The sequence below is a fragment of the Pseudomonas sp. CH61 genome (assembly GCF_059429415.1).
Map to the genome: position 1 here is coordinate 6,127,457 of NZ_CM182098.1, position 230,686 is coordinate 6,358,142.

A 230,686-nucleotide genomic window follows, 5' to 3' on the forward strand; every position below is an offset into this window, starting at 1 on the left:
GACAGTCAGCAATGACCTGCCGGAAAAAGCTGACGGAGCCTAACATCAAAATAATGGCCAGCAAAAGCACTGGAAGAGGAGGTGAGGTGCGGCTTATCAAATCGCAGGCATAAAAAAACCCTGAATCTTGCGATTCAGGGTTTTCGGTATTTGGTGCCCAGAGACGGAATCGAACCGCCGACACGGGGATTTTCAATCCCCTGCTCTACCGACTGAGCTATCTGGGCAACGGGGCGCATTAAAAGGGTTTTTCGGATTTACGTCAACGACTTTTTTAAAATTTCTTAAATTAATTCCGTCGCTTACGATCCGACCCCCGATTTCGCGGGGTTTACTCTGCAGGCGGAACGTAGCCTTCGGCCTTGGCGTATTCCTCGCCGGAGAAGTACTTGTCCATTTCGCCCTGAAGATATTTGCGGTCTTCGGCGTTCATCATGTTCAGACGTTTTTCGTTGATCAGCAGGGTCTGGTGTTTTTGCCAGTCCGCCCAGGCCTTGGCCGAGACGTGGTCAAAAATATCCTGACCTTTGGCGCCCGGGAAAGGGGCGCGTTCCAGCGCGGGCAGTTGTTCTTTGTACTTACGGCACATTACGGTGCGGGTCATGGCGACACTCCTGCATTCAAGACGGCGGCCGCGCGTTCGAGCAAGGTTTTGACCGGGGCGGCGAGGCCCAGGCGCGGCGGGGTGGCGAGGTTATACCAGAGCCAGTCGGCCTCGGCCACGTGATGGGCGGCCTCCTGCACCTGAACCAGCCAGGGTTCGATGGACAGCTGGAAATGGCTGAAGGTGTGGACAAGGCTCGGCAGCGCCTGCTGCTCGCCCATGGTCAGCGAGTGCTGATCGGCGAGATGTTGCAGGTCGTCGAGGTCGTCGAGTTCCGGCAGGCTCCACAGACCGCCCCACAAACCTGTTGAGGGTCGGCGGTAAAGCAGAATCGCGCCGTCGCCGTTGGCGAGCATCGGCATCAGCGTGCGTTTCTGCGGGATGGCTTTGCGCGGCTTGGGAATCGGGTAGCGGGTTTCGAGGCCGAGCATGTGCGCCTCGCAGCCACGTTCCAGCGGACACAGCAGACAACTCGGCTTGCTGCGCGTACACAGCGTGGCGCCGAGATCCATCATCGCCTGGGTGTAGGCGTTGACCCGATCGTGCGGCGTAAAGCGCTCGGCGTTGGCCCACAGCTGTTTGGCGACCTTCGGCTCGCCGGGGTAGCCCTCTTGCGCAGTAAAGCGTGCCAGCACGCGTTTGACGTTGCCGTCGAGAATCGGCGCGCGCAGGCCCATGCTGATGCTGGCGATGGCGCCAGCGGTGGACAGGCCAATGCCCGGCAGATCGGTGAGCTTTTCAACGTCATGCGGAAACTCGCCGCCGTACTGGCTGACGACGATCTTCGCGGTCTTCTGCAAATTGCGTGCGCGGGTGTAGTAACCGAGCCCGGTCCACAGATGCAACACTTCGTCTTCGGGGGCTTCGGCCAGCGCTTCGACCGTCGGCAGCGCGGCCATGAAACGGTCGAAATAGTTGAGCACGGTGCTGACCTGGGTCTGCTGCAACATGATCTCCGACACCCATACCCGATACGGGTTGATGTCCTGCTGCCAAGGCAGATCGTGGCGGCCGTGGCGGTCGAACCAATCCAGCACCGCCGTGGAAAATTGCTCCGCTCTCATCGCTTGAACAGCCCCTTCAATGCGTTTTTCAATTCCGGGCTGACCTTGTCACCGAGTTTCTCGTCGATCTTCTCGCTGAGCTTGTCGCCGGCCAGCTTGGTTGCGACCTGACCGAGGCGATCGTTGTCGACGCGGCAGGCCTTGGCGCCCAATTCGAGCGGGCCACGGCAGCGCAGCGGCCATTCGACACCGACGAATTTTTCGCCAACCTGGCACGCCGGATCCGGCATGGCGCTGGTGTCGCCCTCGACGATGATGCCGACGCGGTAGTCCATGCCGAGCACGCGCAGGTCGATGTCGCCGTCACCGTTGACGGTCATGCCGGGGATGCGCACTTTCAGGTCAGGGTTGCTGGCAATGCCGTTGCGGAAGGTCAGGTTGCCTTTCAGCTCCTGGAACGGTGTGTCCTTGCCGCGTGGCTCGCCGCTGAGGGTTTTGCGGTTAAGCGTGGCGATGCCTTTGCACAGTTGCTGCTCAAGGTTGGCGTTGAGCAGCACGCCGTTGTTGATCACGAAACTGGCGTTGCCGTTAAGCGTATCGATCAGTGCCTGCTGGCTGTTACCGCTGCCGGTGACGTTGCTGGTGAGGGTTACCAGACCTTTTACCGGCGGGTTCTTGCCTTGGCTTTCGAGGATTTTTTCTACGGGGACGCGGTTGAGTCTGGTTTGCAGGTTCAGTACCGGTGCACTTGGGCGCACATCGAGGGTGCCGTTGGCTGCAAAACCACCGTTGTACAACTCGCCGCTCAGATTGGTCAGGGTCAACAGACCGCCTTGGCCTGTGGCTTTGAGGGCTGCGTTCTGGATCGGCAACTTGTCGAGGGTCAACTGGCCGAACGTCAGGTCGGCATCGATGTCGAGTTTGGCGAGCCGTTCAACCGGCAACAGGCGTTCAGTGCTCCAGGCGGTTTTGCTTGGTTTGTCCGGCAGAGGCGTGGAGCCCGCACCGGCCATGGCATCAGCTTCAGTGCTGGCAACTTCGGCCTGGCGCGTTTGTGTGGCGTTGGCGGCTTTTTCCGATTTTGGTGGCAGGTAACGGTCAGCGTTGAACGTATCGGCCTTGAGGATCGCCCGCAACGATTGCTTGGCGAAGTCTTCGACGGCGATGCGGCCGCTGAAGCTGCTGTCGTCGAGTTTCAGGTTGATGTTGTCGAAGGCGATGCTGGTTGGCGTGGCCGCTACGCGGCTGACCAGTTCGACCTTGCTCAGACTGCCTTCGGCCATGGCCGGGAGCTTCTGGCCAACGCTGTCGACGAACTTCGCCAGATCGAACTGGGCGATGGAGATGCCGCCGGTGATCTGCGGGGTCTTGTCGAGGTCGTTGGCTTTCAGCTCGCCCAAGGCGCGCAACTGATTGGCAGAGATCTTGATGCCAGTCCATTCGGCGACGTTCGCAGCTTTATCGAGCAACAACTGCCCTTGAGCGGCGAAGGTCATGGTCTTGCCTTGCAGCGGATCGCCAGCCAGTTCGCCGGACAGCTTCAGGTCTTCAAACTTGTAGCGTTGCAGGGCGCGTTCGATACGCAGCTCGCCGGTGAGTTCGGTACGCACGCGCAGAACCGGCTGATTGGTACCGAGGAAGGCAGTGGCTTTCACCGGGATATTCGTCGAATCGTGTACCGGGCCGGTGCTCAGCTGGATACTTTCGGCACTGAATTGCTTGCCGGTCTTCTCGTCGTTGTACTCAACACGGGCGTTGTTGACGGTCAGGCTGTCGATGTCGAGGCGGATCGGCTGTGGTGGCTTTTCCACCGCAACAGGGGCTTCGCCGGCCGGTTGGCCTGGAGTAGCAGCTGGCGGCGTCGCACCTGCGGGGGCGGGCACCTTGCCGATGTCTTCCCAGTTGCCGTGGCCGTCCTTGTCGCGGTTCAGACGCAGGTTCAGGCCTTCGACGCGCACGTCGCTCATCTGCACTTCGCGGCGCAGCAACGGCAGCACGCGCACGGACAGACCGAGCATCTGCAAATCGGCAAACGGTTCGGCAGGTTTGACCAGGGTGGCGACGCTGGCCTCGTGCAATTCCAGGCCAAGCCATGGGAACAGGCTCCAGCCGATATCGCCATTGAGCGTCAGCTCGATGTGGGCCTTGTCGCGGGCTATCTGGCGGATCTCGTCTTTGTAGTCGTTGGGATCGAAGAGGTGGGTCAGGGCAAAGCCTGCCGCCACAATGATCAGCAACAGCCCGAGAAGTACCAGACCCAGGATTTTGCCGAACGCTTTCATGGGCGAGTCCTTGTAGTTAGTCGAATTCGTAATTTAGCCGGGGAGTATAGCGCTGCAACCACCCGGTTCGCTGTGACGTCATGTTGCCAGGACCTCCAGCGGCACCTGCAATTTGGCGGCGAGTGCCTGAGCCTCAACATGTCCATCAGGCGCCAGCAGACGCAGTTCAGCCCCCGCTTGCGACGCCATTTTCTGCGCTTGGTTCACCAGCCGTTCGGCAACGCCACGGCGACGGGTAACTTTTCGTACGCATAAATGGGACAAGTACCAGACGCCTTGATGCCTTTGCAGGCGACCGACACCGAGCAAGCGATCGTTGAAGCGTCCGGCAATCAAAGTCCCGTCTGCGAGGGCGCTTTCGATCAGTTCAGCCTCCCCGGAAAACGGCGCGAGCAGCCATTCCGGGGCATCGCGATAAATCTTCTGCAAATCCTGCTGATCCTGATAACTGGCGTCTTTCAGGGCTTGGACAATGATCGGCATGGCGCTTTCCTGAGTGATACGAGAACAGATGACAGAAAAAAGGTGATATCAGTTTGGTTTTTCTGTCACGTGCAAATGGTAACCTTCGCCCGTTCGTCCGTCCTTCTGCGACTTAACGTCGCGCCTTCAAGGAGCTTCACCCAAAAAAACGGTCATGCCTGCGTGCATAAAGGCCGGGGGTGAACAGTGGCTGGCGAACCATACTAATAATTGGGGGATACACAATGAGCACGAGCATCACGGCGGACGGCATCAAAGCCGATCAGCCCGCGTTCCTGTCCAAGGAGCGCATCATCGCCAAGCCCGGTTTCAACCGTTGGCTGGTTCCACCGGCCGCTCTGGCCATCCACCTGTGCATCGGCATGGCCTACGGCTTCTCGGTGTTCTGGTTGCCGCTGTCCAAGGCGCTGGGCGTTACTGCTCCGGTGGCTTGCGCACCGGACATGAGCTTCATCGCACAAGTGTTCTCGTCGCAATGCGACTGGCCGATCTCCATGCTCGGCTGGATCTACACGCTGTTCTTCATCTTCCTCGGCTGCTCGGCAGCGATCTGGGGCGGCTGGCTGGAACACGCAGGGCCACGCAAGGCCGGTGTGGTATCGGCACTGTGCTGGTGCGGCGGTCTGCTGATTTCGGCGCTGGGTATTTATACCCACCAGATCTGGCTGATGTGGATCGGCTCCGGCGTGATCGGTGGTATCGGTCTGGGTCTGGGCTATATCTCGCCGGTCTCCACCCTGATCAAGTGGTTCCCGGACAAGCGTGGCATGGCCACCGGCATGGCAATCATGGGTTTCGGTGGCGGCGCGATGGTCGGTGCACCGCTGGCAACCGCACTGATGAGCCACTTCGGCTCGGCGCAAGGTGTCGGCGTCTGGCAGAGCTTCGTGGCCATGGCGGCGATTTACTTTGTGTTCATGATCGGCGGCGCTCTGGCATACCGCGTTCCGCCAACTGGCTGGAAACCTGAAGGCTGGACCGCTCCGGCGAAAAAGGCTTCCAATTCGATGATCACTCATCGCCACGTGCACGTGAATGTGGCGTGGAAAACCCCGCAGTTCCGTCTGGTCTGGCTGGTGCTGTGCCTGAACGTCTCCGCCGGTATCGGCATCCTCGGCATGGCTTCGCCACTGCTGCAGGAGGTGTTTGGCGGCAAGCTGCTGGGTGTTGATGTGCCGTTTGGCCAGCTCGATGCCGGGCAACTGGCCTCGATCGCCGCGATCGCTGCCGGCTTCACCGGTCTGCTGAGCCTGTTCAACATCGGTGGTCGTTTCTTCTGGGCCTCGTTCTCGGACTACCTGGGCCGCAAAAACACCTACTTCGTATTCTTCGCCCTGGGTTTTGCTCTGTACGCGCTGATTCCGAACATGGGCCATTTGGGCAACGTTGCACTGTTCGTGGCGGCGTTCTGCATCATTCTGTCGATGTACGGCGGCGGTTTTGCCACTGTTCCGGCGTATCTGGCCGACCTGTTCGGTACGCAGATGGTTGGTGCGATCCACGGTCGTCTACTGACGGCTTGGGCTGCGGCTGGCGTGCTGGGTCCGGTATTGGTGAACTACCTGCGTGAATATCAGCTGAGCATCGGCGTTGAACGCGCTGCGGCTTACGACATCACCTTGTACATCCTCGCCGGCCTGCTGGTGCTGGGCTTCCTGTGCAACCTGATGGTGCGTCCGGTGGCTGACAAGTACTTCATGACCGACGCTGAACTGGCGGCCGAACAGGCGCTGGGCCACGATAAAGGTGCTGATGCCAGCACGGTTCTGGAGTGGAAAGCCGCACCGGGCAGCAAGCCGCTGGCAATCGCTGCCTGGCTGGTTGTAGGTATTCCGTTGGCGTGGGGTGTGTGGGTAACCCTGCAGAAGACGGCGGTACTGTTTCACTAAGGTGTTAGCTGAATAAACACCGAACCTGTGGGAGCGAGCCTGCTCGCGAAGACGGAGTGTCAGTCAACTTAATTGTTGGCTGACCCACCGCGTTCGCGAGCAGGCTCGCTCCCACATTTGTTTTTGCGCTGCCTGTAATGGCTTGTATGGACATGTCTACCCGCGACAGCCGGGCGTTCTATCCGTCAGCCATCTCACCTCTCGTGTTTCTGTTTCGGCCCCGCGTGCCTATAATGGCTGCCTTTTTCGCCCAATGATTTTGCGGAGCTGGTGATGGCCGAACGTAAGGCTTCTGTCGAGCGCGACACTCTGGAAACCCAGATCAAAGCCTCGATCAACCTTGATGGCACCGGAAAGGCCCGATTCGATATCGGTGTTCCTTTTCTTGAGCACATGCTGGATCAGATCGCCCGTCACGGGTTGATCGACCTGGATATTGAATGCAAGGGCGATCTGCATATCGACGACCACCATACGGTGGAAGACGTCGGTATCACCCTCGGCCAGGCGTTTGCCAAAGCCATTGGCGACAAAAAAGGCATCCGTCGCTACGGTCATGCCTACGTGCCGCTCGATGAAGCGCTGTCGCGTGTGGTGATCGATTTCTCCGGTCGTCCAGGCCTGCAGATGCACGTGCCGTACACCCGCGCCACCGTGGGCGGCTTCGACGTTGACCTGTTCCAGGAATTCTTCCAGGGCTTCGTCAATCACGCGCTGGTCAGCCTGCACATCGACAACCTGCGCGGCACCAACACTCACCACCAGATCGAAACCGTGTTCAAGGCTTTCGGCCGCGCGCTGCGCATGGCTGTCGAGCTGGATGAGCGCATGGCCGGGCAAATGCCATCGACCAAAGGCGTTCTGTAATGCAGACGGTTGCAGTTATCGATTACGGCATGGGTAACCTGCACTCGGTGGCCAAGGCCCTCGAGCACGTCGGCGCCGGTAAAGTGCTGATCACCAGCGATGCTGCGGTGATTCGCGAAGCTGACCGCGTGGTGTTCCCCGGTGTTGGCGCGATTCGCGACTGCATGGCGGAGATCCGTCGTCTCGGTTTCGACTCACTGGTGCGTGAAGTCAGTCAGGATCGTCCGTTCCTCGGTATCTGTGTCGGCATGCAAGCGTTGCTCGACACCAGCGAAGAGAACGACGGCGTCGATTGCATCGGCCTGTTTCCGGGCGCGGTGAAGTTCTTCGGCAAAGACCTGCATGAAGACGGCGAACACCTGAAAGTCCCGCACATGGGCTGGAACGAGGTGAAGCAGAAGGTCAGCCACCCGCTGTGGCATGACATTCCGGACATGGCGCGTTTTTACTTCGTGCACAGCTACTACATCGCTGCCGCCAATGCGCGGCAAGTGGTTGGCGGCGGTCACTACGGCGTCGACTTCGCTGCAGCGCTGGCCGATGGCTCGCGTTTCGCCGTGCAGTTCCACCCGGAGAAAAGCCATACCCATGGCCTGCAATTGCTGCAGAACTTCGCCGCGTGGGACGGTCGCTGGTAAATGGCTGCCAAGAAGTCCAAACCGCCGATCCTGACCCTCACTGCCGAGCAGGAGAACGAGGCCAATCGCAAGATTCAGCGGTTCATGGAAGACCGTTTCGAACTCGATCTGGGTTCGTTCGAAGCGGGGGAAATTCTTGAGCTGTTTACCCGCGAAATTGCTCCGCACTATTACAACAGGGCGATTTTCGATGTGCAGACCCACCTCAAAGAGCGGTTTGAAAGCATCGAAAGCGACCTGTGGGCGCTCGAGAAAAACTGATTTCCGAGCCAAGCTGAACATTCAAATTTGAAGGTTTGCCAGATGCTGATTATTCCCGCTATCGATCTTAAAGACGGTGCCTGCGTACGTCTGCGCCAGGGCCGCATGGAAGATTCCACAGTGTTCTCCGATGACCCGGTGAGCATGGCTGCCAAGTGGGTGGAGGGCGGTTGCCGCCGTCTGCATCTGGTCGATCTGAATGGCGCGTTCGAAGGCCAGCCAGTCAATGGCGAAGTGGTCACCGCAATCGCCAAACGCTACCCGACCCTGCCGATCCAGATCGGTGGCGGCATCCGTTCGCTGGAAACCATCGAGCACTACGTCAAGGCAGGCGTGAGCTACGTGATCATCGGCACCAAAGCGGTGAAAGATCCGGCGTTCGTCGCTGAAGCCTGCCGCGCGTTCCCGGGCAAGATCATCGTCGGTCTGGATGCCAAAGACGGTTTCGTCGCCACCGATGGCTGGGCTGAAATCAGCACCGTGCAGGTCATCGATCTGGCCAAGCAGTTTGAAGCCGACGGCGTGTCCTCGATCGTTTATACCGACATCGCCAAAGACGGCATGATGCAGGGCTGCAACGTACCGTTCACCGCTGCGCTGGCCGCTGCCACGAAGATCCCGGTGATCGCTTCCGGCGGTATCCACAATCTGGGTGACATCAAGTCGCTGCTCGACGCCAAGGCGCCGGGCATCATCGGCGCCATCACGGGCCGGGCGATCTACGAAGGCACCCTCGACGTCGCCGAAGCGCAAGCTTTCTGCGATTCGTACAAAGGCTGAGGACTGACCATGGCGCTGGCCAAACGCATCATCCCTTGCCTGGACGTGGACAACGGCCGGGTCGTCAAAGGTGTGAAGTTCGAAAACATCCGCGACGCCGGTGACCCGGTGGAAATCGCCCGTCGCTACGACGAGCAGGGTGCCGACGAGATTACCTTTCTCGACATCACCGCCAGCGTCGATGGCCGTGACACCACGCTACACACCGTCGAGCGCATGGCCAGTCAGGTGTTCATTCCGCTGACCGTCGGCGGTGGTGTGCGTACCGTGCAGGACATTCGCAATCTGCTGAATGCCGGCGCGGACAAGGTATCGATCAACACCGCTGCCGTGTTCAACCCGGAATTCGTTGGTGAAGCCGCGCAGCATTTCGGCTCGCAGTGCATTGTCGTCGCCATCGACGCGAAGAAGGTTTCCGGCCCGGGCGAAACCCCGCGTTGGGAAATCTTCACCCACGGCGGGCGCAAGCCAACCGGCCTCGACGCGGTCGAGTGGGCGAAAAAAATGGAAGGCCTCGGTGCCGGCGAGATCCTGCTGACCAGCATGGATCAGGACGGCATGAAAAACGGTTTCGACCTCGGCGTCACCCGCGCGATCAGCGATGCGCTGGGCATTCCGGTGATTGCTTCCGGCGGTGTCGGCAACCTGCAGCATCTGGCTGACGGCATCCTCGAGGGCCATGCCAGTGCGGTGCTGGCGGCGAGTATTTTCCACTTCGGCGAATACACCGTGCAGGAAGCCAAGGCTTACATGGCCAAACGCGGCATCGTCATGCGCTGATCAGGCTGAGTTTGCGTACTACCGGGCGGAACTCCATGAGGGTTATTCACCGCCCGGCTTGTTGACGCGCGACGGCTCAAGGTTTTTGCAGTGTATCTGTACGCACAGTTGACGTATTGAAATCGCGATCCATGGTGTAGCTGCACAGCGTCAGTGGCAGGGCATCGTTGGGTACCAGAAAACTGTCGTCTATCTTGCTGTAACTTCTGGAATCGATGGCGGCACAGTCCGTTGAGTTCACAGCCCCAACGTATATCTGAGTCCAGATATTGCGATCTGTGGTTTCACGGTATTCGATCAACAGATCTTCACTACCAGATTTGATGTGCGGGGTTGGTTCAGGCAGTCGAATTCCGCCCGGATTGACCAGTCGTGCCGGCAGAATTTGTGCATTGCGCAGTTTTCCCTCGATAATTTCTTGATCGACTGAGTCGACACCCATCAGGCACAGATAATATAAACCCGCTTCGCTGCCGATCGTTTTATTAATAAGGCCGGCACTGATATTAATCGGGTCGCTGTAGTGTTCTGGTGAGTAACAGGCCTGTGCATCGCGCACAGTTTTAAAACGAAAGAAGTCGGTGTTCATTGAAAACCTGACGTCCCAGGTTGGCCCATTTTCATGGCCTTTGTCCGGGGTTTTATAAAGAGTAACGTCTGCGTTGTTTCTGGCTCTGAAGTTAAAGTCGGGCTTTAGCGTACAGGCAGTTGCGTCCCTGTTGAAGCGACCCGCCGAGAAGCAGGACATCAGGTAATCGATGGGAAAACTTTGACTGGCCTGGTCAGGCAATATGGATTGACGGGGAGGGTTTGCACAGAGTCCATGCCAGAAGCACAAATCGTCTGCTGTGATGCCGTAGGTGGTTCCCGACATCACACCGGTGACTTCCCGTGTTGCGATGTCCATGACCGGGGAGCCGGACGAGCCCGGTTCGATGCCTTTGCAATCCTGCTTCTGATAATCGGTATGGACGGTCAGGTACTTGATCAACGTGGTGTTTGCCGGCTCTTGTGTACAGGACGAAAGCCTGAGGCCCGGGGCGCTCAAGGGGGCGCCGATGACATTGACCGGCCCGGGTTTTTCAGGCGCGTTGCGTCCCAGCTTGAGTGGATTGATGCCGTCGTCGATCACCGCTTGCAGCGAAGTGTTCAATTCCATGACCGCGACATCGGTGCCGGCGAGGCTTGCCCAATTGACCTGTTGAATGTCGTAAAGCCTGGCATCGAGCAGAGTGTCCTGAAAATAGTTGAATTGCATTTGGCCCTGATAGGCCATATCAGCGGCTGTTCCAATCCAGATTGAGGCGCAATGTCCGTTGGTCAGGATATACGCCGGGCCGTTCGAGTTATTGTCAGAGTCGCGGGTGTCGATAAGAAAAGCGGTGCAATAGCGACGGTCTCCTTTGATGATCTGCCCAATGCCATTTAAATGATTGTTCTGGCCGTCAGCATTATTCAAAATAACAGGCTCCGCGGCTTCCGGAAAACTGTATGCGCAAGACGTCAGTGTGAATGTAATTGTTAGCAGTGCGAGAGTTGTTGTCAGTTTTGATTTGTAATTCATGACCGATCCTTGGTCTAGACTGAAAGTTATGTTGGTTGTTATTGAAACTTTAATTTAATTCGTTTTTTTGGTGTTGTTGGCGCTGTAGCAAAATGTGAGTTGCAGGCTCTTCAAAACTGGCTTTATTGGTTGAAAAACAACTGAAAAAATCGTCCTGCTGACGCTTGTCACTCGACCGCAGTGCATTGACTCCGTACAGGCCAGTGGACAGCATGGCGCACCCAAGGCACTCTTGGGCACGCCATGGATTCCGGTAGCCCGACATGATCAAACGCCTGCTTCTTGTTTTCGCCAGTGCATCGATGTTGCTCATCAACACGGCCCGCGCCGAAACCAGTCCCGACACCGATCTGGTGCTCCTCACCGAAAACTTTCCGCCGTACAACATGGCGAAAGATGGCAAGAACTTCGCAAAAGGCGAGAACATCAATGGCATCGCCGCCGATATCGTGCGCGAAATGTTCAAGCGTGCCGGCGTCACTTATAGCCTGACCCTGCGTTTTCCATGGGAGCGAGTCTATAAACTCGCGCTGGAAAATCCCGGTTATGGCGCCTTTGTGATGGCGCGCTTGCCGGACCGAGAAAAACTCTTCAAATGGGTTGGTCCTATCGGTCCTGATGACTGGATCATGCTGGCCAAGGCTGACAGCAAGATCACCCTCGAGACTCTCAACGACGCGCGCAAGTACAAGGTTGGCGCCTACAAGGGCGATGCGATTGCCGAGACGTTGGCCAAACAAGGCCTGAAGCCGATTGTGGTGCTGCGCGATCAGGACAACGCGAAGAAACTGGTCAATGGTCAGATTGATCTGTGGGCCACCGGTGATCCTGCCGGGCGCTATCTGGCGCGGCAGGATGGGGTCACCGGCCTGAAGACCGTGCTGCGCTTCAACAGTGCCGAGTTGTACCTGGCGCTGAACAAGGACGTCTCCGATGAAGTCGTCGCCAGGCTTCAGGCTGCGCTGGATCAGTTGCGCAAGGAAGGGGTGGTCGACGAAATCATGGCGCGCTATCTATAGCAACCTCCAGGTCCGGTTGTGGTTGCGCGCTAACGTTGGCGCCATCGATGTCCGGTTCTGCCGGGGTGTCTGTCTTCAGTGGCGGGCATGCGCTGACGACCTCGACGGACTCCGGCGGATATTGCGTCAGCAGCACGCTTGAGTCATCAGTGTAACCAAAGTCGACTGCCACTTGAGTGCCGTCTTCCCGTACCAACTCGTAATGGCTTTGCAGCTGATAAACCGCGACGGCTGTTTGCTTCGGCGCCATGCCAATCACCACTTGAGGTCGTAGCTCGTTCCAGCCGCTGGAAGACGTCTCGGTGCGGGTCAAACTCTTCGGCAGGCAGGCTGAGAATTTTGTCAGGCGGATATCGCTGAGAGGCATGGTCGGCCAGGCTTTGACGATTTCCATGGCGGTAAAACCATAGAACATGCGCATCGTCACCGCGTCTTGCGCACGCGGCGCCGTCCATTTAACGACCCGATACTTGTCCGATTCATTGTGCTCGTGACCAATGAGCAAGTATTCGTCAGTTCTTTTCAGTTCGTAGTAGGGCGAATTGCGAAATTGTTCGCCGGGATGAGCATGGTCTCGCACTACAAACCAAGGCAGGCGGGCAATCTGGGTGACGGTGGCAGGTTCGTTTACTGCGGGCTTCGCGTACCCGGTCAGAATCGGAATTGGCGGCGGTGCGCTGACTTGTAGCGGGATTTGCATGCGCAGGCTGTACGCCGTCGAGGGAGCTACAGGCTTGCTATAACCCTGGATGCCCACGAAGGTGCAGGGCGCAAAATGGATGTCGCCTGCGGCGGCAGTCGGCGGTTCGATGCCAAAGGCGCTGAAACTGAGTTTGGCGCCGCTGCCCTTGTCATTCCAGATCAACTCGCCGACGTTCGCTGCGATCACCAGGTCGAGCCTGACGCAGCGCACCGAGTTCAACGAAGGTTTGCAGTGATCGTTGGAGCACACGAGCCCCAGAGCAACGTAGCCGACAGGGGCCAAAGGTCGCCAGATCGACATGGGCGTGACACTGGGCGCCCCGGTTTCTTTCCAGACCAGGTCAAAATCGACAGGGCGGGCCAGTGCCTTTCCCTTAGTGCTTCGGGCCCCTTCCATATCTTTCTCGCAGACCACCGCTGCGACCATTTCGCCATTGATATTGGTGTCACCGGGAATGAGCACGTCGCCCAGCGGAAAGTAGCCCGGCAATGCATCCGGAGCAGGGGTGGGGCGCCAGAACGTGGCGGGTTTTGCTTTGGAGCCGTTGGTGCTCCAGACCCGGTGAAACTCCGTGGTGAAGTTGATCAGCAGATTGTCCTGTGTGATCGGTTCCATCTGCTTGGGATGGGCTGCGGTGTTGTCTTCGATAGTCATGATGATTCCTGATAGTTGAAAGCGACGCGAGGGCGTCACGACCTGTTGCAGGTCGCACTATCGGGAACGGGGATGGTTATCGGGTGGTAACTATGTATGTGTCAGCGTCACAAAGTGCTACCGATACACGCCGTCCTTGCCATGGCCAGCCATGGCGCGATTGCTGCGTACGCTGATCATCTGTTTGATATCGATCCACTCGATGCCCTGAGCTTTCAACTTCGGCAATTCGCGCTCCAGCACCGCCAGCGTTTGCGGATACGGATGGCCGATCATCACCGCCGAACCCTGTTTGCGCGCCAGGTTGATCGCAGTCTGCAGTTGCGTGTAGATCGCGGTTTCAGTGCGCTCGTCATCGAGGAACACATCCCGCGACACGCTGGCCAGATCGATCTTCTGCGCCTGTTGCGCGGCGACGGTCTGGGCGCTGGTGCGGCTGTCGACGAAGAACTTGTGCCGGCGCTGCAATTCGCCCATCAACCATGCCATCGCCACTGGCTGTGCGGTCATGCGGCTGCCCATGTGGTTATTGATGCCGGCGGTGAACGGGACCATTTTGAACGCGGCGTTCAGGCGTTTTTCCAGTTCTTCGATGGGCAGTTCGGGGTGCCAGGCGAACGGCCCGGTGGCCGGATCCATTGGCATATGCAGAATGACAATCTTGCCGGCGCGATGGGCTTCGCGGGCAAATTCGGTGGCGTGCGGGGTATCAGGCATGATCGCCGTGGTCACCGGGCCGGGCAGGGCCAGCACGCGGCGATCCCGGGGCAGGTTCTGCCCCAGGTCATCGATGATCAGTGTCAGGTAGGCTTTGTGCGGCGTTGAGCTGGCGGGCTCCGCATGAGCAGCACCCGCCAGACAGCACAACAGAACGAAGACGAAACGCAGAGACATCCTCAACGGCCGGACGTAATGCTCAGCCCTTTGAGCAGGCTCAGGGCCTGGGCCAATTGGTAATCGTCATCCTGCGGCATGGCTTTGGGCTTGGCGCCGGAGCCGGTCGGTTTGTCCGCGCCGCCGTTGCCGTTGCCCAAGTGACCTTGCAAGTCGGCTTCCTTGAAGTAATCGCCATCGGCCTCGTTGGTAATCTTGGCCTTGCGTACTTCGATATCCGGAACGATGCCCTGTGCCTGAATCGAGCGGCCGTTCGGTGTGAAGTACAGCGCTGTGGTGATCTTCAGTGCGCGGTCGTTGTTCAGCGGCAGGACGGTTTGCACCGAGCCTTTGCCGAAACTGGTGGTGCCCATGACCACCGCTCGTTTCTGATCCTGCAGGGCGCCGGCAACGATTTCCGAAGCCGAGGCGCTGCCACCGTTGATCAACACCACCATTGGCACCGCTTCGCTTTCGTCTTTGCCGGTGGCAGAGAAGCGCAGTTCGGAGTTGGCGATCCGGCCTTTGGTGTAGACGATCAGACCTTTGGTGATGAAGTGGTCGACCACTTCCACCGCCGCCTGCAACACGCCGCCCGGGTTGTTGCGCAGGTCGAGAATGATGCCGTTGAGCTTCTTGCCGTTGTCCTTGCGCAGCTTGGCCAGGGCCTTGGAGACCTCTTCGCCGGTCTTGACCTGGAACTGGGTGATGCGGATGTACGCGTAGCCGGTTTCCAGCAGCTGCGCCTTGACGCTCTTCACCTGAATCACCGCACGGGCCAGAGTCACGTCGAATGGCGTGCCGCCGTCGCGTACCAGGGTCAGGGTGATTTTCTGGCCGATCTTGCCGCGCATCTTGTCCACGGCTTCGGTCATGGTCTGGCCGCGCGTCGGTGCGCCGTTGATTTTGACGATGAAGTCACCGGCCTGAATACCGGCCTTCGACGCTGGAGTGTCATCGATAGGCGAGACGACCTTGATGAAGCCGTCTTCGGCGCCGACTTCAATGCCCAGACCGCCGAACTCACCGCTGGTGCTTTCCTGCAGCTCGGTGAAGTCTTCAGGGCCAAGGTAGGCCGAGTGCGGATCAAGGTTGCTGAGCATGCCCTTGATCGCGTTTTCCAGCAGGGTCTTGTCGTCCACCGGCTCGACGTAAGCGGCTTTGATCCGGTCCATGACCTCGGCAAAGGTGCGCAACTCTTCCAGCGGCAACGGCGCCTTGGAGGTCGCGGCTGTGCCTGCCGGAGCGACGGCCGGGGCCGGTTGCGCGGCGAACGCCAGAGGCGCGCCGATCACCAGAGCGATCGTCAGGGCCAGCGAGGTAAGGCGGGACAAATGCAGCATGTCGAACGAACTCCTGAATTAGGCGGTGCGCTTATCCTTGCGCACGACACCATTGCGCCGGATCACTCGGGTGACCCTGCTGACGAATTGCGAAATACAGCGCTGATGTGTCCTGACCGCCACTGTTACCGACAGTGGAGATGGACTCACCGGCTTTAACCACATCACCGGCCGACTTGAGCAGCGTCTGGTTGTGACCGTAAAGACTCAGAAAACCGTTACCGTGATCGAGGATCACCAGCAGACCGGCGCCACGCAGCCAGTCGGCGAACACCACGCGACCACCGTGTACGGCATGCACCTGGCTGCCAGCGGAGGCGCTGATCATCACGCCGTCCCACTTGGTCCGGGCATCGTCGCCACGGCTTTCGCCGAAGCGTGCCAGCAGTCGACCATCAACCGGCCAAGGAAGTTTTCCCCGGGTTGCAGCAAAAGGGCCACCGAAGGTCTCGCCGCTGCTGGAGACCAGCGCGCCTGGAGTGGATCTGGCGGGTTTTCGTGGGGCGTCGCTGTTTTCAGCCTGCGCCTCACGCAAACGCTTTTTTTCCGCTTCCTGCTGGGCGATCAGCGCTTTCTGCCGCGCTTCTTCTGCCTCACGTGCCTGGCGGGCCAGGGTTTCTTCAATGGTTTTAAGGACTTTAGACAGGTCTGCCTGATCCTGCTCGCGGGCGGCCAGTTTCTGGTCGCGGGCTTTCACGTCATCGTTGAGCTTGGCGAGGACCTGCTGACGTTCCTTGCGGACATTTTCCAGTTCATCGCGCTGGGTATCGAGGCTGCTTTTCTGCACCAGCAATTGCGCCTGCTGGGCGGCAATGTCTTTTTCGACGTTGGCCAGCTGGCGCAGGGTTTCGTTGAAGTTCTTCAACTGCTCCAGGCGCGCCTGGCTCAGGTAATCGTAATAGGTGAGGGTGCGGGCGAATTTCTCGGGGTTCTGCTGGTTGAGCAGCAGCTTGAGGTATTCCTGGCGACCGTTCTGATAAGCCGCACGGGCCTGAATGGCGATCAGTCGCTGCTGTTCAGTGCGCGCGCTCTGGAGTTTTTTTTTCTCTGCATCGAGACGCTGCAGCTCGGATTCGCTTTTCTGCAGTTCTTTCTGCAGTGCGTCGACCTGCTTCTGCAGTTTACCCAGCTCGGTTTCAGTGCCCTTGAGCTCTTTCTGAACGCCGGACTTTTCTTCCTGGACTTTGCCCAGCAGCTTTTTCAGCTCGGCAATGTCCTGACGCGTGGCGTCCAACTGCTGTTGGGTTTGCGCGCGCTCGTCAGCGAAGGCCGGTTGGAGCAGGCATGTCAGAGCAAGGGCGATCAGGACGCGAAGCATAGGGGCGGGCGGCACCAGGGTAATGGACGGCCTAGTATGCCCGCCCGAGGCTGCAAAAAAAACGCCCAATTGGGGCTGTGTGATAACTGGCCTGAAAAACACCACAAACCAATGTAGGAGTGAGCCTGCTCGCGATGGCGTACTCACATTCAACAGAGTAGTCGACTGTCAGATGGCTATCGCGAGCAGGCTCACTCCTACAGGGTTTTGCGGTGTTTTTCTGGACTCGGGTCAGACCAGAATCGAGGTGCCGGTCATTTCCGCCGGTTTTTCCAGGCCCAACAGCTTGAGCATGGTCGGGGCCACATCCGCCAGCACGCCGCCTTCACGCACTTTCAGGTCACGCTTGCCGACATAAATGAACGGCACCGGCTCAGTGGTGTGCGCGGTGTGCGCCTGGCCGGTAGATTCATCGGCCATTTGTTCGACGTTGCCATGGTCAGCGGTGATCAGCGCTTCGCCGCCAACCTTCTCCAGTGCATCAACGATGCGACCGACGCAGGTGTCGAGGCATTCAACCGCCTTCACGGCTGCGTCGAACACGCCGCTGTGGCCAACCATGTCGCCGTTGGCGTAGTTGACCACGATCACGTCGTAACGCTGGTTTTCGATGGCTTCGACGATACGGTCGGTGACTTCCGGTGCGCTCATTTCCGGCTGCAAGTCGTAAGTGGCGACTTTTGGCGACGGGATCAGGATGCGTTCTTCGCCCGGGAACGGTTCTTCACGACCGCCGGAGAAGAAGAAGGTCACGTGCGCGTATTTCTCGGTTTCAGCGATGCGCAGTTGGGTTTTGCCGTTCTTCGCCAGATAGTCGCCCAGCACGTTTTCCAGGCTGCCGGGAGCGAATGCCGACGGTGCCGGAATGCTGGCCGCGTATTGGGTCAGCATGACAAAACCGGCCAGTTTCGGCTGGCGTGCGCGTTCGAAGTCCTTGAAGTCATCTTCGACGAACACGCGAGTCAGCTCGCGGGCACGGTCGGCGCGGAAGTTCATGAACACCACGGCGTCGCCATCTTCAACTTTCACTGGCTCGCCGATGGAGGTGGCTTTAACGAATTCGTCGCTTTCGCCACGCGCGTAAGCAGCGTCCAGACCTTCCTGCGCGGTGGCCGCGTTGAACTCGCTGTTGCCGTCGACGATCAGGTTGTACGCCTGAGCGACACGATCCCAACGGTTATCACGGTCCATGGCGAAGTAGCGGCCGATGATGCTGGCGATGCGGCCCTTGCCGAGTGCCTGGAAGGTCGCGTCGAGCAGTTCGATCGACGATGCAGCGCTTTTCGGCGGGGTGTCGCGGCCGTCCAGGAAAGCGTGCAGGTAGATTTTTTCGGCGCCACGCTTGAAGGCCAGTTCGGCCATGGCAATCAGGTGATCCTGATGGCTGTGCACGCCGCCATCGGACAGCAGGCCCATGAAGTGCACGGCTTTGCCGGCAGCCACGGCTTTATCCACAGCGGCGCAGATGGTTGGGTTCTCGAAGAACTCACCGTCGCGGATCGACTTGGTCACGCGGGTGAAGTCCTGATACACCACGCGGCCAGCGCCGAGGTTCATGTGGCCGACTTCGGAGTTGCCCATCTGGCCGTCCGGCAGGCCGACGTCCATGCCGCTGCCCGAGATCAAGCCGTTCGGCACGGTGGCCCAGAGGCGATCGAGAACAGGCTTCTTCGCCGCAAAAACGGCGTTGGATTCGGGGCTGTCGCTGTGACCGAAGCCGTCGAGAATCATCAGGACCAAAGGTTTAGGCGTGGTAGTCATGGAATCCACTCGTGGCTAATAAAGAAGAGGGCGATGGAAAAGGGAGTTGGAGTTTAAAGCTAAGTTCCGACCGCGTCACCGCCGGACGGGGTTTGGCCGACCATAGTGGCTGTGTATACTGGCCGACATTTTAACGCCCTGGAACCTCCTTCGATGGTTGCTCACCTGATTGAATTTGCCACTAACCACTACATTCTTGTCGGTATCTTCGTCGTACTGCTGGCTCTGCTGCTGGCGCACACGATGCAGGGCGGCGGTAAAAGCCTGAGCACCGGCGAACTGACTGCGCTGGTCAATAAAGACGCAGGCGTGGTGGTGGACATCCGTCCGGCCAAGGATTTCGCTGCCGGCCACATCGTTGGCGCGATCAACATTCCCCAGGACAAACTGGCTGCGCGCGTCGCCGAGCTGGAAAAACACAAGGCCAAGACCATCATTCTGGTCGACGCTCTGGGCCAGACCGCCGGCACCCACGCCCGCGAACTGATGAAATCCGGCTTCACCGCCGCCAAGCTGTCCGGCGGGATTTCCAGCTGGAAAGGCGACAACCTGCCGCTGGTGAAGTGATATGAGCAACGTCATCGTCTACTCCAGCGATTACTGCCCTTATTGCTCGCGAGCCAAGTACCTGCTCGAGAACAAAGGCGTGGCCTTCAAAGAGATCAAGGTCGATGGCAAGCCGCAGGTGCGCGCCGAAATGGCCCAGAAAGCCGGGCGCACGTCCGTGCCGCAGATCTGGATCGGCGCCACCCACGTCGGCGGTTGTGACGATTTATTCGCCCTGGAGCGCGCCGGCAAGCTCGACGCGCTGCTCAAGGCCTGAACGGCTGCACCCACGTACAGCACTCCCTAAAAGACCCAAGATCGATAAGGATCTGAGATGACTGACCAACAGAACACTGCAGCCAGCGAAGAAGAAACCGCACCGCAATTCTCCTTGCAGCGCATCTACGTACGCGACCTGTCCTTCGAAGCCCCGAAAAGCCCGGCGATCTTCCGCCAGCAGTGGGATCCGGCGGTCGCTCTGGATCTGAACACTCGGCAGAAAGCGCTGGAAGGCGATTTCTACGAAGTCGTGCTGACCCTCTCCGTTACCGTAAAAAACGGTGAAGAAGTCGCCTTCATCGCTGAAGTGCAACAGGCCGGTATCTTCCTGATCAAGAACCTCGATGCGGCTTCGATGAGCCACACCCTGGGTGCGTTCTGCCCGAACATCCTGTTCCCGTACGCGCGCGAAACCTTGGACAGCCTGGTAACCCGCGGTTCGTTCCCGGCGCTGATGCTGGCTCCGGTGAACTTCGACGCTCTGTACGCGCAAGAATTGCAGCGCATGCAGGAAAGCGGCGAGACGCCAACCGTTCAGTAAGACGGTTTAGCAACACCCATGTGGGAGCGAGCCTGCTCGCGAAAGCGGTCTGTCAGACACATCAATGTTGCCTGACACTCCGTAATCGCGAGCAGGCTCGCTCCCACATTTGTTTTATGGCGTTACTTGAAGTCGTTCTGGCGCCAGGCTTCGTATACAGCGACCGCCACGGTGTTGGACAGGTTCAGGCTGCGGCAGCCTTCGCGCATCGGCAGGCGCAGGCGCTGTTCCGGCGGCAGCGCGTCGAGCACTTCCGGCGGCAGACCACGGCTTTCCGGGCCGAAGATAAACGCATCGCCAGGAACAAACGCGGCATCATGAAACGGCCTCGATCCTTTGGTGGTGAACGCGAACAGCCGTGGGTTGCCCAGCCTTTCCAGGCAACTGGCCAGGTCCGCGTGACGCTGCAGCGTGGCATATTCGTGGTAGTCGAGACCGGCGCGGCGCAGGCGCTTGTCGTCCATCTCGAAGCCCAGCGGTTCGATCAAATGCAGGTGGCAGCCGCTGTTGGCGCACAGCCTGATAACGTTGCCGGTATTCGGCGGAATTTCTGGTTGAAAAAGGATGACGTGAAACATGCACGGCTCCGAAGGTAAAGATGAGCGGCATTCTACGCCGCCTGTGGACAACCGTTCGAAACTATTGCCGCGAGTTATCGGTTCGCTGGCGATTGTCGGCGTGATGATTGGCTTGATGATCGGTCGCCTGACCACGCCGGATCCGACGGTGTTGCAGCAGGTTGAAGTGACCGATGGTGGTTTGCTGGTGTGGTTCAACAATGAGCCGAAGCTGCACGGTGAGATCATCGATGGCACTGTGGCGCTGCTGTTTCAGGCCGAAGGCTCAGCACAGAAAGGCCAGCTCAAGCTCAACGGCAAAGATGTGAACTGGCGTACGCGCAAGAGTGACGGTGGCTTGCTGCTGACGGTGCTGGCGGCGCGGCCGCTGCAGGGTGAGTGGGCCGGCAGCGAGGTCGGCGACCGCTGGCGGCTGGAGATTCGCCTGCAAACGGACTGATTGCAAAATTACCGTCCTTCTCGTGCTCTCCTACATTTCCTGGCGTTGTTTCCCACTGCGCCAGTCTGCCTTTCCTATCTTCTTCAACATCTGCGCACGCTATCGTGCGCTGCTCTTTTAAACCGGCAGGATGCCGATCCCTTCGTCCCTTGGGCGAATGCCAAGGGCGACTTTTTCAAGGATGAAAAAACATGCCAGTAAAACCACCTACCGGTGGCAGTTCCCACGTGAAAGTGGACGCTTCCACCAGTCCGACCCGACCGGCAGACATGGACATTACGCTTCCCGGCCCCTCAAGTCGCAGCGGTGTCGACTCAGGTATTACCCTCGACAATCCGCAGTCGCGAGCCGGGGGAACCGGCACTACAGACATTGATGTCGTCCATCCGGCTCCGGTCGTCGTTCACGCGGTCGCTGTCGAAACTCGTCTGCTTGCGCCTCAACCGACGCTGGACCATTACGTAATCAATGCCCGGGCGTTACTTCCAGAAGCCAACGGCGAAGGCTTAAGGGTTTTTAACAATCGTACTTACGCTGAGGTGGCCGATGGCGTTTTTGTCCTTGTCACCGTGGATCCGAGCACTGGATTGCATCATGCCCGACGGCCAAGCGAGCTGCTCCCAGGTCCGGTGATGCTGCGTAATGTCGATAGCGGTCTGTGGTATCAGCGTACGCTCGTTAAGCCAACTACTCGAGCGCAGGTCCGAAGATACCTTCCGGAATTGGCCGACCTGGACGCTGATGCCTTCATCGCCCGGTTTGGCGACAAGGATGTGGCAGAGGTGGAGCTGAAGCGGATCGAGCGTGAGTTCTCTGGGCTGGAGCGCATGCACTCTAATGTCAGCGAGGAAGTGGCGAGCAAGCTACGCAGACTTTACAAGTGGCGGGGCGAAACCAGTGAGCGCGTCTATCACGAAGGCCGATTAGTGGGTTTCAAGATGGATATCGATCTTGGTGCTCAGCAATTCGGTTTTCCTGTCTCAACAACATTCAACGCTGTTGTCGCCCTAACCCTGAGAGCGGGTGGAGATTTACACTCGTATCGTTTATCTGCGCAATTTCCCAACATTGAAAGTCTGACGGTGGTTGGCTGGCCATCCATTCTCCCTGGCGGTAACTCTGCATCGAGGCTCAGGATTGAGCGAGGTTTCGTTCAAGAATTGGCAAAGCTTCCCCATTTACGCGAGCTGAACCTGCAAAACTGCAATTTGCCAGCCGAGTTCTCGCTGACAGGCCTGACCGAACTGCGAGTTCTGGCACTTGGCAACATTCAGGGGGTGGCGGATCTGAATGCCGTAGTGAATGGCCTGCCAGGGCGGTTGAGCTTGCAGGTCCTCGATCTGAACCAGAATGCGTCCTTGAAAGTGGCACCTGACGTGACGGGGATGACCGAGTTGCGTGTATTGGATCTGACGCAGACCGGTATAGAACAGCTCCCACTCGGACTTGATGCTGACAACGGGCCGTTACGACTGGAGGTATTGAAGCTCGGCGACAATCCGCTTTCTGTTATGCCTTCACTAAACGTCAGGACTGCACTGCAGGAGCTGGACCTTTCCAACACCGGTCTGGACAGGTTTCCGGAGGGCATCACGTCTGAAATTCCCGGGAAAGTGCTGAATCTTTCGAACAACCGTATTACGTCGATTCCTGAGTCCGTTGGAATCAGAGCGGGCTTCAATCTCATGGGTAATCCCATAACGGATCTGGCGACGCTCCGGCGGCTGATGGACGCGCGTACAAAAACAGGCACCGACATTTGGCTGGGAAAAACAAGTACTGATCGCTCGCCAAATGCCTGGCTACGACATTCGCCGCTAGAGGAACTATCTGAAAATTTGAAGCTTTGGGACAGTGTTGACGTTGACGCCTATTGGTTCGTGGCGAGGAAAATCGTCTGGGACCTGGCGCGTACGCCCGAATTTCAGGTTGAACGCCCGCTTTTGCAGCAGCGGGTCTGGCAGTTTTTCGAGCACTACCGTAAGGCTGAGCCTGGCGTGCAGGCGAGGCTGAAGGACATTTTGGAGAATGAACCCAGCCCTTTGAAAAAGCTGGAAAGGCTGGAGGCAGAAACAGGACTGTCAGGTGAATCACTGCTGGCGGGCTCGGCACTACGCAGTGATACCGGCAGCGACGTTGGGCAATTGCTCAATACCGCTGAGTCAACTTCCCGAGCGCAGGTCCGAAAATACTTCCCGGAAGCGACCGATCAACAAGCAGATCATTTTCGCCTGCACTTCGGTGACAAGGACGCGGCGGAGGTGGAGCTCAAACGGCTCCAGGCTGGACTTGTTCAACTGGACCAGAAACTCAGCCGCTGGACGAATTCCTCTTGGCTCTACGGAAAGGAGTTGGGTCCCACGTTGCGCCGTCTGTACACGTGGCAAGGGGAACCCGACGAGCTGGTCTTTCACGATAAGCGGCCGGTGGGTTTCAAGCTGTCTTCGAGTCTTTCGGGATGGCCAGATCATTCGCCACTCCCAACACCATTCAACTCCATCGTTTCCCTTGAACTGACGGGGGTAAGCATGCCTTTTCCGGAAAGTTTTCTTTCAACTTTCCCCAATCTTGAAAGTCTGAGGGTGGTTTTCGGATATGGAATGACTTCTGATAATCCCGGCCTGAGGTTCACCGTGGAGCCGGGCAATGTTGAAGGCTTGGCAAGGCTTGCGCGGTTACGAGAGTTGAAGCTGCAAAGGGCTAACTTGTCGCCTGATTTTTCAGTGGCCGGCATGACCGGGTTGCGTGTATTGGATCTGGAGCAGAACGGACTACACCATATTCCAGGACTCAATGCCGACAACGGGCCATTGCAATTGGAAGTACTGAAGCTCAGCCATAACCCGCTGTCTGTTGCTCCTGTAGTCAAAGGAATGACCGCGCTGCAGGAGCTGGATCTTTCCAATGCAGGATTAGACAGATTTCCGGAGGGCATCACCAACGAGATTCCCGGGAAGGTGTTGGATCTGACGAACAATCGAATTACTTCGATTCCCGAATCCATTGAAATCAGAGCCGGCTTCAAGCTCAGTGGCAATCCTATTACCGATCCGGTTTCCCTTCGACGGCTGATACATGCACGTATCAGTACCGGCACCGATATCTGGCTGGGAGAGCAGAGTAATGACCGGTCGGCAAACCTTTGGCTGCGAAATGTGTCGCAGGGAAGGGAGTTAGCCGAAAAACTGAAGCTCTGGGACAGCTTCGGTTCTCACTCGGATCTGATGCGTTCGATCTGGCAACTCAGTCGAACACCAGAATTTCATGTCGAGTATCCGCTTTTGCAGCGGCGGGTCTGGTGGTTCCTCAAGATCTACAGCGAGCGTGGACCTAGCGAGCAGGTACGGCTCAACGACATTGCACTCACAGAGCCGAGCCCCGGAAAAATGCTGGACAGGCTGGAAGCCGAGATTCGGGAATATGACTCGGGGCAGCAAAATCAGCCTCTGCATCATTTACCCAAGCGGCCTAAGCTCGATTGACACCGGGCTGAACGCCTCGGCGCGCGCTGTAAAAGCGGGAATCCCTGACCTGCCTGTATCAGGGTTCCCAAAACGGGGTGGACTTCGCTAGCAGCGTCGGTCCGGTGTAAAGAGGGAACCCCCGGCCTGCCTGTACCAAGGATCCCAAAACGGTGGGCGCATCGCGTTGCGGTGTGCGCCCGGTATAAAGAGGGGAATCCCCGGCCTGCCTGTACCAAGGTCCCCGAAACGGGTGGTGAAACGAATCACCTGCAAGAGGTATTGCAGGGGGCGTGCCAGGTTTTAAAATGTTGAAACAAAAAAGCTGATCAGGAACGCGAAAGCCCCGTAATTCGGGGCTTTCGTATTTTCGAATAAAGGGTTCTTCAGTGTTTTTAGGAGTGGTTGTGGCGATACGGCTGTGCGCGATCACGGGTCATTGTGCATTGATGCGGTGCACGGTGGCCCTCTCCCAGAGGGAGAGGGGGTTGACCGAGTTGCCTGGTCAAATTACGCCGACCTGAGATGCTGAGCCGGACTCAGGCCTTTAACATCACACAAACCGGCTCCCAGGGCTGGGGTGAGGGGGATGGATCCTGAGTACACAACCACTCTCAAGCGAACAAGGTTTAACCCTCATCCCCCTCGTCATCATCCCCACCATCCACCTTCATTCCCAGTTCCTTGATCTTGCGCGTCAGGGTATTACGCCCCCAACCCAGCAAAACGGCAGCATCACGGCGACGCCCGGCGGTGTGTTTCAGCGCCGTCTCGATCATGATCCGCTCAAATGCTGGCACCGCACTGTCGAGCAAACTCGACTGGCCACGCGCCAAGGCCTGATCGGCCCACTGACGCAACGCTTGCTCCCAGTTGGTCACCGGTGCCGAATCCTGCGGCAGGTTCAACAGCTCCGGTGGCAGGTCGCTGATGTGCACTTCGCGCCCGGACGCCATCACGGTGATCCAGCGGCAGGTGTTCTCCAACTGACGCACGTTGCCGCCCCACGGCAGGTTCTTCAGGTATTCCTCGGTCTCGCTTTTCAGCAGCTTCGGCTCCACCGCCAGTTCCTGCGCGGCGCGGCTGAGGAAGTGCTTGGCCAGGGTCGGGATGTCTTCACGACGATCCGACAGGCGCGGGATGTGGATGCGGATTACGTTGAGGCGATGGAACAAGTCCTCACGGAATTTACCGGCGTGTACCAGGGTTTCCAGATTCTGGTGGGTCGCGGCGATGATGCGTACATCGACTTTCACCGGTACATGACCGCCCACGCGATAGAACTCGCCATCGGCCAGAACGCGCAGCAAGCGGGTTTGCGTGTCCGCCGGCATATCGCCGATTTCGTCGAGGAACAGCGTGCCGCCGTCCGCCTGTTCAAAACGCCCGCGACGCAAATTTGCTGCGCCGGTGAACGCACCTTTCTCATGGCCGAACAGCTCGGATTCCATCAGATCCTTGGGGATCGCCGCCATGTTCAGCGCAATGAACGGCGAGGCCGCACGCGGACTGTGCCGGTGCAGGGCGTGAGCGACCAGCTCTTTACCGGTGCCGGACTCGCCGTTGATCAGCACGGTGATGTTGGAGTGGCTCAAGCGGCCGATGGCGCGGAACACTTCCTGCATCGCCGGCGCTTCGCCGATGATTTCCGGGGTGCGGGTCAGCGCCGGCACGACTTCCAGGCCTTGCTGTTCTTGTGCGTGCTGATTGGCGCGCTTGACCAGCGACACCGCTTCATCAACGTCGAACGGCTTCGGCAAATACTCAAACGCACCGCCCTGATACGAGGCGACAGCGCTGTCCAGATCGGAGTGAGCGGTCATGATGATGACCGGCAACCGTGGGTGCTGCTCGCGAATCCGCGCCAACAGGTCCAGACCACTGGCACCGGGCATGCGGATGTCGGAAATGATCACGTCAGGCTGCTGACGGGCCAGGCGACTCATCACGCCATCGGCGCTGTCGAAGCTCTGGGTGGTCATGCCTTCCTGCTGCAAGGCCTTTTCCAGAACCCAACGGATAGAACGGTCGTCATCGACGATCCACACGGTTTCACTACGGCTCATGTCGATGTGGCTCCTTGTTCCAGTGGCAGAAAGATCGAGAACGTGGTGTGGCCTGGATGGCTGTCACACTCGATCAGACCCTGGTGCTGGCTGATGATGTTCTGGGTAATGGCCAGGCCCAGCCCGGTACCGTCCGGGCGTCCGCTGACCATGGGAAAGAAAATGGTTTCCTGAAGTTCCGCCGGGATCCCGGGGCCGTTGTCGATGATCTCGATCTTGGTCACCAGACGATGGCGGACGTGACCGATGGTGAACTGGCGCATGGTTCGGGTGCGCAGACTGATGCGGCCCAGGCGCAGCTCGTTCTGGCTGCTGATCGCCTGCATCGCGTTGCGCACGATGTTCAACACCGCTTGAATCATTTGCTCGCGGTCGATCAATACGTCGGGAATGCTTGGGTCGTAATCGCGCACCAGGGTGATGCAGCCCTGGCTTTCGGCTTCGACCAGTTGGCAAACGCGCTCGAGCACTTCGTGGACGTTGCACATGGCCAGCGACGGCAGTTTGTTCGAGCCGAGCATGCGGTCGACCAGATTGCGCAGGCGGTCGGCTTCTTCAATGATCACGTTGGTGTAATCGCGCAGGCTGTCTTCCGGCAGCTCGCGGGCGAGCAATTGCGCGGCGCCACGGATGCCGCCGAGCGGATTCTTGATTTCGTGAGCGAGGCCGCGCACCAGCATCTTGCTGGTTTCCTGCTTGGACAGTTGCGCCTCTTCCTTGGTGATCCGCAGCAAGCGGTCACGCGGATGGACTTCCAGCAGGAGCATGGTCGCGCCGTTACTGAGGATCGGCGTCACCGCGTAATCCACGGTCAAGGTCTGGCCGGTGAGCGCGGTGAGCATGGCTTCGCGTTTGGTAAACGGATGCGCCTGTTCCACGGCCTGGCGTAGGGAATTCAACGCCTCGGTGGATTCGGTGAACAGCTCGCTAATGAATTGCCCATGGCTGCGCTGCCCGCTGATGGCGAGCAGCATCTCCGCCGCCGGGTTCATGTACTCAAGGCGCAATTCGGCGTCGAGCAGGATGGTGGCGGTGGTCAGGTTGTCGAGCAGCAAACGGTGGATTGCGTCGCTAATGGTCATCGGAGCCTCTTTTGGGGGCGGAGCGTGCGCAACAAGCAAGCGTCGGTATCGGGAAAATGCAAAAACCAAACCAAGGCTCCGAAAAGAAGCGCTTAACCCGTGAAACAGGCGTTTGACGCTCGTTTGCGTGGCACAGGGCCAGCTCTCGCGGGTAGTTTCGAACCAAAATGGGTTGGATTGTGGGTACGGTGCAGCCTGTTGCACCAATATAGTGCGCAAAGCTGAGCGGCGTTAGAAGAAACGCAGGAAGGGGTTTTTCGGTTCTTCAGGTTTGTCTTTCAAAGGGCATTCCGGGCGCACGCCGTAATCGTCCTTGGTGCAAGGTTTGACCTGGCGTTTCTGCGCGAGGGATATGCGCAGCATGTGGAAAGGCTGGTTGGCGGTGCGTTCGACGGTGCGACCTTCGGCATCGAGAATTTCCACGGACAGGTTGTGACTGCCACGGTCGATGTTGCTCAGCGGGAACACCGGACTTAGCCCGGGTTCGCCGGTGGCTTGGCCATCCAGCAGCAGGCGATAGCGGTGACCGCGTTGCAGACCGGGTTCGCTGGTGACGCTGACGATGATTTCGCCGGCGCTGCTGCGAATGGTTGCATCGGGTTCGGGCACCAGAATGCGCAGCATGTCGTAGTGGAACAGCGGTTGTTCCGTGGATTTTTTCGCGGTGGTGATCGGCGCGGCGGCGGCGGGGTTGGCGGACATGCGATTGCTGGTCGCGATGGGCACTCGCTTGGCGTTGCTTCGGGGCTGGTCGGTGTAGACGCGATTGCCTTGTGCGTCGGTATAGGTGAAGACCTCGGCTGAGGCTTGAAGGGTTATCAGCGCCAACACGACGATCAGCCATGCGCGGATCATGGCTTGTGCACTCGCTGCACGCTGAGGGCGACTGGCGGGCTTTGCTGGATGATTGTTTGCCCGTCAATCACCTGCACGGCGAGTCGGTGTTCGCCGCGATCGACGTTCACCAGTTGCAGGATCGGCACGTTGCTCGGCTGACCGTAGGGCACGTCATCCAGCACCAGCCTTAATTGATGCGGCGGTTGCAGGCGCGGCTTGATCAGTACGTTGACGGTGAAGGTGCCGTTATTGGCGCGCAGGGCTTCTTCGGTTGGCAGGCCGGCCAGTTCAAGAATGTCGTAGGCGTTGCGCGCAGGCTCACGGTTGGCGGTTTCGGGCGCGGGTGATGCGCTGGGTGCCTGCGGCTCGACACGATTGAGCGGCGGTAACTCCACTGGCTGCGCTTGCACGCCGTCTGGCGAGTGATCGCTGTACACCGTGTTGCCGTTGGCGTCGGTGTACTTGTAGATCTGCGCGGCGGCGGGCAGGGCGATCAGCAGCAGTATGTAGAGAAAGGTGCGACCCATGAAATCGACCGGGATTGAAAGCGATGGGGTGCAGCATAGGCCAGACGCGGCGGTTGGCCCAACTCGGTAAACATTCAGAGATCATTCAGACACCACAAATCCCCTGTAGGAGTGAGCCTGCTCGCGATGGCGTAGTGTCAGTCAGCATCACCTTCAATGATCCACCGCTATCACGAGCAGGCTCACTCCTACAGGGATTTGCGTCGAGCCATAAATCGCAATAAAAAAGGCCTCCCGAAGGAGGCCTCTTTCACTCACGCCACGAAACGCGGCGCTACCGGATCAGCAGCTGTAGTACAGCTCATATTCCAGTGGGTGTACGAAGGTGCGAACCTTGATTTCTTCTTCCGATTTCAGCGCGATGTAAGCGTCGATGAAGTCGTCGGAGAACACGCCGCCCTTGGTCAGGAACGCACGGCCCTTGTCCAGCTCTTCCAGGGCTTCTTTCAGGCTGCCGCAAACTTGCGGGATCTCTTTCGCCTCTTCAGGCGGCAGGTCGTACAGGTTTTTGTCAGCTGCGTCGCCTGGGTGGATCTTGTTCTGGATACCGTCCAGGCCGGCCATCAGCAGAGCTGCGAAGGCCAGGTACGGGTTGGCAGCCGGATCCGGGAAACGTGCTTCGATACGGCGGGCTTTCGGGCTCGACACGTAAGGAATACGGATCGAAGCGGAACGGTTGCGAGCCGAGTAGGCCAGCATTACCGGAGCTTCGAAGCCTGGTACCAGACGCTTGTAGGAGTTGGTCGCAGGGTTGGTGAAGCCGTTCAGGGCCTTACCGTGTTTGATGATGCCGCCGATGAAGTACAGAGCGGTATCGGACAGGCCGGCATAGCCTTCACCGGCGAAGGTGTTCTTGCCGTCTTTCCAGATCGACATGTGTACGTGCATGCCCGAACCGTTGTCGCCGTACAGTGGCTTCGGCATGAAGGTCGCGGTGCGGCCGTAAGCGTCAGCAACGTTGTGCACAACGTACTTCAGGGTTTGGGTTTCGTCGGCTTTCTTCACCAGGGTGTTGAACTTGACGCCGATTTCGTTCTGACCGGCAGTCGCCACTTCGTGGTGGTGAACTTCGACGGTCAGGCCCATTTCTTCCAGTGCGTTGCACATGGAGGTACGGATTTCGTGGTCGTGGTCGAACGGTGGCACCGGGAAGTAGCCGCCTTTGACGCCTGGACGGTGACCCTTGTTGCCGCCTTCGATGTCCTGATCGGACATCCATGAACCTTGCTCGGAGTAGATCTTGAACATCGAGCCGGAGATGTCCGACTTGAATTTCACCGAGTCAAAGATGAAGAACTCAGGCTCAGGACCGGCGAACACAGTGTCACCGATACCGGTGGCTTTCAGGTGTTCTTCGGCGCGCTTGGCGATCGCACGTGGGTCGCGGTCGTAGCCTTGCATGCTCGAAGGTTCGATGATGTCGCACACCAGGATCAGGGTGGCGTCTTCGGTGAACGGGTCGAGAACGGCAGTTTCGTCAACCGGCATCAGGATCATGTCGGAGGCTTCGATGCCTTTCCAGCCAGCGATGGAGGAACCGTCGAACATCTTGCCGACTTCGAAGAAGTCTTCATCCAGCGCATCGCGAGCCGGCATGGTCACGTGGTGCTGAGTGCCTTTGGTGTCCGTGAAGCGCAGATCAATCCACTTGACGTCATGATCTTTGATGAGTTGAACCGTCTTCGACATATGTCCTCCGGGTGGCTTCGGGCTTGGTAGTGGATGCCCTTGAATTTGGGTGATGCCGGCGCGAATACTCTGCCAAGGCAACCTGCCTCACAAGGGAGCAAATTGCATGCCAGTGCCCCAGCATGGGTTTTTTGCCCCAAATTCACGCTTGTTAAGGCTTCAAACGCCTGAATGCTGAAAATCTCGCCCTCTAATGTAGCGTCTTGATTCGAAAATGACCTGTTTTGGTGCGTGCAAAACCTTCTGCACATTAACTGGTTAAACCTTGAGCAATTTCCGCTATAATCCGCGCCCCCCTTTTTCGGCTGGCCGTTCGCGCGCTGTTTTCATGAAACTAATCGTAAAAGTCTTCCCCGAGATCACCATCAAAAGCCGACCTGTCCGGACGAAATTCATCCGCCAGTTGGCCAAGAACATCCGCACCGTGCTCCGTGACCTGGACCCGGCCGTGGTGGTGAACGGTGTGTGGGACAATCTCGAGCTGGAAACCCGCGTTACCGACGCCAAAGCCTTGAAAGAGATGGGTGAGCGCCTGACCTGCATGCCGGGCATCGCGCACTTCCTGCAGATCGACGAGTACCCGCTGGGCGACTTCGACGACATCACCGAGAAGTGCAAAGAGCACTACGGCGCTGCGCTGGCCGGGAAGATTTTCTCGGTGCGCTGCAAGCGTGCCGGCAAGCACACGTTCAGCTCGATGGACGTCGAAAAATACGTCGGCAGCAAGCTGCGCCGTGAGTGCGGTGCTGCCGGTATCGACCTGAAAACGCCGGAAATCGAAGTCCGTATCGAAGTTCGCGACAAACGGTTGTTCGTCATTCATAGCCAGCACAACGGCATCGGCGGCTACCCGCTCGGCGCCCTGGAGCAGACGCTGGTATTGATGTCCGGCGGCTTTGACTCGACCGTTGCGGCCTACCAGATCATTCGTCGCGGCCTGATGACGCACTTCTGCTTCTTCAATCTGGGCGGTCGTGCCCACGAATTGGGCGTAATGGAAGTCGCGCATTTCATCTGGAAGAAGTACGGCAGCTCGCAACGCGTGCTATTTGTCAGTGTTCCGTTCGAAGAAGTGTTGGGCGAAATTCTCGGCAAAGTCGATAACAGTCATATGGGCGTCGTATTGAAGCGTATGATGTTGCGCGCGGCCTCCAACATCGCCGACCGTCTGCACATCGAGGCGCTGGTTACCGGCGAGGCGATCTCCCAGGTGTCGAGCCAGACGCTGCCGAACCTGTCGGTGATCGACTGTGTGACCGACAAGCTGGTCCTGCGTCCGCTGATCGTGGCGCACAAGCAGGACATCATCGACACGGCCAACGAGATTGGCACCGCCGATTTCGCCCGGCACATGCCGGAATACTGCGGGGTCATTTCGGTCAACCCGAAAACTGCCGCCAAACGCGGTCGCGTTGAGCACGAAGAGAAAGAATTCGACATGGCAGTCCTCGAGCGTGCGCTCGAAAACGCCAAACTGGTGCCGATCGATCGGGTGATCGACGAATTGGGCCAGGACGTACAGATTGAAGAAGTCAGCGAAGCACTGGCCGGCCAGATCGTGATCGACATCCGTCACCCGGATGCCGCCGAGGATGAGCCGCTGGAACTCGCTGGCGTAGAAGTACAGACGATGCCGTTCTACGCAGTGAACGCTCGTTTCAAGGAGCTGGATCCGACTCGCCAGTACCTGCTGTATTGCGACAAAGGCGTGATGAGTCGCCTGCATGCTCACCATTTGCTCAGTGAGGGGCATGCCAATGTGCGCGTTTATCGACCGAGCTAAGTGCCCGGGGCTGTTTGCCTGTGGCCTGCGTCACCGGCCCCCCGACACCGCCGTCAAGCTGTAACGGCCATGCCGGACACTACTGCTAATCGCTGCCAAGACTTGTCAGCAAACCGAATCCTCTGATCGAGATACACAAGTGATCGAAAATCTACGCAACATCGCCATCATTGCCCACGTTGACCATGGTAAAACCACCCTGGTAGACAAACTCCTGCGTCAATCCGGCACTCTGGAGCGCAACGAGCTCAACGACGAGCGCGTGATGGACTCCAACGACCAGGAAAAAGAGCGCGGTATTACCATTCTGGCGAAAAACACCGCCATCAACTGGAACGGCTACCACATCAACATCGTGGACACCCCGGGCCACGCCGACTTCGGCGGCGAAGTTGAACGTGTAATGTCGATGGTTGACTCCGTTCTGCTGCTGGTTGACGCTCAAGACGGCCCTATGCCGCAAACCCGTTTCGTGACCAAGAAGGCTTTCGAAGCCGGCCTGCGTCCAATCGTGGTAATCAACAAGGTTGACCGTCCAGGCGCGCGTCCGGACTGGGTTCTGGACCAGATCTTCGACCTGTTCGACAACCTCGGTGCTACCGAAGAACAACTGGACTTCCAGGTTGTTTACGCCTCGGCCCTGAACGGTATTGCCGGTCTGGATCACACCGCCATGGCGGAAGACATGACTCCGCTGTACCAAGCGGTAGTCGACCACGTTCCGCCTCCGGCTGTTGACCGTGATGGCGCGTTCCAGATGCAGATCTCCGCTCTGGACTACAACAGCTTCCTGGGTGTTATCGGCGTTGGCCGTATCGCTCGTGGCCGCGTCAAGCCGAACACTCCGGTTGTGGCGATCGGTGCCGACGGCAAGCGCCGTAACGGCCGTATCCTGAAACTGATGGGTCACCACGGTCTGCACCGCATCGACGTTGAAGAAGCTGCAGCAGGCGATATCGTTTGCATCAGCGGTATGGACTCGCTGTTCATCTCCGACACCCTGTGCCACCCGGACACTGTCGAGGCGATGAAGCCTCTGACCGTTGACGAGCCAACCGTTTCGATGACCTTCCAGGTAAACGACTCGCCATTCTGCGGTAAAGAAGGCAAGTTCGTGACGTCCCGTAACATCAAGGACCGTCTGGACAAAGAACTGCTGTACAACGTTGCACTGCGCGTTGAAGAAGGCGACACCGCTGACAAGTTCAAGGTTTCCGGCCGTGGTGAGCTGCACCTCTCGGTACTGATCGAAACCATGCGTCGCGAAGGCTTCGAGCTGGCCCTGGGCCGTCCTGAAGTGATCATTCGTGAAGTGAACGGCGTTAAACAAGAACCGTTCGAAAACGTCACCATCGACATCCCTGAAGAAGCTCAGGGCAAGGTCATGGAAGAGATGGGTCTGCGTAAAGGCGACCTGAGCAACATGGTTCCTGATGGCAAGGGCCGTGTTCGTCTGGAATACAACATCCCTGCTCGCGGTCTGATCGGTTTCCGTAACCAGTTCCTGACCCTGACCAACGGTGCTGGCATCCTGACCTCGATCTTCGATCGCTACGACACCGTCAAGTCGGGCCACATGTCCGGCCGTCAGAACGGCGTTCTGGTTTCGGTTGAAACCGGCAAGGCACTGACCTACTCGCTGGAAACCCTGCAGGCTCGTGGCAAGCTGTTCGTAGAACACGGCCAGGAGATCTACAACGGTCAAATCGTTGGTCAGAACAGCCGCGACAACGACCTGGGTGTAAACCCAACCAAAGGCAAGAAGCTCGACAACATGCGTGCTTCGGGTAAAGACGAAACCATCGCTCTGGTTCCACCTGTTCGCTTCACTCTGGAACAGGCTCTGGAATACATCCAGGAAGACGAGCTGTGCGAAGTTACTCCTAAGTCCATCCGTCTTCGCAAGAAGATCCTGGACGAAAGCGAGCGTACCCGCGCTGCCAAGAAAGCCAAGGCGTAATTTAGCCCGAGCTTGAAAAAACGCCCCCGGTCGCGAGACCGGGGGCGTTTTTGTTTGTCTGGGATCAGCAGCGAAGCATTGGGCGAATCAAGCGTCGAACCAGCGAAACGCGAGGAAGGTTTCCGCGATCTTGCGCAGTACAGCCTTGTCCGCTTTGTTGGCTATGCCATCGCCGTTCACATCGGAGTTAGTGAAGGAGTCGAGGCTGCCGTCATTGTCACCATCGTACGCGGCTGCGCGTCGGATCTTGATGGGTTTGCCGAGCTCGCCATCATCTTCACTGAATTGAAGCGTGACCACATTGGGTGTGCCGTCCTGATGATGGTCGGTTGCGCCAATTTTCAGATAGCGCTCCCAGTTATCGCCGGCATTGAACCAGTTGAGCTGCAGGAAGACCTCGGCAAAGGCCGTCAGTAGCAACTGATCCTGAAAATTCTGCTCGCCGTCACTGTTGATGTCGCCGGCGAAGCCGAATTCAATCCGGCCATCGGCGGACATGTCCAGTGCAAAGGCTTCGTGTACGAGGCTGGCAGGGCCGTTGTGGAAGTGCAGTTGCACGGCATCGGCCTTGCCGTTGCCACTACGGTCCTGGGCGGTCACTTTTAAATAACGCATGAGCATCTTCTCTGAGGGAGTGATGCTCCACACTAGTGTCCGTGAAGGGCTTTTTCTGTCGGGTGAATGCCAGATGAAGCATGGGAAATTGCGACGAAAGGGAGGCGGTTAGTTACCCGCCTCTGTCAGAACAATCTACAGATGGCACTTTCACTGCGGAGTCCGCCTTTGGCCAGCCCCGGGGTGATGGGTCAGAACTTGTCGATCGCGCGGAAATTCTGCTCGCGCACCACTTCCTTCGGCTTATAAGCGCAATACCCCGGCCGCGGGCCGATCTTCGGGTGATTGCGGCAGGTATCCGGGCGCTTGTCATAAATGGTGCACAGGCGGCTCTTACGATCCAGGTAGTAGCAATCGTTGTTGCTCATGCGCTGCAGGGTGAAGATCCCGGACTTCTGATTGAAGCGCTCGACCAGGCCTTCCTTTTGCAGACGCTTGGCGATGTTCTTCGGCGGGTCGCCCAGTTCGAACTCGTCGACCACACCGATGCGCACCAGATCCTTGATCTTCACCTCAACCGGCAGCGTGCAGCAGCTGGATACGCAGGAACCGCACATCGGGGCTGAGTATTTTGCCCACGTATCGAGACGGTCGATCTCGGCGGCGGCAATCAGGTTGGGCTTCATCATCGGGAGTTACCAGGCGTGTGTGCATCAGGGCGCGCGATCATACCGGGACTGGTGGATTTTTGAACAACCTTTCGCCAGATTTTTCTGCATACAGGCACATTACCGGACAATTCGGCACGGCCCCTGCATTCATTAGCTCACTCGCCAAGGTAATGCCGGGCTATCTCACAGTCTCGGGAAATACTGCCGAACCAGAGCCGCTACCGTCGGTCAGACCGTCTAGGCTCAGACAATTCCCCGCTCGCTCGAGGTCCTATCGATGACTCAAGAACCACTAGTTCGCGAAGCAGAGGTGGCCGCATTCCGCGACGCCGTCCTGACCAAACTCACCTACGCGGTGGGCAAAGACCCCGATCACGCCTTCGACCATGACTGGTTCGAAGCCATCGCTTTGGCTGCGCGTGATCACATGGTCGAGCACTGGATGGACCACACCCGGCAGATCTACCGTAAAGGCCAGAAGCGGGTGTATTACCTTTCGCTGGAATTCCTCATCGGCCGTTTGCTCTACGACAGCCTCAGCAACCTCGGTCTGCTCGACGTCGCCCGTGAAGCGTTGACCGAACTCGGTGTCGACCTGGAGCGTATTCGTTTACTGGAGCCCGATGCTGCGCTTGGCAACGGCGGCCTCGGTCGTCTGGCCGCATGCTTCATGGAAAGCATGTCGACCCTCGGCATCGCTGGACACGGATACGGCATCCGCTATGAGCACGGTTTGTTCCGCCAGGCCATTGTCGATGGCTGGCAGCAGGAGCAGACCGAGCACTGGCTGGATTTCGGCAACCCGTGGGAGTTCGAACGGCCGGAAGTCGTCTACTCCATCGGCTTCGGCGGCAGTGTCGAAACCGTCACCGATGTCAGCGGCAAATCCAAACAAGTCTGGTCGCCGGCAGAGACCGTCCGCGCGATTGCCTACGATACGCCGGTGGTCGGCTGGCGCGGGGCGAGCGTGAACACGTTGCGCCTGTGGCGTGCCCGCGCCATGGAAGACTTGCACCTGGAGCGCTTCAACGCCGGTGACCACTTGGGCGCGGTTGCCGAAGTGGCCCGCGCCGAAAGTATCTCCCGCGTGCTCTACCCGGCGGACAGCACCGAAGCGGGGCAGGAACTGCGCCTGCGTCAGGAATACTTCTTCGTCGCCGCCTCGCTGCAGGATCTGCTGCGCCGCCATCGCAACATGCACACCTCGGTGCTGACCCTTGGCGATCACGCAGCCATCCAGCTCAACGACACCCACCCTTCGATTGCCGTCGCTGAACTGATGCGGCAATTGGTCGACGTCTACGATGTGGCGTGGGATGCGGCGTGGCAAGTCACCGTCGACACGCTGTCATACACCAACCACACGCTGCTGCCAGAAGCGCTGGAGACCTGGCCGGTGGGTTTGATGGAACGCATGCTGCCGCGACACATGCAGATCATTTACCTGATCAACGCTCAGCATATTGATTCGCTGCGGGCCAAAGGCATTCACGATTTTGACGTGCTCCGTGCGGTGTCGCTGATCGAAGAAGACAACGGTCGCCGGGTGCGCATGGGCAACCTCGCGTTCCTCGGTTCACACAGCGTCAACGGTGTGTCCGGACTGCACACGCAGTTGATGCGCAAAACCGTGTTCGCCGAACTGCACAAGCTGTATCCGGAGCGAATCAACAACAAAACCAACGGCATTACCTTCCGCCGCTGGCTGTATCAGGCCAACTCCGAACTGACTTCGATGCTGGTCGATGCGCTCGGCCCGGATCTATTGGATAACCCCGAAGAGCGTCTGCTCGATCTCGAGCCGTTCGCCGAAAAAACCGCGTTCCGCAAAGCCTTCGCCGAGCAACGCCTGCACAGTAAAAAGGCTTTGGCCTATCTGATTCACGAACGGCTGGGTATCGCGGTCAACCCGGCGGCCATGTTTGATGTGCAGGTCAAACGGATCCACGAATACAAACGACAGTTGCTCAACCTGATGCACACTGTGGCGCTGTATCAGGCGATTCGCGCCGAGCCGGAAGTCGACTGGGTGCCGAGGGTGAAAATCTTCGCCGGTAAAGCCGCGGCGAGTTATCACCAGGCCAAACTGATCATCAAGCTGACCAACGACATCGCCCGGGTGGTGAACAACGATCCGACTGTACGCGGCTTGCTGAAAGTGGTGTTCCTGCCCAACTACAACGTCAGCCTCGCCGAGAGCATCATTCCGGCGGCGGACTTGTCCGAGCAGATTTCCACTGCCGGCTTCGAAGCGTCGGGCACCAGCAACATGAAGTTCGGCCTCAACGGCGCGTTGACCATCGGCACGCTGGATGGGGCCAACGTGGAAATCTGCGAACGCATCGGTGCCGAGCACATGTTCATCTTCGGCCTCAGCGCCCAGCAGGTGGAAGCGCGCAAACAGAACCACGAGTTCAGCGCGTTGCCGGACATCGCCGCGTCGCATCGTTTGAACGATGTGCTACAAGCGATTCGCAGCGGGGTGTTCTCGCCGGATGACACCTCGCGTTATACCGGGCTGATCGATTCGCTGGTGGATTACGACCGCTTCCTGGTCTGCGCCGATTTCGACTCCTACTGGGAAGCGCAGAAGCGTGTTGAAGCGCACTGGCATGATTCCAACAACTGGTGGCGTTCGGCAGTGCTTAACACGGCGCGGATGGGCTGGTTCTCCTCGGACCGGACGATTCGCGAGTACGCCACGGATATCTGGAAAGCGCTGGAGTAACTTTCCGCCACAAATTTGCGTAAGGCCCAACGTTTGTTGGGCCGCATCGATATACTGAGCGCCGGTTACCGGCTGCTCCAGTCACCACCAATCCAAAGTGGGAGCGAGCCTGCTCGCGAAGCGGTTGTCATGTTAAACAGAAATGTTGCCTGACAAACCGCTTTCGCGAGCAGGCTCGCTCCCACAGGGTTTGTGCCTAGACTGAAGCAATCGCCGGACTCGCCCCGTCTTGGGGCTGCTTAGGGATATCGACCATGCAATGGATGTTCATGTTGATCGGGCTGGTGCTCGGCTGGCTGCTCGACGAGTCGTTCAGTGATGCGTTATTAGGCGCGTTGCTGGGGCTGGTGATCGGGCAGACGATCCGCATCGCGCGACTTGGCTCGCAGGCGATGGAGCAGCAACGTCAACTTGATCAGGCGAAGGTCGCTTTGCAGGGCGTCGAGCAACGTCTGTTTTTACTGGAAGGCGCGCCCATTCATGCCGCGCCACCACCGAGTGCGGTGCCGGTTACCGAGCCTGTCGTCGAATCTATCAAAGCCGCCGAAGAAGCCCCGGCCCCCGAACTGGTCTGGGAACTGCCGCCCGAACTCGAACCGATTTCCGCCGTCGCCAGTGAAACCAGTCAACCGCTGCCCGCTGATGTCTGGCGCCTCGACGCCGTCACGCCCGAACCGTCAAAACCCGCCGAACCCCGTGGCCCGAACCTGATCGAACGCGGCATCAGTGCTGCGCGCAACTGGTTGTTCGGCGGCAACACCGTGCTGCGTGTCGGCGTGGTGTTGTTGTTTTTCGGCTTGGCGTTCCTGTTGCGCTATGCCACCGAAGGCATGGTCGTGCCGATCGAATTGCGTTACGCCGGTGTCGCGGCGGCCGCGTTGGGCCTGCTCGCGCTGGGTTGGTGGCTGCGTCGGCGCAACAGCAATTACGCGTTGATGCTGCAAGGCACCGGGATTGCGGTGCTGTACCTGACGGTGTTTGCGGCGATGCGTCTGCATCCGTTGCTTGATCCTTCCGCTGCGCTCGGCCTGCTGGTGGCGGTCACGATTTTCTCGGCGATTCTCGCCATTACCCAAGATGCCTTGGGGCTTGCCGCAGCGGCTGCGTTGGGCGGTTTCGCCGCGCCGATCCTGACCTCGACCGGCGCCGGTAACCATGTCGCGCTGTTCAGCTATTTCGCGCTGCTCAACGCCGGCATTCTCGCCATCGCCTGGTTCAAGGCCTGGCGCCTGCTCAACCTGATCGGCTTCGTCGGCACCTTCGGCATCGGTTTCGCCTGGGGCCTGCGTTCGTATGCGCCGGAGCTGTTGTGGAGCACCGAGCCGTTCCTGATTCTGTTCTTCCTGATGTACCTCGCCATCGGCCTGCTGTTTGCCCGGCGCAAATTGCTCGATATGTCTGACGCGCCGGCAGACAGCGACCGTGATGCCTTGCTGCACTGGTCAGCGCGCAAGGGCGATTACGTCGATGGGACGATGCTGTTCGGCCCGCCGATCATTGGCTTCGGTTTGCAGTTTGCGCTGGTGCAGCATCTGGAGTTTGCCGCCGCGTTCAGCGCGCTGGCGTTGGGCATGATCTACATGGCGCTGGCCAAGGTATTGATGGGCGGTCGTGCGGTGCTGCTGGGCGAAACCTGTCTGGCGCTCGGGGTGATTTTTGCCAGCCTGGCGATTCCGCTGGGACTGGATGCGCGCTGGACGTCGGCGGCGTGGGCGGTGGAAGGTGCGGGGATTTTCTGGCTCGGTTTGCGTCAGCATCGGCCGTTTGCCCGGGCCTTTGCCTTGCTGCTACAACTCGGCTCCGCGCTGGCGTTCCTCAGTCAGTTGCGGGTTGGCGAGAGCAGTCTGCTCGACGGTGCGCCGCTGGGCGCGCTGATGCTTGGCATTGCCCTGCTGTTCAGTTTCTTTCAACTGCGCAAGGCCGCGCCGGAACAGGCATCGCCTTGGGAGCGACAAGGTCTGCCGGTGTTGGCGTCTCTGGGCCTGACCTTCCTCTATCTGCTGGCACCGCTATTTTTCTTCGTTCAGGCCACGGCAATCAGTTGGGCGCTGGCCGGGCTGGCGACTTTGTTTGTCGGTCTGCGGATTCAATCGCGTACGTTCCTGTTCAGCGCATTTGCCGTGCAGCTGCTCGGCGGCGCTTTGTTCCTGCTACGTCTGCAAGGTGCAGGGGAAGATTCCGCCGCAGTGTTCAGCGCCGGTTGGAGCGGCTTGCTCAGCGCTTCGCTGATCGGTCTGGCATTGATTGCCGGCATGCTGTTGGCGGCTCGCGATGAGATGGTGCGTGGCGATGTGCGTCTGCTGCGCGGTTTGTCGGTGGTGCTGTTGGCCGGTCTGGTGCTGATCAATCTGGCGGTGCTGTTTGTGCTGCCGTGGCAAACGGCGAGCGCTGTGTGGGCGGCGAGTGGTTTGCTGATCATCTGGCTGAGCCTGTACCTCAAGCAGCGCGTGAGTTTTGTCTTCGGTCTGCTGTTGCAGTTGATCGGTGGCGCGGCGTTTTTGCTGGCCGGCCCCGAGTTGCTTGGGCCGCTGTCCAGCGAAGGTCTGAAGCCTTTGGCCCATGGCGGATTCTGGACGCCGCTGGTGCTGGGTCTGGCTGCAATGATCGGCGCGTGGCGCCTGCAACTGGGCAATCATGCCTCGGCATTCGATGCGTTGAGTTTGCAGCGTTTGTCAGAAGTGTTGCTGGTGTGGGGCGCCGGTTGGTGGGCGTTGGCGTGGGTCAGCGAGGTGCTGCGCTTTGCATCGCCGACTCTGCAAGGCACCTTATTGCTGTTGGTCGCCGCCGTCAGCGTGGCGTTGTGGACTGTGTTGTCGCTACGTTTGAAATGGCCGGCGCTGGGCTTGCTCTGCACTTTGCTGATTCCGGCTGCCGGACTTGTCCTGATCGCCGCGTGGCACTCGCGTTATCACCCGGCGGCCGATTTCGGTTGGCTGGCGTGGGCAGCCGTGTTCGCCGTGCATTTCTTCAGCCTGCGACGTTTGGCGCCGATGCTGCCGGCGCGCGTCTTGAGCACGGCGCATGTGCTCGGCTGCTGGCTGCTGATCGGCGTGCTGGCGCTGGAGTTGCGCTACGGTCTGCTGCTGTTGTCCGAGCAATACAACGCCTGGCGCTGGCTGGGCTGGGCGATTCTGCCGAGCGTTTATCTGTTGCTGGCAGCGGCACCGCGCACTTGGCCATGGCCGGTCGCCACGTTTGCCCGCGAATACCGCTTATATGCCGCCGCGCCGTTGGCGGTGTTGATGCTGGCGTGGTTCTGGCTGGCGAATGGTGTCAGCGATGGCAATGCCGAACCGTTGCCGTACGTGCCCCTCTTGAATCCGCTGGAGCTGGGCCTGCTGTTCGCATTGTTCGGCGTCTATGTGTGGTCGCGCAGTGCGATTTCGCAGTTGTCGATCCGTCAGGACTACGCCGATTACGGCACGCAATTGATCGCCGGAGTTTCGCTGTTCGCCTTCTGCACAGCGATGGTTACCCGCGCCGCGCACCATTGGGCCGGGATCCCGTTCGAGCTGGATACGCTGCTCGCCTCGATGCTGGTGCAGGCCGGTTTGTCGATCGTCTGGACGCTGATGGCGCTCGGGCTGATGATCGGCGGGCATCTGCGCCATCGCCGCGAGGTCTGGCTGATCGGCGCGGCGCTGATTGCGCTGGTGGTGGCCAAACTGATTTTTGTCGAATTGAGCAACCGCGGCGGCCTCGCCCGGATCGTCTCGTTTATCGGCGTCGGCGTGTTGCTGCTGGTGGTCGGCTACTTCGCGCCGCTGCCGCCCAAACGCGTTGAAGCTGAGCCGGCGGCGGACAAACCGGCCCCGGACACCGAAGGAGTTTCATCTTGAGTCGCATGCTGAATCTGGGTTGGTTGGCGTTGGGCGTGGTGATGGTGGCCGGCGCACAGGACAAACCGGCGGACTTTGCCACGCAGGTGCCGTTGTCGCTCAGCGGCAACGGTCCGTGGTACCGCCTCGAATTGCCGCTGAGCGTGCAATTGCAGGCGCGCCAGACCGATCTCAGTGATCTGCGTGTGTTCAACGCCGCCGGCGAACCGCAGGCTTACGCCCTGGCACGCGAATCGGCACAGACCCGCGACGACGGTCAGTTGCACGAGGTGAAGTGGTTCCCGCTGTACAACGCCGCCGACGCCAGCGAACGCGCGCCGAACGTGCGCGTGCAATCGACCACCAACGGCACGCTGGTCGAGGTGCAGCCGTCCAGCCAGTTGGAGGCGGGTGAAGAGGTTCTGCGCGGCTGGCTGCTCGATGCCAGCGCGATCAAGGCGCCGTTGCAGCAGTTGATCCTCGACTGGACCAGCGAGCGCGACGGCTTTCAGCGTTTCAGTATCGAGGCCAGCGATGACTTGCAGCACTGGCAGCCGTGGGGCGAAGGTCAGGTGGCACGACTGACTTTTTCCGATGAGCGCATCGAGCAGCACGAGGTGACGTTGCCGGGACAATCGGCGCGCTACGTGCGGTTGCTGTGGGAGTCGCCGAACTCGGCGCCGATCCTGACGGCGGCCCAATTGAAAAGCAGTGATCCGCGCAATGTTCCGCTGCCGTTGGTCTGGTCGCAAGAGTTGGCCGGCAGCAGCACCAAGGCCGGTGAATACACTTGGCAACTGCCGATGGGGCTGAATGTCGAGCGGGTGCAGGTCGAAATCAAACAACCGAACAGTCTGGCACCGGTGACATTGGCGGGCCGCCGTGAAAGCAGCTTGCCGTGGCAGGAGCTGAGCAGCGGCTTGCTCTATCGCCTGACCCAGAATGGTCAGGACGTGGTGCAGAATGAATTGCAGCTTTACGGGCAGACTGTGCAGCAGTTGAAGCTGACGGTGGATGAGCGTGGCGGTGGTCTGGGCGAGCAGGCGCCAAGCGTGAAATATGCGGTGCGGGCGACCCAAGTGATTTTCCTCGCACGCGGGGAGGGGCCTTACAGTCTGGCGTTGGGCAATTCGACGGTGAAAACGGCGAATCTGCCGTTGTCGACGCTGATTCCGGATTTCAAACCGGAGAAACTGGCGGCGCTGGGCAAGGCGTCGGTGCAGGGTGAGGCGGTGGTTACGCAGACTTCGACGGCGACCACGGCGGCGGTGGCTGAGACCAATTGGAAGAAGATCGGCTTGTGGGCGGTGTTGTTGCTGAGTGTGGTTTTTCTCGGGGCGATGGCGTTCAGCTTGTTGCGCAAGCCTCCCGCTAAATCCTGAAAGGGCGGGTGCTGCGCACCCGATCGCGAGCAGGCTCACTCCTACAGGGGATCGCATTTCTTCAGTTGGAATACGGTCAACTGTAGGAGTGAGCCTGCTCGCGATAGCGTTTTCCCAAACGCCAAAAATCCAAAAACTGTCTCGATCACCTGCACCACCCGTCCCGAACCGGTCTACGCTAAACCCGCTACCTGAACTCTCCACCCACATTCACGTCTCATGCAGGCAATTACACCCCAACGCACGTTACCGGGCGTCTTCGCTCGCTACGTTTTCAGACTCCCTGTAAACTGCGCGGGTTTTTAGCCCCCCATTCCACCGGAGCCGTCCATGTCCCGCGTTACCCTGAGTCGCTATTTGATTGAGCAGACCCGCAGCAATAACACTCCTGCCGATCTGCGTTTCCTGATCGAAGTGGTGGCGCGTGCTTGCAAAGAAATCAGCCACGCCGTGTCCAAAGGCGCCCTGGGTGGTGTTCTGGGCAGCATGGGCACTGAAAACGTCCAAGGCGAAGTGCAGAAGAAGCTCGACGTGATCTCCAACGAGATCCTGCTCGAAGCCAACGAATGGGGCGGTCACCTGGCCGGCATGGCGTCCGAAGAAATGGACAATGCCTACCAGATCCCGGGCAAATACCCGAAAGGCGCGTACCTGCTGGTATTCGACCCACTGGACGGCTCGTCGAACATCGACATCAACGCTCCGGTCGGCACCATCTTCTCGGTACTGCGTTGCCCGAACGAATACCTGAGCCAGAACGAGCCGCTGAACGAAAAAGCGTTCCTGCAGCCAGGCACTCAGCAGGTTGCCGCCGGTTACGCGATCTACGGCCCGCAAACCATGCTGGTACTGACCCTGGGCGACGGCGTCAAAGGCTTCACCCTCGACCGTGAAATGGGCAGCTTCGTGCTGACTCACGAAGACATCACCATTCCTGAATCGACCCAGGAATTCGCCATCAACATGTCCAACCAGCGTCACTGGGAAGCCCCGGTACAACGCTACGTGGGCGAGCTGCTGGCCGGTGAAGAAGGTCCGCTGAAAAAGAACTACAACATGCGTTGGGTCGCGGCGATGGTTGCCGACGTACACCGCATCCTGACCCGTGGCGGTCTGTTCATGTACCCGCGCGACAGCCGTGAGCCATCCAAGCCAGGCAAACTGCGTCTGATGTACGAAGCCAACCCGATGTCGTTCCTGGTGGAACAAGCGGGCGGCGCGTCCACCGACGGTCACCAGCGCATCCTCGACATTCAGCCGGAAGGCCTGCACCAGCGTGTAGCGGTGTTCCTCGGCTCGAAAGAAGAAGTCGCACGCGCTACGGCCTACCACAAGGAATAAACCATGACCGCGCCCTGGCAGCCGTTGCTCGATTGGTGGTTCGGACAAGCCGAATCCCCCGACGAGATATCGGCTGACAAGGGCAAGTTGTGGTTCGGTAAGCGAGACAGCCAAGACCTCGAAGCGCGTGAGCGTTTCGGGGTCTTTGTCGATCAGGCCCTGGCCGGCGAATTGACCGAGTGGACGCAACGTCCCGAAGGTTGGCTGGCGGTAGTGCTACTGCTCGATCAACTGCCGCGAATGATCTTTCGCGATACTCCCAAAGCGTTTTCCGGTGATCTGCGCGCGCAGAAACTCGTCGCTCAAGGCATTGCGGCGGATTTCGATCGGCAGTTGAAACCGATCCAGCGAGTGTTCATTTATCTGGTGTTTGAGCACTGCGAGAATCTTGCGGTGCAGAACGAGGCGGTCTCCCGGTTTATCGAACTGGTGGCTGAACAGCCGGAAGGTGAGCGAGCGGTGTTTGCCGACAATCTGGATTATGCCGAGCGGCATCAAAAGGTGATTGCGCGGTTTGGCCGGTTTCCGCATCGCAATGCGGTGTTGGGGCGGGAATCTACGGCTGAGGAGTTGGTGTTTCTTTCCGAGCCTGGCTCTAGATTTTAAGAGCTTACCCTCACCCTAGCCCTCTCCCTGAGGGAGAGGGGACTGACCGAGTTGTCTGGTCTTGATACATCGACCTGCAAATTTCGAGTCGAACTCAGGTTTTGAACAGCATGAAGATCTGCTCCCTTTCCCCCTCGCCCCCCTGGGGGAGAGGGCTGGGGTGAGGGGGTAAAGCCCTTGATCTTTAAATGCGAAAGCTACCGACCAACTGTTTGAGACGCGCCGCCTGCTGCTCCAGATCCGAGCACGCCCGCAACGTCGCCTGCAAGTTTTCCACACCTTCCTGATTCAGCGTGTTGATCTCGTTGATATCGACATTGATCGACTCGACCACCGCCGTCTGCTCTTCGGTCGCCGTGGCCACCGACTGGTTCATCCCGTCGATCTCGCCAATACGCTGAGTCACGCTGCCCAGACGCTCGCCGGCCTGGTTGGCGATGCCGACGCTGCTTTCGCTCTCGCGCTGGCTCTCGGTCATGATGCTGACCGCCTGACGAGCGCCGACCTGCAGCTCTTCGATCATCTTCTGCACTTGCTGCGCCGAATCCTGGGTGCGGTGGGCGAGGTTGCGCACTTCATCGGCAACCACGGCGAAACCACGACCGGCTTCACCGGCACGCGCCGCTTCGATTGCGGCGTTGAGTGCGAGCAAGTTGGTCTGCTGGGAAATGCTGGTGATCACTTCAAGAATCTGACCGATGTTCACCGTGTTGCTGTTCAAGGTTTCGATGTTGCCGCACGAATCACTGATCTTCGCCGACAACTGCTGCATCGCGTGGATGGTTTTATCCACAACCTGCTGACCGTCGACCGCGAGGCTGCGCGCGTCGCTGGAGTGCTGCGAGGCGAGGGCGGCGTTCTGGGCGATCTCTTGCGCGGCGGCGCCGAGCTGGTTGATCGCGGCCGCGACGCTGTTGGTGCGGGAGGCTTGCTGATCGGAGTTGTACATCGACGAGTTCGACGCCGCGACCACGCGCAGGGCGACTTCGTTGACCTGGCCGGTGGCCGAGGACACTTCGCGAATCGAGGTGTGAATACGCTCGACGAAGCGGTTGAACGAGGTGCCCAGCGCGCCGAATTCGTCGTTGCCATGGATCACCAGACGCTTGGTCAAGTCGCCTTCACCTTCGGCGATGTCGTGCATGGCGCGGCCCATGGTCAACAGCGGCTGCATCAATACGCGGATGAGCATGCCGAGCAGGGCGATGATGATCACCACGGCAATGACCATGGCGATCAGCGCTGAGGTGCGGAATTCGCTGAGCATGGCGAATGCGGTGTCTTTATCCAGCACCAGCGCTACGTACCAGTCGGCCGACGGCACGCCGTTGATGTGGGTGAAGGAGATCAGTTGGGTCTTGCCGTCGAACTCGACTTCTTTCAGGCCCGGACTGACTTTCGGCGCACCGTTCGGGTAGGCCTCGGCGAGGGTCTTGAGCACCAGTTTGCTGTCCGGGTGGATCAGGATCTTGCCTTCGCTGCTGACGATGAACGCGTGGCCATGGCCGCCGAAGTTCAGCGAGTTGATGATTGCGCTGACGCTGGTCAGGTCAATGTCGGCACCGGCGACGCCGAGCATCAGGCCCTGACGCTGTACCGGGGTGGCGACGGTGATCACCAGTTTGCCCGAGGATGCGGCGATGTACGGTTCAGTGACGATGGTCTGCTGCGCGCTGTTCGCTGCTTTGTACCAGCCGCGTGCACGTGGATCGTAGTCCGGCGCGCGGTTGCCGGCCGGTACCGAGAACATCACGCCGTCAGCGCCGCCGAAATAACTGAGCTGGAAATTACCGGTATAGGCGGGCAGGTCGATGATGCGTTTCAGGCTGGCGGGGGCGTTGCCGTCGACCGCGACTTGCTGCGACAACGATTGCAGCAACTGAATGCGGCTTTCCAGCCAGGTCTGGATGTTGCTGGTGGTCAGGCTGCCCAGTTCCTGCATCGACGCTTCGGTGCTCGTGCTCAGGGCTTCGCGCTGTCGATAGTCGTTGAAGAAAATGAAACAGGCGAACGCAACGGCCACCACAAGGGCGGCAGCCAACAAGATCTTGTGGCTGAATTTCATGTTTCTGGTCATCGAATGAACTACCGCGAAGGGGCTGGTCAAGAAAGGGCGGCAATTTGCCACACTCGGGGGCTTTGCGCTGCTCTTATTTCGACCGCGGCGCGCCAAAGATTAGGCGTCTTTGGTGAAAGGCGACGAAATGCTCAATAGCCTTACAAAGTGTCTGATCTATCAGCAAATGCCAGACGGGTGGGCTAACAAATAGCCGTTCCTCCACGGAACCAGATGAGGGTTTTCTCTTCTAAGCTTCTGGTTGGCACCATGCCATCCCCCCTCGTTCCAGGAGTTACACCATGTCGCTGCGATCTATCGCCCTTCTGACGTTTTGCGTGCTGTTGGCCGCATGCAGCAAGGTCAATCAGGAAAACTACTCGAAGCTCTCGGCCGGTATGGCCAAGGCCGAAGTCGAGACTCTGCTCGGCAAGCCCACCGATTGCTCGGGCGCGCTCGGCATGTCCAGTTGCACCTGGGGCGACAAGAACAGCTTTATCAGCGTGCAGTACGCCGGTGACAAAGTGCTGATGTTTTCCGGCCAAGGCCTGAAGTAAACCGGGGCTTCGCGCCCACGGAGAAGAAAAATGAAGCGGTTATTGCTGATCCTTTTTGCCGGTCTGGTACTGGCCGGCTGCGCCAGTTCCGGCGTCGACCCGTTGGCGCCGAAAACCGTCAACAGCGTCAATCTCAAGCGCTATCAGGGCACCTGGTACGAGCTGGCGCGCTTGCCGATGTACTTCCAGCGCAATTGCGCGCAGTCCGAAGCGCATTACACCCTCAAGCCTGACGGCAATGTCGCGGTGCTCAATCGCTGCCTGACGCCGGACTGGCAGTGGGAAGAGGCCAAGGGCACGGCTTATCCACAGGTGCCGGGCAAGACCGACAAGCTCTGGGTCGAATTCGATACCTGGTTCTCGCGCCTGATTCCGGGTGTGGCGAAAGGCGAATATTGGGTGCTGTACGTCAGCGATGACTACAAGACCGCCATCGTCGGCGACCCGAGCCGCAAGTACATGTGGCTGCTGTCACGCACGCCGACCGTCAACGGGGTGGTGCGTGAAGAACTGTTGAGCAAGGCGCGTCAGCAGGGCTATGACACCACGCGACTGATCTGGCGCGCGTCGGATCGGCAGATGGCCAAGACCTCGAATTAATCACCCATCCTGATCGCTCCCACGCTCCGCGTGGGAGTGTCTCAATGGACGCTCTGCGTCCGCTTGTGGGACGCAGAGCGTCCCGGGCTGCATTCCCACGCAGAGCGTGGGAACGGTCAGCTGTCAGCCGAGGAGGTCGCGCAGAACCTGGGTGAAGGCACGCGCACTGTCCTCTTCCCCTGCATGCCGGCCATCGCGCACTACCCACTGGCCATTGACCAACACATCGCGGACCTGCCGATCCCCTCCGGCAAACAACCAGCGATTCAAAATCCCGTCACCCGTGGCCGTCGCCAGATACGGATCGTTGCCATCGAGCACAATCCAGTCCGCACGTTTGCCAACTTCCAGCGCGCCAACCGGCTGCCCCATCGCCTGCGCACCGCCATCCAGCGCCGCGTCATACAACGTACGCCCAACCATCGGCTGATCCGCACCATACAAACGATTACGTCGCTGATCACGTAAGCGCTGGCCGTATTCCAGCCAACGCAATTCCTCGACCACGCTGAGCGACACATGGCTGTCGGAACCGATGCCCATGCGTCCGCCCTGGGCGAGAAAGTCCACCGCCGGGAAAATCCCGTCACCCAGATTCGCTTCAGTGGTCAGACACAAGCCGGCGATGGCGCGACTCTTGGCCATCAGCGTGACTTCTTCCGGGTTGGCGTGGGTCGCATGGACCAGGCACCAGCGCTGATCGACTTCGGTATTTTCGTAGAGCCATTGCAGCGGCCGACGACCGCTCCAGCTCAGGCAGTCGTCGACTTCCTTCTGCTGTTCGGCGATGTGGATGTGCACCGGGCATTGTTTGTCGCTGGCGGCCAGTACTTCGCTGATCTGCTGCGGCGTTACCGCGCGCAACGAGTGGAAGCACAGGCCCAGCGATTGCGCCTTTTGCTGCGCCAACATTGGCTGCAGGCGCGATTGCAGATTCAGGTAATTTTCGGTGCTGTTGATAAAACGACGCTGCCCATCATTCGGCGTCTGGCCGCCGAACCCGGAGTGGCTGTAGAGCACCGGCAGGAGGGTCAGACCGATGCCGCTTTCACTCGCCGCCTGACTGATGCGCAACGCCAGTTCAGCCGGATCGGCATACGGCTGACCGTTGCTATCGTGGTGCACGTAATGAAATTCGGCCACCGATGTGTAACCGGCCTTGAGCATTTCGATGTACAGCTGACGGGCAATCACGCCGAGCTGATCGGGGCTGATTTTTCCGACGAGCCGATACATCAGATCACGCCAGGTCCAGAAACTGTCATTCGGATTACCGGCCACTTCGGCCAGTCCCGCCATCGCCCGCTGGAACGCGTGGGAGTGCAGATTCGGCATGCCCGGCAGCAGCGGGCCGCTCAGCCGTTCGGCGCCATCTGCGGTGGAATCGGCCTGGATTTTGGTCAGCAGGCCATCGGCGCTGACTTCAAGACGTACATTGTTGGCCCATCCGTTAGGCAGCAGCGCGCGTTCGGCAAAGAAGGCGGACATGGTTCAGCACCCCATCGTGTGTTATTTGTATATACATATACAGACGTTTGCCTGCCCGGTAAACTCCGGCAAGCTAGCCACTTTCATCCAATGAACAGGGATCAACCGTGCCGACTCCGCCTCCAGTCTCCCCGTTGGCCGCGAACATGGGCGACAGTCCGGCGCCCTTGTACGCCCGCGTCAAACAGATGATCACCCAGCAGATCGACAGCGGAAACTGGCCGCCGCACTACCGCGTGCCGTCCGAGAGCGAGCTGGTCAATCAACTCGGTTTCAGCCGCATGACCATCAACCGCGCGCTGCGCGAGATGACCGCTGACGGTCTGTTGGTGCGTATGCAAGGCGTCGGCACGTTCGTCGCCGAACCGAAGAGCCAGTCCGCGCTGTTCGAAGTGCATAACATCGCCGACGAAATCGCTTCCCGTGGTCATCGCCACACCTGCCAGGTCATCACCCTCGAAGAAGAGGCCGCCGGTTCCGAACGCGCGCTGGCGCTGGACATGCGCGAAGGGCAGAAAGTATTTCACTCGCTGATCGTGCATTACGAAAACGATATCCCGGTGCAAATCGAAGACCGTTTCGTCAACGCATTGGTCGCCCCGGAATACCTCAAGCAGGACTTCACTCTGCAAACGCCGTACGCGTATCTCAATCAGGTGGCGCCGCTGACCGAAGGCGAGCATGTGGTTGAAGCTATCCTTGCTGAGTCGTCCGAATGCAAGTTGCTGCAGATTGAAAAAGGCGAGCCGTGCTTGCTGATTCGTCGCCGCACGTGGTCGGGGCGTCAGCCGGTGACGGCTGCACGTTTGATTCATCCGGGTTCTCGTCATCGTCTGGAAGGTCGATTCCATAAATAGAGAGCATAAATGAGTGCACTTAAGGTTTTACGCGCTGAAGGCTACCCGCGCATGCCGTGGAAAAACGGTGGCGGCAGCACTGAAGAAATCACCCGTGATGCCGGTGCAGGGCTGGACGGTTTTGGCTGGCGTCTGTCGATTGCCGATATCGCCGAGTCGGGCGGCTTTTCGACCTTCGCCGGTTACCAGCGGGTGATCACCGTGTTGCAGGGGGATGGCATGACCCTGTGCGTTGACGGCGACGACACGCGCGCGCTGTTACCGCTCGACCCGTTTGCCTTCAGTGGTGAAAGCCAGGTTTCGTGCACGCTGCTTGGTGGCGCGATTCGTGATTTCAATCTGATCTACGCGCCGCAGCGTTACCGCGCGCGCTTGCAGTGGCTGAATGGCGAGCAGCGATTCTTCAGCTCGGCCGGGACGGTGCTGGTGTTCAGTGTCAGCGAGTTGCTGCAGGTGAAGATCGCTGACAATGTTTCGCAACTCGGTCGCCATGATTGCCTGCAACTGGACGGCAACAATGGCTTGGTTGAAGTGTCCGTTGATGCGGGTTGCTGTGTCATTGAGCTGACTGCCCGCTGATTGAAAAGCCTTAAGAGATCGCAGCCTTCGGCAGCTCCTACATTGGGATTGATGTACACCCTGTAGGAGCTGCCGAAGGCTGCGATCTTTTGCTTTTGGGGTGTTCCCAACCCACGCACCAACTTGTTACCGAACGCCCCAGCGTGGCGCAAAACCACGCTCACGTAACAAAGTCCCGTCGCCCTAAATCATCCCCACGAAAAAATTCATCCACGCCCGAACCCTTGATTCAGGCGCTCTCCAGCCGTGCCCGTAATTTTTCTTGAATACCCCTCCAACAAGTTGGCCGCTTGATTGCATATGCTTGTATGTACAAGTAAAGACGTATGCGTATGAGTCGCTCGAGACTCTCCGCAGCGTCCACTGATTCGCTTGTCGCGCAGCGAAGCGCACAGGCTGCTTGCCCACTGCCAGGGTTGGTTTGAATTGATCGCTGAGGAGTCTCTTTCGTGACTGATAACAAAATGACTAAGTTTCGCGACGTCGAAATCCGTGCCGCACGCGGTAACAAGCTGACCGCCAAGAGCTGGCTGACCGAAGCGCCGCTGCGCATGCTGATGAACAACCTCGACCCGGAAGTCGCCGAGAACCCGAAAGAGCTGGTGGTTTACGGTGGTATCGGTCGCGCCGCGCGTAACTGGGAGTGCTACGACAAAATCGTCGAAAGCCTGACCAATCTGAACGACGACGAGACCTTGCTGGTGCAATCCGGCAAACCGGTCGGCGTGTTCAAGACTCACAGCAATGCCCCGCGTGTACTGATCGCCAACTCCAACCTCGTCCCACACTGGGCGAGCTGGGAGCACTTCAACGAACTCGACGCCAAAGGCCTGGCCATGTACGGCCAGATGACCGCCGGCAGCTGGATCTACATCGGCAGCCAGGGCATCGTTCAAGGCACCTACGAAACCTTCGTTGAGGCCGGTCGCCAGCACTACAACGACAACCTCACCGGCAAATGGGTATTGACCGCCGGCCTCGGTGGCATGGGCGGCGCACAGCCTCTGGCCGCAACCCTCGCTGGCGCATGCTCGCTGAACATCGAATGCCAACAGGTCAGCATCGATTTCCGCCTGAAAAGCCGTTACGTCGACGAGCAAGCCAAAGACCTCGACGACGCCTTGGCGCGCATCGACAAATACACCAAGGAAGGCAAAGCGATCTCCATCGCCCTGCTCGGTAACGCCGCAGAAATTCTGCCGGAACTGGTCAAGCGTGGCGTGCGCCCGGACATGGTCACCGACCAGACCAGCGCCCACGATCCGCTCAACGGTTACCTGCCGGCGGGCTGGACCTGGGACGAGTACCGCGCCCGCGCCAAGACCGAACCGGCCGCTGTGATCAAAGCCGCCAAGCAGTCGATGGCCGTGCACGTCAAAGCCATGCTGGAATTCCAGAAACAAGGCATTCCGACCTTCGACTACGGCAACAACATCCGTCAGATGGCCCAGGAAGAAGGCGTCGAAAACGCCTTCGACTTCCCCGGTTTCGTACCGGCTTACATCCGTCCACTGTTCTGCCGTGGCATCGGCCCGTTCCGTTGGGCGGCGCTGTCGGGCGATCCGCAAGACATCTACAAAACCGACGCCAAGGTCAAAGAGCTGATCCCGGACGACGCGCACCTGCACAACTGGCTGGACATGGCTCGCGAGCGCATCAGCTTCCAGGGTCTGCCGGCACGTATCTGCTGGGTCGGTCTGGGCCTGCGCGCCAAGCTCGGTCTGGCCTTCAACGAGATGGTCCGCAGCGGCGAATTGTCCGCACCTATCGTGATCGGTCGCGACCACCTCGACTCCGGCTCGGTGGCCAGCCCGAACCGCGAAACCGAATCGATGCAGGACGGTTCTGACGCCGTGTCCGACTGGCCATTGCTCAACGCGCTGCTGAATACCGCGAGCGGCGCGACCTGGGTTTCCCTGCACCACGGCGGCGGCGTCGGCATGGGCTTCTCGCAGCACTCGGGGATGGTGATTGTTTGCGACGGTACTGACGAAGCGGCCGAGCGCATTGCGCGGGTGCTGCACAACGACCCGGCCACCGGCGTCATGCGTCACGCCGATGCCGGTTACCAGATCGCCATCGACTGCGCCAGGGAACAGGGCCTGAACCTGCCGATGATTACCGGAAAGTAATTCTTTCCCCTGTAGGAGTGAGCCTGCTCGCGATAAGGCCGACACATTCAGCAAATGTGCTGACTGAACCACCGCAATCGCGAGCAGGCTCACTCCTACAAAAGCCAAAACAAGAACAACACCCGGAACAATCCACAGAGGTTGAATCATGGCTGTCAACACCGATCGTGCAGGCAACAAACCGTTGATCGAAAGGCGTTCGATCGACTACATCCCGGAAGCGGAAAGACACGGTCGTCTGTTTAGCCAGTTCACCCTGTGGATGGGTGCCAACCTGCAAATCACTGCGATTGTCACCGGGGCCTTGGCCGTGGTGTTGGGCGGTGATGTGTTCTGGTCGCTGATCGGTCTGTTGATCGGTCAACTGCTCGGCGGCGGGGTGATGGCGCTGCATGCCGCGCAAGGGCCGAAGCTGGGTCTGCCGCAGATGATCTCCAGCCGTGTGCAGTTTGGTGTGTATGGCGCGGCGATCCCGATCGTCTTGGTATGCCTGATGTACCTGGGTTTCACCGCGACAGGCACGGTGCTTTCCGGTCAGGCGTTAGGCCAGCTATTCAATGTCAGCGACAGCGTCGGCATCCTGATTTTCGCCAGCGTTATCGTGCTGGTCACGGTGCTCGGTTATCGGGTGATCCACTGGATCGGCCGTGTTGCCAGCGTGATTGGCGTGATTGCCTTCGTCTTCCTGTTCTGGCGTCTGATGAGCCAGACCGACGTCGGTGCACTCCTGCAAATCCGTCATTTCAGCTGGAGCAGCTTCCTCCTCGCGGTGTCGCTCGCGGCCTCCTGGCAGATCGCGTTCGGCCCGTACGTGGCTGACTATTCCCGTTACCTGCCGAGCAACACCTCGGCGGTGAAAACCTTCTTCGCCGCCGGTGCCGGTTCGGTGGTCGGCGCGCAAGTGGCGATGATCCTCGGCGTCTTTGCCGCGGCTTCCGCCAACGGCCAATTCGCCGGTCATGAAGTCGCCTACATCGTCGGTCTGGGCGGCACCGGTGCCACCGCTGCGCTGCTGTACTTCAGCATCGCGTTCGGCAAGGTGACCATCTCGACGCTGAACTCCTACGGCAGCTTCATGTGCATCGCGACCATCATCAGTGGTTTCAAAGGTCACCTGACCGTTACGCGTATGCAGCGTCTGGTGTTTGTGTTGGTGATCGTCGGCGCGGCGACCCTGATCGCGCTGCTCGGTCAGCACTCGTTCCTCGGGGCGTTCAAGTCTTTCATCCTCTTCCTGCTGGCGTTCTTCACACCGTGGAGCGCGATCAACCTGGTGGATTACTACTGCATCACCCGCGAGCGCTATGACGTGCCGGCACTGGCCAATCCGAACGGACGTTACGGTCGCTGGAACCTGCTCGGCATCAGCGTCTATGTGTTCGGTGTGCTGGTGCAGCTGCCGTTCATCTCCACCAAGTTCTACACCGGCCCGCTGGTGGCTGCCCTCGGTGACGTGGATATTTCCTGGATCATCGGCCTCGTGCTGCCTGCCGTCGTCTACTACGTGTGCGCAAAAAAATGGCACAGCGCGGTACCCGATCAACTGATTCTGCCGGTCGAGCAGAACAGCGTTGTACAACCTAAAACAAGCGGGGCCGGTCGCGCTGCGGCGCAGGCCTGATTTGGACGTGGACAGGGCTGGATGCCTCTTGACTGCCGTAAGCCAATTCATGATTAGGAGCGTCACAACAATGAAATCGAACAAGACCCTGCTGACCACATTGCTGTCCATGGGCCTGTTGGCCAGTGCCGGTGCGACGCAAGCCGCCGGCTGGTGCGAATCGGGTAAACCGGTGAAATTCGCCGGGCTGAACTGGGAAAGCGGCATGCTGCTGACCGACGTGCTGCAAGTGGTGCTGGAGAAAGGCTACGACTGCAAGACCGACAGTTTGCCGGGCAACTCCATTACCATGGAAAACGCCCTGAGCAGCAACGATATTCAAGTGTTCGCCGAAGAGTGGGTCGGCCGCAGCGAGGTCTGGAACAAGGCCGAGAAGGCCGGCAAGGTCGTCGGTGTCGGCGCTCCGGTCGTCGGCGCGGTGGAAGGCTGGTACGTGCCGCGCTACGTGATCGAAGGCGACGCCAAGCGCAAGCTCGAACCCAAAGCGCCGGACCTGAAAAACATCGCCGACCTGGGCAAATACGCCGCCGTGTTCAAGGACGCCGAAGAGCCATCCAAGGGCCGCTTCTACAACTGCCCGGCCGGCTGGACCTGCGAACTCGATAACAGCGAAATGCTGAAAAGCTACGGCCTCGAAAGCAGCTACACCAACTTCCGTCCGGGCACTGGCCCGGCGCTGGATGCGGCGGTGCTGTCGAGCTACAAGCGCGGCGAGCCGATCCTGTTCTACTACTGGTCGCCAACTCCGCTGATGGGGCAGGTGGATCTGGTCAAACTCGAAGAAAAACCGGGCGTCGACAAGACCGTAAGCATCAAGGTCGGTCTGTCCAAGACCTTCCACGACGAAGCCCCGGAACTGGTCGCCGTGCTGGAAAAGGTCAACCTGCCGATCGACCTGCTGAACCAGAACCTGGGCCGCATGGCCAAGGAACGTATCGAGTCGCCAAAACTGGCGAAAATCTTCCTCAAGGAACATCCTGAGGTCTGGCATGCGTGGGTCAGTGCAGACGCAGCCAGGAAAATCGACGCGGCGCTGTAGGTCGATACCTCCCGGTCAACCGTGAGGCTGGCCGGGAGATATGCCGTAAACGCTTGATTGAGATTTCTGATTGAGAGCCGCTTATGTTTCCCGAAAGCTTTACCTTTTCCATCGCCGACTGGGTCAACGGTTGGGTCGATTCGCTGGTCACCAACTACGGTGATGTGTTCCGCCACATCTCCGACACGCTGCTCTGGGCCATCGTCAACCTTGAAGGCTTGCTGCGCGCAGCGCCATGGTGGTTGATGCTGGCGATCGTCGGTGTCGTCGCCTGGCACGCCACGCGCAAAGTCGTGACCACGGCGGTCATCGTCGGTCTGCTGTTCCTCGTCGGCGCCGTTGGCCTGTGGGACAAGCTTATGCAGACGCTGGCGCTGATGATGGTCGCGACGATCATTTCGGTGCTGATCGGCATCCCGCTGGGGATTCTCTCAGCGCGCAGCAACCGCCTGCGTTCGGTGCTGATGCCGCTGCTCGACATCATGCAAACCATGCCAAGTTTCGTGTACCTGATCCCGGTGCTGATGCTGTTCGGTCTCGGCAAGGTGCCGGCGATTTTCGCTACCGTTATCTATGCTGCGCCACCGCTGATTCGCCTGACTGATCTGGGCATCCGCCAAGTCGACGGCGAAGTGATGGAAGCGATCAACGCCTTCGGCGCCAACCGCTGGCAGCAACTGTTCGGCGTGCAACTGCCGCTGGCCCTGCCGAGCATCATGGCCGGGATCAACCAGACCACTATGATGGCCCTGTCGATGGTGGTGATCGCCTCGATGATCGGCGCCCGTGGCCTGGGTGAAGATGTGCTGGTGGGGATTCAGACCCTCAACGTCGGACGTGGCCTCGAGGCCGGTCTGGCGATCGTGATTCTCGCAGTGGTCATCGACCGCATTACTCAGGCGTACGGTCGGCCACGGCATGAGGTGAGCAAATGAGCAACGCAACCGTGAGCAAGATCGAAGTCAAAAACGTCTTCAAGATTTTCGGCAACCGCGCCAAGGATGCACTGGCCATGGTCGGTCAGGGCAAGACCAAGGATCAGGTGCTGAGCGAAACCGGTTGCGTGGTCGGCGTTAACGACCTGTCGCTGAGCATCGGCACCGGCGAGATCTTCGTGATCATGGGCCTGTCCGGCTCGGGCAAATCGACGCTGGTGCGCCACTTCAACCGGCTGATCGACCCGACCAGCGGCGCAATCCTCGTCGATGGTGTCGACATCCTGCAATACGACATGGATGCCCTGCGCGAATTTCGCCGGCACAAGATCAGCATGGTGTTCCAGAGCTTCGGCCTGCTGCCGCACAAGACCGTGCTGGAGAACGTCGCTTACGGCTTGAAAGTCCGTGGCGAGAGCAAGCAAATGTGCGCGGAACGCGCGCTGCACTGGATCAACACCGTGGGCCTCAAAGGCTATGAAAACAAATACCCGCACCAGCTCTCCGGCGGCATGCGTCAGCGTGTCGGTTTGGCCCGTGCTTTGGCGGCGGACACCGACATCATCCTCATGGATGAGGCGTTCAGTGCCCTGGATCCGCTGATTCGTGCGGAGATGCAGGACCAGTTGCTGGAGCTGCAAAAGACCCTGCACAAGACCATCGTCTTCATCACCCACGACCTCGACGAGGCGGTGCGTATCGGCAACCGCATTGCGATTCTCAAGGATGGCCGGTTGATTCAGGTCGGTACACCGCGCGAGATTCTGCATTCGCCGGCGGATGAGTATGTCGACCGGTTCGTGCAGCGGCGGGCGGCGGTGGTTTAAGTAGTTTTGTGTCGGTTGTGCTGGCCTCTTCGCGAGCAGGCTCGCTCCCACAGGGGACTGCATTCCAATGTGGGAGCGAGCCTGCTCGCGAAGGCGGCGGCACAGCTGCATCAATGTTCGGATGAGGTTAATGATGTCCCAGGCTGAAAAAATCATTATCACCGGCGCCCCTCTGCGTTGGCAGGACGTGGTCGCTGTCGCCCGTCACGGCGCTCAACTCGAGCTGTCCAGCGACACCTGGGCGCGCATCGAAAACGCCCAAGGCATCGTCCAGCGCATCGTCGAAAGCGGTGAGCGCGCCTATGGCGTCAACACCGGCCTGGGCGGTTTGTCCAACGTTTCCCTGAAAGACGAACAGCTCAGCCAGCTCTCGCGCAACACCTTGCTCAGCCATGCCTGCGGCGTCGGCCCGGTACTCGCCGACGAGCAGACCCGCGCGATCATCTGCGCGGCAATCCACAACTACAGCCACGGCAAATCCGGCATTCATCGCCGTGTCGTCGAAGCGCTGCTGGCACTGCTCAATCGCGGCATCACCCCGCAAGTGCCGTCGCAAGGTTCGGTGGGTTATCTGACCCACATGGCGCACATCGGCATCACGCTGCTCGGTGTCGGCAATGTCAGCTATCGCGGCCAGGTTATTTCCGCACAACAGGCGTTGGCCGAGGAAGGTCTTGAGCCATTGCAACTCGGCGCGAAGGACGGTTTGTGTCTGGTCAACGGCACGCCGTGCATGACCGGCCTCAGCTGTCTGGCGATTGCTGATGCGACACGATTGGTGCAGTGGGCCGATGTGATCGGCGCAATGAGTTTCGAAGCCCAGCGCGGTCAGATCGATGCGTTCGACGCTGAAATCATCGCGCTGAAACCGCACCCGGGCATGCAGCAGGTCGGCATCAATCTGCGCGCCTTGCTCGATGGCAGTGAAGTGATCGCGTCGAGCAAAGGCATTCGCACTCAGGATGCGCTGAGTATCCGCTCGATCCCGCAGGTACACGGTGCCGCGCGCGATCAACTGCAACATGCGATCAAACAGGTTGAAGCCGAGCTCAACGGCTGCACCGACAACCCACTGTTGCTCGGCACGCCGGACAACTTCCGGGTGATGTCGCAAGCCAACCCGCACGGCCAATCGGTGGCGATGGCGGCGGATTTGCTGGCGATTGCCATGGCCGAAATCGGCTCGATCGCCGAGCGTCGCCTTGATCGTCTGGTCAATCCACACGTCAGCGGTCTGCCGGCGTTTCTGGTGGCCAATCCCGGGGTGAACTCGGGGATGATGATCGTCCAATACGTCGCCGCGTCGCTGTGCGCAGAAAACCGTCAATTGGCGCAACCGGCGGTGCTCGACAACTACATCACTTCCGGCTTGCAGGAAGATCATCTGAGCATGGGCACCAACGCCGCGCTCAAGCTGCATCGTGCCCTGGAAAACTGCACGCAGATCCTCGCCATCGAATACCTACTGGCGGCCCAAGCGTTTGAGTTTCTCAAGGAACAGCGCTTCGGCGCGGGCACCGATATCGCTTGGCGACTGCTGCGCGAAACAGTCCCGGCCTACGATCAGGATCGTTGGTTGGCGCCGGACATCGCTGCCGCTGCGAGCGTGTTGAAAACCCCGAATCTGCCGCACAACGTTTTACCGAATTTGCACTGACCAATACCCACGCCAGCGTGCCAAGGCGCGACTCCCCAAAAGGCGAGACGCGACGGACAACGGACATCTCCGGAGCGTCTGGCGAGTTAATAACAAACTCTCAAAAGGAGCACAAAATGACTGCGCTGAACCTGATTCCCGGCCAACTGAGCCTGGCCCAACTGCGTGACGTCTACCAGAACCCGGTCAAGCTGACGCTCGACAACAGCGCATCGCAGCAGATCGAAGCCAGCGTCGCCTGCGTCGAGCAGATCCTCGCCGAGAACCGCACCGCGTACGGCATCAACACCGGTTTCGGCCTGCTGGCCTCGACGCGCATCGCCAGCGAAGACCTGGAAAACCTCCAGCGCTCGCTGGTGCTGTCTCACGCCGCGGGTGTCGGCCAGCCGATCAGCGATGAGCTGGTGCGGCTGATCATGGTGCTCAAGGTCAATAGCCTCAGTCGTGGTTTCTCCGGCATTCGCCGCGTGGTGATCGATGCGCTGATTGCGCTGATCAATGCCGAGGTCTATCCGCACATTCCGCTGAAAGGTTCGGTCGGCGCTTCGGGCGATCTGGCGCCGTTGGCGCACATGTCGCTGGTGCTGCTGGGCGAGGGCAAGGCGCGCTACAAGGGCGAGTGGATGGAAGCTGTCGAGGCGCTGAAAGTGGCCGGCCTGACGCCGCTGACGCTGGCGGCGAAAGAAGGTCTGGCGCTGCTCAACGGTACTCAGGTTTCCACCGCGTTCGCGCTGCGCGGTCTGTTTGAAGGTGAAGACTTGTTCGCGGGCGCACTGGCGCTGGGTGGCCTGACGGTTGAAGCGGTTTTGGGTTCGCGTTCGCCGTTCGATGCACGCATCCACGCCGCGCGTGGCCAGAAAGGTCAGATCGACGCGGCGGCGGCTTACCGCGATCTGCTCGGTGAGCGCAGCGAAGTTTCCGACTCGCACCAGAACTGCGAAAAAGTGCAGGATCCGTACTCGCTGCGCTGCCAGCCACAAGTCATGGGCGCCTGCCTGACCCAATTCCGTCAGGCCGCTGAAGTGTTGGCCGTTGAAGCCAACGCCGTTTCCGATAACCCGCTGGTCTTCGCCGCTGAAGGTGACGTGATTTCTGGCGGTAACTTCCACGCCGAACCGGTGGCCATGGCCGCTGACAACATGGCGCTGGCCATCGCCGAAATCGGCTCGCTGAGCGAGCGCCGTATTTCGCTGATGATGGACAAGCACATGTCGCAGCTGCCGCCGTTCCTCGTCGCCAATGGTGGGGTGAACTCCGGCTTCATGATTGCTCAGGTTACTGCAGCGGCATTGGCTAGCGAGAACAAGGCGTTGTCGCATCCGCATTCGGTGGACAGTTTGCCTACTTCGGCCAACCAGGAAGACCACGTGTCGATGGCTCCTGCGGCGGGCAAGCGTCTGTGGGAAATGGCCGAAAACACGCGCGGCATTCTCGCGGTGGAATGGCTGGCGGCGGTGCAGGGTCTGGATCTGCGTAACGGTCTGAAGACTTCGGCGAAGCTGGAGCAGGCGCGGGCGATTTTGCGTAAGGAAGTGCCGTTTTATGAGAAGGATCGGTTTTTTGCTCCGGACATCAATGCAGCGACTGAGTTGCTGGCTTCGCGGTGTTTGACTGAGCTGGTTTCGGCGAAGCTTTTGCCTAGCCTTTAACCCTACACACTGATCGTTCCCATGCTCCGCGTGGGAATGCAGCCCGTGACGCTCCGCGTCACTGGACGCAGAGCGTCCCCTGAGGCATTCCCACGCAGAGCGTGGGAACGATCACCAGCCCCAACGGAGGCCAACAGTGAAAACCCTCTGGCAACACTGCCACGTCGCAACGATGGCGCAAGGCGTCTACTCGATCATCGAAGATGCGGCCATTGTGACGTCCGGTGCGCACATCGAGTGGATCGGCCCGCGCAATCAATTGCCGTCTGGCGAATACCCGGCGGTCAACGACCTGCAAGGTGCATGGGTCACGCCCGGCCTGATCGATTGCCACACCCACACGGTGTTCGGCGGCAACCGCAGCGGCGAATTCGAAAAACGTCTGCAAGGCGTCAGCTATGCGGAAATCGCAGCCTCCGGTGGCGGCATCGCCAGCACCGTGCGCGCGACTCGCGAAGCCACTGAAGACGAGCTGTTCGCCAGCGCCGCCAAGCGTCTGAAAAGCCTGATGCGCGACGGCGTGACCACAGTCGAGATGAAATCCGGCTATGGCCTCGATCTGGTCAACGAACGCAAAATCCTTCGCGTCATCCGTCGCCTGGGAAAAGAGCTGCCGATCAGCGTGCGCAGCACCTGCCTGGCGGCCCACGCGTTGCCGCCCGAATACAAAGATCGCGCCGATGACTACATCGACCTGGTCTGCAGCGAAATGCTTCCCGCGCTGGCTGCCGAAGGTCTGATCGACGCTGTGGATGCCTTCTGCGAATACCTGGCGTTCTCCCCTGAGCAAGTCGAGCGCGTGTTCATCGCCGCACAAAAACTCGGCCTGCCAGTGAAGCTGCACGCCGAACAACTGTCGTCGCTGCACGGCTCCAGCCTCGCCGCGCGTTACAAGGCGCTGTCCGCAGATCACCTGGAATTCATGGACGAAGCCGACGCCATCGCCATGGCCGAAGCAGACACCGTCGCGGTGCTGCTGCCGGGTGCGTTCTATTTTCTGCGTGAAACCCAATTGCCGCCTATGGACGCCCTGCGCAAGCACAAGGTGAAGATCGCCATCGCCAGCGACCTCAACCCCGGCACCTCGCCGGCGCTGTCGTTGCGGCTGATGCTGAACATGGCCTGCACCTGTTTGCGCATGACCCCGGAAGAAGCCTTGGCCGGCGCCACCATCCACGCCGCGCAGGCGTTGGGCATGGCCGACACCCACGGTTCGCTGGAAGTCGGCAAGGTCGCGGATTTCGTTGCCTGGCACATCGATCGTCCGGCGGATCTGGCCTATTGGCTCGGCGGTGATCTGGACAAACGCGTCGTGCGTCACGGCGTCGAATCAAATCTGTAGGAGAGCGGTTGTGGATAAGGTTCTGAACTTCAAACAAGGCCGCGTGCCGTTGTTGGTCAGCATGCCGCATGCCGGCGTGCGCCTGACACCTGCGGTGGAAGCCGGTTTAATCCCGGACGCGAAAAGCCTGCCGGACACCGACTGGCACATTCCGCAGTTGTACGACTTCGCCGAAGAACTGGGCGCGAGCACTCTGGCTGCCGAGTACTCGCGGTTCGTCATCGACCTGAATCGTCCCTCCGACGACAAACCGCTATACGCCGGGGCGACCACCGGGCTGTACCCGGCGACGTTGTTCGATGGCATTCCGTTGTTCCGCGAAGGGCACGAGCCGTCGAAAGAAGAGCGCGCGACTTACCTTGAGCAGATCTGGACGCCATATCACCGCACGCTGCAAGAAGAGCTGGCGCGGTTGAAAGCCGAATTCGGTTACGCGCTATTGTTCGATGCGCACTCGATCCGTTCGATCATCCCGCATCTGTTCGACGGCAAACTGCCGGACTTCAACCTCGGCACCTTCAACGGCGCCAGTTGTGATCCGCAACTGGCCAGTCAGCTCGAAGCAATCTGCGCCGGCCACAGCCACTACAGCCACGTGCTCAACGGCCGCTTCAAGGGCGGCCACATCACCCGCCAATACGGCAACCCGGCCGAGAACATCCACGCGGTGCAGCTGGAGTTGTGCCAGAGCACCTACATGGAAGAGTTCGAACCGTTCCGCTATCGCGCCGATCTGGCCGAACCGACGCGGGTGGTACTCAAGGAATTACTGCAGGGCTATCTGGCGTGGGCAAAGTCTCACTACACCGCATAACCCCTGTGGGAGCGAGCCTGCTCGCGAAGGCGTCCGTTCAGCCAACATCTACGTTGAATGACACACCGCATTCGCGAGCAGGCTCGCTCCCACAGGATGGTGTACACCCTGCGAAGTTCATGGCTGACAAACGGTGACTGCTCTGGAGCATGCTCATTGACGTAAATCGGGTTTATGATGCCCAACGGCAGAATAATAGAAGTCCCCCCAGGGATGACCTCGACCCCTTACGGAGCGCGCAATGCAGACTTTGTTTCCGCAGATCAAACCTCACGCCCGGCACGATCTGGCTGTCGATGACACCCATACGCTATACGTCGACGAAAGCGGTTCGCCGGAGGGTTTGCCGGTTGTGTTCATCCACGGCGGCCCCGGCGCCGGTTGCGACGCGCAGAGCCGTCGCTATTTCGATCCGAACCTGTATCGCATTGTCACCTTCGACCAGCGCGGTTGCGGGCGCTCCACGCCGCATGCCAGTCTCGAGAACAACACCACCTGGGATCTGGTCGCTGACCTTGAGCGCATCCGCAAACACCTGGGCATCGACAAATGGGTGCTGTTCGGCGGCTCGTGGGGTTCGACCCTGGCGCTGGCTTACGCACAAACCCACCCGGAGCGTGTTCACGGTCTGATCCTGCGCGGGATCTTTCTCTGCCGTCCGCAGGAAATCGAGTGGTTCTATCAGGCCGGTGCCAGCCGTCTGTTCCCTGATTACTGGCAGGACTACATCGCGCCGATTCCGCTGGACGAACGCGACGACCTGCTCAGCGCTTTCCACAAGCGTCTGACCGGCAACGACCAGATCGCCCAGATGCACGCGGCCAAAGCCTGGTCGACCTGGGAAGGGCGCACCGCGACCCTGCGGCCGAACCCGCTGGTGGTCGATCGTTTCTCCGAGCCGCAGCGCGCGCTGTCGATCGCGCGGATCGAATGCCACTACTTCACCAACAACGCCTTCCTTGAGCCGAACCAGCTGATTCGCGACATGGGCAAGATCGCTCATCTGCCGGGCGTGATCATTCACGGTCGTTACGATGTGATCTGCCCGCTCGACAATGCCTGGGAATTGCATCAAGCGTGGCCGAACAGCGAACTGCAGGTGATCCGCGACGCCGGTCACGCGGCATCTGAACCGGGCATCACCGATGCACTGGTGCGCGCGGCGGGCAACATGGCCCGGCGCCTGCTCGACCTGCCGCCCGAAGAAGCATGAAGGGGCTTTTACAGCGCGTTCGCGGTGCGCGGGTCGAAGTCGCGGGTGAGGTGGTAGGCGCGGTAGATCACGGTTTGCTGGTGCTGGTGGCAGTCGAACCCGACGACACGCGTACCAGCGCCGACAAACTTCTGCATAAACTGCTTAACTATCGGGTATTCAGTGATGCGGAGGGCAAGATGAACTTGTCCCTCGCCGATGTCGGTGGCGGGTTGCTGCTGGTCTCTCAGTTCACCCTGGCGGCCGACACCAAAAGCGGGTTGCGCCCGAGCTTTTCGACGGCCGCGCCTCCAGCCTTGGGCGAGGAATTGTTCGACTATCTATTAAGCAGTGCGAAACAGGTGCATGGCACTGTGGCATCAGGTAGATTCGGCGCCGATATGCAGGTGCATTTGGTCAACGATGGCCCGGTTACCTTTTTGTTACAGACCTGAAAGCGCTTGAAACACCTTTTTAGGAAATTTCGACTGTTTTTAGGGTGTTTTCGCGATAAATACTTTGTTACCCCTGATGCGTTGTCATGCGGGCTACTAGATAATCGCGCGCACTGGGATCAGCGTTCGCTGATCCATTTTTCACTTAGGTAGAGACTTGTCCGGATCCGATTGGGGAATCATTTTGCCCCTGCGGAGTCGGAACAATGCTCGCCAACCTGGCATATAGATAGCTAGCCGTTGGTTTTTTGATCTGTTTTCGGCGAGGGTTGCTCGTGATTGTTAGTCCCTGTAATGCAGCAAAAATGTCTGCCAAACGCATGCGAAGTGCCCTGGTAGCGGGTTCGGCGCTCCTGTGCCTGCTCAGCGCCGGTCAGCTTTGGGCGTTCAATCTTGACGATGTATCGGCGAAAGCTAAAGAACTGGCCGGGCAGAAGTTCGAAGCCCCGCGCAGCAATCTGCCGAACGAATTCCGCGACATGAAATTCGCGGACTATCAGAAAATCCGCTTCCTCACCGAAAAGGCTGAGTGGGCTGATCAGAAGACCCCGTTCAAACTGTCCTTCTATCACCAGGGTATGCACTTCGATACGCCGGTGAAAATCAACGAAATCACAGCGAACACCGTCGAAGAGATCAAATACGATCCGACGCGCTTCGATTTCGGCGACCTGAAATTCGATCCGAAAGCCACCGAACAACTGGGCTATGCCGGTTTCCGTGTGCTGTACCCGATCAACAAGGCCGACAAACAAGACGAAATCATGACCATGCTCGGCGCGAGTTACTTCCGCGTTGTCGGCAAGGGCCACACCTACGGCCTCTCGGCGCGTGGTCTGGCGATTGATACCGCGCTGCCGTCGGGCGAGGAATTCCCGCGTTTCCGCGAGTTCTGGATTCAACAGCCGAAGCCGGGCGACAAGCACCTGGTGATCTTCGCTCTGCTGGATTCGCCGCGTGCTACTGGTGCCTACCGTCTGATCCTGCGTCCCGGCAGCGACACCATTGTCGACGTCAAAGCGCAGATGTTCCTGCGTGACAAGGTTGGCAAGCTGGGCATCGCGCCGCTGACCAGCATGTTCCTGTTCGGCGCCAACCAGCCGTCGAAAGTTCTCAACTACCGTCGTGAACTGCATGACTCCAGCGGTCTGTCGATCCATGCCGGCAACGGCGAGTGGATCTGGCGCCCGTTGAACAACCCGAAACACCTGGCCGTGAGCAACTTCAGCATCGAGAACCCGCGTGGTTTCGGTCTGCTGCAACGTGGCCGTGACTTCAGCCACTACGAAGACCTCGACGACCGTTACGACAAGCGTCCAAGCGCCTGGATCGAGCCGAAGGGCGAGTGGGGCAAAGGCACCGTTGATCTGGTAGAAATTCCGACCGCCGACGAAACCAACGACAACATCGTTGCGTTCTGGAGCCCGGAAAAAATGCCGGAGCCGGGTCAGCCGCTGGACTTCGCTTACCGCATGCACTGGACCATGGACGAAGCGGCGATTCATGCGCCGGACAGCGCTTGGGTTTCGCAGACTCTGCGTTCGACCGGTGACGTCAAGCAATCGAACCTGATTCGTCAGCCGGACGGCAGCGTTGCCTACCTGGTCGACTTCGAAGGTCCATCGCTGGCCGCGCTGACCCCGGATGCCGACGTACGCAGCCAGGTCAGTGTTGGCGACAACGCCGAACTGGTCGAGAACAGCGTGCGTTACAACCCGGAAACCAAGGGCTGGCGCTTGACCCTGCGGATGAAGATCAAGGACGCGAGCAAGTCGACCGAGATGCGTGCCGCTCTGGTTCAGCCAGTCGTGACCGCTGATCTGGCGAAATCGGTACCGGCGTCCAACTCGTCCGTTGCCAAGGCCGACAAGGTTGCCGCCAAGCAGCAAGAGAAGCTCGACAAGGAAGCCAAGGCCGCCGAAGCCAAACAGGCCGACGCCAAGCCAGCCGCAGATGCCAAGGACAAGGCCAACAAAGACGCCAAGCAGCCAGCGGCTGCCGACGCGGCCCCAGCCACACCGGAATCGGCACCGACTGAAGAAGTCCTGACCGAGACCTGGAGCTATCAGTTGCCTGCCGATGAGTAACTCTCAAGTACAGCCAGAGACTCTGTCCGAGTATCTGGCGCATCTGCCGATGACCGACGAGCAGCGCGCGGAACTCGCGGGCTGCCAGTCGTTCAGCGAGCTGCATGAACGCCTGTCGTCCTCGACGTTCGACGCCCCCGCCGAGGCCGCCCAGGCTTCGGTGGGCAAGCGCCTGACCCTGAGCACCGCCGAAGAACTTGAAGACGCGGAAATGCTGGTGCTCGACGCCAGTGGTCGCGTCAGCATGAAGGCCACGCCGCCGATCCGTCGGACCAAGGTCGTGCCGGAGCCGTGGCGCACCAATATTCTGGTGCGTGGCTGGCGCCGTATGACCGGTCGCACCAACCCGCCGCAGCCGCCGAAGGACGAAAACGTCTTGCCGGCCGCGCGCTGGCGCACCGTCGGTTCGATCCGTCGCTACATTCTGTTGCTGCTGATGCTCGGCCAGACCATCGTCGCTGGCTGGTACATGAAAGGCATCATGCCGTACCAGGGCTGGTCGTTCGTCGATCTCGATGAAGTCCTGCATCAGCCGCTGCTGCAAACCGCCACGCAAGTGCTGCCATATGCGCTGCAAACCAGCATCCTGATTCTGTTCGGGATTCTGTTCTGCTGGGTATCCGCCGGTTTCTGGACCGCACTGATGGGCTTCCTCGAGTTGCTCACCGGTCACGATAAATACCGTATCTCCGGCAAAAGCGCCGGCAACGAGCCGATTGCCAAAGACGCGCGTACCGCGTTGGTCATGCCGATCTGCAACGAAGACGTACCGCGCGTGTTCGCCGGTCTGCGCGCGACGTTCGAATCGGTCGCCGCCACTGGTGATCTGGATCGTTTCGACTTCTTCGTTCTCAGCGACAGTAACGACACCGATATCTGCGTGGCCGAGCAGCAGGCCTGGCTGGACGTCTGCCGCGAAGCCAAAGGTTTCGGCAAGATCTTCTATCGCCGCCGTCGCCGTCGTGTGAAACGCAAAAGCGGCAACCTCGACGACTTCTGCCGTCGTTGGGGCGGTGACTACAAGTACATGGTCGTGCTCGACGCCGACTCGGTGATGAGCGGCGAGTGCCTGACCAGTCTGGTGCGCTTGATGGAAGCCACGCCGGACGCCGGGATCATCCAGACCGCGCCGCGTGCGTCGGGCATGGACACGCTGTATGCGCGTATGCAGCAGTTTGCCACTCGCGTATACGGCCCGTTGTTTACCGCCGGTCTGCACTTCTGGCAGTTGGGTGAATCCCACTACTGGGGTCACAACGCGATCATCCGCATGAAGCCGTTCATCGACCACTGCGCCTTGGCGCCATTGCCGGGTAAAGGCGCGTTCTCGGGTGCGATTCTGTCCCACGACTTCGTGGAAGCCGCGTTGATGCGCCGTGCCGGTTGGGGCGTGTGGATTGCCTATGACTTGCCGGGCAGCTACGAAGAACTGCCGCCGAACCTGCTCGACGAACTCAAGCGTGACCGTCGCTGGTGCCACGGTAACCTGATGAACTTCCGCCTGTTCCTGGTGAAGGGCATGCACCCGGTGCACCGTGCGGTGTTCCTCACCGGCGTGATGTCGTACCTGTCGGCGCCGTTGTGGTTCTTCTTTCTGGTGCTGTCGACCGCGCTGCTGGCGGTGAACACGCTGATGGAGCCGCAGTACTTCCTCGAACCGCGTCAGCTCTATCCGTTGTGGCCACAATGGCACCCGGACAAGGCGATCGCGCTGTTCTCGACGACGATCGTGCTGCTGTTCCTGCCGAAACTGTTGAGCATCATCCTGATTTGGGCCAAGGGCGCGAAAGAGTTCGGCGGCAAGTTCAAGGTGACGCTGTCGATGCTGCTGGAGATGCTGTTCTCCATGCTGCTGGCGCCGGTGCGGATGATTTTCCACACCCGTTTCGTCTTGGCCGCGTTCCTCGGCTGGGCCGCGACCTGGAATTCGCCGCAGCGTGACGACGACTCGACGCCTTGGAGCGAAGCGGTCAAACGCCACGGCCCGCAGACTCTGTTGGGCTTCTGCTGGGCGCTGCTGGTGATCTGGCTGAACCCGAGCTTCCTCTGGTGGCTGGTGCCGATTGTCGGTTCGCTGATGCTGTCGATCCCTGTGTCGGTGATCTCCAGCCGTGTCGGTCTGGGCCTGAAGTCCCGTGACGAGAGCCTGTTCCTCATCCCTGAGGAATACAATCCGCCACAGGCGCTGCTGGCGACTGATCAGTACACCCACGAAAATCGTTACCACGCCCTCAACGACGGCTTTGTCCGCGCGGTGGTCGATCCACAGCAGAACGCTTTGGCGTGCTCGCTGGCGACCTCGCGTCACGGTCAGGCCGAGCCGATCGAGTGGCTGCGTCAGGAGCGTGTGCGTCACGCGATCAAGGTCGGCCCGGCCGGGCTGAACAACCATGATCGTCTGCAACTGCTGAGTGACCCTGTTGCTCTGGCACGTCTGCACGAGCAGGTCTGGGCTGAAGGTCTCGCTGAGTGGTTGGATGCTTGGCGGGCTTCGGTGAAAGCCGATCCGCATGCGCCGCTGCTGCCGCTGCGACCGGTGAGCTTGCAGGCTCAGCCGGCCTGATGAGAAAACCCCGCTGATTCAGCGGGGTTTTTTTATGGCGCCGAAAAGCCCCTCACCCTAGCCCTCTCCCAGAGGGAGAGGGGACTGACCGAGGTGTCTGGCGCTATCCGTCGACCTGAAGCATCGAGTCGATTATGGATTCGGCAAATCCGCTTCAGGTCGGCGTACCCCTGAAGCATCCCCCGATCGGCCCCCTCTCCCTCCGGGAGAGGGCTGGGGTGAGGGTCAGCTCTTGATTGTTAAACAAATCGTCCATTAAACCTTGTGCAAAAAAACGAGTGCGTTAGCATCCGTCCCCGAATTGGCGCACCCGGGCTTTTTTGCCTGTCTCTGTTGGTTTTCGCGCCGCACACGCAATGGTTTTGGGGACTTGAAGATGAAGAAGTATCTGTCGATGCTGCTGGTCGGCGTCACGGCACTGGTTGCAGTCAATGCGGCGCAGGCCGGTGCAATCGATGACGCGGTCAAGCGCGGCACGTTGAAAGTCGGTATGGATCCGACCTACATGCCGTTCGAAATGACCAACAAGCGCGGCGAAATCATCGGTTTCGAAGTCGACATCCTCAAAGCCATGTCCAAGGCCATGGGCGTCAAACTGGAACTGGTTTCGACCGGCTACGACGGCATCATCCCGGCGCTGATGACCGACAAGTTCGACATGATCGGCAGCGGCATGACCCTGACTCAGGAACGCAACCTGCGCCTGAACTTCAGCGAACCGTTCATCGTGGTCGGCCAGACCCTGCTGATCCGCAAGGAGCTGGAAGGCACCATCAAGTCCTACAAAGACCTGAACACTGCGGACTATCGCATCACCTCCAAGCTCGGCACCACCGGCGAGATGGTCGCCAAGAAGCTGATCTCCAAAGCCAAGTACCACGGCTACGACAACGAGCAGGAAGCCGTGCTCGACGTGGTCAACGGCAAGGCTGACGCCTTCATCTACGACGCGCCTTACAACGTGGTTGCGGTGACCAAGGTCGGCGCCGGCAAACTGGTGTTCCTCGACAAGCCGTTCACCTACGAACCTTTGGCCTTCGGTCTGAAGAAGGGTGATTACGACAGCCTCAACTTCATCAACAACTTCCTGCACCAGATCCACGAAGACGGCACCTACGATCGCATCCATGACAAGTGGTTCAAGAGCACCGAGTGGCTCAAGGACATGGAATAAGCCCGGTCGCATAGACCGAGTCGCCCCATTCGCGAGCAGGCTCGCTCCCACATTGGAATGCATTCCCCTGTGGGAGTGAACCTGCTCGCGAAGAGGCCCTCCAGAGCAACACAAAATCCGGAACCTGCAATGAAACATAAAAAAGCCCAATGGCCCTGGCACGTCCTCACCGTGCTGGTGCTGGTCGGCCTCGCGGGCGCGTTGTATTACGCGACGTCGCTGATGTCCTACGAATGGCGCTGGAACCGCGTGCCGCAGTACTTCGCCTATCAGGCGGAAGAAACCCAGCGCGCCACTGACATTTCCACCGTCACCGAACTCGTGCGCAAGGGCAGCAGCGCGCAAGTCACTTTGCGCAACGACGCCGGTGACGAGCAGCACCTGACCGTCGACGAAAACAGCCTGCAATTCGCTCAGGGCGACGATGTCGCCGAAGGTGACGTCGTGGGCGTCACTCGGCATTGGGCGGCAGGACCGTTGTTGTGGGGCCTGTGGACGACGCTTTGGCTGTCAGTTGTTTCCGGTGTCCTGGGTTTGCTGATCGGCCTGGTCACTGGCCTGTGCCGTCTGTCGAACAACCCGACCCTGCGCGACCTCTCGACGATCTACGTCGAACTGGTGCGCGGCACGCCGCTGCTGGTGCAGATCTTCATTTTCTATTTCTTCATCGGCACGGTGATGAACCTGTCCCGCGAATTCGCCGGGATCGCCGCGCTGTCGCTGTTCACCGGTGCCTACGTAGCGGAGATCATCCGTTCCGGCGTGCAATCGATTGCCCGTGGCCAGAACGAAGCGGCGCGTTCGCTCGGTCTGAGTGCCGGCCAGTCGATGCGCCACGTGGTGTTGCCGCAAGCGCTGAAACGCGTGCTGCCGCCGCTGGCCGGGCAGTTCATCAGTCTGGTCAAGGACACCTCGCTGGTGTCGGTGATCGCCATCACCGAGCTGCTGAAAAGCGGCCGTGAAGTCATCACCACCTCGTTCTCGCCGTTCGAGATTCTGTTCTGCGTCGCCGGTCTGTACCTGTTGATCAACCTGCCGCTGTCGAAAATCGCCAGCCGACTTGAGCGGAGGCTCGCGCAAAGTGATTGAAGTCCGCGATCTGGTAAAAGTCTTCGACACCCGTGGGCAAGTGGTGCGCGCGGTGGATAACGTCAGCACCACGGTCGCCAAAGGCGAAGTGCTGGTGGTGATCGGCCCGTCGGGTTCCGGCAAGTCGACCTTCCTGCGTTGCCTCAATGGCCTGGAAGAATTCGATTCCGGTTCGGTGAGTATCGACGGCCTGCAACTGGCCGACCCGAAAACCGACGTCAACGCCTACCGCCGCGAAGTCGGCATGGTGTTTCAGCATTTCAACCTGTTCCCGCACATGACCGTGCTGGAAAACCTCTGTCTGGCGCAGAAAGTCGTGCGCAAGCGCGGCAAGAAAGAGCGCGAGGCCAAGGCGATGGAGTTGCTGAAAAAGGTCGGGATTGCACAGAAGGCCAACGAGTTTCCATCACGCCTGTCCGGCGGTCAGCAACAGCGCGTGGCGATTGCCCGGGCGTTGGCGATGGAGCCGAAGGTCATGCTGTTCGATGAGCCGACCTCGGCGCTCGACCCGGAAATGGTCGGCGAGGTGCTGGACGTGATGAAGAACCTGGCCGTGGAAGGCATGACCATGGTCTGCGTGACCCACGAGATGGGCTTTGCCCGGGAAGTGGCGGATCGGGTGTTGTTTTTCGATCACGGCAAATTGCTGGAAGATGCGTCCCCGGCGGAATTCTTCGATGCGCCGAAGGATCCACGCGCTCAGGCCTTCTTGCGCCAAGTCTTGTAATTTCAGCGTCTCTCAGGACGCCTTCGCGAGCAGGCTCACTCCCACAGTTGACCGAGTTGTCCAATGTGGGAGCGAGCCTGCTCGCGAATGGCATCACCCCGGTCCACAGTGAACCGAGGCCGATGAATCACTTCAAACCTTGAATCGACCGACCAGCATCTGTAGATGCGTGCCAAGGCGCGCCAGCTCAACGCTGGACGCCGCGGTCTCTTCACTCGCCGCCGATGTCTGATCCGAGACATCCCGCACATTCAGCACGCTACGGTTGATCTCTTCAGCCACCGCGCTCTGCTGCTCGGCCGCTGCCGCAATCTGTTGGTTCATCGCCTGAATCGCCGACACGGTGCGGGTGATGCTTTCCAGCGAACCGCCCGCGCGACGGGTCAGCTCAACGCTGCTGTCAGTCAGGGTGCGGCTGTTGTCCATGATCGTCGCCACTTGCTGAGTGCCGTTTTGCAGGCCGACGATCAGCTCTTCGATCTCTTCGGTGGACTTCTGCGTGCGCTGCGCGAGGCTGCGTACTTCATCGGCCACCACGGCAAAACCACGTCCGGCTTCACCGGCACGCGCAGCCTCGATGGCCGCGTTGAGGGCCAGCAGGTTGGTTTGCTGGGCCACGGATTTGATCACGTCGAGGACGCTGCCGATCTTGTCGCTTTCGCGCTTCAGCTCGCCCATGGCCTCGGTGGAGTGGCCGACTTCAAGCGCCAGACGCTCGATCTGCGCGATCGCTTCGCCCACCACTTTGTCGCCTTCGCGGGCCTGCTGGTCAGCGGCGACGGCGGCTTCGGAAGCTTCTTCGGCGTTACGCGCGACTTCCTGCACGGTGGCGGCCATTTCGTTCATGGCGGTGGCGACCTGATCGGTCTCGATTTTCTGATTGTTGACCCCGGCGCTGGTCTGCTCGGTCACCGCTGATAGCTCTTCGGCGGCGCTGGCGATCTGGGTGACACCATCGCTGATGCCGCCCACCAGTTCACGCAGACCCTGGGTCATGCTCTGCATCGAGCGTTGCAGTTGGCCCAATTCGTCACGACGCAGGGACACCAGATTGTGGGTCAGGTCACCAGCGGCCACGCGCTCGGCGACTTTCAGGGTCTGGTTCAGCGGGATGATGATCTGGCGGGTGATCGCCCAAGCGGCCAACAATCCGAAGGCCACGGCCAGCAGGGTGGCGATGATCAGCATGTTTTTGGCGTGAGCGGCATCGGTGTCACGCACCACGGTTTGCGATTCAGTGAGTTTCTTGCTGACGTCGATGAGGATGTCGCCCTGCGTCGACATGCGCGCGGCGGCCTTGGCGTTGTTGACCTGGGAGTCGCGGAACTGTGCAACGGCGGCACGATAGGCTTTGATCGAATCAGTGGCCTGTTGCAGGTTGGCAATGTGCTGTTCCGGCAATTTGGCCGGCAGGCTGTCGAGGTTTTTCAGGGCGTTGTCGATGGCGTCGAGCGCCGGTTGCTCGGCTTCGGCCTTACCGCTGTAGGTGTAGCCGCGCACTTGGTAGCGTGCTTGCTGCAAGAGTTTGCTCAGTTCGATCACGCTGTTGAATTGCGCGACGCTGTCACCTGCCAGCATGGATTTTTCCACTTCCGCGACCTTGGCCACGGCGTTGTCGGCACTCGCGCCAAGCTTGCTGCGGGCATCTTCGCGCTGCACGGTGGCCTGGGTCATGTCGGCAAAAGCGCGCTTGTATTCGGCAACGGCGGCCAGTTGTTGATCGACCATCGCCGCGTCGGACGGCTGTTCAATCAGGCTGCGTGCGGTTTGCAGGCCGCTGTCGAGTTTGTTCAGCAGATCGGTGACCGCGCCCGGGCCTTGTTCGCCTCGGCGTGCTTCGTAGTCCAGACGCGCCAGGCGCAGGTCCTTGGTCAGCTCGTTAAGGCTGGAGATAAACCCGAGTTTGTCACCACGGCTGATAATGCCGCTCATGCCGGTCCAGCCGGTGAAGGTGATCAACAGTGTCAGCAACAGCACCAAGCCGAAACCGATTCCCAGCTTGCGTTTGACGCTGACGTTTCCAAGACTCTCGGCTAACCAACGGTACATGCGACGACTCCCCGACCACTAATTGGACTTATGGAAAGGGTATCGGCCGAATGATGGCAATCTGTAACACCATTTATCCGCCGGACCGCACGGTATCAATGTAGGAGCTGCCGAAGGCTGCGATCTTTTGATCTTGCTGCTAAAACAACATCAAAAGATCGCAGCCTTCGGCAGCTCCTACATGGCAGTGGAGTTGAACTAGAAGAGCCGGGCGAGCAGGGCGGTGACGGCGGTTTCGACGCGCAGGATGCGTTCGCCCAGTTGCACCGGTTGCAGGCCGGACTTGGCCAGCAAATCTATTTCGTAGGGAATCCAGCCGCCTTCAGGGCCGATGGCCAGCGTCACTGGTTCGCTGAGCGCGCGTGGGCACGGTGGATAGTTACCGGGATGGCCGACCAAACCGAGGGTGCCTTCGGTAATCGCCGGCAGCCGATCTTCAACGAACGGCTTGAAGCGCTTCTCGATGATGATCTCTGGCAGGACGGTGTCGCGCGCCTGTTCGAGGCCGAGGATCAAGTTTTCGCGAATCGCCTCGGGCTCAAGAAACGGCGTCTGCCAGAAGCTTTTTTCGACCCGATAGCTGTTGACCAGAATCACCTTCGACACGCCCATGGTCGCCACGGTCTGAAACACCCGGCGGAGCATTTTCGGACGCGGTAGGGCGAGTACCAGAGTCAACGGTAATTTGGCCGGTGGCGGCTGATCGAGGCTGACGCGCAGTTCGGCTTCACCCGCTTCCAGGCGCAGCAACTCGGCCGAACCCATCAACCCATCGATGCGCCCGACGCGCAGGCTGTCACCGACTTCCGAACGATGAACTTCCTGCATGTGCGTCAGACGTCGATCACGCAGCACCACGCGGTCGGCCGCAATGAAATCGGCCTCTTCGAGCAACAGCAGATTCATGCCTGGGTCGCTGGCGGCTGGTCGTTGTGGTCGTCGGCCGGGTTTTCATCCGGACGCTCGCGCTTGCTGATCAACCCGCCAAACAGAATGCCGATTTCAAACAGCATCCACATCGGCACGGCCAGCAGGGTTTGCGAGAAGATGTCCGGCGGCGTCAGGATCATGCCGACCACAAAGCAGCCGATGATCACGTACGGGCGGATTTTCTTCAGGTAGGCCACGTCGACCACGCCGATCCACACCAGCAGCACCACGGCCACCGGGATCTCGAACGCCACGCCGAAGGCGAAGAACAGCGTCATGACGAAATCGAGGTAACTGGCGATGTCGGTCATCATTTCCACGCCGGCCGGGGTGGCCGCGGCGAAGAACTTGAAGATCAGCGGGAACACGAAGTAATAGGCGAACGCCATGCCGGTGTAGAACAGCAGGATGCTCGACACCAGCAGCGGCACCGCGATGCGTTTCTCATGCTTGTACAGGCCCGGCGCGATAAAGCCCCAGATCTGATGCAGGATCACCGGGATCGCGAGGAACAGCGAAACCATCATCGTCAGCTTCAGCGGCGTCAGGAACGGCGACGACACGTCGGTGGCGATCATCGTCGCGCCGACTGGCAGGTACTGGCGCAGCGGCGTCGAGACGAAGGTGTAGATCTGCTGGGTGAACGCAAACAGCCCGGCGAAGATGATGAAGATCGCCGCCACACAACGCAGCAGGCGGGTGCGCAACTCGGTGAGGTGCGAAACCAGCGGCATGTGCTGGTCGTTTTCGGGGAGGCTAGGGCCTGTCATCGGTCATTTCCTGTGTCGCGCCGAGCCCGTATTTGCGCAGGGCAAGGCGCGAGGCGCGTAGTTTGGCGTTTCAAATTAGCAACGAGTAACGCAGCCCTGCGCAAATACGGGCCGGCCCTTCGGGTTGTGCCTGAAAGCGGGCCAGACTGCGTTGTAGTCCTCGGAAAGGTAAAACACATTCCCTTCGGACTACGCCTTGCCTGGCCCGCTTTCAGGCGACAACGCGACACAGGAAATGACCGATGACAGGCCCTTGTCATGGGGCTCGCGGCGGCAGAGTGGAGTCGTGAGGCGCTGGTGTGATCGGCGCGGCGGTTGGAGATACATGTTCAACCGAAGTTTCTGCCGGCGCGGGCACGGTTTCTGTCGGCGCTACAACGGCAGCAGGTGCAGGTGCAGGTGCAGGTGCAGGTGTCGGAGCAGGCGCAGCGGGCGCATGAATCGTCTGCTGACCCACATGCTCAATCGGCGTCGGTTCCTGTTGAACCGGGCTGAAAATCTTCCGCGCCTCTTGCTCCAGCGACAGAATGTGCTCGTTGTGCAGTTGCCGACGGATCTCGTCGGCACCGATTTCACGTTCAACTTCCTGTTTGATCGCGTTGAAGCTGCGCTTCAACCGTCCGACCCACAGGCCGGCAGTGCGCGCAGCGCCCGGCAGACGCTCGGGGCCCAGCACCAGCAGGGCCACGAGGCCGACGAGCAGCAGTTCAGAGAAGCTGATACCAAACATTAGTCAGTGCTCACACGTCTTTGCGGATCGGCTCTTCGACTTTCTGCGCCTGCACGTCGATGGTGTGCGGCGGGTTGGCCTGAGCGGTGGCTTGCGGCTGCACCGGTGGCACCGGCTGCGCAGGCGTCACGGTTGGATCGGCAGCCGGTTTTTCATCGTCGTTCATGGCTTTACGGAAGCCCTTGATCGACTCGCCGACGTCGGTGCCGAGGTTTTTCAGTTTCTTGGTGCCGAACACCAGCACCACGACTACCAGAATGACGATCCAGTGTTTCCAGTCAAAAATGCCCATGTTGCTGTTCCTCTCTAGAAATTGTTCAGGCGGACGGACGCGAGGCTTTCTCGACGTGTCCGGACAGGCCGAAGCGGCGATCCAGTTCATCCAGCACAGCCTGTGGATGCTGCCCCAGTTGGGCGAGCATGACCATGCTGTGGAACCACAGGTCGGCGGTCTCGTAGATCACGTCGCTGCAGTCACCGCTGATCGCGGCGTCCTTGGCGGCAATAATGGTTTCGACCGACTCTTCGCCGACTTTCTCCAGAATCTTGTTCAAACCCTTGTGATACAGACTGGCCACATAGGAGCTGTCGGCGGCTGCGCCCTTGCGCTCTTCGAGCACTTCGGCGAGGCGGGTCAGGGTGTCACTCATGTTTGTGTCCTGCGGAATAAATGGCGTGCGGGTCTTTCAGAACCGGGTCGACTGTCTTCCAGTCACCGTTTTCGAAGACACGGTAAAAGCAGCTTTGACGGCCGGTATGGCAAGCGATGTCGCCGATCTGTTCAACCATCAGGATGATCACGTCGGCGTCACAGTCCAGACGCATCTCATGCAAGGTCTGCACATGGCCGGACTCTTCGCCCTTGCGCCACAGCTTGCCACGGGAACGTGACCAGTAGATTGCACGGTTTTCCGCAGCGGTCAGTTCGAGCGCCTCGCGGTTCATCCAGGCCATCATCAGCACGCGTCCGGTCTTGTGATCCTGGGCAATCGCCGGCACCAGGCCATCAGCGTCCCATTTGATCTCGTCCAGCCAGTTTTTCATCTTCGACTCCGACAGCGAACCCCACACTTCAATAGTCGGGTTCAGGCATTGAAACAGTGTGCCAGCCGATCACGAAACTGGCTATCGGCGAACGACCAGATACAAGCCGACTGCCACCATGATTCCGGCCGGCCAATGCCCCAATTCGTGCAATGGGCCACCGATGGCGAGGATCACCCCGCCGGCCAGATGCGCACAACCGAGCAGGCGCAGGAACCAGTCGTCCTTGCGTTTATGCCACGGTGGCGGCGGGTCGTAGGCGTGCGGCTGGGACATGCGCTCGAGCAGATCACGGGCCATATTCGCCAGGTGCGGCAGTTGCTCGAACTGGCTCTGCACGTTGCCGAGCAAGGCTTTCGGGCTGACGCGTTCGCGCATCCAGCGTTCGAGAAACGGCTGCGCGGTGTTCCACAGATCCAGATCCGGGTACAGCTGACGGCCGAGGCCTTCGATGTTCAGCAAGGTCTTTTGCAGCAGCACCAGTTGCGGCTGCACTTCCATGTTGAAGCGCCGCGCAGTCTGGAACAGGCGCATTAGCACCTGGCCAAATGAAATATCTTTTAACGGTTTTTCGAAGATCGGTTCGCACACGGTGCGGATCGCCGCTTCGAATTCGTTGAGTTTGGTTTCCGCCGGCACCCAACCCGAATCGATGTGCAATTGCGCCACGCGGCGGTAGTCACGCTTGAAGAAGGCGAACAGATTGCGCGCCAGATAATCCTGGTCTTCCGGGGTCAGGCTGCCGACGATGCCGCAGTCGATCGCGATGTACTGCGGGCTCCACGGATTGACGGTGCTGACGAAGATGTTGCCCGGGTGCATGTCGGCGTGGAAGAAACTGTCGCGGAATACTTGGGTGAAGAAGATCTCCACACCGCGTTCGGCAAGCATTTTCATGTCGGTGCGCTGGTCGGCGAGGGTCGCCAGATCGGTCACCTGAATGCCGTAGATACGTTCCATCACCAGTACTTTCGGCCGGCACCAGTCCCAGTAGACCTGCGGCACGTAGAGCAGCGGCGAACCTTCGAAGTTGCGTTTCAACTGGCTGGCGTTGGCCGCCTCGCGCAGCAGATCGAGTTCGTCGTAGATGGTTTTTTCGTAGTCCTGGACCACGTCGACCGGGTGCAGCAGGCGCGCGTCGGCCGAGACCTTTTCGGCGGCGCGAGCAAGGATGAACAGCCACGCCAGATCCTGCGCGATGATCGGCTTCAGGCCCGGCCGGATCACTTTGACCACGACTTCCTCGCCGGTTTTCAGTTGCGCGGCATGCACCTGCGCCACCGAGGCCGAAGCCAGCGGTTCGACGTCAAAGCGGCTGAACACGTCGCTGATCTTTTTGCCGAGCTGTTCTTCGATCAGCTTGATCGACAGCTGCGAATCGAACGGCGGCACGCGGTCCTGCAGGTGCATCAGCTCATCGGCGATGTCTTCCGGCAGCAGGTCGCGGCGGGTCGAAAGAATCTGCCCGAACTTGATGAAAATCGGCCCGAGATCCTGCAACGCCAGACGCAAACGTGCGCCCCGGCTCAGGTCCAGCGGCTTGCGCGGGAACCAGCGCCACGGCAGCACGTAGCGCAGCGCCAGGAGGAACCAGGGCAGCGGCAGATCGAACAGCAGGTCATCGAGGCGGTAGCGGATCACGACAGACTGGATGCGCAGCAGACGGCGGACGGCGAGCAGCTTCATGCGTTATCGCTTGGGTCGAGGGATCGGGAAAGGCGCTCGAAACGCGCCTCGAGACGTTCCAGATCAAGTTTGATCCGGTCCAGTTCGCTAAACCGCGCTTCGGCTTCGCGGTGCCCGACGAGGGTGCGCGATTCTTCGGCGAGGTATTCGGCGAGGTTCTGGTTAAGGCTGGCAAATCCTTGTTGATACCAGCGCGCGCGGCTGCGCAGATGGCCACCGACCAGTTGCGTGGCGACCGGGCCGAGCCAGCGCGAGAGTTCGTACTCCCAGTCCAGCTCAAGGTCTTGCAGGACACCGGCCAGCTCCAGCAGCACGCCGCTGTCGCCATCGAGCTCAACTTCCGGGGCGTGCAACACCGCGGTCTTGTCTTTGCTCACGGCCAGTTTGATCAGGCTCGAGGCCGGCGCACGCAGGGTGCAGTCGACAGCGGTTTCCCAGTGCGAGGCCAGCATCAAACCTTCGTCGCTCGGCAAGATGAACAGTTGCAGCACCGGGCTGCGGCAGTCGACGGCAATCACTTTGCCGGTCAAATGCGCCAGTCGCGGCAGCGCCGTGCTGTCGAGACGCAGCACCCGGTTGAGGCCGAGTTCAACGCTGGCGAGCAGCCCGGTGATCAACATCAGGGCTTGATGCCGCGGTGCAGGGCGACAATGCCTGCGGTCATGTTGTGATAGGTCACGCGGTCGAAACCGGCGTCGACCATCATCGACTTCAACGTTTCCTGATTCGGGTGCATGCGGATCGATTCGGCCAGATAGCGATAGCTTTCCGAGTCATTGGTGATCAGCTTGCCCATCAGTGGCATGAAGGCGAACGAATAAGCGTCGTAGGCTTTCGACATCAGCGCGTTGGTCGGTTTGGAGAATTCCAGCACCAACAGACGTCCACCAGGCTTGAGCACGCGCAGCATCGAACGCAGGGCGTCTTCTTTGTGCGTCACATTGCGCAGGCCGAAGGCGATGGTCACGCAATCGAAATGGTTGTCCGGGAACGGCAGTTTTTCCGCGTCCGCCTGAACGAACTCGACGTTGCCGGCGACACCCAGATCGAGCAGACGATCACGGCCGACCTTGAGCATCGATTCGTTGATGTCGGCCAACACGACCTGACCGGTCGGGCCGACCAGGTGCGAGAATTTTTTGGTCAGGTCACCGGTCCCGCCGGCGATGTCGAGCACGCGGTTACCGCTGCGCACGCCCGACAGTTCGATCGCGAAGCGCTTCCACAAACGGTGCATGCCGCCCGACAGAAGGTCGTTCATCAGGTCGTACTTGGCGGCTACCGAGTGGAAAACCTCAGCGACTTTTTCCGCTTTCTGGCTTTCCGGAACGTTTTTGAAGCCGAAGTGAGTGGTGGGTTCGGCATCGCTGCCTTTGCGCTGATCAGTCATATCGCTGTCACCAAAAGAGAATGCGCGACATTCTAATCCCCAAGCCATGCTTTGTCTTGGAATGGCTAAAGGTAAGATGGGCAACCCTCGGGACGATTTGCCGCAGCAGCGGTCAAGATTTACCGATACCTATTTATCGCCCCATTCAAAAAGCAGGAGTCAATCAATGGCCAAAATCACTGTTGAGCGTGCCCACAATCTGGGTAAGGAAGCCGCCCGCGAGAAGGCCGACAAGCTGGCGCAAAAACTCTCCGAACAATATGGCCTGGAGCCGCAATGGTCCGGCGACACCCTGAACCTCAAGCGCTCGGGCGTGAAAGGCGCGGTGCATGTGGCGGACGATTCGATCAAGGTCGACGTGGAACTGGGCATCATGATGTCGGCCATGAGCGGCATGATCAAAGCCGAGATCGAGAAGGCCCTCGATAAAGCATTGGTCTGATTTCCGCCTGAAATACGATCCCCTGTAGGAGTGAGCCTGCTCGCGATAGCGGTCTGTCAGTCGACATCATTTTTGACTGATACACCGCTATCGCGAGCAGGCTCACTCCTACATTTGTTTTGTGTTCGGCCAGAGGTTTCATGTCAGTTGTTAGGGTGCCGTTTCTAATTTTTCTGCCTACTTTGTGCCTGAGCCCGACACTTTCGCGGGCAGTTCCTCAAACCTTCTGCGCGTGAGGTGCACCATGGCCAAAGTAATTTTGAAGAAAAAAATCGACGCTTCGACTTCTGCTCTGAGCGACGTCAAATCCTATGCCCGCAAGATCTGGCTGGCAGGCCTGGGTGCCTACGCCAAGGTCGGCCAAGAGGGCAGCGACTACTTTCAAGAGTTGATCAAGGCTGGTCAAACTGTTGAAAAGAAAGGCAAAAAAGTCGTCACTGAAAAACTCGAAGCGGCCAACGCCGAGATCGATGAAGCGAAGGGCGAAGTGAGTTCTTTCAAAGGTCGCGTCGAAGTTCAACTCGACAAGGTCGAGAAGGCGTTCGACTCCCGCGTAGCAAGCGCCTTGAATCGTATCGGCATTCCGTCTAAACATGACGTTGAGACACTCTCTGCTAAGCTCGATGAGCTGACGGCATTGCTCGAACGCGTCGCGCGTAAATCTTAAGGAGAACGGGATGGCTGGTAAAAAGAACACCGATAAAGAAGGCAGCTCGTGGATCGGGAAAGTCGAAGACTACTCCCGCAAAATCTGGCTGGCTGGTTTAGGCGTGTACTCGAAGATCGACACTGACGGCAGCAAGCTCTTCGATACATTGGTCAAAGACGGCGAGAAAGCCGAGAAGCTCACCAAGTCTGCAGTCGGCAAAAAAGTCGATGCCGCCAAGGACTCCGCTTCTTCGGCCAAGTCGCGCATCAGCGGCGTGAAAGATCGCGCCCTGGGCAAATGGGACGAGCTGGAAGGGGCTTTCGACAAGCGCCTGAACAGCGCGATTTCGCGCCTGGGCGTACCGAGCCGCAATGAGGTCAAAGCACTGCATAGCAAGGTGGAAACCTTGACCAAGCAGATCGAAAAACTCACCGGTCTGAAAACCCAGCCTGTGGCGGCGAAAACCGCAGCAGCAAAACCGGCGGCGAAAACGGCTGCGGCCAAACCAGCGGCCAAGTCTGCTGCCAAGCCACTCGCCAAAGCGGCAGCTAAACCTGCTGCAAAAGCCGCGGCTAAACCGGCTGCGAAAACCGCCGCCGCCAAGCCGGCAGCAAAAGCTGCAGCCAAACCGGTTGCCGCCAAAGCCGCTGCCAAACCGGCAGCTAAACCTGCGGCCAAAACCGCAGCAAAACCTGCCGCCAAGCCAGCCGCGAAAACCGCTGCCGCCAAACCGGCTGCCAAGCCAGCAGCCAAACCGGCTGCGGCGAAAAAACCGGCAGTGAAAAAACCGGCCGCGCCGAAAGCCGCAGCGCCGAAGCCAGCAGCACCTGCTGCAGCCAAGCCGGCCACTCCGGCAGCCCCGGTGAGCGCGTCGAACTCCGCCGCGGCACCGACTCCGGTGGCTACCCCGACTGTTGCATCGACGCCATCGACGCCAACCAGTCAGTCCTGATTTTTCAGGGCAAAATAAAGCGCCCGGCCTGTGAAGGTCGGGCGTTTTTGTTTGTGCTTTTTAAAAGCTTACCCTCACCCCAGCCCTCTCCCGGAGGGAGAGGGGGCCGACCGAGGTGTCTCACGCTATACGCCGACCTGAAAGGCCTTATCGATTATGGATTCGGTAACGCACTGTCAGGTCGGCGTACTTCTACAGCATCCCGCATTCAGTCCCCTCTCCCTCCGGGAGAGGGCTAGGGTGAGGGGCTCTTGATTCACTCGTGATCTTCAAGGTATTGCAAAGCCATCCGTTCGGTAGCGGCTTTGACCGGCGGCAACAAATGCGGCGCCACTAGCATCATGATTTGGTAAACAACCAGTCTCACTTCCCCTTCGCGATCCAGAATCCGCTGATAATCCAGCGAAAACAGCAACGTCATGGTGATCTGCTCCACCAGCTGCCCCAACGCCTGCGTATCACTGACCAACTGCCCCGAAGCCTTCAACCGCGCCAGCAACGACGCCAGCGTGCGCTTCAGCGCATTGAGCAGTTGTCGAATGCCCTTGGCCAGCTTCGGCAAGCGTCCGGCGAGGTTCGACAGGTCCTGAAACAGAAAGCGATACTGCGCCAGCCGCTCGACGATCAAATGCAAAAACAGCCAGTAATCCTCCGGTGCCAATTCCACATCCGAGGGCGGATCGAGCAGTGGCGCCAGTTCATTCTGGAAGCGTTCGAACAACCCGAGAATCAGCGGTTCCTTGCCGTGAAAGTGGTAGTAGAGGTTGCCCGGGCTGATCCCCATTTCGTTGGCCACCTCCATAGTGGAGACGTTCGGCTCGCCCTTTTCGTTGAACAGTTGCAAAGCACATTCGAGAATCCGGTCGCGGGTTTTCATCCAGTCTTCTTAGAAAAGTTCGGTTAAGCGTCAGCGCACACGCACGTAAGTACCGGGCGCTGCCTCCATCGGTGGATAGTTCGGGTTGCCGAGGGTGAACGAGGTTTCGTGCTGCGCCCCCGAGCGTTGCTGAATCCACTCCAGCCACTGCGGCCACCAGCTGCCGTCAACGTGCTTGCCGTCGTAGTACCAGGCGCGCGGGTCGCTGCTCATCTTGGCGTTCTCGACGTACGCGGCTTTAGGGTTGCTCGGCGGGTTGAGAATGCTCTGCACATGGCCGCTGTTGGACAGCACGAAACGCCGTTCGCCACCGAGCAGCAGGGTCGAGCGATACACCGCATCCCACGGCGTGATGTGGTCGTTCATGCCGGCGACGCTGAAGCTGTCGACGGTGACTTTCTGCAGATCGATCGGCGTGCCACAGACTTCCAGTCCACCCGGATGGGTCAGCGGGTTGTGCTTGAAGAAGTCCAGCAGGTCACCGTGAAATGCCGCCGGCAGTCGGGTGTTGTCGTTGTTCCAGTAGAGGATGTCGAAGGCCGGCGGCTCTTTGCCCAGCAGGTAGTTGTTGACGAAGTAACTCCAGATCAGATCGTTGGGACGCATCCAAGCGAAGACTTTGGCCATGTCGCGACCGTCGAGCACGCCCTTTTGATACGAGCGGCGCTTGGCCGCTTCGAGGGTTTGTTCGTCGGCGAACAGCGTGGCCGAGGTTTCGATTTCACTGTCGAGCAGGCTGACCAGATACGTCGCGCTGGAGACGCGGCGCAGTTGCCGCTTGGCCTGCAAATGCCCTTGCAGGGCGGCGATGGTCAGCCCGCCAGCGCAAGCGCCCATCAGATTGACCTCGCGGGCGCCGGTGATCGCCCGGCAGATGTTCATCGCTTCTTCCACCGCTTCGACGTAGGTCGACAGGCCCCATTCGCGATGGCGTACATCCGGGTTGCGCCAACTGATCATGAAAGTCTGCAAGCCGTTCTTCAGGGCGTACTGGACGAAGCTGTTGTGTGGGCTGAGGTCGAAAATGTAGTACTTGTTGATTTGCGGCGGCACCACCAGCAGCGGCTTGGCGTACTGCTTTTCGCTCATCGGCTTATACTGGATCAACTCCAGCAGATCGTTGCGGAACACCACCGAGCCGGTGGTGGTGGCGACGGTCTTGCCGACCTCGAAAGCCTGTTTGGTCACCTGACGTGGCAGGCCGTCGTTGTGCAGCAAATCATCGAACAAATGGCTGAGACCGCGCACCAGACTGTGCCCTCCGGAGTTGAACAGCTCCTTGACTGCCAGCGGGTTGAGCAGGGTGTTGGACGGCGCCACGGCGTCGTTGAGCTGGGTGAAGGCGAAGTGCGCACGGGCGCGATCGTCCGGGCTCATGTTGCTTTCATCGATCCAGCTTTTGACCTGTTTTTGCCAGGCCAGATAGGCCTGCAGGCTACGCCGGTAGAACGGGTTGAGGCTCCACGCCGGATCGGCGAAGCGGTTGTCGTTCGGGTTGGTCGGGTGCAGGGTTTCGCCGAGCAGCACGCGGCCCAGTTGGCCACCAAGTTTCAACGCGTGCTTCGCACTGTGGATTGGGTTGCGCAGGCCATGGGCGGCGACGCTGCGCAAGGTCGAAATCAAATCCCGCCCACGCAGGCCGGTGATCGCACTTTGTGCGTTGATGAACACGGCGGGGCTGGGCACAACGCCCGTCGCTGGTTTGTCGCGCATGACTCAACACTCCTTCGTCTTCAGGCCAAAAACAAACTCACCGAACCAGAACACCATAGACGCTGTTGCGGGTTGCTGCCTGCGCGGCGTCCTGCCGCGCACTCTTTGCCAAAGGCCTGCATAAAGCCTGCCGCTGGGGTTAACCGCCGAGCGGTGTCGGATGCGGGTGCATCACCGCGCGCTGCCGTTCCTCCTGGAGAAATTTCATGATGATCGGCGCCACCGCTTCAGCGCGGGTAATCAGGAACAGATGACCGTCGTCGATGATGTGCAGTTGGGCGTTGGGAATGCGCCAGGCGAGCATGCGCATGTTGATCAGCGGGATCAGCGGGTCGTCGTCACCGGCCAGCACCAGCGTCGGCTGATGGATCTTGTGTAGCCAGTGAATGCTGGTCCAGCCGAGGCCGGCGAACAGTTGCCAGTAGTAACCGAGCTTGCCGGCCGAACGCACTTTCGCGGCGTGGCTGGCCGCCAGCGTCGGGTCGCGTCGGAACGAGCCGCCGTAGATCAGCGGCGCGATGCGGATCACATGGGAAGGCTGAATGTAGCGCCGCGGACTGGCCATCATCCACAGCACTTTCGGTTTGCCCGGCACCATCACCGCACCGGCCGCGGTCGCCGCCAGCACCAGTTTCTTGCAGCGCTCGGGGTAGTCGTAGGCGAACTGCTGCGCGAGCGCGCCGCCCCACGACACGCCAATGACGTTGACCTGACCGTAGTCGAGGTAATCGAGCATGCGCGAGGTCAGCTTGGCCAGACCGGGAAAGCGATATGGCCGGTTCGGCGTGGACGAGCCGCCGACACCAGGCACGTCGAAGGCGATCACTTCCAGATCCGGGTCCAGCGCCGCGACAAACGGAAACACCAGCTCCAGGTTGGCGCCGATGCCGTTGAAAATCAGCAAGGGCGTCAAGTGAGGCTTGCCGGGGCGTACCGCCGTGCGGAGGGTCTGGCCATCCAGATCGACGGTACGGAATATGAACGGTTGCGGCATGCTTCAGGCCCTGTGGATTTCAAGTACACCCCGCCCCCTGTGGGAGCGAGCCTGCTCGCGAAGGCGTCGTGTCAGCCAACATCGATGTTGATTGAATGAGCGCTTTCGCGAGCAGGCTCGCTCCCACAATGACAAGGTGGGTGTCAGTTACCGCTCATGTACGTAAGTGCCCGGCGATGCTTCACCCGCCGGATACGCCTTGTTGCCCAGTTTCAGCGGGGCCTTTTTCAGGTTGCCCGAGCGCTCGGCCTGCCACGTTTGCCAGTACAGCCACCAGGAGTCGGTATGCTTGGTCGAGTTCTCTTGCCATTCATCGGCATTGGCAGCCACTTCTTCGCTGGTCATGTAACGCGATTTCGGGTTGCCCGGCGGGTTCAGGATGCTCTGGATATGCCCGCTGCTCGACAGCACGAACTCGACCTTGCCACCAAACAACTGCGCCGACTTGTAGCAGGACTTCCACGGGGTGATGTGGTCGTTGGTGCCCGCCAGCGAGAAGATGTCGGCCGTGACCTGCTTGAGGTCGATCGGCGTGCCGCACACTTCCAGTGCATTCGGGCGAATCAGTGGGTTGTTTTTGAACATCTCGATCAGGTCACCGTGGAACGCGGCGGGCAACCGGGTGGTGTCGTTGTTCCAGAACAGAATGTCGAACACCGGCGGCTCGTTGCCGAGCAAGTAGTTGTTGACCCAGTAGTTCCAGATCAGATCGTTCGGGCGCATCCACGCGAAGACCTTGGCCATGTCTTTGCCTTCGAGCACGCCGGCCTGATAGGAGTGGCGCTTGGCGGTCTCCAGGGTCTGCTCGTCGACGAACAGGGCGACGTCGCTGTCCAGGGTCGTGTCGAGCACGCTGACCAGCAGCGTGAGGGCGTTGACCTTCTTCTCGCCGATCGCCGCGTAGTGGCCGAGCAGGGCGGTGCAGGTGATGCCGCCGGAGCAGGCGCCGAGCATGTTCACGTCTTTGCTGCCGGTGATCGCGGTGACCACGTCGACGGCTTCTTTCAGCGCGTCGATGTAAGTCGATAGACCCCACTCGCGCTGCGCCTTGGTCGGGTTGCGCCAGCTGACGATGAACGTCTGCACGTTATTGCGCAGGCAGAAGCGCGCCAGACTCTTGTCCGGGCTCAAATCGAATACGTAGAACTTGTTGATCTGCGGCGGCACCACCAGCAAAGGGCGCTCGTGGACTTGCTCGGTGATCGGCTTGTACTGGATCAGCTCCAGCACGTCGTTGCGAAACACCACCGCGCCTTCGGTGACACCGAGGCTCTTGCCGACCTCGAACGCGCCCATGTTGACCTGGCTCGGCATGCCGCCGTTATGTACCAGATCCTTGGCCAGATGCGAGAGGCCATCGAGCAGGCTTTTGCCGCCGGTTTCGAAGAAGCGTTTCACCGCTGCCGGATTGGCCGCCGTATTGGTCGGAGCCATGGCTTCGGTCATCAGGTTGATCACGAAGTGGCCGCGGGCGATGTCTTTGGGGGAGAGACTGCTGTCATCGATCCAGGCATGGAGTTCCTTGCGCCACGCCAGGTAAGTTTGCAGATAACGTTTGTAGAGCGGGTTCTGGCTCCACGCAGGATCGGCGAAGCGACGGTCATCGCCAGCCGGTTGCAGTTCGGATTTACCAAACAACACGTTCTTCAGTTCGAGGCCGAAATGGGTGACGTGCTTGACGCTATGGATTGGTTGTCTGATGGCCTGTTTCAGCACCATACGAGCAGAGGCCAGCAGATCCTTTCCGCGTAGCCCAACGACGGGATTAAGCCCCAGGGTGTTTTCCGAGGCTTGGTACTTCAGGTCATCGTTATTCTTGTTACTCATCTACGACGCTCCATTGTCCTGAGACGAGTACCCGGTTTTCTGCTGTGCAGTTCCACAGCCAATGCCAGGTACTACTGCTCGGGTGACCGTTAATTCTGCATAGCTGCTTTACAGTCGTAGAGCATTGCAGGGAACTTGCCAGCTCCATTGGTTACCCGAGTTTAATTTTTTTCGCAAGCAGGCCGATCCTCGGCCACACAGCGGAGCATTCAAACAGATGAATTTAGAAAATGCCCTCTAATGAGCGCAAGGCACGGGCTAGAGCATCAGCTTGACGACTGACTCGTTCGGATCGCGGGTCTTGCCCGCCGCTTTGAGCTCGGCCAGATAATCGGCCCAGAGTGCGTCATAACGTCGCCCCAGCTCGTAGAGATAATCCCAGGTAAACAAGCCACTGTCGTGACCGTCGTCGAAGGTCAGTTTCAGTGCGTAGTGACCGGCCGGTTCCAGCTTGCTCAGACCGACGTTGAGCTTGCCGAATTGCAGGATCGGTTTGCCGTGGCCCTGGACCTCGGCGGAGGGGGAGTGCACGCGCAGAAATTCGGCGGGCAGGGTGTACTCCTCGCCGGACGCGTAGGTGAGCGTCAGGGTTTTCGAGGCTTTGTGCAGTTTGATGTCGGTGGGGATCATGAGCAGGTATCCGTCTGGTGCGGAACCTTGTGGGAGCGAGCCTGCTCGCGAAAGCGGTGGTTCAGTCAACACAAGGGTTGAATGTACTGCCGTCTTCGCGAGCAGGCTCGCTCCCACCGTTCCATTACATCTGTAAGTATGGCTTACAGGATATAACGGGACAGGTCTTCGTTCTGCGCCAATTCGCCGAGGTGGCTGTTGACGTATTCGGCGTCGATCAGAATCGGCTGCTCATCGTGGGTGCTGGCCAGATCGCCGGCACTGAACGACACCTCTTCGAGCAAGCGCTCAAGCAGCGTGTGCAGACGACGGGCACCGATGTTCTCGGTCTTCTCGTTGACCTGCCAGGCGATCTCCGCCAGACGCTTGATACCTTCCGGCTGGAACTGGATGTTCAGGCCTTCGGTTTTCAGCAGCGCGCAGTATTGTTCGGTGAGCGAAGCGTGCGGTTCGCTGAGGATGCGCTCGAAGTCCGACGGGCTCAGGGCCTTGAGTTCAACGCGAATCGGCAGACGACCTTGCAGCTCCGGCACCAGATCGCTCGGCTTGCTCAGGTGGAACGCGCCGGATGCGATGAACAGGATGTGGTCGGTCTTGACCATGCCCAGTTTGGTGTTGACGGTGCAGCCTTCGATCAGCGGCAGCAGGTCGCGCTGTACACCTTCACGGGAGACATCGGCGCCGCCGACATTGCCACGCTTGGCAACTTTGTCGATCTCGTCGATGAACACGATACCGTGCTGCTCAACCGCTTCCAGCGCTTTGGCTTTCAGCTCTTCTTCATTGACCAGACGCCCGGCTTCTTCGTCGCGCACCAGCTTCAGCGCTTCTTTGACCTTGAGCTTGCGCGCCTTCTTCTTGCCCTTGCCCATGTTGGCAAACAGCGACTGCAGCTGGTTGGTCATCTCTTCCATGCCAGGCGGCGTGGCGATTTCGATGCCGGCAACTTCGGCGACTTCGATCTCGATTTCCTTGTCGTCCAGCTGACCTTCGCGCAGGCGCTTGCGGAACAGCTGACGGGTGTTGGAATCGGAGCTCGGCGTTTCTTCATTGCTGAAGCCCATGCGCGCCGGCGGCAGCAATGCGTCGAGGATACGATCCTCGGCAGCGTCTTCAGCGCGATGGCGAACGCGGGTCATTTCCTGCTCGCGGAGCATCTTGATCGCAGCGTCGGCCAGATCACGGATGATCGACTCGACGTCACGGCCAACGTAGCCGACTTCGGTGAACTTGGTCGCTTCGACCTTGATGAACGGCGCGTTGGCCAGTTTCGCCAGACGACGGGCGATCTCGGTTTTACCGACACCGGTCGGGCCGATCATCAGGATGTTTTTCGGGGTCACTTCAACACGCAGCTCTTCAGGCAGCTGCATGCGGCGCCAGCGGTTGCGCAGGGCAATCGCGACGGCGCGCTTGGCATCGTCCTGGCCGATGATGTGGCGGTTGAGTTCGTGGACGATTTCGCGGGGAGTCATGGACATAGTAATTGACGGTCCTCAAGCAGAAACAAGCCGTGGCACAGGGCCGCGTCAGGCTTATTCAGCGAGATCCTGCTCCTCAATGGTCTGAGTGTGGTTGGTGAATACACAGATGTCGCCGGCGATGCCAAGGGCGGTTTCGACGATTTCGCGGGCCGACAGGTCGGTCTTTTTCAGCAGCGCGCTGGCCGCGGCTTGCGCATAGCCGCCGCCGGAACCCATGGCGATCAGGCCATCTTCGGGTTCGACCACGTCACCGTTGCCGGTGATGATCAGCGAGGCGTCTTTGTTGGCCACCGCGAGCATGGCTTCGAGGCGGCTCAGGGAGCGGTCGGTGCGCCATTCTTTGGCGAGTTCGACAGCGGCGCGCACCAGGTGGCCCTGATGTTTTTCAAGCTGGCCTTCGAAACGTTCGAAGAGGGTAAAGGCGTCAGCGGTGGCACCGGCAAAACCGGCGATGACCTGGCCGTGGTACAGGCGACGGACTTTTTTCGCGTTGCCTTTCATCACGGTATTGCCGAGAGAAACCTGGCCGTCGCCGCCCATGACGACTTTGCCGTGACGGCGGACTGAAACGATGGTGGTCAAGGGAAGAGTCTCCACACAGCGGGGCGAAAGTGCCTTATGCCCATTCATATGGGGGTGCTGGAGAGGATTTCAACCGGGGAGGGTGCGCAGGGACGAACGGCGGGTGGTTGATTGATCGTTCCCACGCTCTGCGTGGGAATGCAGCCCGGGACGCTCCGCGTCCCTTAACCGCTGGGACGCAGAGCGTCCCTTGAGGCGTTCCCACGCAGAGCGTGGGAACGATCGGCCGAGCGTCAGCGGCTCTGGCGTTGTTGTAACAACAGGTTGCTGAAGCCGGCGCCGGCCAGTTGTTTCTGCGCAGTAGTCAGTTGTTCACGGTTGCTGAACGGGCCGACCAAAACGCGGTACCAGGTTTCATCCTTCACTGTGCCGGACTCAACCGCCACCGCCTGACCGAGCAGAATGATCTGCGCACGGACCTTGTCGGCATCGGTTTCCTTGCGGAACGAACCCGCCTGCAAGAAGAACTTGGTCACCGGCGCCGCTTTGCTCACTGGTGGCGCTGGCGGTGGGGTAATCCCGGCCAAGGCTGCCTGCGCGCGCGCGGTGTCGATCTTCGCCGCTTCCGCCGGGGTCACCGGCGTGGTCGGGATGGCCGGCACTTGTGGCGTCGGCAAAGTCTTCTCTGGCACGGCGTCCGGCGGCACGATCACTTCCGATTCCGGCAGCAGCGTGTAGAAGTCGTACTTCGGCTTCACCGGTTGCGTCGGGCTCGGCGGGGTCTTGTTGGCCTCGGCGATCTTCGACGCTTTCTGCTGTTGCGCCTGTTCGACCTTCTCACGCTTGACCGTGTCGCTGCCCTTGCCCGGCTCCAGCTTCATCAGAAACACGATGAACGCGCCGACCGTCAGGCCGATGGCCATCCACAGCCAACCCGGAATCGGTTGCTTCGCAGGAGCTTGGTAACGGCTGGCGCCACGCTTGGGTGCAGGTTTTTTCTTGGCGGCCAACTTACATACGCTCCAGAGTTTCCAGACCCAACAGCTCCAGGCCTTGCTTGAGGGTGCGACCGGTCAGCGCGGCCAGGCGCAGACGGCTCTGCATCTGGGCCGGGGTGTCGGCGGCGAGGATCGGGCAGTTCTCATAGAAGCTGGAGAACAGACCGGCAACGTCGTACAGATAAGTGCAGAGAATGTGCGGCGTGCCTTTGTCGGACACGTTGTTCAGCACTTCGCCGAACTGCGCCAGTTTTGCTGCCAGCTCTTGTTCGTGCGCCGCTTCCAGCACGATCTGGCCATCGACTTCGTTGAAGTCCTTGCCCAGTTTGCGGAACACACCGGCGACGCGGGTATAAGCGTAAAGCAGGTACGGCGCAGTGTTGCCTTCGAAATTCAGCATCAGGTCGAAGTTGAAGCTGTAGTCGCTGGTGCGGTGCTTCGACAAGTCGGCGTATTTCACCGCGCCGATGCCGACGACTTTGGCGATGTTGCGCAGTTCGTCTTCGGCCAGCTCCGGGTTCTTCTCTTTCACCAGGCTGTAGGCGCGTTCCTGCGCTTCGGTCAGCAGATCGATCAGCTTCACGGTGCCGCCGTCACGGGTCTTGAACGGACGGCCGTCAGCGCCGTTCATGGTGCCGAAGCCCATGTGCTCCATTTCCATCGGATGGGTGACGAAACCGGCCTTGCGCGCCACGGCGAACACTTGCTGGAAGTGCAGGGCCTGACGCTGATCGACAAAGTACAGCGCGCGATCAGCTTTCAGCTTGCCGCTGCGGTAGCGCACGGCCGCCAGGTCAGTGGTGGCGTACAAGTAGCCGCCATCAGCCTTGACGATGATCACCGGCAGCGGATCGCCGTCGGCGTTCTTGAACTCGTCGAGGAACACGCACTGGGCGCCGTTGCTCTCGACCAGCATGCCAGCGGCTTTCAAGTCGTTGACCACGTTGATCAGGTCGTCGTTGTAGGCGCTTTCGCCCATCACGTCGGCCATGGTCAGTTTGACGTTGAGCAGTTCGTAGATCTTCTGGCAGTGCGATAGCGAGATGTCCTTGAACTTGGTCCACAGCGCCAGGCACTCGGCATCGCCGGCCTGCAACTTGACCACCAGACCACGGGCGCGGTCGGCGAATTCTGCGGATTCGTCGAAGCGCTGTTTGGCGGCGCGGTAGAAGTTTTCCAGGTCGGACAGCTCGTCGCTGGTGATCGGGTTTTCCTGCAGATACGCCATCAGCATGCCGAACTGGGTGCCCCAGTCGCCGACGTGGTTCTGACGGATCACTTCGTCGCCGAGGAATTCCAGTACGCGGGCCACGCCGTCGCCAATGATGGTCGAGCGCAAGTGGCCGACGTGCATCTCTTTGGCCAGGTTCGGCGCCGACAGGTCGACCACGGTGCGCTGCGCCGGGCCAGCCTTGCGTACGCCAATGTGAGCGTCGGCCAGCGCAGCGTCGAGGCGCGAGGCCAAAGCCTGAGTGTTCTGGAAGAAGTTGATGAAGCCCGGGCCAGCGATTTCGGCTTTGGTGACGTTTTCGTCAGCCGGCAGCGCGGCGATGATTTTTTCCGCCAGATCGCGCGGCTTCATGCCCGCAGGCTTGGCCAGCATCATGGCGATGTTGCTGGCGAAGTCGCCGTGGGTCTTGTCGCGGGCGTTCTCCACCTGGATCGCCGGCGACAGGCCTTCAGGCAACACACCTTCGTTGACGAGTTGGGTGAGGGCTTGTTGGATCAGCTGGCGAATGGTGTCTTTCATGGTCTTCTCTTTCGACCGCAAGCGCGGCGGGCGCATCGATGCGCGGGTGGAAAAACTGGGCATTATCCGTTGCGAAGACGGGCTTGCCAACCTTAGCAGGCAGCTTATGGATATGTGGTGACAAATAGATCATTTTCGCGAGCAGGCTCGCTCCTACAGGTACTGCGCAGTCCTTGTGGGAGCGAGCCTGCTCGCGAAGGCGATCTTTCTATCAATACAAATCTACAGGGTCGACATCCAGCGACCAGCGCACCGCCCGCCCGCTCGGCATCTGCTCCAGCGCCAACAACCAACTGGTCAACAACCGATGCAACGGTGCCCGCGCCGTCGCTTGCAACAACAACTGCGCGCGATATCGCCCGGCGCGCCGCTCCATCGGCGCCGGCACTGGCCCAAGCAGTTCAATCCCGCTCAGATTCTGCTCGGTCAGCAAGCGCTCAGCTTCGCTGCACGCCTCATCGAGAAAGCCCTCCGCCTGCCCCGGCTTGTGCGCTTCGGCACGCAACAACGCCAGATGCGCAAACGGTGGCAGTCCGGCAGCCCGTCGTTCGCTCAAGGCCTGTTCGGCAAAGGCGAAATACCCCTGTTCGGTGAGCTGCACCAATAAAGGATGGTCGGCGAGGTGGGTCTGAATGATCACCTTGCCTGGCTCCTCGGCACGCCCGGCACGCCCGGCCACCTGCACGATCAATTGGGCCATGCGCTCGCTGGCGCGGAAGTCGCCGGAGAACAGGCCTCCGTCAGCGTCGAGGATCGACACCAGCGTCACCCGCGGAAAGTGGTGCCCTTTGGCCAACATTTGCGTGCCGACCAGAATGCACGGCTGACCTTTCTGAATCGTCGCGAACAACTGATTCATCGCGTCTTTGCGCGACGTGCTGTCGCGGTCGACGCGCAGCACCGGGTAATCGGGGAACAGAATCGCCAAGCGTTCTTCGGCGCGTTCGGTGCCGGCACCGACGGGGCGCAAATCAACCTTGTTGCACTTCGGGCACTGGCGCGGCGTGCGTTCGACGTAGCCGCAGTGGTGGCAGCGCAGTTCACCGTAACGCTGGTGCACGGTCATCCGCGCGTCGCAGCGTGAGCATTCGGACATCCAGCCGCAATCGTGGCACAGCAGCGTCGGCGCAAAACCGCGACGATTGAGGAACACCAACACCTGTTGCCCATTCGCCAGTGTCTGACCGATGGCTTGCTGCATCGGCCCGGAAATCCCGCTGTCCAGCGGACGGCTTTTCACGTCCAGACGCAGGAAGCGCGGTTGCTTGGCGCCACCGGCGCGCTCGTTCAGGCGCAGGAGGCCGTAACGACCGGTGTAGGCGTTGTGCAGGCTTTCCAGCGATGGCGTGGCAGAACCGAGCACGATCGGGATGTTTTCCTGGCGGGCACGTACCAGCGCCAGATCACGGGCGTGGTAACGCAGCCCTTCCTGCTGTTTATAAGAGCCGTCGTGCTCTTCATCGATGATGATCAGCCCGGGATTCTTCATCGGCGTAAACAGCGCCGAGCGGGTACCGATAATAATGTCGGCCTCGCCATCACGGGCGGCGAGCCAGGCTTCGAGGCGCTCGCGATCATTGACCGCCGAGTGCAGCAGGGCGATGCGTGCGTTGAAACGCTGTTCGAAACGCGCCAAGGTCTGCGGGCCGAGGTTGATCTCCGGGATCAGCACCAGCGCCTGCTTGCCGGCTTCGAGGGTTTCGCGGATCAGCTGCAAATAGACTTCGGTCTTGCCGCTGCCGGTGACGCCGGCCAGCAGGAACGCGTGATAACTGTCGAAACCGGCGCGAATCGCCTCGTACGCGGCGCGTTGCTCGGCGTTCAGCGGCAATTCCGGTTGCGCCAGCCAGTGCTCGTGGCGCAAGCCCGGTGCATGCCGGCGGATCTCGACTTGCACCAGACCCTTGGCCAGCAGCAGGTCGAGGCTGTCCTTGCTTAACATCAATTTGCTCAGCAACTGATGGGCGACGCCGTGCGGATGCTGGGCCAGCGTGGCGAGTGCTTCACGCTGACGCGGCGCTCGAGCAATGCGCGGGTCTTCAAGGCTGGCGCCGGGCGTGGCTGACCAGAAACGCTCCTGACGCGCCTCGGCCAGTTCGCCTTGTCGCAATAGCACCGGCAGCGCCCAGCTCAGGGTGTCGCCGAGGCTGTGCTGATAATACTGCGACGTCCACAGGCACAACTTGAACAGCGCTGGTGGCAGCGGCGGCGTAGTGTCGAGCAGGGCCAGCGCCGGTTTGAGTTTCTCCACCGGCACTTCGCTGGTGTCGGTGACCTCGACCAGAATGCCGATCATCTCGCGTCGGCCAAACGGTACGCGCAAACGCATACCCGGCTGCAATTGCTCGCGCAGCACGCCGGCCGGCGCTCGGTAGTCGAACAGGCGGCGCAAGGGTGAAGGCAGGGCTAGGCGCAGAATGGCGTCGGGCACGCGGGGGGATCTCTATAAGAACAAGGACATGACACATATCCAATGTAGGAGTGAGCCTGCTCGCGATAGCGGTGTGTCATTCAGCATTTATTTCTTCTGACACACCGCTATCGCGAGCAGGCTCACTCCTACAAGGGAATCGCGCAATGGGCCGGGAGCCTAGCAGACGGTCGGTCTTGGTGACAGCTTGCGTGTTTGAAAAGGTCTGGTAGAATCCGCGGCCTAATTACGTGCGGTATTCAACAATAGTGTTGGGTGGCGGCACGCTAGCTGAGGAAGACACCATGAAAGCTGATATTCACCCGAATTACCCAGTCATCGCTGTTACCTGCAGCTGTGGCAACAAGTTCGAAACTCGTTCGACTTTCGGCAAAGCTCTGCCAATCGACGTTTGCAACGAATGCCACCCGTTCTACACCGGTAAGCAGAAGACTCTGGACACTGGCGGCCGCGTTCAGCGCTTCGCAGACCGTTTCGGTGCTTTCGGCAAGAAACCTGCTGCTGCAGAGTAAGGTTGAAGGGCCCGGTGGGCTTTTCCTCGTTGCTGAAAAAGGCGTCCCTCGCGGGCGCCTTTTTTGTGTCTGCGATTTGGCTGTCCGGCGCGCAGGCCTTCTGCCCGGCGCCTGCGGGACTGGCCAGCGTCACGGTGCAGCGCGTGGTCGATGGCGACACGCTGCGCCTGAGCGATGGTCGCAGCGTACGGATGATTGGCCTCAACACACCTGAACTGGGCAGGCAGGGCCGCAGCGACGAACCCTTCTCCGTGGCGGCACGCCAACGCCTGCAAGCGCTGGTCGATGCCAGCGGCGGCCGTGTCGGATTACGTCCCGGCAAGCAAGCCAAAGACCATTACGGGCGTACGCTCGCGCATATTTACAGCGCCAGCGGCGCCAATCTCGAAGCGCAAATGCTCGCCGATGGCCTCGGTTTCCAGGTCGCGGTCGCGCCGAATGTCGATCTTGTTGCCTGTCAGCAAGCCGCCGAACGCAGTGCGCGATTGGCCGGGCTGGGCCTCTGGCGGCAGTCGCCTGTACTGAAAGCGGAGCAGATCCAACGCTCGGGTTTCGCCGTGATCAGTGGCCGTGTGAGCAAGGTTCAGCGCAATCGCGGCGGAATCTGGATCGAGTTAAAGGACGCACTTGTATTGCGCGTTGCACCCAATCTGGTCGGACAATTTGACAATGCACGGTTGCAGGCGCTGAAAGGCAAGCAGATCGAGGCTCGCGGCTGGATCGTTGATCGTTCGCGGCGCGGTGGATTGCAATCCGGTCAGGCGCGCTGGCTACTTCCATTGACGGATCCTTCAATGTTGCAAACGCCGCGCTGAAGAAAAAATTGTAGACATTTTTTCTATCGATTGTGAACAGTCCAGCCCTTGTGCGCCGTGGCTCTTGGCCCAAAGTCGTAGGGCAGGGCGCTTGACAGGGGTGACCGCTCAGTCTTGTGGGGACTTTGCGAGGCGCGTATCCTCGCTGACCAGTCTGTCCAACAGTAAAAAGCGGAATGCCAAAATGTCTGATCTGAAAACTGCCGCTCTCGAATATCATGCCAATCCTCGTCCAGGGAAGCTGAGTGTCGAGCTCACCAAGGCCACTGCTACCGCTCGCGACTTGTCGCTGGCCTACAGCCCCGGCGTAGCTGAACCAGTGCGTGAGATCGCTCGCGATCCTGAACTGGCCTACAAATACACCGGCAAGGGCAACCTGGTTGCAGTCATTTCCGATGGCACCGCGATTCTCGGTCTGGGCAACCTCGGCCCATTGGCCTCCAAGCCAGTGATGGAAGGTAAAGGCGTACTGTTCAAGCGCTTCGCCGGCATCGACGTTTTCGACATCGAAGTCGACTCCGAAAGCCCGCAAGCCTTCATCGACACCGTAAAACGCATCTCCATCACCTTCGGTGGCATCAACCTGGAAGACATCAAGGCGCCAGAGTGCTTTGAGATCGAGCGCGCTCTGATCGAGCAGTGCGACATTCCGGTGTTCCACGATGACCAGCACGGCACCGCGATCGTGACCGCTGCGGGCATGATCAACGCTCTGGAAATCGCTGGCAAAACCCTGCCGGACGCCAAGATCGTCTGCCTGGGCGCCGGCGCTGCGGCCATCTCCTGCATGAAACTGCTGGTGAGCATGGGCGCACGCATCGAAAACATCTTCATGGTTGACCGTACCGGCGTGATCCACTCCGGCCGTGACGACCTGAACCAGTACAAAGCAGTATTCGCTCACGCTACCGACAAGCGCAGCCTGGCTGACGCACTGGCGGGCGCTGACGTGTTCGTCGGTCTGTCCGGCCCGAACCTGCTGAGCGCTGAAGGTCTGCTGTCGATGGCGGCCAACCCGATCGTGTTCGCCTGCTCGAACCCGGATCCGGAAATCTCCCCGGAACTGGCGCACGCTACCCGTAGCGACGTGATCATGGCCACCGGCCGTTCGGACTACCCGAACCAGGTCAACAACGTACTGGGCTTCCCGTTCATCTTCCGTGGTGCCCTGGACGTTCGCGCCAAGCGCATCAACGAAGAAATGAAAGTGGCTGCCGCCAACGCCCTGCGTGAACTGGCCAAGCTGCCTGTTCCTCAGGACGTGTGCGATGCCTACGGCGGTGCGCCGCTGGAATTCGGCCGTGAATACATCATTCCGAAGCCAATGGACAAGCGCCTGATCACCCTGATCTCCGACGCTGTGGCCAAAGCCGCGATCGAGACCGGTGTGGCGACCCTGCCGTATCCGAAGAACTACCCGCTGAAAAGCGTGGATGACGTGTTCAACGGCTAAGCCGTTGTAGCGCTTCAACCGAAAGCCCCGGCTCGTGAGAGTCGGGGCTTTTTTGTTTTCGGGAATTCTCAGGATCGCATTTCATTTCGACGAGGGCCCTCACCCTAACCCTCTCCCAGGGGGAGAGGGGACTGATTGGGGGATGCTGGAGAGTGACGCCGACCTGAAAGTGTTGTGTTGAATCCATAGGCGCTGATGCGCTTTCAGGTCGGTGTAACTCGCGAATCTCCCGCGGTCGGTCCCCTCTCCCTCCGGGCGGTCCGACGTTTCGGGAGGGTTAGGGTGAGGGGCTCTTGATCTTCAGGCAATAAAAAGCCCCGCACTTCAATCGAAGGCGGGGCTTTTCAGTGTCAGCGGATCAGAACAAATCGATCGGCGCCTGTTCATCCGCCGGCAGCGGGCTGCCCGGCGCAGTGCCGTTGCCCAGCTCATTCACCGACGGTGGCGTATCTTCAGACTTGAACAGCTCGAAGTACGCGCCCGGCGTGCTCGGTGTCGCCGCACGGCCACTGACCGGATCCACACGCAGGCTCAGCAGGCCTTCCGGCTCAGGCTGAACATGTGGCGGCTTGTCCTTCAGCGCAGCCGACATGTAGTTCATCCAGATCGGCAGCGCCACAGTACCGCCGAATTCACGACGACCAAGGCTTTCCGGCTGGTCGAAGCCAGTCCACACCGTGGTCACGTAGTCGGCGTTGTAACCGGAGAACCACGCATCTTTCGATTCGTTGGTGGTACCGGTTTTACCGGCGATATCGCTACGACCCATGGCCAGCGCGCGACGGCCAGTACCAAGCTTGATCACGTCCTGCAACATGCTGTTGAGGATGTACGTGGTGCGACCATCGACAATCCGCTCAGCCACTGCCGGCGTTTGTGGCACGGCTGCGTTGCCCGGTACTTCACCTGCAACCGGTGTGGCGTTGACCGTAAACGAATCGGTGTGCGGCGCGGCGATACCATCCGTCGCCGAACCACCCTGCGGCACGGTCGGCGGATTGGCGACGAACAACGTGTCGCCATTACGGCTTTCGATCTTGTCGATGATGTACGGGGTGATCTTGTAGCCGCCGTTGGCGAACGTACTCCAGCCGGTGGCAATCTCCATCGGCGTCAGCGTTGCGGTGCCCAGCGCCAGCGACAGGTTTGGCGGCAGATCCTGCTTGTTGAAGCCGAAGCGAGTGATGTAGTCGATGGTCTTGCCCACGCCCATCGCCTGCAGTAAGCGGATCGACACCAGGTTGCGCGACTTGTACAGCGCCTCACGCAAGCGGATCGGGCCGAGGAAGGTGTTGGTGTCGTTCTTCGGGCGCCAGACCTTGTCCAGGTATTCGTCGACGAACACGATTGGCGCATCGTTGACCAGCGTCGCAGCGGTGTAGCCGCTGTCCAGCGCAGCGCTGTAGACAAACGGTTTGAAGCTCGAACCCGGCTGACGCTTGGCCTGCATCGCGCGGTTGTAGTTGCTCTGCTCAAAGGCGAAACCGCCGACCAGCGAGCGAATCGCGCCGTTCTGCGGATCCAGCGATACCAGCGCACCTTGTGCTTGCGGGATCTGGCTGAACTTCAGCGAGTTGTCTTTCTGACGCTGCACGCGCACCAAGTCGCCTACCGCCGCGACATCCGACGGCTGACGCGGATTGGCGCCCATGCTGTTGGTGTTGAGGAACGGGCGCGCCCATTTCATGGTGTCCCAGGCGACGTGCTCTTCGCCGGTGCGGGTCAGCACTTGCAGGCCGTTCTTGTCGACCTGAGTGACGATGGCCGGTTCGAGGCTGCTGATGGTGCGTTGTTTGGTCAGCTCACTGGCCCACGCTTCGCGCGTCTTGCCTGGCAGGCGCGACTCGGGGCCGCGGTAGCCGTGACGCTGGTCGTAGGTCATCAAACCTTCGTGCAGCGCGGTGTTGGCCATCTCCTGCAGGTTGCTCGGCACCGTGGTGGTGACGCGGAAGCCTTCGGTGTAGGCATCGCTGCCATAACGGCCGACCATTTCGGCCCGGGCCATTTCGGCGATGTACGGTGCATTCACTTCCGGGGTCGGCACGTGATAGCTGGCGTTCAGCGGCTCATTGATGGCGGCGGTGTAATCCGCTTCGGTGATCTTGCCGAGCTTGTACATGCGCCCGAGGATCCAGTCGCGGCGTTCTTTACTGCGTGCGGGGTTGGCCAGCGGGTTGAAGCGCGACGGCGCTTTCGGCAGGCCGGCGATCATCGCCATTTGCGCCAGGCTGACGTCACGGATCGACTTGCCGTAATACACCTGCGCCGCCGCTTCGATGCCGTAGGCACGGTTACCCAGGTAGATCTTGTTCACGTACAGCTCAAGGATCTCGTCCTTGGTCAGCTGTCGTTCGATCTGCAGGGCCAGCAGAATTTCGGTGGTTTTGCGCGAGAAACTGCGTTCGCTGGTCAGGAAGAAATTCTTCGCCACCTGCATGGTGATGGTGCTGCCGCCGGACTGAATGTGTCCGCTTTTGACCAGTTGGGTCGCGGCGCGCATCAGGCTGCTTGGGTCGACGCCATAGTGGTTGGCGAAATTGTCGTCTTCAGCACTTAGTAACGCATTAATGAAATTGGGCGGAATGTCGGCGAAACGGATCGGTGTACGGCGCATTTCGCCAAATTCTGCGATCAACTTGTTATCGCTGGAGTAGACCCGCAGGGGAATCTGCAACTGAATGCTTCGCAGAGCCTCCACAGACGGCAAACCCGGACTAAGGTAAAGAAACGCGCCGCTGAGACCTAAAAGCAGTCCGCAGAAAACGGCGACGATGGACCAACCGAAAAATTTCAGCAGACGAATCAAGGCGTTTGGACATCCAGGGCAAAGAATGAATTTGGCGACGGGGCTCCGGCTACACACAGAACCATCCGCGCTTGCAGTAAAAAGCAGAAAAAAACGCTGGGCATTATAAGCACTTTTCTGTTGGGGGCGTCATTTGCGCTTCTGTCAAGACGGGGTGAAGGAACGCAATGCGTATTACAGAGTCCGTAACTCACGGAAAGTCATAGGGAATTGGTAGTGCTGGGACTCTTCAATAAAAAAGCCAAACCGTTACTGGGGATCGACATCAGCTCCACGTCAGTGAAGCTGCTGGAACTGAGCCGTCAGGGTGATCGCTACCGGGTCGAGGCATACGCGGTAGAGCCATTGCCGGTCAACGCCGTGGTCGAAAAGAACATCGCCGAGCTTGAAGGCGTCGGTCAGGCCCTGAGCCGCGTGCTGGTCAAGGCGCGCACCGGGCTCAAGAGCGTGGCAGTGGCGGTGGCCGGTTCCGCCGTGATCACCAAAGTCATCGAAATGGACGCCGGGCTGTCCGACGACGAACTGGAAAACCAGCTCAAGATCGAAGCCGACCAATACATTCCCTATCCGCTGGACGAAGTCGCCATCGACTTCGAAGTCCAGGGCATATCACCGCGCAATCCCGAGCGGGTCAACGTGTTGCTCGCCGCCTGTCGCAAGGAAAACGTCGAAGTCCGCGAAGCGGCGTTGGCTCTGGCCGGGCTGACCGCGCGGGTAGTCGATGTCGAGGCCTATGCACTGGAGCGCTCATTCGGCTTGCTCGCGACGCAACTGGCGGCCTCGCAGGAGCGCCTGACCGTCGCGGTGGTCGACATCGGCGCGACCATGACCACTCTCAGCGTCCTGCACAACGGCAAGATCATCTACACCCGCGAACAATTGTTCGGCGGTCGGCAATTGACCGAAGAAATCCAGCGGCGTTATGGCCTGACCCTCGAGCAGGCCGGGCTGGCGAAAAAGCAGGGCGGTCTGCCCGATGATTACATCAGCGAGGTCTTACAGCCGTTTCGTGAGGCACTGGTACAGCAGGTGTCGCGCTCATTGCAGTTCTTCTTCGCCTCCGGGCAATACAACGCGGTCGATCACATTCTGCTGGCCGGCGGCACGGCGTCGGTGCCGGGGCTGGATCGGTTGATCGAGCAACGCCTGAAGACGCCAACGCAAGTGGCCAACCCGTTTGCCAACATGGCCTTGAGCAGCAAGGTCAACGCCGGAGCGCTGGCCAGCGATGCGCCGGCGCTGATGATCGCCTGCGGGCTCGCGCTCAGGAGTTTCGACTGATGGCGCGGATCAACCTCCTGCCCTGGCGCGAAGAGCGCCGCGAAGAACGGCGCAAACGCTTTCTGCTGGCCTTGATCGGCGTGTTGGTCGGCTCGGTGGGCGCGGTGCTGATTGCTGATCAGGTCATCAGCGCGGCCATTGAGCGGCAAGTGGCGCGCAACGACTACATCGGCAAGCAGATCGCCGTGGTCGACGAGCGGATCAAGCAGATCAGCGAACTCAAAGCGCACCGCCAGCAACTGGTCGAGCGCATGCGCATCATCCAGGACCTGCAGGGCAACCGGCAGGTCAGCGGGCGAATCTTTGATCAGCTGGCGCGTACGCTGCCGGACGGCGTGTATTTCACAGAAGTGAAAATGACCGGCAAAACCCTGTCGATCAGTGGCGCCGCAGAATCCAACAACCGCGTTTCGGACCTGATGCGCAATCTCGAGGCGTCGGACTGGTTCGATGCGCCGAGTCTCAACGAAGTCAAGGCGACGACCGCCGGCCAAGTGGACCAGACCAACACGTTTGAACTGACCGTACGGCAGACCCAGCCGCATGCCGTGGAGGACGAGCAATGAAGCCGTCCGAATGGCTGCAAAGTCTGCGCGACATCGATTTCAACGACCTCGACACCAGCAACATCGGTTCGTGGCCGGCGGCAGTGAAAGCCATCGCCGGGGCGCTGTTGATGGTGCTGGTGTTGGCGCTTGGCTATAACTTTTTCACCAGTGATCTGGAAAACCAGCTGGAGGCCAAGCGCGAAGAAGAGGCCATGCTCAAGGAGCAGTTCGCCAGCAAGGCGCGTCTTTCAGCCAACCTTGAGCTGTACACCCAGCAAATGAAGGAGATGGAAAACACCTTCGGCGTGTTGCTGCGACAATTGCCCAGTGATACCGAAGTGCCGGGCCTGCTCGAAGACATCACGCGTACCGGTCTGGGTAGTGGTCTGGAGTTCGAAGAGATCAAACTGCTGCCGGAGGTCACCCAGCAGTTCTACATAGAGCTGCCGATTCAGATCACCGTCACCGGCGCTTATCACGATCTCGCGACCTTCGTCAGCGGCGTGGCCGGGCTGCCGCGCATCGTCACCCTGCATGATTTCGAACTCGCTCCTGCCGATAAAGAAGGCGGGCCGAAGCTGCGCATGAGCATCCTTGCCAAGACCTACCGCTATAACGACAAGGGGCTGCAGAAATGACCCCGATTCGTTGTATCGCGTTGGCGATGACGCTGCTCGCGTTGAACGGTTGTGGTGGCAATGACGACTTCAGCGATCTCGACGCTTACATGAACGAAGTGCGCCTGCGCCCGGCGGGCAAGATTGAACCAACCCCGACATTCCGGTCTTACCCAACATTCACTTACAGCGCGGCCAACCTGCGCAGTCCGTTCTCGCGACAGGTGCGCGTTGATCTGGCCGGGCAGAAACATGGCTCACGCAACGTCAAGCCCGACCCCAACCGGGTCAAGCAATACCTCGAAGGTTTCAACATCGAGCAGTTCGAGATGGTCGGCACGATTGCCAATGCTTCCGGCTCCTTCGCGCTGCTGCGCGGTGCTGGCGGCGTGCATCGGTTGAAAGTCGGCGATTACCTGGGGCGCAACGACGGTCGCATCGTCGCCATCAGTGCCACCCAGGTCGATGTGGTCGAGATCGTTCCCGACGGCGAAGGCGCCTGGCTGGAGCGTCCGCGCACCATTCCTTTGAAAGAGCACTCATAGTGGAAGTCGAACAATGAACAGGATTTTCTCCACCCTCGGTTTTTCGCTATGGATAGCGCTGATGTCGCCGATGGTACTCGCGGCCAATCTGAAAACGCTGGATGTGGCAGCGTTGCCGGGTGATCGCGTCGAGCTGAAGTTGTCGTTCGACGGCCCGCCGCCGCAAGCCAAGGGCTACACCACTGAGTCACCGGCGCGAATTGCACTGGATCTGCCCGGTGTCGCCAGTCAGTTGGCCAGCAAGAATCTTGATCTGGGCAGTGGTAATGCGCGCACGGCCACGGTGGTCGAGGCCAAGGAGCGGACTCGGCTGATTGTCAGTCTCACGCAACTGGCGCCTTACACCACGCGGGTCGAAGGCAATAACCTGTTCGTGGTGGTTGGTCAGGGCGCACCGGCAGCGGCGCCGCGTCCTGCTGCCGTCGCACCTCGTGCTACCGCTAAAGCGCCTGCACCCGCCAAGGCCTTTGTGCCGAAAAACCGGGCGATTCGCGGTGTGGACTTCCAGCGCGGTACGGCAGGTGAAGGCAATGTCGTCATCGATCTGTCCGACCCGACCATTGCCCCGGATATTCAGGAACATGACGGCAAGATCATCCTCAGCTTTGCCCGCACGCAGCTGCCGGACAAGCTGCGGGTACGCCTCGACGTCAAGGATTTCGCCACCCCGGTGCAGTTCGTCAATGCCGGAGTGAGCGCTGAGCGCACGGTTATTACCGTTGAGCCCAGTGGTACTTACGAATACTCGACCTTCCAGACCGACAACAAGCTGACTGTCAGCATCCGCCCGATGACCGTCGATGACCTGCAAAAGCGTAACGCTGACCGTCAGGCTTACGTCGGCGAAAAGCTCTCGCTGAATTTCCAGGACATTGATGTGCGCTCGGTGCTGCAACTGATCGCCGACTTCACCAACCTCAATCTCGTCGCCAGCGACACGGTGCAGGGTGGCATTACCTTGCGCCTGCAAAACGTGCCGTGGGATCAGGCGCTGGATCTGGTGTTGAAAACCAAAGGCCTGGATAAACGCAAGATCGGCAACGTGCTGCTGGTGGCTCCCGCCGATGAAATCGCTGCCCGCGAGCGCCAGGAACTGGAGTCGCAGAAGCAGATCGCCGAGCTGGCGCCGTTGCGCCGTGAGCTGCTGCAAGTGAACTACGCGAAGGCGGCGGACATCGCCAAGCTGTTTCAGTCGGTGACCAGTGCTGAGGCGAAAATCGACGAACGCGGTTCGATTACAGTGGATGAGCGAACCAACAACATCATTGCCTACCAGACTCAGGATCGTCTCGACGAACTGCGGCGGATCGTGGCGCAACTGGATATTCCGGTGCGTCAGGTGATGATCGAAGCGCGAATTGTCGAAGCCAACGTCGATTATGACAAAAGCCTCGGCGTGCGCTGGGGCGGTTCGATCCAGAACAAGGGCAACTGGAACGCTTCCGGGGTCAACGGTTCATCGACGACCATCGGTACGCCAGGCAGCACCAGTACCAACTCACCGTTCGTCGACATGGGCACAGTGGGCAATACTTCAGGGATCGGCATCGCCTTCATCACCGACAACGTGCTGCTCGATCTCGAACTGACCGCGATGGAGAAGACCGGTAACGGCGAAATCGTCTCGCAGCCGAAGGTGGTCACCTCCGACAAGGAAACCGCAAAAATCCTCAAAGGCACCGAAATTCCGTATCAGGAAGCCAGCTCCAGCGGTGCAACCTCGGTGTCGTTCAAGGAGGCTTCGCTGTCGCTGGAAGTCACCCCGCAGATCACCCCGGACAACCGGATCATCATGGAGGTCAAGGTCACCAAGGACGAACCGGATTACCTGAACAAAGTGCAGGATGTGCCGCCGATCAAGAAAAACGAGGTCAACGCCAAGGTGCTGGTCAACGACGGCGAAACCATCGTGATTGGCGGTGTTTTCTCAAATACTCAAAGCAAGGTCGTAGATAAGGTGCCATTTCTTGGCGATGTGCCGTATCTTGGCCGCCTTTTCCGGCGTGATGTGGTTTCGGAGAAAAAATCCGAGCTGCTGGTATTTCTCACACCACGTATCATGAATAACCAGGCGATTGCTGTGAGTCGTTGATTCTGTGCGAAATTTGATTCTTGTAGGACCGATGGGTGCTGGCAAAAGCACCATCGGCCGGTTGCTGGCCAAAGAGCTGCGCCTGCCGTTCAAAGATTCCGACAAGGAAATTGAACTGCGCACGGGCGCCAATATCCCGTGGATCTTCGACAAGGAAGGCGAACCCGGCTTTCGCGACCGTGAGCAGGCGATGATTGCCGAGCTGTGCGCGTTCGATGGCGTGGTGTTGGCGACCGGCGGTGGCGCAGTCATGCGCGATGCCAATCGCAAGGCCCTGCATGAGGGGGGGCGAGTGGTGTATCTGCACGCCTCCGTGGAACAGCAGGTCGGCCGCACTTCGCGTGACCGCAATCGACCGTTGCTGCGCACCGCCAATCCGGAGAAAACCCTGCGTGACCTGCTGGCGATCCGCGATCCGCTGTATCGGGAAATCGCCGATCTGGTGGTGGAAACCGACGAACGGCCGCCACGCATGGTGGTACTCGACATTCTCGATCGTCTGGCGCAACTTCCTCCCCGTTAAAGCAGCGCTCGAAATGCGCTATCCTCGGCGTCCTGTCACAGCCCGTCGAGGTTGTGGCGGATGGCGTGCAAGCGGCGTCATACCCGCTATAGGCCGCAGATAACCAATAATTCAGGGCAGGACGCCTGCTTCCATCTTCACTGTGGGGACACATGCAGACACTCAAGGTCGATCTAGGCGAGCGCAGCTACCCGATTCATATTGGCGAAGGTTTGTTGGATCAGCCCGAGTTGCTGGCACCGCATATCCATGGGCGGCAGGTGGCAATCATCTCCAACGAGACCGTTGCGCCGCTCTATCTTGAGCGTCTGACTCGCAGCCTGGCGCAGTTCTCGGTGATCTCCGTGGTGTTGCCGGACGGCGAAGCCTTCAAGAACTGGGAAACCCTGCAACTGATCTTCGACGGTCTGCTGACCGCCCGTCATGACCGCCGCACCACCGTGATCGCCCTCGGCGGCGGGGTGATCGGCGACATGGCCGGCTTCGCCGCTGCCTGCTACCAGCGCGGTGTCGACTTTATCCAGATCCCTACGACGTTGCTGTCCCAGGTCGATTCGTCGGTGGGCGGCAAGACCGGCATCAACCATCCGTTGGGCAAGAACATGGTCGGCGCGTTCTATCAGCCGAACGTGGTGCTGATCGATACGGCGTCCCTGAAAACCCTGCCAGAGCGCGAGCTGTCCGCCGGTCTGGCCGAAGTCATCAAGTACGGTCTGATCTGTGACGAGCCGTTCCTGACCTGGCTCGAAGAAAACGTCGATGCCCTGCGTGGGCTGGATCAGAAAGCCCTGACTTACGCGATCGAGCGCTCCTGCGCAGCCAAGGCTGCGGTGGTCGGCGCCGATGAGAAGGAAACCGGCGTACGTGCCACGCTCAACCTTGGCCACACCTTCGGCCACGCCATCGAGACCCACATGGGCTATGGTGTCTGGTTGCACGGCGAAGCAGTGGCGGCTGGCACCGTGATGGCGCTGGAAATGTCCGCGCGTCTCGGCTGGATCAGCGAGCAGGAGCGTGATCGCGGTATTCGTCTGTTCCAGCGTGCCGGTCTGCCGGTGGTGCCGCCGACGGAAATGAACGAAGCCGATTTTCTTCAACACATGGCAATCGACAAAAAAGTGATCGACGGTCGTCTGCGCCTGGTGCTGCTGCGCCGGATGGGCGAAGCGGTAGTGACCGACGATTATCCGAAAGAGGTTCTACAGGCCACGCTGGGAGCGGATTACCGCGCCCTGGCTCAGCTTAAAGGTTAATAAGATTCCGATGACTAGTTTGCATGCCGACGAGGCGTTCCTCGGCCATTTCCAGTTAAGTCACGACCCGTTCGCGCCACGCGTGCCGGGCTTCAAGTTCTTCCCGGCCCAGCGCAAACCGGTACTGGGTCAACTGCACCATCTGGCGCGTTACAGCCAGTTGCTGCTGGTGGTCACCGGGCCGCAGGGCAGTGGCAAGACGTTGTTGCGTCAGGCGCTGGTCGCCAGCACCAACAAACAGTCGGTGCAGAGCGTGGTGGTTTCCGCCCGTGGTGCCGGTGATGCCGCTGGCGTGCTGCGCCAGGTTGCGCAGGCACTGAACGTCGCTCAGGCCGAAGTTGGCGCGATTCTGGATCAAGTGGTGCAACTCGCGCTGACCGGCCAGGAAGTCTATCTGTTGGTGGATGACGCCGAGCAGCTCGATGAATCCGCCCTCGAAGCGCTGATGGCACTGGGTGCCGGCGCACCGGAAGGTCGCCCGCACGTGTTCCTGTTCGGTGAATCGTCGCTGATCGCTCAGCTCGAGGCTTTGCACCTTGAGGAAGAGCGTTTTCACGTCATCGAATTACAGCCTTACACCGAAGAAGAAACGCGCGAATATCTCGACCAACGGCTCGAAGGCGCCGGCCGGGGTGTCGAACTTTTCAGCGCAGATCAGATCTCTGATATTCACGAAAGTGCCGAGGGTTGGCCGGGCAACATCAACCAGGTCGCTCGCGATGCTCTGATCGAAGTCATGATTGCCAGCCGCTCAGCGGTCAAGCGTCCAAGTATGGGGTTCAACATGCCGAAGAAACACGTATTGGCGATTTCCGCCGTCGTTGTGGTCGCGGTCGCTGCCGCCTGGCTGATGCCGGGTCGCAACAAGGCGCCGACCACCGGTGCACCGGCCAATGAACAGGCACAGTTGCCATTGGGCCAGGGCGCAGCCAATGGCGGCGCACCGAACGTCGAGTTCGCCGGTAATACACAGCCGATGCCGCTGCCGCTGGTCGGCAACTCGCAACCGGTAATGCGCGGTCCGTTGGCCGAAGCGGCCGGTGGCATTACCGAAGGCGACGATGGGGTGCCGCTGGAAGGTTCCAGCGATACCCCGCCGACCGTCACCACTTCCGCACCGCCTGCGGGCGTTCCGGCCGGCCCTGCGCCGACACCGGTTCCGTTGCCAGCGGCCAAGCCGACGCCGGCGCCGACGCAAGTTGCCACCGCCAAGCCTGCTCCGGCAGCGCCTGCAGCGAAACCGGCTCCGGCACCAGCCAAGCCAGTCGCTGCTGCCAAACCGGCCGAGAAGCCGGTGACCGTCGCCAAGGCTGCTGGTGGCAGCTGGTACGCCGGCCAGCCGACCGGCAACTATGTGGTGCAGATCCTCGGCACCAGCTCCGAAGCCGCTGCGCAAAACTTCGTCAAAGAGCAGGGCGGCGAGTACCGTTATTTCAAGAAAGTTCTCAACGGCAAACCGCTTTACGTGATCACCTACGGCAACTTCGCCAATCGTGATGCAGCCGTTTCTGCCATCAAGGCCTTGCCAGCGAAGGTTCAGGCTGGTAAACCTTGGCCTCGCACTGTCGCCAGCGTCCAACAGGAACTGGCAACAACTCGCTGAAGATTCGGCGGCCTTACCCAGGCCGCCTCTCCAAGCACCTCAAAATTTCTACGAGTGCGCGCTTCCTTCCAGGTCGCGTGCCTTGTGGTGTCTGCGTCACAGTAGTCTTTGAGTCGTTGCGGTCAAAATTAAAAAAGTTTTGACTAGCACAGCAGATCGCTTTAAACCTTTCACAAATGCGACATGAATTTGCGACATTTCGTCGTCAAATTTGTGAGCCTCTGTGTCGCTGTGTACAATGACCACCCTTTTGCCCCTGCTAAGCCGGCGTACGTTCGGCGCGGGATGCAAGTGGTTGAATTGAAAAGAAATTTGCCTCGAAAAGAGGCAGCCTGGTGAGAAAGTGTCTATGAAAGCAGGTCTGTACCAACCAGATGAATTCAAGGATAACTGCGGTTTCGGCCTGATAGCCCATATGCAGGGCGAGCCCAGTCATACCCTTTTGCAAACGGCCATCGAGGCCCTGACCTGCATGACCCACCGCGGTGGGATTAATGCCGACGGCAAGACCGGTGACGGTTGCGGTCTGCTGATTCAAAAACCTGACGCGTTCCTGCGAGCCATTGCCCAGGAAACCTTCAGCGTCGAGCTGCCCAAGCAATATGCAGTGGGCATGGTCTTCTTCAACCAGGATCCGGCCAAGGCCGAAGCCGCTCGCGAGAACATGAACCGCGAGATCCTCGCTGAAGGCCTGCAACTGATCGGCTGGCGCAAAGTGCCCATCGACACCAGCGTCCTCGGCCGTCTGGCTCTCGAGCGCCTGCCGCAGATCGAGCAGGTGTACATCGGCGGTGAAGGCCTGAGCGATCAGGACATGGCCGTGAAGCTGTTCAGTGCGCGTCGTCGTTCGTCGGTGGCCAACGCCGTCGACTCCGACCATTACATCTGCAGCTTCTCGCACAAGACCATCATCTATAAAGGCCTGATGATGCCGGCCGATCTGGCCGCATTTTATCCAGACCTGAGTGACGAGCGCCTGCAAACCGCGATCTGCGTGTTCCACCAGCGCTTCTCCACCAACACCCTGCCGAAATGGCCGCTGGCTCAGCCATTCCGCTTCCTCGCCCACAACGGCGAGATCAACACCATCACCGGTAACCGCAACTGGGCACAGGCCCGTCGGACCAAGTTCAGCAATGATCTGATGGATCTGGAAGAACTCGGCCCGCTGGTCAACCGTGTCGGCTCCGACTCCTCGAGCATGGACAACATGCTCGAACTGATGGTCACCGGTGGCATCGACCTGTTCCGTGGCGTGCGGATGATCATTCCGCCGGCGTGGCAGAACGTCGAAACCATGGACCCGGATCTGCGTGCGTTCTACGAGTACAACTCGATGCACATGGAGCCGTGGGACGGCCCGGCCGGCGTGGTGATGACCGACGGTCGTTACGCGGTGTGCCTGCTCGACCGTAACGGTCTGCGCCCGGCGCGCTGGGTCACCACCACCAACGGTTTCATCACCCTCGCCTCGGAAATCGGTGTGTGGGACTACAAGCCTGAAGACGTGATTGCCAAAGGCCGTGTCGGCCCTGGGCAGATCTTCGCCGTGGACACCGAAACCGGGCAGATCCTCGACACCGATGCGATCGACAACCGTCTGAAATCCCGTCATCCATACAAGCAATGGCTGCGCAAGAATGCCCTGCGCATTCAGGCGACCATGGAAGACAACGACCACGGTTCGGCGTTTTACGACGTCGATCAGCTCAAGCAATACATGAAGATGTATCAGGTCACGTTCGAAGAGCGCGATCAGGTCCTGCGCCCACTCGGCGAGCAAGGCTACGAAGCCGTTGGTTCGATGGGCGACGACACACCGATGGCTGTGCTGTCCCAGCGCGTGCGTACGCCGTACGACTATTTCCGTCAGCAGTTCGCGCAGGTCACCAACCCGCCGATCGACCCGCTGCGTGAAGCGATCGTGATGTCGCTGGAAATCTGCCTCGGTGCCGAGCGCAACATTTTCCAGGAGTCGCCGGAACACGCCTCGCGCGTGATCCTCAGCTCGCCGGTGATCTCGCCGGCCAAGTGGCGCTCGCTGATGAACCTCGACCGTCCGGGTTTCGAGCGGCAGATCATCGACCTCAACTACGACGAAAGCGTCGGCCTCGAAGCGGCAATCCGCAACGTTGCCGATCAGGCTGAAGAGGCCGTGCGCGCCGGTCGCACCCAAATCGTTCTGAGCGACCGTCATATCGCCCCGGGCAAGCTGCCGATCCACGCTTCACTGGCGACCGGTGCCGTGCACCACCGCCTGACCGAAAAAGGCCTGCGTTGCGACTCCAACATCCTCGTTGAAACCGCGACCGCCCGTGACCCGCATCACTTTGCGGTGCTGATCGGTTTCGGCGCCTCGGCGGTCTATCCGTTCCTGGCCTACGAAGTGCTGGGCGACCTGATCCGTACCGGTGAAGTGCTGGGCGACCTCTATGAGGTGTTCAAGAACTACCGCAAAGGCATCACCAAAGGTCTGCTGAAGATCCTGTCGAAGATGGGCATTTCGACCATCGCTTCCTACCGCGGAGCACAATTGTTCGAAGCGATCGGCCTGTCCGAAGAAGTCTGCGATCTGAGCTTCCGTGGCGTGCCGAGCCGCATCAAGGGTGCGCGTTTCGTCGACATCGAAGCCGAGCAGAAAGCACTGGCCACCGAAGCCTGGAGTCCGCGCAAGCCGATCCAGCAGGGCGGTCTGCTGAAGTTCGTCCACGGTGGCGAATATCACGCGTACAACCCGGACGTGGTCAACACTTTGCAAGCCGCCGTGCAGCAGGGCGACTACGCCAAGTTCAAGGAATACACCTCGCTGGTGGACAACCGTCCGGTGTCGATGATCCGCGACCTGTTCAAGGTCAAGACCCTCGACACGCCGCTGGACATCAGTGAAATCGAGCCGCTGGAATCGGTGCTCAAGCGCTTTGACTCCGCCGGTATCTCGCTGGGCGCACTGTCGCCGGAAGCTCACGAAGCCTTGGCCGAAGCCATGAACCGCCTCGGTGCGCGTTCCAACTCCGGCGAAGGCGGTGAAGACCCTGCGCGTTACGGCACCATCAAGAGCTCGAAAATCAAGCAGGTCGCGACTGGCCGTTTCGGCGTAACGCCGGAATACCTGGTCAACGCCGAAGTGCTGCAGATCAAGGTCGCGCAAGGCGCCAAGCCGGGGGAGGGCGGGCAACTGCCGGGCGGTAAGGTCAACGGGCTGATCGCCAAGCTGCGTTATGCAGTGCCGGGCGTAACCCTGATTTCGCCGCCGCCGCACCACGACATCTACTCGATCGAAGACTTGTCGCAGCTGATTTTCGACCTGAAGCAGGTCAACCCGAAGGCCCTGGTTTCGGTGAAGCTGGTGGCTGAAGCGGGCGTCGGCACCATCGCCGCCGGTGTGGCCAAGGCCTATGCGGACTTGATCACCATTTCCGGTTACGACGGTGGTACCGGTGCTTCGCCGCTGACCTCGATCAAATACGCTGGCGCACCGTGGGAACTCGGCCTCGCCGAAACTCACCAGACCCTGCGCGGCAACGACCTGCGCGGCAAAGTCCGGGTGCAGACCGACGGCGGCCTGAAAACCGGCCTCGACGTGATCAAGGCAGCAATCCTCGGCGCTGAAAGCTTCGGCTTCGGTACCGCGCCAATGATCGCGCTGGGTTGCAAATACCTGCGTATCTGCCACCTGAACAACTGCGCCACCGGCGTTGCGACGCAGAACGAGAAGCTGCGCAAGGATCACTACATCGGTACCGTCGACATGGTGGTGAACTTCTTCACCTACGTCGCCGAAGAAACCCGTGAGTGGCTGGCCAAGCTCGGCGTGCGCTCCCTCGAGGAGCTGATCGGTCGCACCGATCTGCTGGAAATCCTCGAAGGCCAGACCGCCAAGCAGAACCACCTCGATCTGACGCCGCTGTTGGGCAGCGATCACATTCCGGCGGACAAACCGCAGTTCTGTGGCGTTGAGCGCAACCCGCCGTTCGACCAAGGCCTGCTGGCCGAGAAAATGGTCGAGATGGCCTCGTCGGCGATCAACGACCTCAGCGGCGCCGAGTTCGATCTGGACATCTGCAACTGCGACCGTTCGATCGGCGCGCGGATCTCCGGCGAAATCGCTCGCAAGCACGGCAACCAGGGCATGGCGAAAGCGCCAATCACCTTCCGCTTCAAAGGCACTGCCGGGCAGAGCTTCGGCGTGTGGAACGCCGGCGGTCTGAACATGTACCTCGAAGGCGACGCCAACGACTACGTCGGCAAAGGCATGACCGGTGGCAAGCTGACCATCGTGCCGCCGAAGGGCAGCGTTTACAAAACTCAGGACAGCGCCATCATCGGCAACACCTGCCTGTACGGCGCCACAGGCGGCAAGCTGTTCGCCGCCGGCACCGCAGGCGAACGTTTCGCCGTGCGCAACTCCGGTGCCCACACGGTTGTGGAAGGCACTGGCGATCACTGCTGTGAGTACATGACCGGTGGTTTCGTCTGCGTTCTGGGCAAGACCGGTTACAACTTCGGCTCTGGCATGACCGGTGGTTTCGCCTACGTGCTCGATCAGGACAACACCTTCGTTGACCGGGTCAACCACGAACTGGTGGAAATCCAGCGGATCAGCGGCGAGGCGATGGAAGCCTATCGCAGCCACCTGCAAAACGTGCTGAACGAGTACGTCGCGGAAACCGACAGCGAGTGGGGTCGTGAACTCGCCGAAAACCTCGATGACTACTTGCGCCGTTTCTGGCTGGTCAAGCCCAAGGCTGCCAACCTGAAATCGTTGCTTTCCAGCACTCGTGCCAACCCGCAGTGATATGCGCCTGAAGAGTTTGATGAGGTTTTAACAATGGCTGAACGTCTGAATAACGACTTCCAGTTCATCGATGTCGGGCGCAAAGATCCGAAGAAGAAACTGTTGCGTCAACGCAAGAAAGAGTTCGTCGAAATCTACGAACCGTTCAAACCCCAGCAGTCGGCCGATCAGGCCCACCGCTGTCTGGGTTGCGGCAACCCGTACTGCGAATGGAAGTGCCCGGTGCACAACTTCATTCCCAACTGGTTGAAGCTGGTGGCCGAGGGCAACATCCTTCAGGCCGCCGAGCTGTCGCACCAGACCAACACCTTGCCGGAAGTCTGCGGCCGCGTGTGCCCGCAAGATCGCCTGTGCGAAGGTGCCTGCACCCTCAACGACGGTTTTGGCGCGGTGACCATCGGTTCGGTCGAGAAGTACATCACCGACACCGCGTTCGCCATGGGCTGGCGCCCGGACATGTCCAAGGTCAAGCCGACCGGCAAGCGCGTGGCGATCATCGGTGCCGGCCCGGCGGGCCTGGGTTGTGCCGATGTGCTGGTGCGCGGTGGCGTGACCCCGGTGGTGTTCGACAAGAACCCGGAAATCGGCGGTCTGCTGACCTTCGGCATCCCCGAGTTCAAGCTGGAAAAGACCGTGCTGAGCAATCGCCGCGAAGTCTTCACCGGCATGGGCATCGAGTTCCGTCTCAACACCGAAGTCGGCAAAGACGTGACCATGGAACAACTGCTCGCCGAATACGATGCAGTGTTCATGGGCATGGGCACCTACACCTACATGAAGGGCGGTTTTGCCGGTGAGGACCTGCCGGGCGTTTATGACGCACTGGACTTCCTCATTGCCAACGTCAATCGCAACCTGGGCTTTGAAAAGTCGCCGGAAGATTTCGTCGACATGAAAGGCAAGAAGGTTGTGGTACTCGGCGGCGGCGACACGGCGATGGACTGCAACCGCACGTCGATCCGTCAGGGCGCCAAGTCGGTGACCTGCGCTTATCGTCGTGACGAAGCGAACATGCCCGGCTCGCGCAAAGAGGTGAAGAACGCCAAGGAAGAAGGCGTGAAATTCCTCTACAACCGCCAACCGATCGCCATCGTCGGCGAAGACAAGGTTGAAGGCGTGAAAGTGGTCGAGACCCGTCTCGGCGAACCGGACGCCCGAGGCCGCCGCAGCCCTGAACCGATCCCGGGTTCCGAAGAGATCATCCCGGCCGACGCCGTGGTCATCGCTTTCGGTTTCCGCCCGAGCCCGGCGCCGTGGTTCGAACAGTTCGAAATCCAGACCGACAGCCAGGGCCGCGTCGTTGCGCCTGAGCAAGGTCAGTACAAGCATCAGACCAGCAACCCGAAAATCTTTGCCGGTGGCGACATGGTGCGCGGTTCCGACCTGGTGGTGACGGCCATCTTCGAAGGCCGCAATGCCGCCGAAGGGATCCTCGATTACCTGGGCGTCTAAACAAGCGACGCAATTCCCTGTAGGAGTGAGCCTGCTCGCGATGACGGTAGATCAGTCACCTGATGCATTGACTGAAGCACCGCTATCGCGAGCAGGCTCACTCCTACAGTTGTTTTGTGGTGCTGCAAATTCTGCATTCCAGCGCAATAAATTGACCCGATAGACAAAAGGCTGACCTGCATCCGTGCCTTTTGCGTCGCGCTCTGAGAAAATGCCCGCACTTTTTTTCCGGATGCCGACATGACTGCCCTGAAGAACGACCGTTTCCTCCGCGCCCTGCTCAAGCAACCCGTTGACGTCACCCCGGTGTGGATGATGCGCCAGGCCGGCCGCTACCTGCCGGAATACCGCGCCAGCCGCGCCCAGGCCGGTGATTTCATGAGCCTGTGCATGAATCCGGAATTCGCCTGCGAAGTCACCATGCAACCGCTCGACCGCTATCCACAACTGGACGCGGCGATCCTGTTTTCCGACATCCTCACCATCCCCGATGCCATGGGCCAGGGCCTGTACTTCGAGACCGGTGAAGGTCCGCGCTTCAAGAAAGTCGTCAGCACCCTCGCTGACATCGAAGCCTTGCCAATCCCGGATCCGCACAAAGACCTCGGCTATGTGATGGACGCAGTCAGCACCATCCGTCGCGAGCTCAACGGTCGTGTGCCGCTGATCGGTTTCTCCGGCAGCCCGTGGACCCTGGCGACCTACATGGTTGAAGGCGGCTCGTCGAAAGACTTCCGCAAGACCAAAGCGATGCTCTACGACAACCCGCAAGCCATGCACCTGCTGCTGGATAAACTGGCGCAGTCGGTGACCTCGTACCTCAACGGCCAGATCATGGCCGGCGCGCAAGCGGTGCAGATCTTCGATACCTGGGGTGGCAACCTGTCGGCGGCGGCGTATCAGGAGTTCTCGCTGGCCTACATGAAGAAAATCGTCAGCGGCCTGATCCGCGAACACGACGGGCGCAAAGTACCGGTGATCCTCTTCACCAAAAACGGCGGCCTGTGGCTGGAAAGCATCGCCGACGCTGGCGCCGACGCCTTGGGTCTGGACTGGACCTGCGACATCGGCAACGCCCGCGCCCGCGTTGGCGACAAGGTTGCCCTGCAAGGCAACATGGACCCGACCGTGCTCTACGCCAAACCGGAAGCGATCCGCACCGAAGTCGGGCGTATTCTGGCCAGCTACGGCAAGGGCAGTGGGCATGTATTCAACCTCGGCCATGGCATCACGCCTGAGGTTGATCCGGAGCATGCCGGTGCGTTCCTGCGCGCGGTGCATGAACTGTCGGCGCAGTATCACGAGTAAGATTTTGACACTACCGCCCGGATGCAATGTTCGGGCGGTAATTGATTTTTGTATGTTTAAGTTGAAAGTTCAATATCCCGTGTTCGTGTAAAGATTGTTTACTTTGTGCAGTTTCTGTTAATGGTTTTCTCGTTGACGTTGATAATTCAGAGCCTTGTAATGGCGCCACTTGTTTATCAGGATGGTTGCAATGAAAGGGGTTGGATATTCGCGTCTCCAGATTGCTTTGCACTGGATATCTGCGGCAGTAATTTTATGGGCTCTGTTGTCTGGATTTTATGTATCAGTCATTGAAGTTGCACCGGAAACAAAATCCACGGTCGGATTTATAAATGTTTCGGTGACAGCTTTATTTATTCCGGTATTTATACTGAGATTGTATGTTTCTGTCAGCGGCTCGCACACCACTTGCGAGGTGGACAGGCCCTTTATGGAGCGTCTGGCGAGCTGGGTGCATAAGTCTATTTATCTGATGACGGCGGTTGTCTTGCTCACAGGAATATTAATGATGGATCGACCGATCAATATATTTGATCTGGTTCTTATTCCGGCACCGCTGAACGATCTACAGTGGATTGAACGGTTCTTCGTCATCCATGTCTGGGCATGCGTGACGTTACTGGTCCAAGTAGCGCTACACATCGCAGCCGTTATCAAGCACGAAATGTGTGGGCGCCGAATCCTGAAAAAAATGCTGTTCTAACTCAAGCGGGAGCGCTGCCACCGAGGGGCGGCAACTTCGCTAGTTTCAACGCCACCAACAGTGCGATCAGCAACAGAGAGCCGATAAACAGGCCGATGCCATTCCACCCGCCGAGATGCCAGAACACCCCGCCAGCCGTGCCGGCAATACTCGACCCGGCGTAATAGCTGAACAAATACAACGACGACGCCTGGCCCTTGGCCTTGGTCGCGCGGCGGCCGATCCAGCTACTCGCCACCGAATGCGCGCCAAAGAAGCCAAAGGTGAAAATCAACATGCCGACAATCACCAGCAACAGCGGCGTAAACATCGTCAGCGCAAGGCCGGCGAACATCAGCGCAATCGTCGCCCACAGCACTTTGCGTCGCCCCAGTTTGTCCGCCAGCGAACCGATCTTCGCCGAGCTGTAAATCCCCGACAGATACACCACCGACAGCAAACCCACGAACACCTGATCGAGGTTGTACGGCGCCGCCAGCAAGCGATAACCGATGTAGTTGAACAGCGTGACAAACGCGCCCATCAACACGAACGCTTCAAGAAACAGCAACGGCAGACCGGCATCGCGAAAGTGCATGGTGAAGCCGTCGAGCAGGCTGCGCGGGTGCAGTGAGCGTGAACGGAAGTTGCGCGATTCGGGGAGGATCTTCCAGAACACCGCGGCGGCAATCATCGCCAGACCACCGATCACCAGCATCGCCGTGTGCCAGCTGACGAAGTCGATCAGCACGCCGGTGATCAAGCGCCCGCTCATCCCGCCAATCGCGTTGCCGCCGATGTACAAACCCATCGCCAGACCGATGTGTTGCGGATGGATCTCTTCGCTCAGATAAGTCATCGCTACCGCCGCCAGCCCGCTCAGCGACAGTCCGATCAGCGCGCGCATGATCAGCACGCCTTCCCAGCTCGGCATCATCGCGCTGGCCATGGTGCACAGCGCCGCTGCGAAAAGAGCAGTCACCATCACCGGTTTGCGCCCGACCCGATCGGAAATCGGCCCGGTGATCAACAGGCCGATAGCGAGCATGCCGGTGGCCACCGAGAGGATCAGGCTGCTCTGCGCCGCATTGATCCCGTACTCGTGGGACAGCAGCGGCATCATCGGCTGCACGCAGTAGAGCAGGGCAAACGTCGCGAAGCCGCCGCTGAACAGCGCCAGCACCGTGCGCATGAACATCGGCGTGCCTTTTTCGATGTAGATCTCTTGCAGCTCGGCGACGACATCGTCCGCCGCAGCAGGCGGGACTTCATGGGCAAGGGGCGCGACAGCAGTTTTCACTTCAGACCTCGGAGGGCACGGCCAGGCAGGCAATGAAAAAATCATATAGCTGGCTAATGTTTCTATCCAATATATTGTTCGACCTGTTTGATAGCTTTAACGACCTAATGGGGTTTCCATGGAATTGCGTCATCTGCGCTACTTCATCGCCGTCGCCGAAGAGCTGCATTTTGGCCGCGCCGCACAGGTGCTGGGGATTTCTCAGCCACCGCTGAGCCAGCAGATTCAGGCGCTGGAGCAAGAGGTTGGCGCGCGGCTGTTTGAACGGACCAATCGTCGGGTCGAGCTGAGTGAGGCCGGGCGGTTGTTTCTCGAAGAGGCGCGGCTGGTGCTGGCGCAGGTCGACAAAGCGGCGGACGTCGCCCGGCGTGCGCAGCTCGGTGAACTGGGCGAGTTGAAGATTGGTTTCACCTCGTCGGCACCGTTCAACTCAACTATTCCCCAGGCAATCTTTGCCTTTCGTCAGCGTTTTCCGGCGGTGCACCTCAACCTTCGCGAGATGAGTAGCACGCAAGTTGCCGAGGGCCTGGTGGATGAGTCGATCGAGGTTGGCATCATGCGCCCGCTGGGTTTGCCGGATTCGCTGAGTGTGGTGGAGTTGATGCGTGAGCCGCTGGTCGCCGTGCTCGGTTCCAAGCATCCATTGGCGCAGGGCAGTGAAGAAGGGCTGTTCCTCTCGGCGCTGGCGCTGGAGCCCTTCGTGTTCTTTCCGCGCAGTTACGGCAGCGGGCTGTATGCGCAATTGCTGAGTCTGGCGCGCGATGCCGGGTTCAGCCCGCACTTCGCCCAAGAGGCGGGGGAGGCGATGACCATCATCGGTCTGGTCGCAGCGGGGTTGGGGGTTTCGGTGTTGCCGGCGTCCTATCAGCGGATGCGTATCGACGGCGTGGTCTACCGACCGTTGCTCGATCCGGAAGCGGTGTCGGCGGTGTGGCTGGTGCAGCGCAAGGATCAGAAATCGCCGATGGCCAAGGCTTTCGTAGATTTGCTCACGCGCAAAGTCGAACCTTCAAAGGCGTGATTGCTGCGCAATCAAATCGCGAGCAGGCTCACTCCCACAGGGGAACGCATTCCAAGGTGGGAGCGAGCCTGCTCGCGAAGGCGTCGGCCCAAACATCACAGATTTCAGGGCAACCGCACCAAATCCCCCTTCAACGCCACCCGCGTGACGAAAATCCCCGCCCGGCACTCGTACGTATTCAAATCCTTGCGCACATGCTGGTCGTAGTAACTGACGATATTGACCACCGCATTCGCCCCGACCCGCTTGGCATCGGCCTGCAATTTGATCAGATTCGACTGCAAAACCCACTCGCAGGAGTCGTGATCACTCTTGTTGGATCCATTGGTTTTCAGATCACTGACCACTCCACGGCGCAACAACTGCTGAGTCCCCTGCGGCCCATTACCGAACAGATAAAACTTCACACTGCCATCCAGCCGCCCGGCGCGAATCGCGTCCGACAGCACGGTTTCGAAGGGCATATACATGAGATTGGTGGCGTGGCTGGCGCTGGGCAGTAGCGCGAAAAGCGCAGCGGCGATCAGGGCTTTCACTTGCATGGTCATCTCCTTGACGTAGCGATGAACATTCGCTGATTCAAAGAGTGTAGACACCGTACATCTGCTACAGAGAAAAGAGTGTGGAGTGTGTGTAGCTCAAAGGCTACACTTCGGCGATGACTGAGATTCTTCGAAGTTCCACATTTTCCAGCTGGCTTTTAAAGTTGGCTGATAGTCGCGCCAGGATGCGTATTCAGGTGCGAATTGATCGTATGGCTGACGGAAATTTTGGCGATGTCAAAGCTATCGGTGAAGGGCTCAGCGAAGTCAGAATTGACTATGGCCCCGGATATCGAGTCTATTTCATGCAACAAGGTCGGCAAGTGGTCATCCTCCTTTGCGGCGGAGACAAGAGCAGCCAACCCCGAGACATCAAGCAAGCCAGGCTCATCGCGGAGTCCTGGCAGGAGCAAAACCCATGACCGAAAAATTCACTCGTTGGGACTCAGCCGAGTACCTCAAGACAGAAGAGGACATGGCTAACTATCTGGACGCCTGCATGGAGGAGGCTGGAGATGACCCGGCTTTTATCGCCAAGGCACTTGGCACCATAGCGAGAGCGCGAGGCATGACTCAGGTCGCACGTGACGCAGGGTTGTCCCGAGAGAGCCTCTACCGCGCACTATCAGGTGAAGGAAACCCCGAGTTCGGAACAATCCTGAAAGTGGTGAAGGCGTTAGGATTGAAGTTACACGCCAGTACTTGATCCGGGCTGAATGACAAAGGGCGCCGAATGGCGCCCTTTGTCGTTTCTACAATCCCATCAATCCACGTGCGCCAGATCCCCGCGCAACGCCACACTCGACACCACCAGCCCGGCACGGCACTGGAATTTTTCGGTGTCTTTGTACAGATCACGCTGGTCGACGCTGGCGATGTTGATCACCGCATTGGCGTCAGCTTTTTTTGCGGCGTTCTGCAGAGTCGCCAAGGCCGATTGCAGGGCCCAGAAGCAGGCGTCCTCGTCGGATTTGTTCGAGCCGTTGGTTTTGCGACTGCTGCTCACGGTGTCGAGTTTGCGTACCTGTTTTGGCAGCGTTTCGCCGGCCAGGTAGAACTTCACGCTGCCGTCGAGCAGGCCGGCATCGGTGGCGCGTTTGACGCCTTCACGGAAGCTCAGGTAAGTCGGCTCGTCAGCGCCCTGTTTGATGATGCCGAGGTTGTTGACGGCTTCGATGTCCGGGTTGATCGACAGCTCTTTGAGCACGTTGTCGCGCAGGCGGTTGACCCAGCGGTTGTAGTTGCCGTGGATCTTGCCGTCCTTGGCGTCGAGGCCGTAGCTGCTGCGGTAGTCGATTTCGAACGAGGTCGGGGTGAACGGAATATCGACTTCGGCGTGATGGCGACCGCGCACGGTGATCGCCGCTTTGATCATGCCCGGACGTACCGATTGCACGACCCATTGGCGATCGTTCAGCGCAGTGACGATGGCGCGGCTCATCTGTTGCTGGGTGAAACCGAGGTTGGGCGAGAACTCTTCCTTGGCGTTGTAAACCGGTTTGCTGGTGCAACCGCCGAGCACAAAAGCCAGTGCCAACAGAGCGGCGATGCGGTGAAACTGAGTCATTCCCTTCACTCCAAACGTGTTGCGGTCAGTGCCAGCGGCGGAAAATCAACGAGGTATTGACGCCACCAAAAGCGAAATTGTTGTTCATCACGTAGTCGTGATGCATCTGGCGGAATTCGCCGCGCAGGTAATCGAGTTTGCCGCAGTGCGGATCGACCTCGTCGAGGTTGAACGTGTGCACGTACAGGTCGCGATTCATCATCTCGATGCTGAACCACGACTCCAGTGCGCCGCAGGCGCCGAGTGTGTGGCCGAGGAAGCTTTTCTGCGAACTGATCGGCATGCGCTCGCCGAACAAACTGCTGGTTGCCAGTGTTTCGGCAATGTCGCCCTGTTCTGTAGCGGTGCCGTGGCCATTGACGTAACCGATGGCGTCCGGCGTCAGGCCGGCGTCTTCCAGCGCCAGTTCCATTGCACGACGCATGGTCACTTGTTCCGGGCGCGTGGTGTGCTGGCCGTCGGCGTTGCTGCCGAAGCCGACGATCTCGGCGTGGATGTGCGCACCACGGGCGAGGGCGTGTTCCAGCTCTTCGAGCACGAGCATGCCGCCACCTTCACCGATCACCAGACCATCGCGGCCCTTGTCGTACGGGCGTGGACTGGTCTGTGGCGCATCGTTTTTCAGGCTGGTGGCGTAGAGCGCATCGAAGACCATGGCCTCGGTCGGGCACAGCTCTTCGGCGCCGCCGGCGAGCATCAACGGCAGGCGGCCGAATTTGATCGCCTCGTAGGCGTAACCGATGCCCTGACTGCCGCTGGTGCAGGCGCTGGACGTCGGGATCAAACGACCGGTGAGGCCAAAGAAGATGCTGATGTTGGCGGCGGTGGTGTGCGGCATCATCCGCACGTAGGAGTTGGCATTGAGGCCTTCGGCGACCGAGTTGAGCAGCATGTTGCCGAACGCTTTGATCTCGTCGGTGCTGCCGGTGGACGAGCCGCAAGCGACGCCCATCCGCCCATCCTTGATCGATTCGTCACCGAGCAAACCGGCGTCAGCCAGGGCGTTTTCTGCCGCACGAACCGCCAGCCGCGATACCCGGCCCATGCTGCGCAATTGCTTGCGCGTCCAGTGCGCCGGCACTGCAAAATCATCGATCGGCCCGGCCAGGCGCGTGTTGAGTTCGCTGAAGCGATCCCACTCGTCCATCCGGCGGATGCCGCTGCGGTTGGCCGCGAAATTGCCGGCGATGGTCTCCCAGTCGCTGCCCAGCGAGGTGATGCCGGCCATGCCGGTGACGACGACGCGCTTCATCAGCACAAGCCTCCGTTGACCGCCAGGACCTGGCGGGTGATGTACGAGGCTTCCGCCGACATCAGGAAATTCACCGCACTGGCGACCTCTTCCGGGGTGCCCATGCGTTGCGCGGGGATCATTTTCATCAATTCTTCCACCGGCACGTTTTCGTCGAGCATCGCCGTGTCGATCAGGCCCGGTGCGACGCAGTTAACGGTGATTTTGCGCTTGCCCAGCTCGATCGCCAACGCCTTTGCCGCGCCGATCACCCCGGCCTTGGAAGCGCTGTAGTTGACCTGGCCGCGGTTGCCGATCAGCCCCGACACCGAGGTGATGCAGACAATGCGACCCGCGGCGCGACGGCGGATCATCGGCATCATCACCGGGTGCAGCACGTTATAGAAACCGTCGAGGTTAGTGCGCAACACCACGTCCCAATCGTCGTCGCTCAGCGCCGGAAAGGCACCGTCGCGGGTCAGCCCTGCGTTCAACACCACGCCGTAATAGGCGCCATGGGTTTCGACGTCGGCTTCCAGAATGGTTTTGCAGGTTGCGCGATCGGCAACGTCGAATTGCAGGATCCGCGCCTTGCGCCCCAAGGCTTCGATTTCACCCTGAACGCTTTGCGCTTCGGTCACGCCGCTGCGGCAATGCAGGACGATATCGTGCCCGGCCTGCGCCAGACGCAAGGCAATGGCGCGGCCAATGCCACGGCTGGAGCCGGTGACCAGTACGGATTCAGTCATCGTTCGACTCCTGTGTCTGTTGCAGATATTGAGTGACCTGGGGTGGGCGGAACACGTTCAGCCGCGCGCTGGCATGGATGCCGGCGCCGTGGATATGACATTCGAATACGCCCATGCCGTTGTCGTCTTCCAGCGAACGCAGACCATGAATGGTCAGATCGCTACCGGCGGGGAACGCTTCGACGTTGCACTCGAACTTGCGTGTGCCGAGCAGGAACCCCAGCTCCACCGGATTGCCTTTGAGTCGCGCGTGGCAACCGGCAAACGCGGCGACGCTCTGTGCCATCAGTTCGACGCCGACCCATGCCGGCAGGCTGCCGTCGGGCAGGCTGAACAAGCCTTCGGGCTTGACAGTGAGGCGGGTGAAAATCTGCTCCTCGTCAAAGCTTGTGATGCTGTCGATCAGAATCATGTCGCCCGCGTGGGGCAGCAGTTCGGCGAGCGGCCAGGCCGTCATGGGGCGTCTCCGATAATCAGGCTGACGTTGTTGCCGCCGAAGGCAAACGAGTTGCTCATCAGGTAGCGGGGTGCAATGGACGTCAGGCGTTCGCTCGCGGTCACCCACTTCAGCGGCGGCAGCGCAGGATCGGGCTGAGCGTCCCAGACGTGTGGCGGCAAGGCGTGGTCGGGGTTGTCGGTGCTCAGGCTCAACCAGCAAAACGCTGCTTCCAGTGCGCCGGCCGCACCGAGGGTGTGGCCGGTCATGGGTTTGGTCGATGAGCAGGCGACGCCCTCGGGAAACAGTTCGGCGACCGCTAGACTTTCCATCGCGTCGTTGTGTTGAGTGGCGGTACCGTGCAGGTTCAGATAGCTGATTTGCGTGGCATGCAGGTGCGCGCGGTTCAAGGCCTTGTGCATTGCTTGCAGCGCGCCGCGCCCGGTCGGCTCAGGGGCGGAAATGTGATGCGCGTCGGAACTGGCGCCGGCGCCGAGCAGGGCAATGGCCGGGCCTTCGCCTTGCTGTTTGCTCATGATGAACAGCACCGCCGCTTCGCCGATGTTGATGCCGCTGCGGTTGGCCGAGAACGGATTGCAGCGCTCGTCCGACACTGCTTCCAGCGACGAAAAACCGTTAAGCGTCAGCTTGCACAAACTGTCGACGCCACCGCACAGCACGGCGTCGCACAAGCCCAGATCGAGCAGGCGCTGAGCGCTCATCAAGGCGCGGGCGCTGGAAGTGCAAGCGGTGGAAATCACGTAGGCCGGGCCGCTCAGTTGCAGCCAGTCAGCGAGGAAATTTGCGGGCGCGCCGAGTTCCTGCTGACGGTAATCGTATTCCACCGGGAACTGCTGCTCGCGAATGTAATGCGCCAGACCACGGCTGGCCTCGTCGATGCCCGAGGTGCTGGTGCCGAGCACGACACCGATGCGGTCGCGGCCGTAGGTCTGGATCGCTTGATCAATGTCATCGCGAATCTGCAACGCCGCCTCCAGCAACAGCTGATTATTTCGACTGCGCTGATCGGCGAGTTCTGCCGGGATCGGCGCCAGTTCGCCGTGGACGGCGGCCACCGGCAACTCACGTTCCGCCACCCAGCCAGACTCGCGGCGCATGCCCGAGCAGTCGCCGGCGAACAGGTTGCGGGCGATTTCCGACTTGTCGCGGCCCAGCGCGCAAATCACCCCGAGGGCATTCAGGTAAGCGGTCATGGCGTCGGTTCACCCAGCGGAGAAACACGATAGTGCGGGCCTTGAGGCAAGTTCAATTCGAAGCTCAACGGTTGTGCATAACGGATGTCCCAATGCGCCGGCAGAGAGCGTTGCTGGCCCTGTTGCTGCGCGGTGGGGTAATTGCGCAGCAGCTCGCCGGATGGGGTCAGGGCGAACAGCAGCGCAGCAAACAATTCCCGGGCTTCGGGGTTTGGCGGCAGCAGCCCATCAGCCTGCCAGTGGCCGTCGATCAGTTGCTGACGTGCCTGAGGGATGCCCAGCGGATCCATCATCGACCAACGGATGCCCGGGCCTTCGCGCTGGATCACCAGCAGCCAGTCCTGGCGTTGTTCGGCTTGTTGGCGTTCGATGTGCAGTTGCAACGGGAGAGGCAAAGTCGGATTGCCCGCAGGCAACGGCGCCTGGCTGGCGCAGGCACTCAACAGAAGCACCATGCCAAACACAAAAAATCGCCACACCGCGGACACTGTAGGAGTGAGCCTGCTCGCGATAGCGGTCGCACATTCAAAATACAGGTTGGCTGACCCACCGCTATCGCGAGCAGGCTCACTCCTACAAGGATTTGTGTACATCAGGAAACCTCTGCCAGAGGCTTGCGCGCAACGACATTCACCAACGTCTCTTCGCGCTGCCCGAACGGCTTGGGTTTGAGTAAGCCAAACCGCTCCAGCAAACCAAAATCCTTCGACCGGCTCCACCACAGATACGGATAGGAAACATTGCGTTCGCCAAACTCAAACCCCTGCCCGCGAATCATCTGCAGATACTGCGCCGCACTCTTCTGCACGTGCATCGGATGACGGAACAGCCAGCGAATCACCCACGTATCAATGTAAGCCTCGGTGGACTCGGCGAACAGCAGATAGCCGCCCGGTTTCAACACCCGATAAAACTCGGCCAGGGCCTTATCCTGCTCGACCAGATGATGAAAAGTCTGATGGCAGAACAGCAGATCAACGCTGGCGTCCGGCACATTGAGCGTCGCGCAATCGCTGCCGATCAGTTCCACGTCCAGTTCCAGACGCGTCGCTTCTGCGCCGCTCAATTCAAGGCTGTGCGGATCAGCATCAACGCCGATCAAACGCTGTGGCGCGAAGGTCTGGCGCAGATGACCGAACGACTTGCCCTGACCGCAACCGGCGTCCAGCAACACCGGATGTTCCGGCGGCACTTCACTGAACAGTCCGCGCAGATCATTGATCGCCACGCGCAACACATGGTGCTGCCAGGTGTGGCTGCGCAGGAACCAGAAGCCGAAGCGGGTTTCCTCGACGTAGCTGTCGCTCAGATAATTCATGTGGCGTCCTTTGCACAGAGTTCGGAAATCATCTTCAAGCGGCGGCGGGCTTCGCTGACGAACGGGTTACGCTCATCCCAGGCGTAGCCGGCGAGGATCGAACAGATCATCCGACGGATTTCCGCTTGGCTGTCTTCATAGAAAATCACGTCCTGAAAGGTGCCGGCGTACCAGCCCTCGACGTAGCAGCGGAAGGTGTCGACGCCGCGCTTGAGCGGCTCGGCGAATTCGCTCTGCCAGTCGACGGTTTCGCCCTGCAACTGACGGTGCAAAACCGCTGCTGCCATGCTCGCCGAACGCATGGCGATGGTCACACCGGAGGAGAACACCGGGTCGAGAAATTCCGCCGCGTTGCCGAGCAGTGCGAAACCTGGACCGTGCAGGCTTTTCACATTGGCGGCGTAACCGCCGAGCGTGCGCGCCGGGGTGTCCCACACAGCATTGTTGAGTACGCCGGCAAGGCTCGGGGTTTCGGCGATGAAGCTACGCAGGCAGGCATCCAGATCGCTGTCGCGATCCTTGAAATGTTCTTCAGCGGCGACCACGCCCACCGAGCAGCGGCCGTTGCTGAACGGGATCGTCCAGAACCAGATATCGCGATGTTCGGGATGGGTGGTGACGAGGATTTTTTCGCGGTCGAACGCAGGGTTGTCGATGTGATCTTCAACGTGGGTGAACACCGCCTGACGCACCGGGAAATTCGACGGTGCTTCGAGATCCAGCAGTCGCGATAACACGCGGCCGTAGCCGCTGGCATCGAGGACGAAATCCGCTTCGACGCGGTACTCACTACCGTCCTCGCGGCGTACGTCGAGCAACGGTTTTGTCCGCTCGAAATCGACGCTGACGATGGCATCGCCGTAGCGGATTTCCGCGCCCTGCAACGCCGCTTGATCAGCCAGCAGTTTGTCGAAGTCGGCGCGTTGCACCTGAAACGTGGTCGGTTTGCCGCCGGTAAAGGTGTCACCGAAATCGAAGGCGCTGTAACGCTCGCCCCAGGCGAATGCGGCGCCGGTCTTGCGCTGGAAGCCGGCGGCATTGACGGCGTCGAGCATGCCAGCCTCTTCGACGAAATCCAGGCAATGGCTGAGCAGGCTTTCGCCGATCGAAAAGCGCGGAAAGTGCTGGCGCTCGAGCACCAGCACATCGTGGCCCTTGCGTTTGAGCAGCGCGGCGGCGATGGCGCCGGACGGGCCGGCGCCGATGATCACGACCTGACGGGATTCCATTTCAACGATTGGCACGTGAACTCCGGGGCAAAGGATGTTGCAGATTCAATGGCGCGCGATGCAGGCCGATCAGGGCCGGTAGCAGCGTCGCGATCAGGCCCATCAGCATCAGCGCGAAGTACAGCGCCGGGGTGATGAGTTGTTGTTGCAAGAGCAGATTGAGAAAGACGATTTCGCTGAGGCCACGAATGTTCAGCAGCACGCTTTCGCGCCAGCGGCTGGCGCCTTCGAACGAAGCGCCGGCCCAGCCGAGGCCGAGCCAGTTGCCGAGCAGTTTACTGGCAATCGGCAACAGCAGCAGCGCCGCCCATTGCACCGCGCCGAGGCTGGCGAGGGCGCTGTGTACATCGATCTGCACAATGCCGAAAGTGAGGATCAGCGGAATCGCCAGCCACGTCTGCAAGCGGCTCATCCAGCGCGCCGGCAAGGGCAGCAACAGCGGTACTTTCAGCGCGGCCATGCACAGCAGATAGCCGATGCCGAAGATCAGCGCATTGAGTTTGTAATGCTCGGCCATCACCAGCAGCGCAAAGAACCCGAGGCTGTAGGTCAGTGGTCGGCGTACACGCAACAGATTCAATAGCAACGGCACACAGGCGAGACCCAGCGGCAGCAACAGACTGCTCAGGTGCAGACTGCCCTGGGCGAAGCCGAACAGTGTCCAGCAGGTCAGATCAATGAGGATCGCGGTCTGCACCAGACGCCGGGTGGCGGCGGGCGGGTAATCGATGTGGCGCAGATACAGGTACAGCACCGGGATCGCAGTGATCGCGAACACCAGGCCGATGGCCAGCGAGTTGAGCCACGGTTGCGTTGGCAGTAGCCAGTAAGCCGCCGCCAAGCCGCAAGTGAACGGCACGGCAAAACTCGGCACGGCGATTTTCACGCTCTGGCGATCGAGTTTCAGATCAATTACATCACTGAGAATGTGCCCGAGCAGCAGGGCGAAGCTCAGGCTGTAGAGGTTTTTCAGCCAGTCTGGCGCGATCAGTTCGGCGCCGCTGAGCTGCCAGCCTGGTTCGATCCAGAAGTACATCAGCAGCGGCAAACCGAAGCTCGCCAGGAGCAACTGGCTGACAATCGGGATCAGGCCGAAGTGGCGCCCTATGCGCGTGGCCACGGCGAACAACGCCAAGGCCAGCAGCCAGAAACCGACGACCATCATGCCGCTGGCTCCGCGACTGTCGCGGTGTGTTCGTGACGCCCCGCCCACGGTGCGAGCATGAAGCTGAACGCCAGACCGAGGCTCACCGACAGGCCGAAATTGCTCACCGCCGGTGTGCTGGAAACCGCCAGCAAACCAAACGACAGCCACGTCGTCACAGCGGCCAGCAAGGTGCCGAGCAGGCTCACCGCCGCGCCACCGACTTGTTCACGCATGAGAATCGCGTAATCGACGCTGATTGCCGTCACCAGCAGCAGGCCGAACAGGCTGAACAGGGTCAGCGGCTGACCGAGCCAGCCCAGACTGGCGAGGCTGCACAGCGCAGCGAGCAACGGCAGGGCAACGATACGCAGCGCCCCGCCGAGACCGAACGGCAACATCAGCACCAGCACGATCAATGCGCAGGAAGCGAGTTTCAGTTCAGCAGCGCTGATCTGCGTCGCCGCAAACACTTCATTCAATTCCCCGAGGCGATCGACCAGCATTACCCCCGGCAAGTCCAGCGCTTGCACGCGCAACAGCGCCGGGTTGTTCAAACCTTGCAGGCTGGTCATCGCCGCCACGCCGTCTTCGCTCGGGCCGAGCCAGAGCGTGCGATAAGGCTCGCCAAGTGGACCGGCCAATGCCGCGTCGATGTCTTCGGCGGGCACGGTCTGCAACTGTTGCAGTTCGCTTTGCAGCGCGGCGAGCGGTACACCGAGGTCGAGCAGTGGCTGCCAGTATTGCGGCAGTTTGTTCAGCGCCTCGCGCACCTGTTCTTGCTGGTTCGGCGGGCTGACCAGTTGATCGAGGGCCAGATAACCTTGCAGCTTGTCGAGGTTGACCAGTTGCTGCAGACGCTCGCTCAGCGCGGCCTGACGCTCGAGCAGTTGCTGCTGATTGTCGGCGCGCACGAGGAAAAACTGGCTGGTCGGCTGATAGCCGGTGATGCGCGCGATGGCCTGCGCTTCGTCGGTCAGATGTTGCGGTGCGCCGACCCATTGGCGGATGTCATTCTTGCTTTGCAGCTGCACCAGACCGCCCACACAGAAGGCGATCAGTAGCGCCAGCAACACCGGCGTGCGTACGCGTTCGAGGAGTTTTTCGCGCAGGTTGAGCATGCGCTCGGCCAACCGCAGCGGCCATTGCGCGGGGCGCAGTTCGACGTTTTTCAGCAGCGCCGGCAACAGGCACACCGCCGACAGATAAGCACCGAGCAGGCCGGCGGCAGAGAACACGGCGATTTGCGTCAGTGCCGGGAACGGCGTCCACGCCAGCGCCAGATAACCGATGGCGCTGGTGATCAGACTCAGGGTCAATCCGGACAAGGTCAGGCGCAAGGCTGGCCAACTGCGCCACGGCTTCAGGCTCCAGCTCTTCGACAAATAGTGCAGCGGGTAATCCACCGCCACGCCGATCAGGCTGGAACCGAGCACCAGCGTCATCACATGCATATGGCCGAACAGCGCCACACAGGCCACCGCGCCAAACAACATGCCGACCAGTACCGGCACGAACGCCAGCAACACGCGCCAGCGGCGAAACGCGAGCAGCAGCAGCAACAGAATGCCGACAGTGGCCCCGCCGCCAACCCAGGTCATTTCACGGGTGGCTTGCTGCTGACCGTTGGCCGCGTACAGCAAGCCGCTGGCGGCGAGCAGTTGCACGTCGGATTTCGCGGCTTGATCACGGCTTTGTTGCAGCAGTGCGGCGACTTGCAGTGGCAGGTTCATGTCGAAGGCATTGCCGGTGGTGCGTGCGCGCAGCAGCACCCAGCTCTTGCCGTCGGCATCGGCAATCAACGCGCCGCTGCCGATGTCCAGTTGCACCGAACCGTGCTGTGGCTGGCTGTTCTGAATGCGCCCGGTCAGGCCCAGCCAGTCGTCCTGACTCGGCACCAGACTGAAACCGCTGAACGGGTCGAACAGGGCTTGTACGCGTTGCTGAATGAACGCGTCGGGGTGCTCGATCAGCAGTTGCCGGTCATCCGCCGAGAGCATCGCCAGCCGCCCTTGCAGCAGTTGCGTGCGCAGCGCTGGCAGGTCTGCTTGCAGGTTCCACTGCACCTTTTCGAACAACCCGCTGGCCTGCCATTGCTCACCCAGGGTCTGCGCCATGGTGACGGCCTGCTGGCGATCGGCGTGGCCGACCAGCACCAGCATTTCGCGGTTGAGCGGTTCCTGCATACGCTGCTCGGCGCGCTGTTCAAGGGCATCCGGGTGAGTGCCGGGCACCAGCTCCATGAGGTTCGCTGATAGCGGCGCACCGTCGCGCCATTGCCAACCGGCCAGCGCGACGACTGCCAGCAGCAGGATCAGAAACAGCCAGGGCAGCCTGCGTTCACTCGGCAAAGTCATGTTGCTCCGCGTCGCTCAACGGTTGACTGGCGTTGCTGTCCTGCATGCGCAGCACAGTGCTGTCGCCTTGGGTTTCCAGCAGCTCGATGGTCTGCACCAGCGCGCCGCCGTCGATATTGATCTGGTTGAACACTTGCTTGAGCAGCAGCGAACGCGGGGTCAGCGTGAGTTTCCACTGCTGTGCATCGCCGCTCAGCGCCAGTTCGAAATCCCGTTGCAGGCCACTGCTGTCACCTTGCAGTACGGCGAGGAACAAGCGGTTCTGCTCGGCGCCGGCACTCTTGTTCGGCAGCAATTGCCAGCCGTTATCGTCGCGGCGGGCGATGCCTTTGGCGCTGATGCGGTAGTCCTGCTGCAGCGGGGTTTTCAGCAACCAGAGCAGACCGTGATTTTTGGCGAGAACAAAACTGCCCTTGCTGATCAGCGGCTGCGGTAATGCACGCAGGTGTTTTTCCTGTGTGAACTGGCCGTGGATCACCTCCGGTTTCGCCAGTTGTGCGCTGAGTTGTTGCAGGTCGAAGGCGTTGGCCAGCGCCGACAGCGTCAGCAGCGCCAACACGCTCAGGCTTTTAACAAATACATTCATCGCAGCATCCTTTCCACGGCATTGGTGAAGACCTTCGGCGAAGCCAGCTGCATCTCGCGACTGCTCACTTCAACGGCGACCTGCACCGAGCTGGCGCGGGTCAGGCGCTCGCCGCTGTGCAGGTCGGTGATCAGGTAATTGATCTTCAGCCGGTTTTCCCACTCGACCAGACTGGCGCGCACATTCAGCCGTTGACCGAACACCGCGCCGCGCACATAGCGCAGTTGCAGGTCGATGATCGGCCAGGCGAACCCGGATTCGAGCATCTGCGTGTAGTTGTGGCCGATCTTGTCCAGCAGCGCACAACGGGCGACTTCGAGGTATTTGACGTAATGGCCGTGCCAGACGACGTGCATGGTATCGACGTCGAAAAACGGCACGAGGATTTCGGTGTCGGCGTGAAGCACTCCGGCGCTACGCATGCAGCCTCCAGTGTTGCGCGGCGATGCGTTGCAGGCACAGGCGCAATTCGCCTTCCAGGGCTCGGTCTTCGATCACCGGCGGGAAGTCCTTGGCGAGTTCTTCGTGCATTGCCGCCAGTGACGGTGGCAGCGGTCGCGCGTCTTCAGCCTGAGCGCGCAACCATACGCCTTGATTGGCGGCCAGCAGGGTGGCGGCGGCGACCTGTTCGGTCAGCTCCAGCACACGAATTGCATCGCGGGCGGCGATGGTGCCCATGCTCACCTTGTCCTGGTTGTGGCACTCGGTGGAGCGCGAGAACACGCTGGCCGGCATGGTGTTTTTCAGCGCTTCGGCGGTCCAGGCGCTGGTGCCGATCTGCACGGCTTTGAAGCCGTGGTTAATCATTGCGCGATCCGCCGGGGCACCGGAAAGGTTGCTCGGCAGACCGTGGTTGTAACGCTCATCCACCAGCAAGGCGAGCTGCCGGTCGAGCAGGTCGGCGACGTTCGCCACCAGGTTTTTCAGGCTGTCCATAGCGAACGCGATATGGCCGCCGTAGAAGTGCCCGCCGTGCAACACGCGCTCGGCTTCGGCGTCGATGATCGGGTTGTCGTTGGCGCTGTTCAGTTCGGTCTCGATGAACGAACGCAGCCAGTTCAGGCTGTCGGCCAACACGCCGAGCACGTGTGGTGCGCAGCGCAGCGAATAGCGATCCTGCAGGCGATGCAGCGGTGCGGTCGGCGCGTCGATCGCCAGATCCTTGCGCAGCCACGCGGCGACCTGCATTTGCCCAGGATGCGGTTTGGCGGCGAACAGGCGTTCGTCGAAGTGCTCCGGGTTGCCTTGCAGCGCGACCACATTGAGCGCGGTGATGCGCGTGGCCAGTTGCAGCAGATAGTCGGCGCGGGCGAAAGCCAGGCAGGCGAGGCCGGTCATCACCGCAGTGCCGTTCATCAGTGCCAGCGCTTCTTTGGGGCGCAGCACCAAAGGCGTCCAGCCCAGTTCGCGATGCACATCGGCCGCCTGACGGCGCTCACCTCGAAACATCACTTCACGCTCGCCGGACAAGGTCGCGGCGACGTAGGACAGCGGCGTCAGATCGCCGCTGGCACCGACCGAGCCTTCTTCGGGAATCAGCGGCAGGATGTCGTATTCGAGAAACGCGTGCAGACGCTCGAGCAATTCCACGCGTACTCCGGAAACGCCGTGGCACAACGACTGCAAACGTGCCGCGAGCACCGCGCGAGTGGCTTGCGCATCAAGCAGCTTGCCCAACCCGCAACCGTGGAAGGTGTAGAGATGACGGGGCAACGCTTCGACGTGATGCAACGGCACCGCGACCACGCAGGAATCGCCGTAACCGGTGGTCACGCCGTAGATCACGCCTTCCTTGTCCAGCAGCGAATCGAGGAACCGCGCGCCCTTGGCGATGCGCTCGCGATAGTCGGCGTCGCTCTGCAACTGCACGGGCGCCTGACGGTTGGCCAGGGCCAGCACGTCTTCGATGCGCAAAGGGCGTTCGCCGAAGGTTACCGGCTCATGGGTTGGCGTCGTCATCGGTTTTCCAGAAAGGGTAAAAGTTGAACCATTGTTGCGGCGCTTCGAGGCAATAGTGACTCAGGCGTTGCGCATAGCGGGTGGCCCACTGATGAATGACCTGCTCGCGCTCGCTGCGCTTCCACACCACGGCATCGGCAAAGGGTTCGAGAGTCAGGCGATAGTGACCGTCCGGCTGTTTCAGGCACATCAACAGGTTGACCGGGCATTTCAGCAGACCGGCGAGCAACCAAGGGCCTTGCGGGAATGGCGCCGGATGGCCGAGGAAATCGACGGTCACGCTACGCCCGCCGTGCAGCGGCACGCGGTCGCCGGCAATCGCCAGCCACTCGCCGCGCTCCAGCCGTTCATGCAGTTGCAGCATGATCACCGGGTCGAGTTCGCTGACCTGAATCAGGCGCAGATTGGTCGCCCCGGCCTCGCCCAGCAAACGGTTGAATTGCTCGGCGTGCTTGGTGTGCACCAGCACATTCATCGTGACTTTTTCGCCGATCTCCGCCAGTGCGCGACAGACTTCGAGATTGCCCAGGTGAGCGCCGACCAGCAGTTGCCCGCGACTGCCGCGTAACTGATTGCGCAGCAGCGCCGGGTCGATGATTTCGATTTGTTCGATGCGCAGTTTGCCGTTCCACACGTCAAGCTTGTCGAGCATCGAGTCGGCGAAGGCCATGAACTGACCGAACACCCGCCAATGCGTCGGGCGCAACGCGTCGCGCTGACTCCAGGTGGCCAGGCGCTGCTGGTATTGCCAGGCACTGCGCCGTGCGGTGCGGCCGAACAGGAAAAAGTACAGAACGATGCCGTACAGCAATGGACTGAGCAGGCGTCGGCCCAAAACCTTGGCGGCGAACGCGGTGAATTTCATCAGCAGGAAACTGCCGCGCTCTTCGCGATCAGCCCAGTGCTTTTTGTCGGCTTCGCTTGTCATGTTCGCCACCGCCGCCAGAGGATCACCGGGAAGCGCAGTAACATGCCGAGAAACAGCCGTGTGTGCATGCCGGAAATCAGCGCGTTGTCGTGGAACAAGCGGAAGTGCGACACACCGTCCAGCGGGTAGTGCACGCTGGTTTGCAGCCAGCGCATCGGCTGATTGCGCCACGACAGGCGCACGAGAATGTCCGAGTCGAAATCCATGCGCTTACCGACTTTCGCCGAGTCGATCACTGCCAGTGTCGGGGCCAGCGGATAGACGCGAAACCCGCACATCGAATCGCGGATCTGCAGCGACAGCGTGTTGATCCAGACCATCACGTGGGTCAGGTAGCGCGCGTACAAACGGCCTTTCGGCACACTCTCGTCGAACAGCGGATAACCGCAGATCATCGCCTCGGGATGCGCACGGGATTCCTCGACGAAACGCGCCACGTCGTGCAAGTCGTGCTGACCGTCGGCATCGACCTGCAATGCGTGGCTGAAACCCAACAGCGAAGCTTCGCGCAAACCGGTCATTACCGCGCCGCCCTTGCCCTGATTGGCGGTGAGACGGACGAGATGCACGTTGTCACGCTCGGCCAGTGCGTCGAGCACTCTGGCGCAAGATAGCGTGCTGGCGTCGTCCACCAGAATGCACGGCAGGCCTTGCGCGAGCAGGGCGTCGACCACGGTGCCAATCGCGGTTTCGTGGTTATAAACCGGGATCACCGCGCAAGGGTTATGCATAACAGTTCTCCATTGGAAAACCGCGATCCCTGTAGGAGTGAGCCTGCTCGCGATTGAGTGCGCAGCACTCACCAAGGTCAATCATGCTCTACACCCAGAAGAATCCGCCCACTGGAACAGGTCGCCGTGTCATTGCGATAAGCGAAATACAATTTGCGGCGCTCAGGATCAAAGCGCAGGTGCAGCTGAATTTCATCTCCCGGCCGCACCAGTTGCTGGAACTTCAGCACTTCCATCCCGGCAAACGGGCCGGTCAGATTCAGCAACTGCCGCCCAAGGTTCAGCGCCCATTCCACCTGCACCACACCCGGCAATACTGGTGCTTTGGGAAAGTGACCACTGAAATAAGCCAGATCCGGCGGCACGCTCAGTTGCAGACTCCATTCACCCTCAGTTTCGACCTGTTCCAGCACTTGCGGCGCTTTCGCTCGCGGGGCAATCAGCAAGGTTTCGATATCGGCCTGCGGCAGCTTGCCTTGGCTGTTCAACGGCAATTGCCGCACCAGTCGCCAGCGTCGGGGCAGGGCCAGAGCTTCGCAGTGTTGGCGCAAATGCTGGCGCAGGGTTTCAGTCAGGCTGCGACGGCCGTGCTCACGCAAGGCAAACAGGCCGTCCTCGCTGAGCACCAGCAACGCACCGAGGGAAGCACGGTTTTCCTGGACCACACCCAAGCGCGCTTCAGCGACCCATTCGTGGGCAACCAAGGCTTGTTCGAGCATGGGCAGCGAGATACGTTTTTCTTCCAGTTTGACGATCCGGTCCAGCCGTCCGAGCAGTTCGAAGCGGCCATCGGCAGCGATACGCGCGGCGTCAGCGGTGTGTTCGACGTGCCCGGCAGGTAAATAAGGTGAAGCGATCAGCAGGGCGCCTTCGCTGTCCTGGCTCAGTACGACATCGGCGAACGGTTGCCACAGTTGTTCGCCCTGACGCCAGGCAATGCCGCCGGTTTCCGAACTGCCGAGGATTTCCGTCGGCCATTGCTGCAGACGTTGTTGCAGGCTCTGCGCAGCTTCAAGCGGCAACGCGCCACCGGAGGAAAATACCCGGCGCACAGCGCTCAGGGCTGGCCAGTCGAGGTTGTCGCCCATGCGCTTGAGCAGCGCCGGGCTGGCGATCCAGGCGAAGGCCGGATGTTCGCGGCTGGCACGCTGCAAGTCTTCGGGGAACGCCAGCTGCTTGCGCACAAACGGGCGTGCGGCGCACAGCGGCCACAGCACGCGAAACAGCAAGCCGTAGATATGTTGGGTGGCGACGCTGCCGATGATGCAGGCCTCGCCGAGATCCGCGCCCCACAGTTGCTCCAGCGCTTGGACTTCGTTGGCCAGTTGGCGCAGGGTCTTGTCGATGCGCTTGGGCTCGCCGCTGGAACCGGACGTGCACAGGCTCAGACGGCACTGGTCGAGGTCCAGTTCGGCGCCGGCGAGCGGCTGCTGCTGAACCTCGCTCAGTTGCGCGTCATCGGCTTGATCCGTCAGCCACAGATCGACTTCAGCCGACCAGCGCTGGCGGGTTTGTGGCTGCAGATCCGAAGGCAGCAGAACGCTGACGCCGGCACGCCATGCGCCCAGCAAAGCGATGGCCAGTTCAGCGGCATCTTCCAGATGCACAGCCAGGCGCTTCACGCCTTGCGCTTGCAGACCGGCAGCAACGCTCAGCGCCTGTTCGCACAGCTGCGCGTGATCGAGGGCCGGTGCGTGGCTGATGGCCCGCGCCGGCACAGGCTTGAGCAATAGCTGCTCAAGTTTTATCCAGTTCATGTACGGCCTCTTACCCGTTGTCGTATCAGCCATTCAATGGCAAACATCAGGCCGATCAATCCATAGGAGATCAGGCCGGTGTACAACATCCACCAATTCAGCGGCGCCCACAGGGTCAGCAGGGCGGCGCACAAACCGTTGCAGAAGAAAAACACGCTCCAGGCCACCGTGACCTTGCGCGTATAGCGAATAGCGTTTTCCGGTAGTTCTGGCTCACGCAACCGCGCCATACGTTCGACCATCGGCGGGCCGTATTTCAGGCTCAGGCTGAACAGCACCAGCATGAAGCCGCTGATCAGCACCGGGTACCAACGCAGCAACAGCGGACTGTCGAACAGCGCCAGCAGCAGGCAAAAGGCGATCGCCACACAGGCCATCCACAGGCTGCCGGGTTTGCGCTCGCCGGTCAGTGCCCGCGCCAGCCACAAACTGCCCAGCAGCAGTCCGAACTGCCACGGGGCAAAATGCTCCATGCCGAAATACACCGCAAAGGGGTACAGCAGACCGGCCAGCAGCAGGCCGAGGCCGATCAGTCGGCTCATGCGGCCGGTTGAACCAGACGGTAGACCGCCTCGACCACGTCACCGACCGTGCGCACCGATTTGAATTCTTCGGCGGCGATTTTCTTGCCGGTCTGGCGCTTGATGTGATCGATCAGATCGACCGCGTCGATGCTGTCGATTTCCAGATCCTGATACAGGTTGGAGTCCAGGCTCACACGGGCCGGATCCAGTTCGAACAGCTCGACCAAGGCATCGCGCAGGGTGTTGAAAATATCGTCACGAGTTTGCATGGTCCGGTCTCAAGCTGCCTGTTTTGCCGTGACGAATGCCGCAAGGCTGGCCACGTTGGTGAAATGGTTACGGGTGTCTTTGGCGTCGGCGTCGATCTTGATGCCGTATTTTTTCTGGATCGCCAGACCCAGTTCCAGCGCGTCGACGGAATCCAGGCCCAGGCCTTCGCCGAACAGCGTCTGCTCGTCGCCAATGTCGTCGGCGCTGATGTCTTCAAGGCCAAGGGCATCGATGATCAGCAGTTTGATGTCACGCACCAGGCTAGGGGTGTTCAGATCGCTCATCTTCGGCGAGCTCCTTAATGAAGTAGTTGTGCAAATAATCGTTGAGCTTGCGCGAGGCCTGCGGTGCAGGCCCCTGCGCGGCGAAGGCTTGTGGGTCTATATCGGCCCCGACGCGGAAACTGAAGTGCACGCGGCGGCTGGGGATCCGATACCACGGTTCGGCTTTGGTCAGCGTGGTCGGGCTGACCTTGATAATCACCGGCGTGAGAATTTTCGCACCGCGCAGGGCAATCGACGCAGCACCCCGATGAAAGGCCGGCGCCTGGCCCGGCTGGGTGCGCGTACCTTCCGGGAAAATGATCAGGGTCTGGCCGTTTTGCAGGGATTGGGCGGCGGCATCGAGCATGTCCATGCTGCCGTCGTTGCTGATGTATTCGGTGCTGCGCAGCGGGCCACGGGTGAAGGGGTTTTCCCACAGGCTTTTCTTCACCACGCAATTGGCCTGGCGTACCAGACCGATCAGGAACACCACGTCGATCAGCGACGGGTGGTTGGCGATGATCATCTGCCCGGAACGACCGAGACGTTCGGCGCCTTGAATGTCGTAGGTCAGCACGCCCGCGCGGGCCATGAAACGCACGAAAAACCAGAACAACCGGCTGACGGTCTGTCGCGCGCGTCGACGGTGCGCAAGGGCGTCACCCGGCAGGCAGCCCAGCAGCGGGAACACCAACACACGCAGGCACAGTCCGCCCAGCCCGAACAGGGCGAAGCTTGCGGCGGTGGCCAGCAGGCGCCAGTAATAGGCGTCGCGGTTTTTCTCGGTCACGGGTTGCGTTGCCAGGTCCATACACGATTTTTCCAGGCATGTTGGCAATGGGTTTGCTGGCCGAGCAGGGTTTGCAACAGATTCAGCGCGTGGGGCCAGTGCGCTTTTGACCGTGTTTCTGTGGTGCTGTTCAGGGTCAGCCGCCAGTCGGTACCGGGGGTCAGCAAGAGACCGAGCGCGTAGGGAAACGGCACATCGTCAATCCACGCTGAGTACGCTTCGGGTGGTTGTTCTTCGGTAATGATCAGCAGCACCGCCGGTGCGCCTTCATCGAGCAGGGCGGCGGCTTCGAGCATGCCGTGTTCGAGGCCGTCTCCCGCAGCGGCGAGGGCGGTCATTTCACTGGTTTCGCCACGCATGATCGACCACAGGCCAATGATCGCGTTGTGCACCGACAGGCTGAACTGCGTCGGTGACAGCGGCTGCTCGGTCGCCAGATCGCTGAGGATCTCGTAAGTGCGCGGGGTTTCGCCGTGACGCGAAACAAACACCAGCGGCAGATTCTCCCGTCCGTCGGCGAGTGGCCAGCCGACGCTGAACGCCATGCGTGCCAGTCGGCTGAGGCGGCGGCGTTGCATGGCCGGCAAAAACGACACATCGGGCGCGGCATCACTGCTCTGGAGCACGACCGGTTGTCGGCTCCAGGCCTGCCAGGCGTCCACGCTGTCGAGGCCAGGGGCCCACGCGCGCCATTGGGCGATGTTGAAGTTGATCACGGACATTCATCCCGCCCCTGCGGGCTTGTGTTGACGCGTTTGGATGCCAAAGCTGCAGCAGGCCTGACGTGGCGCATGGCGCCGGGTGGCGCGCATTATCCCGGTGCGACGAGTGTGTAGCAAATGCTGGTTACATTTTGTGCAATGAAATGTACCGAGTGGTTCGCAAGAAAACTGTCACTTGGCCATTATCCAGATTGTCAGCGGCTTGTCTGTCGGGCTTCTCGCCGATCAATGGCGGTTATTGCGCTATCTGTCCGTGGATATTTGCACCTGACTTTGTAGTCCGTGTCCATGAAGGTAGCGAAGCAAGGTCGCGCACATCTACACTCGGTCATTCTTTGATACACGGAGGTTTGGTCATGCGGCGCGTGGTGTTCAATCAGAAAGGTGGCGTAGGTAAGTCGAGCATTGCCTGCAATCTGGCGGCGGTCAGCGCCAGCGAGGGTTATCGCACGTTGTTGGTGGACCTTGATGCCCAGGCCAACTCCACTCAGTATCTGACTGGGCTCACCGGCAACGACATCCCGATGGGCATTGCCGACTTCTTCAAGCAGACGCTGTCCTCGGGGCCGTTCTCGAAGAAGAATCAGGCCGATATCTACGAAACCCCGTTCGACAACCTGCACATCATCACCGCGACCGCCGAGCTGGCCGACTTGCAGCCCAAGCTCGAGGCCAAGCACAAGATCAACAAGCTGCGAAAGTTGCTCGATGAGCTGTCCGAGGATTACGACCGGATCTACCTCGATACGCCGCCAGCGTTGAATTTCTATGCGGTATCGGCGCTGATTGCCGCTGATCGTGTGCTGATTCCTTTTGATTGCGACAGCTTCTCCCGTCAGGCCCTGTATGGCCTGATCGCGGAAATCGAAGAGCTGAAGGACGACCACAACGAAGGTCTGGAAGTCGAAGGCATTGTGGTCAATCAGTTTCAGGCCCGGGCAAGCCTGCCTCAGCAGATGCTCGATGAGTTGATTGCTGAAGGTTTGCCGGTATTGCCGGTGTATCTGAGCAGTTCTGTGCGCATGCGCGAATCGCACCAGGCCAGCATGCCGCTGATTCACCTCGACCCGCGACACAAGCTGACCCAGCAGTTCGTCGAACTGCATAACTTGCTCGAAGATCACTGATCTCCCGAGCTACGCAGATCCCCTGTAGGAGTGAGCCTGCTCGCGATAGCTTCCTTTCAGTCACTCAAGTGTTGGCTGACAGGACGCTATCGCGAGCAGGCTCACTCCTACAATTGGATTTGTGTTGGGTCAGATGCCCTGGCTACGCAGCCACGCCATCAACTGCGGCAGCGGAAACGCACCACTCTGCCGCTCCACCTCTTTGCCGTTCTTGAACAGAATCAAACTCGGAATCGAGCGAATCCCCAACTGCGCCGACAACTGCTGATTCGCTTCGCTATCAAGCTTGGCCAAGCGGCACTTGCCTGCCAACTGCGCCGCCGCCTGCTCGAACACCGGCGCAAACGACTTGCACGGCCCGCACCACTGCGCCCAGACATCCACCAACAACGGCAGATCGCCCTTGATCTGACTGGCGTAATCGCCTTGCTTGAGTTCGAACGGTTTGCTCAGCAGCACGGCGGATTTGCAGCGTCCGCACTTGGGCTGATCCGCAAGGCGCTCGGCAGGGATGCGGTTGAGGCCGTTGCAGGAGGGGCAGGGGATGAGGAGTGGGGTGGTCATGATTGGTTCTCTGATAGGCAGTCTATAGAACTGATTTGGAGTCGATCTGCCAACTTATCAATGTCGCAACTGCTCACATTTTTGTCAAAACCGTTCCGGGATCGATGGCTAGTCTGAAGACCAATTCGGAGTTTTACGCTTGTCGTGAGGAGATCGCTTTGTCTTTATCTGCGTGCTACTTTTGTTGCACTAATCCAGGAATTGATGATTCCTATGCATCAAATCGGAGCGACATAATGTCCGTAACTTCCAAGATACGCCGCCAAGGCGGCGCTGCCGTCATTACAATTCCGCCCACGCTTTTAAAGTTGTTGCATCTGGAGGTTGGCGCACAGCTAGAGCTGAATGTGGTCGATGGCGAACTGATTGCTCGTCCAGCCGTAGCCGCTACGCGTAAGCGTTATAGCTTGTCAGAGCTACTCGAAGGTGCAGAAGAACTGCAGAAACTTAACGCCCAGACTAGCGAGACTCTTGAAGGTGATTCTGTCGGCCGGGAGCTGGGTTGATGGTGCGCCGACAGCCCCCTCAGCGGGGTGACGTTTACTGGATTGATCCGAACCCAGTGGCCGGGCGGGAGATGATGAACAGACATCGCTTTGTGGTGATTACGCCCAGAGAGATCAACGCATTGGGCGTGAGCATGACGGTGCCTGTTACTAGCGGTGGGAATTTCAGCCCGAATTTGGGTTTGGCGGTGGCCATTACTGGCCACGAAACCAATGGTGTAGCGGTGTGTAATCAGGTTCGGAGTTTTGACATCGAACAACGGGTACGAGATGGCACGGCCAAATTCATCGAGCGACTGGATGACGTGACAATGTCTGACATTGTCGACCGTGTAATCAGTGCAATCGATCCGCTAAGCTGAAACGCCTCAGGAAGAACAACTGATCTCCAAATGCTTGCCCCACTCCGGCGGCCGCTCTGCATAAGCCTCCATTCCCGGCTGCTGCTCAAACGGTTTGCTCAACACTGCGTGCAGCCGGCGTACCTCTGAGTAATCCCCCTGCTCAGCCGCGTCGATGGCTTTTTGCGCCAGGTAATTGCGCAGGATGTACAGCGGATTGACCGCGTGCATGCGGGCGCGGCGCTGCTCTTGATCCGTGTCGCCATCGCGTGCAACCCGGGCGACATAGCGTTCGCCCCAGGCGTCGAAACCCTTGATGTCGACGAAATCGTCACGTAGGCGGGCCACGGCCTGTTCGGCGGATTCTTCACCGAGTCGACGGAAGAACAGTGTGTAGTCGACGCCGCTGTTCTGCATCAGTTGCAGCAGATCCTCCAGCAGTTTCTGGTCTTCGTCTTCAGCGGTAGTGAAGCCGAGGCGGCGGCGCATCAGGTCGAGGTAGTGCGCCTGGAACAATGGCAGGTACAAGCCGAGGGTTTCGCGCAAGGCTTCGACGCTGATGAACGGCGTCAACGCTTGAGCCAATGCACTCAGGTTCCACTGGCCCACCGGCACCTGATTGCTGAACGAGTAGCGGCCCTGATCATCCGAGTGATTGCAGATGAAGTTGGCGTCGAAATCATCGAGGAAGGCAAACGGGCCGAAGTCGAAGGTGATGCCGAGGATCGACATGTTGTCGGTGTTCATTACGCCGTGACAGAAGCCATAGGCCTGCCACTTGGCGATCAGTTCGGCGTTGCGCTCGACGATCTCGCGGAACATCGCCAGATACGGTTCCGGTTGCTCCAGGCACTCAGGGAAATGCATCGCCAACACGTGCTCGCCGAGCTGCTTTTGCTGCTCGGGGCGTTTGGTGTAGTAGAAATATTCGAAGTGGCCAAAGCGGATGTGGCTCGGCGCCAGACGCAGCACCATCGCTGCGCGTTCCTGCTTTTCACGCCAGACCGGGGTGTCGGAGCCGATCACGCACGCAGCGCGCGACGAAGGGATGTTCAGCGCATATAGCGCCTCGGAAGCTAGGAACTCACGGATTGACGAACGCAGCACCGCACGACCATCGCCCATGCGCGAAAACGGCGTCTGTCCGGCGCCCTTGAGGTGCAGATCCCAATGCTCGCCGGCCGCGTTGTACACCTCGCCCAACAGCAGGCCACGACCGTCACCCAATTGCGGCGTGTAACCGCCGAACTGATGCCCGGAATAGACCATCGCCCGCGGCTCGGCATCGGCCCACAGCTTGTGGCCGCCAAACAGTTCGGCAAATTCCTCGGTTTCAGCGGTCGCCGGGTCAAGATCCAGCAAAGCCAAAGCCGCCGGACTCGCGACGACCAGACGCGGATTGTCGATCGGCTCAGGCAGCACATGGGCGGAGAACGCGTCGCCCAGGCGGGCGAAGCGATTGTCGAAGGTCAGTTCGTCGAGGGCTTTCAAGGGCCGGCTCCAGCAGAATGTCCGAGCATTCTGCTGGGAATAGGCCGGTTAGTCGAGTTTGGCCGGCGGCGGCTCTTGCAGCGGTTTCTGATCGTCGGCGACTGGCACGATGGTTTTGGTTTCCGGCTCGATCGGCACCATCTTGTATTCCTGACCGTGAAGGTTCTTCAGGTAAACCTCCATCTGGCGGAACGAGATGTTGATGTGCTGCTTCTTGAACTCGCGGTTGATGAAGCGATTGACCTCATCGAGCACCGGGTTGCGGTCACCGAGGTCGCGCACGTGCATGCGCAGCTCGTGGTCGAGGGTGCTTTCGCCGAAGTTGAGGAAGTACACGTGCGGCTCGGGTTCCTTGAGCACGCGCGGGTTCTCGCGGGCAGCCTTGAGCAGCAGTTCCTTGACCAGATCCAGATCGGAGCCGTAGTCGACGCCGAGTTTCAGCGTGACGCGGGTGATGGTATCGGTCAGCGACCAGTTGATCAGTTGTCCGGTGATGAACGTCTTGTTCGGGACAATGATGTCCTTGCGGTCGAAGTCGGTGATGGTCGTGGCGCGGATGCGGATCTTGCTCACCGTGCCCGACAGGTTGCCAATGGTGATGGTGTCACCGATCCGCACCGGTCGTTCGAAGAGGATCATGATGCCGGAGATGAAGTTGGCGAAGATCTCCTGCATACCGAAACCGAGGCCGACCGACAGCGCCGCCACCAGCCATTGCAACTTGTCCCAACTCACGCCGAGGGTCGACAGGGTCGAGACGAAGCCGACGCCAGCGATCACGTACGACAGCAACGTGGTGGTCGCGTAGGCACTGCCCTGAGCCAGATTGAGCTTGGACAGCACAAACACTTCGAGCAAGCCGGGCAAGTTGCGCGCGAGGGCAAAAGTGATGCCGATGATGATCAGCGCGCCGAGCATGTCGCCGATGCTGATCGGCACCATGCTCATGTTGGCGCCGGTGCCGCTGGTGTATTCGTAGAGGGTGATGTTGTCGAGGTACGAGAACACCGAAATCAGGTCCGACCAGACCCAGTACAACGCGGCAATGAAACCGCCGAGCAGGGCCAGACGGATCAGGCGCAGGGACTGCTCGTTGACCTTTTCGATGTCCAGCGTCGGCTCTTCGATCACCGCTTCACCGTCGCCAGCCTCTTTCGCCGCCTGCCGTTTGGCCAGGGCGCGCTGATAGGCCAGACGTCGCGCGGCGACGCTCAGGCCACGGACGAAAGTCGCTTCAATCACCAGCCAGAACATCAGCAGATACAGGGTGTTGATCAAGCGGTCGCTGAGCTTCAGCGCGGTGTAGTAGTAGCCAAAGCACACTGCCACAAACAAGGCGATCGGCAGCAAGGTGAACATCACACCGACGGCTTTGCGGAACAGTGACGTGTTCTCGTGGGCCGGGCTGCTGATCAGCAGACGGCTGAGCAGCCAGGCCATCAAGGCGTAGCAGGTCAACACCACCGGCATGCCGAGCACATCGTCGGCGAGTGCGGCCGGTTGCAGTTCGGCGACGGCAACAATGGTCACCAGCGCCATGACCACCAGACCCAAACGACGGATCCAGCCCTGGAGGAACTCGACCTGCGGTTTTTCCCAACGGAAGTGCAATTCCGCTACGCCGCCCGGCGCGAGAATCCGGTAAGCGGTGTAGAACACCAGCCACGCCTGCCCCATTTGCAGCAACGCCGCGCCCATATTGGCGTTCTGCCCACGGGCGTCAATCTGCAATGCCAGGCCGCACAGTGCCAGACCCAGCGCCACTGGCATCGCCAGCAGAATATTGATCAGGATCGCCTGCGGGGTGTGCCATTGGCTGTCGCGTTTGAAGTGGCCGATGTCCTGGTGAACCTTGTTCAGCCGCGCATACAGATTCTTGCGTCGCCACAGCAATGCACCGATCAGCAGCGCCAGCGGCAGGAACAGCAACGGTCGCTGGATCAGACCGTCTGTCAGCTCACTCAGGCTGGAGGCCCACGGCAGGGTGTCGACCTGACGTTTCAGGCGCTCTGGCACAGCGCGCATCCATTCCAGGTCCAGCGGCTTGTTGCTCGGGATCCAGAACATCTGCTCATCCAGCGTTGCGCGCAGGCTCTGCGCGGTGCTCAGCAGTTGTTTCTGGTTGAGCTGCAGGGTGATCGACTCGTTGAGCATGGCGCTCAGTTCGCGGTTCAACCGCTCCAGCAGATCGGCGCGAGTGTTGGCCAGGTCCAGCAGGTTTTTGCGCAATTGCGGCGTGACCTGTTCCGGCGGCTGCGTGGACAGCAGGTTGTCGACATAGGCGGCGGGATTACTCAGTTGCTCACGCTGCTGGCTGACGTCGAATTGCCACAGGCGAATGTCGGCGATCTGATCCGCCAGATCGCGGTCGACCTTGAGGCGCGGCAGGGCTTGTTTCTGCTTATAGAGAATCTTCGACAGCAGCAGGCTGCCCTTGAGCACGCTGATCTGCTCGTCCAGTGCTGAATCGCTTTGGGTCAGGCTGTCGAGCTGTTGTTTGGTCTGCAGATTCTGTTGGGTGACTTCGTTGAGGCGGTCAGTGCTTTTGAGCAGGTAGTCGGAGAGCTTGAGGTTTGCCGTGCTTTCGATGGCCAGCAGGCTGCTGCTCCCGGCCTTCTGCGCTTCGATCGATTGCTGGGTCACGGTTTCCTGCGACTGCGCCAGACGCTTCTGGTTGATCAGGGTTTGCAGTTCCTGGATCTCGCGGTCGAGGCGGTCGGACTTCTCCGACAGCAAGTCATGCTGGGCGTTGCCCAGATCCTGCAACTGGCTGTTGCCGGCCAGCTCCTGACGACGCAGCGGAATCAGCGCATTCAGCGCCGCCAGTTCGGCGTTCAACTGATCGCGCTGTTCGGCGGTGACGGTTTTACCCGCGTCCTTGCCGGATTTGAGGATGTTGTTGATCTGCTGGATGCGCGTCTGGCTGGCGGATATCTCCGCTTGCGCGCGCTCGGGACGCGTCTGCGCGGTGATGATCAGGCTGTTGGCGTCGGCCAGGGCCTTTTGCAGGTCACTTTGCTGAGTCGAGCGATCGGTGAGGATTTGCTCCAGTTGCTGAATCGACTCCTTGGGAAAACGCTGCGCCACCGGCACCACGGCGTTGGCCTTGAGGCGTGTCAGTTCGCGGGTGTTTTCAATCGTCTGCTTGGGCGCGGTCGCCAGTTGCTGCTTGAGATCGATCAGCTTCTGTTCGTAATCACGCTGGTTGTTCAGCTGATTGAGCGTGTTCTGCAGGACGGTCTGCAGGCTCTTTTTATCGGCATCCGGCAGTTTGCTGTCGGCGAGTTTGTCGAGGCTGGCCTGCACGGCGTCGCTGGACGGTGGTTCGGCGGCGTACAGCGGGCCGACAGTAAGACTCAGGCCCAGCAGGGCCACGACGAAAAAGGAGCGCAGGGTAGGCATAGAGACCGGTCAAGCAAGTGAGAGTGGACGCAGTTTAGAGGAAGAGCCCGGGGCCCGGGCGACTTCCTTCGGGGAATCTGACGCCCACTTTGCCGATCTTGTTCCCGTCCATGACCGCAACCGTCCAGTGGGTGTTGTTCCACTCCACCTGGTCACCGACGATCGGTGCGCCGCCGACTTTGTGCGCGATGAAGGCGCCCAGGGTCATGTCCGGATCAATACCATCGGCGGGTAGGCCATAAAGCGCTGCAACCGCTTTAAGCTGGGCGTCTCCTTCGAGCACGAAGTCACCGAAGAAGCGCAGATCGAGACCGCGTTGCGGCGCCTGGCTGAAGAGTTTTCCGAGGGCGCCAAGGTTGTGTTCATGGCCGATAACACACAGTAAATCATCGACTTCCAGCACCGTACTACCCGACGGATGGAGCAGTTGCTGACCACGAAACAGTGCAGCGATACGCGTGCCTTCGGGCATTTTCAGCTCGCGCAGGGGCGAACCGATGCACCATTTCTCCGCGCCGAGCTTATAAACGAACAGCTCCCATTCGCTGGTGACGTGGACTTCCAGCGCCGCGCGGGAAATCGGCGCTGGCTCCGGCGGTACGGTCACCTTCAACAGCTTGGCGACCCAAGGCAGGCTCGTGCCCTGCACCAGCAGCGACACCAGCACGATGAAGAACGCGAGGTTGAAGTACAGCTGCGCATTCGGCAGCCCGGCCATCAGCGGGAACACCGCCAGAATGATCGGTACCGCGCCGCGCAGGCCAACCCAGGAAATAAACGCTTTCTCGCGGCCATGAAACGCCTTGAACGGCAGCAGGCCGACCATCACCGACAGCGGCCGCGCAAACAGAATCATCCACAGCGCCAGACCCAGCGCGGGCAGGGCGATCGGCAGCAAATCATGTGGCGTTACCAGCAAACCCAGCACAAGGAACATGCCGATCTGCGCCAGCCATGCCATGCCGTCGAGCATGTGCAGAATGCCGTGGCGACTGCGCACCGGGCGGTTGCCGATGACCAGACCGCACAGGTAAACGGCGAGGAAGCCGCTGCCGTGCAGGGCGTTGGTCAGGGCGAACACCACCAGACCGCCGGCGATCACCAGAATCGGATACAGACCGGCAGCGAGGTTGATGCGGTTGACCAGTTGCAGCATCAGCCAGCCACCGCCGAGACCGATCACACCACCGATGCCAAACTCGCGGATCAGGTGGGTCAACAGGCTCCAGTGCAGGCCGGTCTGGCCGCTGGCGAGCATGTCGATCAGGGTCACGGTGAGAAACACCGCCATCGGGTCGTTGCTGCCGGATTCGATTTCCAGGCTGGCGGTAACCCGCTCGTTCAGGCCTTTGCCGCCGAGCAGCGAGAACACCGCTGCGGCGTCGGTCGAGCCAACGATGGCACCGATCAACAAGCCTTGAATCAGATTGAGATCGAACAGCCAGGCAGCGGCCATGCCGGTCAGCCCGGTGGTAATCAACACCCCGACCGTGGCCAGTGATAACGCCGGCCATAACGCCACGCGGAAACTCGACACCCGCGTACGCAAGCCGCCGTCGAGGAGAATCACTGCGAGTGCGAGGTTGCCGACCAGATAGGCCGTCGGGTAGTTATCGAAAATAATCCCGCCGCCATCGACCCCGGCGGCCATGCCGACCGCGAGAATAATGACCAGAATCGGAATGCCGAGACGGGAAGAAAGAGAACTGACAAGAATGCTTGCGCCTACCAGCAACGCGCCGATCAAGAACAGGCTGTTGATGGTTGTCGCATTCAAAGGCAGTACTCCAGAAGCGTAAAGACGGGCACAAACTGACCATGCAGTCTGCGTGCCAGCGATTCTAACCTGTTGAAATGTGATGCTGTCAAAAAGCTTTTTGCGCTGGCGTGTTCGGGATTTTAGTTCGGCGCAAGATTGCAGCCCTCACCCTAACCCTCTCCCAGGGGGAGAGGGGACTGATCGCGGTGTTTGTTCAAGTTGCACCGACCTGAAATTCCGAGTCGAGCACAGGTTTTGAAAAACACGAAGATCTGCCCCCTTTCCCCCCTCTACCGGAGGGAGAGGGGACTGATCGAGGAGTTTGTTCAAGTTGCACCGACCTGAAATTCCGAGTCGAGCGCAGGTTTTGAAAAACACGAAGATCTGCTCCCTTTCCCCCTCTCCCTCTGGGAGAGGGCTGGGGTGAGGGGCTTTTGACTTTGATCTCAAAATTTACAGGCTGAACCGCCCAACCATGTTGTTCAGGTCCAGCGCCAACCGCGACAGTTCATTACTCGCCGCACTGGTCTGATTCGCGCCGGTCGCCGATTGCACCGACAAATCACGAATATTCACCAGATTACGATCCACTTCCCGCGCCACCTGCGCCTGCTCTTCGGCGGCGCTGGCGATCACCAGGTTGCGCTCGTTGATTTCGACGATGGCGGTGTTGATGGTGTCCAGCGACATACCGGCACCCCGGGCGATGTTCAGGGTCGACTCGGCACGTTCGGTGCTGTTGCGCATCGAATCCACGGCGTGTTCGGTGCCGCTCTGAATGCTGCCGATCATCCGCTCGATTTCGCTGGTCGACTGCTGAGTGCGATGCGCCAAGGCACGGACTTCATCCGCCACCACAGCAAAACCGCGACCGGCTTCACCGGCACGGGCCGCTTCAATCGCCGCGTTCAGTGCCAGCAGGTTGGTCTGATCGGCCAGACCACGAATCACATCCAGCACCTTGCCGATGTCGCGGGATTCATTGGCCAGATCGCCGATCAGGCTGGCCGTGCTCTGCACATCGGCGCTCATGCGTTCGATCGCACTGACGGTTTCCTGCACCAGATCACGGCCGTCGCCGGCAGACGTGGTGGCGTTTTTCGAAGCTTCCGAAGTGCTCACGGCGTTGCGTGCGACTTCTTCCACGGCGCTGGTCATCTCGTTGACCGCCGTGGCCGCCTGTTCGATTTCATTGTTTTGCTGAGTCAGGCCACGCGCGCTTTCGTCGGTGACGCTGTTCAGTTCTTCAGCCGCCGAAGCGAGCTGAGTGGCCGAGCCGGAAATGCGCTGCAGGGTGTCACGCAGTTTCGATTGCATCTTCGCCATCGCTGCCAGCAGGCGACCGGCTTCGTCCGAACCATCGACATGGATGGGCTGGGTCAGATTGCCTTCAGCAATGGTTTCCGCAGCGTCCAATGCTTTGGAAATGGGCTTGGTGATGCTCACCGTCAGCAACCAAGCGAACAGGAAGGTCAGGCCAGTGGCGATTACCAGCAGAGTCACCACCAGATCAAACGCTGAAGAGTACTGGTCGGCCGCTTGCTGATTGGTCTCGCTGATCTGCTCACCGTTGATCTGCATCAAACGGTTGAGCACGCTGTTCACCGCTTCGGAGTTGTTCAGCAACTCGGTGTTGAGCAGGGTGCGTAGATCATCCACCTGATTGTTGCGCGACAAGCTCTTCATGCGGTCTTCGATCTGGCGATACTGACCGAGCAGTTGCACGTACTGGTCGTACGCTGCACGTTCTTCAGGGCTGCCGATGAGTGGCTCGTAGGCCGTTTGAGCCGCGCGAATCTGTTGGTTGCGCATGTCCAGCAACTCAACGGTTTTCTGCTGCACGTCCGGCTCGCGGTTGACCAGCAAGCGGTACGACAGCACGCGCAGGCGCAGCGTCAGTTGGGTGAACTCGTCGAGGTTCTTGATGCTCGGCACGCTGCTGGAGGAAATGTCCTCGGCGGCGCCGCGGATTTTGCTCATCTGATTCAGCGCGAACACGCCGAGAATCAGCATCAGGCCGCCGATCAGGGCGAAACCGGTAAACGCCCGTGGGGCGATATTCATATTGCGAAGGGACATGGGGCGGATACCAAGAGAGGGCCGCATCCATGCGGGCTGAGACTGCTGTATGGATGACTTATCGGTCATACGACTAAAGTCTTGAGGCAGTGTGCGTATTTGTCGCAGAAGGGCTGGGGCGACGAAGTGCAGGAACCAGATCGGCAGATCACAGTCTTTAACACTCGCAGGAACGGTCCGCTACCAGGAAAATCAAGGCCTTGCGCCGGTTTAACCCTGGCATCCGTGGTGACTTTTCTTTATCGTACGCGCCCTTTGAAAAACGCTTGGAAGATCAAAATGTTGGAAGCATCCCTCAGCCAATTGGAACAGCTCGTCAGCGACCTGGTGCAACAGAACCAGACCCTCGCGCAAACCAACCAGACCCTGTCCACGGAACTGGCCCAGGCCAAGGATGAAAACGAAAGCCTGCAACTGAACCTGATGGAACAGGAAGAAAAGCACGGCGCCACCGCTGCCCGCATTCAAGCCCTGGTTGATCGCGTCAATGCAGGTCCGGTCAGCGCATGAACCACCACACAGCAGGGGTAAAAGTCGTCTCCATTCTCGGGGAGGACTATTCGATCAAGGCACCGGCCGGGGAAGAACAGACCCTGCTGGACGCGGCCATGATGCTCAAGGCAGCGCTGGATGACACCAAGCGCAAATACCCGACACTGATCGGTGACCGCTTGCTGGTGCTGGCGGCGATGAATCTGTGCTCGCAGCAGATTGAAATGAAGAAGCAGCACAAAGAAGAACTCGACCGTTACCAAGAGCAAGTCAGCGCCACGGTCGACACAATTGCCAAGACCATCAATCAGGGTTGAAGCCGGGGCACCACGGACATTCTTCCAGGAGCGCTCCGCGCGCGAGGAGCGCTCTGGAGAGGCTGTCATTCAACTTTTTTGAAATCAGCCCTTAAGACGAAATTACCATCATCTCTTTTCGATACGATTTTTCGAAAACATATGTACAGATCGGAATAGTCAGGGTGGCGCAGGAAATCGCCTTCTGCAACGCATTCAGCCATCTCATCGTGGCTGAGAGGGCGGGTGGTTCGCAGCGGCTCCGCAAGTGATTCGATCCTGGTCTCAATATGAAAGCCGTCTGGCATTTCGATAATTGATCTAGAAGTAACCACAGTCAGATCCTGCCCTGAATATCGAAATCGTTGGCCGGTACGCACATTCCTGAGCATCTGATCCAGGTTCATGTCTGGACTGCGTTCTTTCGAAAGTATTTCGCTCATCTCAATCTCCTTGGTTGGGGTATGACTTGCCCAACCCTACGCCCTCCTCTGCGCAGGAGCACCTGACAACCTTGACAGTAGACAAGGTGGTTTTTTCGTGGATGGATTTCAAACAAAAAGATGTAAATCAGGAACAATAATCAAGATTCCTGTATACATCTGGCGCGACAGTTGCAGTGTTTCAGACTCTTATTCTTTGGGGGTGCTCCATGCAGTTGTGGCGACGCAGTATTCAATGGCAGCTGATTCTCAGCATGGGCACTGCCCTGCTGGTCAGTATCCTGATCGTGGTTGGCATTTATACCCTGGTGGTCAACCGCCTCGCCCAGAGCTATCTGGTCGAGCAAGCGCTGCCGTCGAGCATTGAAGCGACGCGCAACGATATCGAACGGATCCTCGTGCAACCGCTGACGGCGGCCAAGGATATTGCCAGCAATACGATGGTCCGCGACTGGCTCGCTACTGGCGAAGACGGCAGCAAAACGGCGGGCTTCGCGCAGTATCTGGAAGGCATCCGCGCCGAACATAAAGCTTTTACTGCTTTGATCATCGGCACCGAATCCAATCACTACATCACCGAAAAAGGCCTGGATCGCACCCTCAGCCGTTCAAAACCGGCTGACGCGTGGTTCTATTCCTTCCTCGACAGCGATCAGCCGCGCACTCTGAATATCGACAACGACGGGGCGACCGGAGAGTTGGCGCTGTTCATTGATTTGAAGGTGGAGCAGGCCGGCAAAGTGGTCGGTGTGGCCGGGCTCGGTTTGAGCATGAAAGAGCTGTCGGAGCTGATCCACAATTTCAGCTTTGGTGAGCGCGGCAAGGTCTATCTCGTGCGTTCCGACGGTTTGATTCAGGTGCATCCGGAAGCGCAGTTCAGCGGCAAACGCACCTTGAGCGAGCAGATTGGCGCCAATGCGGCGCAGGCCGTCATGGGCCAGAAAACGGCGATCAGCAGCAGCTTCCAAAGAGATGGCGAAGACTTCCTCGCCTTCAGCCTGCCTCTGCGTGATCTGGGCTGGACCCTGGTGGCCGAAGTGCCACAGTCGCAGATCTATGCCGAAGCCCGAAAAGCGATGTGGATGAGCGGCGGTATCGGTCTGGCCGTGGCGTTGGTGTGCCTCGCTTTGGTGGTGTGGTTGGCGCAAGGTTTGGTGCGACCGATTCGCCAAGTAACAGCCGCGCTGGTAGCAATCGGTAGCGGTGGGGGAGATTTGACCCACCGGTTAGATTCCAGCCGTGCCGATGAGCTGGGCGACCTCGCTCGCGGCTTCAATCGTTTCCTCGATAGCCAGCGCGGGATGATCGGCGAAGTGCTGACCACCAGCGAACGTCTGCGCACGGCCGTGGGGCAGGTGGCGAAAGTCGTCGAGAACACCGCTGAGCGTTCTGGCCGTCAGCAGGAAATGACTGACATGGTTGCCACCGCCGTTCACGAAATGGGCCTGACCGTGCAAGAAATTGCGCAGAACGCTGGCAACGCGGCACTGGCCTCGCAGACCGCGCGGGATGAAGCGATGCAGGCGCGCGAAGTGGTCGGCGGCTCGATCAAGCATATTGAAAGCATGTCGGATGAAATTGGCGTCGCGGCGGGGGCGGTGGGTGAGCTGGCGCATCAAGTGGCGTCGATCGATTCTGTATTGGCGGTGATTCGCGGGGTGTCCGAGCAGACCAACCTGTTGGCGCTCAATGCTGCCATTGAAGCGGCGCGTGCCGGTGACATGGGTCGGGGTTTTGCCGTCGTCGCCGATGAAGTGCGCACTTTGGCGCGCAGGACGCAAGCGTCTACTGACGAGATCCAGCAGATGATCGGCAGCCTCAAGCAAGGTGCGGAAAACGCAGTGTCGTCGATGCGTACCGGGCAGGCCGCAACCGGCACCGGGGTTGAGTCGAGCCAGCGCACCGGGGCGTCGTTGACGGCGATTACCGGTCAGGTCGAGCGCATCAGCGATATGAACCATCAGGTGGCGACGGCGACGGAAGAGCAGTCGGCAGTGACGGAAGAGATCAACCGTAATGTGCAGGGGATTTCGGATCTGGCGCGGGCGACGGCGGGGGAGGTTCGGGCCTGTCGCGAGGATTGTCAGATGTTGCAGAAACTGGCGGATGATCTGGCGCGGCAGATGGGTGGGTTCAAGTTGAGTTGAGTGTTGAGTCTGAAAAGCCCCTCACCCTAGCCCTCTCCCAGAGGGAGAGGGGACTGACCGAGGTGTCTTTCGCTATACATCGACCTGAAAATGCCAGTCGATTATGGATTCGGTGAACCTCTTTCAGGTCAATGAAGTATTCAAGCATCCCGTTCGGCCCCCTCTCCCTCCGGGAGAGGGCTGGGGTGAGGGTCGGCTTTCAGAACCACGCATCCTGCATCGCCAGGCACGTATCATCCCGCGCTTCCAGCAACGCCAGTTCATGGTGGCAACCCGGAACTTCCCACGTCAGAAAATACCGCGCCGCCTGCAGCTTGCCCTTATAGAAGTCAGCATCCGCCAAATTGCCCTTGGCTAACCCTTCCTCGGCACGAATCGCCTGTTCCAGCCAGCGCCAGCCAATCACCGTGTGCCCGAACACCTTCAGGTACAGCGCCGAGTTCGCCAGACTGCTATTGACCTTGCCCTGTGCCAGATCGGTCAACAAACCAATGGTCACCGTTTGCAGGCGCGCCACCAGTTTTTCCAGTGGTTCACGCAGTGCGGTCAGCAATTCGTATGCTGTAGCGCGCTCAGCGGTGTTGGCGATCAGGCGAATCAACTGCTTCAGTCCGGCACCTCCGTTCTGCGCCAGTTTGCGCCCGAGCAAATCCAGCGACTGAATGCCGTGAGTGCCTTCGTGGATTGGGTTCAAGCGGTTGTCGCGATAGTACTGTTCCACCGGATATTCGCGGGTGTAGCCGTGACCGCCAAGAATCTGGATCGCCAGTTCGTTGGCCTTCAAGCAGAACTCTGACGGCCAGGATTTGACGATCGGGGTCAGCAAATCCAATAGCTCATGCGCCTGTTTACGTTCGGCTTCGCTCTCAAGTGTGGTGGTGTCATCGAACAAACGCGCCGCGTACAGACCGAGATCAAATGCACCTTCGACGTAGGATTTTTGCGTCAAGAGCATGCGTCGTACATCGGCGTGTTGAATGATCGCCACCGGAGCGGTGGTCGGGTCCTTGCTGTCCGGCACTCGGCCCTGCGGCCGCTCGCGGGCGTACTCCAGCGAATACAGGTAACCGGCATAACCGAGCATCACCGCGCCCATGCCGACGCCGATCCGTGCCTCGTTCATCATCTGGAACATGTAACTCAAGCCACGGTGCGGCTCGCCCACCAGATAACCGATGCACTCACCGTTATCGCCGAAGTTCAACGCCGTGGAGGTGGTGCCGCGCCAGCCCATCTTGTGGAACAGCCCCGCCAGCAGCACGTCGTTGCGTTGGCCCAAGCTCCCGTCATCGTTGACCAGAAATTTCGGCACGATAAACAGCGAAATGCCTTTAACGCCCGCAGGTGCGTCGGGCAGCTTGGCCAGGACCATGTGCACGATGTTTTCCGAGAGCGGGTGATCGCCGCCGGAAATGAAGATCTTGTTGCCCTTCAGACGATAGGTGCCGTCGGACGCAGGCTCGGCGCGCGTACGAATATCCGACAGGGACGAACCGGCATGGGGTTCGGTCAGAGCCATGGTGCCGAAGAAGCGGCCATCGATCATCGGTTGCAGGAAGCGTTGTTTCTGCTCGTCCGTGCCAAAACTCTCGATCAGATTCGCCGCGCCCATGGTCAGGAACGGGTACGAAGTCGACGCAGCGTTGGCTGACTGGAAATGCGCGAAGCAGGCTTGCGATAGCAGCGTAGGAAGTTGCATGCCGCCGGCGTCGAAACTTCTCGCGGCGTTGAGGAATCCAGCCTCGAGGAAGGCATCCACCGCCGGTTTCACTTCAGGAATCAGAATTGCCTTGCCGTCTTCATAGCGCGGTTCGTTCTCGTCGCCCTTGCGGTTGTGCGGCGCAAAGTACTTCTCGGCGATGTTGCGCGCGGTGCCGATGGCGGCGTCGAAGGTCTCGCGGTTGTGCTCGGCAAAGCGCTCACGCCGGGTCAGGCCCTCGGCATCGAGGACTTCATACAGCTCGAAAGCCAGATTGCGGGAACTGAGCAGCGTCTCGGACATGGCGGCCTACCTGAAATTGGGGTTGGGCCGAGTCTAGGCGTGCTGATAAAGGCTGAACAGGATGATTGATGAGAGTGATGCAGAGGTGAGGGCGACACTAATCAAATGTAGGAGTGAGCCTGCTCGCGATAGCGGTCTGTCAGACACATTTATTTTGACTGACAGACCGCTATCGCGAGCAGGCTCACTCCTACAGGGAAGTGCATTCCAGGCGACCATTGCGGTCGCCTGGACTTACAGCGGTTTAGCCGATGGTCATCAAGCTCGCATTACCACCCGCCGCAGCGGTGTTAACACTCAACGCCCGCTCAATCACCAGACGTTCCAAGGCAATGTTGCTCTCGCCCTGGGACAAGCCCTGAACCCCAACGATCGCGCCGGCACGCTTGGCAATCTGCTGGCAAACGCCGCGCAACTGGTCGGAATGGCCGTGATGCAGAACCGCATCGAACACCACCTCATCCTTGTTCCAGTCAGCAACCAGCTTGATCCGCGCCTGAATCTCCTTCGGCAAGCGTGCGAACAGTGCCTTGCTGATGTCGGATTCCGGCCACACCGCCGAACCGCCTACCGCCAGCACCGCCGCCAGTTGCGTCAGCAGATCACCTTCAACCTCCGCCAGGCAGAGCACGTGCTCGCGCGGCAGGATGGCGTAGCTGTTCTTCTCGCCGGTCGGGCCGGCCAGCACGCGGGTGATGCCGCTCTGCGATTGCGCAGCGTACTGCACGCACAGCGTGCTCAGGTCGGCGTACTTGTTGCTTTCAGCCCAGGCTTTCAAGGCATTCAGCGGTTTGCTCATGGCGTCGCGCAAACGAACGTCCGGGGCGACAACGGCGTCACCGCGAGCGAAGGATTGTTCGATGGCGTCGGTAGGACGTGTCGCCAGCAAGCGGTACAGATACAGCGGGCCGCCGGCTTTCGGGCCAGTACCCGAGAGGCCTTCGCCGCCGAATGGCTGCACGCCGACCACGGCACCGACGATGTTGCGGTTAACGTAGACGTTGCCGGCGTTGACGTTGTCGATCACCTTGGCGATGGTCTCGTCGATGCGCGTGTGCACGCCCAGCGTCAGGCCATAACCGGAAGCGTTGATCTGGCCGATCAGTTGATCGATTTCTTTGCGCTTGTAGCGCACCACGTGCAGCACCGGACCGAAGATCTCGCGTTGCAGCTCGTCGAAGCTTTCCAGCTCGATCAGGGTCGGCATGACGAAGGTGCCGCGTTTGACCTCTTCGGTGTCGGCAATCGCCACCTGGTACACATTGCGACCTTTGTCGCGCATGCCCTGGATGTGCTTGTCGATGCCCGCCTTGGCTTCGGCGTCGATCACCGGGCCGATGTCCACGGACAGGCGTTCCGGATTGCCGAGACGGCTTTCGGCCATGGCACCTTTGAGCATTTCGATGACGCGATCAGCGGAATCTTCCTGCAGGCACAGTACCCGCAGCGCCGAGCAACGCTGACCCGCGCTGTCGAAGGCCGAGGACACTACGTCGATCACGACTTGTTCGGTCAGTGCCGAGGAATCGACGATCATCGCGTTCTGGCCACCGGTTTCGGCGATCAGCGGAATCGGACGGCCCTGGCTGTCGAGACGGCCAGCGATGTTGCGTTGCAGCAGACGCGCGACTTCGGTGGAGCCGGTGAACATCACGCCTTTGACGCGCTCATCACCGACCAGACCGGCGCCGACGGTTTCACCGCGACCTGGCAGCAGTTGCAGCACGCCTTCCGGAATCCCGGCTTCGAGCAGTAAGCGCACGGCTTGAGCCGCCACCAGTGGAGTTTGCTCGGCAGGTTTGGCCAATACCGGGTTACCGGCAGCCAGAGCGGCAGCGACTTGACCGCTGAAGATCGCCAGCGGGAAGTTCCACGGGCTGATGCACACCACCGGACCCAGTGGGCGGTGGGCGTCGTTGCTGAAATCGTTGCGCGCCTGCACTGCGTAGTAACGCAGGAAGTCGACCGCTTCGCGGACTTCGGCGATGGCATTGGCGTAGGTCTTGCCGGCTTCGCGAGCCAGCAGGCCCATCAGCGGCTGGATCTCGCCTTCCATCAAGTCAGCGGCACGTTCCAGAATCGCTGCGCGCTCGGCGGGCGGGGTGGCCTGCCAGATCGGCGCAGCGTTCAGCGCGCATTGAATGGCGTTGTCGACGTCTTCAACCGTGGCTTCCTGAACGTGACCGACCACATCACGGTGATCTGCCGGGTTCAGCACCGCTGCCGGCGTTTCATTGCTGGAGGCGCAACCGAGCATCGGCGCGGCTTTCCAGTCGTTGTGTGCGGTGGCGAGCAGGGCGCAGGACAGCGAAGCCAGGCGATGTTCGTTGGCCATGTCGATGCCGCTGGAGTTGGCGCGCTCAGCACCGTACAGGTCACGCGGCAGCGGAATGCGCGGGTGCGGCAGGCCGAAGCCACCTTCCACAGTCGCCATCTGCTCGATCTGCGCCACCGGATCGGCCACCAGTTCCTGAATCGAAATCGACTGGTCGGCGATGCGGTTGACGAACGAGGTGTTCGCGCCGTTTTCCAGCAAGCGACGTACGAGGTACGCCAGCAGGGTTTCGTGAGTGCCGACCGGTGCGTACACGCGGCACGGACGGTTCAGCTTGCCGTCGGCAACTTTGCCTACAACTTGTTCGTAAAGCGGTTCGCCCATACCGTGCAGGCACTGGAATTCGTACTGGCCGGGGTAATAGTTCTGACCGGCAATGTGGTAAATCGCCGACAGGGTGTGGGCGTTGTGCGTGGCGAACTGCGGGTAGATGACTTCCGGCACCGACAGCAGTTTGCGTGCGCAAGCGATGTAGGAAACGTCGGTGTACACCTTGCGGGTGTAGACCGGATAGCCTTCGAGGCCTTCGACCTGGGCGCGTTTGATTTCGCTGTCCCAGTACGCGCCCTTCACCAGACGGATCATCAGGCGATGACGGCTGCGGCGAGCCAGATCGATCACGTAGTCGATCACGTACGGGCAGCGCTTCTGGTAAGCCTGGATGACGAAACCGATGCCGTTCCAGCCAGTCAGTTGCGGCTCGAAGCACAGGCGCTCAAGCAGATCCAGCGACAGCTCGAGACGGTCGGCTTCTTCGGCGTCGATGTTCAGGCCGATGTCGTATTGCTTGGCCAGCAGGGTCAGCGACAGCAGGCGCGGGTACAGCTCGTCCATCACACGCTCGTACTGCGCACGGCTGTAACGCGGGTGCAGTGCCGAGAGCTTGATGGAAATGCCCGGGCCTTCATAAATCCCACGGCCGTGGGACGCTTTGCCGATCGAGTGAATGGCTTGTTCGTACGACGCCAGGTACTTCTGCGCATCGTGTTCGGTCAGTGCCGCTTCACCGAGCATGTCGTAGGAGTAACGGAAGCCCTTGGCTTCGAACTTGCTCGCGTTGGCCAAGGCTTCGGCGATGGTTTCACCGGTGACGAACTGCTCGCCCATCAGGCGCATGGCCATGTCGACGCCCTTGCGGATCATCGGCTCGCCGCTCTTGCCGATGATGCGGCTCAGCGAAGAGGTTAGGCCCGCTTCGTTGTGCGTCGAGACCAGTTTGCCGGTCAGCAGCAGGCCCCAAGTGGCGGCGTTGACGAACAGCGAAGGGCTGTTGCCCAAGTGCGGATGCCAGTTGCCGGTGCTGATCTTGTCGCGGATCAGTGCATCGCGAGTGCCCTTGTCCGGTATCCGCAGCAGCGCTTCGGCCAGGCACATCAGTGCCACACCTTCCTGGGACGACAGGGAAAATTCCTGCAGCAGGCCCTGAACAATGCCTGCGCGACCGCCGGCACTTTTCTGGTTACGCAGTTTTTCCGCGATGGAGGCGGCGAGTTTGTTGGTGGCTTCAGCCATGGCTACCGGCAGGCGAGCCTGTTCGATCAGCATTGGCACCACTTCCGGCTCAGGGCGACGGTAGGCAGCGGTGATCGAGGCGCGCAGAACTGACTGCGGCAGGATGCTTTCAGCGAATTCGAGGAAGCATTGGTGGGCGTGATCGGTGTGGACTTCGCCCGCCTCATCGGCGTCCTTGGCGGTCAAACCGTTCAGCTCGGTCAGGGTTGCACCACCCTCGAGTTTTTCCAGGTAATTGAAAATTGCCTGCTTGATCAACCAGTGCGGTGTGCGATCAATCGAGGTCGCGGCCGCCTTCAGGCGCTCGCGGGTCGGGTCATCGAGTTTGACCCCAAGGGTGGTGGTAGCCATATTTTTATCCTCATGGTTGCCACAGTTGCGTGGCATCAGCTGGCGGCAAGATTAGCCGTGCGCTGAGAGAGGTGCAACCGGGTGCAACCCTTTTTTTGTCGGAAAAATAAACGCTTCGTCAGGAATTATTTTCTGGTACGCAAGTGCCGCACTTGCTTGGTGCTTTTGCTTCTAGCAACGCGCTTGGACTGCGCTAAAAGGGAGCAAAAACTGCCTGTTTTCCGGAATATCCGACTAGGTGCAACTAATTCTCGCGAAACTGGTTGCACCTTTTTGCTTTGTTGCATAGCATTCGCGCCCTAGGTGCAACCGGGATAACCCGGTGCATCGGCTGGTGGCTTTCCTGGGGAAACATCAGTCCTAAATGCGCGGGATCCCGAATCGTCTGCCAAACGTCGTCGTTTGCGCGCGGTTCATCACCGCTGCTACATAAAAACAAAGCCAGGGCGTAACTTAATGAGCGTAAGCAATCCAACACTGATCACGTTCGTGATCTACATCGCAGCAATGGTGCTGATCGGCTTCATGGCCTATCGCTCCACCAATAACCTGTCTGACTATATTCTTGGCGGCCGTAGCCTGGGCAGCGTCGTCACCGCGCTGTCTGCCGGTGCTTCCGACATGAGCGGCTGGCTGTTGATGGGCCTGCCGGGCGCCATTTACATGTCCGGTCTGTCCGAAAGCTGGATCGCCATCGGCCTGATCGTCGGCGCCTACCTGAACTGGCTGTTCGTTGCCGGCCGTCTGCGTGTGCAGACCGAGCACAACGGCGATGCCCTGACCCTGCCAGACTACTTCTCCAGCCGTTTCGAAGACAAAAGCGGCCTGCTGCGCATTATTTCGGCGATCGTGATTCTGGTGTTCTTCACCATTTACTGCGCCTCCGGCATCGTGGCTGGCGCCCGTCTGTTCGAAAGTACCTTCGGCATGTCTTACGAGACGGCGCTGTGGGCCGGTGCTGCGGCGACGATTGCCTACACCTTCGTTGGCGGTTTCCTCGCGGTGAGCTGGACTGACACCGTGCAAGCCACGCTGATGATTTTCGCGCTGATCCTCACGCCGATCATCGTCCTGCTGGCCACCGGCGGCGTCGACACCACGTTCCTGGCCATCGAAGCCAATGATCCAAGCAACTTCGACATGCTCAAAGGCACCACCTTCATCGGCATCATCTCGCTGATGGGCTGGGGTCTGGGCTACTTCGGTCAGCCGCACATCCTCGCGCGTTTCATGGCGGCGGACTCGGTGAAATCGATCGCCAAGGCGCGTCGCATTTCCATGACCTGGATGATCCTGTGCCTGGGTGGCACCGTGGCCGTGGGCTTCTTCGGTATCGCTTACTTCTCGGCACACCCGGAAGTGGCCGGTCCCGTGACCGAGAACCACGAGCGTGTGTTCATCGAACTGGCCAAGATCCTCTTCAACCCTTGGATTGCCGGTGTGTTGCTGTCGGCCATTCTGGCCGCTGTGATGAGTACTTTGAGCTGCCAGTTGCTGGTGTGCTCGAGCGCCCTGACCGAAGACTTCTACAAAACCTTCCTGCGTAAATCCGCTTCGCAACTGGAGCTGGTCTGGGTCGGCCGCGCCATGGTGCTGTTGGTTGCACTGATCGCGATCGCCCTGGCGGCCAACCCGGAAAACCGCGTACTGGGTCTGGTGTCCTACGCTTGGGCCGGTTTCGGTGCTGCGTTCGGTCCGGTTGTGCTGATCTCGGTTATCTGGAAAGAAATGACCCGCGACGGCGCACTGGCCGGTATCCTGGTCGGCGCGATCACCGTGGTGGTGTGGAAGCATTTCGAGGTGATGGGTCTGTACGAAATCATCCCGGGCTTCATCTTCGCCAGCCTGGCCATCTACATCGTCAGCAAGATGGGCGAGCCGACCAGAGGCATGGTGCAGCGCTTCGAAGCAGCGGAAAAAGATTTCCACTTGAACAAGTGATTGTTCTGAGCTGAAGCTCACCCGAAAACGGCCCGTTTCCTACAGGAGACGGGCCGTTTTTTTGTGCCTGTAATTTCTCGAATCCTGTGGAAATCCAATGTGGGAGCGAGCCTGCTCGCGAATGCGATTGATCATTCAATGAATCTGTCGACTGACATGCCGCTTTCGCGAGCAGGCTCGCTCCCACAGGGTTCGGCGGTGGTTTTGGAGACTTGTCTGTAGTTGAAGGCGCCGCTTTTTGCAGGGTTTTTCGTCAATGAAAGTAGGGCAAATCTGATTTTCTCGTCACCCATTCATCACCCCTTGCCCCTCATGCAGAATCGCCCGCCCTCACACTGCAGAGAGACATCGGATGTTCGCGCCTGCCAATCAACCGCGTTTCACGTTGACCCTCGAAGGCGCCCAACATGACCTCAAAGTCCTTGAGTTCACGGGCAAGGAAGCCATCAGCCAACCCTTTCGTTTCGAGCTGGAACTGGTCAGTGAGCGACCGGACCTGGACCTCGAAAGCCTGCTGCACTGTCAGGCGTTTCTGAGTTTTGATGCTCAGGGTTCTGGTGTTCATGGTCAGATTTATCAGGTCGGGCAGGGCGATTCGGGGAAACGTCTGACGCGCTATCACTTAAGCCTCGTACCACGTCTGACGTATCTGGGACACCGCATCAATCAGCGGATTTTCCAGCATCAGAGCGTGCCGCAAATTGTTGCGCAGGTGCTTAAGGATCACGCGATCCTTCGGGATGCTTTCGAGTTTCGGTTAGGCAGCGAATACTCGGTTCGCGAGTATTGCGTGCAGTACGCCGAGAGCGATCTGGCGTTTATTCAGCGCCTGTGTGCCGAGGTCGGCATTCATTACCACTTTCAGCACAGCCCGAAAGGTCACCTGTTGGTGTTCGGCGATGACCAGACCGTGTTCCCGCGTCTCGCCGAGTCGACGGTGTATCTGCCGGGCAGTGGCATGTCCGCTGGTGCGCCGGCAATCCAGCGTTTCAATGTTCGCGTGGAAACCCGCACCAGCGTGGTCAGCCGGCGCGATTACAATTTCATCAAGCCGCGACTGCAGTTGGAAAGTCGTATCGACGCTGAGCAGCGCCCGGTGCTGGAGGACTATCACTTCCCCGGACAATTCAATGATCGGGAAACCGGCAAGCATCTCGCCCAGCGTGCGCTTGAGCGACATGTCGCCGATTACCGTCAGGCCGAAGGCATCAGCGACGAATCCGCGCTGGTTTGCGGACATTTCCTGCAACTGAGCGAGCATCCGCGCCACGACTGGAATGACCTGTGGCTGCTGACTGCCGTTGAACACCATGGCCGCCAGCCACAAGTGCTGGAGGAATCGGTGACCAGCGATGGGGACGCTTTCCAGGGTTACCGTAATAGCTTTCTCGCCACGCCGTGGGACGTGTTTTTCCGCCCGACGCTGGGGCCGGAAAAACCACGCATGCCCGGATATCAACCAGCGGTTGTGACCGGGCCGAAAGACACCGAAATCCACTGCGACGAGTACGGTCGGGTCAAGGTGCAACTGGCTTGGGATCGCGACGGTGAATTGAACGAGCATTCCAGTTGCTGGCTGCGCGTCGCCAGCGGTTGGGCCCATGACCGTTACGGCAGTGTGTTGATTCCGCGCGTGGGAATGGAAGTGCTGGTCGGTTTCATCGATGCCGACGCCGACAAACCCTTGGTCGTGGGCTGTCTGCCTAACGCCGCGACGCCGATTCCGCTGGATCTGCCGGCGGACAAGACTCGTAGTATTTTCCGCAGTCAGAGCAGCCCTGGCGGTGGTGGCTACAACGAACTGCGCATTGAGGATCGCAAGGGCGCCGAAGAAATCTACCTGCGCGCCCAGCGCAACTGGACGCAGCATGTGTTGAATGATCAGCAGGTGCAGGTCGATAACCAGCGCAGCATAGTCGTCACTGGGACTGCTCGGCATGAGTTGAAGGCTGATGAGCAACGCATCACTCATGGTCAGCGGCAGACCGAAGTGAGGCAGGACGATCATCTGAGCGTCACCGGCAACCGACATATCAAGGTGGCCAATCAGGCAACCAGTGCCAGCCAGCAGTTCCACGTCAGCGCCGGTCAGCAAGTGGTCATCGATGGCGGCGCGAGTGCGACGATTCAGGCCGGTGGGCAGTGGATCAACATCGGTCCCGGCGGCATTTTCAGCAGCGTGCCGATTGTCGTGGGCGGCGCACCGATGGCGGCGATGAGTGCCGCACCAGTGGCGCCGGGATTGCCGGAGAAACTCGCCGCCGCGCCGGCAGCCATGCTCACCGCCGCACAAATCATGAGCTTCAAGGGTGATGCGCCATTCTGCGAAGAGTGCGAGCGTTGCAAGGACGGTCTCTGTGCAGCCTGATTTTCTTTTGCCTGCCGAATGGTTGGCGCGGGAGCCGTTGAAAGCATCCGAGCAATTGTTCGCGGTATTCAGCAATGCCAGCGAGGCGAAGCCGCTCAAGGGTTGGCCAGACATGACGAATCCGATCTGGGCCGAGACGATCTATGCCGAGTGGGATGCGGTGATGCCTTACGTGGGAATTGTCGCTACTGACAGTGAGTTTCTGCATTGGGTCGCCACTACCGAATCGCGGGATTGGGGATGGTTGGCGGTGTCTTCGGCGAGTCTTGAAGAGGTGCTGGCGCACTTTCGCAGCCTGACCCAAGTGCTGATGCCGGACGGCAAAACGGTGTTTTTTCGTTTCTGGGATGGGCGGTTTCTCTTGCCGATTTTGCAGGCCGATGAGGTGGGCGCGGCGCAACTGTTTCCGCTGATCGGGCGTTGCTTGATCAATGGGCAGGCGCTGGAAATTGGTGGCAGGGCGCAGGTTTCGGGGCGGGCATTCCCTTGGTGGCAGGTGCCGGAGTCGGTGCTGTCGCAGCAGGGCAACGACGTTCGAACGGCCAATGCGTTGCAGTGGTTGAGCGAAGAATATCCGGTTCTTTTCGAGGCCTTTCCCGTGGCGGTTTTGCGTTGCAAGGTGAGGCGGTTTTTTCAGGTTTCAATGTCAGAAGATTCGTCGCAATCGGCGTTGCTGGCGTTTTTGCTGGCAGAGTCGGGGTGAGTTTTCGGGGCGAAGGTCTCGGACGATTCCTTCGAGTTGCGGCGGTTTTCATGAACTGGTGGGCGGTGGGTTGCAGGGATAGTCTTTTCGTTGTCACGGCGAAAGTGGTGGCAGGGTGTAGGAACCCTCTACCTAAGGTGCATCAGCGTTGTTGATCTTTGCGGCATGTAACTCGTGTCAGCAATATCGTTAGCGGCGGCTGTGTGCGGGACACGCTTCGGCGTGGCCGAATACCTTGGGTCGGTTCCTACTCCCGTGCACCGCTGCCACCCAAACCCGTAGGAAGGAGTGTGGCAGTTCATTTTCACATCCGAGGAAGCAAAAAATGACGACACTCAAGCCAGCTCCACCCTACGAAAAAATCATCCCCCATCCCGACAACCGCTTCATGGCACTCACCGGCAATTGCAGCGACATGCCGACCCTGTTCATCGACACCCACGTGCCCTCGACATCCTCATGGACGCCGCCAACCATCGCCTGCGCGCCGTGATCCAGGTGCTGGAAAACATGTGCATGCGCGGCTCGGTCGAATGCGACTCCGTCATCCTCAGCGACTTCGCCCAGCTCTGCGTGATCCCCTTGCGCGACGGCTGTGATGTGCTTGATGTCATCGGCAGGCGCCTGCGCAGCATGCCCGCCTGAAAAAGATCAAAAGATCGCAGCCTGCGGCAGCTCCTACACGGGACTGGCGTTCGCCCTGTAGGAGCTGCCGAAGGTTGCGATCTTTTGACGTTAAAGGAAATCAGTTAGTCAGTCAGGGATGTACGCATCCTGAGAGTTGATAAAGCTGTTGAACGCATCGGAGTTGTAGACCTTCATGCACCCAAAAAACACTACTTTTTCATTCGAGTATTTGCTGTTTGAAGGTGTCTGCTCGTAAGCCGCCAACACGTAGTTTCGGGTTTCTTTGTAGGGATCGTGTAGCACTTGCAGCGTGTCTTCATTTTGCAGGATGGAATGCATGCCTTTGCCCATGAAGGAATAGGCATTGGCGGACAGTGCAATGTCTTTTTCCAGCAAGGAGTGTTCGTTGAATGGCTTTAGGATGCAGTGGCTCAGGCCGTAGTTCTTTAGTGTCTGGCGTGCCTGTTCAATGTGGGTTTCGTCGGCAAGGGCGAGGTATGGGCCAAGCAGGCTGAATAAGCAGATGATCAGATATCGCATGAGTTTTTGACTTCCTGTCGTTCATGGTTAGACAGTTTAACGCCATAAAAGCAAAGCCCCTCACCCTAACCCTCTCCCAGAGGGAGAGGGGACTGACCGAGGTGTCTGGGTGATGTGCGCCGACTTGCGACTTCAGTGGTGAACTTGGCTTGGCCAAGCCTTGATATGAGTTTTCTTCAGGGGGCTGACCGAGTTGTCTGGGTGATGTACGCCGACCCCGCGCTGATCTTCGCTTGGCCAAGCCTGAGATCACGCTGATCTTTCAGGTCGATGTAACTCGCAAGATCACCACCGTCAGTCCCCTCTCCCTCTGGGAGAGGGCTAGGGTGAGGGAAAGGCTTTTGTCCGCTCAGCCGCCAACCCCTGACTTGCCGCGCGGTAAAAGGTAAACTTTGCGCCCTTCGCAGGAGCAGCCATGAATTATCGTCACGCCTTCCATGCCGGCAATCACGCCGATGTGTTCAAACACCTGACCTTGACCCGCCTCATCGCTCTGATGTCGCGCAAGGAGCAGCCGTTTGCCTATCTCGACACACACGCCGGCATCGGTCTGTATGACTTGCAGGGCGATCAGGCGAATCGCACCGGCGAGTACCTGGAAGGCATCGCGCGCTTGTGGGAGCAGCCGGATCTGCCGGCGCTGACCGCCGACTACATGAAGGTGCTGCACGAGATGAACCCGGACGGCCAGTTGCGCTACTACCCGGGTTCGCCGGAGCTGGCGCGGCGCCTGACCCGCCCGCAGGATCGGGTGATGCTCAACGAGAAGCACCCGGAAGACGGCGTGCTGCTCAAGGACAACATGGCCGGCGATCGTCGGGTCAAGGTTCACCTAGGCGAAGGCTGGCATGTCGCACGGGCGATGTTGCCGGTGCAGGAGAAGCGCGCGGTGATGTTGATTGATCCGCCGTTCGAACAGCTCGATGAAATGCAGCGTTGCGCGGCATCGTTGAAAGAAGCGATTGGCCGCATGCGCCAAACCGTGGCGGCGATCTGGTATCCGGTGAAGGACCAGCGTGCGTTGCGTCGGTTCTATCAGGATCTGGCTGGTACCGGTGCGCCGAAGTTGCTGCGCGTGGAACTGCTGGTGCACCCGCTGGATACGCCGAACAGCCTGAACGGTTCGGGCATGGCGATTGCCAATCCGCCGTGGGGGCTGGAAGAGGAATTGCGTGAGCTGCTGCCGTGGTTGTCGAAGAAGCTGGGGCAGACCCAGGGCGGCTGGCAGATGGATTGGCTGATTGCCGAGAGCTGATCAACGGCAAGATCAAAAGATCGCAGCCTGCGGCAGCTCCTACAGCGATCGTTCCCACGCTCTGCGTGGGAATGCCTCAATGGACGTTCTGCGTCCGCTGTTGGGACGCGGAGCGTCCCGGGCTGCATTCCCACGCAGAGCGTGGGAACGATCAGTCGGTGGGGTTAGTTGCCTGCCAGACTCGCTGGCATGCACACGCCGGTGCCGCCAATCCCGCAGTAACCCTCTGGATTCTTCGCCAGATACTGCTGGTGATACGCCTCGGCGAAGTACACGGTCGGCGCCTGTTCGATCTCGGTGCTGATCTCGCCCAGACCGGCTTTCGACAGCTCGGCCTGATAGGTCGCCTTGCTTTTCAGCGCCGCATCCAGATGCTCAGGCGAGGTCGCGTAGATCACCGAGCGGTACTGCGTGCCGATGTCATTGCCCTGACGCATGCCTTGCGTCGGGTTGTGCAGTTCCCAGAACATCGCCAGCAGCTCTTCGTAGCTGACTTTGGCCTTGTCATACACCACCAGCACCACTTCCGCGTGGCCGGTCAGGCCCGAGCAGACTTCTTCGTAGGTCGGGTTCGGCGTGAAGCCGCCGGCATAACCGACGACCGTGCTGACCACGCCTTCACGCTGCCAGAAACGGCGCTCGGCGCCCCAGAAGCAGCCCAGACCAAAGATCGCAAAATCGACGTCCTGGAAAAACGGGCCAAGCAGCGGGGTTTCTTCGAAGACAAAGTGCTTTTCAGGCAGGGTCATCGCGGTTTCGCGGCCGGGCAGAGCTTGTTCTTTAGTCGGGAGCACGTTTTTGTTCACCAGAATTTCCGAGCGCAGAACCATGATCGTTCCTCTCAGTCAGGTTGGATGTAAAAAGTCAGACCGCCAGTGTGCCGAATGATGCCCGGTTAATCACTACCCAAAATGTGCGGGTACTCGCTCAACATTGTAGGAGTGAGCCTGCTCGCGATAGCGGTGGGTCAGTCAGAGGGTTTGTTGCTGACACACCGCTATCGCGAGCAGGCGAAGGCCTACAAGGGATTTGCGGTGTTTATAGGCACAACGGGCCGCGCGGGTAGCGCTTCAGCGCCTGGATCAGTTCGCCGCCGGGGATCGGCCGGTCAAACAGGTAACCCTGTCCGACATCGCAACGATGACGACGCAGGAACGCCAGTTGTTCGGCGGTCTCGATGCCTTCGGCCACGACCTTGAGTTTCAGGTTGTGCGCCATGGCGATCACCGCTGAGGTGATTTCCATGTCGTCCTGGTTATCGGGAATTTCGTGGATGAAGCTGCGATCGATCTTGATGATGTCGATCGGAAATTTCTTCAGATAGCTCAGCGACGAATAACCGGTGCCGAAGTCGTCCATGGCAAGGGTCAGGCCGAGGCGTTTGAGCTGGTCGAGTTGCAAGTGCGTGTCTTCGGTGGCTTCCAGCAGCAGGCCTTCGGTCAGTTCCAGTTCGAGCAGATAGGCTGGCAGCGCTTCTTCCTTGAGGATGTTGGCGATGGAGGCGACCAGATCCGGGTCGGAGAATTGCTTGGGCGACAGGTTGATCGCCACTTGCAGATTGCCCATCCCGGCAGCGGTCAGCGCTTTGCTCATGCGGCAGGCCTGGCGCGCGATCCACTTGCCGATCGGAATGATCAGGCCGGTTTCTTCGGCGACGCTGATGAACTGGTCCGGGCGGATCATGCCGCGTTCCGGGTGGTTCCAGCGCAACAATGCTTCCATGCCCAGCAGACGACCGCTGCGCAGGCACAGCTTGGGCTGGTAGAACACGTCCAGTTCGTTCTGGGTCAGGGCGCGGCGCAGGTTGTTCTCGACGAACAGTTTGTAACTGGCCTCGGCGTTCAGCGCCTCGGTGAAGACTTGCACCTGATGTTTGCCGTTGGCCTTGGCCTTGTGCAGCGCCAGACCGGCGTTACGCATCAGCGTTTGCGGGTCGCGGCCGTGCAACGGCGCGCACGCCAGGCCGACCGAACCGGTAACGCTGATCAACTGGTTGTCGACGAACATCGGCTTGTCGAGGGTCGCCAGCAACTGGTTGGCGATCTGCTGGCCGGTCGCCAGATCGGTATCGTCGAGCAACACCGCAAACTCGTTACTGGCGAACCGCGCGAGGCTGCCGCTCGGACTCAGGCTGTTGCGCAAACGCCGAGCGAGACTGATCAGCAATTTGTCGCCAGTCTGGTGACCGAGGCTGTCGTTGATCCGCTTGAAGTTGTCGATGTCCACCAGCAGCAGGCTGATCGGCGTATCGCTGTCGCGGGCGAAGCGTTCGTCGAGATTGCGGATAAACGCCGGGCGATTGCCGAGGTTGGTCAGGTTGTCGGTGTAGGCCAGACGTTCAATGCGCTGCTGCGCCAGTTTGGTCTGGGTGATGTCTTCGTAGATGCCGATGTAATGCGTCAGTTCGCGGTTGTCACCGTACACCTTGGAGATCGACAACTGGCCCCAGTACGGTTCGAGGTTCTTGCGGCGGCTCTTGAATTCGCCCTGCCAGCTGTTGCTTTTGGCCAGCGCCGAGGGCGCGTCGAACAGCAGTTCACTGAGGTTTTCCAGCGCCGGCAGCTCGGACAGGCGCTGGCCGTGAACTTCTTCGGTGGTGTACTGGGTGATCGCGGTGAAGCTCGGGTTGACGTACTCGACCACGCCGTCGCAATTGACCAGCAAAAACGCGTTGGCGCTTTGCTCGACTGCACGCTGAAACAGGTGCAGGGCGCTGGTGGCGGTGCGACGATTGTGGTTGTTGATGACTTGTGCGAACTGGTCGGCCAGCTCGCCGGCAAAGGCGATTTCGTCGGACTGCCAGGCGCGGGTGACGCCAGTCTGCTCCAGGCACAGCACGCCTACCACCTGGCCATCGACGCGAATACTCGCATCGAGCATCGCGTTGACGTCGCGCGGGCGCAGCGCTTCGGCCATCTCCCGGGTGCGTGGATCGCGCATCGCGTTGTGTGCGTCGATGGCGCGGCTGCTGTGCAGCGCTTCCATGTAGTCGGGGAAACTGCTGATGTCGATCACGTCCGGGAGGATGTATTCCTGGGTCGCGCGGTGGTACGCGGAAATCGGCACCAGATGCTGGCCTTCGAGGTTCCACAGGCTGGCGCAGTCGATCTCATAGATATCGCAGGCGCAGCGGGTGATCAGCTCGGCGGCTTCCTGCAGCGAGTTGTGCGTGCTGTAGCGCTGACGTGCGAGCAGCAGAATCAAATCCTGCTGGGCGCGTACGCGTTCCAGATGCTGCAGTTGTTCCTGCTGGGCGCGCTGGTTGAGTTCCAGGGCGATCTGCAGGCGCGAATTCTGGGTTTCGAGGTCAACGGAGGGCAGTGGCGGTGCTTCGTCGAAGACGTGATCGACCGCCAGCAGATAGCCGCGCAGCAGATGACGGTTGTGTTGTTTGTAGGCTTCGCCCAGTTCCAGAATGTTCAGCGCACCGGCAGCCGTGTGCAGGGTGTAACGCACCAGATAATGCGGGCTGGCGGTCAACTGTTGCTGGATCGCGTCGTGCAGTTGATAACGCGCTTCGGGTTCCATCAGGCTGGCGTAGGGTGAGCCGACCAGCGCGCAAAGCTCGACGGCCGGCTGACCGAACTGGCGTTCGCAGTTGGGATCGAGAAACAGCATGGCCCAACTGGCTTCATTCAAGCGCTCGAAACGCAGCATGCCGAGCCGCGAGGGCACAGGCAACTGCGTCACTACCTCGGCCGCCATACGGCTGGCGGCATCGGGTTGGCTCTTCATGAAGGGAACTCGCTTGGAAATATGCTGAACGCGCCGGGCTCTCGCCCTCTTTACTGTTGCCTGCGGCAAGGTTGCATCATTGCGGCACCGACTGACAAGAGAGATGAAGGCCAAGTGCTATAAGAATATGTCGGCTGCACTGAACATTTCTCCAGCCCGTGGTTGAAAAGAGCCAAAGATCGCAGCCTGCGCCAGTGTCTACAGGGGAATGGCCCTCTGCAGGAGCTGCCGAAGGCTGCGATCTTCAAGGCTTAGCGCAGTTTTATGGCGATCGACTGCAGCTGTTTGCCATCGCGGTCGTGGTAATTGACCTGAATCTGCCCGGCCTCGACCACCAGGTGGGCGAAATTGTCTTCACTGACCACCGTGCTGCTCAGCTCATGTCGATAATCGCCGGCCGCCGTACGCACCAGCGGCTGATCAAGAATGAACGTGGACGCTTTGGCATATGGCAGCAGTTTGCTGTTGCACAGCGGTGAGGAGACCACGGTGTGGACTTCGAAATCCGGGTCTTCACTGTGACTCAGGCGAGCCGTCAGCGAGCCATGCACGTCCCCCGAGATGAACACGACATTCTTGATGCGCCGGGTGCGGATGGTTTCCAGCAGGCGCAGGCGCTGCTCGGGAAAGGCTTTCCAGGCGTCATCGCCGTTAAGTTTGCGATCCGGATAGAACATCACGCTGGTGACCACGAACTTGACCCGCGCCGTGCTGTGACTCAGCCATTTGAGCAGGGCCTGTTCCTGTGCCTCGTCGAGGATCCGTCGATCATCGCCTGACAAGTGGCGGCGGGTGCGACTGTCGGTGACAAACCATTCGATATCGCCGTCGCTGAATTGATACCAGTAATGCTCAAGTGTCGAGTGATCTATTTCACCGTTAATGGTCAGCGGATGTACCGGGCTATGACTGGCTTGATACAACTCATAAGCGGCCATGGCGTTGCGATATAAATCGCCGTCGGACTTGCTGGCATTGGCGGGCCAGTTATCTTCGATTTCGTGATCGTCGAGAATCATGTAAGTCGAAGTGCCGGACATCAGTCGTTTTATATTCGGCTGGGAAAAAGCCGCGCGATACTTGCTTAGGATATCTTTATAGTCGCGATCCGGTGCAAGTAGATTCAAATCGTCGACGTAAATTTGATCGCCGGTCATCAATACCGCGCTGATTGGCGGTTGTATGCCTTCGATCACCTGATTGATGGACGCGAAGATACGATCGCCCAATTGCGGCAGGACGGCGACACCGGCGGTCATGCGCAGGTAGCGGCAGGAGCCGACGATATAGGCTCTGGGCTGCAGGACCTTGCTGGAGCGGGTGCGCAAGCGGTAGATCTCTCGCGGCCATTGCAGCGGCAGTTCAGCGACGCTGTCCGGCGTGTGCACCGGATTCATCGGACTGAACCAGCCGGCCTGATATTCATATTCGGTGTCGCTGCTCAAGTTGTTCAGGGCGAATACTTGCGACATATCGCGTAATTCGCTCAGGCGTGCGAAGTTGCCGTTCGACCATTGTTGTGTACCGGAACTGCGAAAACGCACCCCGGCAAATACCGGCGCATTGTTGCGCCGCTCGCCACGCATGAATATGCGCGCATGATTAGTTGTAACGTGGCCGACAATCGGGCCGATAGTGGGTTTTAACATGTCGAATCCATTCGAATGAATTTTAATGAGTATGAGTTTTCGCGAAGTTTGCTTAGTTAAATTGGCTGCGCTTAGGTTAGTTGCGTGACGAATAAAAAAGATCGGCGCCAAGTCGACCAGACTTGTGGCCGATATCAGCGCAACATGTGGGAAAAAGACCGGAAGGATTTTTCAGGCAAAAAAAAGCCCCGCCAAACTGACGGGGTTGAGGTACGAGCGTGTGGCGCTCGAAAGGGTGCAGCAATCGGCCCTCCGTTGCCGGAGGGCCGATCGAGTTACAGCAGGATCGTGCGGATGTCCGCCAGCAGGCTGCCCAGACGCTGGGTGAAGCGTGCGGCAGCGGCGCCGTTGATCACACGGTGATCGTAGGACAGCGACAGTGGCAGCATCAGTTTCGGCTGGAAGGCTTTGCCGTCCCAGACTGGCTGGATGGTTGCCTTGGAAACACCGAGGATCGCCACTTCCGGCGCGTTGACGATCGGCGTGAAGCCGGTACCGCCAATGTGGCCGAGGCTGGAAATGGTGAAGCAGGCGCCTTGCATGTCGTCAGCGGTGAGCTTCTTGTCGCGGGCTTTGGCGGCCAGCGCAGCGGCTTCGGCTGCCAGTTGCAGCAGGCTCTTCTGGTCGACGTTCTTGATGACCGGTACCAGCAGGCCATCCGGGGTGTCGACGGCGAAGCCGATGTTCACGTATTTCTTGCGGATGATCGCTTTGCCGCTTGGTGCCAGCGAACTGTTGAAGTCCGGCAGCTCCTTGAGCATGTGCGCGCACGACTTGAGCAGCAGCGGCAGGATGGTCAGCTTGACGCCGGCCTTCTCTGCAACGGCTTTCTGTGCAACGCGGAAGGCTTCCAGCTCGGTGATATCAGCCGAATCGAACTGAGTCACGTGCGGGATGTTCAGCCAGCTGCGGTGCAGGCTCGACGCGCCGATCTGCATCAGGCGAGTCATCGGCACTTCTTCGATTTCGCCGAAACGGCTGAAATCGACGACCGGGATCGGCGGGATGCCCGCGCCACCGGTTGCGCCAGCTGCAGCGGCCGGTGCTTCCTTGGCCTTCTGCATCATCGCTTTGACGTAAACCTGCACGTCTTCTTTCAAGATACGGCCGTGCGGGCCACTGGCACCGACAGCGTTCAGCTCGACGCCGAACTCGCGAGCCAGTTGACGCACGGCAGGGCCGGCGTGAACTTTGGCGCCCGGTTTCGCTGGCGTAGCAGCCGGTGCGGCGGCTGGGGCGGCAGGTGCAGCGGCAGCCGGAGCAGCAGCGGCAGGAGCACTTGGTGCAGCAGCGGCAGCTGGCGCCGGGGCAGCAGCAGGTGCCGCGCCTTTGACTTTCAGCTTCAGAATCAGGTCGCCGGTACCGACTTCGTCATCCAGCTTGATGGAAACGCTTTCCACCACGCCAGCGGCAGGCGATGGGATTTCCATGCTCGCCTTGTCGGATTCCAGGGTGATCAGCGACTGGTCGGCTTCAACACTGTCGCCAGCCTTGACCAACACTTCGATGATCTTGGCTTTGCCAGCCGAACCGATGTCCGGAACGTGGATGTCCTGAACGCTGTCAGCAACCGGTGCAGCTGGCGCGGCTGCCGGAGCAGGCGTAGCGGCAGCGGCCGGTGCAGCAGCCTGAGCCGGAGCGGCAGCCGCAGGGGCCGCAGCACCTGCCACTTCCAGATCCAGAATCAGGTCGCCAGTGCCGACTTCGTCGTTGAGCTTGACGCTGATGGCCTTGACCACGCCAGCGGCAGGCGACGGGATTTCCATGCTCGCCTTGTCGGATTCCAGGGTGATCAGCGATTGATCAGCTTCGACGGTGTCGCCGACCTTGACCTGAATCTCGATGATCTGTGCCTTGCCCGACGAACCGATGTCCGGCACGTGCACTTGCTGAACCGAAGCGGCAGCAGGGGCAGCGGCAGGCGCGGCAGCAGCAGGAGCAGGAGCGGCGGCCGGTTTTTCTTCAGCCTTTTTGGCCGGAGCAGCAGGAGCAGGGGCCGCTTCAGCGGCGCCCTCGACTTCCAGCTCAAGCAGTTCGTCGCCTTCTTTCAGACGATCGCCCAGCTTCACTTTCAGGCTCTTGATGACACCGGCTTTCGGGGCCGGCACTTCCATGCTGGCCTTGTCCGATTCCAGGGTCAGGATGCTCTGGTCGGCTTCGATACGGTCGCCGACCTTCACAAACAGTTCAATTACTTCACCTTCACCGCTGCCGATGTCAGGTACGCGAATGAGTTCGCTCACAAAATGTCTCCTCAGCAGTCCAGTGGGTTGCGTTTTTCCGGGTCGATGCCGAACTTGACGATGGCTTCAGCCACCACCTTAGGTTCGATATCACCACGGTCAGCCAGTGCTTCCAGGGCTGCCAACACCACGAAATGACGGTCGACTTCGAAGAAATGACGCAGTTTCTTGCGGCTGTCGCTGCGGCCGAAACCGTCGGTGCCGAGGACTTTGAATTCCTTCGACGGTACCCACTGACGGATCTGCTCGGCGAACAGTTTCATGTAGTCGGTAGAGGCGATGACCGGACCTTTACGGCCGTTCAGGCACTCTTCGACGTAGCTCAGCTTAGGCTTCTGGCCCGGCTTCAGACGGTTGCTGCGCTCGACAGCGAGGCCGTCGCGACGCAGTTCGTTGAAGCTGGTAACGCTCCAGACGTCAGCGCCAACGTTGAACTCTTCACGCAGAATCTTCGCCGCTTCACGGACTTCACGCAGGATGGTGCCGGAGCCCATCAGCTGGACGTGGTGCGCCGCATCGCGAGTGTCTTCTTCGAGCAGGTACATGCCTTTCTTGATGCCTTCTTCGGCACCGGCCGGCATGGCTGGCTGCTGGTACGATTCGTTCATCACGGTGATGTAGTAGAAGATGTCCTGTTGCTCTTCGGTCATCTTCTTCATGCCGTCCTGAATGATCACCGCCAGCTCGTAGCCGTAGGTTGGATCGTAGGTGCGGCAGTTCGGGATGGTCGCGGCCAGCAGGTGGCTGTGACCGTCTTCGTGTTGCAGACCTTCACCGTTCAGGGTGGTACGGCCGGCGGTGCCGCCGATCAGGAAGCCACGGGTACGGCTGTCGCCGGCAGCCCAGGCCAGGTCGCCAATCCGCTGGAAGCCGAACATCGAGTAGAAGATGTAGAACGGCAGCATCGGCTGGTTGTGGCTGGAGTACGAAGTACCGGCAGCGATGAACGAGCTCATGGCGCCTGCTTCGTTGATGCCTTCTTCAAGGATCTGACCTTTCTGGTCTTCCTTGTAGAACATCACCTGGTCTTTATCGACTGGCTCGTAGAGCTGGCCGACGGACGAGTAGATGCCGAGCTGACGGAACATGCCTTCCATACCGAAGGTACGGGCTTCGTCCGGGATGATCGGAACGATGCGCGGGCCGATTTCCTTGTCCTTGACCAGTTGCGCGAGGATTCGCACGAAAGCCATGGTGGTGGAAATTTCACGGTCACCGGAGCCGTCAAGGATGGCCTTGAGGGTGTCCAGGTCCGGAGTCGGAACGCTGAAGCTTTGTGCGCGGCGCTGTGGAACGAAACCGCCCAGTGCAGTACGACGCTCGCTGAGGTAGCGGGCTTCGGCGCTGTTTGGCTCTGGCTTGAAGAACGGCAGGTTCTCCAGCTCTTCGTCCTTGACCGGGATGTCGAAACGATCGCGGAACAACTTCAGGCTGTCGACATCGACTTTCTTGGTGTTGTGCGCAGTGTTTTTCGCTTCGCCGGCACCGGTGCCATAACCCTTGATGGTCTTGGCCAGAATGACGGTTGGTTGTTCTTTGTGGTTGACCGCTTCGTGGTAAGCCGCATAGACCTTGTACGGGTCGTGGCCGCCACGGTTGAGTTTCCAGATCTCGTCGTCGGACAGATCAGCAACCATCGCCTTGAGTTCTGGCGTGTTGAAGAAGTGTTCACGGACGAACGCGCCGTCTTTGGCTTTGTAGTTCTGGTACTCGCCGTCGATGACTTCGTCCATACGACGTTGCAGGATGCCGTCGACGTCTTTGGCCAGCAGTGGGTCCCAGAAACGGCCCCAGATGACTTTGGTCACGTTCCACTGAGCACCGCGGAACACGCCTTCGAGTTCCTGGATGATCTTGCCGTTGCCGCGAACCGGGCCGTCGAGGCGCTGCAGGTTGCAGTTGATGACGAAGATCAGGTTGTCGAGCTTCTCGCGGCCGGCCAGGGAGATTGCGCCCAGGGATTCCGGCTCGTCGCACTCGCCGTCGCCCAGGAAGCACCAGACTTTCTGTTTGCCCGGCTGGATGAAACCACGGTGTTCCAGGTACTTCATGAAGCGTGCCTGGTAGATCGCCTGGATCGGACCCAGACCCATGGATACGGTCGGGAACTGCCAGAAGTCAGGCATCAGCCAAGGGTGCGGGTAGGACGACAGGCCCTGACCGTCGACTTCCTGGCGGAAGTTGTTCATCTGGTCTTCGGTGATGCGGCCTTCCATGAACGCACGGGCGTAAACGCCTGGCGAGGTGTGGCCCTGGAAGTAGATCAGGTCGCCGCCGTGTTCGTCGGTCGGGGCCTGGAAGAAGTAGTTGAAGCCGATGTCATACAGGGTCGCACTGGAAGCGAAGCTGGAGATGTGACCACCCAGGTCAGAATCTTTCAGGTTCGTACGCATTACCATGGCCATCGCGTTCCAGCGTACCAGCGAGCGAATGCGGCGTTCCATGAACAGGTCGCCAGGCATGCGTGCTTCGTGGGTTACCGGGATGGTGTTGCGGTAAGGCGTGGTGATGGCGTAAGGGAGCTGCGAGCCGCTGCGGGTCGCGAGTTCGCCCATACGGGTCATCAGATAGTGAGCACGGTCTTCGCCTTCTTTGTCGAGAACCGATTCCAGGGCGTCCAGCCATTCCTGGGTTTCGACGGGATCGAGGTCTTGCATGGCTTGCTCCAGGGCGGAAAGGCTTCCAGAATCGGTTGCCTGAGTTTGCGACTGGCCTTGTGGGCAGACGATTTAAAATTCTTGGATTGCCGATAGGTTGTTCCGGCGGCGTGTAGTTTTACTACAAATCTTCCGGCATTTCAGCCTTTCGAATGTATAGACGAGTAGTAAAACTACAGAAGAATGGCTTGTGGCCTCCGGCTGCGTTGTGAGAATAATCGTTAAGGTTGGTCTTTTACCATCCGAAAAAGGTGAAACTTTGATGTTCGCTGCCAAAGAGAAAGAAATTTCAGCTATTTCTAACTTTTGTTCGACAGTCCTCCGGGTAGCGGCTTTTCACCAATCACTACAAGCGGCCATTTACACGCCGATCAAGGATAGACCATGACCCTGCCCGTGCTTGCCGAACTGCCCGCCATTCTCCTGCCGTTGGTCACTCGATCCGAGCAGTCGTTCCGTACGGCCGTCGCGGCGCTGGAAGACGATCACGGCTTCGCCAACTGGACGCCAGAGCGCTGGGCGCAGTTCGCCCGCGTCACCGCTGCCAGCGAATTCGTCATTGAACAGAGCGTTCGTGACCCTTTGATGTTGCTTGCGCTGGTGCAGTCCGGCGAACTCGACCGGGCCTTTGCGCCGGGTGAATTGTGCGCGCAGATTGCCGCCGCGGTGAACGCCGCCCAGAGTGAAGACGAACTCGGTCGCGCCTTGCGTCGTCAGCGTGCTCGCCATCAAGTGCGGATCATCTGGCGTGACCTCACGCGTCAGGCCGATCTGGTGCAGACCTGCCGCGATCTTTCGGACATGGCCGACGCCACCATCGACCAGGCTTATCAATGGTTGTACAGCCGCCATTGCGAACAGTTCGGTACGCCGACCGGCCGCCGCAGCGGTGAGCCGCAGCAGATGGTCATCCTCGGCATGGGCAAGCTCGGCGCCGTCGAGTTGAACCTGTCTTCGGACATCGACCTGATCTTCGCTTACCCCGAGGGCGGTGAAACGGTGGGTGTGAAGCGCTCGCTGGATAATCAGGAATTCTTTATTCGTCTCGGCCAGCGTTTGATCAAAGCGCTGGATCCGATGACCGTTGACGGCTTTGTGTTCCGTGTCGACATGCGCCTGCGCCCATACGGCTCGTCCGGCGCGCTGGTACTGAGCTTCAATGCGCTGGAGCAGTATTACCAGGATCAGGGCCGCGACTGGGAACGCTACGCGATGATCAAGGCGCGGGTGGTGGCCGGCGATCAGGTCGCGGGTGCGCAGTTGCTCGACATGCTGCGCCCGTTCGTTTACCGCCGTTACCTCGACTTCTCGGCGATCGAAGCGCTGCGCACCATGAAGCAGTTGATCCAGCAGGAAGTGCGGCGCAAGGGCATGGCCGACAACATCAAACTTGGCTCGGGTGGCATCCGTGAGGTCGAGTTTATCGCTCAGGCCTTTCAGCTGATTCACGGTGGCCGCGACTTGAGCCTGCAACAGCGTCCTCTATTAAAGGTGCTGAGTACGCTGGAAGGGCAGGGCTATCTGCCGCCGGCAGTGATCAGTGAATTGCGCGAGGGCTACGAATTTCTCCGTTACACCGAGCACGCGATTCAGGCGATCGCCGACCGCCAAACGCAGATGCTGCCGGATGGCGCGCAGGATCAAGCGCGCATCGCCTTCATGCTCGGCTTCGTCGATTGGGATGCTTTCCACGAAAAACTGATGTTCTGGCGCGGTCGTGTCGCTTGGCACTTCGCTCAGGTGATCGCCGATCCCGATGAAGATGAAGGCGCCGAAAGTGAAGTGGTGGTCGGCGGTGAATGGCTGCCGCTGTGGGAAGAGGCGCAGGACGAAGAAGCGGCGTGCCGGCAGTTGGAGGAGGGTGGTTTTGCTGACGCGAGCAAAGCCCTGAAAGCGCTGGCCGGATTGCGCAGCAGCCCGCAATTGCGCGCGATGCAGCGGTTGGGGCGTGAGCGGCTCGATGCGTTTATTCCGCGTCTGTTGGCGCAGGCAGTCGAGCACGCCAACCCGGATCTGGTGCTTGAACGTGTGCTGCCGCTGGTTGAAGCAGTGGCCCGGCGTTCGGCTTATCTGGTCTTGTTGACGGAGAACCCCGGTGCGCTGCGACGCTTGCTGACGTTATGCGCGGCGAGCCCGTGGATCGCAGAGCAGATCACTCGCTTCCCGCTGCTGATGGATGAATTGCTTAACGAAGGGCGTTTGTTCAAACCGCCCTTGGCGCCAGAGCTGGCCGCTGAATTGCGCGAGCGGCTGACGCGGATTCCCGAAGATGACCTCGAACAACAAATGGAAGCCCTGCGCCATTTCAAACTGGCGCACCGCTTGCGCGTCGCCGCCTCGGAAATCGCCGGCAGTCTGCCGCTGATGAAAGTCAGCGATTACCTGACCTGGCTGGCCGAGGCGATTCTTGAGCAAGTGCTGGCTCTGGCCTGGCGCCAGACCGTGGCCAAGTACGGCACGCCGTTGCGCACCGACGGCACGTTGTGCGATCCGGGCTTCATCATTGTCGGTTATGGCAAAGTCGGCGGTCTGGAACTGGGGCATGGTTCGGATCTCGATCTGGTGTTTATCCATGACGGCGATCCGCAGGCGGAAACCGATGGGCCGAAGTCGATCGATGGCGCGCAGTTCTTCACGCGACTCGGGCAGCGGATCATTCACCTGCTGACGGCGCAGACCAACTCCGGTCAGCTCTATGAAGTGGACATGCGTCTGCGCCCATCCGGTGCTTCAGGGCTGTTGGTGAGTTCGCTCGGCGCGTTTGCCCGCTATCAGGAAAATGAAGCCTGGACTTGGGAACATCAGGCTTTGGTGCGGGCGCGGGTGCTGGTCGGCAGTCAGGATGTCGGTCAGGCGTTCGAGAAGGTTCGCGCCCAGGTGCTGGGCAAGCCGCGTGATCTGGCGAAGCTGCAACAGGAAGTCAGCGAGATGCGCGCAAAGATGCGCGACAACCTCGGCACCAAGAGCACCGCAGCCGGGACGGCAGCAAATGCCTTCGACGCCACGGCGCCATTCGACCTCAAGCAGGACGCCGGTGGTATCGTCGATATTGAATTTATGGTGCAATACGCGGCTCTGGCGTGGTCGCAAAGCCACCCGCCACTGCTGCGCTGGACCGATAACATCCGCATTCTGGAAGAGCTGGAGCACGAAGGGCTGATGCCTGCCGAAGATGCCAGCCTGTTGCGCGAGGCCTATAAAGCCTACCGCTCCGCCGCCCACCGGCAGGCCTTGCAGAAGGATGCCGGGGTGATACCGGGCGATCAGTTTGTCGAAGAACGGCGGCAGGTTTTGCGGATCTGGAAAGAGATGGGGCTAAGCTGAGTCGCAGATGTGTGAATGAATGCAAAACCCTGTAGGCCTTCGCCTGCTCGCGATAGCGGAGTGTCAGACGACAACAATGTCGAATGTAACGGCCCCTTCGCGAGCAGGCTCGCTCCCACAGTGATCTGTGGTGAGTCGCAGATGTTGGAGTGAATGCAAAACCTGTAGGAGCGAGCCTGCTCGCGATAGCGGAGTATCAGACGACAACAATGTTGAATGTAACGACCCCATCGCGAGCAGGCTCACTCCTACAATGGATCTGTGGTGAGTCGCAGATATGTGAACAGATGCAAAACAATGTGGGAGCGAGCCTGCTCGCGATAGCGGAGTGACAGTCGACAGTCATGTTGAAGGTAATGACCCATCGCCAGCAATGCCGCTCCCTCAGTGATTCTCGAGGCGGGGAGGCGTAATTGCCTCCCCGGTTCGTTTATGGAAACCACATGAATATTCTGATCGTTGGGCCCAGTTGGGTCGGTGACATGGTGATGGCGCAGACACTGTTTCAGTGTCTCAAACAGCGCCACCCGCAATGCGAAATCGACGTGCTGGCCCCCGAGTGGAGCCGGCCGATCCTTGAGCGCATGCCCGAAGTACGCAAGGCTTTGAGCTTCCCGCTCGGCCACGGCGCGCTGGAATTGGCGACGCGTCGGCGCATCGGTAAATCCCTGCGCGGCCAGTACGATCAAGCGATCCTGCTGCCCAACTCGCTGAAGTCGGCGCTGGTGCCGTTTTTCGCCGGCATCCCGAAGCGCACCGGCTGGCGCGGCGAATTCCGCTACGGCTTGCTCAATGATGTGCGCACTCTCGACAAAGAACGTTATCCGCTGATGATCGAGCGTTTCATGGCTTTGGCCTACGAAGCGAACGCCGAGCTGCCGAAACCGTATCCACGTCCGAGCCTGCAAATCGACCCGGTGACCCGCGAAGCGGCGCTGGCCAAATTTGCTCTGACCCTCGATCGTCCGGTGTTGGCCCTGTGCCCCGGCGCCGAGTTCGGCGAGTCCAAGCGCTGGCCGTCCGAGCACTACGCCAAAGTCGCCGAAGCGCGCATTCGCGAAGGCTGGCAGGTGTGGCTGTTCGGCTCGAAAAACGATCACGCCGTCGGCGAAGATATACGCGCACGTTTGATCCCGGGCCTGCGTGAAGAATCGGTCAACCTCAGTGGCGGCACCTCGCTGGCCGAGGCCATCGACCTGATGTCCTGCGCTGACGCGGTGGTCTCCAACGATTCCGGTCTGATGCACGTTGCCGCCGCGCTGAACCGGCCACTGGTCGCCGTCTACGGCTCGACCTCGCCGGGTTTCACTCCGCCGCTGGCCGAGCACGTTGAAGTCGTCCGTCTGGGCCTCGATTGCAGCCCGTGCTTCGACCGTACCTGCCGCTTCGGCCATTACAACTGCCTGCGCCAGCTGATGCCGGACGCGGTCAACGATGCCTTGCAGAAGTTGCAGGGCTCCGTGGTCGAGGTTCATTAAGTTGCGGGTACTGCTGATCAAGACTTCATCGCTCGGCGACGTGATTCATGCGTTGCCGGCGCTGACCGACGCCGCCCGGGCCATTCCGGGAATCAAGTTCGACTGGGTCGTGGAAGAAGGCTTCGCCGAGATCCCGACCTGGCACCCGGCCGTTGGCAAAGTGATTCCGGTGGCGATCCGCCGCTGGCGCAAGAACATCTGGAAGACCATCACCAGCGGTGAGTGGCAGCGCTTCAAGCAAAGCGTGCGCGCGAACAAATACGATTTGGTCATCGACGCTCAAGGCCTGCTGAAAAGTGCCTGGCTGACCCGTTATGTCAAAGCGCCGGTGGCGGGACTCGACAAAGGTTCGGCCCGTGAGCCGATGGCTTCGCGTTTCTATGATCGCAAACTGGCTGTCGCCCGTGGTCAGCACGCCGTCGAGCGCGTGCGGCAGTTATTCGCCATCGCCCTCGGTTATGACCTGCCCAAAGGCCTGGGCGATTACGGCCTTAACGTTGAACGTCTGGTCGAGCTGCCGCGCAAGAACGCCTTTGTGGTGTTCCTGCATGGCACCACGTGGGACACCAAACACTGGCCGGAAAGTTACTGGCGCGAACTGACTGAACGCGTCGGTTATCTCGGCGTCGGTGTGAAACTGCCGTGGGGCAACCCGCAGGAGAAGGCCCGCGCCGAACGCATCGCCGCGGGTTTCAAACACGCCGAAGTGCTGCCGAAACTGAATCTGGCCGGCGTCGGCAAAGTTCTCGCCGGAGCGCAGGCTTGCGTGGCGGTGGACACCGGTCTCGGCCACTTGGCCGCGGCGCTGGATGTGCCGACCATTTCGCTGTTCGGCCCGACCAATCCGGGCCTGACCGGCGCTTACGGCAAATTGCAGATTCACCTGGCCAGCGATTTCCCGTGCGCGCCGTGCCTGCAAAAGAAATGTACCTATCAACCGACCGCGCAGGATGCCCGTCAGTTTGACCTGAAGCGTGAACAGCCATTGTGCTTCACGCGTCTGAACCCCGAGCGTGTCGCCAGCCGACTGAGCACGTTGTTAATGGCTGAGGAGCTGCGCTGATGCAATTGGCATTCGTCCTGTACAAATATTTCCCGTTCGGCGGTTTGCAGCGCGATTTCATGCGCATCGCCCTCGAATGTCAGAAACGCGGGCATCAGATTCGCGTCTACACGCTGATCTGGGAAGGCGACGTGCCGCCCGGTTTCGAAGTGCTGGTGGCGCCGGTCAAGGCATTCTTCAACCATCGTCGCAATGAAAAACTCAGTGCGTGGATGGAAGCGGATCTGGCCAAACGCCCAGTCGATCGCCTGATCGGTTTCAACAAGATGCCAGGGCTGGACGTCTATTACGCCGCCGACGGCTGCTTCGAAGACAAGGCGCAAAACCTGCGCAACTCGCTGTACCGCCGCTGGGGCCGTTATCGTCACTTCGCCGAGTACGAGCGCGCGGTGTTCGCCAAAGACGCGAAGACCGAAGTGTTGATGATTTCCGAAGTGCAGCAACCGCTGTTCATCAAGCATTACGACACGCCACTTGAGCGTTTCCATCTGCTGCCGCCAGGCATCGCCCAGGATCGTCGCCGCCCGGCGGATGCCGATGAGATTCGCACCGGTTTTCGCGCTGAATTCAACCTCAAGGACGACGAACTGCTGCTGGTGCAGATCGGTTCGGGCTTCAAAACCAAAGGCGTCGATCGCAGCCTGAAAGCGCTGGCTGCATTGCCCGCTGAGCTGAAGAAGCGTACCCGGCTGTTTGTAATCGGCCAGGATGACCCCAAATTGTTCCAGATGCAGAGCGCTACTTTGGGTCTGGGCGATAACGTCACGTTCCTGAAAGGGCGCAGCGATATCCCGCGCTTCCTGCTGGGCGCCGATCTGTTGATCCACCCGGCCTACAACGAAAATACCGGCACGGTGTTGCTCGAAGCGCTGGTCGCCGGTTTGCCGGTGCTGGTCAGCGCGGTCTGCGGTTACGCTCATTACATTGCCGAGGCGGATGCCGGGCGAGTGCTGGACGAGCCGTTTGATCAGGCGCAGCTGACGCAATACCTGACTGACATGTTGAATGATGACGCTGCACGTGCGGCCTGGAGCCGCAATGGTCTGGCCTTCGCCGAGACGGCCGACCTCTACAGCATGCCGCAGCACGCGGCCGATGTGATTCTGGCGGAGCACGCTTAATGAAGTTGATGCTGGCTGAACCGTTCAAAAGCCTTTGGGCCGGGCGCGACCCGTTCGCCGAAGTCGAAGGCTTGCGGGGCGAGGTATACCGCGAGCTGGAAGCACGTCGGACACTGCGCACGGAAGTCGACGGCAACGGATTTTTTGTGAAGATCCACCGTGGCATCGGCTGGGGCGAAATCTTCAAGAACCTGCTGACCGCCAAGCTGCCGGTACTCGGTGCGGGTCAAGAGTGGAAAGCCATCCAGCGTCTGCAGGAAGTCGGCGTGCCGACCATGACTGCCGTCGCGTACGGCGAGAAGGGCAGCAACCCGGCAGATCAGCACTCGTTCATCGTTACCGAAGAATTGGCGCCGACCATCAGCCTGGAAGACTTCAGCATCGACTGGGTCAAGCAGCCGCCCGAGCCAAAACTCAAGCGCGCGCTGATCGCCGAAGTCGCGCGCATGACCGGCATGATGCACCGCGCCGGTGTCAACCATCGCGACTGCTACATCTGCCACTTCCTGCTGCACACCGATAAACCGGTGACGCCGGAAGATTTCAAACTGTCGGTGATCGACCTGCACCGTGCCCAGACCCGTGTGAAGATTACTCAGCGCTGGCGCAACAAGGATCTGGCCGCTCTGTACTTTTCCGCGCTGGACATCGGCCTGACCCGCCGTGACAAGCTGCGTTTTCTCAAGGGCTATTTCCAGCAACCGCTGCGCCAGATTCTGGCTGAAGAAGCGCCGCTGCTGAACTGGCTCGAAGGCAAAGCCAACAAGCTCTATGAACGCAAGCAGCGTTACGGGGATGCGCTCTGATGGCGGGTTGGACTCTCGAGCCGCAATACAGCGAGCTCGCCGAAGACTTCGGCAGCCTCGAAGCGGTATTTGCGTTGCAGGGCGAACGTCTGACCCGTGACCCGCTGTCGGAAGTGATTCGCGTGCAGCGCAACGGCGTCAACTATTACGTCAAGCGCTATGTCGGCGCCGGTAAAGGCTTGCGCCGCTACCTCGGCAAGCCGCGAGTGAAGATGGAGTGGCAGAACCTCAAGCGCTTTGCCAAGTGGGGCATTCCCACTGCCGAAGTGGTGGCCTGGGGCCTGGAGCGACGCGGTGCGGCGTATGATCGTGGCGCGATGATCACGCGTGAATTGCCCAACACCGAAGACCTTTCGGCGCTCGCCGAGCGCAAGGATCCGAAGCTCAAGGATCGCGCCTGGGTCGACGCTGTCAGTCGGCAACTGGCCGGTTATACCCGGACGATGCATGATCAGCGATTTACCCATAACGATCTGAAATGGCGCAACCTGTTGATCGATGACCAGGCGCGGATATTTCTGATCGATTGCCCCAACGGCGAGTTCTGGCGCGGCTTCTGGCTCAAGTATCGGATCACCAAGGATCTGGCCTGTCTCGATAAACTCGCCAAATACCACCTGTCCAATACCCAACGCCTGCGCTTTTATAAGCAATACCGCCAGTGCGATCGGCTTGATAGCGCTGACAAGAAACGGATCCGGCACGTGGTGAGATTTTTCGAGGGACGCGAATGACTGATTTTCTCGCCGCTGAAGACCGCGCACTGCTTGAGCGCCATGGTCTCGGCACTTTCGACGCATTGTGGGCTAAACAGCTTGAAGCTGTGGATGAACCCAATACCGCCCGTGGTGGCTGGAGTAGCGTCTTCCGTCTGGACCTGGAAGGGCAGGGCTATTACCTCAAGCGCCAGAGCAATTACCTGACGCGCACTTTGCACGCGCCTTTCGGCGAGCCCAGTTTTGCCCGTGAGTTTCGTAACATCAGCCGCTATCGCAAGCTCGGCATACCGGCGCTGCAAGCGGCGTTCTTCGGTGAGCGCAAAGTCGACGGCGAAGTCCGCGCGATCCTGCTGACCCGGGCGCTCGATGGCTGGAGCGATCTGGAATCGCTGTTGCAGCGTTGGGCGCAACTCAGTGCTGCACAGCATTCAGCCATCCTCAAGGCTTGTGGCCTGCTGGCTCGGCATCTGCACGGTGTGCGTCAGGTGCACGGCTGTTTCTACCCCAAGCATATTTTTCTGCGGGCCACCGGTGACGGATATCAGGCGCAATTGATCGACCTGGAAAAAACCCGTCCTTTATTGTTCGGCATGCGTGACCGGATCAAGGATCTGGAGCCGCTGCAACGCCGCGCGCCGGAATGGAACGAGGCGCAACTGCGTGAATTGCTCGCGGCTTATCTCGACCAGCCAAGCGATAGCTCGCTGCTCGACAGCTGGCTCGCCCGGCTGACCGCGCGCCGCAGTCACAAGGAGACCCGCTGATGCAATTGTCCGAGCTGGCCGGTGTCGGGCGAACCCCGCAACTGCCGCTGACGGTGACTCTGGCCGATGCCGCTGGCAGTGCGGATCTGCAATTGCTCAGTCTGCTGCGAGTCCTGCCGGGGCAGCGTTACGTCGGCGCCGGTATCTGGCGCGGGCGTCCGGTGCTGGCCAAATTGCTGGTGGGCGGCAAGGCCGCGCGGCATTTTCAGCGCGAGCTGGAAGGCGTGCGCTTGCTGGCGGCGCAAGGTATGACGACACCGCTGCTGCTGGCCGATGGTTTGAAGAATGGCGAAGGTGGCTGGCTGCTGTTCGATTTCCTTGAGGGTGCCGAAAGCCTTGGTGATGCCTGGGCGAAAGTCGAGTCGCTGCCGGTACTGGCCGACGAGCAATCGGCGGTGTTGGCCGAGGCGCTGGGCGCCATTGCCCGGTTGCACGGCAAGGGGCTTTGGCAGGAAGACCTGCATCTGGACAATCTGCTGCGTCACGGCGGCCAGTTGTACTTGATTGATGGTGCCGGTATTTGTGCCGAGACCGCCGGCCAGCCGCTGTCGCGACAGAAAGTCCTGGAAAACCTCGGGGTATTTTTCGCCCAGTTGCCCAAAGCGCTGGAGCCATTTACCGAAGAGCTTTTGGTGTATTACCTGTTGAGCAACAGTGAGCACGCGTTGCCGCTGGAAGCCTTGCAGAAGCAGATCGACAAGGTGCGCCGCTGGCGTTTGAAAGACTTTCTGATCAAGGTCGGTCGCGAGTGCACGCTGTTCAGTGTGCAGCGTGGAGCGTTCGGACTGCGCGCAATTCGTCGCGAAGAAGAACCGGCCATGCTGCCGGTGCTTGCGCAGGCCGATGCGTTGCTCGATCAGGGGCATCTGTACAAGACCGGTGGCGCGGCGAGCGTTGGCAAGGTTCAGGCCGGTGCGCGTACGCTGGTGATCAAGCGCTACAACATCAAGGGCTTTGCGCATTGGCTCAAGCGTTTCTGGCGGCCGAGTCGGGCCTGGCATTCGTGGCGCGAAGGCAATCGCCTGGCGTTTCTCGGTATCGCCACACCGAAACCGCTGGCGGTGCTGGAGAAGCGCTTTTTCTGGCTGCGCAGTCGGGCGTATCTGGTGACCGAGTACCTCCCCGGGCCGGACATCATCGAGCGTTTTGCGCCGTACGTTGAGAACGGTGACGCACCAGAAATGGAGCTGCAGGCGCTGGACCGACTGTTCGCGCGCTTGATTGACGAGCGCATCAGCCATGGCGACTTCAAGGGCCACAATCTGTTCTGGCAGCAGGATCGCTGGGCGCTGATCGATCTGGATTCGATGTGCCAGCATGGGTCTGTGGGCGGTTTTGCCCCGGCCTATGCCCGTGACCGTGCGCGATTCATGCGTAACTGGCCGGAAAGCAGCGCGTTGTATCAGGTTATTGATCAGCGTTTGCCGAAAGACATTTCCAGCGCGGCCTGAATAAAACTCCGGAGGACAAGATTTAGCGACTTGTCCTACGGCTTCTACAGAAACCGTGAACTGTGCCCTGTCCAGTCCCGATGCTAATTTGCCCAACGACCTTGGAGGGCGAATCTTGACCATCAAACAGGCTGCAACGCTGGGTATATTTTCATGGGTTCTGGCTGGCTGCGGCAGCGCCATGACCGTCTTGCAAGACGATGCCGACGTCGCTCGGGACATGCGCAAACAAAAAACCTACTGCCAATCCATTCCGCGTATTTACAGCGGTCTGGCCTTCGACTTCTGCGTGTTGAACGCGCCTCCCGATCCCAGCGGATTTCTTGTACCGTTCGTGCTGCTGGATCTGCCATTGTCCGGTGTATTCGATACAGTGGCGTTGCCCTATACGGTTTATCGTCAGGTCACCGACGGTAATCTTGGTATTTACTGGCGCAAGGGCGGTTATTGAGTCGTAGGGCCAGGTTTCTTCAAACCATTCACCCTGGGGCAATCGCGCAGGGTAATTCCCCACTCGTTTACGCTATAATCCCGCCCTTTAGCTGTCACTCGCCCTGTGCGAGGGCACATCAATATTCAAGGCGCATCGCGCCTGCACGCAGACTAAAGAGGCTAGACCCCTGTGGCATTGACGATTCTTGGCCTGTCCGGCGCCCTTAGCCATGACCCTTCAGCAGCCTTGTACATCGACGGCAAGCTGGTGGCGGCGGCTGAAGAAGAGCGTTTCGTACGTGATAAGCATGCAAAGAACCGCATGCCCTACGAATCGGCGAAGTTCTGTCTTGAACAGGCCGGCATCAAGCCGTCCGATGTTGACGTGGTTGCGATTCCATTTGCCCCGATCAGCCTGTTCGGCAAGGCGCGCTGGCACTACGCCAAGCGTTACTGGTACGCGCCGGATCGCGCCCTCGATGCGATCCTGATGGGCAACCGTCGCTACAAGCGCTATCGCAACAAGATCGTCTGGTGCCTTGAGCAACTGGGTTTCGATCCGAAAAAAATCAAGATCGAGCCGGTCGAACACCACTTGGCTCACGCCTCCAGCGCTTACCACTGCTCCGGTTTCAAAGAAAAAACCGCGATCCTCGGTATCGACGGCAAGGGAGAGTACGCCACGACCTTTTTCGGCTACGGCGAAAACGGCAAGATCCACAAGATCAAGGAATTCTTCGATCCTGACTCGCTCGGCGGCTTGTACGGCGCGATCACCGAGTTCCTCGGTTTCGAGATGCTCGACGGTGAGTTCAAGGTCATGGGCATGGCGCCGTACGGCGATGCCAGCAAGTACGATTTCTCGCGTCTGGCCTCGTTCGAGAACGGCGAACTGGTGATCAATACCGACTACGCCAACGTGATCGGCCTGCGTCGCTACAAAGAGAAGGGCAAAGGCTTCTACTTCTCGCCCAAGCTGATCGAGTGGCTGGGTCCGAAGCGCGAAGGCGACATCGCTGACGAACCGTACATTCACTACGCCGCGAGCATGCAAGCGCTGTTCGAGAAACTGGCGTTGCAGATGATCGACCACTACCTGGGCGATGTGCTCAAGGAAACCGGCAAGCTGGCATTCGCCGGTGGCTGTGCGTTGAACGTCAAACTGAACCAGAAAATCATCGCCCGCGACGACATCAAAGAGCTGTTCGTGCAGCCGGCGTCCGGCGATGCCGGCACTGCGGTCGGCGCCGCTGCCTACGTGTCTCACGCTCGTGGCGTACCGGTCGAGAAGATGGAACACGTCTACCTCGGCCCGTCGTACAGCAACGAAGACGTCATCGCCGCCTGCGCCCGTCACGAGAGCAAGCCGACCTGGCGCAAGCTCGACAACATGCCTGAGCAGATCGCCAAAATCATGGTCGACGGCAACCCGGTTGCCTGGTTCCAGGGGCGCATGGAATTCGGTCCGCGTGCATTGGGTGGTCGTTCGATCATCGGTTGCCCGAGCGTGGCCGGTGTGGCTGACCGGATCAATCACCAGATCAAGTTCCGCGAGCGCTGGAGGCCTTTCTGCCCGTCGATGCTCGACACCGTTGCGCCACAGATGATCAAGATCGATCACCCGGCGCCGTTCATGACCTTCACCTTCGAAGTGGCGGAAGAGTGGAAGACCCGCGTGCCGGAAGTTGTCCATGAAGATGGCACCTCTCGCGCCCAGGTGCTCAAGCGCGAATACAACCCGCGCTACTACGACATGATGAAGGCGCTGGAAAATCTGACGGGTAATGGTGTATCGCTGAACACCTCGCTCAACCGTCGTGGCGAACCGATGATCTGCTCGCCGACCGACGCGTTGAACATGTTTTTCGGTTCGGACCTGGAATACCTGATCATGGAAGATATTCTGGTCGTAAAAGAGGGTGTAAAAGGATACGAACTTGACTGAAACACTGATCAGCGTCGTCATTCCGGTTTACAACTATGCGCGAACCCTGCCACGAGCAGTGGAGTCGGTATTGGCGCAACTGGATGAGGCGACGGCGGATCTGCTGGTCATCGACGACGGGTCGACGGACGATACGCCAGAGGTAGTGGAACAACTCCTGCTCAAGCATGGCGGGCGTTTTCGCGCGCTGCGAAAAAGCAACGGCGGTTTGTCTTCGGTACGCAATCGTGGCCTTGAAGAAACAACCGGGCAGTATCTGGTGTTCCTCGACTCTGACGACGAAATGGCCCCCGGTGCATTGGCTGAGCTTTCGCAGCACATTGCGAGTCATCCGCAAAGCCTGATGGTGATCGGCGCGCACTGGTCGGTTTTCGCTGACGGGCGACGCAGCTTGCAGGCGGCCAGGCCTTTGCCTGTGACCCCTCGCCAGCGCCTGCAGGGTTACCTGCTGAACAAGACAGTGTCGATTTCAAACGGTGCCTGCGCAATGCATCGCGATGTGTTCGTTTTGGGTAATTACCCGGAACATTTGCGTAATGTCGAAGACCTGCCGGTGTTTGCTCAAGTACTGGCGCGTTACCCTTGCAGCGTTCTGGACAAGCCTTTGGCGTTGATCTACAAGCATGCCGATAGCATGCGCCATGATTTACGCCAAAGTCTTGCCGCCGGTACGGAGCAGGTCGTCAGCGAAGTTTTCTCCGCACGACGCATGCCCGAGGAAATGGGGGATCTGCGTCAGGCGTTCCTGGCGCAGCGCTGTCTATCGTTGTTTCGCGACTGTTATTCCCATGGTGAGTACAAGCTGGCCAAGTCGTTCTATTTTCAGGCCTTGCGTGCTGACTGGCGTACGTTTTCACGCTGGTCGTATACCCGCAAGGCTTTGCGGTTGCTGTTTCGGTAAGCGGGTCGCGGCGACGTGCGCGGACCTTGTAACGGATGTCGGTGAGGTGGCTGGGTGAAAGGTACGGGCGGTAGCGTGGCAACTCGAGTCTCCAGAATCATCGACGAATACCCGGTCTGGCTGGCGTTTTTGGGCAGTGTGCTGCTATCGCTGATAGCGGTATTGGGCACCGCGACAGTGGGGCGTGATGCCGCGCTGTACATTGATATTGCGCAACAGATCACCGAGCACGGGCCCAATGTGGCCTGGGCTGCTTTCGACTGGCCCTGGTTTTCCTTTCTGCTTGCCGGTACGCATACCGTCCTGCATTTGCCGCTCGAACTGAGCGCCTATCTTTGGTGCGCGCTCTTTCTGGCCGGCACCAGCGCGCTGATGGTGGACTGCGTTCGCCAGCGATCTGCGCAGATCACCCGTTGGGCGTGTCTGGTGGTATTGGCCATGCCGGCGGTGAATGCCTTTCGAAATGACATCATCCGTGAATGCGGTTTCTGGTTCTTCTGCACGCTGACGCTCTGGCTCGCGCTGCGCTGGCAAGCCCGTGGCGGCTGGTTGCGCGCGGCATTCATCCACCTGGCAATCGTCGCTGCAGCCTTGTTTCGGCTGGAAGCCTTGTTGCTGGTGCCGGCGTTGGCTCTGTGGCAGTTGCCCAACCTGTGGTCATCTGGCCGGCGGATGCAGTTTGCCCAGTTTTCGCTGCTGCCGGTTTTGGGGCTGCTGGCCATTTCGGCAACCGGTGTACTCATGTCGGCGCGAGTGATGCTGTATCTGGACATGATTGCCCCGCACAGTGTGTTTGCGTCCTTTCAGATGCTGTGCGATCAGTTTGCCAATTCGCTCATCAACAAGTACTCCCAGGATGAAGCCGGGCGGATCATTTTCTTCGGCATCCTGGCGACCATGACCATCAGTTTCGTGAAGTTGATGGGGCCTTTCGCCGTTCCCTTCATTCTGCGGCGTAACTGGAGGGTGCTAGGTGTCTACTGGCGCGACTATCGACCCTTCGCTTGGGCGGCATTGCTGTATCTGGTCGTGCTGGTGCTGTTTTTCATCAAGCAACAGTTCATGAATACGCGCTACCTGAGCTTTCTCAATCTGTTGTTTGTGCCCGTGCTGGCGATGGGGCTGGCGGCGTTCGTTCGCGAGTTTCCGCGTTGGGGCCGGTGGCTGGTGATTCTGGGGCTGTTGGTGATGCTGTCGAACGTCATTTCCACCGGGGCCGGCAAAACGCATTACATCGAGGCAGGCCGCTGGTTATCCACCCATGTCGAGCCAGGTGCGAACACCTATTTCGAGGATGGGCGGATCAGCTATTACGCCGGTCGCGGCTACGTGATGCCGGTACTGACCGCAGAGGAAGCGATGTCGGCTGCACACGCTGACGACTATCAGTATTTCCTCATCGAGGCCAAAGGCGACGAGCCGTGGCTGAGTGATTGGTTGGCGGCGCACAAGTTGCGCATCATTGAACATTTCGCCAATCGCAAAGGTGCCACCGTAGTGGTCATCGGCCCCTGAGGATTAACCGAGCAGCGGACGCAGGCGTGAGATCAGCGGCGCTTGTCGATTGCTCGGCAAGGCCTGCCGGTAACCTTCGATAAACGCGTCGCCGGCGTCATCGCCGAGCAGCCATTGGCGGTCTTCCTTGTAGCGCAGCAAGTGCGCGAAGTTGCGCAGGCGTTTGCTGTCGCTGAGCGCGCGCTTCTGGCAGCGCAGGTCGGCGATATCGATCAGGCCCAAATGGCTGTCCGGGGTGAGCACGACATTGCCGAAGTGCAGCGATCGAAAGTACACACCTTTTTCGTGCAGCAGGGCGAAGTACCCGCCCAGCTGGAATCGCAGTGAGTCAGCCTCTTCGCCAGTGCTTTGTAACTGACGCACCGTATTGCCTTGCAGCGGGCTGTAATACACGCAGTCACGTTCGATGCTCGGGATGCGATACACCGCGATCACTTTCGGGCAGAGAATGCCGCGTTGTTCGAGTGCCCGGGTGTTGTCGGCAAAGCGTTGTGCATAGGGGTAGAACAGCGCCGAACTGAGCAGCCGCTTGCGGCGGAACAGTTTGAGCATGCGTCCATCGGCCAATCTGAGCACCTTGTCGCCGGAACCGTCGGCTTCCAATACGTGTGCACCCTCGCGCAGTGCCTCGTAAGTGCTGTGATCAATCGATTGCATATCGGGCTCCCCATCATTAGCGGGGTATCTTAACCGACTTGGTCGAAGGCTGGCTTGAAGTCATGTTTATCGGGGCAAAAACGCGTGTGATATCATCGCCGCCTCACTGAATTGCGCGGATCACCATGAGCAGTCCTGAACCGAAAGCCCAGTCCACGCTGGCGATCTATTTCCGCCTTTTGGCTTACGTGCGGCCTTACGCCGGCCTTTTCCTTCTCAGCATCGTCGGGTTTCTGATCTTCGCATCGACTCAACCGATGCTCGCCTACATCCTCAAATACTTTGTCGACGGTCTGGCCAATCCTGAAGCCAGTCTGTTTCCGGGCAACCCGTATCTGGGCAAGCTGCAGCTGCTCGAATCCGTGCCGCTGATGATTGTGTTCATTGCGCTGTGGCAGGGGGTGGGCTCGTACCTGGGCAACTTCTTCCTGGCGCGGGTTTCTCTGGGCCTGGTGCATGACCTGCGGGTGGTGCTGTTCAACAAATTGCTGGAGTTGCCCAATCGCTTCTTCGACAAGAACAATTCCGGCCATCTGATTTCCCGGATCACCTTCAACGTGACGATGGTCACCGGTGCGGCAACGGATGCGATCAAAGTCGTCATCCGTGAAGGTATGACCGTGATTTTCCTGTTCTGCACGCTGTTGTGGATGAACTGGAAGCTCACTCTGGTGATGGTCGCCATCCTGCCGTTGATCGGTTTGATGGTGAACAGCACCAGCAAGAAATTCCGCAAGCAGAGCAAGAAGATCCAGGTCTCGATGGGTAACGTCACGCACGTCGCGTCCGAGACCATTCATGGCTACCGCGTTGTGCGCAGCTTCGGCGGCGAGCAGTACGAAAAGGATCGCTTTCGTGATGCCAGCCAGAGCAACACCGACAAGCAGTTGACGATGACCAAGACCGGCGCCGTTTATACGCCGATGTTGCAACTGGTGACGTACAGCGCCATGGCCGTGGTGATGTTCCTCGTACTGTACCTTCGCGGCGACGCATCGCCGGGCGATCTGGTGGCCTACATCACCATGGCCGGTCTGTTGCCTAAACCGATTCGTCAATTGTCGGAAGTCAGTTCGACTATCCAGAAGGGCGTCGCCGGTGCCGAAAGTATTTTCGAGCAACTGGATGAGCCGGCGGAAGTGGATCAGGGTACGGTCGAGCAGGATCGTCTCGAAGGCCGTCTGGAAGTGCGTAACCTCAGCTTCCACTATCCCGATACCGAAAAACCGGTACTCAACGACATCAGCTTCGTCGTCGAGCCGGGGCAAATGGTCGCTTTGGTGGGACGTTCGGGCAGTGGCAAGTCGACCCTGGCCAGCCTGATTCCGCGCTTTTACCAGCATGATCATGCCCAGGGCCAGATCCTGCTTGATGGCGTGCAGGTGCAGGATTTCACCCTGCGCAGCCTGCGTCGGCAGATTGCTCTGGTGACCCAGCAGGTCACGCTGTTCAACGATACGGTGACCAACAACATCGCTTACGGCGATCTGGCTGGCGCACCGTTCGATGAGGTCAAGCGCGCGGCCACCGAAGCCTATGCTGATGAGTTCATCATCAAGATGCCGCAGGGTTACGAAACCATGGTTGGCGAAAACGGCGTGCTGCTGTCCGGTGGCCAGCGTCAGCGCATTGCCATTGCCCGGGCGCTGCTCAAGGATGCGCCGCTGCTGATTCTCGACGAGGCCACTTCTGCGCTTGATACCGAGTCGGAGCGGCATATTCAGGCGGCACTGGATCATGTGGTGAAAAACCGCACGACCCTGGTGATCGCCCACCGTTTGAGCACCATCGAGAAAGCCGACCTGATTCTGGTCATGGATGAAGGGCGCATCGTTGAACGCGGCTCTCACGCGCAATTGCTCGAGCAAAACGGCTATTACGCCCGTCTGCACGCCAAAGAGTTCGAAGAGGGTGACGAGCCACAACCGGCGCACGTGACCAACGTATGCTGAAAATGTTTCGCAGCTTTCGCGAGCGTGGCTGGACTGAAATCGATCGCGACAGCTACGCCCAGGCCTGGCAGCATTTCGGCGGCAGCTTTGCCACGCATCCCGAAGTCGTCGAGCGCTTGTCGACATTTCTAGGCATCGAATTGCGTTACCTGGGCTGGATCGTTGGCGGTGAGGTGCTGGCCGCCATCCCCTGCTGGGGCCGGCATGTCGCCTTGTCCAAGGAAGTGCTCAAGCGCGAGGGCAAGCGTGGCTTGCTGGACATGGGCAATGCAGAAATCATTCTGCCGATCGCGCCAGATATCAGCGTGCCGGTGCGCCAGCGCATGGCTTATGTATCGCAGCTCAATGCCGAGCAGATCAGCACGTTGAAGCCGCAGCCTGAGGGTTTGGCCTTGGCCCGGTTGCCGGAAGAATATTCGAAGAAGTTTCGCTACAACCAGCGTCGCGAACAGCGCCTGCTGGAAGAGGCGGGCGGATCGCTGGTGCCGATGTCCGACTTTACCCCGCAGGAACAGGCTGCCGCTTATGGCGATTTGTTCCAGCGTCGCTGGGGCTTCGAGGTGCCGGGCAAGGCCGGGCTGGTTGAAGTCTTTACCTTGCTGCGCGAATTCATGACCGGTTCCGTGGCGATGCTCGATTCGGCGCCCGTGGCCATTCAGGTGCTGTACCGCGTCGAGGCCCCGCAATGGGTTTCGCTGGAATACATCAACGGTGGCGTTGACCCGCAGAGTCGCGAGTTCAGTCCCGGCAGTGTGCTGAGTTTCGTCAACACCCAAGAGGCCTGGGCGCACGCGCAAGCGCTGGGCAAGCCTTTGCGTTATTCATTCGGTCGCGCCGACCGTGAATACAAGGATCGCTGGTGCCACACGGTGCCGGTCTACAAGGTCTGATTTCATGAGCGCTCGCAAGCAACAGCTTCTCAAGGCCCATCGGCGCAACAAGCGTCTGTTCCTGATTGCCTTTCTGGTGGGGTTGTTGCTGATCGGATGGCTGGTTGCGTGGTGGCTGGTGCCGTTGTTGCTGGCGCTGGCCTGGGTCGCACACGAGGCCTGGTTTGCCGACCATTTGTTCTACCGGCCTGCTGACGACTATCACTATGACTTTCCGGCGCAAACCGCGCGGCAGGCCGTGAGCCTTGAGGGCGGCGTGGTGCGCCTGAGCGAGCCGCTGGCGCAGGGCGAGACGCTGGTGCTCGAGCTGAAAGTGAAATCCACATGGCTGGGGCGCTGGCTCGATCCCTGCGTTGAGGTGGGTGATGATCGCCAGGACTTCGAGCGTGGCGTCAAAGGGCGGCGTTTCCTTAATCTGTCCGGTCAGGCCGATGCGCTGGCGCAAGGGAATCTGGCGCTGCGTGGCCGATATTGCGTACCCGCTGCGACGGGCGTGTTATGGGTCATGGCCAATCCTGAGTATTTCCGCCAGCGGGTGATGGTCATTGCGCCCCATGCCGATGATGCGGAACTTGCCGCATTCGGCCTGTACAGCCGATGCGAAGACGTCAGTATTGTCACCCTGACCCAGGGCGAGATCGAAGCTGAAGACTTTCAGCGTCTGGGCCTTGATCAAGCAGCCGCCGCACGTTTGAAGGGTCGCTTGCGCAGTTGGGACAGTCTGGTGATCCCGCTGTGGGGGGGCGTGCCTGCCGATCGCTGTGTGCAATTGGGTTATTACTGCCTGCAACTGCCCTCGATGGCCGAAGCGCCTGCGAAGGCGTTCGGCTCCCGTGAGTCGCAGGAAAACGATGTGCGCAGCGTGCGCCGGCACAATCCGTTGACCCTGCCCGCCGACATCGATGGGCAGCCGACCTGGCAAAATCTGCTGGGCGACCTGCAGGCCCTGCTTGAGCACTATCGTCCAGAAGTGGTGGTGACGCCCCATCCTGAACTCGATCCCCACAGTGATCATGTAGCGTCTACCCAAGCGCTGCTTCAGGCTATCGCGCTGAGTAGCTGGAAACCGGCCACCCTGCTGATGTACGCCAATCACCTGCACGACAACGATCGCTGGCCGATGGGGCCTGCCGGTGCGGGGATTGCGCTGCCGCCAGCCATCGAACCGTTGCCGGCTGACCGGCTATGGAGCCCGCTGTTGTCAGCGGATGTGCAACTGGACAAAGCCATGGCCCTGGCCATGGAGCACGATCTGCAGGGGGGGCAGGCGTTCAAGCGGCAATTGCGCCGCTGGATCCAGCAAGGTCTGGCGGGTCGCCGCTGGCCTGACACAGGCAGTAACGAGTTTTTCCGCAAAGCGGTCCGGCGTCACGAATTGTTCTGGGTACGCGACCTTTCAGATTGAGGCGGACGGCGCTTTACCCTGTGTTAATATCGCGCCCCTGTTCATTTTGTATGTGGGTTGCTCCATGAAGTTGTCCATGCCGCGTTTCGATCAAGCCCCGGTCTTGGTAGTCGGCGATGTCATGCTCGACCGTTACTGGCATGGCGGAACCTCACGGATTTCCCCTGAGGCGCCGGTGCCGGTCGTTAAGGTCGAGCAGATCGAAGACCGTCCGGGTGGCGCCGCGAACGTTGCCTTGAACATTGCCGCGCTGGGTGCGCCGGCGTCGCTGGTCGGTGTGACCGGCGACGACGAAGCCGCCGACAGCCTGAGCAACAGTCTCAAAGGCGCGGGCGTACGCGCTCTGTTCCAGCGCATTGCGCACCAGCCAACCATCGTCAAGCTGCGGGTCATGAGCCGGCACCAGCAACTGCTGCGTATCGACTTTGAAGAACCGTTCGCCACCGACGCGCTGGCCCTTGGCTCGCAGGTCGATGATCTGCTCGAAGGCATCAAGGTGCTGGTACTTTCCGACTACGGCAAAGGTGCCCTGAAAAACCATCAGGCGCTGATCCAGGCCGCCCGCGCGAAGAACATCCCGGTGCTGGCCGACCCGAAGGGCAAGGATTTCTCGATCTATCGTGGCGCCAGCCTGATTACCCCGAACCTCAGCGAATTCGAAGCCATCGTCGGCGGTTGTGTCGACGAGCATGAGCTGGTGAGCAAGGGCGCCGCCCTGATGCACGACCTCGAACTCGGCGCGCTGCTGGTAACGCGCGGCGAGCATGGCATGACGCTGTTGCGTCCGGATCAGCCGGCGCTGCACCTGCCGGCGCGTGCCCGTGAAGTGTTCGATGTCACCGGTGCCGGTGACACGGTGATTTCGACCCTGGCCGCAGCGATTGCTGCCGGTGAAGACCTGCCTCACGCCGTTGCGCTGGCCAATCTGGCCGCCGGCATCGTGGTTGGCAAACTCGGTACTGCCGCCATCAGTGCTCCGGAACTGCGTCGTGCCATCCAGCGTGAAGAAGGTTCCGAGCGTGGTGTGCTGGGTCTGGAGCAGTTGCTGCTCGCCGTGGCCGATGCCCGCGCGCACAACGAAAGGATCGTTTTCACCAACGGCTGCTTCGACATCCTGCATGCCGGGCATGTCACCTATCTGGAACAGGCACGAGCACAGGGCGATCGTCTGATTGTCGCGGTCAACGATGATGCTTCGGTCAGCCGCCTCAAAGGCCCGGGCCGTCCGATCAACAGCGTTGATCGACGCATGGCGGTTCTCGCCGGCCTCGGCGCGGTGGACTGGGTGATCAGTTTCCCTGAAGGCACCCCGGAAAACCTGCTGCGCGAGGTCAAACCGGACGTGCTGGTCAAGGGCGGCGATTACGGCATCGATCAGGTGGTCGGGGCTGATATCGTCAGCGCTTACGGCGGTACCGTGAAGGTCTTGGGACTTGTGGAAAACAGCTCGACAACTGCGATTGTCGAGAAGATCCGCAGTCGTTGATCAGATGAATTTTTACCGTTGTGTACTGCGTGTGAACGGATTTTGCCTTGGGGATTTTACCGTTTCCGTTGATGTAGGCAGCTTTGAATCCGATGCGCTTGCCTGCCTACGTCGCGTGGTCAATTAACTTATGAAAGTCATGCTCCTGGTGATGGACGAGCAGCGGGTCATTCTCGACCGGCTCTACGACATCGTGCAGCAGAACTGTGATGAATGTTTCATCTATCGTTTGAGCAAACAGCAGCAGTTGAATCTGGGGTCGTTTCTGGCCTCGGTCGATTACCAGACCTTTGATCGCGTGGTGATTTTCTCCCGGGTCAAGCGTCTGGCCACGCAACTGCAGGTGCTCAAGTGCATTCCCGGGCTGGTGTTTCTCGAGCACGATGCCTACCAGAACTACATGCCGGCGAGTAAGTATCGGGGCGTGTATTCACGGCTCTATCGTCGTCTGCCAAGTTGTCGGGCGCTGGTGTCCGGTGCCGTGGTCGCGCGCAAGATGCTCGCCGAAGGCATCGACACGGTGTTCGTCTCCAAAGGCTATGACGAGCAGATGCTGCACAACACCGGCGTTGAGCGGGACATTCCGATCGGCTTTCTTGGCAGCCTGAAAAGCACCGAGTATGCCGAGCGCAAAGCCATGCTCGAGTCGCTCTCGAAGCGTACCGGGATGCTGGTGACCCGCACCCAGTCGGGTGAGGAATACCTGCAGACGCTCAATCGCATCCGGATTTTCGTCAGCGCCGACATCGGCATGAACGAGTTCATGATCAAGAACTACGAAGCCATGGCCTGCGGCTGTGTGCTACTGGCCTGGAGCCAGGGCGAAGAAGACCGCTTGCTCGGTTTTGAAGACATGCACAACACCGTGTTCTACCGCAGCGAAGAAGAGGCGGTGGAGAAGATCAAACTGCTGCAAAGCGATCCGGAACTGGCAGAGCGCATTGCCCGCAACGGCCAGGAATTCGCACAAAGCCGCTATTCCTTTGCCCGTGTCGGTCAGGCACTGGCCACGGAAATCCAGCGTGAGATGCGCCCCTGGCAACCGCCTTCAGCGTTCACACGCTTCTGGGTCAAGCTGCGTTACGGGATGAAGGTGCCGGTTTAAATGAAGGACGAACACATGGCGCTGGATGCGCTGCCCGGTGGTGATCAATCCGTGCTGGAGGCTTTGCCTGCTGAGCTTCTCGACTGTCTGGGCCGTGCGCCCCGGGTCGTGTTGATTGCCAACAATCCGGCTATCACAGCGGCGGACTTTCAGGCGCTGAACATTGGCGTCGATGACGTCGTCGTCAGCTTCAATACCTGCATCAAGGCAGCGCTGCTCAACGAGCACAGTGTCAATGTCTTCGTGCATGGCTACAACGCGCCCGACGCGTATTTTTTTGGTCTGCCTTACGCACCGCCGGTACAGCGGATGTTCGAACAAGCGAGCGAGCGCTGTTTCAGCATGCTGGTGGGCTGCGCCGCACCGATGTGTCCACTGCCACGTGTGGCCATGTACTGGGATCGCATTCCACTGCCGCCGCTGTGGAACTACCCGGTCGATCGGCCGGGCGGCAAGCGCTATGTCGGCCCTTCCACCGGCTTCAACACGCTGGTGCTGTTCGACTGGTTGCGCGGTCACGCCGGTTATAGCTATCAGCTCATGACCCTCGGGTTTTCCAACGAAGCAGGAAAGCTGTGGGGTGGCCATGCGTGGGATTACGAGCGTGACTGGCTGCAGAAGTCGGACATCATCGTGGTGCCATTGCAGCCCCGGCGCTGGTGGCAAAAGCTGTTTCGGCAAAAGTAAGTCACGTCGTGAATCCGGTTGCCAGCAGGCCCGATCTACTTTCAAAAGGTGCTGTTGAGTGTTGAAAATTGCCGTGGCTTTTTTCGGGATCCCGAGGAATTCGCCGATCTGTTTCCCCTCCATCGAACAGAACGTGCTGGCGCAGTTGCCTGCGGGCAGCGACGTAAAGTGCTTCTACCACCTGTACAAGATCGATGAGGTGCAGAACTCGCGTTCCGCCGAGAAAGGCGAGCTGACGGCGGATAATTACCAGCCCTTCGAATCCATGACCGGCACGCTGACCTCGACCGAGGGGGTGCTGGAGCGCTGGGATTTCGAGCAGGTCAAAGCGCAGGGCGATACCTGGGCTGATGACTATGCGTCGCTGCGCAATCTGATCTATCAGCTCAATTCGCTGCACACCGTGACCACCATGATCGAATCCTTCAACCCGGATTTCGTCGTGTTCGTGCGCCCCGACAATTTCTTTCACAACGCATTGCCACGCTATGTCTTCGCTCATCCTGAGGTGCGCAAGCACAACGCTTATATTCCGGACTGGCAGTGGTGGGGCGGCTTGAACGACCGGTTTGCGATTTGCGGGCGCGATACATACGTCGCGTACGGCAAGCGGATCGAGCGCATTTTCGATTTCTGCAAGGCGACAGGCCGAAAGCTGCATTCCGAGCGCTTGCTCAAATATGCCCTGCAGCAGGTCGATGCCAAAATCTGCACGCTGCCGACTCAGGCATCACGGGTGCGCATTACCGGTGCCTTTGCCGAAGAATCGTTTTCGCCCAAGCGCGGCATGGGCAAGCGCGAAAACCGCTACTTCCATTTCTTCGCCGGGTTGCGCACCTGGTGGGATCGCCGGCGCTAAACCGCTATTTGGCGGTTTTTTTACCCAGCCCGACTAATCGCAGCGCCTTGATACTCAGCTGCTTGAGACCCTGACGCGGGGCTTTCGCCGGTTGCAGGCCCTGTTGCACCAACCAGTCCTTCCAGCGTATCCGCTCCTCGCGCACGACCCAGCCGGTTTGGGTGGCAAAGCTCTCGGCCAGATACAGACCTCGGGTGCTGGCCGGTATGAGTTTGTCGCGCTTGAGCGTGTACAACTCGGCCAGTGGCGCGCCGTCCTTGAGTGGCATCAAGTACAGGTCGGGGCGCTTGCGGTCGAGTCGGGCCACCAGTTGATCACCTTCAAGACGCTCGTCAACGTGAAACAGGCTCAAGGATTTTGCTTCCTTGGGCACATCCAGGCGCAGATCGTAGATCAATTGCAATGAGGCGGTCGGCAGGTGCACGTAGGCCCGAGGCCGTTCGAGCAATTGCAGATTGGCGCTGCGTATGGGGCGCGCCGAGCCGGACAATGGCGTCAGGCGAAACGGCAAAGCCTCGCGGTAGTGCAACGCCGCCGAGTAGGGCGCCGGCAGCCAAGTGTCGTTGAAGCGTCCGCCGAGCCAGCCTTCTGGCGTCTCGAGCAAACACTCTTCGGCAATTTCCTGAATGGCGGTGTGCAGCGGAATATTCAATTCGTGGGCCGGCACGTAGCCGGAAATCAATTTGAGCACGACGTCGCCACGATCCTGTCGGCGCTGGCGCACCAGCACCCAATAGTCGCGATTCTGCCAATGCAGGGTCAGGCGTACCGAAACGCCGAGGTTGGCCAGTTCCAGCGAGAAGCGCTCGGTATCGGCCACGCTCACCGGTTTGCGCCGCTGCAAGGTCTGCGCGAAGTTCAGCGGCATGCCGACGCTCTGATAGGTCAGGCCTTCGGGGGTGGCTTCGACGAACAGCGGCAGGGTCTTGAAGTTGCTTGGGTTCTTTCTGATGAGCGTGCGCGGCATATCGGCTCCTGCTTAAGGCCGCGAGGCGGCGTCAGTGACCACGTAGGACCTGGGCAACGGTCGCAACGTTGTGGGCGAGGTGCAGCGGATTGATCGTGCCGACAATAGCACTGGCCACGCCAGGCTGCGCGAACAGCAACTCGAAACTGGCGCGCACCGGATCGATGCCGGGGCTCAGGCAAACATGACCGCTGGCCAAGGCTTTTTTCACCAGAATGGCTTTGCCGTGGGCAGCAGCATAGTCAATGACAGCTTTCTCGTTTTGTTCGTTCAGATTGTAGGTGACCATCGCGCAGTCGCCTTGCTCCAGGGCTTTCAAGCCACCTTCGACGGTTTTGCCGGAGAAGCCGAAGCCGCGAATCTTGCCTTCGGCCTTGAGCGCCGCGAGTGTGGCGTAAACCTCTTCGTGCTCGAGGATGGCCATGTCGTTGCCGTCGGAATGCACCAGCACCAGGTCGATAAAATCGGTTTCAAGACGTTGCAGGCTGCGTTCCACCGACATCCGTGTGTGTGCTGCACTGAAATCGTGCTGCGACAGACCATCGGCGAATTCTTCGCCGACCTTGCTGACGATTACCCACTCTTGCCGCTGGCCGCGTAGCAACGGGCCGAGGCGTTCTTCGCTGCGGCCATAAGCCGGGGCGGTGTCGATCAGGTTGATGCCCAATTCCCGCGCCTGACGCAGCAGCATGCGTGCTTCGTCGTCGCCGGGAATCTGAAAACCGTTGGGGTATTTCACGCCTTGATCGCGGCCGAGTTTGACCGTGCCCAGACCCAGTGGCGAAACCATCAGGCCGGTGCTGCCCAATGGGCGATGAAGGTTGTGCAGGGTGGCGATAGTCATGGCAGCAACTGCTCCCAGGCGGGAACGCCCATTGGGGGTTTTGGCAGCGCCGGCAAAGGTTCGGCGGCTTGCGGCTGAATGCCGTCGCGCTCAAGGGAGGCGATGACTCGGTCAGCAAAGTCTGGCGCCAACGCCAGTTTGGTCGGCCAGCCGACCAGCAAACGGCCCTGTTCGGCGAGGAACGCGTTGTCCGGGCGCGTGAGGCCGGTTTGCAGTGGCTCGGCACGGTCGACACGCAGGGTCGCCCATTGTGTGGTGCTGAGGTCGATCCACGGCAACAACTGTGCGATCTCTTTCTGCGCGGTGGCGATCTGCTCGGCCGGTTCGCGATTCACACCTTCGCTTTCGGCGATGTCGCCGCCCATGTACCAGACCCACTGACCGTCAGCGGCCGGGTGGGTGGTCACGGTGATGCGCGGTTTGGTGCCGCCACCCAGGCAGTGCGCGTACAGCGGTTTGAGGCCTGGGCCTTTGGCGATGATCATGTGCAATGGTCGGCGTTGCATGGCCGGCTGGCTGAGGCCGAGGTGTTCGAGCAGTTGCGCGGTGCCGGCGCCGGCGCTAAGGACGATGCGCTGCGCGCGCATCTCGCGCCCGTCGACTTTCAAGCCGACCAGCACGCCCGCTTCCAGCAGTGGCTCGATGGTTTGCCCGGCGAGCAGGCCATCGCCGGCCAGATCGGCCAGACGCTGAATCAGGCTCGGCACGTCGACCACCAGTTCGGCGAGGCGGTAAACCTTGCCCTTGAAGCGTTTGTCTTGCAGGGCCGGCGGCAGTTGCTCGCCCTTGACCTGATCGACCCGGCCGCGCACGGCTTTGCTGGCGAAGAAACTGGTGAGGTTGCCGGCGAGGGTGCCGGGCGACCATAGATAGTGAGCCTCGGACAACAGGCGCACGCCGGACAGGTCCAGTTCGCCATCGCCGGCCAGCGCTTCACGCCAGCGCCGCGGCATGTCGGCGATGGCTTCCGAGGCACCGGTCAATGCACCGTGCAACGCGTATTTGGCGCCGCCGTGGATGATGCCCTGGGACTTCACACTCTGCCCGCCGCCGAGGCTGGCGCTTTCCACCAGCACGGTCGAAAAACCCTGACGGCGCAGACGCGCATTCAGCCAGAGGCCGGCGACACCAGCGCCGACAATCAGAACGTCGGTGGAAATAACGGATGGCATGCAGCGACCTCAGTGTTCAAGACGAGGGCGCAGTATACAGACTCGGGAAAGGGGCGGATTTGTCGATGATCAACAGAGGGAATGCAAACCTGTAGGAGTGAGCCTGCTCGCGATAGCGGTCTATCAGACGACATAAATGTTGAATGACAGATCGCTATCGCGAGCAGGCTCACTCCTACAGGGGGATGTGTTTTGTCTTTAGTGGCCGGCAGTTTTCGAGAACAGCTGGATCACCACGACGCCCAGCACGATCAACGCCATCCCCAGCATCGCCGGGATATCCAGTTTTTGCCCGTAGATAAACAGCGCCGCGACACTGACCATCACGATGCCCATACCGGCCCAGACCGCGTAGGCGACGCCGACCGGAACGGTGCGCACCACCAGCGTCAGCATCCAGAACGCAATCGCGTAACCGACGATAACCAGCACCAACGGCAGCGGCGTGCTGATGCCTTTGACGGCTTTCATCGACACGGTGGCGATCACTTCGGCGCAGATGGCAATGGCCAGGTAAGCGTAGGCGTTCATGGTTCAAATCCTCAAGGTGAAACGTTGTTGGCTGAGCCGCATTCTAGAGATTCGCCAGATGGGGTAAAGTCATTACCTATCTGTTAACAAGATGGGTTGGTGAGTCAGCATGCAATGGAATCTCGATCAACTGCGGGTGTTTATCGGCGTTGCCGAGCAGCGTTCGTTTTCGGCCGTGGCGCGCCAGCAGCGTAAAGCGCAGTCGGCGATCAGTAGCGCGATTGCCATGCTCGAAGATGATTTGGGCGTCAGCCTGTTCGAGCGTAGCAGCGGCCGCCAGCCAACGCTCACCGAGGCGGGCGAAGCGTTGTTGGAAGAGGCGCGGGAAGTCCTGCGCCAATGCGAGCGTCTGAATGGCCGGGCGATGGCGATGATGCGTGGCCAGGAAGCGCAACTGCGCGTGGCCCAGGACGAGGCGATGCCCTATCAGGCATTGGTGGAAAGTTTCGGTGAACTGGCCGAGCAATTCCCCAGCCTTGAAGTGCAACTGACCAGCGCCGCCCAAGGCGAAGTCGCACACAAACTGGTCGAGCGCCGGGCCGACCTCGGTTTGCTGTTCTATCACGACGAAATCCCCGAAGCGCTGGAGCGCCGCGTGCTCGGCAGCGTGGAAATGGTCACCGTCTGCGGTATCAATCATCCGCTGGCGAAGCAGTCTTACGTGACCTGCCAGCAACTGGCGCAACACCGACAGTTGCTGATGTCGACGCAAACCAGTGTCTATCCCGGCAACGAGCCGGCCAGCCCACAGGTGTGGCGTGCCGACAGTTTTTACGTCATGTCCGAATGGCTGGTGCGTGATCTCGGCTGGGCCTGGTTGCCGCGCCATGTGGTGCAGTATTCGGCGTATCAGGGCTTGATGGTCGAACTCGACAGCGAATGGACACCGCCGGCACTGGTGGTCGAACTGGTCTGGCGCCGCGACGAACCGCTCGGCCCGGCCGCGCGTTGGCTGGCCGAACGTTTTGCCGTGCACTTGCGGGCGATCAGCGGCAAAAGCCGATAAACTCCGCCGCCATGAATAGAACTCTGTACACCGCGCTGTTTTACCTGGGGCTGCCATTGGTGGCGATTCGGCTGTGGCTGCGCGCACGCAAGGCACCGGCGTATGCCCGGCGGATTGGCGAACGTTTCTCCTACGGCATGCCGACGCTGCAACCCGGCGGCATCTGGGTGCACGCGGTGTCGGTGGGCGAAAGCATTGCTGCGGCGCCGATGATCCGCGCCTTGCTGCAACGTTATCCGACGCTTCCGATCACCGTGACCTGCATGACGCCGACCGGTTCGGAGCGGATTCAGGCGCTGTTCGCTAATGAACCGCGCATTCAGCATTGCTATCTGCCGTATGACTTACCGTGTGCGGCGGCGCGTTTTCTTGATCGCGCTCAGCCCAAGCTTGCGGTGATCATGGAAACCGAGCTGTGGCCCAATCACATTCATCAGTGCGCCAAACGCGGTATTCCGGTGGCGCTGGCCAATGGACGTTTGTCCGAGCGTTCGGCACGCGGCTATGGCCGCTTCAGCAAGCTGACCGCGCCGATGCTTGCCGAAATGAGTTTTTTCGCAATCCAGACCGAAACCGAAGCCCAGCGCTTCCGTAATCTCGGCGCGCGCCCGGAAACGGTCGAAGTCACTGGCTCGATCAAGTTCGACCTGACCATCGACCCACAACTGCTGCAACGCGCCGCTGATCTGCGCGGCCAATGGCAGGCGCTGGAACGTCCAGTGTGGATCGCCGCCAGCACCCACGAAGGCGAAGATGAAGTGGTGCTCGATGCCCACCGTCGTTTGCTGGCTAATCACCCGGATGCCCTGCTGATCCTGGTGCCACGTCACCCGGAACGCTTCAACTCGGTGTTCGAGTTGTGCCAGCGCGAAGGCTTTGCCACGGTGCGGCGTTCGACCGGGGCCAATGTCGATGCGCAGACGTCGGTGCTGCTCGGCGACACCATGGGTGAGTTGCTGTTTCTCTATGCCTTGGCGGACAGCGCGTTTGTCGGCGGCAGCCTGGTCGCCAACGGTGGGCACAACCTGCTGGAGCCGGCAGCCTTGGCGAAACCAGTGATCAGCGGCCCGCACCTGTTCAACTTTCTCGACATTGCTGCGCAATTGCGCGAAGCCGGAGCGTTGGCGGAAGTGGATGATGCCGAAGGGCTGGCGGTGGAGGTGCAGCGCTTGTTCGAATTGCCGCGCGATGCGCAGCGTATGGCCGACGCCGGGCTGGCGGTGATGCGCCGCAATCAGGGCGCGTTGCAGCGTTTGCTGGATGGGTTGGGCCGACTGATCAAGTAAAGCAAAAAGATCGCAGCCTTCGGCAGCTCCCACATTGGAATACGTTTCCTGTAGGAGCTGCCGAAGGCTGCGATCTTTTGCTTTTAAGGCTTAGGGCCGGGCTTTTAGCTGCGCCTCGGCAGCCTTGGCCAGATCCGGCGGGAGGAAATCCTTGTCCGGGTTGTAGTCAGCCTTCAGATAGCGCCGCAGATCTTCCAGATCACCCGGATTCAGCGTTCCCGCCGCCTGCTTCAGACGCAGGTTGTCGAGGATGTAGTCATAACGCGTGTTGTTGTAGTTGCGCACCGAGGTGTACAGCTGCCGCTGCGCGTCGAGCACGTCAACGATGTTGCGCGTACCGACCTGATAACCGATTTCCGTGGCTTCCACAGCGCTCTGGTTGGAGATGATCGACTGGCGGCGCGCCTGCACTTGCTCGACATCGGTGTTCACTGCGCGGTGCAGGTTGCGGGTGTTTTCGACGATCTGTCGACGCAGCGATTCGCGCTGTTGTTCGCTCTGATTCAGTTGCTCATACGACTGACGCACTTGCGAGCTGGTCAGTCCGCCGCTGTAGATCGGGATATTCAGTTGCAGACCGACCGTGCTCTGCTCGACATTGTCACGGTACGGCACGCCAAAGGCGTTCGGGTTGGAAAAGCCGAGGGCGTCGTTGTCGCCTTTTTCGTATTTGGCTACGGCATCGAGGGTCGGCAAGTGGCCGGCCTTGCGCTGCTTGAGCGTTTGCTCGGCAGAGCTGACCGCGTAGTTGCTGGCGAGCAGATTGAGGTTCTGCCGCGCCGCCGTGTCGACCCAGGATTTCGCATCGTTCGGCGCCGGCGGCAGGATCGGCAGCGTGTGGACGATGCCTTGAATCGAGTTGTACTGACGGTTGGTCAGGGTGATCAGCGCTTCGAACGCATCATCAACCTGACGCTGGGCAACGATGCGGTTAGCCCGCGCGGTGTCGTAACTGGCTTGCGATTGCAGCACGTCAGTCTTGTCCGACAGGCCCACGTCGAAACGCTCGTTGGATTGGTCGAGCTGGCGCTTGAACGCCGCTTCTTCGGCCTTGGTCGACGCGAGGTTGTCCTGGCTGCGCAGCACGTTGAAATAGCTTTCGGCCGATTGCAGGATCAGGTTCTGCTCAGTCGCCGACAGTTGCAGCGCGGCTTGCTCATTGACGTCTTTGGCGGCCTGGTACTGGAACCAGCGATCGGCGCGGAACAATGGTTGGGCGAGGGTCGCCTGATACGAGTGAGCACTGCGATTGGCCGTGGCCGAAGGCTGATCGATCGACGTCCGTACATTGGCCACTTCGGCACCGCCGGACAAATTCGGCAGCAGCCCGGCACGCGCCTGCGGCACCACTTCTTTCTGCGCGCCGTACTGGGCGCGGGCGGCGGCGAGGTCGGCGTTGTTGTCGACCGCCTCCTGATAGACGCTGACCAGATCGGTTTTGGTCGACAAGGGCGCTTCTGCTGCCCAGGCCATTGCGTTGGACGCACAAGACACGGCAACAGCCAGTGAGAGTTTGCGCAGCATGAGGCGATCCCTAGCATTAATATTATGGAAGTAATCCGGGCGCCAACGTTAAGGCGCAGGCCCCACAGCGTCAAGGCGTGGCGGGGCAAAGCGAGTGTAGTTGCGCATTTGCCTCACAACAATCGGCCAAGCCCCTGTATTTATGCCATTCATCATGGTGTTTGCTGCGGTGTTGGCGTTCTTTGCCGGTTGTGTCTAGACTGGCCGGGTTCTTGTCGGGGTGCCTTGCTATGAGGCTGAGATCGAATAATTTCGGATCCCGTTGAACCTGATCAGGTTAGCGCCTGCGTAGGGAACAAGATTTCTCGTCACCCGGCGAGTCCTCTTGTGCTTCGTCCGGGAAATTGTTCGACAATCGAACGCTCGACGACGATGCACAGCACCGGTCCTGGTGCGTCCGTGCCTTTCAGGTTCTGCTCCGACAATCCACTGCCTGGATGCTGTCTGGAGAGCCCGTGATGACGACAAAATCAAAAAACGCGATCAACCTGAGTGACTCGGCCAAGGTCGACGAGCAATCGGTCAAGCCGTTCACCCGTTCGCAAAAAGTCTACGTTCAGGGCTCGCGCCCGGACATCCTCGTGCCGATGCGCGAAATCACCCTCGACGTGACGCCGACCGACTTCGGCGGCGAAATCAACGCGCCCGTCACCGTCTACGACACCTCGGGCCCGTACACCGATCCGAACGTGGTGATCGACGTACGCAAAGGCCTGGCCGATGTGCGTTCGGCGTGGATCGACGACCGTGGCGACACCGAGCGTCTGGCCGGCCTTAGTTCCAACTTCGGTCGCGAACGCCTCGCCGATCCGGAATTGACCAAACTGCGCTTTGCCCACGTCAACAATCCGCGCCGCGCCAAGGCCGGTGGCAATGTCACGCAGATGCACTACGCGCGTCAGGGCATCATCACGCCCGAGATGGAATTCGTTGCCATCCGCGAAAACATGAAACTTGAAGTGGCCCGCGCCGCCGGTCTGCTGGATCAGCAACACCCGGGCCACAGCTTCGGCGCCAGTGTGCCGAAAATCATCACCCCTGAATTTGTCCGTGAAGAGATCGCCCGTGGCCGCGCAATCATTCCGGCCAACATCAACCACACCGAACTGGAACCGATGATCATCGGCCGTAACTTCCTGGTGAAGATCAACGGCAACATCGGCAACAGTGCCTTGGGTTCGTCCATCGAAGAAGAAGTGGCGAAACTGACCTGGGGTATTCGCTGGGGCGCGGACAACATCATGGACTTGTCTACCGGCAAGCACATTCACGAAACCCGCGAGTGGATCATCCGCAACTCGCCGGTGCCGATCGGCACGGTGCCGATCTATCAGGCGCTGGAAAAAGTCGGCGGCGCGGCCGAAGACCTGACCTGGGAGCTGTTCCGCGACACGCTGATCGAGCAGGCCGAGCAGGGCGTCGACTACTTCACCATTCACGCCGGCGTGTTGCTGCGCTACGTGCCGCTGACCGCCAAACGCGTGACCGGTATCGTTTCCCGTGGCGGTTCGATCATGGCCAAGTGGTGCCTGGCGCATCACAAGGAAAACTTCGCCTACACGCATTTCGAAGAAATCTGCGAAATCATGAAAGCCTATGACGTCAGCTTCTCGCTGGGTGATGGCTTGCGTCCGGGGTCGATTGCCGACGCCAACGATGCCGCGCAATTCGGCGAACTGGAAACCCTCGGCGAACTGACCAAGATCGCCTGGAAGCACAATGTGCAAACCATGATCGAAGGCCCGGGCCATGTGCCGATGCAGTTGATCAAAGAGAACATGGACAAGCAGCTGGAGTGCTGCGACGAGGCGCCGTTTTACACCCTCGGCCCGCTGACCACCGACATCGCCCCGGGCTACGACCACATCACCTCGGGTATCGGTGCGGCGATGATCGGCTGGTTCGGTTGCGCGATGCTTTGCTACGTGACGCCGAAGGAACACTTGGGCCTGCCGAACAAGGATGACGTGAAGACCGGGATCATCACGTACAAGATTGCTGCCCACGCAGCGGACTTGGCCAAAGGGCATCCGGGCGCACAGATTCGCGACAACGCCTTGAGCAAGGCGCGTTTCGAATTCCGTTGGGAAGACCAGTTCAACCTCGGCCTGGACCCGGACACCGCGCGTTCGTATCACGATGAAACCTTGCCGAAGGATTCGGCCAAGGTCGCGCACTTCTGTTCGATGTGCGGGCCGAAATTCTGCTCGATGAAGATCACTCAGGAAGTCCGCGAATACGCGGCCAACCAGCGGATCGACGCGGTCGACGTGGACGTCGCCCAAGGCCTGGCGGAACAGGCCGAGCGGTTCAAGAAGGAAGGCAGTCAGCTGTACAAAAAAGTGTAAGCAGCAAGCTGCAAGACTGATCGTTCCCACGCTCCGCGTGGGAATGCAGCCCGTGACGCTCCGCGTCACTGGACGCAGAGCGTCCCTAGAGGCATTCCCACGCAGAGCGTGGGAACGATCACAACACAACAAAAATGTCCCTCTGAGATAACACCCTTGAGCATTCAACCCAGCACTTATTCTCCCGACCTCGCCGTGCCCGCCGACAAGCGTGTATTCGGCGGTCGCGACCTGTTTTCCCTGTGGTTCTCCCTCGGCATCGGCCTGATGGTTCTGCAGACCGGCGCATTGCTCGCGCCAGGTCTGGGCCTGTCCGGTTCGCTGCTGGCGATTTTCCTTGGCACGCTGGTCGGCGTACTGTTGCTGGCCGCCGTTGGCGTGATAGGCAGTGACACCGGTCTGTCGTCGATGGCCGCCCTCAAACTCAGCCTCGGTAGCAAAGGCGCGAGCCTGCCGGCGCTGCTTAATCTGCTGCAACTGATCGGCTGGGGTTCGTTCGAAATCATCGTCATGCGCGATGCGGCCAGCCTGCTTGGTACCCGCGCGTTCAGCGAAGGTTCGCTGTGGTCGAACCCGATGTTGTGGACGCTGTTTTTCGGTGCGTTGGCAACCTTGCTCGCGGTCAGCGGGCCGCTGACCTTTGTGCGGCAGATTCTGCGCAAGTGGGGCATCTGGCTGCTGCTGGCGGCGTGCCTCTGGCTGACCTGGAACCTGTTCGCCAAAGCCGATCTGGCCGATCTCTGGTCGCGTGCCGGTGACGGTTCGCTGCCGTTCGCCGTGGGCTTCGACATCGCCATTGCGATGCCGCTGTCATGGCTGCCGCTGATTGCCGATTACTCGCGTTTCGGCAAGCGGGCGAAGAATGTTTTCGGCGGTACTGCCGTCGGTTTCTTCATCGGTAACTTCTGGCTGATGAGTCTCGGCGTCGCCTACACTTTGGCCTTCGCGCCAAGCGGTGAAGTCAATGCGCTGCTGCTGGCTCTGGCCGGTGCCGGTCTGGGCATTCCGCTGTTGCTGATTCTGCTGGATGAGTCGGAAAACGCCTTCGCCGATATTCACTCGGCGGCGGTTTCCAGCGGGATTCTGTTGCGCCTGAAAGTCGAGCATCTGGCTTTGGCCATCGGTGTGATCTGCACGCTGATCGCCCTGCTGGCGCCGTTGGCGCAGTACCAGAATTTCCTGCTCTTGATCGGTTCGGTGTTTGCGCCGCTGTTCGGCGTGGTGCTGGTCGATCACTTCATCCTGCGCAAGCGCAGTGCTCAAGTCGCGTCGGCCGCATTGCGCTGGCCGGCGCTGTTGGCGTGGCTGGGTGGCGTTAGCACCTACCACTTGCTGGCGAATCTGTATCCGGATGTCGGCGCAACCCTGCCGGCGCTGGTGCTGGCAGGGCTATTGCAGCTAGTGCTGGGCCGGGCCTTCAGTTACGGCCGGGAAATAGCTCGGGCTTGAGAATGCCGTTCAGGCGCGGATAAGGAATCTTCAGTTCGACGTGGCCCAGCGCGTAAGGCGCAATGGTGGTCACGTCGTACTTGAGGATCACGCCGCCGTAGGTCAGCGCCACGTTCGGGGTTTTCACGAACGGCCAGTTCGCCACGAACTCCGGCTCCTGATCGAGCTTGGTGCTGATCAACCAGCTGTTGTGCGCGACCTGCGCCGCTTTCCAGAACGCCTCTTCCTGACCCGGCATCAGCATGTCGGACAGGTTCAGCACTTTGTGCTGCTGGCGCGAATAGTTGATGAAGCCGCGACCCGGGGTGCCATGCGCGCCGCCGGTGTCGAGGTAGCTCGACAACTCGATGATCACCAAGCCGTCATGCTGCTCACGTACTTTCGCTTGCAGGTAGCTGCTGTTGCGTGGGCCGGCGCTGGCCAGGAACTGATCGCGGTAGGCCGCCAGGGTCGGCGCTACCGGGGCGTTTTTCTCGGTGCGGGTCATTTGCAGCAGACGTTTTTCGATGATGCCGTCCAGCGCAGGTTCGGCCGGGAAGCGTAGGGTGTCGATGTTTACCAGCGGGCAATCCGGGTTGGAACAGCCCGGTTTCAGTTGTTCCGACGCATCGCGGGTGGTTTCCAGCGGCGTGCGGTAATTGGGTTGGAACAGGCTGGCGCACGCGCCCAGGGTCAGGGCAATGGCGGCCACGGAGGCAATTTTGAAAAGCGACATGGGCGTCCTTTCGAAAGCAGGGGAAGGCAAAAAGATATCCGCTTCGACTCTCGCAGAAGCAGTCAGTTCGCCACTAAGCTAATTAGAGTGGGTTTCGCCTCCACCGTCCATCCCGCTGACGGTAAAGGGGCTGCATCAAACCGTTCGGGCGCGTTAGGATGGCGCGAAGTCGAGGTTGCCAGTCACACAGAGCAACCTCGTAATGGATCTGCAGTAAAGAGGATGCTCATGACTGATTTTGCCAACGCCATTCCGACCGCTGTCGATATCGTGCGGCGCGAAAAATGCTACGAGGGCTTTTACAAGCTCGACCGTGTTCACCTGCGCCATGAATTGTTCGCCGGTGGCATGAGCCGCGAAATCAACCGTGAAATCTTTGTCCGTCACGATGCCGTGTGCATGCTGCCGTACGATCCGCAGCGCGATGAAGTGGTGCTGATCGAGCAGTTCCGCATCGGCGCCATGGGCAAGACCGACAATCCATGGCTGGTCGAGCTGGTCGCTGGTCTGATCGATAAGGATGAGCAGCCGGAAGAAGTTGCTCACCGCGAAGCGCAGGAGGAAGCTGGGCTGGACATCAAGGCACTGTGGCCGATGACCAAATATTTCCCGTCGCCGGGTGGCAGCAACGAGTTCGTGCATTTGTACTTGGGGCGTTGCAGCACTGACGGCGTTGGCGGCCTGCATGGCCTGGAAGAAGAGGCAGAAGATATCCGCGTTACGGTCTGGGCCTTTGAAGATGCCTTGCAGGCCGTCCGTGACGGACGCATTGCCAACGCGGCGAGCATCATCGCTTTGCAATGGCTGGCGCTGAACCGCGCCGAAGTGAGGGGGTTATGGTCGTAAACAAGTTGCGCGATCGCTATCGAGTCGACCTCGTGGGGCTGCAAGCCGCCTGCGAGGCCAACTACGCGCGCCTGATGCGACTGCTGCCGGACATGCGCAACGAGCCTGAGGCGCGGCGCATCGCCGTGACTCAGGGCGAGCAGATGCTCGGCGTGCTGGCCCTCGAAGTGCTGCAAACCTGCCCGTACACCACAACGTTGCAAGTGCGCCAGGAACACAGCCTGCCGTGGTTGCCGGTGCCGCAACTGGAAGTGCAGGTCTATCACGACGCGCGCATGGCTGAAGTGGTCAGCGCCGAACATGCCCGACGCTTTCGTGGCATCTATCCTTATCCGAATGCGGCGATGCATCAGCCGGATGAAAAGGCTCAGCTCAATCTGTTTCTGGGGGAATGGCTGAGTCATTGCCTGGCGTTGGGGCACGAGTACGAAGTCGTACGCTAGTTGTGAACTGCGTCCGGTTCGGCGGTTTCCTCTTTCTGTCATCCCCCAGCATAATTGCGGCACTCGATCGATTCCGTGCTTTTGCCTTGGGAGAACGCCTTGCCGAGCGTATCCACGTTGACCACCGCCGATCCGGCGTTGCTGGTGCAGTTGTCCGACAGCCATTTATTCGCTGAAGCGGACGGCACGCTGTTGGGTATGAACACCCGCGACAGCCTGCAAAAGGTCATTGAGTTGGTGCTGGGGCAGCAGCCGCAGATCGATCTGATTCTGGCCACCGGCGATATCTCCCAGGACGGCACGCTGGAGTCGTATCAGCAATTTCGCCAGCTGAGCGCGCAGATCGCTGCCCCGGCGCGGTGGATTCCCGGTAATCACGACGAACCACAGATCATGGCGGTCGCCGCCGTTCAAAGCGCATTGCTGGAACCGATTGTGGATATCGGCAACTGGCGGGTGACGATGCTTGATTCGGCTGTGCCGGGTTCGGTGCCGGGGTATTTGCAGGACGATCAACTGCAACTGCTGGCCCGCTCGCTGAGCGAAGCGCCGGAGCGTCATCATCTGGTGTGCTTCCACCATCATCCGGTGTCGATTGGATGCGCATGGATGGAGCCGATTGGCTTGCGCAATCCTGAAGCATTTTTCGAGGTGCTGGATCGTTTTCCACAGGCCCGCGCGGTGTTGTGGGGGCATGTGCATCAGGAGATTGATCGCGAGCGCAATGGCGTGCGCTTGATGGCTTCGCCTTCGACGTGCATTCAGTTCGAGCCGGGGAGTGAGGATTTCAAGGTCGGGGAGCAGGCGCCGGGGTATCGCTGGTTGCGGTTGTTGCCGGATGGGCGGTTGGAAACCGGGGTTGAGCGCGTTACCGGTTTTGCCTTCACCGTCGATTACGGCTCTGACGGTTACTGATTTTCGATCAAAAGCCCCTCACCCCAGCCCTCTCCCGGTGGGAGAGGGGGCCGACCGAGGTGTCTGGCGTCATACGCCGACCTGAAATACCGAGTCGATTATGGATTCGGCAAATTACTTTCAGGTCGGCGTACTTCTGAAATATCCCCCATTCAGTTCCCTCTCCCTCCGGGAGAGGGCTAGGGTGAGGGCAGCTCGTGCTGTCACACCAAATTATCAAGCCCACCCCCAATCCGCTCTTCTCTCCCTGTAAACTCCGCAAACCCAAACCGACACCCAGGGAGCTCAAATGTCCGGTTCGATCCTCTATATCCACGGTTTCAACAGCGCCCCAGCCTCGAAAAAGGCCTGTCAGCTGGTCACGGTGATGGAGCAACTGGGTTTGAGCGACAAACTGCGTGTTCCGGCCCTGCATCACCACCCGCGCGAAGCCATCGGTCAGTTGGAACAAGCGATTGCCGAACTGGGCAGCCCGCTGCTGGTGGGAAGCTCACTCGGCGGCTACTATGCGACTCACCTGGCCGAGCGCCATGGCCTGAAAGCCCTGCTGGTCAACCCGGCGGTCAGCCCGCACCGGATGTTCGACGGCTATCTGGGCACGCAGAAAAACCTGTATACCGATGAAACCTGGGAATTGACCCACGACCACGTCACCGCTCTGGCTGAACTGGAAGTGCCGGCGCCTCAGGATGCCCAGCGCTATCAGGTCTGGTTGCAGACCGGCGATGAAACACTGGATTATCGCCTCGCCCAGCAGTATTACCGGGCCTGTGCCTTGCGCATTCAGGCTGGCGGCGATCACAGTTTCCAGGGGTTTGCCGGGCAATTGCCGGCGTTGCTGAGTTTTGCCGGCATTGGCGCCGATGTGTATCAGGCAATCGATTTCACCGCACTGTGAAGTCTTGCCCCTATTTCATGAATGACTGACGACGAGACCTTATGGCCACTCCCAGCGCTAGCTCTTATAACGCCGACGCCATCGAAGTCCTCTCGGGCCTCGACCCGGTGCGCAAACGCCCCGGCATGTACACCGACACCAGTCGGCCGAACCACCTCGCCCAGGAAGTCATCGACAACAGCGTCGACGAAGCCCTGGCCGGCCACGCCAAATCGGTGCAGGTCATCCTGCACGCCGACCATTCGCTTGAAGTCAGCGACGACGGTCGCGGCATGCCGGTCGACATTCACCCGGAAGAGGGTGTTTCGGGCGTCGAGCTGATCCTCACCAAGCTCCATGCGGGCGGCAAGTTTTCCAACAAGAATTACCAGTTCTCCGGCGGTTTGCACGGCGTGGGTATTTCCGTGGTCAACGCCTTGTCGACCGAAGTCCGTGTGCGCGTCAAGCGTGACGGCAACGAATATCAGATGACCTTCAACGACGGCTTCAAAGCCTCGGAACTGGAAATCGTTGGCACCGTCGGCAAGCGCAACACCGGCACCAGCGTGTACTTCGCGCCAGATCCGAAATACTTCGATTCACCGAAATTCTCCATCAGCCGCCTCAAGCATGTGCTCAAGGCCAAGGCTGTGCTGTGCCCGGGCCTGCTGGTCAGCTTTGAAGACAAAGGCACTGGCGAGAAAGTCGAGTGGCATTACGAAGACGGCCTGCGCTCGTATCTGGTCGATGCGGTCAGCGAATTCGAACGCCTGCCGAACGAGCCGTTCTGCGGCGCTTTCGCCGGTAACAAAGAAGCGGTCGACTGGGCGCTGCTGTGGCTGCCGGAAGGTGGCGACGCGGTGCAGGAAAGCTACGTCAACCTGATCCCGACGGCGCAGGGTGGTACCCACGTCAACGGTTTGCGTCAGGGCCTGCTCGATGCGATGCGCGAGTTCTGCGAATTCCGCAGCCTGCTGCCGCGCGGCGTGAAGCTGGCGCCGGAAGACGTCTGGGAGCGCATCGCGTTCGTCCTGTCGATGAAAATGCAGGAGCCGCAATTCTCCGGCCAGACCAAAGAGCGTCTGTCATCGCGTGAAGCGGCGGCGTTTGTCTCCGGTGTGGTCAAGGACGCCTTCAGCCTGTGGCTCAACGCCAACCCGGAAACCGGTCTGGCGCTGGCTGAACTGGCGATCAACAACGCCGGTCGGCGCCTCAAGGCCAGCAAAAAGGTCGAGCGCAAACGCGTCACTCAGGGTCCTGCGTTGCCGGGTAAGCTGGCTGACTGCGCCGGGCAGGATCCGATGCGTTCCGAGCTGTTCCTCGTCGAAGGTGATTCCGCTGGCGGTTCCGCCAAGCAAGCGCGGGACAAGGAATTCCAGGCAATCCTGCCGTTGCGCGGCAAGATCCTCAACACCTGGGAAGTCGACGGCAGCGAAGTGCTGGCCAGCCAGGAAGTGCACAACATCGCCGTGGCCATCGGTGTCGATCCTGGCGCGGCGGACATGAGTCAACTGCGTTACGGCAAGATCTGCATCCTCGCCGACGCCGACTCCGACGGTCTGCACATTGCCACGCTGCTCTGCGCGCTTTTCGTCCAGCATTTCCGCCCGCTGGTGGATGCCGGTCACGTCTACGTGGCGATGCCGCCGCTGTATCGCATCGACTTGGGCAAAGAGATCTATTACGCCCTCGACGAGGCCGAGCGCGACGGCATTCTCGACCGTCTGGTCGCCGAGAAGAAACGCGGCAAACCACAGGTCACTCGATTCAAAGGTCTGGGTGAAATGAACCCGCCGCAGCTGCGTGAAACCACCATGGACCCGAACACCCGGCGTCTGGTGCAACTGACGCTGGGCGAAGATTTCGCGCAAACCTCGGAAATGATGGACATGCTGCTGGCGAAGAAACGCGCCGGTGACCGCAAGACCTGGCTCGAATCCAAAGGCAACCTCGCCGAGGTGCTGGCCTGATGCGGTTTGGCTGGGCCTTGGCGGGTGCGTTGCTGCTGAGTGCGATGAGCGTGTCGGCCGAGCCGTTGCAGGAATTGCGCGTGCTCTCCGAGCACCCGGTCGACGGCATGCGCGGCGGCAACCTGTCGGGGCTGGCCATGTGTGGCGGCGAGTTGTGGACGGTGTCGGACCGCGATGACGATCAGATCTATCGGCTCGATACCGCCGATCAGGTCTGGCAGGCCGAAGCCTTGCACATCGACGTACCCCTGGTGCCTGAGACCGGTTTGCCGTGGGGGTTACGCTCGCGCAATTGGGCCGCGTCGTTCGTGCGCGGTGGCGATCTGGATTTCGAAGGCATCAGCTGCGACAGCGCCGGTAATCGCTACATTGTCAGCGAGGGTCATGCGGCGGTCTTGCAGGTGCCCGTCAGCGGCGCGGTCAACTGGCTGAAGATCTCGCCGATGATGGTTCGCGAAGCGCGGGCCAGCGGCATGCTCCTGCATTTCAATGCGATCTTCGAAGGCCTGGCGATCAGCCCGGCGGGCGATCAGATGTGGCTTGCCGCCGAGCGGCAAAGCCGTGGCTTGCTGCTGATCAAGCGCCAGCAGACGGTGTGGGATTGCGACGGTCGTTGCGTGCTGCTCAGCGAGGGCGGCAAGGAAATGCAGCCGCCGCAGTTTCCGAAGGCCAGAGCGGTCGACCGAGACTTTTCCGACCTTTCGTTGTTTAACGGCAAATTGTTTACCCTTGAGCGCAACGCCTTCCAGATTTGTCGGCGCGATGCGCAGACCGCCAAGGTCGAGCGTTGCTGGTCGTACGCCGCGGAACTGTTGCAGGCCAACCGCCGTTACTCGCAGAACTTCGGGTTGGAAGAGGCGCTGATCGTTGACGCTGAGGGTGCATGGGTCGGCGTCGACAATAATTTCGGCCCGCGCGCCGACGGTGAGGTTCGGCCGATCGTCTGGCGCTTCGCTGCACCTGACGGTGGCTGGAGCGCCAAGCCATGAGCCAGCAACCGCCGGGCAAGCGCGCCGGTCGGGTGCTGATGATTCTTGCGTGGTGCGCGGCACTGTTTCTGGCCACGCGGTTTTTCGGCCAGTGGGAGCAACGCCAGCAGAATCCGAACGTGGTGGTCACGTCGGAGCAGGGCCAAGGTTTTATCGAGGTGAAACTGGCCGGCAATGCCCAGGGGCATTTTGTCGCCAGTGGTCAGATCAACGGTGAGCCGGTGGAGTTCATGCTCGACACCGGCGCAACCGATGTAGCGATCCCGGCTGATCTGGCCAAACGTTTGAAGCTGGAAGAAGGTTTCGGAGTGACCCTGAGCACGGCCAATGGCTTGAGCCAGGGCTATCGAACCAAAATCGACCGCCTGCAACTGGGCGACATCGTGCTGCGGGATGTTCGCGCACTGGTGGCGCCGGGGCTGCATGGCGATCAGGTGCTGCTCGGCATGAGCGCCCTGAACAAACTTGAATTTACTCAGCGCGGTGGCACCATGCTGCTGCGCCAGACAACGAACCGATGAGGCCTGCATGAGCAACCCCCTTGATCTCAGCCTGGACGGTGTAGAACGCCGCTCGTTGGCCGACTTCACCGAAAGTGCCTACCTCAACTACTCCATGTACGTGATCATGGACCGTGCCTTGCCGCATATCGGCGACGGCCTGAAACCAGTACAGCGTCGCATCATTTATGCGATGAGCGAGTTGGGCCTGGACGCCGATTCCAAACACAAGAAATCGGCGCGTACCGTCGGTGACGTGCTCGGTAAGTTCCACCCGCACGGCGACTCGGCGTGCTACGAAGCGATGGTGCTGATGGCCCAGCCGTTCAGCTATCGCTACACGCTGGTCGACGGCCAGGGCAACTGGGGTGCGCCGGATGATCCGAAGTCCTTCGCCGCCATGCGTTACACCGAAGCACGCTTGTCGCGTTATTCCGAAGTACTGCTCAGCGAACTCGGCCAAGGCACTGCCGACTGGGGCCCGAACTTCGACGGCACCTTGCAGGAGCCGCTGGTGTTGCCGGCGCGCCTGCCGAACATTCTGCTCAACGGCACCACCGGCATCGCCGTGGGCATGGCCACCGACGTGCCGCCGCACAACCTGCGTGAAGTCGCCACCGCTTGCGTGCGTCTGCTCGATGAGCCGAAAGCCACGGTTGAACAACTCTGCGAACACATTCAGGGCCCGGATTATCCGACCGAAGCGGAAATCATCACGCCGCGCGCTGACCTGCTGAAAATGTACGAAACCGGCAAGGGTTCGGTGCGCATGCGCGCCGTGTACCACGTCGAGGACGGCGACATTATCGTCACCGCGCTGCCGCATCAGGTGTCCGGTGCGAAAGTGCTGGAGCAGATCGCTGCGCTGATGCAGGCGAAACCGTCGAAAGCGCCGCAGATCGCTGACCTGCGTGACGAATCCGACCACGAAAACCCGTGCCGCATCGTCATCATCCCGGTCAACAGCCGCGTCGATCACGAAGCGCTGATGCAGCACCTGTTCGCCAGCACCGAGCTGGAGTCGACCTACCGGGTCAACGTCAACATCATTGGTCTGGACGGCAAGCCGCAGCTGAAAAATCTGCGTGCCTTGCTGGTTGAATGGCTGGAATTCCGCGTGCAGACCGTGCGTCGCCGCCTGCAATTCCGCCTCGACAAGGTCGAGCGTCGCCTGCACCTGTTGGACGGTTTGTTGATCGCTTACCTCAACCTCGATGAAGTGATCCACATCATTCGTACCGAGGAGCACCCGAAAGCCAAGCTGATCGAGCGTTTCGCCCTCAGCGAGATTCAGGCCGACTACATCCTCGACACGCGTCTGCGTCAGTTGGCGCGACTGGAAGAGATGAAGCTGCGCGACGAGCAGGACGAACTGCTCAAGGAACAAGCCAAGCTGCAAGCCCTGCTGGGCAGCGAAGCCAAGCTGAAGAAGCTGGTGCGCACCGAGCTGATCAAGGATGCCGAAACCTATGGCGACGACCGTCGTTCGCCAATCGTTGAACGCAGCGAAGCCAAAGCGTTGACCGAACACGATCTGCTGCCGAACGAGAAAGTTACCGTCGTCCTGTCGGAAAAAGGCTGGATTCGTTCGGCCAAAGGTCACGACATCGACGCCACCGGCCTGTCGTACAAGGCGGGCGACGGCTTCAAGACCTCGGCGGCGGGGCGCTCCAACCAGTCTGCCGTGGTGATTGACTCCACCGGCCGCAGCTATTCGGTTGCTGCGCATACGCTGCCGTCGGCGCGAGGCCAGGGCGAGCCGTTGACCGGTCGTCTGACGCCGCCACCGGGAGCGACCTTCGAATGCGTGCTGATGCCGGAAGACGACGCGTTGTACGTGATCGCCTCCGACGCCGGTTACGGTTTCGTGGTGAAGGGCGAAGACCTGCAAGCCAAGAACAAGGCTGGTAAAGCCCTGTTGAGCCTGCCGAACAACGCCAAAGTGATCGCGCCGCGCCCAGTGGCTGATCGTGAGCACAACTGGCTGGCCTCGGTCACGACCGAAGGTCGCCTGCTGATCTTCAAAATCAGCGATCTGCCACAATTAGGGAAGGGCAAAGGCAACAAGATCATCGGTATTCCCGGTGAGCGTGTGGCCAGTCGCGAAGAATATGTCACGGACATCGCCGTCATTCCGGAAGGCGCCACCTTGGTGCTGCAGGCCGGAAAACGCACACTGTCGCTGAAGGCCGACGACCTTGAACACTACAAAGGTGAACGTGGACGTCGTGGCAACAAGCTTCCAAGGGGCTTCCAGCGGGTCGATGCGCTGCTCGTCGAAAACCTCAATTAGGCGTCCTAGAGAGCTCGGTCCACGATTTAACGCGTAGATCGACGCTTTGGCGCTGGAGTCGGAACGCATATTCACGGATGATATGCCCTTTCCAAGCGCCGGCGTGGCCGAGCGTTCTTCATATTTATTGAGTATTTTCACTGTGGTCAGCCTTGTGGCGGCCACCTGGACGGGATGATGACTGCTCTGCGCCCCCTTATTTTCCTGCTCGCCGGCGTTCTTGGCCTGGCGGGTTGCAGCGTTCACCAGCCGGTGTCGCTGTATCAACTGGACAGCGGAAGTCCGGTTCAGCCTGCGCAAAGCGCTGGCATGGCGGTTTTGTTGGGCCCGGTAGTCGTAGCCGATTACCTGCAACGTGAGACATTGCTGCAACGTCAACCGGACGGCAGTCTGCAAGCGGCGACCGACGGTCGTTGGGCTGGCAGCCTTTCGTCGGATATTGATCAGTTGCTGATGCGTCAGGTGGCGGGTCACCTGGACAGCCAACGTGTGGTGCTGGCACCGGCCACCGGTGGGTTCACCCCGGATGTGCAGGTATTGCTGACTATCACGCGTCTGGATTCCGGTGAGAAACAACCGGCGATTCTTGATGCGCAGTGGCGCTTGATTGATCGCCGTGGTCAGGTGCGTGATAACCGCATCGTGCATCTGCAAGAGCTGCACGCCGGCAGCACGGCTTCGCAGGTGCAGGCGCAGGGCATTTTGCTGCAGCGTCTGGCCGAGCAATTGTCGGTAGCGCTGAAGCCTTTGGCCAATCAGCCGCCGGTGGCTGAGGCACCACGTAAATCGGCACCGAAACCGGCCGCGCCGGCAGCGGAAGCCGAGAAGCAGCCGAAAATACCGATGGCATCGCCGATTCGTACCGATATGGAAGTGTTCCGCTTCTAAGCTGGAACGAGTCAGAACAGAGCCCGCCTTGTGCGGGCTTTGTTGTGTCTGGGGTTTGGCAGGCAAGATCAAAAGCCCCTCACCCCAGCCCTCTCCCAGAGGGAGAGGGAGCCGACCGTGGTGTCTGGCGCTATACATCGACCTGAAAGAGCTTGGCGATTATGGATTCGGTAGAGCAGGGACTAACCGAGGTGTCTGGCGCTATACATCGACCTGAAAGAGCTTGGCGATTATGGATTCGGTAGAGCAGGGATTGACCGAGGGGTCTGGCGCTATACATCGACCTGAAAGAGATTGGCGATTATGGATTCGGTAGAGCAGGGACTGACGGAGGGGGCTGGCGCTATACATCGACCTGAAAGAGATTGGCGATTATGGATTCGGTAGAGCAGGGACTGACCGAGGGGGCTGGCGCTATACATCGACCTGAAAGAGATTGGCGATTATGGATTCGGTAGAGCAGGAGCGACCGAGGTGTCTGCGTCATGCGTCGACCTGAAAGAGCTTGGCGATTCTGGATTCACAGCAGGGCGCTCAAGTCGGTGTAGCTCTCCAATATCCCCCAATCAGTCCCCTCTCCCTCGGGGAGTGAGGGCTAGGGTGAGGGGCTTTTCAGTCATCCACAAAAAAGCCCGCAGACAATCACTCATCTGCGGGCTTCTGTGTTTCTGACTTAAGGCCTACGCCCGACGCTCATGCATCCGCGCCAGCTGCCGTTCGAGCATCGACGGATAAGGCTCCATCAACCGCTCCACGCAGCAAGCACCCTCAGGGCTGGCAATCGGGCGGATCCGCGCACGCTGGCGGATCAGCGCATCGTCACTGATCTTGCGCTCAACCAGCAGCAGGTTGCGGCTGTGCTGCGACAGGGCCAGTGCGTCCTGTGCCGAATCGGTCAGCAACAGATCGATCTGACTCAGACCGAACAACTCATCGCCCAAAGTCAGGCCCAATTGTAGTTGCAGGGTGATGCCACTGTCTGCGACTTCAATCTGCAACTGATGACCCAAGGCCCGCAGCAACTCGCCGCAGCAAATCGCGTTGGTCAGGTAATCGTCACCGCTGTCCTCGGTGTGGAACAGCATCAGCGTGCTGCCGTCGTTCAGGGTTTCGATTTCGCCCTGATACAACGAAGCGGCCTGATCGAGGCAGTCGCGATAGCGTTCCTGCAATTCTTCCAGGCGTGCCCGTGGCAAGCGGCGCAGTTGCTCCTGAGAGCCCAGTTGCACGGCCAGTACGGCGGTGTGCTGCGGCACGCTTGGCGACGGTTGGCGGATAACGGGTTGCGGCGCGCCATCGAGCGACTCGTCGCGCAGGTCGGCGAATGCGTCATCGTCATCATCGTCTTCGACGGTGCTGACCAGATGTCGCGGCGCCGGCTTCTGCGCGGCCATCGGACGGGTTTCGTCGAAACTCGGATCACGCAAGTTGCGCACCTCGAACTCCGGCTCGTCTTCTTCGTCCTCGAATTCCGGCTCCGGTTCAGGTGCAGGCTCCGGCGCGTAGTTGGCGTGCAGCTGACGCGCCAGATCGCCGATTTCATCCTGACGATCGATGCCCGGTGTGTGTTCGTCGATGCGGCGCAACCAGACGCGCAATTGCAGCAGCGGCGTCGACAGATAGCGGCCCATGCGCAGGCTCAGGGCCAGCGACAGCGCCAACAGGATTCCGCTGAGAATGCCCATGCTTTGCAGGCTGATGGTCATCGGCTGCTGGAACTGATCCATGTCCAGGCTGATGCGCAGTTGCCCGGCGGTCACGTCCTGGAAGGTGATCTTGCTCTCGTACATGCCTTCGGCTTCGCCCAGCAGGCTGTGCTTGGGCCGCTGACCGGACTCGGCGAGGATGCGGTTATCCACGCTGTAGATCGCCGCGTGGGCCACCAGTTTGTTCTTGGTCAGGTTGTTGAGCAGCACATTGAGGCTGAGGATGTCATTGGACACCAACAGCTCGGTGGCAGAGGTCGCGGTCTGCGTGGTCAGGCTTTCGCCCAGCGCATCGGCCTGCTGGTGCATGGCCTGCTTGAATTGCAAACCCATCACGCCGGCATAGATCACCAGGGCCAGAGCGACCAGGATCACGTTATGGCTGGCAATGCGCAATGCAATCGGTACACGGCGGTGGCGCAGTGCACGGAAGATCAGCAGGAAGAAGTTATCGGTTTTAACTGGCGTGGGCCGGTTCACTGAGCTCGGCTCTTTTGTCCGTGAAGTTGACGCGCAGTATAGCGACAGGCCCTAGACCGGCAAAGCGCTCGCGGTGCCCGATGGTCACTGAAAGTGGGTAGAATGCGGTTTTTTTCCAGTTGCGGGGGTGCGCGTTGCGCGAAATCGTCCTGATTAACATCACGGGAGTCGACCGTCCGGGTCTGACGGCAGCCATTACCGGTGTTCTGGCACAGGGTGGTGTGAACATTCTCGACATCGGTCAGGCGGTGATCCACGACACGCTGTCGTTCGGCATCCTGGTTGAAATTCCCGATTCGGAGCAGGGTAAATCCGTGCTCAAGGACATCCTGTTCAAGGGCTACGAGCTCGACCAGCAGGTGCGCTTCACGCCGGTGTCCGAAGAGGATTACCAGCAGTGGGTGGGCAATCAGGGCAAGAAGCGCCACATCGTCACCCTGCTGACCCGCAAAGTGACCGCGGGCCAATTGCAGGCGGTCAGTTCGATCACCGCCAAATATGGCCTGAACATCGACCATATCGACCGTCTGTCGGGTCGCATGCCGCTGGACACGCCGGCCGACAAAGGCAAGGGCTGCATCGAGTTTTCCGTGCGTGGCGAGGCGGCCGATCCGCAGGCGCTGCGCGCCGAATTCCTCAGCGTTGCCCAAGAGCTGAACGTCGACATCGCCTTCCAGGAAGATTCGCTGTTCCGTCGCAACCGTCGTCTGGCGGTGTTCGACATGGATTCGACCTTGATCGAAGCCGAGGTCATCGACGAACTGGCCAAGGCTGCCGGGGTCGGCGAACAGGTATCTGAAATCACCGAGCGCGCCATGGCCGGTGAGCTGGATTTCCGCGCCAGTTTCAAAGAGCGTCTGGCCTTGCTCAAAGGCCTCGACGTCAGCGTACTCGACTCGATCGGCGCTTCACTGCGTCTGACCGAAGGCGCGGAAACGCTGTTCGCCGAGCTCAAGCGTCTGGGCTACAAGACCGCGATTCTCTCGGGCGGCTTCACCTATTTCGCCAAGCAATTGCAGGCCAAACTCGGCATCGACTATGTGTTCGCCAACGAACTGGAAGTGGTCGACGGCAAGTGCACCGGCGTGGCGATCGAGCCAATTGTCGATGCACAGCGCAAGGCTGATCTGTTGAAAGAGCTGGCGCACAAGGAAGGTTTGCGTCTGGAGCAGACCATCGCGGTCGGCGACGGCGCGAATGACCTGCCAATGCTGGCGATTGCCGGGTTGGGCGTGGCATTCCGTGCCAAGCCACTGGTCAAGCAGTCGGCGAAGCAAGCGATTTCGACGTTGGGTCTGGATGGCGTGCTGTATCTGCTGGGTTTCCGTGATCGTGATGGACAGCTCTGAGATCTCTATCGCCTGACTTGGCCTCTACGCGAGCAGGCTCGCTCCCACAGTTGAAATGCGTCCCAATGTGGGAGCGAGCCTGCTCGCGAAGGTAGCGCCGCCGATCCATCGGCGGGCACTCAAAGCGATTTCCACAACGAATCAAAATCCTCCTCGCTCCCGCCATTCTGCGCGGCCTCCAGCGAGCGGTAGGCAAACTGATTGAAACTGTGCGTACTCGCCACCCGGCGATCCAGCCCGGCGCGGTGCTCCTCGCCCAGGGTGTTGATCATCACCTTGTTGCCTTCCTGAAACGGCAATCGCGGCGCCAGCAAGGTTGCCGGCACATCGATCGCACTGATCTCCGGTAACAATAATCCGCGCAAATACTGACTGTGATCGTCCCGCGAACGCACCAGTTGCAAACCGCAGGGCTGCGCGTGTGGCGCCACCAGTTCAATGCCCATTTGTGTGCCACCACCGCGCACCTGGCGGATCCAGCGAATCACCGCGATGCTCCAGCCCAGACCGACACTGTCCT

The 230,686-nt window shown here is 59.9% G+C and carries 191 protein-coding genes, 1 tRNA gene, 5 pseudogenes and 1 riboswitch (1 of these 198 only partly in view); of the genes and pseudogenes, 106 read left to right on the top strand and 91 right to left on the bottom strand.

Translation table 11 applies throughout. The annotated features are described in order from the left end of the window. Positions 1 to 151: 151 nt before the first annotated feature. The 5 genes from AC5SEM_RS27620 to AC5SEM_RS27640 all read right to left on the bottom strand — a co-directional run bounded on the left by AC5SEM_RS27620 (position 152) and on the right by AC5SEM_RS27640 (position 4,373). Positions 152 to 227: transfer RNA gene (locus AC5SEM_RS27620), tRNA-Phe, on the bottom strand. A 104-nt stretch (positions 228 to 331) separates the two neighbouring features. Beyond that, positions 332 to 604: an oxidative damage protection protein gene (locus AC5SEM_RS27625; protein ID WP_101156793.1), complete on the bottom strand. Its 273-nt coding sequence runs from the start codon at positions 602 to 604 to the stop codon at positions 332 to 334. Further along, positions 601 to 1,668, bottom strand: coding sequence for an A/G-specific adenine glycosylase (gene mutY, locus AC5SEM_RS27630; RefSeq protein ID WP_495471701.1), 1,068 nt, complete (start codon positions 1,666 to 1,668; stop codon positions 601 to 603). The genes AC5SEM_RS27625 and mutY overlap by 4 nt, the downstream gene beginning before the upstream one ends. Further along, the gene (locus AC5SEM_RS27635) at positions 1,665 to 3,890 is read right to left on the bottom strand and encodes an AsmA family protein (RefSeq protein ID WP_495471702.1); all 2,226 of its coding nucleotides are present in this window, start codon (positions 3,888 to 3,890) and stop codon (positions 1,665 to 1,667) included. The genes mutY and AC5SEM_RS27635 overlap by 4 nt, the downstream gene beginning before the upstream one ends. A gap of 78 nt (positions 3,891 to 3,968) precedes the next feature. Then, positions 3,969 to 4,373 carry an acetyl-CoA sensor PanZ family protein gene (locus tag AC5SEM_RS27640; RefSeq protein WP_495471703.1) on the bottom strand — a complete coding sequence of 135 codons (405 nt, stop codon included), beginning with the start codon at positions 4,371 to 4,373 and terminating at the stop codon, positions 3,969 to 3,971. Positions 4,374 to 4,597: 224 nt separating this feature from the next. On the opposite strand from AC5SEM_RS27640, the gene AC5SEM_RS27645 reads away from it, so the two are divergent. The 6 genes from AC5SEM_RS27645 (at position 4,598) to hisF (ending at position 9,588) form a co-directional block, all read left to right on the top strand. Continuing rightward, entirely contained in the window at positions 4,598 to 6,262 is a 1,665-nt protein-coding gene (locus AC5SEM_RS27645) for an OFA family MFS transporter (protein ID WP_495471704.1), read from the top strand. Between the two features lie 273 nt (positions 6,263 to 6,535). Then, positions 6,536 to 7,129 carry an imidazoleglycerol-phosphate dehydratase HisB gene (gene hisB, locus AC5SEM_RS27650; RefSeq protein ID WP_007909204.1) on the top strand — a complete coding sequence of 198 codons (594 nt, stop codon included), beginning with the start codon at positions 6,536 to 6,538 and terminating at the stop codon, positions 7,127 to 7,129. Beyond that, positions 7,129 to 7,767, top strand: coding sequence for an imidazole glycerol phosphate synthase subunit HisH (gene hisH, locus AC5SEM_RS27655; RefSeq protein ID WP_007909206.1), 639 nt, complete (start codon positions 7,129 to 7,131; stop codon positions 7,765 to 7,767). Before hisB ends, hisH begins: the two co-directional genes overlap by 1 nt. Beyond that, complete coding sequence (locus tag AC5SEM_RS27660; protein ID WP_495471705.1) at positions 7,768 to 8,028, top strand: DUF2164 domain-containing protein; 261 nt, start codon at positions 7,768 to 7,770, stop codon at positions 8,026 to 8,028. 42 nt (positions 8,029 to 8,070) lie between these two features. Further along, entirely contained in the window at positions 8,071 to 8,808 is a 738-nt protein-coding gene (hisA, locus tag AC5SEM_RS27665) for a 1-(5-phosphoribosyl)-5-[(5-phosphoribosylamino)methylideneamino]imidazole-4-carboxamide isomerase (protein WP_007909210.1), read from the top strand. Between the two features lie 9 nt (positions 8,809 to 8,817). Beyond that, positions 8,818 to 9,588 carry an imidazole glycerol phosphate synthase subunit HisF gene (gene hisF / locus AC5SEM_RS27670; protein WP_007909211.1) on the top strand — a complete coding sequence of 257 codons (771 nt, stop codon included), beginning with the start codon at positions 8,818 to 8,820 and terminating at the stop codon, positions 9,586 to 9,588. A gap of 76 nt (positions 9,589 to 9,664) precedes the next feature. Here the strand turns inward: hisF and AC5SEM_RS27675 are convergent, their stop codons facing one another. Beyond that, entirely contained in the window at positions 9,665 to 11,152 is a 1,488-nt protein-coding gene (locus AC5SEM_RS27675) for a trypsin-like serine peptidase (RefSeq protein ID WP_495471706.1), read from the bottom strand. 263 nt (positions 11,153 to 11,415) lie between these two features. Here AC5SEM_RS27675 and AC5SEM_RS27680 point away from each other — a divergent pair, with 263 nt between their 5' ends. Further along, a complete protein-coding gene (locus AC5SEM_RS27680; protein ID WP_495471707.1) occupies positions 11,416 to 12,171 on the top strand; it encodes a substrate-binding periplasmic protein in 756 nt (251 codons plus the stop codon). Here AC5SEM_RS27680 and AC5SEM_RS27685 read toward each other — a convergent pair. From AC5SEM_RS27685 to gpmI, 5 genes are all read right to left on the bottom strand, one after another. Beyond that, positions 12,152 to 13,528 carry a Vps62-related protein gene (locus tag AC5SEM_RS27685; protein ID WP_495471708.1) on the bottom strand — a complete coding sequence of 459 codons (1,377 nt, stop codon included), beginning with the start codon at positions 13,526 to 13,528 and terminating at the stop codon, positions 12,152 to 12,154. The genes AC5SEM_RS27680 and AC5SEM_RS27685 overlap by 20 nt on opposite strands. Before the next feature lie 117 nt (positions 13,529 to 13,645). Further along, complete coding sequence (locus tag AC5SEM_RS27690; protein ID WP_495471709.1) at positions 13,646 to 14,422, bottom strand: divergent polysaccharide deacetylase family protein; 777 nt, start codon at positions 14,420 to 14,422, stop codon at positions 13,646 to 13,648. A gap of 2 nt (positions 14,423 to 14,424) precedes the next feature. Then, positions 14,425 to 15,744, bottom strand: coding sequence for a S41 family peptidase (locus AC5SEM_RS27695; protein ID WP_016986344.1), 1,320 nt, complete (start codon positions 15,742 to 15,744; stop codon positions 14,425 to 14,427). A 31-nt stretch (positions 15,745 to 15,775) separates the two neighbouring features. Further along, positions 15,776 to 17,062 (bottom strand): murein hydrolase activator EnvC family protein, encoded by a 1,287-nt coding sequence (locus AC5SEM_RS27700; protein WP_116029274.1) that lies wholly within the window; start codon positions 17,060 to 17,062, stop codon positions 15,776 to 15,778. A 231-nt stretch (positions 17,063 to 17,293) separates the two neighbouring features. Further along, complete coding sequence (gene gpmI / locus AC5SEM_RS27705) at positions 17,294 to 18,823, bottom strand: 2,3-bisphosphoglycerate-independent phosphoglycerate mutase (RefSeq protein ID WP_242208887.1); 1,530 nt, start codon at positions 18,821 to 18,823, stop codon at positions 17,294 to 17,296. A 153-nt stretch (positions 18,824 to 18,976) separates the two neighbouring features. On the opposite strand from gpmI, the gene AC5SEM_RS27710 reads away from it, so the two are divergent. Genes AC5SEM_RS27710 through secB form a run of 3 tightly spaced genes read left to right on the top strand, consistent with a single transcriptional unit; the run spans position 18,977 to position 20,189 of the window. Then, a complete protein-coding gene (locus AC5SEM_RS27710) occupies positions 18,977 to 19,390 on the top strand; it encodes a rhodanese-like domain-containing protein (RefSeq protein ID WP_077570333.1) in 414 nt (137 codons plus the stop codon). A gap of 1 nt (position 19,391) precedes the next feature. Then, on the top strand, positions 19,392 to 19,646 hold the full coding sequence (gene grxC / locus AC5SEM_RS27715; RefSeq protein WP_495471710.1) for a glutaredoxin 3: 255 nt from the start codon (positions 19,392 to 19,394) through the stop codon (positions 19,644 to 19,646). A 57-nt stretch (positions 19,647 to 19,703) separates the two neighbouring features. Continuing rightward, complete coding sequence (secB, locus tag AC5SEM_RS27720; RefSeq protein ID WP_007909233.1) at positions 19,704 to 20,189, top strand: protein-export chaperone SecB; 486 nt, start codon at positions 19,704 to 19,706, stop codon at positions 20,187 to 20,189. A gap of 122 nt (positions 20,190 to 20,311) precedes the next feature. On the opposite strand, the gene AC5SEM_RS27725 is transcribed toward secB, so the two are convergent. Next, positions 20,312 to 20,767: a tRNA (cytidine(34)-2'-O)-methyltransferase gene (locus AC5SEM_RS27725; RefSeq protein ID WP_495471711.1), complete on the bottom strand. Its 456-nt coding sequence runs from the start codon at positions 20,765 to 20,767 to the stop codon at positions 20,312 to 20,314. Between AC5SEM_RS27725 and AC5SEM_RS27730 the strand changes: the two genes are divergently transcribed. Continuing rightward, positions 20,766 to 21,206, top strand: a complete 441-nt coding sequence (locus tag AC5SEM_RS27730) for a hypothetical protein (protein WP_495471712.1) — start codon at positions 20,766 to 20,768, stop codon at positions 21,204 to 21,206. The two genes, AC5SEM_RS27725 and AC5SEM_RS27730, sit on opposite strands and share 2 nt — an antisense overlap. Positions 21,207 to 21,397: 191 nt before the next feature. Then, a complete protein-coding gene (locus tag AC5SEM_RS27735; RefSeq protein WP_495471713.1) occupies positions 21,398 to 24,688 on the top strand; it encodes a leucine-rich repeat domain-containing protein in 3,291 nt (1,096 codons plus the stop codon). A 608-nt stretch (positions 24,689 to 25,296) separates the two neighbouring features. Here AC5SEM_RS27735 and ntrC read toward each other — a convergent pair. The 5 genes from ntrC to glnA form a co-directional block, all read right to left on the bottom strand. Beyond that, positions 25,297 to 26,733 carry a nitrogen regulation protein NR(I) gene (gene ntrC, locus AC5SEM_RS27740; protein ID WP_007909238.1) on the bottom strand — a complete coding sequence of 479 codons (1,437 nt, stop codon included), beginning with the start codon at positions 26,731 to 26,733 and terminating at the stop codon, positions 25,297 to 25,299. Next, complete coding sequence (glnL, locus tag AC5SEM_RS27745) at positions 26,730 to 27,815, bottom strand: nitrogen regulation protein NR(II) (protein ID WP_007909240.1); 1,086 nt, start codon at positions 27,813 to 27,815, stop codon at positions 26,730 to 26,732. Before glnL ends, ntrC begins: the two co-directional genes overlap by 4 nt. A gap of 231 nt (positions 27,816 to 28,046) precedes the next feature. Further along, positions 28,047 to 28,670 (bottom strand): DUF4124 domain-containing protein, encoded by a 624-nt coding sequence (locus AC5SEM_RS27750; protein WP_123592963.1) that lies wholly within the window; start codon positions 28,668 to 28,670, stop codon positions 28,047 to 28,049. Beyond that, complete coding sequence (locus AC5SEM_RS27755; RefSeq protein WP_495471714.1) at positions 28,667 to 29,179, bottom strand: DUF4124 domain-containing protein; 513 nt, start codon at positions 29,177 to 29,179, stop codon at positions 28,667 to 28,669. The genes AC5SEM_RS27750 and AC5SEM_RS27755 overlap by 4 nt, the downstream gene beginning before the upstream one ends. A gap of 282 nt (positions 29,180 to 29,461) precedes the next feature. Next, positions 29,462 to 30,868 carry a type I glutamate--ammonia ligase gene (gene glnA / locus AC5SEM_RS27760; RefSeq protein ID WP_007909254.1) on the bottom strand — a complete coding sequence of 469 codons (1,407 nt, stop codon included), beginning with the start codon at positions 30,866 to 30,868 and terminating at the stop codon, positions 29,462 to 29,464. Positions 30,869 to 31,196: 328 nt separating this feature from the next. Between glnA and thiI the strand changes: the two genes are divergently transcribed. Both thiI and typA read left to right on the top strand, forming a co-directional pair. Beyond that, entirely contained in the window at positions 31,197 to 32,651 is a 1,455-nt protein-coding gene (thiI, locus tag AC5SEM_RS27765; protein WP_077570341.1) for a tRNA uracil 4-sulfurtransferase ThiI, read from the top strand. Between the two features lie 139 nt (positions 32,652 to 32,790). Then, complete coding sequence (gene typA / locus AC5SEM_RS27770) at positions 32,791 to 34,611, top strand: translational GTPase TypA (protein ID WP_034153003.1); 1,821 nt, start codon at positions 32,791 to 32,793, stop codon at positions 34,609 to 34,611. Positions 34,612 to 34,698: 87 nt separating this feature from the next. On the opposite strand, the gene AC5SEM_RS27775 is transcribed toward typA, so the two are convergent. Then, a complete protein-coding gene (locus AC5SEM_RS27775; RefSeq protein WP_495471715.1) occupies positions 34,699 to 35,226 on the bottom strand; it encodes a hypothetical protein in 528 nt (175 codons plus the stop codon). Positions 35,227 to 35,417: 191 nt separating this feature from the next. Next, on the bottom strand, positions 35,418 to 35,855 hold the full coding sequence (locus AC5SEM_RS27780) for a YkgJ family cysteine cluster protein (RefSeq protein WP_495471716.1): 438 nt from the start codon (positions 35,853 to 35,855) through the stop codon (positions 35,418 to 35,420). Positions 35,856 to 36,114: 259 nt separating this feature from the next. On the opposite strand from AC5SEM_RS27780, the gene AC5SEM_RS27785 reads away from it, so the two are divergent. The 5 genes from AC5SEM_RS27785 to AC5SEM_RS27805 all read left to right on the top strand — a co-directional run bounded on the left by AC5SEM_RS27785 (position 36,115) and on the right by AC5SEM_RS27805 (position 45,712). Next, positions 36,115 to 38,565 carry a glycogen/starch/alpha-glucan phosphorylase gene (locus AC5SEM_RS27785; RefSeq protein WP_495471717.1) on the top strand — a complete coding sequence of 817 codons (2,451 nt, stop codon included), beginning with the start codon at positions 36,115 to 36,117 and terminating at the stop codon, positions 38,563 to 38,565. Positions 38,566 to 38,819: 254 nt separating this feature from the next. After that, positions 38,820 to 42,404, top strand: coding sequence for a DUF2339 domain-containing protein (locus tag AC5SEM_RS27790; protein ID WP_495471718.1), 3,585 nt, complete (start codon positions 38,820 to 38,822; stop codon positions 42,402 to 42,404). Next, a complete protein-coding gene (locus tag AC5SEM_RS27795; protein ID WP_495471719.1) occupies positions 42,401 to 43,765 on the top strand; it encodes a DUF3999 domain-containing protein in 1,365 nt (454 codons plus the stop codon). Before AC5SEM_RS27790 ends, AC5SEM_RS27795 begins: the two co-directional genes overlap by 4 nt. Positions 43,766 to 44,095: 330 nt before the next feature. Then, the gene (locus tag AC5SEM_RS27800) at positions 44,096 to 45,106 is read left to right on the top strand and encodes a class 1 fructose-bisphosphatase (RefSeq protein WP_007909265.1); all 1,011 of its coding nucleotides are present in this window, start codon (positions 44,096 to 44,098) and stop codon (positions 45,104 to 45,106) included. Positions 45,107 to 45,109: 3 nt separating this feature from the next. Further along, entirely contained in the window at positions 45,110 to 45,712 is a 603-nt protein-coding gene (locus AC5SEM_RS27805; protein ID WP_495471720.1) for a DUF924 family protein, read from the top strand. Positions 45,713 to 45,896: 184 nt separating this feature from the next. On the opposite strand, the gene AC5SEM_RS27810 is transcribed toward AC5SEM_RS27805, so the two are convergent. Further along, positions 45,897 to 46,661 (bottom strand): methyl-accepting chemotaxis protein, encoded by a 765-nt coding sequence (locus AC5SEM_RS27810; protein WP_371260421.1) that lies wholly within the window; start codon positions 46,659 to 46,661, stop codon positions 45,897 to 45,899. A 93-nt stretch (positions 46,662 to 46,754) separates the two neighbouring features. After that, positions 46,755 to 47,789, bottom strand: a pseudogene (locus AC5SEM_RS27815) (HAMP domain-containing protein); the annotation flags it as partial. A 281-nt stretch (positions 47,790 to 48,070) separates the two neighbouring features. On the opposite strand from AC5SEM_RS27815, the gene AC5SEM_RS27820 reads away from it, so the two are divergent. Beyond that, on the top strand, positions 48,071 to 48,325 hold the full coding sequence (locus tag AC5SEM_RS27820) for a hypothetical protein (protein WP_003220802.1): 255 nt from the start codon (positions 48,071 to 48,073) through the stop codon (positions 48,323 to 48,325). A gap of 30 nt (positions 48,326 to 48,355) precedes the next feature. Next, positions 48,356 to 48,925, top strand: coding sequence for a lipocalin family protein (locus AC5SEM_RS27825; RefSeq protein ID WP_116029265.1), 570 nt, complete (start codon positions 48,356 to 48,358; stop codon positions 48,923 to 48,925). Between the two features lie 123 nt (positions 48,926 to 49,048). Here the strand turns inward: AC5SEM_RS27825 and AC5SEM_RS27830 are convergent, their stop codons facing one another. Beyond that, the gene (locus AC5SEM_RS27830; protein ID WP_495471721.1) at positions 49,049 to 50,413 is read right to left on the bottom strand and encodes a formimidoylglutamate deiminase; all 1,365 of its coding nucleotides are present in this window, start codon (positions 50,411 to 50,413) and stop codon (positions 49,049 to 49,051) included. A gap of 146 nt (positions 50,414 to 50,559) precedes the next feature. On the opposite strand from AC5SEM_RS27830, the gene hutC reads away from it, so the two are divergent. From hutC to AC5SEM_RS27920, 18 genes are all read left to right on the top strand, one after another. Further along, positions 50,560 to 51,270 carry a histidine utilization transcriptional repressor HutC gene (gene hutC / locus AC5SEM_RS27835; protein WP_162130175.1) on the top strand — a complete coding sequence of 237 codons (711 nt, stop codon included), beginning with the start codon at positions 50,560 to 50,562 and terminating at the stop codon, positions 51,268 to 51,270. Positions 51,271 to 51,279: 9 nt separating this feature from the next. After that, positions 51,280 to 51,849, top strand: a complete 570-nt coding sequence (locus AC5SEM_RS27840) for a HutD/Ves family protein (protein ID WP_495471722.1) — start codon at positions 51,280 to 51,282, stop codon at positions 51,847 to 51,849. A gap of 464 nt (positions 51,850 to 52,313) precedes the next feature. Continuing rightward, positions 52,314 to 53,981 carry a urocanate hydratase gene (gene hutU / locus AC5SEM_RS27845; RefSeq protein WP_212620577.1) on the top strand — a complete coding sequence of 556 codons (1,668 nt, stop codon included), beginning with the start codon at positions 52,314 to 52,316 and terminating at the stop codon, positions 53,979 to 53,981. Positions 53,982 to 54,129: 148 nt separating this feature from the next. Beyond that, positions 54,130 to 55,602 (top strand): purine-cytosine permease family protein, encoded by a 1,473-nt coding sequence (locus AC5SEM_RS27850; RefSeq protein WP_034152989.1) that lies wholly within the window; start codon positions 54,130 to 54,132, stop codon positions 55,600 to 55,602. A gap of 70 nt (positions 55,603 to 55,672) precedes the next feature. Beyond that, the gene (locus AC5SEM_RS27855; RefSeq protein ID WP_116029262.1) at positions 55,673 to 56,641 is read left to right on the top strand and encodes an ABC transporter substrate-binding protein; all 969 of its coding nucleotides are present in this window, start codon (positions 55,673 to 55,675) and stop codon (positions 56,639 to 56,641) included. Between the two features lie 83 nt (positions 56,642 to 56,724). After that, positions 56,725 to 57,576 (top strand): ABC transporter permease, encoded by an 852-nt coding sequence (locus AC5SEM_RS27860; protein ID WP_007949591.1) that lies wholly within the window; start codon positions 56,725 to 56,727, stop codon positions 57,574 to 57,576. After that, entirely contained in the window at positions 57,573 to 58,403 is an 831-nt protein-coding gene (locus tag AC5SEM_RS27865) for a quaternary amine ABC transporter ATP-binding protein (protein WP_495471723.1), read from the top strand. The genes AC5SEM_RS27860 and AC5SEM_RS27865 overlap by 4 nt, the downstream gene beginning before the upstream one ends. Positions 58,404 to 58,536: 133 nt before the next feature. Then, positions 58,537 to 60,060 carry a histidine ammonia-lyase gene (gene hutH, locus AC5SEM_RS27870; protein WP_495471724.1) on the top strand — a complete coding sequence of 508 codons (1,524 nt, stop codon included), beginning with the start codon at positions 58,537 to 58,539 and terminating at the stop codon, positions 60,058 to 60,060. Positions 60,061 to 60,176: 116 nt separating this feature from the next. After that, positions 60,177 to 61,709, top strand: coding sequence for a histidine ammonia-lyase (gene hutH, locus AC5SEM_RS27875; RefSeq protein ID WP_463556476.1), 1,533 nt, complete (start codon positions 60,177 to 60,179; stop codon positions 61,707 to 61,709). A 136-nt stretch (positions 61,710 to 61,845) separates the two neighbouring features. Continuing rightward, a complete protein-coding gene (gene hutI, locus AC5SEM_RS27880) occupies positions 61,846 to 63,051 on the top strand; it encodes an imidazolonepropionase (RefSeq protein ID WP_495471725.1) in 1,206 nt (401 codons plus the stop codon). Between the two features lie 10 nt (positions 63,052 to 63,061). Beyond that, the gene (hutG, locus tag AC5SEM_RS27885; RefSeq protein ID WP_495471726.1) at positions 63,062 to 63,865 is read left to right on the top strand and encodes an N-formylglutamate deformylase; all 804 of its coding nucleotides are present in this window, start codon (positions 63,062 to 63,064) and stop codon (positions 63,863 to 63,865) included. Between the two features lie 241 nt (positions 63,866 to 64,106). Continuing rightward, complete coding sequence (gene pip / locus AC5SEM_RS27890) at positions 64,107 to 65,078, top strand: prolyl aminopeptidase (protein ID WP_008080611.1); 972 nt, start codon at positions 64,107 to 64,109, stop codon at positions 65,076 to 65,078. Continuing rightward, positions 65,075 to 65,512: a D-aminoacyl-tRNA deacylase gene (gene dtd, locus AC5SEM_RS27895; protein WP_007909321.1), complete on the top strand. Its 438-nt coding sequence runs from the start codon at positions 65,075 to 65,077 to the stop codon at positions 65,510 to 65,512. Before pip ends, dtd begins: the two co-directional genes overlap by 4 nt. Before the next feature lie 305 nt (positions 65,513 to 65,817). Next, positions 65,818 to 67,599 (top strand): glucan biosynthesis protein G, encoded by a 1,782-nt coding sequence (locus AC5SEM_RS27900; RefSeq protein WP_371042206.1) that lies wholly within the window; start codon positions 65,818 to 65,820, stop codon positions 67,597 to 67,599. Continuing rightward, on the top strand, positions 67,592 to 70,162 hold the full coding sequence (gene mdoH, locus AC5SEM_RS27905) for a glucans biosynthesis glucosyltransferase MdoH (protein WP_077570381.1): 2,571 nt from the start codon (positions 67,592 to 67,594) through the stop codon (positions 70,160 to 70,162). The genes AC5SEM_RS27900 and mdoH overlap by 8 nt, the downstream gene beginning before the upstream one ends. 376 nt (positions 70,163 to 70,538) lie before the next feature. Further along, positions 70,539 to 71,336 (top strand): transporter substrate-binding domain-containing protein, encoded by a 798-nt coding sequence (locus AC5SEM_RS27910; RefSeq protein ID WP_034152980.1) that lies wholly within the window; start codon positions 70,539 to 70,541, stop codon positions 71,334 to 71,336. A 129-nt stretch (positions 71,337 to 71,465) separates the two neighbouring features. Continuing rightward, the gene (locus AC5SEM_RS27915) at positions 71,466 to 72,425 is read left to right on the top strand and encodes an amino acid ABC transporter permease (protein WP_077570383.1); all 960 of its coding nucleotides are present in this window, start codon (positions 71,466 to 71,468) and stop codon (positions 72,423 to 72,425) included. Next, entirely contained in the window at positions 72,418 to 73,152 is a 735-nt protein-coding gene (locus AC5SEM_RS27920; protein ID WP_077570385.1) for an amino acid ABC transporter ATP-binding protein, read from the top strand. The genes AC5SEM_RS27915 and AC5SEM_RS27920 overlap by 8 nt, the downstream gene beginning before the upstream one ends. A gap of 132 nt (positions 73,153 to 73,284) precedes the next feature. Here the strand turns inward: AC5SEM_RS27920 and AC5SEM_RS27925 are convergent, their stop codons facing one another. From AC5SEM_RS27925 to ubiE, 11 genes and pseudogenes are all read right to left on the bottom strand, one after another. Continuing rightward, positions 73,285 to 74,157, bottom strand: a complete 873-nt coding sequence (locus tag AC5SEM_RS27925; RefSeq protein WP_371042266.1) for a methyl-accepting chemotaxis protein — start codon at positions 74,155 to 74,157, stop codon at positions 73,285 to 73,287. Further along, a pseudogene (locus AC5SEM_RS27930) lies at positions 74,140 to 75,201 on the bottom strand (methyl-accepting chemotaxis protein); the annotation flags it as partial. The gene AC5SEM_RS27925 and the pseudogene AC5SEM_RS27930, both read right to left, overlap by 18 nt. Before the next feature lie 198 nt (positions 75,202 to 75,399). Continuing rightward, positions 75,400 to 76,107 (bottom strand): 16S rRNA (uracil(1498)-N(3))-methyltransferase, encoded by a 708-nt coding sequence (locus tag AC5SEM_RS27935; RefSeq protein ID WP_331693603.1) that lies wholly within the window; start codon positions 76,105 to 76,107, stop codon positions 75,400 to 75,402. Then, positions 76,104 to 76,901, bottom strand: a complete 798-nt coding sequence (gene tatC / locus AC5SEM_RS27940; RefSeq protein WP_495471727.1) for a twin-arginine translocase subunit TatC — start codon at positions 76,899 to 76,901, stop codon at positions 76,104 to 76,106. The genes AC5SEM_RS27935 and tatC overlap by 4 nt, the downstream gene beginning before the upstream one ends. A gap of 256 nt (positions 76,902 to 77,157) precedes the next feature. Next, positions 77,158 to 77,631 carry a Sec-independent protein translocase protein TatB gene (gene tatB / locus AC5SEM_RS27945; protein WP_495471728.1) on the bottom strand — a complete coding sequence of 158 codons (474 nt, stop codon included), beginning with the start codon at positions 77,629 to 77,631 and terminating at the stop codon, positions 77,158 to 77,160. 10 nt (positions 77,632 to 77,641) lie between these two features. Then, complete coding sequence (locus AC5SEM_RS27950) at positions 77,642 to 77,923, bottom strand: twin-arginine translocase TatA/TatE family subunit (protein ID WP_003220847.1); 282 nt, start codon at positions 77,921 to 77,923, stop codon at positions 77,642 to 77,644. Positions 77,924 to 77,948: 25 nt separating this feature from the next. Next, positions 77,949 to 78,281, bottom strand: a complete 333-nt coding sequence (locus AC5SEM_RS27955) for a phosphoribosyl-ATP diphosphatase (protein ID WP_007909355.1) — start codon at positions 78,279 to 78,281, stop codon at positions 77,949 to 77,951. Further along, entirely contained in the window at positions 78,274 to 78,675 is a 402-nt protein-coding gene (gene hisI, locus AC5SEM_RS27960; RefSeq protein WP_007909357.1) for a phosphoribosyl-AMP cyclohydrolase, read from the bottom strand. The genes AC5SEM_RS27955 and hisI overlap by 8 nt, the downstream gene beginning before the upstream one ends. Before the next feature lie 81 nt (positions 78,676 to 78,756). Then, positions 78,757 to 80,361 (bottom strand): ubiquinone biosynthesis regulatory protein kinase UbiB, encoded by a 1,605-nt coding sequence (gene ubiB / locus AC5SEM_RS27965; RefSeq protein WP_495471729.1) that lies wholly within the window; start codon positions 80,359 to 80,361, stop codon positions 78,757 to 78,759. After that, positions 80,358 to 80,981, bottom strand: a complete 624-nt coding sequence (locus AC5SEM_RS27970) for a ubiquinone biosynthesis accessory factor UbiJ (RefSeq protein ID WP_495471730.1) — start codon at positions 80,979 to 80,981, stop codon at positions 80,358 to 80,360. Before AC5SEM_RS27970 ends, ubiB begins: the two co-directional genes overlap by 4 nt. Further along, entirely contained in the window at positions 80,981 to 81,751 is a 771-nt protein-coding gene (ubiE, locus tag AC5SEM_RS27975) for a bifunctional demethylmenaquinone methyltransferase/2-methoxy-6-polyprenyl-1,4-benzoquinol methylase UbiE (protein WP_008080626.1), read from the bottom strand. Before ubiE ends, AC5SEM_RS27970 begins: the two co-directional genes overlap by 1 nt. Before the next feature lie 166 nt (positions 81,752 to 81,917). On the opposite strand from ubiE, the gene AC5SEM_RS27980 reads away from it, so the two are divergent. The 3 genes from AC5SEM_RS27980 (at position 81,918) to AC5SEM_RS27990 (ending at position 83,794) form a co-directional block, all read left to right on the top strand. After that, positions 81,918 to 82,193 (top strand): polyhydroxyalkanoic acid system family protein, encoded by a 276-nt coding sequence (locus AC5SEM_RS27980; RefSeq protein ID WP_077570393.1) that lies wholly within the window; start codon positions 81,918 to 81,920, stop codon positions 82,191 to 82,193. A gap of 244 nt (positions 82,194 to 82,437) precedes the next feature. Continuing rightward, positions 82,438 to 82,860 (top strand): phasin family protein, encoded by a 423-nt coding sequence (locus AC5SEM_RS27985; protein WP_127648618.1) that lies wholly within the window; start codon positions 82,438 to 82,440, stop codon positions 82,858 to 82,860. Between the two features lie 10 nt (positions 82,861 to 82,870). Then, positions 82,871 to 83,794 (top strand): phasin family protein, encoded by a 924-nt coding sequence (locus tag AC5SEM_RS27990; RefSeq protein WP_122609122.1) that lies wholly within the window; start codon positions 82,871 to 82,873, stop codon positions 83,792 to 83,794. Between the two features lie 256 nt (positions 83,795 to 84,050). Here the strand turns inward: AC5SEM_RS27990 and AC5SEM_RS27995 are convergent, their stop codons facing one another. The 9 genes from AC5SEM_RS27995 to argS form a co-directional block, all read right to left on the bottom strand. Continuing rightward, a complete protein-coding gene (locus AC5SEM_RS27995) occupies positions 84,051 to 84,671 on the bottom strand; it encodes a TetR/AcrR family transcriptional regulator (protein ID WP_116029247.1) in 621 nt (206 codons plus the stop codon). Positions 84,672 to 84,701: 30 nt separating this feature from the next. Beyond that, complete coding sequence (gene phaC / locus AC5SEM_RS28000) at positions 84,702 to 86,384, bottom strand: class II poly(R)-hydroxyalkanoic acid synthase (protein ID WP_495471731.1); 1,683 nt, start codon at positions 86,382 to 86,384, stop codon at positions 84,702 to 84,704. A 139-nt stretch (positions 86,385 to 86,523) separates the two neighbouring features. Next, complete coding sequence (phaZ, locus tag AC5SEM_RS28005) at positions 86,524 to 87,378, bottom strand: poly(3-hydroxyalkanoate) depolymerase (protein WP_034152967.1); 855 nt, start codon at positions 87,376 to 87,378, stop codon at positions 86,524 to 86,526. Positions 87,379 to 87,525: 147 nt separating this feature from the next. Further along, entirely contained in the window at positions 87,526 to 89,205 is a 1,680-nt protein-coding gene (gene phaC / locus AC5SEM_RS28010) for a class II poly(R)-hydroxyalkanoic acid synthase (RefSeq protein WP_077570403.1), read from the bottom strand. A gap of 258 nt (positions 89,206 to 89,463) precedes the next feature. Further along, positions 89,464 to 89,835, bottom strand: a complete 372-nt coding sequence (locus AC5SEM_RS28015) for a gamma-butyrobetaine hydroxylase family protein (protein ID WP_077570405.1) — start codon at positions 89,833 to 89,835, stop codon at positions 89,464 to 89,466. Between the two features lie 143 nt (positions 89,836 to 89,978). Further along, positions 89,979 to 91,316: an ATP-dependent protease ATPase subunit HslU gene (hslU, locus tag AC5SEM_RS28020; RefSeq protein WP_077570407.1), complete on the bottom strand. Its 1,338-nt coding sequence runs from the start codon at positions 91,314 to 91,316 to the stop codon at positions 89,979 to 89,981. Between the two features lie 54 nt (positions 91,317 to 91,370). Beyond that, complete coding sequence (hslV, locus tag AC5SEM_RS28025) at positions 91,371 to 91,901, bottom strand: ATP-dependent protease subunit HslV (protein ID WP_016984593.1); 531 nt, start codon at positions 91,899 to 91,901, stop codon at positions 91,371 to 91,373. A gap of 233 nt (positions 91,902 to 92,134) precedes the next feature. Further along, the gene (locus AC5SEM_RS28030) at positions 92,135 to 92,851 is read right to left on the bottom strand and encodes an SPOR domain-containing protein (RefSeq protein ID WP_007909385.1); all 717 of its coding nucleotides are present in this window, start codon (positions 92,849 to 92,851) and stop codon (positions 92,135 to 92,137) included. A gap of 1 nt (position 92,852) precedes the next feature. Then, entirely contained in the window at positions 92,853 to 94,589 is a 1,737-nt protein-coding gene (gene argS / locus AC5SEM_RS28035; RefSeq protein WP_371042212.1) for an arginine--tRNA ligase, read from the bottom strand. Here argS and AC5SEM_RS28040 point away from each other — a divergent pair. Next, positions 94,588 to 94,710: a hypothetical protein gene (locus AC5SEM_RS28040; RefSeq protein ID WP_256579857.1), complete on the top strand. Its 123-nt coding sequence runs from the start codon at positions 94,588 to 94,590 to the stop codon at positions 94,708 to 94,710. The two genes, argS and AC5SEM_RS28040, sit on opposite strands and share 2 nt — an antisense overlap. A 90-nt stretch (positions 94,711 to 94,800) precedes the next feature. On the opposite strand, the gene AC5SEM_RS28045 is transcribed toward AC5SEM_RS28040, so the two are convergent. Next, positions 94,801 to 97,020 carry a primosomal protein N' gene (locus tag AC5SEM_RS28045; protein WP_495471732.1) on the bottom strand — a complete coding sequence of 740 codons (2,220 nt, stop codon included), beginning with the start codon at positions 97,018 to 97,020 and terminating at the stop codon, positions 94,801 to 94,803. A gap of 284 nt (positions 97,021 to 97,304) precedes the next feature. On the opposite strand from AC5SEM_RS28045, the gene rpmE reads away from it, so the two are divergent. From rpmE to AC5SEM_RS28060, 3 genes are all read left to right on the top strand, one after another. Continuing rightward, positions 97,305 to 97,532 carry a 50S ribosomal protein L31 gene (gene rpmE, locus AC5SEM_RS28050; RefSeq protein ID WP_016984589.1) on the top strand — a complete coding sequence of 76 codons (228 nt, stop codon included), beginning with the start codon at positions 97,305 to 97,307 and terminating at the stop codon, positions 97,530 to 97,532. A gap of 14 nt (positions 97,533 to 97,546) precedes the next feature. After that, on the top strand, positions 97,547 to 98,347 hold the full coding sequence (locus AC5SEM_RS28055; protein WP_495471733.1) for a thermonuclease family protein: 801 nt from the start codon (positions 97,547 to 97,549) through the stop codon (positions 98,345 to 98,347). Positions 98,348 to 98,531: 184 nt separating this feature from the next. Then, positions 98,532 to 99,800 (top strand): malic enzyme-like NAD(P)-binding protein, encoded by a 1,269-nt coding sequence (locus tag AC5SEM_RS28060; protein WP_038360054.1) that lies wholly within the window; start codon positions 98,532 to 98,534, stop codon positions 99,798 to 99,800. Positions 99,801 to 100,158: 358 nt separating this feature from the next. Here the strand turns inward: AC5SEM_RS28060 and AC5SEM_RS28065 are convergent, their stop codons facing one another. Beyond that, positions 100,159 to 102,603, bottom strand: coding sequence for a penicillin-binding protein 1A (locus AC5SEM_RS28065; RefSeq protein WP_495473509.1), 2,445 nt, complete (start codon positions 102,601 to 102,603; stop codon positions 100,159 to 100,161). A gap of 219 nt (positions 102,604 to 102,822) precedes the next feature. Between AC5SEM_RS28065 and AC5SEM_RS28070 the strand changes: the two genes are divergently transcribed. From AC5SEM_RS28070 to AC5SEM_RS28125, 12 genes are all read left to right on the top strand, one after another. Further along, the gene (locus AC5SEM_RS28070) at positions 102,823 to 103,887 is read left to right on the top strand and encodes a pilus assembly protein PilM (protein ID WP_077570415.1); all 1,065 of its coding nucleotides are present in this window, start codon (positions 102,823 to 102,825) and stop codon (positions 103,885 to 103,887) included. Next, the gene (locus AC5SEM_RS28075) at positions 103,887 to 104,453 is read left to right on the top strand and encodes a PilN domain-containing protein (protein WP_116029243.1); all 567 of its coding nucleotides are present in this window, start codon (positions 103,887 to 103,889) and stop codon (positions 104,451 to 104,453) included. The genes AC5SEM_RS28070 and AC5SEM_RS28075 overlap by 1 nt, the downstream gene beginning before the upstream one ends. Continuing rightward, on the top strand, positions 104,450 to 105,073 hold the full coding sequence (gene pilO / locus AC5SEM_RS28080; RefSeq protein ID WP_077570420.1) for a type 4a pilus biogenesis protein PilO: 624 nt from the start codon (positions 104,450 to 104,452) through the stop codon (positions 105,071 to 105,073). The genes AC5SEM_RS28075 and pilO overlap by 4 nt, the downstream gene beginning before the upstream one ends. Next, a complete protein-coding gene (locus tag AC5SEM_RS28085) occupies positions 105,070 to 105,597 on the top strand; it encodes a pilus assembly protein PilP (protein ID WP_495471734.1) in 528 nt (175 codons plus the stop codon). Before pilO ends, AC5SEM_RS28085 begins: the two co-directional genes overlap by 4 nt. A gap of 13 nt (positions 105,598 to 105,610) precedes the next feature. Beyond that, on the top strand, positions 105,611 to 107,689 hold the full coding sequence (locus tag AC5SEM_RS28090) for a type IV pilus secretin PilQ (RefSeq protein WP_495471735.1): 2,079 nt from the start codon (positions 105,611 to 105,613) through the stop codon (positions 107,687 to 107,689). Positions 107,690 to 107,693: 4 nt separating this feature from the next. Next, positions 107,694 to 108,212, top strand: a complete 519-nt coding sequence (aroK, locus tag AC5SEM_RS28095) for a shikimate kinase AroK (protein WP_011332081.1) — start codon at positions 107,694 to 107,696, stop codon at positions 108,210 to 108,212. 152 nt (positions 108,213 to 108,364) lie between these two features. Beyond that, positions 108,365 to 109,465: a 3-dehydroquinate synthase gene (gene aroB, locus AC5SEM_RS28100; protein WP_495471736.1), complete on the top strand. Its 1,101-nt coding sequence runs from the start codon at positions 108,365 to 108,367 to the stop codon at positions 109,463 to 109,465. 10 nt (positions 109,466 to 109,475) lie between these two features. Beyond that, entirely contained in the window at positions 109,476 to 111,068 is a 1,593-nt protein-coding gene (locus AC5SEM_RS28105) for an AAA family ATPase (protein ID WP_495471737.1), read from the top strand. 349 nt (positions 111,069 to 111,417) lie between these two features. Next, complete coding sequence (gene gltB / locus AC5SEM_RS28110) at positions 111,418 to 115,863, top strand: glutamate synthase large subunit (protein WP_495471738.1); 4,446 nt, start codon at positions 111,418 to 111,420, stop codon at positions 115,861 to 115,863. A gap of 33 nt (positions 115,864 to 115,896) precedes the next feature. Next, positions 115,897 to 117,315 (top strand): FAD-dependent oxidoreductase, encoded by a 1,419-nt coding sequence (locus AC5SEM_RS28115; RefSeq protein ID WP_007909438.1) that lies wholly within the window; start codon positions 115,897 to 115,899, stop codon positions 117,313 to 117,315. A 240-nt stretch (positions 117,316 to 117,555) separates the two neighbouring features. Continuing rightward, the gene (hemE, locus tag AC5SEM_RS28120; protein ID WP_016983859.1) at positions 117,556 to 118,623 is read left to right on the top strand and encodes a uroporphyrinogen decarboxylase; all 1,068 of its coding nucleotides are present in this window, start codon (positions 117,556 to 117,558) and stop codon (positions 118,621 to 118,623) included. A gap of 190 nt (positions 118,624 to 118,813) precedes the next feature. Next, a complete protein-coding gene (locus AC5SEM_RS28125; protein WP_495471739.1) occupies positions 118,814 to 119,326 on the top strand; it encodes a cytochrome b in 513 nt (170 codons plus the stop codon). A 1-nt stretch (position 119,327) separates the two neighbouring features. Here AC5SEM_RS28125 and AC5SEM_RS28130 read toward each other — a convergent pair whose 3' ends face one another. Continuing rightward, entirely contained in the window at positions 119,328 to 120,605 is a 1,278-nt protein-coding gene (locus tag AC5SEM_RS28130) for an MFS transporter (protein WP_495471740.1), read from the bottom strand. Between the two features lie 118 nt (positions 120,606 to 120,723). Between AC5SEM_RS28130 and AC5SEM_RS28135 the strand changes: the two genes are divergently transcribed. Beyond that, complete coding sequence (locus tag AC5SEM_RS28135; protein WP_099757784.1) at positions 120,724 to 121,626, top strand: LysR family transcriptional regulator; 903 nt, start codon at positions 120,724 to 120,726, stop codon at positions 121,624 to 121,626. A 104-nt stretch (positions 121,627 to 121,730) separates the two neighbouring features. Here AC5SEM_RS28135 and AC5SEM_RS28140 read toward each other — a convergent pair whose 3' ends face one another. Next, entirely contained in the window at positions 121,731 to 122,168 is a 438-nt protein-coding gene (locus tag AC5SEM_RS28140) for an excinuclease (RefSeq protein ID WP_495471741.1), read from the bottom strand. 116 nt (positions 122,169 to 122,284) lie between these two features. Between AC5SEM_RS28140 and AC5SEM_RS28145 the strand changes: the two genes are divergently transcribed. Further along, complete coding sequence (locus AC5SEM_RS28145) at positions 122,285 to 122,590, top strand: type II toxin-antitoxin system RelE/ParE family toxin (RefSeq protein WP_038360087.1); 306 nt, start codon at positions 122,285 to 122,287, stop codon at positions 122,588 to 122,590. Continuing rightward, complete coding sequence (locus AC5SEM_RS28150; protein ID WP_038360089.1) at positions 122,587 to 122,874, top strand: addiction module antidote protein; 288 nt, start codon at positions 122,587 to 122,589, stop codon at positions 122,872 to 122,874. The genes AC5SEM_RS28145 and AC5SEM_RS28150 overlap by 4 nt, the downstream gene beginning before the upstream one ends. A gap of 57 nt (positions 122,875 to 122,931) precedes the next feature. Here the strand turns inward: AC5SEM_RS28150 and AC5SEM_RS28155 are convergent, their stop codons facing one another. From AC5SEM_RS28155 to AC5SEM_RS28255, 21 genes are all read right to left on the bottom strand, one after another. Continuing rightward, the gene (locus AC5SEM_RS28155; RefSeq protein WP_038360091.1) at positions 122,932 to 123,735 is read right to left on the bottom strand and encodes a hypothetical protein; all 804 of its coding nucleotides are present in this window, start codon (positions 123,733 to 123,735) and stop codon (positions 122,932 to 122,934) included. A gap of 25 nt (positions 123,736 to 123,760) precedes the next feature. Further along, entirely contained in the window at positions 123,761 to 124,987 is a 1,227-nt protein-coding gene (locus AC5SEM_RS28160) for a beta-ketoacyl-ACP synthase (RefSeq protein ID WP_016983866.1), read from the bottom strand. Then, positions 124,987 to 125,715: a 3-oxoacyl-ACP reductase FabG gene (fabG, locus tag AC5SEM_RS28165; RefSeq protein ID WP_495471742.1), complete on the bottom strand. Its 729-nt coding sequence runs from the start codon at positions 125,713 to 125,715 to the stop codon at positions 124,987 to 124,989. The genes AC5SEM_RS28160 and fabG overlap by 1 nt, the downstream gene beginning before the upstream one ends. After that, positions 125,708 to 126,172 (bottom strand): hotdog family protein, encoded by a 465-nt coding sequence (locus tag AC5SEM_RS28170; protein ID WP_495471743.1) that lies wholly within the window; start codon positions 126,170 to 126,172, stop codon positions 125,708 to 125,710. Before AC5SEM_RS28170 ends, fabG begins: the two co-directional genes overlap by 8 nt. Next, positions 126,169 to 127,365: a beta-ketoacyl-[acyl-carrier-protein] synthase family protein gene (locus AC5SEM_RS28175; RefSeq protein WP_495471744.1), complete on the bottom strand. Its 1,197-nt coding sequence runs from the start codon at positions 127,363 to 127,365 to the stop codon at positions 126,169 to 126,171. Before AC5SEM_RS28175 ends, AC5SEM_RS28170 begins: the two co-directional genes overlap by 4 nt. After that, positions 127,362 to 127,820 carry a hypothetical protein gene (locus AC5SEM_RS28180; protein ID WP_077571430.1) on the bottom strand — a complete coding sequence of 153 codons (459 nt, stop codon included), beginning with the start codon at positions 127,818 to 127,820 and terminating at the stop codon, positions 127,362 to 127,364. The genes AC5SEM_RS28175 and AC5SEM_RS28180 overlap by 4 nt, the downstream gene beginning before the upstream one ends. A 137-nt stretch (positions 127,821 to 127,957) precedes the next feature. Continuing rightward, the gene (locus AC5SEM_RS28185; RefSeq protein WP_495471745.1) at positions 127,958 to 128,683 is read right to left on the bottom strand and encodes a class I SAM-dependent methyltransferase; all 726 of its coding nucleotides are present in this window, start codon (positions 128,681 to 128,683) and stop codon (positions 127,958 to 127,960) included. After that, a complete protein-coding gene (locus tag AC5SEM_RS28190; RefSeq protein WP_495471746.1) occupies positions 128,680 to 129,927 on the bottom strand; it encodes an NAD(P)/FAD-dependent oxidoreductase in 1,248 nt (415 codons plus the stop codon). Before AC5SEM_RS28190 ends, AC5SEM_RS28185 begins: the two co-directional genes overlap by 4 nt. Then, positions 129,914 to 131,077 carry a cation:proton antiporter gene (locus AC5SEM_RS28195; protein ID WP_495471747.1) on the bottom strand — a complete coding sequence of 388 codons (1,164 nt, stop codon included), beginning with the start codon at positions 131,075 to 131,077 and terminating at the stop codon, positions 129,914 to 129,916. Before AC5SEM_RS28195 ends, AC5SEM_RS28190 begins: the two co-directional genes overlap by 14 nt. Continuing rightward, positions 131,074 to 133,413 (bottom strand): MMPL family transporter, encoded by a 2,340-nt coding sequence (locus AC5SEM_RS28200; protein WP_495471748.1) that lies wholly within the window; start codon positions 133,411 to 133,413, stop codon positions 131,074 to 131,076. The genes AC5SEM_RS28195 and AC5SEM_RS28200 overlap by 4 nt, the downstream gene beginning before the upstream one ends. Beyond that, positions 133,397 to 133,999: an outer membrane lipoprotein carrier protein LolA gene (locus tag AC5SEM_RS28205; protein ID WP_123592997.1), complete on the bottom strand. Its 603-nt coding sequence runs from the start codon at positions 133,997 to 133,999 to the stop codon at positions 133,397 to 133,399. Before AC5SEM_RS28205 ends, AC5SEM_RS28200 begins: the two co-directional genes overlap by 17 nt. Beyond that, complete coding sequence (locus AC5SEM_RS28210) at positions 133,996 to 134,421, bottom strand: acyl-CoA thioesterase (protein ID WP_077570460.1); 426 nt, start codon at positions 134,419 to 134,421, stop codon at positions 133,996 to 133,998. The genes AC5SEM_RS28205 and AC5SEM_RS28210 overlap by 4 nt, the downstream gene beginning before the upstream one ends. Next, the gene (locus AC5SEM_RS28215; RefSeq protein WP_077570462.1) at positions 134,414 to 135,958 is read right to left on the bottom strand and encodes an HAL/PAL/TAL family ammonia-lyase; all 1,545 of its coding nucleotides are present in this window, start codon (positions 135,956 to 135,958) and stop codon (positions 134,414 to 134,416) included. Before AC5SEM_RS28215 ends, AC5SEM_RS28210 begins: the two co-directional genes overlap by 8 nt. Continuing rightward, complete coding sequence (locus AC5SEM_RS28220; RefSeq protein WP_137218545.1) at positions 135,939 to 136,886, bottom strand: lysophospholipid acyltransferase family protein; 948 nt, start codon at positions 136,884 to 136,886, stop codon at positions 135,939 to 135,941. The genes AC5SEM_RS28215 and AC5SEM_RS28220 overlap by 20 nt, the downstream gene beginning before the upstream one ends. Then, positions 136,883 to 137,617 carry a glycosyltransferase family 2 protein gene (locus AC5SEM_RS28225; RefSeq protein WP_495471749.1) on the bottom strand — a complete coding sequence of 245 codons (735 nt, stop codon included), beginning with the start codon at positions 137,615 to 137,617 and terminating at the stop codon, positions 136,883 to 136,885. Before AC5SEM_RS28225 ends, AC5SEM_RS28220 begins: the two co-directional genes overlap by 4 nt. A gap of 77 nt (positions 137,618 to 137,694) precedes the next feature. Further along, the gene (locus AC5SEM_RS28230; RefSeq protein ID WP_495471750.1) at positions 137,695 to 139,374 is read right to left on the bottom strand and encodes an ApeI family dehydratase; all 1,680 of its coding nucleotides are present in this window, start codon (positions 139,372 to 139,374) and stop codon (positions 137,695 to 137,697) included. Beyond that, a complete protein-coding gene (locus AC5SEM_RS28235; RefSeq protein WP_077570470.1) occupies positions 139,371 to 139,916 on the bottom strand; it encodes a COG4648 family protein in 546 nt (181 codons plus the stop codon). The genes AC5SEM_RS28230 and AC5SEM_RS28235 overlap by 4 nt, the downstream gene beginning before the upstream one ends. Next, entirely contained in the window at positions 139,913 to 140,167 is a 255-nt protein-coding gene (locus tag AC5SEM_RS28240; protein ID WP_064388843.1) for an acyl carrier protein, read from the bottom strand. The genes AC5SEM_RS28235 and AC5SEM_RS28240 overlap by 4 nt, the downstream gene beginning before the upstream one ends. A gap of 9 nt (positions 140,168 to 140,176) precedes the next feature. Beyond that, positions 140,177 to 140,452, bottom strand: coding sequence for a phosphopantetheine-binding protein (locus tag AC5SEM_RS28245; RefSeq protein ID WP_116029224.1), 276 nt, complete (start codon positions 140,450 to 140,452; stop codon positions 140,177 to 140,179). Beyond that, positions 140,430 to 141,242: a lysophospholipid acyltransferase family protein gene (locus AC5SEM_RS28250; protein WP_077570474.1), complete on the bottom strand. Its 813-nt coding sequence runs from the start codon at positions 141,240 to 141,242 to the stop codon at positions 140,430 to 140,432. The genes AC5SEM_RS28245 and AC5SEM_RS28250 overlap by 23 nt, the downstream gene beginning before the upstream one ends. Continuing rightward, positions 141,218 to 141,943: a beta-ketoacyl synthase chain length factor gene (locus tag AC5SEM_RS28255; protein WP_495471751.1), complete on the bottom strand. Its 726-nt coding sequence runs from the start codon at positions 141,941 to 141,943 to the stop codon at positions 141,218 to 141,220. Before AC5SEM_RS28255 ends, AC5SEM_RS28250 begins: the two co-directional genes overlap by 25 nt. Positions 141,944 to 142,299: 356 nt before the next feature. Between AC5SEM_RS28255 and AC5SEM_RS28260 the strand changes: the two genes are divergently transcribed. After that, complete coding sequence (locus AC5SEM_RS28260; protein ID WP_212620551.1) at positions 142,300 to 143,070, top strand: ParA family protein; 771 nt, start codon at positions 142,300 to 142,302, stop codon at positions 143,068 to 143,070. Positions 143,071 to 143,199: 129 nt separating this feature from the next. Here AC5SEM_RS28260 and trxC read toward each other — a convergent pair whose 3' ends face one another. Beyond that, on the bottom strand, positions 143,200 to 143,634 hold the full coding sequence (gene trxC / locus AC5SEM_RS28265) for a thioredoxin TrxC (protein ID WP_495471752.1): 435 nt from the start codon (positions 143,632 to 143,634) through the stop codon (positions 143,200 to 143,202). Positions 143,635 to 143,870: 236 nt separating this feature from the next. Here trxC and mazE point away from each other — a divergent pair, with 236 nt between their 5' ends. Both mazE and mazF read left to right on the top strand, forming a co-directional pair. Then, the gene (gene mazE / locus AC5SEM_RS28270; protein WP_008077592.1) at positions 143,871 to 144,140 is read left to right on the top strand and encodes a type II toxin-antitoxin system antitoxin MazE; all 270 of its coding nucleotides are present in this window, start codon (positions 143,871 to 143,873) and stop codon (positions 144,138 to 144,140) included. Next, on the top strand, positions 144,140 to 144,502 hold the full coding sequence (mazF, locus tag AC5SEM_RS28275; RefSeq protein ID WP_495471753.1) for a type II toxin-antitoxin system toxin MazF: 363 nt from the start codon (positions 144,140 to 144,142) through the stop codon (positions 144,500 to 144,502). The genes mazE and mazF overlap by 1 nt, the downstream gene beginning before the upstream one ends. Positions 144,503 to 144,508: 6 nt before the next feature. On the opposite strand, the gene selO is transcribed toward mazF, so the two are convergent. The 5 genes and pseudogenes from selO to AC5SEM_RS28300 form a co-directional block, all read right to left on the bottom strand. After that, positions 144,509 to 145,972: a protein adenylyltransferase SelO gene (selO, locus tag AC5SEM_RS28280; RefSeq protein ID WP_495471754.1), complete on the bottom strand. Its 1,464-nt coding sequence runs from the start codon at positions 145,970 to 145,972 to the stop codon at positions 144,509 to 144,511. Between the two features lie 48 nt (positions 145,973 to 146,020). Next, positions 146,021 to 149,374 (bottom strand): mechanosensitive channel MscK, encoded by a 3,354-nt coding sequence (gene mscK, locus AC5SEM_RS28285; RefSeq protein WP_495471755.1) that lies wholly within the window; start codon positions 149,372 to 149,374, stop codon positions 146,021 to 146,023. Between the two features lie 34 nt (positions 149,375 to 149,408). Next, complete coding sequence (locus AC5SEM_RS28290; protein ID WP_034152922.1) at positions 149,409 to 151,151, bottom strand: potassium/proton antiporter; 1,743 nt, start codon at positions 151,149 to 151,151, stop codon at positions 149,409 to 149,411. Positions 151,152 to 151,586: 435 nt separating this feature from the next. Continuing rightward, positions 151,587 to 152,459, bottom strand: coding sequence for a methyl-accepting chemotaxis protein (locus tag AC5SEM_RS28295; protein WP_371042268.1), 873 nt, complete (start codon positions 152,457 to 152,459; stop codon positions 151,587 to 151,589). A 30-nt stretch (positions 152,460 to 152,489) separates the two neighbouring features. Then, positions 152,490 to 153,281, bottom strand: a pseudogene (locus AC5SEM_RS28300) (MCP four helix bundle domain-containing protein); the annotation flags it as partial. Between the two features lie 210 nt (positions 153,282 to 153,491). On the opposite strand from AC5SEM_RS28300, the gene AC5SEM_RS28305 reads away from it, so the two are divergent. Further along, entirely contained in the window at positions 153,492 to 153,722 is a 231-nt protein-coding gene (locus tag AC5SEM_RS28305; RefSeq protein ID WP_007909525.1) for a hypothetical protein, read from the top strand. After that, a complete protein-coding gene (locus tag AC5SEM_RS28310) occupies positions 153,719 to 154,021 on the top strand; it encodes a cell division protein ZapA (RefSeq protein WP_064117128.1) in 303 nt (100 codons plus the stop codon). The genes AC5SEM_RS28305 and AC5SEM_RS28310 overlap by 4 nt, the downstream gene beginning before the upstream one ends. Positions 154,022 to 154,086: 65 nt before the next feature. On the opposite strand, the gene AC5SEM_RS28315 is transcribed toward AC5SEM_RS28310, so the two are convergent. Continuing rightward, the gene (locus tag AC5SEM_RS28315; protein WP_495471756.1) at positions 154,087 to 154,443 is read right to left on the bottom strand and encodes a hypothetical protein; all 357 of its coding nucleotides are present in this window, start codon (positions 154,441 to 154,443) and stop codon (positions 154,087 to 154,089) included. 254 nt (positions 154,444 to 154,697) lie between these two features. Here AC5SEM_RS28315 and AC5SEM_RS28320 point away from each other — a divergent pair. Both AC5SEM_RS28320 and AC5SEM_RS28325 read left to right on the top strand, forming a co-directional pair. Then, positions 154,698 to 155,723 (top strand): annotated as a pseudogene (locus AC5SEM_RS28320) (HAMP domain-containing protein); the annotation flags it as partial. Positions 155,724 to 155,858: 135 nt separating this feature from the next. Further along, on the top strand, positions 155,859 to 156,590 hold the full coding sequence (locus AC5SEM_RS28325) for a methyl-accepting chemotaxis protein (RefSeq protein ID WP_371929254.1): 732 nt from the start codon (positions 155,859 to 155,861) through the stop codon (positions 156,588 to 156,590). Positions 156,591 to 156,789: 199 nt separating this feature from the next. On the opposite strand, the gene AC5SEM_RS28330 is transcribed toward AC5SEM_RS28325, so the two are convergent. Both AC5SEM_RS28330 and putA read right to left on the bottom strand, forming a co-directional pair. Beyond that, entirely contained in the window at positions 156,790 to 158,592 is a 1,803-nt protein-coding gene (locus AC5SEM_RS28330; RefSeq protein ID WP_495471757.1) for an acyl-CoA dehydrogenase, read from the bottom strand. A gap of 244 nt (positions 158,593 to 158,836) precedes the next feature. Next, a complete protein-coding gene (gene putA, locus AC5SEM_RS28335) occupies positions 158,837 to 162,790 on the bottom strand; it encodes a trifunctional transcriptional regulator/proline dehydrogenase/L-glutamate gamma-semialdehyde dehydrogenase (protein ID WP_495471758.1) in 3,954 nt (1,317 codons plus the stop codon). Positions 162,791 to 163,246: 456 nt separating this feature from the next. Here putA and putP point away from each other — a divergent pair, with 456 nt between their 5' ends. The 4 genes and pseudogenes from putP to AC5SEM_RS28355 all read left to right on the top strand — a co-directional run bounded on the left by putP (position 163,247) and on the right by AC5SEM_RS28355 (position 168,447). Continuing rightward, positions 163,247 to 164,731: a sodium/proline symporter PutP gene (gene putP, locus AC5SEM_RS28340; RefSeq protein WP_212620545.1), complete on the top strand. Its 1,485-nt coding sequence runs from the start codon at positions 163,247 to 163,249 to the stop codon at positions 164,729 to 164,731. 352 nt (positions 164,732 to 165,083) lie between these two features. Then, positions 165,084 to 167,099: a type VI secretion system Vgr family protein gene (locus tag AC5SEM_RS28345; RefSeq protein ID WP_495471759.1), complete on the top strand. Its 2,016-nt coding sequence runs from the start codon at positions 165,084 to 165,086 to the stop codon at positions 167,097 to 167,099. Next, positions 167,089 to 167,802 carry a DUF4123 domain-containing protein gene (locus tag AC5SEM_RS28350; protein ID WP_495471760.1) on the top strand — a complete coding sequence of 238 codons (714 nt, stop codon included), beginning with the start codon at positions 167,089 to 167,091 and terminating at the stop codon, positions 167,800 to 167,802. Before AC5SEM_RS28345 ends, AC5SEM_RS28350 begins: the two co-directional genes overlap by 11 nt. Before the next feature lie 325 nt (positions 167,803 to 168,127). Further along, positions 168,128 to 168,447, top strand: a pseudogene (locus AC5SEM_RS28355) (hypothetical protein). 108 nt (positions 168,448 to 168,555) lie between these two features. Here the strand turns inward: AC5SEM_RS28355 and AC5SEM_RS28360 are convergent. Then, entirely contained in the window at positions 168,556 to 168,969 is a 414-nt protein-coding gene (locus tag AC5SEM_RS28360; protein WP_495471761.1) for a T6SS amidase immunity protein Tai4 family protein, read from the bottom strand. A gap of 415 nt (positions 168,970 to 169,384) precedes the next feature. On the opposite strand from AC5SEM_RS28360, the gene AC5SEM_RS28365 reads away from it, so the two are divergent. Next, positions 169,385 to 170,224, top strand: a complete 840-nt coding sequence (locus AC5SEM_RS28365; protein WP_064117137.1) for a 23S rRNA (adenine(2030)-N(6))-methyltransferase RlmJ — start codon at positions 169,385 to 169,387, stop codon at positions 170,222 to 170,224. Between the two features lie 164 nt (positions 170,225 to 170,388). Here the strand turns inward: AC5SEM_RS28365 and msrA are convergent, their stop codons facing one another. The 5 genes from msrA to aceE form a co-directional block, all read right to left on the bottom strand. Then, complete coding sequence (gene msrA, locus AC5SEM_RS28370) at positions 170,389 to 171,054, bottom strand: peptide-methionine (S)-S-oxide reductase MsrA (protein ID WP_038360208.1); 666 nt, start codon at positions 171,052 to 171,054, stop codon at positions 170,389 to 170,391. Positions 171,055 to 171,262: 208 nt separating this feature from the next. Beyond that, on the bottom strand, positions 171,263 to 173,959 hold the full coding sequence (locus tag AC5SEM_RS28375) for a putative bifunctional diguanylate cyclase/phosphodiesterase (RefSeq protein WP_077570503.1): 2,697 nt from the start codon (positions 173,957 to 173,959) through the stop codon (positions 171,263 to 171,265). A gap of 251 nt (positions 173,960 to 174,210) precedes the next feature. Beyond that, complete coding sequence (locus tag AC5SEM_RS28380; protein ID WP_495471762.1) at positions 174,211 to 175,608, bottom strand: alkaline phosphatase D family protein; 1,398 nt, start codon at positions 175,606 to 175,608, stop codon at positions 174,211 to 174,213. Positions 175,609 to 175,883: 275 nt separating this feature from the next. Further along, positions 175,884 to 177,851, bottom strand: coding sequence for a dihydrolipoyllysine-residue acetyltransferase (gene aceF, locus AC5SEM_RS28385; protein WP_495471763.1), 1,968 nt, complete (start codon positions 177,849 to 177,851; stop codon positions 175,884 to 175,886). Positions 177,852 to 177,862: 11 nt separating this feature from the next. Continuing rightward, positions 177,863 to 180,508 (bottom strand): pyruvate dehydrogenase (acetyl-transferring), homodimeric type, encoded by a 2,646-nt coding sequence (gene aceE, locus AC5SEM_RS28390; RefSeq protein ID WP_007915682.1) that lies wholly within the window; start codon positions 180,506 to 180,508, stop codon positions 177,863 to 177,865. A 384-nt stretch (positions 180,509 to 180,892) separates the two neighbouring features. Between aceE and glnE the strand changes: the two genes are divergently transcribed. From glnE to AC5SEM_RS28450, 12 genes are all read left to right on the top strand, one after another. Further along, positions 180,893 to 183,832 carry a bifunctional [glutamate--ammonia ligase]-adenylyl-L-tyrosine phosphorylase/[glutamate--ammonia-ligase] adenylyltransferase gene (glnE, locus tag AC5SEM_RS28395; protein WP_495471764.1) on the top strand — a complete coding sequence of 980 codons (2,940 nt, stop codon included), beginning with the start codon at positions 180,893 to 180,895 and terminating at the stop codon, positions 183,830 to 183,832. Positions 183,833 to 184,275: 443 nt separating this feature from the next. Continuing rightward, positions 184,276 to 185,310 (top strand): lipopolysaccharide heptosyltransferase II, encoded by a 1,035-nt coding sequence (gene waaF / locus AC5SEM_RS28400; protein WP_077570511.1) that lies wholly within the window; start codon positions 184,276 to 184,278, stop codon positions 185,308 to 185,310. A gap of 1 nt (position 185,311) precedes the next feature. Further along, positions 185,312 to 186,373: a lipopolysaccharide heptosyltransferase I gene (gene waaC, locus AC5SEM_RS28405; protein WP_495471765.1), complete on the top strand. Its 1,062-nt coding sequence runs from the start codon at positions 185,312 to 185,314 to the stop codon at positions 186,371 to 186,373. Next, positions 186,373 to 187,494, top strand: a complete 1,122-nt coding sequence (locus AC5SEM_RS28410) for a glycosyltransferase family 4 protein (protein WP_495471766.1) — start codon at positions 186,373 to 186,375, stop codon at positions 187,492 to 187,494. The genes waaC and AC5SEM_RS28410 overlap by 1 nt, the downstream gene beginning before the upstream one ends. Then, the gene (rfaP, locus tag AC5SEM_RS28415) at positions 187,494 to 188,300 is read left to right on the top strand and encodes a lipopolysaccharide core heptose(I) kinase RfaP (protein WP_495471767.1); all 807 of its coding nucleotides are present in this window, start codon (positions 187,494 to 187,496) and stop codon (positions 188,298 to 188,300) included. The genes AC5SEM_RS28410 and rfaP overlap by 1 nt, the downstream gene beginning before the upstream one ends. Continuing rightward, positions 188,300 to 189,034: a lipopolysaccharide kinase InaA family protein gene (locus tag AC5SEM_RS28420; RefSeq protein ID WP_077570520.1), complete on the top strand. Its 735-nt coding sequence runs from the start codon at positions 188,300 to 188,302 to the stop codon at positions 189,032 to 189,034. Before rfaP ends, AC5SEM_RS28420 begins: the two co-directional genes overlap by 1 nt. Continuing rightward, on the top strand, positions 189,031 to 189,783 hold the full coding sequence (locus AC5SEM_RS28425) for a lipopolysaccharide kinase InaA family protein (RefSeq protein WP_123593020.1): 753 nt from the start codon (positions 189,031 to 189,033) through the stop codon (positions 189,781 to 189,783). The genes AC5SEM_RS28420 and AC5SEM_RS28425 overlap by 4 nt, the downstream gene beginning before the upstream one ends. Then, a complete protein-coding gene (locus AC5SEM_RS28430; protein WP_495471768.1) occupies positions 189,783 to 191,234 on the top strand; it encodes a lipopolysaccharide kinase InaA family protein in 1,452 nt (483 codons plus the stop codon). Before AC5SEM_RS28425 ends, AC5SEM_RS28430 begins: the two co-directional genes overlap by 1 nt. Positions 191,235 to 191,349: 115 nt before the next feature. Further along, the gene (locus AC5SEM_RS28435) at positions 191,350 to 191,685 is read left to right on the top strand and encodes a YceK/YidQ family lipoprotein (protein WP_077570527.1); all 336 of its coding nucleotides are present in this window, start codon (positions 191,350 to 191,352) and stop codon (positions 191,683 to 191,685) included. A 171-nt stretch (positions 191,686 to 191,856) separates the two neighbouring features. Further along, the gene (locus AC5SEM_RS28440) at positions 191,857 to 193,611 is read left to right on the top strand and encodes a carbamoyltransferase family protein (protein WP_077570529.1); all 1,755 of its coding nucleotides are present in this window, start codon (positions 191,857 to 191,859) and stop codon (positions 193,609 to 193,611) included. Next, positions 193,604 to 194,512 carry a glycosyltransferase family 2 protein gene (locus AC5SEM_RS28445; protein WP_212620536.1) on the top strand — a complete coding sequence of 303 codons (909 nt, stop codon included), beginning with the start codon at positions 193,604 to 193,606 and terminating at the stop codon, positions 194,510 to 194,512. Before AC5SEM_RS28440 ends, AC5SEM_RS28445 begins: the two co-directional genes overlap by 8 nt. Before the next feature lie 75 nt (positions 194,513 to 194,587). Beyond that, positions 194,588 to 196,027 (top strand): glycosyltransferase family protein, encoded by a 1,440-nt coding sequence (locus AC5SEM_RS28450; RefSeq protein WP_495471769.1) that lies wholly within the window; start codon positions 194,588 to 194,590, stop codon positions 196,025 to 196,027. Positions 196,028 to 196,030: 3 nt separating this feature from the next. Here the strand turns inward: AC5SEM_RS28450 and AC5SEM_RS28455 are convergent, their stop codons facing one another. Beyond that, positions 196,031 to 196,684, bottom strand: a complete 654-nt coding sequence (locus AC5SEM_RS28455; RefSeq protein ID WP_495471770.1) for a BUD32 family EKC/KEOPS complex subunit — start codon at positions 196,682 to 196,684, stop codon at positions 196,031 to 196,033. Between the two features lie 125 nt (positions 196,685 to 196,809). On the opposite strand from AC5SEM_RS28455, the gene msbA reads away from it, so the two are divergent. From msbA to AC5SEM_RS28490, 7 genes are all read left to right on the top strand, one after another. Next, on the top strand, positions 196,810 to 198,636 hold the full coding sequence (gene msbA / locus AC5SEM_RS28460; RefSeq protein WP_077570537.1) for a lipid A export permease/ATP-binding protein MsbA: 1,827 nt from the start codon (positions 196,810 to 196,812) through the stop codon (positions 198,634 to 198,636). Next, positions 198,630 to 199,526, top strand: coding sequence for a GNAT family N-acetyltransferase (locus AC5SEM_RS28465; protein ID WP_116032040.1), 897 nt, complete (start codon positions 198,630 to 198,632; stop codon positions 199,524 to 199,526). The genes msbA and AC5SEM_RS28465 overlap by 7 nt, the downstream gene beginning before the upstream one ends. Before the next feature lie 4 nt (positions 199,527 to 199,530). Further along, entirely contained in the window at positions 199,531 to 200,931 is a 1,401-nt protein-coding gene (locus AC5SEM_RS28470; RefSeq protein ID WP_495471771.1) for a PIG-L deacetylase family protein, read from the top strand. Between the two features lie 64 nt (positions 200,932 to 200,995). Beyond that, on the top strand, positions 200,996 to 202,417 hold the full coding sequence (gene hldE, locus AC5SEM_RS28475; protein WP_038360264.1) for a bifunctional D-glycero-beta-D-manno-heptose-7-phosphate kinase/D-glycero-beta-D-manno-heptose 1-phosphate adenylyltransferase HldE: 1,422 nt from the start codon (positions 200,996 to 200,998) through the stop codon (positions 202,415 to 202,417). A 130-nt stretch (positions 202,418 to 202,547) separates the two neighbouring features. After that, on the top strand, positions 202,548 to 203,522 hold the full coding sequence (locus AC5SEM_RS28480; protein WP_454562435.1) for a glycosyltransferase family protein: 975 nt from the start codon (positions 202,548 to 202,550) through the stop codon (positions 203,520 to 203,522). Beyond that, positions 203,523 to 204,209 carry a hypothetical protein gene (locus tag AC5SEM_RS28485; RefSeq protein ID WP_495471772.1) on the top strand — a complete coding sequence of 229 codons (687 nt, stop codon included), beginning with the start codon at positions 203,523 to 203,525 and terminating at the stop codon, positions 204,207 to 204,209. Between the two features lie 58 nt (positions 204,210 to 204,267). After that, complete coding sequence (locus tag AC5SEM_RS28490; RefSeq protein WP_495471773.1) at positions 204,268 to 205,068, top strand: hypothetical protein; 801 nt, start codon at positions 204,268 to 204,270, stop codon at positions 205,066 to 205,068. A 4-nt stretch (positions 205,069 to 205,072) separates the two neighbouring features. Here the strand turns inward: AC5SEM_RS28490 and AC5SEM_RS28495 are convergent, their stop codons facing one another. The 4 genes from AC5SEM_RS28495 to AC5SEM_RS28510 form a co-directional block, all read right to left on the bottom strand. Continuing rightward, positions 205,073 to 206,035 carry a metal ABC transporter ATPase gene (locus AC5SEM_RS28495; protein WP_077570552.1) on the bottom strand — a complete coding sequence of 321 codons (963 nt, stop codon included), beginning with the start codon at positions 206,033 to 206,035 and terminating at the stop codon, positions 205,073 to 205,075. Between the two features lie 31 nt (positions 206,036 to 206,066). Further along, positions 206,067 to 206,879 (bottom strand): aldo/keto reductase, encoded by an 813-nt coding sequence (locus AC5SEM_RS28500; protein WP_495471774.1) that lies wholly within the window; start codon positions 206,877 to 206,879, stop codon positions 206,067 to 206,069. Next, positions 206,876 to 208,051, bottom strand: coding sequence for an NAD(P)/FAD-dependent oxidoreductase (locus tag AC5SEM_RS28505; protein WP_495471775.1), 1,176 nt, complete (start codon positions 208,049 to 208,051; stop codon positions 206,876 to 206,878). Before AC5SEM_RS28505 ends, AC5SEM_RS28500 begins: the two co-directional genes overlap by 4 nt. A 198-nt stretch (positions 208,052 to 208,249) precedes the next feature. Then, positions 208,250 to 208,582 carry a DMT family transporter gene (locus tag AC5SEM_RS28510; RefSeq protein ID WP_007915730.1) on the bottom strand — a complete coding sequence of 111 codons (333 nt, stop codon included), beginning with the start codon at positions 208,580 to 208,582 and terminating at the stop codon, positions 208,250 to 208,252. Between the two features lie 109 nt (positions 208,583 to 208,691). Between AC5SEM_RS28510 and AC5SEM_RS28515 the strand changes: the two genes are divergently transcribed. Together AC5SEM_RS28515 and waaA are read left to right on the top strand one after the other, a co-directional pair. After that, positions 208,692 to 209,588 carry a LysR family transcriptional regulator gene (locus AC5SEM_RS28515; RefSeq protein WP_123593028.1) on the top strand — a complete coding sequence of 299 codons (897 nt, stop codon included), beginning with the start codon at positions 208,692 to 208,694 and terminating at the stop codon, positions 209,586 to 209,588. Between the two features lie 11 nt (positions 209,589 to 209,599). After that, the gene (gene waaA / locus AC5SEM_RS28520) at positions 209,600 to 210,874 is read left to right on the top strand and encodes a lipid IV(A) 3-deoxy-D-manno-octulosonic acid transferase (RefSeq protein WP_495471776.1); all 1,275 of its coding nucleotides are present in this window, start codon (positions 209,600 to 209,602) and stop codon (positions 210,872 to 210,874) included. Between the two features lie 90 nt (positions 210,875 to 210,964). Here the strand turns inward: waaA and AC5SEM_RS28525 are convergent, their stop codons facing one another. Further along, entirely contained in the window at positions 210,965 to 212,398 is a 1,434-nt protein-coding gene (locus AC5SEM_RS28525; RefSeq protein ID WP_038360286.1) for a TolC family outer membrane protein, read from the bottom strand. 206 nt (positions 212,399 to 212,604) lie between these two features. Continuing rightward, a riboswitch (TPP riboswitch) is annotated at positions 212,605 to 212,710 on the top strand. Between the two features lie 146 nt (positions 212,711 to 212,856). Here AC5SEM_RS28525 and thiC point away from each other — a divergent pair. Next, positions 212,857 to 214,746: a phosphomethylpyrimidine synthase ThiC gene (gene thiC, locus AC5SEM_RS28530; RefSeq protein ID WP_495471777.1), complete on the top strand. Its 1,890-nt coding sequence runs from the start codon at positions 212,857 to 212,859 to the stop codon at positions 214,744 to 214,746. A 156-nt stretch (positions 214,747 to 214,902) separates the two neighbouring features. Beyond that, positions 214,903 to 216,195 carry a putative hydroxymethylpyrimidine transporter CytX gene (gene cytX / locus AC5SEM_RS28535; RefSeq protein ID WP_495471778.1) on the top strand — a complete coding sequence of 431 codons (1,293 nt, stop codon included), beginning with the start codon at positions 214,903 to 214,905 and terminating at the stop codon, positions 216,193 to 216,195. On the opposite strand, the gene AC5SEM_RS28540 is transcribed toward cytX, so the two are convergent. Beyond that, entirely contained in the window at positions 216,164 to 216,910 is a 747-nt protein-coding gene (locus AC5SEM_RS28540; protein ID WP_077570566.1) for an RsiV family protein, read from the bottom strand. The two genes, cytX and AC5SEM_RS28540, sit on opposite strands and share 32 nt — an antisense overlap. Before the next feature lie 228 nt (positions 216,911 to 217,138). Between AC5SEM_RS28540 and AC5SEM_RS28545 the strand changes: the two genes are divergently transcribed. The 9 genes from AC5SEM_RS28545 (at position 217,139) to AC5SEM_RS28585 (ending at position 226,631) form a co-directional block, all read left to right on the top strand. Further along, positions 217,139 to 217,756, top strand: coding sequence for an NUDIX domain-containing protein (locus AC5SEM_RS28545; RefSeq protein ID WP_077570568.1), 618 nt, complete (start codon positions 217,139 to 217,141; stop codon positions 217,754 to 217,756). Next, entirely contained in the window at positions 217,747 to 218,199 is a 453-nt protein-coding gene (locus tag AC5SEM_RS28550; protein ID WP_016985685.1) for a DUF1249 domain-containing protein, read from the top strand. Before AC5SEM_RS28545 ends, AC5SEM_RS28550 begins: the two co-directional genes overlap by 10 nt. A gap of 99 nt (positions 218,200 to 218,298) precedes the next feature. Beyond that, positions 218,299 to 219,114 carry a 3',5'-cyclic-AMP phosphodiesterase gene (cpdA, locus tag AC5SEM_RS28555; RefSeq protein WP_495471779.1) on the top strand — a complete coding sequence of 272 codons (816 nt, stop codon included), beginning with the start codon at positions 218,299 to 218,301 and terminating at the stop codon, positions 219,112 to 219,114. A gap of 289 nt (positions 219,115 to 219,403) precedes the next feature. Next, positions 219,404 to 220,012 (top strand): YqiA/YcfP family alpha/beta fold hydrolase, encoded by a 609-nt coding sequence (locus tag AC5SEM_RS28560; RefSeq protein ID WP_077570573.1) that lies wholly within the window; start codon positions 219,404 to 219,406, stop codon positions 220,010 to 220,012. 41 nt (positions 220,013 to 220,053) lie between these two features. Further along, entirely contained in the window at positions 220,054 to 221,961 is a 1,908-nt protein-coding gene (gene parE, locus AC5SEM_RS28565; protein WP_116031994.1) for a DNA topoisomerase IV subunit B, read from the top strand. Further along, a complete protein-coding gene (locus tag AC5SEM_RS28570) occupies positions 221,961 to 222,950 on the top strand; it encodes an esterase-like activity of phytase family protein (RefSeq protein WP_495471780.1) in 990 nt (329 codons plus the stop codon). The genes parE and AC5SEM_RS28570 overlap by 1 nt, the downstream gene beginning before the upstream one ends. Further along, on the top strand, positions 222,947 to 223,471 hold the full coding sequence (locus AC5SEM_RS28575; protein WP_077570579.1) for a retropepsin-like aspartic protease family protein: 525 nt from the start codon (positions 222,947 to 222,949) through the stop codon (positions 223,469 to 223,471). The genes AC5SEM_RS28570 and AC5SEM_RS28575 overlap by 4 nt, the downstream gene beginning before the upstream one ends. A gap of 7 nt (positions 223,472 to 223,478) precedes the next feature. Beyond that, entirely contained in the window at positions 223,479 to 225,743 is a 2,265-nt protein-coding gene (gene parC / locus AC5SEM_RS28580; RefSeq protein WP_137217704.1) for a DNA topoisomerase IV subunit A, read from the top strand. A 177-nt stretch (positions 225,744 to 225,920) separates the two neighbouring features. Beyond that, positions 225,921 to 226,631 carry a PqiC family protein gene (locus AC5SEM_RS28585; protein WP_495471781.1) on the top strand — a complete coding sequence of 237 codons (711 nt, stop codon included), beginning with the start codon at positions 225,921 to 225,923 and terminating at the stop codon, positions 226,629 to 226,631. 680 nt (positions 226,632 to 227,311) lie between these two features. Here AC5SEM_RS28585 and AC5SEM_RS28590 read toward each other — a convergent pair. After that, the gene (locus tag AC5SEM_RS28590) at positions 227,312 to 228,817 is read right to left on the bottom strand and encodes an AhpA/YtjB family protein (protein ID WP_038360314.1); all 1,506 of its coding nucleotides are present in this window, start codon (positions 228,815 to 228,817) and stop codon (positions 227,312 to 227,314) included. 134 nt (positions 228,818 to 228,951) lie between these two features. Here AC5SEM_RS28590 and serB point away from each other — a divergent pair, with 134 nt between their 5' ends. Next, a complete protein-coding gene (serB, locus tag AC5SEM_RS28595) occupies positions 228,952 to 230,166 on the top strand; it encodes a phosphoserine phosphatase SerB (RefSeq protein WP_008079219.1) in 1,215 nt (404 codons plus the stop codon). Positions 230,167 to 230,285: 119 nt separating this feature from the next. On the opposite strand, the gene AC5SEM_RS28600 is transcribed toward serB, so the two are convergent. Continuing rightward, positions 230,286 to 230,686: the end of a cyclic-di-GMP receptor FimW-related protein gene (locus AC5SEM_RS28600; protein ID WP_495471782.1), read on the bottom strand. It continues 1,351 nt past the right edge of the window; the window shows 401 of its 1,752 coding nt (coding positions 1,352-1,752); its start codon lies beyond the right edge, outside the window; the stop codon is at positions 230,286 to 230,288.

Coding starts and splice junctions, on each gene's coding strand:
- hisI (WP_007909357.1), bottom strand. CDS start 78,675: ATGAAAAACTGGCTGGACGAGATCAAATGGGACGCTGATGGCCTGGTG.
- hemE (WP_016983859.1), top strand. CDS start 117,556: ATGACTGCCCTGAAGAACGACCGTTTCCTCCGCGCCCTGCTCAAGCAA.
- AC5SEM_RS27750 (WP_123592963.1), bottom strand. CDS start 28,670: ATGATCCGCGCATGGCTGATCGTCGTGTTGGCGCTGATAACCCTTCAA.
- putP (WP_212620545.1), top strand. CDS start 163,247: ATGAGCGTAAGCAATCCAACACTGATCACGTTCGTGATCTACATCGCA.
- AC5SEM_RS27980 (WP_077570393.1), top strand. CDS start 81,918: ATGGCCAAAATCACTGTTGAGCGTGCCCACAATCTGGGTAAGGAAGCC.
- AC5SEM_RS28175 (WP_495471744.1), bottom strand. CDS start 127,365: ATGACCGCTTACCTGAATGCCCTCGGGGTGATTTGCGCGCTGGGCCGC.
- hisA (WP_007909210.1), top strand. CDS start 8,071: ATGCTGATTATTCCCGCTATCGATCTTAAAGACGGTGCCTGCGTACGT.
- AC5SEM_RS28200 (WP_495471748.1), bottom strand. CDS start 133,413: ATGACTTTGCCGAGTGAACGCAGGCTGCCCTGGCTGTTTCTGATCCTG.
- AC5SEM_RS28225 (WP_495471749.1), bottom strand. CDS start 137,617: ATGCATAACCCTTGCGCGGTGATCCCGGTTTATAACCACGAAACCGCG.
- tatB (WP_495471728.1), bottom strand. CDS start 77,631: ATGTTTGGTATCAGCTTCTCTGAACTGCTGCTCGTCGGCCTCGTGGCC.
- AC5SEM_RS28215 (WP_077570462.1), bottom strand. CDS start 135,958: ATGACGACGCCAACCCATGAGCCGGTAACCTTCGGCGAACGCCCTTTG.
- AC5SEM_RS28365 (WP_064117137.1), top strand. CDS start 169,385: ATGAATTATCGTCACGCCTTCCATGCCGGCAATCACGCCGATGTGTTC.
- hldE (WP_038360264.1), top strand. CDS start 200,996: ATGAAGTTGTCCATGCCGCGTTTCGATCAAGCCCCGGTCTTGGTAGTC.
- fabG (WP_495471742.1), bottom strand. CDS start 125,715: ATGACTGAATCCGTACTGGTCACCGGCTCCAGCCGTGGCATTGGCCGC.
- AC5SEM_RS28145 (WP_038360087.1), top strand. CDS start 122,285: ATGACTGAGATTCTTCGAAGTTCCACATTTTCCAGCTGGCTTTTAAAG.
- AC5SEM_RS28325 (WP_371929254.1), top strand. CDS start 155,859: ATGGTTGCCACCGCCGTTCACGAAATGGGCCTGACCGTGCAAGAAATT.
- ntrC (WP_007909238.1), bottom strand. CDS start 26,733: ATGAGCCGTAGTGAAACCGTGTGGATCGTCGATGACGACCGTTCTATC.
- AC5SEM_RS27785 (WP_495471717.1), top strand. CDS start 36,115: ATGACTCAAGAACCACTAGTTCGCGAAGCAGAGGTGGCCGCATTCCGC.
- AC5SEM_RS28255 (WP_495471751.1), bottom strand. CDS start 141,943: ATGTCCGTGATCAACTTCAACATCGCCCAATGGCGCGCGTGGGCCCCT.
- hisB (WP_007909204.1), top strand. CDS start 6,536: ATGGCCGAACGTAAGGCTTCTGTCGAGCGCGACACTCTGGAAACCCAG.
- mscK (WP_495471755.1), bottom strand. CDS start 149,374: ATGCCTACCCTGCGCTCCTTTTTCGTCGTGGCCCTGCTGGGCCTGAGT.
- mutY (WP_495471701.1), bottom strand. CDS start 1,668: ATGAGAGCGGAGCAATTTTCCACGGCGGTGCTGGATTGGTTCGACCGC.
- hutC (WP_162130175.1), top strand. CDS start 50,560: ATGGGCGACAGTCCGGCGCCCTTGTACGCCCGCGTCAAACAGATGATC.
- hisH (WP_007909206.1), top strand. CDS start 7,129: ATGCAGACGGTTGCAGTTATCGATTACGGCATGGGTAACCTGCACTCG.
- AC5SEM_RS28295 (WP_371042268.1), bottom strand. CDS start 152,459: ATGGCGAAGATGCAATCGAAACTGCGTGACACCCTGCAGCGCATTTCC.
- AC5SEM_RS28205 (WP_123592997.1), bottom strand. CDS start 133,999: ATGAATGTATTTGTTAAAAGCCTGAGCGTGTTGGCGCTGCTGACGCTG.
- AC5SEM_RS28375 (WP_077570503.1), bottom strand. CDS start 173,959: ATGAAGAGCCAACCCGATGCCGCCAGCCGTATGGCGGCCGAGGTAGTG.
- AC5SEM_RS27985 (WP_127648618.1), top strand. CDS start 82,438: ATGGCCAAAGTAATTTTGAAGAAAAAAATCGACGCTTCGACTTCTGCT.
- AC5SEM_RS27775 (WP_495471715.1), bottom strand. CDS start 35,226: ATGCGTTATTTAAAAGTGACCGCCCAGGACCGTAGTGGCAACGGCAAG.
- AC5SEM_RS27790 (WP_495471718.1), top strand. CDS start 38,820: ATGCAATGGATGTTCATGTTGATCGGGCTGGTGCTCGGCTGGCTGCTC.
- AC5SEM_RS28240 (WP_064388843.1), bottom strand. CDS start 140,167: ATGCAAACTCGTGACGATATTTTCAACACCCTGCGCGATGCCTTGGTC.
- AC5SEM_RS28220 (WP_137218545.1), bottom strand. CDS start 136,886: ATGACAAGCGAAGCCGACAAAAAGCACTGGGCTGATCGCGAAGAGCGC.
- AC5SEM_RS28550 (WP_016985685.1), top strand. CDS start 217,747: ATGGTCGTAAACAAGTTGCGCGATCGCTATCGAGTCGACCTCGTGGGG.
- AC5SEM_RS28170 (WP_495471743.1), bottom strand. CDS start 126,172: ATGACGGCCTGGCCGCTCGCCGAACTGCTGCCCCACGCGGGCGACATG.
- AC5SEM_RS28465 (WP_116032040.1), top strand. CDS start 198,630: ATGCTGAAAATGTTTCGCAGCTTTCGCGAGCGTGGCTGGACTGAAATC.
- grxC (WP_495471710.1), top strand. CDS start 19,392: ATGAGCAACGTCATCGTCTACTCCAGCGATTACTGCCCTTATTGCTCG.
- AC5SEM_RS28235 (WP_077570470.1), bottom strand. CDS start 139,916: ATGAGCCGACTGATCGGCCTCGGCCTGCTGCTGGCCGGTCTGCTGTAC.
- AC5SEM_RS28135 (WP_099757784.1), top strand. CDS start 120,724: ATGGAATTGCGTCATCTGCGCTACTTCATCGCCGTCGCCGAAGAGCTG.
- AC5SEM_RS28505 (WP_495471775.1), bottom strand. CDS start 208,051: ATGCCATCCGTTATTTCCACCGACGTTCTGATTGTCGGCGCTGGTGTC.
- hutH (WP_495471724.1), top strand. CDS start 58,537: ATGTCCCAGGCTGAAAAAATCATTATCACCGGCGCCCCTCTGCGTTGG.
- glnA (WP_007909254.1), bottom strand. CDS start 30,868: ATGTCGAAGACGGTTCAACTCATCAAAGATCATGACGTCAAGTGGATT.
- AC5SEM_RS27995 (WP_116029247.1), bottom strand. CDS start 84,671: ATGAAAACCCGCGACCGGATTCTCGAATGTGCTTTGCAACTGTTCAAC.
- dtd (WP_007909321.1), top strand. CDS start 65,075: ATGAAGGGGCTTTTACAGCGCGTTCGCGGTGCGCGGGTCGAAGTCGCG.
- gltB (WP_495471738.1), top strand. CDS start 111,418: ATGAAAGCAGGTCTGTACCAACCAGATGAATTCAAGGATAACTGCGGT.
- putA (WP_495471758.1), bottom strand. CDS start 162,790: ATGGCTACCACCACCCTTGGGGTCAAACTCGATGACCCGACCCGCGAG.
- AC5SEM_RS28015 (WP_077570405.1), bottom strand. CDS start 89,835: ATGATCCCCACCGACATCAAACTGCACAAAGCCTCGAAAACCCTGACG.
- AC5SEM_RS28540 (WP_077570566.1), bottom strand. CDS start 216,910: ATGTCGCTTTTCAAAATTGCCTCCGTGGCCGCCATTGCCCTGACCCTG.
- AC5SEM_RS27675 (WP_495471706.1), bottom strand. CDS start 11,152: ATGAATTACAAATCAAAACTGACAACAACTCTCGCACTGCTAACAATT.
- AC5SEM_RS28115 (WP_007909438.1), top strand. CDS start 115,897: ATGGCTGAACGTCTGAATAACGACTTCCAGTTCATCGATGTCGGGCGC.
- tatC (WP_495471727.1), bottom strand. CDS start 76,901: ATGACAGGCCCTAGCCTCCCCGAAAACGACCAGCACATGCCGCTGGTT.
- AC5SEM_RS27710 (WP_077570333.1), top strand. CDS start 18,977: ATGGTTGCTCACCTGATTGAATTTGCCACTAACCACTACATTCTTGTC.
- AC5SEM_RS27820 (WP_003220802.1), top strand. CDS start 48,071: ATGTCGCTGCGATCTATCGCCCTTCTGACGTTTTGCGTGCTGTTGGCC.
- AC5SEM_RS27805 (WP_495471720.1), top strand. CDS start 45,110: ATGACCGCGCCCTGGCAGCCGTTGCTCGATTGGTGGTTCGGACAAGCC.
- AC5SEM_RS27970 (WP_495471730.1), bottom strand. CDS start 80,981: ATGTTGATCACCGGGCTGCTCGCCAGCGTTGAACTCGGCCTCAACCGG.
- AC5SEM_RS27825 (WP_116029265.1), top strand. CDS start 48,356: ATGAAGCGGTTATTGCTGATCCTTTTTGCCGGTCTGGTACTGGCCGGC.
- AC5SEM_RS28585 (WP_495471781.1), top strand. CDS start 225,921: ATGACTGCTCTGCGCCCCCTTATTTTCCTGCTCGCCGGCGTTCTTGGC.
- AC5SEM_RS27680 (WP_495471707.1), top strand. CDS start 11,416: ATGATCAAACGCCTGCTTCTTGTTTTCGCCAGTGCATCGATGTTGCTC.
- AC5SEM_RS28470 (WP_495471771.1), top strand. CDS start 199,531: ATGAGCGCTCGCAAGCAACAGCTTCTCAAGGCCCATCGGCGCAACAAG.
- AC5SEM_RS28160 (WP_016983866.1), bottom strand. CDS start 124,987: ATGAAGCGCGTCGTCGTCACCGGCATGGCCGGCATCACCTCGCTGGGC.
- AC5SEM_RS28545 (WP_077570568.1), top strand. CDS start 217,139: ATGACTGATTTTGCCAACGCCATTCCGACCGCTGTCGATATCGTGCGG.
- phaC (WP_077570403.1), bottom strand. CDS start 89,205: ATGAGTAACAAGAATAACGATGACCTGAAGTACCAAGCCTCGGAAAAC.
- rpmE (WP_016984589.1), top strand. CDS start 97,305: ATGAAAGCTGATATTCACCCGAATTACCCAGTCATCGCTGTTACCTGC.
- AC5SEM_RS28315 (WP_495471756.1), bottom strand. CDS start 154,443: ATGAGCGAAATACTTTCGAAAGAACGCAGTCCAGACATGAACCTGGAT.
- gpmI (WP_242208887.1), bottom strand. CDS start 18,823: ATGACTACCACGCCTAAACCTTTGGTCCTGATGATTCTCGACGGCTTC.
- AC5SEM_RS28140 (WP_495471741.1), bottom strand. CDS start 122,168: ATGCAAGTGAAAGCCCTGATCGCCGCTGCGCTTTTCGCGCTACTGCCC.
- AC5SEM_RS27955 (WP_007909355.1), bottom strand. CDS start 78,281: ATGAGTGACACCCTGACCCGCCTCGCCGAAGTGCTCGAAGAGCGCAAG.
- AC5SEM_RS27830 (WP_495471721.1), bottom strand. CDS start 50,413: ATGTCCGCCTTCTTTGCCGAACGCGCGCTGCTGCCTAACGGATGGGCC.
- AC5SEM_RS27780 (WP_495471716.1), bottom strand. CDS start 35,855: ATGATGAAGCCCAACCTGATTGCCGCCGCCGAGATCGACCGTCTCGAT.
- mazE (WP_008077592.1), top strand. CDS start 143,871: ATGTCCGTAACTTCCAAGATACGCCGCCAAGGCGGCGCTGCCGTCATT.
- AC5SEM_RS27690 (WP_495471709.1), bottom strand. CDS start 14,422: ATGTCTCTGCGTTTCGTCTTCGTTCTGTTGTGCTGTCTGGCGGGTGCT.
- hslU (WP_077570407.1), bottom strand. CDS start 91,316: ATGTCCATGACTCCCCGCGAAATCGTCCACGAACTCAACCGCCACATC.
- pilO (WP_077570420.1), top strand. CDS start 104,450: ATGAAGCCGTCCGAATGGCTGCAAAGTCTGCGCGACATCGATTTCAAC.
- AC5SEM_RS28250 (WP_077570474.1), bottom strand. CDS start 141,242: ATGGACCTGGCAACGCAACCCGTGACCGAGAAAAACCGCGACGCCTAT.
- AC5SEM_RS28180 (WP_077571430.1), bottom strand. CDS start 127,820: ATGGTGCTTCTGTTGAGTGCCTGCGCCAGCCAGGCGCCGTTGCCTGCG.
- AC5SEM_RS28310 (WP_064117128.1), top strand. CDS start 153,719: ATGAACCACCACACAGCAGGGGTAAAAGTCGTCTCCATTCTCGGGGAG.
- AC5SEM_RS27755 (WP_495471714.1), bottom strand. CDS start 29,179: ATGGGTCGCACCTTTCTCTACATACTGCTGCTGATCGCCCTGCCCGCC.
- AC5SEM_RS28230 (WP_495471750.1), bottom strand. CDS start 139,374: ATGAACTGGATAAAACTTGAGCAGCTATTGCTCAAGCCTGTGCCGGCG.
- glnE (WP_495471764.1), top strand. CDS start 180,893: ATGACCCTGCCCGTGCTTGCCGAACTGCCCGCCATTCTCCTGCCGTTG.
- msbA (WP_077570537.1), top strand. CDS start 196,810: ATGAGCAGTCCTGAACCGAAAGCCCAGTCCACGCTGGCGATCTATTTC.
- AC5SEM_RS28305 (WP_007909525.1), top strand. CDS start 153,492: ATGTTGGAAGCATCCCTCAGCCAATTGGAACAGCTCGTCAGCGACCTG.
- AC5SEM_RS27910 (WP_034152980.1), top strand. CDS start 70,539: ATGAAGAAGTATCTGTCGATGCTGCTGGTCGGCGTCACGGCACTGGTT.
- phaZ (WP_034152967.1), bottom strand. CDS start 87,378: ATGCCGCAACCGTTCATATTCCGTACCGTCGATCTGGATGGCCAGACC.
- waaF (WP_077570511.1), top strand. CDS start 184,276: ATGAATATTCTGATCGTTGGGCCCAGTTGGGTCGGTGACATGGTGATG.
- AC5SEM_RS28210 (WP_077570460.1), bottom strand. CDS start 134,421: ATGCGTAGCGCCGGAGTGCTTCACGCCGACACCGAAATCCTCGTGCCG.
- mazF (WP_495471753.1), top strand. CDS start 144,140: ATGGTGCGCCGACAGCCCCCTCAGCGGGGTGACGTTTACTGGATTGAT.
- AC5SEM_RS28360 (WP_495471761.1), bottom strand. CDS start 168,969: ATGCGATATCTGATCATCTGCTTATTCAGCCTGCTTGGCCCATACCTC.
- waaA (WP_495471776.1), top strand. CDS start 209,600: ATGAATAGAACTCTGTACACCGCGCTGTTTTACCTGGGGCTGCCATTG.
- AC5SEM_RS27800 (WP_007909265.1), top strand. CDS start 44,096: ATGTCCCGCGTTACCCTGAGTCGCTATTTGATTGAGCAGACCCGCAGC.
- AC5SEM_RS28040 (WP_256579857.1), top strand. CDS start 94,588: ATGGTCTTCTCTTTCGACCGCAAGCGCGGCGGGCGCATCGATGCGCGG.
- AC5SEM_RS27860 (WP_007949591.1), top strand. CDS start 56,725: ATGTTTCCCGAAAGCTTTACCTTTTCCATCGCCGACTGGGTCAACGGT.
- AC5SEM_RS27810 (WP_371260421.1), bottom strand. CDS start 46,661: ATGTACAACTCCGATCAGCAAGCCTCCCGCACCAACAGCGTCGCGGCC.
- AC5SEM_RS27640 (WP_495471703.1), bottom strand. CDS start 4,373: ATGCCGATCATTGTCCAAGCCCTGAAAGACGCCAGTTATCAGGATCAG.
- AC5SEM_RS28455 (WP_495471770.1), bottom strand. CDS start 196,684: ATGCAATCGATTGATCACAGCACTTACGAGGCACTGCGCGAGGGTGCA.
- AC5SEM_RS28085 (WP_495471734.1), top strand. CDS start 105,070: ATGACCCCGATTCGTTGTATCGCGTTGGCGATGACGCTGCTCGCGTTG.
- AC5SEM_RS27935 (WP_331693603.1), bottom strand. CDS start 76,107: ATGAATCTGCTGTTGCTCGAAGAGGCCGATTTCATTGCGGCCGACCGC.
- AC5SEM_RS28380 (WP_495471762.1), bottom strand. CDS start 175,608: ATGTTAAAACCCACTATCGGCCCGATTGTCGGCCACGTTACAACTAAT.
- AC5SEM_RS27925 (WP_371042266.1), bottom strand. CDS start 74,157: ATGCAGAGCATGACCCAGGGTCTGCGTGAACTGGTGGGCGGCATCAGC.
- aroB (WP_495471736.1), top strand. CDS start 108,365: ATGCAGACACTCAAGGTCGATCTAGGCGAGCGCAGCTACCCGATTCAT.
- AC5SEM_RS28245 (WP_116029224.1), bottom strand. CDS start 140,452: ATGAGCGATCTGAACACCCCTAGCCTGGTGCGTGACATCAAACTGCTG.
- AC5SEM_RS27950 (WP_003220847.1), bottom strand. CDS start 77,923: ATGGGCATTTTTGACTGGAAACACTGGATCGTCATTCTGGTAGTCGTG.
- AC5SEM_RS28260 (WP_212620551.1), top strand. CDS start 142,300: ATGCGGCGCGTGGTGTTCAATCAGAAAGGTGGCGTAGGTAAGTCGAGC.
- AC5SEM_RS28420 (WP_077570520.1), top strand. CDS start 188,300: ATGGCGGGTTGGACTCTCGAGCCGCAATACAGCGAGCTCGCCGAAGAC.
- AC5SEM_RS28075 (WP_116029243.1), top strand. CDS start 103,887: ATGGCGCGGATCAACCTCCTGCCCTGGCGCGAAGAGCGCCGCGAAGAA.
- AC5SEM_RS27695 (WP_016986344.1), bottom strand. CDS start 15,744: ATGCTGCATTTGTCCCGCCTTACCTCGCTGGCCCTGACGATCGCTCTG.
- AC5SEM_RS28425 (WP_123593020.1), top strand. CDS start 189,031: ATGACTGATTTTCTCGCCGCTGAAGACCGCGCACTGCTTGAGCGCCAT.
- AC5SEM_RS28410 (WP_495471766.1), top strand. CDS start 186,373: ATGCAATTGGCATTCGTCCTGTACAAATATTTCCCGTTCGGCGGTTTG.
- AC5SEM_RS28060 (WP_038360054.1), top strand. CDS start 98,532: ATGTCTGATCTGAAAACTGCCGCTCTCGAATATCATGCCAATCCTCGT.
- AC5SEM_RS28430 (WP_495471768.1), top strand. CDS start 189,783: ATGCAATTGTCCGAGCTGGCCGGTGTCGGGCGAACCCCGCAACTGCCG.
- AC5SEM_RS28480 (WP_454562435.1), top strand. CDS start 202,548: ATGAAAGTCATGCTCCTGGTGATGGACGAGCAGCGGGTCATTCTCGAC.
- AC5SEM_RS28515 (WP_123593028.1), top strand. CDS start 208,692: ATGCAATGGAATCTCGATCAACTGCGGGTGTTTATCGGCGTTGCCGAG.
- AC5SEM_RS27735 (WP_495471713.1), top strand. CDS start 21,398: ATGCCAGTAAAACCACCTACCGGTGGCAGTTCCCACGTGAAAGTGGAC.
- AC5SEM_RS28345 (WP_495471759.1), top strand. CDS start 165,084: ATGTTCGCGCCTGCCAATCAACCGCGTTTCACGTTGACCCTCGAAGGC.
- AC5SEM_RS27700 (WP_116029274.1), bottom strand. CDS start 17,062: ATGCTTCGCGTCCTGATCGCCCTTGCTCTGACATGCCTGCTCCAACCG.
- ubiB (WP_495471729.1), bottom strand. CDS start 80,361: ATGAAGCTGCTCGCCGTCCGCCGTCTGCTGCGCATCCAGTCTGTCGTG.
- msrA (WP_038360208.1), bottom strand. CDS start 171,054: ATGGTTCTGCGCTCGGAAATTCTGGTGAACAAAAACGTGCTCCCGACT.
- AC5SEM_RS28155 (WP_038360091.1), bottom strand. CDS start 123,735: ATGACTCAGTTTCACCGCATCGCCGCTCTGTTGGCACTGGCTTTTGTG.
- AC5SEM_RS27900 (WP_371042206.1), top strand. CDS start 65,818: ATGTCTGCCAAACGCATGCGAAGTGCCCTGGTAGCGGGTTCGGCGCTC.
- AC5SEM_RS27725 (WP_495471711.1), bottom strand. CDS start 20,767: ATGTTTCACGTCATCCTTTTTCAACCAGAAATTCCGCCGAATACCGGC.
- AC5SEM_RS28560 (WP_077570573.1), top strand. CDS start 219,404: ATGTCCGGTTCGATCCTCTATATCCACGGTTTCAACAGCGCCCCAGCC.
- AC5SEM_RS28330 (WP_495471757.1), bottom strand. CDS start 158,592: ATGTCCGAGACGCTGCTCAGTTCCCGCAATCTGGCTTTCGAGCTGTAT.
- AC5SEM_RS27685 (WP_495471708.1), bottom strand. CDS start 13,528: ATGACTATCGAAGACAACACCGCAGCCCATCCCAAGCAGATGGAACCG.
- AC5SEM_RS28570 (WP_495471780.1), top strand. CDS start 221,961: ATGCGGTTTGGCTGGGCCTTGGCGGGTGCGTTGCTGCTGAGTGCGATG.
- glnL (WP_007909240.1), bottom strand. CDS start 27,815: ATGACCATTAGCGACGCAATCCACCGTTTGCTGCTCGACAACCTGACC.
- thiC (WP_495471777.1), top strand. CDS start 212,857: ATGACGACAAAATCAAAAAACGCGATCAACCTGAGTGACTCGGCCAAG.
- AC5SEM_RS28150 (WP_038360089.1), top strand. CDS start 122,587: ATGACCGAAAAATTCACTCGTTGGGACTCAGCCGAGTACCTCAAGACA.
- trxC (WP_495471752.1), bottom strand. CDS start 143,634: ATGACCACCCCACTCCTCATCCCCTGCCCCTCCTGCAACGGCCTCAAC.
- AC5SEM_RS27865 (WP_495471723.1), top strand. CDS start 57,573: ATGAGCAACGCAACCGTGAGCAAGATCGAAGTCAAAAACGTCTTCAAG.
- AC5SEM_RS28500 (WP_495471774.1), bottom strand. CDS start 206,879: ATGACTATCGCCACCCTGCACAACCTTCATCGCCCATTGGGCAGCACC.
- AC5SEM_RS28090 (WP_495471735.1), top strand. CDS start 105,611: ATGAACAGGATTTTCTCCACCCTCGGTTTTTCGCTATGGATAGCGCTG.
- AC5SEM_RS28485 (WP_495471772.1), top strand. CDS start 203,523: ATGAAGGACGAACACATGGCGCTGGATGCGCTGCCCGGTGGTGATCAA.
- AC5SEM_RS27645 (WP_495471704.1), top strand. CDS start 4,598: ATGAGCACGAGCATCACGGCGGACGGCATCAAAGCCGATCAGCCCGCG.
- mdoH (WP_077570381.1), top strand. CDS start 67,592: ATGAGTAACTCTCAAGTACAGCCAGAGACTCTGTCCGAGTATCTGGCG.
- AC5SEM_RS27625 (WP_101156793.1), bottom strand. CDS start 604: ATGACCCGCACCGTAATGTGCCGTAAGTACAAAGAACAACTGCCCGCG.
- AC5SEM_RS27730 (WP_495471712.1), top strand. CDS start 20,766: ATGCACGGCTCCGAAGGTAAAGATGAGCGGCATTCTACGCCGCCTGTG.
- hisF (WP_007909211.1), top strand. CDS start 8,818: ATGGCGCTGGCCAAACGCATCATCCCTTGCCTGGACGTGGACAACGGC.
- AC5SEM_RS27855 (WP_116029262.1), top strand. CDS start 55,673: ATGAAATCGAACAAGACCCTGCTGACCACATTGCTGTCCATGGGCCTG.
- AC5SEM_RS27635 (WP_495471702.1), bottom strand. CDS start 3,890: ATGAAAGCGTTCGGCAAAATCCTGGGTCTGGTACTTCTCGGGCTGTTG.
- ubiE (WP_008080626.1), bottom strand. CDS start 81,751: ATGACTGATCAGCGCAAAGGCAGCGATGCCGAACCCACCACTCACTTC.
- parE (WP_116031994.1), top strand. CDS start 220,054: ATGGCCACTCCCAGCGCTAGCTCTTATAACGCCGACGCCATCGAAGTC.
- rfaP (WP_495471767.1), top strand. CDS start 187,494: ATGAAGTTGATGCTGGCTGAACCGTTCAAAAGCCTTTGGGCCGGGCGC.
- hutU (WP_212620577.1), top strand. CDS start 52,314: ATGACTAAGTTTCGCGACGTCGAAATCCGTGCCGCACGCGGTAACAAG.
- thiI (WP_077570341.1), top strand. CDS start 31,197: ATGAAACTAATCGTAAAAGTCTTCCCCGAGATCACCATCAAAAGCCGA.
- hutH (WP_463556476.1), top strand. CDS start 60,177: ATGACTGCGCTGAACCTGATTCCCGGCCAACTGAGCCTGGCCCAACTG.
- parC (WP_137217704.1), top strand. CDS start 223,479: ATGAGCAACCCCCTTGATCTCAGCCTGGACGGTGTAGAACGCCGCTCG.
- AC5SEM_RS28575 (WP_077570579.1), top strand. CDS start 222,947: ATGAGCCAGCAACCGCCGGGCAAGCGCGCCGGTCGGGTGCTGATGATT.
- AC5SEM_RS28525 (WP_038360286.1), bottom strand. CDS start 212,398: ATGCTGCGCAAACTCTCACTGGCTGTTGCCGTGTCTTGTGCGTCCAAC.
- AC5SEM_RS28125 (WP_495471739.1), top strand. CDS start 118,814: ATGAAAGGGGTTGGATATTCGCGTCTCCAGATTGCTTTGCACTGGATA.
- aceE (WP_007915682.1), bottom strand. CDS start 180,508: ATGCAAGACCTCGATCCCGTCGAAACCCAGGAATGGCTGGACGCCCTG.
- argS (WP_371042212.1), bottom strand. CDS start 94,589: ATGAAAGACACCATTCGCCAGCTGATCCAACAAGCCCTCACCCAACTC.
- AC5SEM_RS28105 (WP_495471737.1), top strand. CDS start 109,476: ATGACTAGTTTGCATGCCGACGAGGCGTTCCTCGGCCATTTCCAGTTA.
- AC5SEM_RS27840 (WP_495471722.1), top strand. CDS start 51,280: ATGAGTGCACTTAAGGTTTTACGCGCTGAAGGCTACCCGCGCATGCCG.
- phaC (WP_495471731.1), bottom strand. CDS start 86,384: ATGCGCGACAAACCAGCGACGGGCGTTGTGCCCAGCCCCGCCGTGTTC.
- AC5SEM_RS27850 (WP_034152989.1), top strand. CDS start 54,130: ATGGCTGTCAACACCGATCGTGCAGGCAACAAACCGTTGATCGAAAGG.
- pip (WP_008080611.1), top strand. CDS start 64,107: ATGCAGACTTTGTTTCCGCAGATCAAACCTCACGCCCGGCACGATCTG.
- secB (WP_007909233.1), top strand. CDS start 19,704: ATGACTGACCAACAGAACACTGCAGCCAGCGAAGAAGAAACCGCACCG.
- AC5SEM_RS27990 (WP_122609122.1), top strand. CDS start 82,871: ATGGCTGGTAAAAAGAACACCGATAAAGAAGGCAGCTCGTGGATCGGG.
- AC5SEM_RS28510 (WP_007915730.1), bottom strand. CDS start 208,582: ATGAACGCCTACGCTTACCTGGCCATTGCCATCTGCGCCGAAGTGATC.
- AC5SEM_RS28185 (WP_495471745.1), bottom strand. CDS start 128,683: ATGAATTATCTGAGCGACAGCTACGTCGAGGAAACCCGCTTCGGCTTC.
- AC5SEM_RS27915 (WP_077570383.1), top strand. CDS start 71,466: ATGAAACATAAAAAAGCCCAATGGCCCTGGCACGTCCTCACCGTGCTG.
- AC5SEM_RS27660 (WP_495471705.1), top strand. CDS start 7,768: ATGGCTGCCAAGAAGTCCAAACCGCCGATCCTGACCCTCACTGCCGAG.
- AC5SEM_RS28195 (WP_495471747.1), bottom strand. CDS start 131,077: ATGATGGTCGTCGGTTTCTGGCTGCTGGCCTTGGCGTTGTTCGCCGTG.
- AC5SEM_RS28495 (WP_077570552.1), bottom strand. CDS start 206,035: ATGCCGCGCACGCTCATCAGAAAGAACCCAAGCAACTTCAAGACCCTG.